General features: G+C 43.7%; 223 protein-coding genes, 2 pseudogenes and 1 other annotated feature (1 of these 226 cut by a window edge). Of the genes and pseudogenes, 209 read left to right on the top strand and 16 right to left on the bottom strand.

The features are described from left to right. Both BA724_RS15140 and pyc read left to right on the top strand, forming a co-directional pair. Positions 1 to 215: the final stretch of an FtsW/RodA/SpoVE family cell cycle protein gene (locus BA724_RS15140; RefSeq protein ID WP_069939508.1), read on the top strand. 937 nt of this gene lie to the left of the window's left edge; only the last 215 of its 1,152 coding nucleotides appear in the window; its start codon lies beyond the left edge, outside the window; its stop codon occupies positions 213 to 215. A gap of 68 nt (positions 216 to 283) precedes the next feature. Next, positions 284 to 3,721: a pyruvate carboxylase gene (pyc, locus tag BA724_RS15135; RefSeq protein ID WP_211272238.1), complete on the top strand. Its 3,438-nt coding sequence runs from the start codon at positions 284 to 286 to the stop codon at positions 3,719 to 3,721. A 42-nt stretch (positions 3,722 to 3,763) separates the two neighbouring features. Here the strand turns inward: pyc and BA724_RS15130 are convergent, their stop codons facing one another. Beyond that, a complete protein-coding gene (locus BA724_RS15130) occupies positions 3,764 to 4,672 on the bottom strand; it encodes a COX15/CtaA family protein (RefSeq protein WP_083256255.1) in 909 nt (302 codons plus the stop codon). Positions 4,673 to 4,999: 327 nt separating this feature from the next. Between BA724_RS15130 and cyoE the strand changes: the two genes are divergently transcribed. The 7 genes from cyoE (at position 5,000) to BA724_RS15095 (ending at position 11,508) form a co-directional block, all read left to right on the top strand. Continuing rightward, the gene (gene cyoE / locus BA724_RS15125) at positions 5,000 to 5,887 is read left to right on the top strand and encodes a heme o synthase (protein WP_069939799.1); all 888 of its coding nucleotides are present in this window, start codon (positions 5,000 to 5,002) and stop codon (positions 5,885 to 5,887) included. Between the two features lie 87 nt (positions 5,888 to 5,974). Further along, entirely contained in the window at positions 5,975 to 7,063 is a 1,089-nt protein-coding gene (gene coxB / locus BA724_RS15120) for a cytochrome c oxidase subunit II (protein ID WP_069939506.1), read from the top strand. A 31-nt stretch (positions 7,064 to 7,094) separates the two neighbouring features. Then, positions 7,095 to 8,975 carry a cytochrome c oxidase subunit I gene (gene ctaD, locus BA724_RS15115; RefSeq protein ID WP_069939505.1) on the top strand — a complete coding sequence of 627 codons (1,881 nt, stop codon included), beginning with the start codon at positions 7,095 to 7,097 and terminating at the stop codon, positions 8,973 to 8,975. Then, positions 8,975 to 9,604 carry a cytochrome (ubi)quinol oxidase subunit III gene (locus tag BA724_RS15110; protein ID WP_069939504.1) on the top strand — a complete coding sequence of 210 codons (630 nt, stop codon included), beginning with the start codon at positions 8,975 to 8,977 and terminating at the stop codon, positions 9,602 to 9,604. The genes ctaD and BA724_RS15110 overlap by 1 nt, the downstream gene beginning before the upstream one ends. 3 nt (positions 9,605 to 9,607) lie before the next feature. Further along, entirely contained in the window at positions 9,608 to 9,940 is a 333-nt protein-coding gene (ctaF, locus tag BA724_RS15105) for a cytochrome c oxidase subunit IVB (protein ID WP_069939503.1), read from the top strand. Positions 9,941 to 10,068: 128 nt separating this feature from the next. Further along, positions 10,069 to 10,968: a cytochrome c oxidase assembly factor CtaG gene (gene ctaG / locus BA724_RS15100; RefSeq protein ID WP_069939502.1), complete on the top strand. Its 900-nt coding sequence runs from the start codon at positions 10,069 to 10,071 to the stop codon at positions 10,966 to 10,968. 75 nt (positions 10,969 to 11,043) lie between these two features. After that, complete coding sequence (locus BA724_RS15095; protein ID WP_069939501.1) at positions 11,044 to 11,508, top strand: DUF420 domain-containing protein; 465 nt, start codon at positions 11,044 to 11,046, stop codon at positions 11,506 to 11,508. A gap of 37 nt (positions 11,509 to 11,545) precedes the next feature. Here BA724_RS15095 and BA724_RS15090 read toward each other — a convergent pair whose 3' ends face one another. Beyond that, entirely contained in the window at positions 11,546 to 11,902 is a 357-nt protein-coding gene (locus BA724_RS15090; protein WP_069939500.1) for a YugN family protein, read from the bottom strand. Positions 11,903 to 12,138: 236 nt separating this feature from the next. On the opposite strand from BA724_RS15090, the gene BA724_RS15085 reads away from it, so the two are divergent. From BA724_RS15085 to BA724_RS15075, 3 genes are read left to right on the top strand one after another with little or no spacing between them, the layout of a single operon-like run. Continuing rightward, positions 12,139 to 13,134: a CAP domain-containing protein gene (locus BA724_RS15085; protein ID WP_069939499.1), complete on the top strand. Its 996-nt coding sequence runs from the start codon at positions 12,139 to 12,141 to the stop codon at positions 13,132 to 13,134. Positions 13,135 to 13,171: 37 nt separating this feature from the next. Continuing rightward, positions 13,172 to 13,612, top strand: a complete 441-nt coding sequence (locus BA724_RS15080) for a YlbF/YmcA family competence regulator (RefSeq protein WP_069939498.1) — start codon at positions 13,172 to 13,174, stop codon at positions 13,610 to 13,612. A gap of 25 nt (positions 13,613 to 13,637) precedes the next feature. Further along, entirely contained in the window at positions 13,638 to 13,913 is a 276-nt protein-coding gene (locus BA724_RS15075) for a YlbG family protein (protein WP_069939497.1), read from the top strand. Between the two features lie 41 nt (positions 13,914 to 13,954). Here BA724_RS15075 and BA724_RS15070 read toward each other — a convergent pair whose 3' ends face one another. Further along, entirely contained in the window at positions 13,955 to 14,332 is a 378-nt protein-coding gene (locus BA724_RS15070; protein WP_069939496.1) for a DUF7147 family protein, read from the bottom strand. A gap of 134 nt (positions 14,333 to 14,466) precedes the next feature. On the opposite strand from BA724_RS15070, the gene BA724_RS15065 reads away from it, so the two are divergent. From BA724_RS15065 to coaD, 3 genes are all read left to right on the top strand, one after another. Then, positions 14,467 to 15,870: a stalk domain-containing protein gene (locus BA724_RS15065; RefSeq protein WP_069939495.1), complete on the top strand. Its 1,404-nt coding sequence runs from the start codon at positions 14,467 to 14,469 to the stop codon at positions 15,868 to 15,870. Positions 15,871 to 15,971: 101 nt separating this feature from the next. Beyond that, on the top strand, positions 15,972 to 16,541 hold the full coding sequence (gene rsmD, locus BA724_RS15060) for a 16S rRNA (guanine(966)-N(2))-methyltransferase RsmD (protein WP_069939494.1): 570 nt from the start codon (positions 15,972 to 15,974) through the stop codon (positions 16,539 to 16,541). Beyond that, positions 16,541 to 17,035 carry a pantetheine-phosphate adenylyltransferase gene (gene coaD / locus BA724_RS15055; protein WP_069939493.1) on the top strand — a complete coding sequence of 165 codons (495 nt, stop codon included), beginning with the start codon at positions 16,541 to 16,543 and terminating at the stop codon, positions 17,033 to 17,035. Before rsmD ends, coaD begins: the two co-directional genes overlap by 1 nt. A gap of 19 nt (positions 17,036 to 17,054) precedes the next feature. On the opposite strand, the gene ylbJ is transcribed toward coaD, so the two are convergent. Then, positions 17,055 to 18,179, bottom strand: coding sequence for a sporulation integral membrane protein YlbJ (gene ylbJ / locus BA724_RS15050; protein ID WP_069939492.1), 1,125 nt, complete (start codon positions 18,177 to 18,179; stop codon positions 17,055 to 17,057). Positions 18,180 to 18,356: 177 nt separating this feature from the next. Between ylbJ and BA724_RS15045 the strand changes: the two genes are divergently transcribed. Next, positions 18,357 to 19,394 carry a SepM family pheromone-processing serine protease gene (locus tag BA724_RS15045; RefSeq protein WP_083256273.1) on the top strand — a complete coding sequence of 346 codons (1,038 nt, stop codon included), beginning with the start codon at positions 18,357 to 18,359 and terminating at the stop codon, positions 19,392 to 19,394. On the opposite strand, the gene BA724_RS15040 is transcribed toward BA724_RS15045, so the two are convergent. Next, positions 19,386 to 20,573 (bottom strand): nucleotidyltransferase, encoded by a 1,188-nt coding sequence (locus BA724_RS15040; RefSeq protein WP_069939490.1) that lies wholly within the window; start codon positions 20,571 to 20,573, stop codon positions 19,386 to 19,388. The two genes, BA724_RS15045 and BA724_RS15040, sit on opposite strands and share 9 nt — an antisense overlap. Before the next feature lie 146 nt (positions 20,574 to 20,719). Between BA724_RS15040 and BA724_RS15035 the strand changes: the two genes are divergently transcribed. The 4 genes from BA724_RS15035 to BA724_RS15020 all read left to right on the top strand — a co-directional run bounded on the left by BA724_RS15035 (position 20,720) and on the right by BA724_RS15020 (position 23,825). Then, entirely contained in the window at positions 20,720 to 21,250 is a 531-nt protein-coding gene (locus BA724_RS15035) for a YceD family protein (RefSeq protein WP_069939489.1), read from the top strand. A 62-nt stretch (positions 21,251 to 21,312) separates the two neighbouring features. After that, on the top strand, positions 21,313 to 21,486 hold the full coding sequence (rpmF, locus tag BA724_RS15030) for a 50S ribosomal protein L32 (protein ID WP_069939488.1): 174 nt from the start codon (positions 21,313 to 21,315) through the stop codon (positions 21,484 to 21,486). A 106-nt stretch (positions 21,487 to 21,592) separates the two neighbouring features. Further along, complete coding sequence (locus BA724_RS15025) at positions 21,593 to 22,354, top strand: enoyl-CoA hydratase/isomerase family protein (protein WP_069939487.1); 762 nt, start codon at positions 21,593 to 21,595, stop codon at positions 22,352 to 22,354. Between the two features lie 595 nt (positions 22,355 to 22,949). Beyond that, positions 22,950 to 23,825, top strand: a complete 876-nt coding sequence (locus BA724_RS15020; protein WP_069939486.1) for a ketopantoate reductase family protein — start codon at positions 22,950 to 22,952, stop codon at positions 23,823 to 23,825. Here BA724_RS15020 and BA724_RS15015 read toward each other — a convergent pair. From BA724_RS15015 to BA724_RS15005, 3 genes are all read right to left on the bottom strand, one after another. Continuing rightward, positions 23,812 to 24,492: an ABC transporter ATP-binding protein gene (locus BA724_RS15015; protein ID WP_069939485.1), complete on the bottom strand. Its 681-nt coding sequence runs from the start codon at positions 24,490 to 24,492 to the stop codon at positions 23,812 to 23,814. The two genes, BA724_RS15020 and BA724_RS15015, sit on opposite strands and share 14 nt — an antisense overlap. Continuing rightward, positions 24,493 to 26,133, bottom strand: a complete 1,641-nt coding sequence (locus BA724_RS15010) for an ABC transporter permease (RefSeq protein ID WP_069939798.1) — start codon at positions 26,131 to 26,133, stop codon at positions 24,493 to 24,495. A gap of 178 nt (positions 26,134 to 26,311) precedes the next feature. Further along, entirely contained in the window at positions 26,312 to 27,388 is a 1,077-nt protein-coding gene (locus tag BA724_RS15005; protein WP_069939484.1) for a Fe(3+) ABC transporter substrate-binding protein, read from the bottom strand. A gap of 184 nt (positions 27,389 to 27,572) precedes the next feature. Here BA724_RS15005 and bshC point away from each other — a divergent pair, with 184 nt between their 5' ends. From bshC to pyrE, 36 genes are all read left to right on the top strand, one after another. Then, entirely contained in the window at positions 27,573 to 29,189 is a 1,617-nt protein-coding gene (gene bshC, locus BA724_RS15000) for a bacillithiol biosynthesis cysteine-adding enzyme BshC (RefSeq protein WP_069939483.1), read from the top strand. 128 nt (positions 29,190 to 29,317) lie between these two features. Beyond that, positions 29,318 to 29,749, top strand: a complete 432-nt coding sequence (gene mraZ, locus BA724_RS14995; RefSeq protein ID WP_069939482.1) for a division/cell wall cluster transcriptional repressor MraZ — start codon at positions 29,318 to 29,320, stop codon at positions 29,747 to 29,749. Between the two features lie 22 nt (positions 29,750 to 29,771). After that, complete coding sequence (gene rsmH, locus BA724_RS14990; protein WP_069939481.1) at positions 29,772 to 30,719, top strand: 16S rRNA (cytosine(1402)-N(4))-methyltransferase RsmH; 948 nt, start codon at positions 29,772 to 29,774, stop codon at positions 30,717 to 30,719. A gap of 12 nt (positions 30,720 to 30,731) precedes the next feature. Next, positions 30,732 to 31,082: a cell division protein FtsL gene (ftsL, locus tag BA724_RS14985; RefSeq protein WP_069939480.1), complete on the top strand. Its 351-nt coding sequence runs from the start codon at positions 30,732 to 30,734 to the stop codon at positions 31,080 to 31,082. Continuing rightward, positions 31,079 to 33,286, top strand: coding sequence for a penicillin-binding protein (locus BA724_RS14980; RefSeq protein ID WP_069939479.1), 2,208 nt, complete (start codon positions 31,079 to 31,081; stop codon positions 33,284 to 33,286). The genes ftsL and BA724_RS14980 overlap by 4 nt, the downstream gene beginning before the upstream one ends. Before the next feature lie 111 nt (positions 33,287 to 33,397). After that, positions 33,398 to 35,290, top strand: a complete 1,893-nt coding sequence (locus BA724_RS14975; RefSeq protein ID WP_069939478.1) for a stage V sporulation protein D — start codon at positions 33,398 to 33,400, stop codon at positions 35,288 to 35,290. Positions 35,291 to 35,409: 119 nt separating this feature from the next. Then, on the top strand, positions 35,410 to 36,894 hold the full coding sequence (locus BA724_RS14970) for a UDP-N-acetylmuramoyl-L-alanyl-D-glutamate--2,6-diaminopimelate ligase (protein ID WP_425389035.1): 1,485 nt from the start codon (positions 35,410 to 35,412) through the stop codon (positions 36,892 to 36,894). Continuing rightward, positions 36,891 to 37,862, top strand: a complete 972-nt coding sequence (gene mraY, locus BA724_RS14965; protein ID WP_069939477.1) for a phospho-N-acetylmuramoyl-pentapeptide-transferase — start codon at positions 36,891 to 36,893, stop codon at positions 37,860 to 37,862. Before BA724_RS14970 ends, mraY begins: the two co-directional genes overlap by 4 nt. Beyond that, positions 37,859 to 39,208, top strand: a complete 1,350-nt coding sequence (murD, locus tag BA724_RS14960) for a UDP-N-acetylmuramoyl-L-alanine--D-glutamate ligase (RefSeq protein ID WP_069939476.1) — start codon at positions 37,859 to 37,861, stop codon at positions 39,206 to 39,208. The genes mraY and murD overlap by 4 nt, the downstream gene beginning before the upstream one ends. Positions 39,209 to 39,273: 65 nt before the next feature. Beyond that, positions 39,274 to 40,362, top strand: a complete 1,089-nt coding sequence (gene ftsW, locus BA724_RS14955) for a putative lipid II flippase FtsW (protein WP_069939475.1) — start codon at positions 39,274 to 39,276, stop codon at positions 40,360 to 40,362. Between the two features lie 132 nt (positions 40,363 to 40,494). Then, the gene (gene murG, locus BA724_RS14950) at positions 40,495 to 41,604 is read left to right on the top strand and encodes an undecaprenyldiphospho-muramoylpentapeptide beta-N-acetylglucosaminyltransferase (RefSeq protein ID WP_069939474.1); all 1,110 of its coding nucleotides are present in this window, start codon (positions 40,495 to 40,497) and stop codon (positions 41,602 to 41,604) included. A gap of 72 nt (positions 41,605 to 41,676) precedes the next feature. Beyond that, on the top strand, positions 41,677 to 42,474 hold the full coding sequence (locus BA724_RS14945; protein ID WP_069939473.1) for a cell division protein FtsQ/DivIB: 798 nt from the start codon (positions 41,677 to 41,679) through the stop codon (positions 42,472 to 42,474). A 211-nt stretch (positions 42,475 to 42,685) separates the two neighbouring features. Further along, positions 42,686 to 43,996, top strand: a complete 1,311-nt coding sequence (gene ftsA / locus BA724_RS14940) for a cell division protein FtsA (RefSeq protein WP_069939472.1) — start codon at positions 42,686 to 42,688, stop codon at positions 43,994 to 43,996. A 36-nt stretch (positions 43,997 to 44,032) separates the two neighbouring features. Next, positions 44,033 to 45,196, top strand: a complete 1,164-nt coding sequence (ftsZ, locus tag BA724_RS14935; RefSeq protein ID WP_069939471.1) for a cell division protein FtsZ — start codon at positions 44,033 to 44,035, stop codon at positions 45,194 to 45,196. Positions 45,197 to 45,348: 152 nt separating this feature from the next. Continuing rightward, positions 45,349 to 46,197, top strand: a complete 849-nt coding sequence (locus BA724_RS14930; RefSeq protein ID WP_069939470.1) for a sigma-E processing peptidase SpoIIGA — start codon at positions 45,349 to 45,351, stop codon at positions 46,195 to 46,197. 21 nt (positions 46,198 to 46,218) lie between these two features. Continuing rightward, on the top strand, positions 46,219 to 46,938 hold the full coding sequence (sigE, locus tag BA724_RS14925) for an RNA polymerase sporulation sigma factor SigE (protein ID WP_069939469.1): 720 nt from the start codon (positions 46,219 to 46,221) through the stop codon (positions 46,936 to 46,938). A 61-nt stretch (positions 46,939 to 46,999) separates the two neighbouring features. Beyond that, the gene (sigG, locus tag BA724_RS14920; RefSeq protein WP_069939468.1) at positions 47,000 to 47,779 is read left to right on the top strand and encodes an RNA polymerase sporulation sigma factor SigG; all 780 of its coding nucleotides are present in this window, start codon (positions 47,000 to 47,002) and stop codon (positions 47,777 to 47,779) included. A gap of 75 nt (positions 47,780 to 47,854) precedes the next feature. Beyond that, a complete protein-coding gene (locus BA724_RS14915) occupies positions 47,855 to 48,112 on the top strand; it encodes a YlmC/YmxH family sporulation protein (RefSeq protein ID WP_069939467.1) in 258 nt (85 codons plus the stop codon). Positions 48,113 to 48,163: 51 nt separating this feature from the next. Further along, positions 48,164 to 48,994: a peptidoglycan editing factor PgeF gene (pgeF, locus tag BA724_RS14910; RefSeq protein ID WP_069939466.1), complete on the top strand. Its 831-nt coding sequence runs from the start codon at positions 48,164 to 48,166 to the stop codon at positions 48,992 to 48,994. Continuing rightward, entirely contained in the window at positions 48,984 to 49,655 is a 672-nt protein-coding gene (locus BA724_RS14905; RefSeq protein ID WP_069939465.1) for a YggS family pyridoxal phosphate-dependent enzyme, read from the top strand. Before pgeF ends, BA724_RS14905 begins: the two co-directional genes overlap by 11 nt. Positions 49,656 to 49,676: 21 nt before the next feature. Further along, positions 49,677 to 50,102 carry a cell division protein SepF gene (locus BA724_RS14900; protein WP_069939464.1) on the top strand — a complete coding sequence of 142 codons (426 nt, stop codon included), beginning with the start codon at positions 49,677 to 49,679 and terminating at the stop codon, positions 50,100 to 50,102. A gap of 5 nt (positions 50,103 to 50,107) precedes the next feature. Next, positions 50,108 to 50,368 (top strand): YggT family protein, encoded by a 261-nt coding sequence (locus BA724_RS14895; protein ID WP_069939463.1) that lies wholly within the window; start codon positions 50,108 to 50,110, stop codon positions 50,366 to 50,368. Between the two features lie 12 nt (positions 50,369 to 50,380). Continuing rightward, positions 50,381 to 51,160 (top strand): YlmH family RNA-binding protein, encoded by a 780-nt coding sequence (locus BA724_RS14890; protein ID WP_069939462.1) that lies wholly within the window; start codon positions 50,381 to 50,383, stop codon positions 51,158 to 51,160. A 90-nt stretch (positions 51,161 to 51,250) separates the two neighbouring features. Beyond that, positions 51,251 to 51,760 carry a DivIVA domain-containing protein gene (locus tag BA724_RS14885; RefSeq protein ID WP_069939461.1) on the top strand — a complete coding sequence of 170 codons (510 nt, stop codon included), beginning with the start codon at positions 51,251 to 51,253 and terminating at the stop codon, positions 51,758 to 51,760. 53 nt (positions 51,761 to 51,813) lie between these two features. Then, positions 51,814 to 52,033 (top strand) — a binding site (T-box leader). A gap of 224 nt (positions 52,034 to 52,257) precedes the next feature. Next, positions 52,258 to 55,029 carry an isoleucine--tRNA ligase gene (gene ileS / locus BA724_RS14880; RefSeq protein WP_069939460.1) on the top strand — a complete coding sequence of 924 codons (2,772 nt, stop codon included), beginning with the start codon at positions 52,258 to 52,260 and terminating at the stop codon, positions 55,027 to 55,029. Positions 55,030 to 55,091: 62 nt separating this feature from the next. Continuing rightward, the gene (gene lspA / locus BA724_RS14875) at positions 55,092 to 55,553 is read left to right on the top strand and encodes a signal peptidase II (RefSeq protein ID WP_069939459.1); all 462 of its coding nucleotides are present in this window, start codon (positions 55,092 to 55,094) and stop codon (positions 55,551 to 55,553) included. A gap of 1 nt (position 55,554) precedes the next feature. Beyond that, positions 55,555 to 56,466, top strand: coding sequence for an RluA family pseudouridine synthase (locus BA724_RS14870; protein WP_069939458.1), 912 nt, complete (start codon positions 55,555 to 55,557; stop codon positions 56,464 to 56,466). Positions 56,467 to 56,625: 159 nt separating this feature from the next. Then, positions 56,626 to 57,162 carry a bifunctional pyr operon transcriptional regulator/uracil phosphoribosyltransferase PyrR gene (gene pyrR, locus BA724_RS14865; RefSeq protein ID WP_069939457.1) on the top strand — a complete coding sequence of 179 codons (537 nt, stop codon included), beginning with the start codon at positions 56,626 to 56,628 and terminating at the stop codon, positions 57,160 to 57,162. A 190-nt stretch (positions 57,163 to 57,352) separates the two neighbouring features. Continuing rightward, positions 57,353 to 58,261, top strand: a complete 909-nt coding sequence (locus BA724_RS14860; RefSeq protein WP_069939796.1) for an aspartate carbamoyltransferase catalytic subunit — start codon at positions 57,353 to 57,355, stop codon at positions 58,259 to 58,261. After that, positions 58,245 to 59,531, top strand: coding sequence for a dihydroorotase (locus BA724_RS14855; protein WP_069939456.1), 1,287 nt, complete (start codon positions 58,245 to 58,247; stop codon positions 59,529 to 59,531). The genes BA724_RS14860 and BA724_RS14855 overlap by 17 nt, the downstream gene beginning before the upstream one ends. Then, positions 59,528 to 60,619: a carbamoyl phosphate synthase small subunit gene (locus BA724_RS14850; protein ID WP_069939455.1), complete on the top strand. Its 1,092-nt coding sequence runs from the start codon at positions 59,528 to 59,530 to the stop codon at positions 60,617 to 60,619. Before BA724_RS14855 ends, BA724_RS14850 begins: the two co-directional genes overlap by 4 nt. Continuing rightward, positions 60,612 to 63,818: a carbamoyl-phosphate synthase large subunit gene (gene carB / locus BA724_RS14845; protein ID WP_069939454.1), complete on the top strand. Its 3,207-nt coding sequence runs from the start codon at positions 60,612 to 60,614 to the stop codon at positions 63,816 to 63,818. The genes BA724_RS14850 and carB overlap by 8 nt, the downstream gene beginning before the upstream one ends. Then, entirely contained in the window at positions 63,815 to 64,594 is a 780-nt protein-coding gene (locus tag BA724_RS14840; protein ID WP_069939453.1) for a dihydroorotate dehydrogenase electron transfer subunit, read from the top strand. The genes carB and BA724_RS14840 overlap by 4 nt, the downstream gene beginning before the upstream one ends. Then, complete coding sequence (locus tag BA724_RS14835; RefSeq protein WP_069939452.1) at positions 64,591 to 65,502, top strand: dihydroorotate dehydrogenase; 912 nt, start codon at positions 64,591 to 64,593, stop codon at positions 65,500 to 65,502. Before BA724_RS14840 ends, BA724_RS14835 begins: the two co-directional genes overlap by 4 nt. Next, positions 65,502 to 66,212 carry an orotidine-5'-phosphate decarboxylase gene (gene pyrF / locus BA724_RS14830; RefSeq protein WP_069939451.1) on the top strand — a complete coding sequence of 237 codons (711 nt, stop codon included), beginning with the start codon at positions 65,502 to 65,504 and terminating at the stop codon, positions 66,210 to 66,212. The genes BA724_RS14835 and pyrF overlap by 1 nt, the downstream gene beginning before the upstream one ends. 1 nt (position 66,213) lies before the next feature. Continuing rightward, a complete protein-coding gene (pyrE, locus tag BA724_RS14825) occupies positions 66,214 to 66,840 on the top strand; it encodes an orotate phosphoribosyltransferase (protein WP_069939450.1) in 627 nt (208 codons plus the stop codon). 37 nt (positions 66,841 to 66,877) lie between these two features. Here the strand turns inward: pyrE and BA724_RS14820 are convergent, their stop codons facing one another. Further along, entirely contained in the window at positions 66,878 to 68,581 is a 1,704-nt protein-coding gene (locus tag BA724_RS14820; protein ID WP_069939449.1) for an Rqc2 family fibronectin-binding protein, read from the bottom strand. Positions 68,582 to 68,725: 144 nt separating this feature from the next. On the opposite strand from BA724_RS14820, the gene BA724_RS14815 reads away from it, so the two are divergent. From BA724_RS14815 to spoVM, 16 genes are all read left to right on the top strand, one after another. Continuing rightward, entirely contained in the window at positions 68,726 to 68,974 is a 249-nt protein-coding gene (locus BA724_RS14815; RefSeq protein ID WP_069939448.1) for a hypothetical protein, read from the top strand. 56 nt (positions 68,975 to 69,030) lie between these two features. After that, a complete protein-coding gene (gene remA, locus BA724_RS14810) occupies positions 69,031 to 69,291 on the top strand; it encodes an extracellular matrix/biofilm regulator RemA (RefSeq protein WP_046181065.1) in 261 nt (86 codons plus the stop codon). A gap of 5 nt (positions 69,292 to 69,296) precedes the next feature. After that, the gene (gmk, locus tag BA724_RS14805) at positions 69,297 to 69,920 is read left to right on the top strand and encodes a guanylate kinase (protein WP_069939447.1); all 624 of its coding nucleotides are present in this window, start codon (positions 69,297 to 69,299) and stop codon (positions 69,918 to 69,920) included. Then, on the top strand, positions 69,920 to 70,147 hold the full coding sequence (rpoZ, locus tag BA724_RS14800) for a DNA-directed RNA polymerase subunit omega (RefSeq protein ID WP_069939446.1): 228 nt from the start codon (positions 69,920 to 69,922) through the stop codon (positions 70,145 to 70,147). Before gmk ends, rpoZ begins: the two co-directional genes overlap by 1 nt. 101 nt (positions 70,148 to 70,248) lie before the next feature. After that, on the top strand, positions 70,249 to 71,454 hold the full coding sequence (coaBC, locus tag BA724_RS14795; RefSeq protein ID WP_069939445.1) for a bifunctional phosphopantothenoylcysteine decarboxylase/phosphopantothenate--cysteine ligase CoaBC: 1,206 nt from the start codon (positions 70,249 to 70,251) through the stop codon (positions 71,452 to 71,454). Continuing rightward, a complete protein-coding gene (gene priA, locus BA724_RS14790; protein WP_069939444.1) occupies positions 71,451 to 73,847 on the top strand; it encodes a primosomal protein N' in 2,397 nt (798 codons plus the stop codon). Before coaBC ends, priA begins: the two co-directional genes overlap by 4 nt. Before the next feature lie 14 nt (positions 73,848 to 73,861). Further along, a complete protein-coding gene (gene def / locus BA724_RS14785) occupies positions 73,862 to 74,347 on the top strand; it encodes a peptide deformylase (protein ID WP_069939443.1) in 486 nt (161 codons plus the stop codon). After that, positions 74,344 to 75,285 (top strand): methionyl-tRNA formyltransferase, encoded by a 942-nt coding sequence (gene fmt / locus BA724_RS14780; RefSeq protein ID WP_069939442.1) that lies wholly within the window; start codon positions 74,344 to 74,346, stop codon positions 75,283 to 75,285. The genes def and fmt overlap by 4 nt, the downstream gene beginning before the upstream one ends. A 1-nt stretch (position 75,286) precedes the next feature. Continuing rightward, the gene (gene rsmB / locus BA724_RS18355; protein ID WP_069939441.1) at positions 75,287 to 76,612 is read left to right on the top strand and encodes a 16S rRNA (cytosine(967)-C(5))-methyltransferase RsmB; all 1,326 of its coding nucleotides are present in this window, start codon (positions 75,287 to 75,289) and stop codon (positions 76,610 to 76,612) included. Continuing rightward, positions 76,613 to 77,692, top strand: coding sequence for a dual-specificity RNA methyltransferase RlmN (rlmN, locus tag BA724_RS18350; RefSeq protein WP_069939440.1), 1,080 nt, complete (start codon positions 76,613 to 76,615; stop codon positions 77,690 to 77,692). Positions 77,693 to 77,696: 4 nt separating this feature from the next. Beyond that, entirely contained in the window at positions 77,697 to 78,449 is a 753-nt protein-coding gene (locus tag BA724_RS14765; RefSeq protein ID WP_069939795.1) for a Stp1/IreP family PP2C-type Ser/Thr phosphatase, read from the top strand. 4 nt (positions 78,450 to 78,453) lie between these two features. After that, the gene (pknB, locus tag BA724_RS14760; RefSeq protein ID WP_069939439.1) at positions 78,454 to 80,391 is read left to right on the top strand and encodes a Stk1 family PASTA domain-containing Ser/Thr kinase; all 1,938 of its coding nucleotides are present in this window, start codon (positions 78,454 to 78,456) and stop codon (positions 80,389 to 80,391) included. A gap of 11 nt (positions 80,392 to 80,402) precedes the next feature. Beyond that, entirely contained in the window at positions 80,403 to 81,278 is an 876-nt protein-coding gene (gene rsgA / locus BA724_RS14755; protein WP_069939438.1) for a ribosome small subunit-dependent GTPase A, read from the top strand. Between the two features lie 4 nt (positions 81,279 to 81,282). After that, positions 81,283 to 81,942, top strand: a complete 660-nt coding sequence (rpe, locus tag BA724_RS14750; protein WP_069939437.1) for a ribulose-phosphate 3-epimerase — start codon at positions 81,283 to 81,285, stop codon at positions 81,940 to 81,942. Next, positions 81,939 to 82,592 (top strand): thiamine diphosphokinase, encoded by a 654-nt coding sequence (locus BA724_RS14745; protein ID WP_069939436.1) that lies wholly within the window; start codon positions 81,939 to 81,941, stop codon positions 82,590 to 82,592. Before rpe ends, BA724_RS14745 begins: the two co-directional genes overlap by 4 nt. Further along, the gene (gene spoVM / locus BA724_RS19255; RefSeq protein WP_046175094.1) at positions 82,589 to 82,672 is read left to right on the top strand and encodes a stage V sporulation protein SpoVM; all 84 of its coding nucleotides are present in this window, start codon (positions 82,589 to 82,591) and stop codon (positions 82,670 to 82,672) included. The genes BA724_RS14745 and spoVM overlap by 4 nt, the downstream gene beginning before the upstream one ends. A 49-nt stretch (positions 82,673 to 82,721) precedes the next feature. Here spoVM and rpmB read toward each other — a convergent pair whose 3' ends face one another. Then, positions 82,722 to 82,910 carry a 50S ribosomal protein L28 gene (gene rpmB, locus BA724_RS14735; RefSeq protein ID WP_045850130.1) on the bottom strand — a complete coding sequence of 63 codons (189 nt, stop codon included), beginning with the start codon at positions 82,908 to 82,910 and terminating at the stop codon, positions 82,722 to 82,724. Between the two features lie 223 nt (positions 82,911 to 83,133). Between rpmB and BA724_RS14730 the strand changes: the two genes are divergently transcribed. The 99 genes from BA724_RS14730 (at position 83,134) to BA724_RS14240 (ending at position 183,931) form a co-directional block, all read left to right on the top strand. Continuing rightward, on the top strand, positions 83,134 to 83,496 hold the full coding sequence (locus BA724_RS14730; RefSeq protein WP_069939435.1) for an Asp23/Gls24 family envelope stress response protein: 363 nt from the start codon (positions 83,134 to 83,136) through the stop codon (positions 83,494 to 83,496). Between the two features lie 18 nt (positions 83,497 to 83,514). Then, positions 83,515 to 85,185, top strand: a complete 1,671-nt coding sequence (locus BA724_RS14725; RefSeq protein WP_069939434.1) for a DAK2 domain-containing protein — start codon at positions 83,515 to 83,517, stop codon at positions 85,183 to 85,185. A gap of 190 nt (positions 85,186 to 85,375) precedes the next feature. Further along, positions 85,376 to 87,433: an ATP-dependent DNA helicase RecG gene (gene recG, locus BA724_RS14720; protein ID WP_069939433.1), complete on the top strand. Its 2,058-nt coding sequence runs from the start codon at positions 85,376 to 85,378 to the stop codon at positions 87,431 to 87,433. 88 nt (positions 87,434 to 87,521) lie between these two features. Next, entirely contained in the window at positions 87,522 to 88,112 is a 591-nt protein-coding gene (gene fapR, locus BA724_RS14715; protein WP_069939432.1) for a transcription factor FapR, read from the top strand. Continuing rightward, the gene (gene plsX, locus BA724_RS14710; RefSeq protein WP_069939431.1) at positions 88,096 to 89,094 is read left to right on the top strand and encodes a phosphate acyltransferase PlsX; all 999 of its coding nucleotides are present in this window, start codon (positions 88,096 to 88,098) and stop codon (positions 89,092 to 89,094) included. Before fapR ends, plsX begins: the two co-directional genes overlap by 17 nt. Positions 89,095 to 89,102: 8 nt before the next feature. Beyond that, positions 89,103 to 90,050, top strand: a complete 948-nt coding sequence (fabD, locus tag BA724_RS14705; protein ID WP_069939794.1) for an ACP S-malonyltransferase — start codon at positions 89,103 to 89,105, stop codon at positions 90,048 to 90,050. Further along, a complete protein-coding gene (gene fabG / locus BA724_RS14700; RefSeq protein ID WP_069939430.1) occupies positions 90,047 to 90,790 on the top strand; it encodes a 3-oxoacyl-[acyl-carrier-protein] reductase in 744 nt (247 codons plus the stop codon). The genes fabD and fabG overlap by 4 nt, the downstream gene beginning before the upstream one ends. A 59-nt stretch (positions 90,791 to 90,849) precedes the next feature. Next, a complete protein-coding gene (gene acpP / locus BA724_RS14695) occupies positions 90,850 to 91,083 on the top strand; it encodes an acyl carrier protein (RefSeq protein ID WP_045850123.1) in 234 nt (77 codons plus the stop codon). Positions 91,084 to 91,472: 389 nt separating this feature from the next. Further along, positions 91,473 to 92,207, top strand: coding sequence for a ribonuclease III (rnc, locus tag BA724_RS14690; protein ID WP_069939429.1), 735 nt, complete (start codon positions 91,473 to 91,475; stop codon positions 92,205 to 92,207). A gap of 17 nt (positions 92,208 to 92,224) precedes the next feature. After that, on the top strand, positions 92,225 to 95,782 hold the full coding sequence (gene smc / locus BA724_RS14685; protein ID WP_069939428.1) for a chromosome segregation protein SMC: 3,558 nt from the start codon (positions 92,225 to 92,227) through the stop codon (positions 95,780 to 95,782). Positions 95,783 to 95,802: 20 nt separating this feature from the next. Further along, positions 95,803 to 96,822 (top strand): signal recognition particle-docking protein FtsY, encoded by a 1,020-nt coding sequence (gene ftsY / locus BA724_RS14680; protein ID WP_069939427.1) that lies wholly within the window; start codon positions 95,803 to 95,805, stop codon positions 96,820 to 96,822. A gap of 93 nt (positions 96,823 to 96,915) precedes the next feature. Beyond that, positions 96,916 to 97,230: a putative DNA-binding protein gene (locus BA724_RS14675; protein WP_069939426.1), complete on the top strand. Its 315-nt coding sequence runs from the start codon at positions 96,916 to 96,918 to the stop codon at positions 97,228 to 97,230. A gap of 12 nt (positions 97,231 to 97,242) precedes the next feature. Further along, positions 97,243 to 98,592, top strand: a complete 1,350-nt coding sequence (gene ffh, locus BA724_RS14670; RefSeq protein WP_069939425.1) for a signal recognition particle protein — start codon at positions 97,243 to 97,245, stop codon at positions 98,590 to 98,592. Between the two features lie 102 nt (positions 98,593 to 98,694). Further along, positions 98,695 to 98,967 carry a 30S ribosomal protein S16 gene (gene rpsP / locus BA724_RS14665; protein WP_046179148.1) on the top strand — a complete coding sequence of 91 codons (273 nt, stop codon included), beginning with the start codon at positions 98,695 to 98,697 and terminating at the stop codon, positions 98,965 to 98,967. An 81-nt stretch (positions 98,968 to 99,048) separates the two neighbouring features. Further along, entirely contained in the window at positions 99,049 to 99,438 is a 390-nt protein-coding gene (locus BA724_RS14660; protein ID WP_069939424.1) for a YlqD family protein, read from the top strand. A 4-nt stretch (positions 99,439 to 99,442) separates the two neighbouring features. Further along, positions 99,443 to 99,958 carry a ribosome maturation factor RimM gene (gene rimM / locus BA724_RS14655; RefSeq protein WP_069939423.1) on the top strand — a complete coding sequence of 172 codons (516 nt, stop codon included), beginning with the start codon at positions 99,443 to 99,445 and terminating at the stop codon, positions 99,956 to 99,958. Continuing rightward, complete coding sequence (gene trmD / locus BA724_RS14650) at positions 99,955 to 100,686, top strand: tRNA (guanosine(37)-N1)-methyltransferase TrmD (RefSeq protein WP_069939422.1); 732 nt, start codon at positions 99,955 to 99,957, stop codon at positions 100,684 to 100,686. Before rimM ends, trmD begins: the two co-directional genes overlap by 4 nt. A gap of 129 nt (positions 100,687 to 100,815) precedes the next feature. Beyond that, positions 100,816 to 101,163: a 50S ribosomal protein L19 gene (rplS, locus tag BA724_RS14645; protein ID WP_069939421.1), complete on the top strand. Its 348-nt coding sequence runs from the start codon at positions 100,816 to 100,818 to the stop codon at positions 101,161 to 101,163. 96 nt (positions 101,164 to 101,259) lie between these two features. Further along, a complete protein-coding gene (gene lepB, locus BA724_RS14640) occupies positions 101,260 to 101,799 on the top strand; it encodes a signal peptidase I (protein ID WP_069939420.1) in 540 nt (179 codons plus the stop codon). A gap of 24 nt (positions 101,800 to 101,823) precedes the next feature. Beyond that, positions 101,824 to 102,678 carry a ribosome biogenesis GTPase YlqF gene (gene ylqF, locus BA724_RS14635; RefSeq protein WP_069939419.1) on the top strand — a complete coding sequence of 285 codons (855 nt, stop codon included), beginning with the start codon at positions 101,824 to 101,826 and terminating at the stop codon, positions 102,676 to 102,678. Positions 102,679 to 102,751: 73 nt separating this feature from the next. Next, complete coding sequence (locus tag BA724_RS14630) at positions 102,752 to 103,516, top strand: ribonuclease HII (protein ID WP_069939418.1); 765 nt, start codon at positions 102,752 to 102,754, stop codon at positions 103,514 to 103,516. A gap of 30 nt (positions 103,517 to 103,546) precedes the next feature. Next, entirely contained in the window at positions 103,547 to 105,325 is a 1,779-nt protein-coding gene (locus BA724_RS14625) for a hypothetical protein (protein ID WP_141719957.1), read from the top strand. Then, positions 105,322 to 105,594, top strand: coding sequence for an EscU/YscU/HrcU family type III secretion system export apparatus switch protein (locus tag BA724_RS14620; protein WP_069939416.1), 273 nt, complete (start codon positions 105,322 to 105,324; stop codon positions 105,592 to 105,594). Before BA724_RS14625 ends, BA724_RS14620 begins: the two co-directional genes overlap by 4 nt. A 155-nt stretch (positions 105,595 to 105,749) precedes the next feature. Further along, positions 105,750 to 106,910 (top strand): ADP-forming succinate--CoA ligase subunit beta, encoded by a 1,161-nt coding sequence (gene sucC, locus BA724_RS14615; RefSeq protein WP_069939415.1) that lies wholly within the window; start codon positions 105,750 to 105,752, stop codon positions 106,908 to 106,910. 34 nt (positions 106,911 to 106,944) lie between these two features. Next, positions 106,945 to 107,847, top strand: coding sequence for a succinate--CoA ligase subunit alpha (gene sucD, locus BA724_RS14610; protein ID WP_069939414.1), 903 nt, complete (start codon positions 106,945 to 106,947; stop codon positions 107,845 to 107,847). A gap of 65 nt (positions 107,848 to 107,912) precedes the next feature. Continuing rightward, the gene (gene dprA, locus BA724_RS14605; protein ID WP_069939413.1) at positions 107,913 to 108,791 is read left to right on the top strand and encodes a DNA-processing protein DprA; all 879 of its coding nucleotides are present in this window, start codon (positions 107,913 to 107,915) and stop codon (positions 108,789 to 108,791) included. 204 nt (positions 108,792 to 108,995) lie between these two features. Then, positions 108,996 to 111,074 (top strand): type I DNA topoisomerase, encoded by a 2,079-nt coding sequence (gene topA / locus BA724_RS14600; RefSeq protein ID WP_069939412.1) that lies wholly within the window; start codon positions 108,996 to 108,998, stop codon positions 111,072 to 111,074. A gap of 141 nt (positions 111,075 to 111,215) precedes the next feature. Next, the gene (trmFO, locus tag BA724_RS14595; protein ID WP_069939411.1) at positions 111,216 to 112,520 is read left to right on the top strand and encodes an FADH(2)-oxidizing methylenetetrahydrofolate--tRNA-(uracil(54)-C(5))-methyltransferase TrmFO; all 1,305 of its coding nucleotides are present in this window, start codon (positions 111,216 to 111,218) and stop codon (positions 112,518 to 112,520) included. A 61-nt stretch (positions 112,521 to 112,581) separates the two neighbouring features. Further along, on the top strand, positions 112,582 to 113,481 hold the full coding sequence (xerC, locus tag BA724_RS14590; RefSeq protein WP_069939410.1) for a tyrosine recombinase XerC: 900 nt from the start codon (positions 112,582 to 112,584) through the stop codon (positions 113,479 to 113,481). Between the two features lie 14 nt (positions 113,482 to 113,495). Beyond that, positions 113,496 to 114,038 carry an ATP-dependent protease subunit HslV gene (gene hslV / locus BA724_RS14585; RefSeq protein ID WP_069939409.1) on the top strand — a complete coding sequence of 181 codons (543 nt, stop codon included), beginning with the start codon at positions 113,496 to 113,498 and terminating at the stop codon, positions 114,036 to 114,038. Between the two features lie 26 nt (positions 114,039 to 114,064). Continuing rightward, the gene (gene hslU / locus BA724_RS14580; RefSeq protein ID WP_141719965.1) at positions 114,065 to 115,459 is read left to right on the top strand and encodes an ATP-dependent protease ATPase subunit HslU; all 1,395 of its coding nucleotides are present in this window, start codon (positions 114,065 to 114,067) and stop codon (positions 115,457 to 115,459) included. A gap of 20 nt (positions 115,460 to 115,479) precedes the next feature. Further along, positions 115,480 to 116,259, top strand: coding sequence for a GTP-sensing pleiotropic transcriptional regulator CodY (gene codY / locus BA724_RS14575; protein ID WP_069939407.1), 780 nt, complete (start codon positions 115,480 to 115,482; stop codon positions 116,257 to 116,259). A 239-nt stretch (positions 116,260 to 116,498) separates the two neighbouring features. Then, positions 116,499 to 116,885, top strand: a complete 387-nt coding sequence (gene flgB, locus BA724_RS14570) for a flagellar basal body rod protein FlgB (RefSeq protein ID WP_069939406.1) — start codon at positions 116,499 to 116,501, stop codon at positions 116,883 to 116,885. 2 nt (positions 116,886 to 116,887) lie between these two features. Further along, a complete protein-coding gene (gene flgC, locus BA724_RS14565) occupies positions 116,888 to 117,334 on the top strand; it encodes a flagellar basal body rod protein FlgC (protein ID WP_069939405.1) in 447 nt (148 codons plus the stop codon). A 13-nt stretch (positions 117,335 to 117,347) separates the two neighbouring features. Then, positions 117,348 to 117,653: a flagellar hook-basal body complex protein FliE gene (gene fliE / locus BA724_RS14560; protein WP_069939404.1), complete on the top strand. Its 306-nt coding sequence runs from the start codon at positions 117,348 to 117,350 to the stop codon at positions 117,651 to 117,653. A 33-nt stretch (positions 117,654 to 117,686) separates the two neighbouring features. Then, the gene (gene fliF, locus BA724_RS14555) at positions 117,687 to 119,255 is read left to right on the top strand and encodes a flagellar basal-body MS-ring/collar protein FliF (RefSeq protein WP_069939403.1); all 1,569 of its coding nucleotides are present in this window, start codon (positions 117,687 to 117,689) and stop codon (positions 119,253 to 119,255) included. A gap of 10 nt (positions 119,256 to 119,265) precedes the next feature. Continuing rightward, complete coding sequence (fliG, locus tag BA724_RS14550; RefSeq protein WP_069939402.1) at positions 119,266 to 120,279, top strand: flagellar motor switch protein FliG; 1,014 nt, start codon at positions 119,266 to 119,268, stop codon at positions 120,277 to 120,279. Next, positions 120,272 to 121,030 carry a flagellar assembly protein FliH gene (gene fliH / locus BA724_RS14545; protein ID WP_169818562.1) on the top strand — a complete coding sequence of 253 codons (759 nt, stop codon included), beginning with the start codon at positions 120,272 to 120,274 and terminating at the stop codon, positions 121,028 to 121,030. The genes fliG and fliH overlap by 8 nt, the downstream gene beginning before the upstream one ends. A gap of 2 nt (positions 121,031 to 121,032) precedes the next feature. Then, complete coding sequence (gene fliI, locus BA724_RS14540) at positions 121,033 to 122,349, top strand: flagellar protein export ATPase FliI (RefSeq protein ID WP_069939400.1); 1,317 nt, start codon at positions 121,033 to 121,035, stop codon at positions 122,347 to 122,349. Between the two features lie 3 nt (positions 122,350 to 122,352). Continuing rightward, positions 122,353 to 122,799 (top strand): flagellar export protein FliJ, encoded by a 447-nt coding sequence (fliJ, locus tag BA724_RS14535; RefSeq protein ID WP_069939399.1) that lies wholly within the window; start codon positions 122,353 to 122,355, stop codon positions 122,797 to 122,799. A 7-nt stretch (positions 122,800 to 122,806) separates the two neighbouring features. Beyond that, positions 122,807 to 123,424 carry a MotE family protein gene (locus BA724_RS14530; protein ID WP_069939398.1) on the top strand — a complete coding sequence of 206 codons (618 nt, stop codon included), beginning with the start codon at positions 122,807 to 122,809 and terminating at the stop codon, positions 123,422 to 123,424. A 53-nt stretch (positions 123,425 to 123,477) separates the two neighbouring features. Beyond that, positions 123,478 to 124,785: a flagellar hook-length control protein FliK gene (locus BA724_RS14525; RefSeq protein WP_069939397.1), complete on the top strand. Its 1,308-nt coding sequence runs from the start codon at positions 123,478 to 123,480 to the stop codon at positions 124,783 to 124,785. Between the two features lie 3 nt (positions 124,786 to 124,788). Then, a complete protein-coding gene (flgD, locus tag BA724_RS14520; protein WP_069939396.1) occupies positions 124,789 to 125,442 on the top strand; it encodes a flagellar hook assembly protein FlgD in 654 nt (217 codons plus the stop codon). Positions 125,443 to 125,455: 13 nt separating this feature from the next. Beyond that, positions 125,456 to 125,842: a TIGR02530 family flagellar biosynthesis protein gene (locus BA724_RS14515; RefSeq protein ID WP_083256252.1), complete on the top strand. Its 387-nt coding sequence runs from the start codon at positions 125,456 to 125,458 to the stop codon at positions 125,840 to 125,842. Between the two features lie 87 nt (positions 125,843 to 125,929). After that, positions 125,930 to 126,811 carry a flagellar basal-body rod protein FlgG gene (locus BA724_RS14510; protein ID WP_069939395.1) on the top strand — a complete coding sequence of 294 codons (882 nt, stop codon included), beginning with the start codon at positions 125,930 to 125,932 and terminating at the stop codon, positions 126,809 to 126,811. A gap of 64 nt (positions 126,812 to 126,875) precedes the next feature. Continuing rightward, positions 126,876 to 127,097 carry a flagellar FlbD family protein gene (locus BA724_RS14505; RefSeq protein ID WP_069939792.1) on the top strand — a complete coding sequence of 74 codons (222 nt, stop codon included), beginning with the start codon at positions 126,876 to 126,878 and terminating at the stop codon, positions 127,095 to 127,097. Then, the gene (gene fliL / locus BA724_RS14500; RefSeq protein ID WP_069939394.1) at positions 127,087 to 127,536 is read left to right on the top strand and encodes a flagellar basal body-associated protein FliL; all 450 of its coding nucleotides are present in this window, start codon (positions 127,087 to 127,089) and stop codon (positions 127,534 to 127,536) included. The genes BA724_RS14505 and fliL overlap by 11 nt, the downstream gene beginning before the upstream one ends. 31 nt (positions 127,537 to 127,567) lie before the next feature. After that, positions 127,568 to 128,569, top strand: a complete 1,002-nt coding sequence (fliM, locus tag BA724_RS14495; RefSeq protein WP_069939393.1) for a flagellar motor switch protein FliM — start codon at positions 127,568 to 127,570, stop codon at positions 128,567 to 128,569. Then, a complete protein-coding gene (gene fliY, locus BA724_RS14490; protein ID WP_245676226.1) occupies positions 128,559 to 129,770 on the top strand; it encodes a flagellar motor switch phosphatase FliY in 1,212 nt (403 codons plus the stop codon). The genes fliM and fliY overlap by 11 nt, the downstream gene beginning before the upstream one ends. Before the next feature lie 21 nt (positions 129,771 to 129,791). Further along, positions 129,792 to 130,157 (top strand): chemotaxis protein CheY, encoded by a 366-nt coding sequence (cheY, locus tag BA724_RS14485; RefSeq protein WP_069939392.1) that lies wholly within the window; start codon positions 129,792 to 129,794, stop codon positions 130,155 to 130,157. A 13-nt stretch (positions 130,158 to 130,170) separates the two neighbouring features. After that, positions 130,171 to 130,842 carry a flagellar biosynthetic protein FliO gene (locus BA724_RS14480; protein WP_169818561.1) on the top strand — a complete coding sequence of 224 codons (672 nt, stop codon included), beginning with the start codon at positions 130,171 to 130,173 and terminating at the stop codon, positions 130,840 to 130,842. Then, entirely contained in the window at positions 130,835 to 131,500 is a 666-nt protein-coding gene (fliP, locus tag BA724_RS14475; protein WP_069939390.1) for a flagellar type III secretion system pore protein FliP, read from the top strand. The genes BA724_RS14480 and fliP overlap by 8 nt, the downstream gene beginning before the upstream one ends. Positions 131,501 to 131,512: 12 nt before the next feature. Continuing rightward, positions 131,513 to 131,782, top strand: a complete 270-nt coding sequence (gene fliQ, locus BA724_RS14470) for a flagellar biosynthesis protein FliQ (RefSeq protein WP_069939389.1) — start codon at positions 131,513 to 131,515, stop codon at positions 131,780 to 131,782. Positions 131,783 to 131,788: 6 nt separating this feature from the next. After that, a complete protein-coding gene (fliR, locus tag BA724_RS14465; protein WP_069939388.1) occupies positions 131,789 to 132,565 on the top strand; it encodes a flagellar biosynthetic protein FliR in 777 nt (258 codons plus the stop codon). 4 nt (positions 132,566 to 132,569) lie between these two features. Next, a complete protein-coding gene (gene flhB, locus BA724_RS14460) occupies positions 132,570 to 133,649 on the top strand; it encodes a flagellar biosynthesis protein FlhB (protein ID WP_069939387.1) in 1,080 nt (359 codons plus the stop codon). Positions 133,650 to 133,671: 22 nt separating this feature from the next. Then, complete coding sequence (gene flhA, locus BA724_RS14455; protein ID WP_069939386.1) at positions 133,672 to 135,708, top strand: flagellar biosynthesis protein FlhA; 2,037 nt, start codon at positions 133,672 to 133,674, stop codon at positions 135,706 to 135,708. Next, the gene (flhF, locus tag BA724_RS14450) at positions 135,705 to 136,808 is read left to right on the top strand and encodes a flagellar biosynthesis GTPase FlhF (protein WP_069939385.1); all 1,104 of its coding nucleotides are present in this window, start codon (positions 135,705 to 135,707) and stop codon (positions 136,806 to 136,808) included. The genes flhA and flhF overlap by 4 nt, the downstream gene beginning before the upstream one ends. 5 nt (positions 136,809 to 136,813) lie before the next feature. Further along, complete coding sequence (locus tag BA724_RS14445; RefSeq protein ID WP_069939384.1) at positions 136,814 to 137,704, top strand: MinD/ParA family protein; 891 nt, start codon at positions 136,814 to 136,816, stop codon at positions 137,702 to 137,704. Then, positions 137,701 to 138,798, top strand: coding sequence for a protein-glutamate methylesterase/protein-glutamine glutaminase (locus tag BA724_RS14440; RefSeq protein WP_069939383.1), 1,098 nt, complete (start codon positions 137,701 to 137,703; stop codon positions 138,796 to 138,798). The genes BA724_RS14445 and BA724_RS14440 overlap by 4 nt, the downstream gene beginning before the upstream one ends. Before the next feature lie 6 nt (positions 138,799 to 138,804). Then, positions 138,805 to 140,850, top strand: coding sequence for a chemotaxis protein CheA (locus BA724_RS14435; protein ID WP_069939382.1), 2,046 nt, complete (start codon positions 138,805 to 138,807; stop codon positions 140,848 to 140,850). A 13-nt stretch (positions 140,851 to 140,863) separates the two neighbouring features. Beyond that, complete coding sequence (locus BA724_RS14430) at positions 140,864 to 141,301, top strand: chemotaxis protein CheW (RefSeq protein ID WP_069939381.1); 438 nt, start codon at positions 140,864 to 140,866, stop codon at positions 141,299 to 141,301. Positions 141,302 to 141,313: 12 nt separating this feature from the next. Beyond that, entirely contained in the window at positions 141,314 to 141,955 is a 642-nt protein-coding gene (locus BA724_RS14425) for a chemotaxis protein CheC (RefSeq protein ID WP_069939380.1), read from the top strand. Then, positions 141,945 to 142,445 carry a chemotaxis protein CheD gene (locus tag BA724_RS14420; RefSeq protein WP_069939379.1) on the top strand — a complete coding sequence of 167 codons (501 nt, stop codon included), beginning with the start codon at positions 141,945 to 141,947 and terminating at the stop codon, positions 142,443 to 142,445. The genes BA724_RS14425 and BA724_RS14420 overlap by 11 nt, the downstream gene beginning before the upstream one ends. A gap of 125 nt (positions 142,446 to 142,570) precedes the next feature. Beyond that, positions 142,571 to 143,332 (top strand): FliA/WhiG family RNA polymerase sigma factor, encoded by a 762-nt coding sequence (locus tag BA724_RS14415; RefSeq protein ID WP_069939378.1) that lies wholly within the window; start codon positions 142,571 to 142,573, stop codon positions 143,330 to 143,332. A 41-nt stretch (positions 143,333 to 143,373) separates the two neighbouring features. Then, positions 143,374 to 143,670 (top strand): hypothetical protein, encoded by a 297-nt coding sequence (locus tag BA724_RS14410; RefSeq protein ID WP_069939377.1) that lies wholly within the window; start codon positions 143,374 to 143,376, stop codon positions 143,668 to 143,670. A gap of 9 nt (positions 143,671 to 143,679) precedes the next feature. Then, positions 143,680 to 144,153, top strand: coding sequence for a DUF6115 domain-containing protein (locus tag BA724_RS14405; RefSeq protein WP_069939376.1), 474 nt, complete (start codon positions 143,680 to 143,682; stop codon positions 144,151 to 144,153). Between the two features lie 151 nt (positions 144,154 to 144,304). After that, complete coding sequence (gene rpsB, locus BA724_RS14400) at positions 144,305 to 145,057, top strand: 30S ribosomal protein S2 (RefSeq protein ID WP_069939375.1); 753 nt, start codon at positions 144,305 to 144,307, stop codon at positions 145,055 to 145,057. 106 nt (positions 145,058 to 145,163) lie between these two features. After that, on the top strand, positions 145,164 to 146,045 hold the full coding sequence (tsf, locus tag BA724_RS14395; protein WP_069939374.1) for a translation elongation factor Ts: 882 nt from the start codon (positions 145,164 to 145,166) through the stop codon (positions 146,043 to 146,045). Positions 146,046 to 146,136: 91 nt separating this feature from the next. Continuing rightward, entirely contained in the window at positions 146,137 to 146,859 is a 723-nt protein-coding gene (gene pyrH / locus BA724_RS14390; RefSeq protein ID WP_069939373.1) for a UMP kinase, read from the top strand. An 18-nt stretch (positions 146,860 to 146,877) separates the two neighbouring features. Then, positions 146,878 to 147,420: a ribosome recycling factor gene (frr, locus tag BA724_RS14385; protein WP_425389037.1), complete on the top strand. Its 543-nt coding sequence runs from the start codon at positions 146,878 to 146,880 to the stop codon at positions 147,418 to 147,420. Positions 147,421 to 147,585: 165 nt separating this feature from the next. Next, complete coding sequence (locus BA724_RS14380; RefSeq protein WP_425389036.1) at positions 147,586 to 148,299, top strand: undecaprenyl pyrophosphate synthase; 714 nt, start codon at positions 147,586 to 147,588, stop codon at positions 148,297 to 148,299. Positions 148,300 to 148,323: 24 nt separating this feature from the next. After that, a complete protein-coding gene (locus BA724_RS14375) occupies positions 148,324 to 149,112 on the top strand; it encodes a phosphatidate cytidylyltransferase (RefSeq protein WP_069939370.1) in 789 nt (262 codons plus the stop codon). 12 nt (positions 149,113 to 149,124) lie between these two features. Continuing rightward, positions 149,125 to 150,276, top strand: coding sequence for a 1-deoxy-D-xylulose-5-phosphate reductoisomerase (dxr, locus tag BA724_RS14370; protein ID WP_069939369.1), 1,152 nt, complete (start codon positions 149,125 to 149,127; stop codon positions 150,274 to 150,276). Positions 150,277 to 150,319: 43 nt separating this feature from the next. Next, positions 150,320 to 151,579: an RIP metalloprotease RseP gene (rseP, locus tag BA724_RS14365; RefSeq protein ID WP_069939368.1), complete on the top strand. Its 1,260-nt coding sequence runs from the start codon at positions 150,320 to 150,322 to the stop codon at positions 151,577 to 151,579. Positions 151,580 to 151,610: 31 nt separating this feature from the next. Further along, positions 151,611 to 153,317: a proline--tRNA ligase gene (locus BA724_RS14360; RefSeq protein WP_069939367.1), complete on the top strand. Its 1,707-nt coding sequence runs from the start codon at positions 151,611 to 151,613 to the stop codon at positions 153,315 to 153,317. A gap of 59 nt (positions 153,318 to 153,376) precedes the next feature. Then, entirely contained in the window at positions 153,377 to 157,690 is a 4,314-nt protein-coding gene (locus BA724_RS14355) for a PolC-type DNA polymerase III (RefSeq protein ID WP_069939366.1), read from the top strand. Positions 157,691 to 157,838: 148 nt separating this feature from the next. Further along, positions 157,839 to 158,312 (top strand): ribosome maturation factor RimP, encoded by a 474-nt coding sequence (rimP, locus tag BA724_RS14350; protein WP_069939365.1) that lies wholly within the window; start codon positions 157,839 to 157,841, stop codon positions 158,310 to 158,312. A gap of 42 nt (positions 158,313 to 158,354) precedes the next feature. Then, positions 158,355 to 159,491, top strand: a complete 1,137-nt coding sequence (nusA, locus tag BA724_RS14345) for a transcription termination factor NusA (protein ID WP_069939364.1) — start codon at positions 158,355 to 158,357, stop codon at positions 159,489 to 159,491. 14 nt (positions 159,492 to 159,505) lie between these two features. Then, positions 159,506 to 159,781: an RNase P modulator RnpM gene (gene rnpM, locus BA724_RS14340; protein ID WP_069939363.1), complete on the top strand. Its 276-nt coding sequence runs from the start codon at positions 159,506 to 159,508 to the stop codon at positions 159,779 to 159,781. Between the two features lies 1 nt (position 159,782). Beyond that, positions 159,783 to 160,091 carry a YlxQ family RNA-binding protein gene (locus tag BA724_RS14335; protein ID WP_069939362.1) on the top strand — a complete coding sequence of 103 codons (309 nt, stop codon included), beginning with the start codon at positions 159,783 to 159,785 and terminating at the stop codon, positions 160,089 to 160,091. A gap of 38 nt (positions 160,092 to 160,129) precedes the next feature. Beyond that, positions 160,130 to 162,139 (top strand): translation initiation factor IF-2, encoded by a 2,010-nt coding sequence (infB, locus tag BA724_RS14330; protein ID WP_069939361.1) that lies wholly within the window; start codon positions 160,130 to 160,132, stop codon positions 162,137 to 162,139. Between the two features lie 24 nt (positions 162,140 to 162,163). Further along, positions 162,164 to 162,514 (top strand): 30S ribosome-binding factor RbfA, encoded by a 351-nt coding sequence (rbfA, locus tag BA724_RS14325; protein WP_069939360.1) that lies wholly within the window; start codon positions 162,164 to 162,166, stop codon positions 162,512 to 162,514. A 237-nt stretch (positions 162,515 to 162,751) separates the two neighbouring features. Next, positions 162,752 to 163,648, top strand: coding sequence for a tRNA pseudouridine(55) synthase TruB (truB, locus tag BA724_RS14320; RefSeq protein WP_069939359.1), 897 nt, complete (start codon positions 162,752 to 162,754; stop codon positions 163,646 to 163,648). Positions 163,649 to 163,665: 17 nt separating this feature from the next. After that, positions 163,666 to 164,628 (top strand): bifunctional riboflavin kinase/FAD synthetase, encoded by a 963-nt coding sequence (ribF, locus tag BA724_RS14315; RefSeq protein ID WP_069939358.1) that lies wholly within the window; start codon positions 163,666 to 163,668, stop codon positions 164,626 to 164,628. Between the two features lie 111 nt (positions 164,629 to 164,739). After that, positions 164,740 to 165,009, top strand: coding sequence for a 30S ribosomal protein S15 (gene rpsO, locus BA724_RS14310; RefSeq protein WP_018392393.1), 270 nt, complete (start codon positions 164,740 to 164,742; stop codon positions 165,007 to 165,009). 88 nt (positions 165,010 to 165,097) lie between these two features. Further along, positions 165,098 to 167,221: a polyribonucleotide nucleotidyltransferase gene (gene pnp, locus BA724_RS14305; RefSeq protein ID WP_069939357.1), complete on the top strand. Its 2,124-nt coding sequence runs from the start codon at positions 165,098 to 165,100 to the stop codon at positions 167,219 to 167,221. Positions 167,222 to 167,546: 325 nt separating this feature from the next. Further along, a complete protein-coding gene (locus BA724_RS14300; RefSeq protein ID WP_069939790.1) occupies positions 167,547 to 168,788 on the top strand; it encodes a M16 family metallopeptidase in 1,242 nt (413 codons plus the stop codon). Between the two features lie 105 nt (positions 168,789 to 168,893). After that, a complete protein-coding gene (dpsA, locus tag BA724_RS14295; protein WP_169818560.1) occupies positions 168,894 to 169,766 on the top strand; it encodes a dipicolinate synthase subunit DpsA in 873 nt (290 codons plus the stop codon). 3 nt (positions 169,767 to 169,769) lie between these two features. Then, complete coding sequence (locus tag BA724_RS14290; protein WP_069939355.1) at positions 169,770 to 170,375, top strand: dipicolinate synthase subunit B; 606 nt, start codon at positions 169,770 to 169,772, stop codon at positions 170,373 to 170,375. 169 nt (positions 170,376 to 170,544) lie between these two features. Next, positions 170,545 to 171,597, top strand: a complete 1,053-nt coding sequence (asd, locus tag BA724_RS14285; RefSeq protein WP_069939354.1) for an aspartate-semialdehyde dehydrogenase — start codon at positions 170,545 to 170,547, stop codon at positions 171,595 to 171,597. A gap of 40 nt (positions 171,598 to 171,637) precedes the next feature. Next, complete coding sequence (gene dapG / locus BA724_RS14280; protein WP_069939353.1) at positions 171,638 to 172,846, top strand: aspartate kinase; 1,209 nt, start codon at positions 171,638 to 171,640, stop codon at positions 172,844 to 172,846. 42 nt (positions 172,847 to 172,888) lie between these two features. Continuing rightward, positions 172,889 to 173,755, top strand: coding sequence for a 4-hydroxy-tetrahydrodipicolinate synthase (gene dapA, locus BA724_RS14275; protein ID WP_069939352.1), 867 nt, complete (start codon positions 172,889 to 172,891; stop codon positions 173,753 to 173,755). A 311-nt stretch (positions 173,756 to 174,066) separates the two neighbouring features. Next, complete coding sequence (locus tag BA724_RS14270; protein WP_069939351.1) at positions 174,067 to 175,734, top strand: ribonuclease J; 1,668 nt, start codon at positions 174,067 to 174,069, stop codon at positions 175,732 to 175,734. Positions 175,735 to 175,836: 102 nt separating this feature from the next. Further along, on the top strand, positions 175,837 to 178,119 hold the full coding sequence (locus BA724_RS14265) for an FtsK/SpoIIIE family DNA translocase (RefSeq protein ID WP_281182019.1): 2,283 nt from the start codon (positions 175,837 to 175,839) through the stop codon (positions 178,117 to 178,119). 265 nt (positions 178,120 to 178,384) lie between these two features. Continuing rightward, positions 178,385 to 179,110 carry a GntR family transcriptional regulator gene (locus tag BA724_RS14260; RefSeq protein WP_069939350.1) on the top strand — a complete coding sequence of 242 codons (726 nt, stop codon included), beginning with the start codon at positions 178,385 to 178,387 and terminating at the stop codon, positions 179,108 to 179,110. A gap of 47 nt (positions 179,111 to 179,157) precedes the next feature. Then, a complete protein-coding gene (locus BA724_RS14255; protein WP_069939349.1) occupies positions 179,158 to 180,249 on the top strand; it encodes a BMP family lipoprotein in 1,092 nt (363 codons plus the stop codon). A gap of 153 nt (positions 180,250 to 180,402) precedes the next feature. Continuing rightward, entirely contained in the window at positions 180,403 to 181,929 is a 1,527-nt protein-coding gene (locus BA724_RS14250; RefSeq protein ID WP_069939348.1) for an ABC transporter ATP-binding protein, read from the top strand. After that, a complete protein-coding gene (locus BA724_RS14245) occupies positions 181,922 to 182,971 on the top strand; it encodes an ABC transporter permease (protein WP_069939347.1) in 1,050 nt (349 codons plus the stop codon). Before BA724_RS14250 ends, BA724_RS14245 begins: the two co-directional genes overlap by 8 nt. Next, positions 182,972 to 183,931, top strand: coding sequence for an ABC transporter permease (locus BA724_RS14240; RefSeq protein ID WP_069939346.1), 960 nt, complete (start codon positions 182,972 to 182,974; stop codon positions 183,929 to 183,931). A gap of 77 nt (positions 183,932 to 184,008) precedes the next feature. Here the strand turns inward: BA724_RS14240 and BA724_RS14235 are convergent, their stop codons facing one another. Further along, on the bottom strand, positions 184,009 to 184,848 hold the full coding sequence (locus BA724_RS14235; protein WP_169818559.1) for a stage II sporulation protein P: 840 nt from the start codon (positions 184,846 to 184,848) through the stop codon (positions 184,009 to 184,011). Positions 184,849 to 184,870: 22 nt separating this feature from the next. After that, entirely contained in the window at positions 184,871 to 185,131 is a 261-nt protein-coding gene (locus BA724_RS18660; RefSeq protein ID WP_169818558.1) for a hypothetical protein, read from the bottom strand. Between the two features lie 235 nt (positions 185,132 to 185,366). On the opposite strand from BA724_RS18660, the gene BA724_RS14230 reads away from it, so the two are divergent. The 25 genes and pseudogenes from BA724_RS14230 (at position 185,367) to BA724_RS14110 (ending at position 214,280) form a co-directional block, all read left to right on the top strand. Continuing rightward, entirely contained in the window at positions 185,367 to 185,948 is a 582-nt protein-coding gene (locus BA724_RS14230) for a YdhK family protein (protein ID WP_069939344.1), read from the top strand. 898 nt (positions 185,949 to 186,846) lie between these two features. Then, positions 186,847 to 187,226: pseudogene (locus tag BA724_RS19250) on the top strand (TAXI family TRAP transporter solute-binding subunit); the annotation flags it as partial. Between the two features lie 564 nt (positions 187,227 to 187,790). Continuing rightward, positions 187,791 to 188,504: a FadR/GntR family transcriptional regulator gene (locus tag BA724_RS14220; protein WP_069939343.1), complete on the top strand. Its 714-nt coding sequence runs from the start codon at positions 187,791 to 187,793 to the stop codon at positions 188,502 to 188,504. Between the two features lie 57 nt (positions 188,505 to 188,561). Then, complete coding sequence (lhgO, locus tag BA724_RS14215) at positions 188,562 to 189,773, top strand: L-2-hydroxyglutarate oxidase (protein WP_069939342.1); 1,212 nt, start codon at positions 188,562 to 188,564, stop codon at positions 189,771 to 189,773. 660 nt (positions 189,774 to 190,433) lie between these two features. Next, a complete protein-coding gene (yfmF, locus tag BA724_RS14210) occupies positions 190,434 to 191,711 on the top strand; it encodes an EF-P 5-aminopentanol modification-associated protein YfmF (protein WP_069939341.1) in 1,278 nt (425 codons plus the stop codon). Next, entirely contained in the window at positions 191,711 to 193,006 is a 1,296-nt protein-coding gene (gene yfmH / locus BA724_RS14205; RefSeq protein ID WP_069939340.1) for an EF-P 5-aminopentanol modification-associated protein YfmH, read from the top strand. Before yfmF ends, yfmH begins: the two co-directional genes overlap by 1 nt. Then, positions 193,007 to 193,729: an elongation factor P 5-aminopentanone reductase gene (ymfI, locus tag BA724_RS14200; RefSeq protein WP_069939339.1), complete on the top strand. Its 723-nt coding sequence runs from the start codon at positions 193,007 to 193,009 to the stop codon at positions 193,727 to 193,729. A 58-nt stretch (positions 193,730 to 193,787) separates the two neighbouring features. Continuing rightward, positions 193,788 to 194,033: a DUF3243 domain-containing protein gene (locus tag BA724_RS14195; RefSeq protein ID WP_069939338.1), complete on the top strand. Its 246-nt coding sequence runs from the start codon at positions 193,788 to 193,790 to the stop codon at positions 194,031 to 194,033. A 140-nt stretch (positions 194,034 to 194,173) separates the two neighbouring features. Further along, positions 194,174 to 194,965 carry a YmfK family protein gene (locus tag BA724_RS14190; protein WP_069939337.1) on the top strand — a complete coding sequence of 264 codons (792 nt, stop codon included), beginning with the start codon at positions 194,174 to 194,176 and terminating at the stop codon, positions 194,963 to 194,965. An 18-nt stretch (positions 194,966 to 194,983) separates the two neighbouring features. Continuing rightward, positions 194,984 to 195,859, top strand: coding sequence for a helix-turn-helix domain-containing protein (locus BA724_RS14185; protein ID WP_069939336.1), 876 nt, complete (start codon positions 194,984 to 194,986; stop codon positions 195,857 to 195,859). 24 nt (positions 195,860 to 195,883) lie between these two features. Beyond that, positions 195,884 to 196,462, top strand: coding sequence for a CDP-diacylglycerol--glycerol-3-phosphate 3-phosphatidyltransferase (gene pgsA, locus BA724_RS14180; RefSeq protein ID WP_069939335.1), 579 nt, complete (start codon positions 195,884 to 195,886; stop codon positions 196,460 to 196,462). Between the two features lie 189 nt (positions 196,463 to 196,651). Continuing rightward, complete coding sequence (locus BA724_RS14175; RefSeq protein WP_069939334.1) at positions 196,652 to 197,887, top strand: competence/damage-inducible protein A; 1,236 nt, start codon at positions 196,652 to 196,654, stop codon at positions 197,885 to 197,887. 78 nt (positions 197,888 to 197,965) lie between these two features. Beyond that, positions 197,966 to 199,258, top strand: coding sequence for an O-acetylhomoserine aminocarboxypropyltransferase/cysteine synthase family protein (locus BA724_RS14170; protein ID WP_069939333.1), 1,293 nt, complete (start codon positions 197,966 to 197,968; stop codon positions 199,256 to 199,258). 311 nt (positions 199,259 to 199,569) lie between these two features. Continuing rightward, on the top strand, positions 199,570 to 200,619 hold the full coding sequence (recA, locus tag BA724_RS14165) for a recombinase RecA (RefSeq protein ID WP_069939332.1): 1,050 nt from the start codon (positions 199,570 to 199,572) through the stop codon (positions 200,617 to 200,619). A gap of 242 nt (positions 200,620 to 200,861) precedes the next feature. Next, positions 200,862 to 202,421 carry a ribonuclease Y gene (gene rny, locus BA724_RS14160; protein WP_069939331.1) on the top strand — a complete coding sequence of 520 codons (1,560 nt, stop codon included), beginning with the start codon at positions 200,862 to 200,864 and terminating at the stop codon, positions 202,419 to 202,421. A gap of 62 nt (positions 202,422 to 202,483) precedes the next feature. Next, positions 202,484 to 203,284, top strand: coding sequence for a TIGR00282 family metallophosphoesterase (locus BA724_RS14155; protein WP_069939330.1), 801 nt, complete (start codon positions 202,484 to 202,486; stop codon positions 203,282 to 203,284). A gap of 67 nt (positions 203,285 to 203,351) precedes the next feature. Continuing rightward, the gene (locus BA724_RS14150; RefSeq protein ID WP_069939329.1) at positions 203,352 to 203,612 is read left to right on the top strand and encodes a stage V sporulation protein S; all 261 of its coding nucleotides are present in this window, start codon (positions 203,352 to 203,354) and stop codon (positions 203,610 to 203,612) included. Between the two features lie 228 nt (positions 203,613 to 203,840). Beyond that, a complete protein-coding gene (locus BA724_RS14145) occupies positions 203,841 to 205,583 on the top strand; it encodes a 2-oxoacid:acceptor oxidoreductase subunit alpha (protein ID WP_069939328.1) in 1,743 nt (580 codons plus the stop codon). A 2-nt stretch (positions 205,584 to 205,585) separates the two neighbouring features. Further along, positions 205,586 to 206,470, top strand: a complete 885-nt coding sequence (locus BA724_RS14140) for a 2-oxoacid:ferredoxin oxidoreductase subunit beta (RefSeq protein ID WP_069939327.1) — start codon at positions 205,586 to 205,588, stop codon at positions 206,468 to 206,470. Between the two features lie 125 nt (positions 206,471 to 206,595). After that, positions 206,596 to 208,131, top strand: a complete 1,536-nt coding sequence (miaB, locus tag BA724_RS14135) for a tRNA (N6-isopentenyl adenosine(37)-C2)-methylthiotransferase MiaB (RefSeq protein WP_069939326.1) — start codon at positions 206,596 to 206,598, stop codon at positions 208,129 to 208,131. 1 nt (position 208,132) lies between these two features. Beyond that, entirely contained in the window at positions 208,133 to 208,567 is a 435-nt protein-coding gene (locus tag BA724_RS14130; RefSeq protein ID WP_069939325.1) for a YlbF/YmcA family competence regulator, read from the top strand. 157 nt (positions 208,568 to 208,724) lie between these two features. Continuing rightward, positions 208,725 to 209,225, top strand: a complete 501-nt coding sequence (gene cotE / locus BA724_RS14125; protein WP_069939324.1) for an outer spore coat protein CotE — start codon at positions 208,725 to 208,727, stop codon at positions 209,223 to 209,225. Positions 209,226 to 209,310: 85 nt separating this feature from the next. Further along, the gene (gene mutS, locus BA724_RS14120) at positions 209,311 to 211,878 is read left to right on the top strand and encodes a DNA mismatch repair protein MutS (protein WP_069939323.1); all 2,568 of its coding nucleotides are present in this window, start codon (positions 209,311 to 209,313) and stop codon (positions 211,876 to 211,878) included. A gap of 11 nt (positions 211,879 to 211,889) precedes the next feature. Continuing rightward, positions 211,890 to 213,707 carry a DNA mismatch repair endonuclease MutL gene (mutL, locus tag BA724_RS14115; protein WP_069939322.1) on the top strand — a complete coding sequence of 606 codons (1,818 nt, stop codon included), beginning with the start codon at positions 211,890 to 211,892 and terminating at the stop codon, positions 213,705 to 213,707. A gap of 12 nt (positions 213,708 to 213,719) precedes the next feature. Continuing rightward, positions 213,720 to 214,280 carry a glycerol-3-phosphate responsive antiterminator gene (locus BA724_RS14110; RefSeq protein ID WP_069939321.1) on the top strand — a complete coding sequence of 187 codons (561 nt, stop codon included), beginning with the start codon at positions 213,720 to 213,722 and terminating at the stop codon, positions 214,278 to 214,280. 29 nt (positions 214,281 to 214,309) lie between these two features. Here BA724_RS14110 and BA724_RS14105 read toward each other — a convergent pair whose 3' ends face one another. Next, complete coding sequence (locus tag BA724_RS14105) at positions 214,310 to 215,074, bottom strand: polyphosphate kinase 2 family protein (RefSeq protein WP_069939320.1); 765 nt, start codon at positions 215,072 to 215,074, stop codon at positions 214,310 to 214,312. Between the two features lie 241 nt (positions 215,075 to 215,315). Between BA724_RS14105 and BA724_RS14100 the strand changes: the two genes are divergently transcribed. From BA724_RS14100 to BA724_RS14070, 7 genes are all read left to right on the top strand, one after another. After that, positions 215,316 to 216,128, top strand: a complete 813-nt coding sequence (locus BA724_RS14100) for an MIP/aquaporin family protein (RefSeq protein ID WP_069939319.1) — start codon at positions 215,316 to 215,318, stop codon at positions 216,126 to 216,128. A gap of 13 nt (positions 216,129 to 216,141) precedes the next feature. Next, complete coding sequence (glpK, locus tag BA724_RS14095) at positions 216,142 to 217,632, top strand: glycerol kinase GlpK (protein ID WP_069939318.1); 1,491 nt, start codon at positions 216,142 to 216,144, stop codon at positions 217,630 to 217,632. A 150-nt stretch (positions 217,633 to 217,782) separates the two neighbouring features. Beyond that, a complete protein-coding gene (locus tag BA724_RS14090; RefSeq protein WP_069939317.1) occupies positions 217,783 to 219,405 on the top strand; it encodes a glycerol-3-phosphate dehydrogenase/oxidase in 1,623 nt (540 codons plus the stop codon). A gap of 44 nt (positions 219,406 to 219,449) precedes the next feature. Then, on the top strand, positions 219,450 to 220,400 hold the full coding sequence (gene miaA / locus BA724_RS14085; RefSeq protein ID WP_141719954.1) for a tRNA (adenosine(37)-N6)-dimethylallyltransferase MiaA: 951 nt from the start codon (positions 219,450 to 219,452) through the stop codon (positions 220,398 to 220,400). Between the two features lie 43 nt (positions 220,401 to 220,443). Beyond that, complete coding sequence (gene hfq, locus BA724_RS14080) at positions 220,444 to 220,677, top strand: RNA chaperone Hfq (protein ID WP_045849957.1); 234 nt, start codon at positions 220,444 to 220,446, stop codon at positions 220,675 to 220,677. 80 nt (positions 220,678 to 220,757) lie between these two features. Continuing rightward, the gene (locus BA724_RS14075) at positions 220,758 to 221,666 is read left to right on the top strand and encodes an AAA family ATPase (RefSeq protein WP_069939315.1); all 909 of its coding nucleotides are present in this window, start codon (positions 220,758 to 220,760) and stop codon (positions 221,664 to 221,666) included. A gap of 37 nt (positions 221,667 to 221,703) precedes the next feature. Further along, positions 221,704 to 222,339 (top strand): TetR/AcrR family transcriptional regulator, encoded by a 636-nt coding sequence (locus tag BA724_RS14070; RefSeq protein ID WP_069939314.1) that lies wholly within the window; start codon positions 221,704 to 221,706, stop codon positions 222,337 to 222,339. A 182-nt stretch (positions 222,340 to 222,521) separates the two neighbouring features. Here the strand turns inward: BA724_RS14070 and BA724_RS14065 are convergent, their stop codons facing one another. Then, entirely contained in the window at positions 222,522 to 223,130 is a 609-nt protein-coding gene (locus BA724_RS14065) for a trimeric intracellular cation channel family protein (RefSeq protein ID WP_425389033.1), read from the bottom strand. A gap of 149 nt (positions 223,131 to 223,279) precedes the next feature. Here BA724_RS14065 and BA724_RS14060 point away from each other — a divergent pair, with 149 nt between their 5' ends. The 3 genes from BA724_RS14060 (at position 223,280) to glnA (ending at position 226,431) form a co-directional block, all read left to right on the top strand. Further along, positions 223,280 to 224,542 carry a methionine gamma-lyase family protein gene (locus BA724_RS14060; RefSeq protein ID WP_069939787.1) on the top strand — a complete coding sequence of 421 codons (1,263 nt, stop codon included), beginning with the start codon at positions 223,280 to 223,282 and terminating at the stop codon, positions 224,540 to 224,542. A gap of 111 nt (positions 224,543 to 224,653) precedes the next feature. Then, on the top strand, positions 224,654 to 225,049 hold the full coding sequence (locus tag BA724_RS14055; protein ID WP_069939313.1) for a MerR family transcriptional regulator: 396 nt from the start codon (positions 224,654 to 224,656) through the stop codon (positions 225,047 to 225,049). Between the two features lie 47 nt (positions 225,050 to 225,096). Beyond that, positions 225,097 to 226,431: a type I glutamate--ammonia ligase gene (glnA, locus tag BA724_RS14050; RefSeq protein WP_069939312.1), complete on the top strand. Its 1,335-nt coding sequence runs from the start codon at positions 225,097 to 225,099 to the stop codon at positions 226,429 to 226,431. Positions 226,432 to 226,552: 121 nt separating this feature from the next. Here the strand turns inward: glnA and BA724_RS14045 are convergent. Further along, a pseudogene (locus BA724_RS14045) lies at positions 226,553 to 227,669 on the bottom strand (site-specific integrase). An 89-nt stretch (positions 227,670 to 227,758) separates the two neighbouring features. Next, positions 227,759 to 228,244 (bottom strand): ImmA/IrrE family metallo-endopeptidase, encoded by a 486-nt coding sequence (locus BA724_RS14040; protein ID WP_069939311.1) that lies wholly within the window; start codon positions 228,242 to 228,244, stop codon positions 227,759 to 227,761. 1,242 nt (positions 228,245 to 229,486) lie between these two features. Between BA724_RS14040 and BA724_RS19080 the strand changes: the two genes are divergently transcribed. The 3 genes from BA724_RS19080 to BA724_RS14025 form a co-directional block, all read left to right on the top strand. Then, positions 229,487 to 229,618, top strand: coding sequence for a hypothetical protein (locus BA724_RS19080; RefSeq protein ID WP_281182018.1), 132 nt, complete (start codon positions 229,487 to 229,489; stop codon positions 229,616 to 229,618). A gap of 138 nt (positions 229,619 to 229,756) precedes the next feature. Next, complete coding sequence (locus tag BA724_RS19075; RefSeq protein ID WP_281182017.1) at positions 229,757 to 229,969, top strand: phage holin family protein; 213 nt, start codon at positions 229,757 to 229,759, stop codon at positions 229,967 to 229,969. After that, a partial coding sequence (locus tag BA724_RS14025) for an N-acetylmuramoyl-L-alanine amidase family protein (protein ID WP_069939308.1) occupies positions 229,969 to 230,686 on the top strand: 718 nt, incomplete at its 3' end. The genes BA724_RS19075 and BA724_RS14025, both read left to right, overlap by 1 nt.

The raw sequence follows: 230,686 nt of genomic DNA, 5'->3' as shown, positions 1-230,686 counted from the left end.
CATTCGGTTCGATGCTGGCAGTCGGAATATCATCAATGATTGGCATTCAGGCATTTATAAATCTAGGTGGTGTATCAGGAGTAATTCCGATTACTGGTGTACCGCTTCCGTTTATCAGCTATGGGGGATCCTCATTATTGCTGCTTTCTATTTCGATGGGTATTTTAGCGAATGTTTCCATGCAGTCGAAATATGAAAAAAATTATAAATCATAAAAATAAAAAGGTTCAATCATTGAACCTTTTTATATATATTTTATCAACAGATCAGGGGAGAGATGAAGATGAAAAAAATCAGCAAAGTGCTGGTGGCGAACAGGGGAGAAATTGCCATCCGTGTATTTCGTGCCTGCACAGAATTACATATCCGGACAGTAGCTGTTTACTCGAAGGAAGATTCTGGGTCTTACCACCGTTATAAAGCAGATGAAGCATACCTTGTCGGAGAAGGCAAAAAACCAATCGATGCTTATTTAGACATCGAAGGTATCATCGAAATTGCCAAGCAGGCAGATGTTGATGCTATTCATCCAGGTTATGGTTTTTTATCTGAAAATATCGAATTCGCAAAACGTTGCGAAGAAGAAGGAATTATTTTTATCGGCCCTAAATCTGCCCATCTTGATATGTTCGGCGATAAAGTAAAAGCACGTACTCAGGCAATTAACGCAGATATTCCGGTTATCCCTGGTACAGACGGTCCGGTTAACAGCTTGGATGAAGTCATTGATTTCGGAAAAAAGCATGGCTTTCCAATTATTATTAAAGCTTCTTTAGGCGGAGGCGGACGCGGCATGCGGATCGTTCAAAACCTGGGTGAAGTACGTGAGTCATATGATCGTGCCAAGTCTGAAGCAAAAGCCGCTTTTGGCAATGACGAAGTATACGTTGAAAAGTTTGTTCAAAATCCAAAGCACATAGAAGTGCAAATTATTGGCGACCATGAAGGAAATGTTATTCATTTATATGAGCGTGACTGTTCTGTTCAGCGCCGTCATCAAAAAGTAGTAGAAGTGGCCCCGGCTGTTTCTATTTCCGAAGACTTACGCGATCGTATTTGCGAAGCAGCAGTCAAAATAATGAAGAATGTAGATTATTTAAATGCAGGTACTGTTGAATTTCTTACAGCCGGTGATGAATTTTACTTTATCGAAGTAAATCCGCGTGTTCAGGTTGAGCATACGATTACTGAACTTATTACAGGTATCGATATCGTGCAGACACAAATTTTAGTAGCAGAAGGCCATGGCTTACATAGTGATAAAGTGGGCATCCCGCAGCAAAAGGATATCCGCACAATGGGTTATGCCATTCAATCGCGTGTAACAACAGAAGATCCTGAAAACGGATTTATGCCGGATACAGGGCGGATTATGGCCTATCGTTCGGGCGGTGGTTATGGCGTTCGGCTAGACGCCGGAAACAGCTTTCAAGGCGCTGTTATTACGCCGTATTATGATTCGCTGCTCGTAAAAGTGTCTACCTTTGCAATGACATTTGAGCAAGCAGCTTCTAAAATGACACGAAACTTACAAGAGTTCCGTATCCGCGGTATTAAAACGAATATTCCATTCTTGGAAAACGTAATGAAGCATGAAGATTTTATTACAGGCAACTATAATACGTCGTTTATTGATACAACACCTGAGCTGTTTGTTTTCCCGAAAAAGAGAGACCGCGGCACAAAAATGCTTAACTATATTGGAACTGTAACGGTTAATGGCTTCCCTGGTGTTGAGCAAAAGAAAAAGCCAGTCTTTGATACACCACGGATTCCGAAAGTGAAGCTGTCTGAAAAACCGTCACCAGGCACAAAACAAATTTTGGATGAGCAGGGAGCAGACGCCCTTGTTAAGTGGGTAAAAAACCAAAAAGAAGTATTGTTGACTGATACAACGATGCGTGATGCGCACCAGTCACTTCTTGCTACACGCATCCGGACAACCGACTTAACACATATTGCACCGGCAACCGCACGTCTTCTTCCAGAGCTGTTCTCAATGGAAATGTGGGGCGGCGCCACGTTTGATGTTGCATACCGTTTCTTGAAAGAAGATCCGTGGAAGCGTCTTGAAACATTGCGCAATCAGGTGCCGAATGTCTTGTTCCAAATGCTTCTTCGTGCATCAAATGCAGTCGGCTACAAAAATTACCCGGATAATGTTATTCAGGAATTTGTGAAACAGTCAGCCGAATCCGGCATCGATGTGTTCCGTATTTTCGACAGCTTAAACTGGGTGAAAGGCATGGAAGTGGCTATTGACGCTGTGCGCCAGTCCGGCAAAATTGCCGAAGCGGCGATTTGCTATACAGGGGATATTGATGATCCATCTCGTGCTAAATACAGCGTAGAGTATTATAAAAAGATGGCCAAAGAATTGGAAGCGCAAGGTGCTCATATTCTTGCCATTAAAGATATGGCAGGCCTCTTGAAGCCTCAGGCAGCATACCGTCTTATTTCTGAATTAAAAGAATCAATTGAGATTCCTGTGCATTTGCACACGCATGATACGAGCGGCAATGGTATCTTCATGTACACGAAAGCAATTGAAGCAGGTGTAGATATCGTGGATACAGCACTTAGCACAATGGCGGGTCTTACATCGCAGCCAAGTGCCAACACGCTTCGTTATGCCTTAGAAGGAACAGACCGCGCTCCATCAGTCAGCATTGATGCACTTGAAAAAGTGTCTTATTACTGGGAAGATGTTCGTAAATTTTATGCACCGTTTGAAAGCGGGATGCTTGCACCTCATACGGAAATCTACGAGCATGAAATGCCGGGCGGGCAATATTCAAATCTTCAGCAGCAGGCAAAAGGTGTCGGCCTTGGCGATCGCTGGGATGAAGTAAAAGACATGTACCGCCGTGTAAATTTAATGTTTGGTGATATTGTCAAAGTAACGCCATCTTCAAAAGTAGTCGGCGACATGGCACTGTTTATGGTTCAAAATGATTTAACAGAAGAAGAAGTATTGCTTCGCGGCAATAACATTGACTTCCCGGATTCTGTTATTGAATTGTTTGAAGGATATTTGGGCCAGCCGGTCGGTGGATTCCCAGAAGAATTGCAAAAGGTTATTTTAAAAGGAAAATCACCGATTACCGTTCGTCCGGGTGAGCTGCTCGAAGATGTTGATTTTAATGCGCTTCGTAAAGAACTTGAGCAGGAGATTGGTGAAGAACCGACCGAGCAGGATGTAATCGCGTATGCCCTCTATCCGAAAGTGTTTACTGACTATGCAAAAGTAAAAGCACAGTATGGAGACATTTCTGTTCTCGACACACCAACATTCTTATATGGCATGCGCCTTGGTGAAGAAAAAGAAATTGAAATTGAAACAGGTAAAACACTTATCGTAAAGCTGGTCTCGATTGGCCATCCACAGGCAGACGGTACACGCATTTTGAGCTTTGAGCTAAACGGCCAGCCACGCGATGTTGTGATTAAAGATGAAAGTGTTAAATCTGCGGTAAATGCAAAATTGAAAGCCGATCCGAAAAACGAAGGCCATATCGCAGCAACAATGCCAGGAACCGTTATTAAAGTAATTCTTGAAAAAGGGGACAAAGTAAAACGCGGTGATCATTTAATGATTACAGAAGCAATGAAAATGGAAACAACCGTTCAAGCGCCGTTTGATGGCACTGTAAAAGCGGTTCACGTTCAAAATGGTGAAGCAATTGCAACAGGCGATTTGCTTGTAGAACTTGAAAAATAAACAAAATAAAAGCACTGTCTCAGTTAAGAGGCAGTGCTTTTATTATTTAAGCGTATTTATTTTGCTGCGGGAGATCAGTAAGATAAAGTAACATAACAGGCCAAATAAGCAGGAAATAAAAAGAGCGTGGGCCAGTGCAACATATAAGTTTAAATTAGTCCAAATAATGAAGGCACCAGCAATTACCTGTAATAGTACAAGTGTAAACGCAACAATCCATCCATAATATAAAACGCGCTGATGCTTATAATGCTTGATAGCAAGATATGTAATGTAAGCAATCCAAATGAAAATAAGACCCGCAGCTGCCCGGTGGCTCATTTGAATCCATTGATACAAATTGGATGGAAAAAACTCATTGTTTCCACACATCGGCCATGAATTACATACCATACTTGATTTTGTATGACGAACAAGCGCACCTGTGTAGACAACGATGTAGCTATATAGCGTAACCCCAATTGTATGCCATTTCATCCGGTGGTCAATCACAATCGAAGATGCATCAAAACGCTGATCGACTTCAAAAATAAGCAGTGTCAGTAATAGTACCGCAGAAAAAGAAATAAGAGAAATACCAAAATGAAGAGCTAAGATAAAGTCATTTTGTCCCCAAAGAACAGCTGCCGCACCAATTAATGCCTGGGCAAGCAAAAAGAAAAATGCCAGCACCGCAAGAAATTTTGTTTCCCGCTTGTGACCGATAAAACGCCAAGAGGCAATGGACAGTGCAAGTACAAGAAGTCCGGCTGCACCCGAAACAGCGCGATGGGAAAGTTCAATAATGGTTTCTATTTTAATATCTTCAGGAATGATTTGCCCGTGGCAAAGCGGCCATTCATTTCCGCAGCCAAGACCAGAATCTGTTTTTGTTACGAGCGCGCCGCCGATTAAGACGACAAGCATTACAAGTGTTGTCACAACACCAAGCCATTTAAGCCAACCATGCAAAATGTTCACCTTCTTCTTTCTATCTATATACGCGCCATTTGTACATGATCATACAGTCGCCGCATCGATTTCGCAATACCTTTCATAATTATCTTATAAAAAAGAACGTCTGGAAACAGAACGCTTTCACGAGTCACAAATTTGACAAAAATAGTTCATCATCCGTTCACATAAAAAAGAAAGGATGTGATTTAATATGGAAGAGAGCACCCATTGTTTTGAAATTTTTCGAATAATGTAGAAAAGCGCGGCTCTATCCTTTATAGTAAGAAAAGAAAGTATGTTTAAAGAAAGGGGGGAGAAAAGGTGTCGCGTGCCGCAACAACAATGGATAAAACGAATGTGCCAGAGACGACAGTGATGAAAGATTTTATGGCGCTGATTAAGATCGGCATCGTTAATTCCAATTTAATAACGGTATTTACAGGTATGTGGCTGGCCTTTATTTTAAATGATATCCCGTTTTTGTCCAACCTTGACACGATTGCTTTAACACTTGTTGGTTCCGCACTTATTATTGCGGGTTCAGCAAGTTTAAACAATTACATAGACCGGGACATTGACCCGCTAATGGAACGTACAAAAACAAGACCGACTGTTACAGGGAGAATCAGCTATTCAAAAGTATTAGTAATAGGACTTGCGCTTGTCATTGCTGGCTCAGCGCTTTTATTTATGACAACGCTCACAGCAGGCGTGATCGGTGTAATTGGTATTGTCAGTTATGTCGTGATTTATACGATGTGGTCAAAGCGCCGCCATGTAAGCAATACAATCGTCGGCAGTATTTCCGGTGCGGTACCGCCTCTTATTGGCTGGGCTGCAGTTGACCCGACACTTGATTTATTAGCCTGGATGCTGTTTTTAATCATGTTTATCTGGCAGCCGCCGCATTTTTATGCGCTGGCAATGAAGCGGGCAGATGAATACGGAAAAGCGGGAATTCCAATGCTTCCAACTGTGAAAGGGTTTGCTGTCACAAAACGACATATGTTCGTGTGGACACTTTTTCTTTTGCCATTGCCTTTTTTCATGACTGAACTGGGTATGGCGTTTATCATTTTAGCTACATTGCTAAATGCAGGCTGGATAGCACTTGCTGCAGGAGGATTTAAAGCGAAAGACGACTTGAAATGGGCTAAATATATGTTTATCTATTCATTACAGTATTTAACCATTATTTTCGTTGCGATGGTCATCGTGACCGTTATTTAAACAAAGGGAATTCTTTCTTTTGAAGAAATCCATATATATGCACTGTTTTAGTAGACATTTTATACGAAAGAGGGGTAGTAATACGCTATGAAACAGAAGCTAACAAAATGGCGTCTTTTTACAGTTTTCGGTCTGATGGCGCTTGTTCTGTCTGGCTGTGGCGAACCATTTCTTTCAACGTTGATTCCTGCCGGTGAAGCAGGACAGACTGCATACGACATTATGATGCTCAGCACGTGGATCATGGTCGGGGTTGTCATCGTTGTATCGATTTTGTTTGCTGTTGCTGTGATCAAGTTCCGCCGCAAAAAGGGCGACACAACCATTCCAAAACAGGTTGAAGGTAGTCATGTCTTGGAGATTCTCTGGACAACAATTCCGATTCTTTTGCTTATTATCCTTGCGATTCCGACTGTTATTGCCACATTCGACCTGGCTGATACAAAAGCAATGGATAAGAAAAATGAAGACGGCACAACAGACGCCATGGTTGTAAACGTGCGTGCCAGCCTTTACTGGTGGGAGTTTGAGTATCCGAATCAGAAGATTATTACAAGTCAGGACCTCGTGGTTCCAACAGATCAAAAAGTTTATTTTAACGTTAAAGCATCAGATGTTAAACATTCATTCTGGATTCCAGCCGCTGGTGGAAAGGTTGATAATAACGTAGAAAACGTCAATCAAATGTGGCTCGAGTTTGATAATGAAAAAGCGGCAGAAGCCGATAATCTATTCTACGGAAAATGTGCAGAGCTTTGCGGTCCTTCCCACGCACTAATGGACTTTAAAGTACGTGCTCTTCCACAGGATGAATTTGACCAGTGGGTTACAGCTATGCAGGCAGTAGACGCCGAGGCAGCAGAAGAAACTCCGACAGATCCAACTGCAGCAGCAGGTCAGGAAGTGTTTAACCAGAAATGCTTAAGCTGCCATGCTGTCACAACAGCGGATGCACGCCCTGAAGCAGCTCGTACAGCACCGAACCTAGCAAACTTTGGAGATCGGGAGCTTGTAGCTGGTATTTTGGAACATAATGAAGAAGAATTGAAAAACTGGATTGAAGATCCAGAGCAATACAAACCAGGCAATAAGATGACTGGTACATACGGGGAGTTGTCTGATCAAGAATTAGATCAGCTGGCTGCTTACTTAATGGGTCTTAAAGTAGAACAATAATTACGGAACTAGGGTAAAGGAGGTAAAACCGTTGAGTACCATTGCACACACGCAGAAACGGGGATTTGCCGGTACAGTTTGGGACTATTTAACAACAGTTGACCATAAAAAAATCGCGATTCTTTATTTACTCGCCGGCGGCTTTTTCTTTCTTGTCGGCGGTATTGAAGCGATGATGATTCGGATTCAGCTGGCTGTGCCGAACAATGACTTTGTCAGTGCCGGTTTATTTAATGAAATTATTACAATGCACGGTACCACAATGATTTTCCTGGCAGCAATGCCGTTATTATTTGCATTTATGAATGCAGTCATGCCTCTTCAAATTGGTGCGCGCGACGTTGCGTTCCCATTTATTAATGCACTTGGGTTTTGGCTGTTCTTTTTCGGTGGGTTGTTCTTAAACCTTTCTTGGTTTTTAGGCGGCGCTCCAGATGCAGGATGGACGTCTTATGCGTCACTTTCGCTTGCCTCAGAAGGGCATGGGATTGATTTTTACGCCCTTGGGCTCCAAATTTCCGGTTTTGGTACGTTGATGGGCGGAATTAACTTTTTGGTCACGATTATTAATATGCGCGCACCGGGCATGACATATATGAGAATGCCACTGTTTACATGGACAACGTTTGTGGCGTCTGCACTTATTTTGTTCGCGTTTCCTCCGCTTACGGTCGGCTTATTTATGCTTATTTTTGACCGTATGTTTGGATCAGGCTTCTTTGATGTAGCAATGGGCGGGAACACAATTATTTGGGAGCACTTCTTCTGGATTTTTGGTCACCCTGAAGTTTATATTCTAGTTTTGCCGGCGTTTGGTATTTTCTCGGAAATTTTCCCAACGTTTGCAAGAAAGCGCCTATTTGGATATTCATCAATGGTCTTCGCAACCGTTTTAATTGGTTTCTTAGGCTTCATGGTATGGGCGCATCACATGTTTACTACAGGTCTGGGACCAATTGCGAATGCAATTTTCGCTGTTGCGACTATGGCCATTGCAGTTCCAACAGGGATTAAAATCTTTAACTGGATTATGACCATTTGGGGCGGAAGTATTCAGTTCACGGTTCCAATGCTTTATGCTGTTGCCTTCATCCCATCATTCGTTATGGGTGGTGTAACGGGGGTTATGCAGGCTGCTGCGCCGGCTGATTATCAGTTCCATGACACGTACTTTATCGTTGCTCATTTCCATTACGTTATTGTTGGCGGAATTGTGCTTGGCCTTCTCGGAGGTGCTCACTTTTACTGGCCGCTTATGTTCGGAACAATGCTCAGTGAAAAATTGGGCAAAATTACATTTGTTTTATTCTTAGTCGGTTTCCATTTAACATTCTTTATTCAGCATTTCCTTGGCTTGATGGGCATGCCGCGCCGTGTATGGACATTCTTGCCTGGGCAAGGGCTTGATGCCGGTAACTTGATTAGCTCAATAGGAGCCGCCTTCATGGCTGTAGGAATCATTATCATGCTTGTGAACGTGGTAATTACACAGAAAAAGAATATTCAAGTAGGGAGAGATCCTTGGAAGGATGGCCGTACACTTGAGTGGTCAATTCCATCTCCGGCACCTTTCTATAACTTTAAGCAGCTTCCGCTCGTTCGTGGACTTGATCCTTTCTGGATTGAAAAAATGGAAGGCAAAACGGAAATGACACCAGCTGAACCAATCGGCGATATTCACATGCCAAACAATTCATTTACGCCTTTCGTTATTTCACTTGGTTTGTTCATTGCCGCATTTGGTGCAATGTATCAAGCAGATGAGGGCAAAGGATGGGCGATCCCTGTATTAATCATCGGAATGATCGTGACGTTTGGCGCGATGCTTTATCGTTCTATTAAAGATGATCATGGCTACCATATCCATAAGGAAGATCTGTTGGATGATGCAGGCAAAGGAGGGACACATTAATGGCAGCTGAACAAAAATTCACGCCGCAAACGTGGCCCGAATCACCTGAGCAGGCAACGCTTGAAGGTAAAAATAAGTTTTTAGGCTTCTGGTTTTTCCTCGGAGGCGAGACGGTTTTATTCGCTTCTTTGTTTGCAACATATTTAGCGCTGAAAGACAGTGTGCCAAGTGATACACATGCAAAAGCAGCGGATTTATTTGAACTGCCGCTCGTTTTCTTAATGACGATGCTGCTTTTAACAAGTTCATTAACGTCTGTTTTTGCGATGTATCATATGAAAAACTACAATTTCAAGAAAATGCAGCAGTGGCTTTTTATCACTGTGGCACTTGGATTGGCGTTTCTCGGCTGTGAAATTTATGAGTTCAATCATTATTACCATGAGTATGAGCATAAGTTTACGAGCAGCGCATTTGGTTCGGCTTTTTACACATTGGTCGGCTTCCATGGCGGTCACGTTGTGTTCGGTCTTTCCTGGATCATTGCCTTAATGATCCGTAATGCAAAACGCGGACTTGATCTTTACAACGCACCGAAGTTTTACTTAGCGAGCTTATATTGGCACTTTATTGACGTCGTATGGGTATTCATCTTTACTGTCGTATACTTAATGGGAATGGTGGGATAACGAATGGCGAATTTACAACCAAATTCAGGTGATCCTAAAGTTACGTACGAATACCGCCGTAAGAAGCATGCGGAAGAAATGAGAATGCAAGTCATAACATTCACAATGATGATTTTCTTTACAGTCATTGCTTTTGCAGCAGTTGGAGCTGGGTTTTCTAAATGGTTTATTGTTCCATTTGTTTTGCTCCTTGCCATTGTACAGGTTATTTTCCAGCTTTATTACTTTATGCATATGAGCCATAAAGGACATGCGGAAGCGCAGCTATTTATGTATTCAGGTGTCCTTGTTGGATTTTTGACCGTTCTTACGTTTGTGACCATTATCTGGTGGTAAGAAGTAAAAGTGTTTCCCGCATATGGGGAACACTTTTTTTCTGTCATTAACTTGTCAATACATGGCGTTGTCACCCGATTTTTACCGCGTTATAATAAGGAGAGCATTAAAAAAATGAGGTGAATAGAATGCCGATCAGCATTTTCGGGTTTCCAGCTCTTTGGAGTCCATACTTTATAGTTGTTTTGCTTTTTATAACAGTGTTGTTTTTTCTTGTAACAACGAAATGGCGAAAAGGTTTTATCGTCAGTGAACCACTCACAAAACGACAGGCCATTCTTTTTTTAACAGCGATGATCGTTCTGTATACAGTGAAAGGATCTCCTCTTGATTTAATGGGGCATATTATGATGACCTATCATATGGTTCAGATGGCGGTTTTATATCTCGTGGTACCGCCACTTTTTGTTAAAGCAATTCCATGGTGGATATGGAAATCAGTTATTAATGTACCGGTTATCAAGCAAATTTTTTCGTTTTCAACACGGCCGCTCATTTCACTTATTTTCTTTAATGGGCTGTTTTCGTTTTATCATATTCCACTCATTTTTGACTTTATTAAAATGAATGAAGCGCTTCACAGCCTTTATACAGTCATTTTATTTTTCTTCGCTATTTGTATGTGGTGGCCGCTTGTAAATGAACAGCCAAAAGGTCATGGACTGCATGGATTAAAGAAAATCGGCTACATTTTTGCGAATGGCATTTTATTAACACCCGCATGTGCTTTAATTATTTTTGCATCAAGTCCGCTTTATGCAACATACTCAGATGGAACTGCGTGGTTGAAGGCGATGGAGTTGTGTGTCCCATCATCTACACTGTCAGGCTTAAATTTAAGTGGACCTGAATTATTTTCTAACATGGCCGTCGTTGAAGATCAGAAAACAGGCGGTATTGTCATGAAGATCATTCAGGAAATTGTATATGGCGTTGTTCTTGCACAAGTATTCTTTGAATGGTTCCGCAAAGAGCAGGAAGACGCAGAGAAAATAACGGAGGAGGCTTTGGCGCGTCACAATCAATAAATTCAATGTATTCATAAAAAAAAGGAAACGGTTGTCCGTTTCCTTAGGTTTACATAACGGAAGTGAGGAATTTTCATGTCGTTACCTATTTTGCCAACGATCAGTACGTTTTTTATCGCTTTAAGTGCGATATTTGTTGCGATTGGATGGGCACAGATTAAACAGCGTAAAGTTGAAAAACATAAAAAAACCATGTTGCTGGCAGGCGTTTTTGCTTTAACCTTTTTCATTATATATGTCAGCCGGACATTATTTATTGGTAATACTGCTTTTGGCGGACCGGATGATATAAAAATCTATTATACCGTCTTTTTGATTTTCCACATTTGCCTGGCGACAACAGGTGCTGTTTTTGGGATCGTGTCGATTGTCAGCGGCTTAAAAAATAATTTAAAACTTCACCGTAAAATCGGGCCATCTACAAGCATCATCTGGTTTTTTACCGCGATTACCGGTGTGGCTGTTTATTTGCTCCTGTATGTATTTTACTCGGGTGGTCCGACGACATCTGTTTTCAAGGCCATTCTTGGCGGAGAATAAGAAAAGCTTTCCTCTTTGATGGAGGAAAGCTTTTTTCTTATACGTAATGAACGGTTTCTGCTTTAATGTCTGCTAGCAGCTTTTCACACGTTTTTACGAGTGATTCAGGGAAATATTCATCTGCTCCGTATTCAACGCCATGCGGATAATAATGTTTGCCAAGAAGAGGTGTCATTAATTCAATGATGGCATCATCAGCACCGACATCTCCTTTTGTAGCGAAACCGAAGACACGCAAGTAATAGACGCCTTCTTTTAGTTCAAATTTACGATCGTATGTAACACGCTCATAATCCCATTGTCCGGCCAGTACCATGCCGTGTTCTTCCATGATATGTGTAAGCTGGTTTAAATCAATCTGTGTACCTTCAAGACCCGTATTTTCAAATTTCATAAACGTACTCCTTCCTGCCTGTTATCTTTGTTTACTTCATCTTCCATAATAGTCGAAATTGCGCTTTCATGCAATGTGCTTAAAATGATTGAGCGTGACAAATTTTTAACGATGCAACGGTAAGTTTTTTTCAATCGATGATGTGGAATGATATACTGATGAAAGAAAGACCGGGTATGTAAGGAGATGATCGTCTGCGAGCTGTTTTTAAAATTTTAGTCATTTTTTTAATTTTAATGCTGATCGGCATTTATACCGATAAAGCGGTAGATGAAAAAAGCAATGAACCGCCCGCACCGCCGCCCGTCAACAGCGGCCAGGTTGATCCTGTGCCGCCGGCAGAAACAGCGCCGGTGCCGGATGAAGGAGCTGGTGCATTAATAGGAAAGTCAGCAGAGAGGCTTGTAAAGGAATACGGAGAACCTGTCCGAAAAGAACCGTCAGCATACGGATACGAATGGTGGGTTTATAAATCTTCCGGCCGGTACCTGCTCGCGGGTGTTGAAAATAACCGCATTGTAACGATTTTTGCAAAAGGTAATATCAATACAGCTCCTTTTTCTATTGGACGCTCTGCCAACGAGATTTTTAGTTCCCGGTATCCGGAAACGGAAATTGTTGTGCATGCAAATGACAGTTATTACCGTTTTGAACTGTCAGAAGAAGAGTTGAACTTAAAGCCGCTTATACCAATCGGTGACTTTTATGCACAGCTTTATATTAATCAGCAGACCGGTACGTTATCAGGTATTCGCTTTATGACTGCTGACGTTTTGCTTAAAATGAAGCCGTATGAACTTGTTTATGAAGGGACATTGCCCGAAATACCACAACCAGGCATGTCTGCATGGGTGCATATTGAGCGGGGAAGTGAGGCGCAGCTCGCAGATATGAGTAATCTCGTTCGTCAGCAAGCCGGCATACCGGCGCTCCTGTGGATACCAGAAATAAAAGCGCCGGCCAAATCCCATAGCAAGGATATGTTTGAAGCAGGTTATTTTGGTCATGAATCACCGGAATTTGGAGATGTGAAGCAGCGTTTAACGGAAGCGGGTCTTTCCTTTAACATGTCGGATGAAATGATCAGCGCCAATTATATGGATGCACCGGCAGCGATGGAAGCGTGGCTGAATTCACCAGAGGACAGGGACGTTCTGTTAGATGAATCATTCACATCATTCGGAACAGGTGCTTATCGTACTCATTTTACACAAATTTTCACCGGAATGTAGCGATGTATGGTAAAATAAGTCGATGGAGGTGCCTCAAATGATTGCAACAACAATGGAACTCATTAACGTCGCGGATGCAGCAGATGAACTTGGAGAAATGATTCTTCAATCCGAACAAGCAAAGCAATACCGGGACTGTTACGATAAGCTTTATACGGTTGAATCCGTCAAATATAAAATTTTTGCTTTTAGCCGCTTGAAGGAACTGTACGAAGATGTGCAGCGCTTTGGACGCTATCATCCGGATTATAAACGAATTATGATGGAAACACGCACGGCTAAGCGTGAGATGGACATGGATGAGCACGTCGCGGCATTTAGACGGGCGGAAACAGAGCTGCAGAAGCTTTTAGATGATATCAGCCTGCTCATCGCCCGTTCGGTATCAGAACAAGTAAAAGTGCCAGGAGCAGGTTCTATTTTTACAAGTGGCTGCGGCAGTTGCGGGAGCGGCGGTTCATGCGGATGTTCTGCATAAAATTGAAAGGACCGGGGGATGGATTATGCTAATAGAACGACAAGCACTAATTGTGTGGCTTCATTCATTGAAGCCGGCCAAGTCGCTGCGTAAATATGGGAACGTACACTATGTATCAAAAAAAATGAAATATGTCGTACTGTATTGTGATCATATAGAAGCTCCTGCATTGGCAGAAAAAATCGCGGCATTTTCTTTCGTTAAAAAAGTCGATTTTTCCGAAAAGCCGTTTTTAAAGGTTGATTACGAAAATTCCCGTCCGGATAAAGCAAAAGAATACGATTATAAAATAGGTGTATAAGGAAAAGGCCTGTCTAATGACGGGCCTTTTTTTCATGCTTTTTAAGAAAGCGGCGGAAGGTAGTGGTTAAGGCGCAGAATACCGATTAAATACTGGTAGTAAAGGTTTTTTTCAGCAAATAAGGCAGAAGACTTCACATCCATTTCAATGACAGGCTTACGGGCGGATGATGCAGCCTGTTTGAACAATCGGAACCGCTCATTTTCTTTCTTATGTGGATTCGGAATTCCTTCACGGCACATATAAATCGGCTGAAAACTGCCTGGTGATGTCGGATGCAGTATGATGGCACACGACGTAACTTCATTTGAATGCATTGCGATAAAATGCGCAACTCTCTCATTTGAACGTTCAGCAATATCAATCAATTCATATAAATCCGAATATCCTTCGCCCAGTTCAATAAATCGTTGAATCAAATGTATATCCCTCCATTTCTTCCATTCCTATTATACGCAATTATTCACGATATTTTGACAAAATTCATCGTTAATTTTATTTTTTTTTGATATGATGTATATAAGTCAAATTTCCTAACTGAGGTGTGGGTTGTATGAGAAAAGTCCTTTTGTTTTCCGTGATATTATTCATTGTTTCTGGAGGTTTATTAACTGTTCAATGGATCGGCTATGAAAAATTATCTAGTGCTTCTGAAAAGATCATGGCGAATCAAACAGTCGAAATAGATGTGAAGAGTAATGGATTTTCAATTAAACAAGTGCTTCATTCATTGCCGGAAAATAGTGAATTAAATGTAAAGATGCCTGCAGATGCAAAAGAAGTATCCTGTTCTAAAGGGGATATGTGTATTAAGGGTGGACATTCCGGCACGGTAATCGCCAATGGAGGCAGTATAACGATACAGTATAAGATTCCGGCCTCACTTTCTTCGCAATCCTTTTTATTAAATAATGGACAGTCTTCATTTGAAAATGTAGATATTACGAACACGGCTCTTCTTGTAACAGATCATACGAAAAGAGACGGACAATGGATTTCTTCCATTGAACAAACGGCTGCTAAGCAGCTGTCAGCAATCGACTTTTACTCTTTTGAAGGAAAAGCAGACCGCCCGCCATTATTTTGGCAAAAAGACGTATTAAAAGCAGCCAATCTTGCAGGCATTACTGTTTTCGCAAAAGAATCGGTTAATCTATCAGAGGAATCGGTGTCTGTTCCGTTTCCTGCAGAAGAAATCGCTGCTCAAACCGTTGTGATTTCTCCGGAATTAAAACCACAACAGCTTGATGGGTTGACATTGATTCAGAAAGAAAGTGATGTAAAAAAGATTCGTTCAAAAATGATTTATGACTATGTAAAAAAACACTTTATTTTTCCCGAAGAGGAACAATGGCTGACCTCATTTCTGGCTGTATCTCTGTACAATATACAGCCGATGCACATGAAAGCTGTAAATATGAATGAGCGAATTGCGGCCGTGTTAACAGAAGCGGAACAAAAAGAATGGAAAACGGCGCTTTTGCAGTTTAAAGGAAAAGAAGTGAACGCTGAAAAACTTGATAAGGCGCTGTCAGCTGTAAAAAATGAGCAGACGGATTTCTTTGAAAAAAATAAAAATATCGATTCGCCAGCCGCACCTCTCGTTTTTTTTGACGGTCGTCCTGTAACAGTCGAAGGAACAGATGTACCCTTTCATATGAAGAACAAAGAGGGGCTGATTTACGTTCCATTAAAAGAAACAGCGGAAGTGCTTGGCTACTCTATTCAAGAAGTATCTTCTCAAGAATGGATGATGAAAAAAGAGTTTGAGACGTACCGGTTTTATTTAAACGAAAACCGTGTGCTGTTAAATGAACATCAATATGCTTTATATGAAACCGCTCTTCAGAACATCGAGGGTATTGTTTACATTGATAAGATTTGGTTTCAAAAAATATTTCTTGTTGAAGTGCAGGAAACGAATACAGCCATTCACTTGAAGTCATACGGATTATAGGTACCTCGTCTTAGGAACGGGGTTTCTTTTTTGTGCTATAGATTTCATTTACACGTTTGTGATACCATAAACGAAGAAAAACGAATGGCAGGTTGAAAAACATGAGAATTATTTCAGGTGAAAAAAAGGGGCTGCCCTTAAAGGCTGTTCCCGGTAACGAAACGCGCCCGACAACTGATAAAGTAAAAGAATCTATTTTTAATATGATTGGCCCTTATTTTGAAGGCGGCATCGGGCTGGATTTATTCGCAGGGTCCGGTGGACTGGGTATTGAAGCGCTAAGCCGGGGATTTGATCGAATGATATTTGTCGACCGCGATATGAAAGCGATTCAAACAGTGAAAGAAAATATACGCAGTGCCCAATTTACAGACCAATCAGAAGTATATCGAAATGAAGCGGATCGGGCATTAAAAGCCATTGTCAAAAGAGAGCTGGCGTTTACCGGTATTTTTCTTGATCCTCCATATAAAAAGCAGAAGCTTGAATCCATGCTTTTATTTATAGCTGAACACAAACTGCTTGAGGCGGAAGGATTTATTATGTGTGAACACGGATCTGATATTCGTCTTCCGGAACAGATTGGTCCGTTCCGCTGTATCCGTGCTGAAACGTATGGAATGATTTCCGTTTCGATTTACAAAGAGACAGATGATAGGGAGGAAAGGTAATGGCAAGTATTGCAGTATGTCCGGGCAGTTTCGACCCGATTACAAATGGGCATCTTGATATTATTCAACGCGGGGCTAAAGTGTTTGATAAGGTATATGTCGTTATATTAAGCAATTCGTCCAAACAACCGCTATTTTCCGTGGAAGAGCGAGCGGCATTAATCCGTAAAGTGACGGAGCATATTCCAAATGTAGAAGTGGACTATTATCAGGGTCTGCTTGTTGACTATGCGAAGGCGGTAGGCGCAAAAGCGATTCTGCGAGGGCTTCGTGCTGTCTCAGACTTTGAATATGAAATGCAGATTACCTCTATGAACCGTGTGCTGAGTGATGAGCTCGAAACCTTTTTTATGATGACAAACAGCCAGTATTCTTTTCTCAGCTCAAGTATCGTAAAGGAAGTAGCAAAATACGGAGCTGATATTTCGGAACTCGTACCAAAAGAAGTGGAAGCTGCGTTAACAGAAAAGCGGCTTGCCGATTCATCTATATAAATAAAAGCCGGGAAAAAGACTATGCTCTTTTTTCCCGGCTTTTTGAATATCGAAAAGCAAGCAAAAGGGAAGCAGCACCAAGAAATAAAACAGTGATGAACATTCCACGCTCCGGTATGAAAGAAAGGCTGACAGCCGGAAAAGAAAAAGGATAGGACAGAAGCCATAACGTAAGGATAACGGCATAAAAGCTGTGAAAGACACGAGCGACCAAAAATGGCCCATAACGAATATCTGTGCTGCTAATTATGGCCGCTACCTGTGCATGGACACTTAAGCCGCTAAAACCAAGAATGGCACTAATTAAAAGGAGGCTTACGTTAGAAGAAATGGAAGTTGACGACGACAGCTGAACGCCGGATGTCAATTCAAAAAAACCGGCAAATAAAGCTCGAACGATCGGCATGCTTGTTTCTTGTGAAGCAGCAAGAGAAAAGAAAAAAGCCGCTGCACCATATTCATTTAACAAAGCTGTTAATACGGAAAAAAAGAGAATAAAACCACCGATTAGCATAAGTGTTTGTACAGAAGACAAGACAGCGTCAGCAAACATCGTGCCAAACACTCGTCCATCCTTTTTTCGTGCCTCTTTGAAAGCTGTCAACGGTCCCGAAGCCACCGTTTTCGCTTTTCCTTTTTTACTTCCTCCATAAAAGCGCATGGTGAGCCCAACGAGAAATGCCCCGCCATAATGAGCCGCTGCAAGCAGAAACCCTGCTTCTGGGTTTTTCAAAAAGCCGCTGGCTACAGCACTTAAAATAAATAAAGGATTAGAGGAATGTGCCATTGCAACAAGTCGTTCTGCTTCAATTCGTGTAATCGAATGCTCAGCGCGAAGACGTGCGGCCATCCTTGCTCCTGATGGAAACCCGGAAGCAAGTGACAGCATCCACGTAACACCGGCAGGACCGGGAATTCGGAAGAAAAACTGCATAAATCGACTTAACAAAGAACCAAAAAAGGCAATGACCCCAAGACCGGCCATTAACTCTGTTAAAATAAAAAAAGGAAGAAGGGATGGAAAAACGGTTTTCCACCAAATATCCATCCCATATATAGCTGCCCGCAGGCCGGTTTCAGGTGAAAAAAGAAGGGCGGCGGCAAAAAGTGTGACCGTGAAGGCAGCAGCATAGGTTTTCCACATAAAAGGCCTCCCAGGTGTAATATAAAGCGTACTTGCCTAAAATTTTGTACAATAAATGAGCCTGTACAAAAGGATATGTTCTGCTTGAGAGAATAGACTAAAGAAACAGATCACCCCGACGTCGGAATGTACAATTGCCGGTCGAAAGATGATTTCTGCATGGAAGGAAGAATAAATGTGAAGAATAAACAAACTGTGCTCCTATACGCTGTCCTGCTTATGATCATTGCAGCCGCCTTCATTCCGCTTCCGTATTACGTGACAAAACCGGGAGGGGCACATGAGCTTGATCCGATTGTCCATGTGGATGGGGGAGATGAGAATGACACAAGCACATTGATGCTGACGACGATTCGAATGGGTCCGGCTAACTTCTATTCATACGCATGGGCGTCTATACGTGATTATGAGGAAATATTGCCGAAAGAAGACGTTCGTTACCCGCACGAATCAGACGATGAATACAACGTCAGGCAGTTTCATTTAATGGATACATCGCAGCAAAATGCGGTCACTGTTGCATTTGATGAAGCAGGGAAGCCGTATGACTGGGAATACAATGGCATCTACGTACTCGGTGTATTCCCCGGTATGCCCGCTGAAGACATATTAGAAGCTGGTGATCGAATTACATCCATTGATGGCCGGGATATAGAATCATCAAAAGAAATGACGGACTATGTCCAGTCAAAAAAGCCAGGCGAAACGGTAAGCATTGTATTTGCACGCAATGAAAAAAAGCATGAAAAAACGATTAAGCTCAGATCTTTTGCGGAACTAGACGGAAAGTCCGGTCTCGGCATCAGCTTGGCGGATGACAGGACGCTAAAAAGCAATCCTAAAGTAAAACTTAAAGCGGATGAAATTGGCGGACCTTCTGCCGGCCTTATGTTCAGTCTTGAAATTTATGATCAGCTGGTAGAAGAAGATATTGCGGCAGGCTTAAAGGTGGCCGGGACTGGCACTATCGCTTCAGATGGAACAGTGGGCCGGATCGGCGGCATCGCGCAAAAAGTCGTCGGAGCCGACCGGGCAGGGGCACAGTTCTTTTTTGCACCGGACGGTGAGCTGCCGGCAGACCGTTCGGATGTAAAGAGCAATTACGAAGAAGCGAAAAAAGCGGCAGAAGACATTGGAACAGAAATGATTATTGTGCCTGTTCAAACCTTTTCAGATGCGGTAGATTATTTATATAACACGACCGCGTCAAAGTAAAAGAGGTGGTGCTGAATATTCTTGTTCAAAAAGAGAATCGGCATAGTCCTTCGGAAAATTGGGAGCAGAAGCGAAAATGCGCGCTGCCTTTATATCCAGTGCAAGAAGATTGCTGCCGGAAGCTGTTCGTGAAAGGAGCGGCACGGGTATGTCCTTTTTTATCGATCGAATATAAGCCCGGCCGTTTTCTGTCATACCAAGTAATCGAATAAATGAAACGCGTTCGGCCTGTTGCATCGTTTCTTTGTCAGTATTTGTTAAAATATGTACCATCATTCGCTGCAGTCGTGTCCATGTATAGCGCTTCGTTTTTACCCGCTCCATAAATGCGGCGAAAGAATCACTTTTTAATGCTGCTTGAATGAGCCTTGGCCCGATTCCTTCCTCTACTTCATAAATAGAAGCCAGCTGTTCAGGATGGATGGACAAAAGATGATAACGAAGAAGCGGCCAATACGACTCCCATGAATGAAGGGTCCGATTTTTTAAATAAGCAGCAGCTGATGATGGCATTACGTCATCAATTGCTTCATTTGTCAGAAAAAGACGCTTCCGAATGGCCGTTGCACTTGCAATCGACCCGGACGCTTTTACATCGTGAAAACCCGCTCCTTTTCTTTGCACAGTGAGCGGCATTAACGGGGAGCCAAGTGTATCATTTGCCTGCACGTAATGAAAACCTAAAATGTTATTTGGCTTTGACAAATCAAGCGGCAGCGGGTCTTTTTGAAAGATAGCGTCTCTTGCTTTCGTTTGGGCAGACGGGTAGCTCATCCCTTCCTTCATAAATAGGCGGACAAGTGCAGTGAGCTGTTCATTTTTTTCGGCCAGCCGCTCTACGCTTCGGAGGAACGGTTCAATCTGTCCGTTTTCGCTGCCAAAGCAAAAAGACTGGCACTTTAGGTGATGCAGAATGTCAATTGCACCCGCTGAAAATGTTGCTGCTTTTTGAGTTGAAAATGCATAAGGAAGTTCTACGACGACATCAACGCCATGCTGCAGCGCCATTTTCGTCCGGGTCCATTTATCAATTACAGCAGGTTCCCCGCGCTGCAGGAAGGAGCCGCTCATAACAGCGATGATCACGTCTGCATTTGACAAACGCTTCGTTTCATTTATATGGTAGAGATGCCCGTTATGAAATGGATTATATTCAACAATAATACCAGCTGCGTTCATTGGAAACGTCCTTTCGTCAAGAGAATGTACTTTTATTTTCAAAGATGGTGAATAAAAAGTCAAACGGGCATTTCACTGTAAAGAAAATATATTGACATTCATCGAGGAGAGGGCTATAATTACTTTTGTTGCCTTGAGGTGATTAAATGAAATGGTCAATAATTCAACTGCAAAAATACCGCGACCGCGGTCTTGAAATCGACGAAACAGTTGACGTAACTGAATTAACAGCACTCGATAATGACATACGCCGTATCTCGCCTGTCCATGTAACGGGACGCGCAGATATTCGTCATGATCAAATTGTTTTTCATGTAAAAGCAACGGGTGAAATGGTTGTCCCTTGTTCACGAACGCTTGTAGATGTACCGTATTCGTTTGACATTCCGCTCACTGAACGGTTTTTATTAAAACCGGAAGAAGACGAGTCGTACGAAACAGAAGATGTTCATCTTCCGGAAGGAAACGTCATTGATTTCCGCCCGATTTTAGAAGAAGCTATCATCTTAGAAGTACCAATGCAAATTTTTAGTGAAGAAGCGGATCAGCATGTTGTGCATTCGGGAAAAGATTGGGCGTTTTTTGAAGAAGAAGACAAGCTTCCTGAAAAAGAGAAGCCGGCTGTCGATCCACGATTGGCAGGACTTCAAAACTTCTTTCCGTCCGACGATAAGTAATTGAGAAGTACAGCTATTCTGGCTTCATATAGTTTTTATTCCGTTAAGGAGGTGTATATCACATGGCAGTACCTTTTAGAAGAACTTCTACTACACGCAAAAACAAACGCCGTACGCACTTTAAACTTCAAGTGCCAGGTATGGTCGCTTGCCCTAGCTGCGGTGAAATGAAACTTGCGCACCGCGTTTGCAAAGAGTGCGGAACATATAAAGGCAAAGAAGTCGTTAGCAAATAAGACTTTTTAAATCTTTCAAAAAAAGCGGAGAGACCATGGCTCTTCGCTTTTTTTGTACTTGTTTTTCCAGAATTGAAAGCGCTACAATAAGGAGGGAGGGGATAAAATGGATTATATGGTCGAACTGGACAAGGAAAGTGGCATTTTGCTGTTTACGATCACGCGGGAAGAACGAAGAAATGCGATTAATTATAACGTGATGAATGGGCTGCGGGAGGCATTAGATCGGGCTTTAAACGAGGACGTGCGGATTTTGGCCATTACAGGGAAAGGGGATAAAGCCTTTTGTTCAGGAGGTGATTTATCCACTTTTCAGTCTTTGCAAACGGAGCAGGAAGCGTATACGATGTTGTCTAAAATGGGTGAGTTTTTATATGAGCTGGCAGTCTTTCCAAAACCGACTGTTGCGCTTATCAACGGAACAGCAGTTGGCGGCGGCTGCGAACTGGCAGCGGCTTGTGACTATCGTATTGCCCGGACCGGTGCTAAAATAGGCTTTATTCAAGGCGGTCTTGCCATTACAACCGGCTGGGGCGGAGGCACACTGTTATTTGAACGAATCGAGGCCAGGCTCGCATTTAAAATGCTGTCTGAGGCAGCTGTTTTTCGGGCAGAGCAACTAGATGATTTTGGCTTTATCGACCGGCTTCACGATAGAGTAGGAATGGAAGAAGCACGGGCGTTTTTCACGAATGAGCAATCAATAGATAGCCATGTTCTTCGTGCATATAAACAAATGATGATTAGAAAATGGCAGGCGGGCGATTTGAAAAGCCGGATGGAAAAAGAAATTCGTGCATGTTCAGTGCTCTGGGGAAAAGAAGCGCACCATCAAGCGGTCGCTGCTTTTTTATCGAAAAACAAATAAAAAAAGCTGATTTCCCCTCAGGGATCAGCTTATTTACCGGAAATATTCCATATCGGGATGCCAGAGAAACGCGTGCCGTTTTCCGATACGGGCTTAAAATTCATCTTCTTACAGAACGGCTGTGATTTTACACGAGGTTTCGTCATAATGGGCAATTGAAATGATTTGGCAAACTCGACAAGGAGCAGGCCAAGCCTTTTTTCTGGAAAGATGGCAGTACTTCAAGCTTCCAAATTTCTACATAATTTTTGCAGCCGGGCACAAGAGCTAATTTGTCATTCATTCCGAACGTAAAGGCACATACGGGCGGCCAGGCGGTTTCTATAGTAAATTCCATAAAAGGGAGATGTCGTGTTGTCTTCAACCATTGAAATCTGTAATTCCTCAACCATAGAAAGCTCTTCAAGCCCATAATCCTTTAAATGATTTGAATTCCTCCATCGTTTTAAAGTTCATTTTTAAGTTTTCAACAGTGAAGCCCATTGTATCGATCTTCTTTGCAAACTCTCTCTTGATCCGTCTCTTTTGTTATATAATAAAATAAATAAAAAAAGTAACGACCGATGTTATCGCTCACAAAAAAGGAGGATCGGAAATGAATATTCACATTATCGGCGGCGGAGCAATTGGATTGTTTTTTGCATCGCAATGGAGCAGGCATCATCATGTAACCGTTCAAACAAGAACATGTGAGCAGAGGGAACGGCTTGAAATGGACGGAATCCGCGTCATTGAAAATAACCAGGAATCGGTTTATCTTATCAAAACAGCTGAATATACGCCGGCCGAAACGGACTTAGTTGTTGTGGCTGTGAAGCAATATCATTTAAACGAAGTGCTGAAAGAGCTCCCGGACGCAGGATCTCTGTTATTTATTCAAAATGGATTAAGCCATCTTGAGAAGATTCAGCATCTACTTCATCCAAATATTTATGCCGCATCGGTCACACACGGAATTGCCAAAATAGACGGGCGGACCGTTCAGGTGAATGGGCGTGGCACAACGAAAATGGCTTGTGTAAAAGGAGAAAATGAAAGGATTAGCCACGTATTGGAGACACCTGGTTTTTCTTTTCAATGGGAGCCTGATGTGTATGAAATGCTGGTCGGTAAAATGGCGGCGAACGCCGTCATCAATCCGCTGACAGCACTTTTGAATGTGAGAAATGGAGAGCTGGTGGAAAACAGTGAGTATTGTGCGGCAGTAGAAACACTTTGCGCGGAGTTTGCGGCTGTTTTTCCATATCAAACAAAAGAAGCTGTTACACAGTCGGTTTTTGCTGTTTGCCGCAAGACAGCACTCAATGAATCTTCGATGTTAAGCGATATGAAAGCGGGACGAATGACTGAACTGAACGCCATTGTAGGTGTCCTGTTAAATGAAGCTGCACGGAACAATATACAAGTCCCAGCTTTTTCAATTTTATACAATCTTGTTAAAGGAAAAACGCCGGACTTTAACACAAAATAAGGTCCGGCGTTCCTATTTTCACAATATGTCCTTTTTCCATTAAAATAACCCGATCGGCGATGGCGCGTGCATCAGCTTGATCGTGTGTAACAAAAATAGCTGTGATGCCTGCTTTTTTTAAAATCGTGCGCAGCTCATCACGAATTTTAATTTGCAGATCAGCATCTAAATTGCTGAAAGGTTCGTCAAATAAAATAATCGATGGATTGGGTGCCATTGCCCGAGCCAATGCGACACGCTGCTGCTGTCCGCCGCTGAGCTCGTGTGGATAGCGCTTCTCAAAGCCTTTAAGCCCGACAAGTTCGATGACTGACGCGAGACGATCATTACGCTCCGTCCGTTTCATTTTTTTTAAACCAAATTTAATGTTGCCGGCTACGGTCATATGGGGGAACAGCGCATAATCTTGAAACACCATGCCGACACCGCGTTTTTCCGGCTGGACAAACGTTTCCTGGTCAAACATGGTGCTGCCATTGATTGTCATCATCCCCTCTTCAGGTACTTCAAGACCGGCAATCAGACGAAGAACGGTGCTTTTTCCGCTGCCGCTTTGACCGAGGATAGTCAAAATTTCCCCTTTTTCCATTTCCATTGACATATGTTGAATGGTTTTTTCTTTTGCATTCCGATAGGAAAACGTTACGTTCTGAAGCTGCATAACCATTTATTTTTTCTCCTTTTCCAAAACAGCATGAAACACAAAGATGGACAAGCCGCTGATCAAAATAATAAGCATGGAAGCGAGCGCTGCTTCATGAACAGCTTCATCATTTGCGTATTGAAAAGCCTTTGTTGATAATGTATAAAAATTGAACGGCTGTAGCAAAAGAGTAAGCGGCAGCTCTTTCATCACCTCAATAAAAACCAACGTAAATCCGCCAAATACAGCGCCGCGAATCATCGGCAAGTCTACTTTAAAAAAAGTTCGCATAAGGGAAGTGCCGAGCAGACGGGAAGCTTCTGTAAAGCTGCGGCCTATTTTATCAAATCCGGCATCAACTGGATTAAATCCGATCGCAAGAAACCGGCTTACGTAAGCAAAAATAAGCATTACAAGACTCAAGCTTAAAATAATAGGTGCGTCAATGCCGAGTGCTGTGTATACCATGTTTAAGTGCCGGTCAAGCCAGAGAAAAAAAGTTAAAACACCAATGGCAATGACGGCACCGGGAATCGAGTAGCCAAGTACAGTTATACGGGAGACAGCTTTGCTCCAAGGGCTGTCCGCCAGCCGGGTGAAATTACCGATTACAAGGGCGATGATCATAATGAGAAAAGAGGAGATAAGCGAGACGTACACGGAATTAAAAATAAGCTGCAAAAAGTCCGGACTAATGACTTTTTCGTACGTCAGCATCATCCATTGAAAAAGCTGAACAAACGGAATAAGGAATCCGATGGTGAAAATAAACAGGACATAAACGAACAGCAATATTGTTTTCTCGCGAGACAATGAAATCGGTTCAAGCGGCCGGACTTTTGCATTCGAATAACTATATTGTTTTCGGCCCCGAAGTACTTTTTCCAAAAATAAAATAAGAAAAACAATTGCCATTAACATACCTGCGAGCTTAATAGCGGACGCTACGTCACTCATGCCAAACCATGCCTGAAAGATAGCGGTCGTAAATACTTGAATACCAAAATAAGATACAACACCGTAATCGTTTAAAACCTCTAAAATAACAAGACTGGCCCCGCCAATGATAGCTGTTCTTGAAATGGGCATAATGACGTGAAAAAATAATTCCAGCGGGCCGCTGCCGAGAAGCCGTGCATTTTCGATTAGAGAAGCGGACTGCTGTTCCAAGTAAGCGCGCGTAATAATGTACACATACGGATACAAAAAAATCGTGAAAATAAAAATCGCACCAGGAATGTTCATTATATCGAAATAAGCCGGATTCGCGGTTATATTAAATTCATTTCGGAGCGTGGACTGCAGCACTCCCGTATAGTTCACGATGCCATGATATGTATAAGCGCCGATATAAGGCGGAATGGCCAGCGGCAAAATAAGCCCCCATTTAAAAAAGCGGCGCAGGGGGAATGTATAAGCGGTTACAAACCAGGCAAGGCTGACACCAACAAGTATTGAAAAAAGACCTGTAAAAAAAACGATCGTTATGGTGTTTTGGATGTAATTTTTTAAGAGGAACTCTTGAATATGAGTCCAGTTTTCATTCGGTTTTTCAAAAATCTGAACAAAGATTGACAAAGTGGGAGATAAAATAAGTAACATGAAAATGATACTCATTATCGACCAGCTGTTGGCATGAAGACGAAAAAAACGAAAAACATTCATAATAATACCTCGCTTGGACAGAATGAGCGCAGCGAACAAAATGTTCATTTGGTTATGTTATTTGCTCGTAAAATACTCACTCCTTTAATAGTATGAAAACTGCTTGCAAAAAACAAGAGTATGTCGCATATTGCAAAAAAACGGCAGACTTTAATCAAGCCTGCCGCTTTTTCGTTTCTTATTTCCAGCCAACTTCATTCATTAGTTTAACTGCGTCTGCATTATACTTTCCAAGCTCGGACAAGTTTAAGTCCTGCTCTTTGAATTGGCCCCAAGAAGCAAGAAGTTCTGCAGGCTCCACGTTTGCATTCACTGGATATTCAAAGTTTGCTTCAGAAAATTGGCCTTGTGCATCTTCACTTGACAGGAATTCTAAAAGTGCAATGGCATTTTCTTTATTTTTCGCATGTTTTGTCACGCCAGCGCCACTTACATTAACATGTGTTCCGTTTGTTTCCTGATTAGGGAAGAATACACCTAATTGTTCCGCTACTTTTACTTCTTCTGGATCTTCAGAATTTAAAAGCTGGCCGAAGTAGTACGTGTTCATCACCGCAACATCACCGATGCCGGCCACAACTGCTTTTGCCTGGTCGCGGTCGCCGCCTTCAGGGTCACGGGCAAGGTTATTCGCAATTCCTTGCGACCACTCTTTTGCAGCATCCGCACCATTTAATGAAATAAACGAAGCAACAAGTGACTGGTTATACACGTTGTCTGATGAACGAATCAGCACTTTTTTATTCCATTTATCTTCTGTTAATGCTTCATATGTGGATAAATCTTCTGGTGTTACGCGATCTTTCGCATAAACAATAACACGAGCCCGTTTTGTTAAACCGAACCATTCATTGTCTACGTCACGGTAATTTTCCGGTATATTTTCATTTAAAGAGTCATTTTCAACAGGTTGCAGGAGTCCTTTTTCTTTTGCCCAATGCAGACGGCCGGCATCCGCTGTGTAATAAAGGTCAGCTTCTGTTGCTTCTCCTTCACGTGAAAGACGTTCTCCAAGCTCATCTGCTTCACCTTTAACGACATTGACTTCAATCCCTGTTTCTTCAGTGAATTGATCGAAAAGTGCATCGTCCGTTTCATAATGACGGCTTGTATAAAGATTTACTTCACCAGCTTCTTGCGCTTCCTCATTTTCTGCCGGTGCTGTTGTTGCAGGTTCACTTTCGTTTCCGCATGCAGCCATCAGGAGAGACATGCCGAGCAGTCCTGATAAAAATTTCGTTTTCGTTGTTGCCATTGATAACGCCCCTTTTGTTTATGTAAGATCAGCAATGCTGTCAACTAAATTATAATGATAATCATTCTCAAATCAATATTTTTTTAACATAATAGTTTGCGTACAGGCACATTATTTTCCCTTTCAATCCTTCAGGTGGTATACTCGAACAAGAAAATTTGTCCGAAAGAAAGGAAGTACATGTATGGAACAAGAACGCATTTCTGTTCCCGCTTTAAACCCGTTCGCAAAAGAGTATATAAGCGGATCATCCCAGGCCGGCGGCTTTTTTGACTATAAGCCATTTTCACCGCATTCTTTCGAGCAGCGTGCGGAAGAAGTGCGGACAAGGGATTTTAAACGAAATGAAGTAGCCGGAATTGTCCGGAACTACATGGCACCGCATCATCTTACTATGGAAGTTGAGCAGTCGCTGCAAAAGTTAATGAACCCTTCGTCTGTCGCGGTCGTCGGTGGCCAGCAGGCAGGGCTTTTAACAGGGCCTTTATATTCTATACATAAAATCATTTCTATTTTGCACTTAGCAAAGGAACAGGAAGAAAAGCTTGGAATTCCGGTTGTGCCTATTTTTTGGATTGCCGGGGAAGACCATGATTTAATGGAAGTGAATCATGTATTTATTGAAAAAAACGAACGCATGCAGAAAATAGGCTATCCAGAACGCTTCGTGAAAAAAAAGGCCGCGTCAAACACGGTTTTTGATAAACAAATGATGATGGAATGGGTAACGTCTGTTTTTGCCTGTCTAAAAGAAACAAATTATACAAATCAATTACTTAGGGACGTAAAAAGAGCTGTGGGGGAAAGCAGTACGTTTACAGAATTTTTTGCGTTTTTAACAGGTTCTTTTTTTGCAAAGTACGGTCTGCTGTTAATTGATGCGGCGGATCCTGCGCTGAGAAAGCTCGAAGCTCCATTTTTTAAACGGCTGATTTTAGAAAATGACCAGCTGGCGGAAGCCGTGAACAAAACGCAGCAGCAAATAAAGGAAGCCGGTTTTATTCCTGCTATTGAAACAGGCGAACAGCCAGCCAATTTATTTTTAATCGAAAAAGGCGAACGCCATTTACTCCAAAAAGAAAACGGGCTGTTCATCAGTAAAAGTGGTCACACATATACCGAAGCGGATTTATTGCAGCTTCTTGAAGTTTCTCCTGAATCATTCAGCAATAATGTTGTCACGCGGCCGCTTATGCAGGAGTGGCTGTTTCCGACGCTCGCCTTTATTGCCGGACCGGGAGAAATTGCGTATTGGGCGGAATTAAAAGGTGCTTTTGAGCATTTTAAAATGAAGACGCCGCTCGTTGTTCCCCGCTTAAATATCACCATTGTCGATCGAAGCGTTGCGGGTATCCTTTCAGAGATGGACATGCCAATTGAAAGGGCTGTACAGCAGGGCGTTCAGCAAGAAAAAGCTGCGTATATCGAAGCGGTTCGTGATCATCACTTACATGAACTTGTCGCACAGATGAAGCAGGAGCTGCTGGCGAACTATGAAAAAATTGAAGCACGTGCAACGGCGCTTCATAACGGACTTATGCCGATCGTCCAAAAAAACAAATCGTATCACGAGCGGCAAATTAACATTCTTCTTCAGAAGAGTGACGCTGTTCTAGAGCAGACACATGAAGCAGTGCTGCGCCGTTTTGATCGCGTGGAAACATTCCTTCGGCCAGACGGACTGCAGGAAAGGATATGGAATTTATATCCTTTCTTAAATATATATGGTCCTTCTTTTATCGATGAATTAATGGACCAATCATATCAGCATGATGGAAGTCATTACGTTTTATATATGTGAAATGAAAAGTAAGTCTGCCTTTTGGCAGGCTTTTTTTATGCGCAAAAAAAGGAATAAAGCCCATTATGAAATTGGTGGTGCAAAGTGGGGGGATGTGGTAAAGTTAGTGTAGAAAGTGGGGACGCGTCATGTTCATGGGAGAATACCGTCATTCAATCGATGAAAAAGGCAGATTGATTATTCCTGCAAAATTTCGAGGTGATGCCGGCAAAACATTTGTGGTGACGCGTGGCCTGGACGAGTGTTTATTTGTTTACCCGCTTGATGAATGGGAAGTGCTGGAGGAAAAGCTTTCCACTTTGCCCCTGACAAAAAAAGATGCGCGTGCGTTTATCCGTTTTTTTTTCTCGGGCGCAAATGATTGTAAACTTGACCGGCAGGGAAGAATAAATATTCCTGATCCGCTTTTGCACTATGCATCGCTTCATAAAGACTGTGTCATTGTTGGTGTTTCAAATCGGATGGAAATTTGGAATGCGTCAAAGTGGGACGAGTACTTGGAAGCGTCAGCGGACTCATTCGCAGACATTGCTGAAAATTTAACTGATTTTGATTTATAACGTTGATTGGACTGATAAGAAAATGGAATTTAAGCATACGACCGTATTGCTTCGTGAAACGGTCGACGGGCTGAATATTCGCCCTGATGGAATTTATGTAGATTGTACGCTTGGCGGAGCAGGTCATAGTGAGTATTTGCTTTCGCAGCTCGGACCTAGTGGAAGATTGTTCGCATTTGATCAGGATGAAACCGCGATCAAACATGCAAAAAAACGGCTTGAGCCGTTTGCTGATCGTGTTGAATTTATAAAAAGCAACTTTGAACATGTGAAAGAAGAACTTCACGAACGGGGCGTTACAGAAGTTGATGGCATTTTGTATGACTTGGGTGTTTCATCGCCGCAGCTTGATACACCAGAACGAGGATTCAGCTATCACCATGATGCGCCGCTTGATATGCGAATGGATAAAAGTGCTCCATTGTCGGCGTACCATGTTGTAAATGAATGGTCATTTGAACAGCTTGTCCGCATTTTTTTTAAGTATGGGGAAGAAAAATTTTCTAAGCAGATTGCCCGCAAAATTGAAGCTGCAAGAGAGATTGAGCCAATTGAAACGACGGGTCAGCTGACGGAACTAATAAAAGATGCCATTCCGGCGCCGGCAAGAAGAAAAGGCGGACACCCGGCTAAGCGGGTATTTCAAGCCATACGGATTGCTGTAAACGACGAACTTGGCGTATTTGAACGCTCTCTTTATGATGCGATTGACTTGTTGAGTATGAACGGCCGGATTAGTGTTATTACGTTTCACTCGCTTGAAGACCGTATTTGCAAAACAGTTTTTAAAGAAGCATCTACAGGTCCGGAACTGCCACCCGGTTTGCCGATTATTCCAGAAGAATACGAGCCCGTTTTAAAATTAGTCACAAGAAAACCAATTGTGCCGACAGAAGAAGAATTAGAAGAAAATAACCGGGCACGATCTGCTAAGCTGCGCATTGCAGAAAAAAGAAAAGAAACCGTTTAGGGGGGGATCTAGATGAACAATGCAGCAAAAAAGCCAGCTGTTGACCAGCCAAAAACGGCTCCTGTCAAGCGGCGGAAGGTAAGCAGGCAGTTTTTCACACCGGGAGAAAAAGTATTGTTTCTTGTTTTTGTGTTAACTGTTTGCTTTATGTGTGCCAAGCTCATCTCAACGCAAGCAGCCATTTATGAAACGAATAAACAAATTCAAGATATGGATGTAAAGATTCAGGAACAGGAAAAAGTTAACCAGGACCTGGAAGTGCAAATTAGTGAAGAAAGCACATACGAAAAAATTCGGGAACGTGCGAAAGCAATGGGACTGGATTTAAGTGATCAAAATATTAAGGTTGTTGAACCGAAATGATAGAAAATAGAAACAATCGAAAAATAGGAGCTGCGATCCTGTATGTTGGGTTCGCCCTCCTCTTTTTTATCTTATTTTCACGAGTCCTTTATATCCAGGCAACGGGAAAAGCAGATGGACATGAATTAAAAAACGAAGCGCTTGAAAAATATATGCGTACCGATGTTCTTGAAGCGAGCAGGGGTACAATTTATGACACAAATGGTGAAGTTATTGCAGAGGATGCAACGTCCTTTACAATCGCCGCAATTTTGGATGATTCTGCTACCACAAATCCGGAGTCTCCAAATCACGTAACAGATCCGGAAAAAACAGCCAAGGCATTAGCGAAATACATTGATATGGATGAAGCGGATATATTGGCACGGCTAAAAACAGATGGCGATCCGTTCCAGGTGGAATTTGGAAAGGCCGGACGTGGTTTGTCGAACAGTATTAAACTGCAAATTGAAGAAGAAGACCTGCCTGGCATTACATTTATTCGCCAGGCGAAACGGTTTTATCCGAATGGGAGATTTGCGTCACACTTAATTGGCTTTACACAGCAAATTGAAAAAGAAGATACAAATGGGAAGGTCACATTTGAAACCGAAGGCCAAATGGGCATCGAAAAATCCTATGAGAAGTATTTGCAGGGAACGGATGGGAAAATTCGCTATACGAGTGATCTATGGGGCTATTTACTTCCGGAAAAGCGGGAAATGGTCGCTGAGCCGGAAGATGGCGATCATATGTATTTGACCATTGATTCTAAAATTCAGACGTTTGTGGAGGATGCTTTAAATGAAGTAGAAGCCCAATATAATCCTGCAGAAGCTTTTGCCATTGTAGCAGAAGCAAAAACGGGCAAAATTTTGGCGATGAGCCAGCGGCCGACGTTCCATCCAGGCACACGCGAAGGGCTTGACGTAAACTGGATGAATGATCTTGTTGAATATTCATATGAGCCGGGTTCAACGATGAAAATTTTCACGTTGGCCGCGGCAATTGAAGAAGGCGTGTTTAATCCGGAGGCCACTTTTAAATCCGGAACATACAGCGTTGGACCGAATCGTATTCGAGATCATAATAGTGGTGCCGGCTGGGGTGAAATTACGTATGAAGAAGGAATTCAGCGGTCTTCAAACGTCGCCATCGCCAATATGCTCGAACAAATGACTCCAGGGGTGTTTAGACAATACCTGGAAGACTTTAAATTTGCGCAAAAAACAGGTATTGAACTGCCGAATGAAGCCGCTGGAAGCATTTTATACAATTATCCGCTTGAACAAGTAACGACTGCATTTGGTCAAGGATCGACCGTCAACGCGATGCAAATGCTCCAAGCGGCAACAGCTATCACAAATGGCGGAAAAATGATGAAGCCGTATATTATTGACAAAATTATTGATGATACGACTGGCGAAACGATTGTGAACGCAGAACCGGATGTTGTCGGTGAGCCAATTTCTAAGGCAACAGCTGCAAAAACGCTGGATGTACTTGAAACGGTAGTAACAGCCGAACATGGGACTGGGAAGCCGTATCATATTGAAGGGTATGACATAGCCGGTAAAACAGGAACAGCGCAGCTCGTTGGAAAAGATGGGAGATATTTGACAGGAACGAACAATTATTTATTCTCATTTATCGGCATGGCGCCGAAAGATGATCCAGAGCTGATCGTGTATGCAGCTGTCGCACAGCCGAAATTGGAAAATGAATCCGGCTCGGCACCGGTCTCGAAAATTTTTAATCCGGTGATGCGCAACAGCCTGCAATATTTAAATATACAGCCAGATGAAACGATTATGTCCCAAACGGTTGAACTAAAAGATTTTACGGGTCAGAAAACATCTGAAGCGCGTAAAGAATATGCAGCATCCGGCATGGATCCTGTGATTATCGGCACCGGTAATAAAATTGTCAAACAAGTGCCGGCAGCGGGTGAAAAGCTGCTTCAAGGTGAAAGAGCTGTATTACTGACTTCTGATAAATGGACCATGCCTAATATGAATGGCTGGGCGATCCGTGATGTCATGAAAGTCGCTCAAAGTGTTGGGCTCAAAGTAAGTTATTCAGGCTCTGGATATGTCATTTCGCAAAATATTCAAGCAGGCAAAACCATCAAAGAAAATCAAAAATTGATCATTGAGCTTGAACAGCCGGGCAGTGCTGAAGAGGCCAATAAAAAAGCGAATGCAGAGTCGGATCAATCCAGGTAAATAATAAAAAGGTTGTCTCAAGAGTGCCAGGCACTTTGAATTTGAGACGGCCTTTTTTTGTCAACTTTTTTTTTATACTGCATATGATCATGAAGAAAAGGGGTGTGTGCAATGCGGGGTCGAATGTTTTGGGTGCTTGTTTTGTCCTTTTTTGCCTTTTCAGCTTTAATTGCCCGCACCGGTTATATTCAACTGATGAACGGTGGTGAACTGACGGAGAAAGCAGAAGAACTTTGGGGAAGAAGCATCCCCGCAGAACCGGAACGCGGCCTTATTCTGGATCGCAAGGGAAAAATTCTTGTCGGCAATAAAAATGCCCCAACGGTTTATGTTATTCCCGCACAAATTGATGACCCAAAACAGGCTGCTAAGAAACTTGCGGCTGTTCTTGGCGAGAAAGAGTCTATTTTGTATGAACGGATGACGAAGCGTTCATCCATCGAACGTCTGTCGTCAAAAGGAAGGCATTTATCGGCTGAAACAGCAAGAGCTGTAACAGATCTTCAGTTAAAAGGAGTTTGGCTGGGGGAGGATTCGATTCGAAATTACGTTTTAAAAGACCGGCTTGCTCACATTATCGGATTTACGGGTGCGGATAATCAAGGACTCGCTGGCATTGAAGCGTATTATGATCAAAAACTTTCCGGAAAACCGGGTTCTATCCAAATGTATACCGATGCGAAAGGAAACGAGATGCCTGGACTTGCCAATGATTATGAAGCACCGGTTAACGGGAAGGATTTGCAGTTGACCATTGATGCAGACATTCAAGCAGTGATGGAAAGAGAGCTCGATCAAGCGGAAAAAACGTACAAGCCAGATGCAGCGATGAGCATTGCGATGGACCCAAATACGGGTGCGATTCTCGCAATGTCATCCCGTCCATCATATGATCCGGCACGTTTTAATAAATATGATCCGGACATTTACAACCGAAATTTGCCGGTATGGAGCACATTTGAACCAGGCTCCACCTTTAAGATCATTACATTGGCAGCTGCGCTGGAAGAAAAAGAAGTCGATCTCGATCAGGATCATTTTTTTGATCCGGGTTATGTGGAAGTGAATGGTACTCGACTGCGGTGTTGGAAACGGGAAGGGCATGGCCATCAAACATTTCTTGAAGTCGTCGAGAATTCGTGCAATCCGGGCTTTGTTGAACTTGGGTCCCGCCTAGGTGAAAAAAAACTCTTTACTTACATTCGTAAGTTTGGGTTTGGGGAAAAAACAGGCATAGATTTATACGGGGAAGGGGCCGGTATTTTATTTACCGAACAATCAGCCGGACCGGTAGAAGCAGCCACGGCCGCTTTTGGGCAGGGGGTTGCTGTCACGCCTATTCAGCAGGTAACAGCTGTTTCCGCAGCGGTAAATGGCGGCATTTTATATGAGCCATTTGTGGCAAAAAGCTGGACAAACCCAGTCACAGGAAAAATAGAAGCTGTTCATAAACCAAAAAAAGTGCGTCAAGTCATATCCGAAGAAACATCAAAGGAAGTGCGGCGTGCGCTTGAAAGTGTTGTGGCAAAAGGGACAGGACGAAATGCATTTGTGGACGGATACCGTGTTGGCGGAAAAACGGGAACGGCACAAAAAGCGAAAGATGGGCGCTATTTGGAAAATAACCATATCGTATCGTTTATTGGAACTGCACCTGCTAACGATCCAAAAGTAGTGATTTACACAGCGATTGATAATCCAAAAGGTACTGTGCAGTTTGGGGGCACCGTGGCGGCTCCAATTGTCGGAAAGATGATGGAGGACATTTTACCGCTGTTGAACGTGAAGAAACAAACAAATCAGCTGGAAAAAGAAAAAACGTGGGACGACCCGGATTTTGTCAGCATGCCGAATTTGATTGGATTATCGAAAGAAAAATTAAAGGAACAGCTGATCAACGTTAATATTGTTACGGAAGGAACAGGCGATACGGTCATTTCCCAGTCTCCAAAACAAGGGGTTAAAGTGGAAAGAGGAAGCAAAGTGCGTGTTTTCTTAAAATAAAATAGCTCAATGCCGCCAAAAATGGTCGAAACAGGCTGAAAAGCATTCGCATCGGCGGCTTTTTTTCGTTACAATAGGAATCGCGGGAATTGTACATAGTGTTCTGAAAAGAGAAAGGATTGAAAAACGTGGATTTATCAACTGTGCTCGCAGCGCTTCCGTTTTATCAGCAAGACAAAGATGGAAACCCGGCGATTACTTCGATTGAAAACGATCATCGCCTTATTCAAGAGGGATCGATATTTATCTGTATAAAAGGCTTTACGTTTGATGGGCATAATGCGGCCGAAGAAGCCGTTCAAAGAGGAGCTGTTGCCATTATAGCGGAACGCCAAGTCAACGTATCTGTACCAGTTATTTATGTGCCAGATACAAAACGGGCTATGGCGCATGTGGCGGCGCAATTTTATGGCTATCCAACAGAATCGTTCCATTTGATCGGGATTACAGGAACAAATGGCAAAACAACAACGAGCCACTTAATTGAACAAATATTGCGTGCAAACGGGGAAACGACCGGCTTAATTGGAACGATGTACATGAAAATTGGCGATGAAACCATCGAGACAAAAAATACAACACCGGAAAGCTTAACGCTTCAAAAAACATTTTCAAAAATGAAGCGGGCCCATGTTACGTCCGCGGTAATGGAAGTGTCCTCCCATGCGCTTCAGGAAGGCAGAACGAATGGTACAGCATTTAACGTGGCTGTGTTCACTAATTTAACGCAGGATCATCTTGATTTCCATAAGACAATGGAAGAGTACCGGACAGCAAAAGGACTTTTATTTGCGCGTCTTGGAAATGTGGTTCACGCGGATAAACCGGCATTTGCTGTTTTAAATGCGGATGATACGGCATCAACTGTTTATAAATCGATGACAGCAGCCCATGTTGTCACATACGGTATTGATAATAAGTCGGACATTAAAGCCGAAAATATCCGGCTTACTTCTGAAGGCACCGCTTTTACAATTCACTATCCGGGCGGCACAGTAGACGTGCAATCAAAATTAGCGGGCCGATTTAACGTTTACAATATGCTGGCTGCTTTCGCGGCCGGATTTGTGTCAGAGGTCCAGCCGGAAACGATCCAAAAAGCGCTGGAAAATGTGGCTGGTATTGCCGGCCGGTTTGAACTTGTGCCAAATAGCCAGAATAAGTCGGTCATTGTTGACTATGCACATACACCGGACAGTCTCGTGAATGTACTTCAAACAGTCCGCCCATTGACAAAAGGACGTGTCATCGTGATCGCCGGATGCGGGGGAGACCGGGATAAAACAAAACGGCCGCTTATGGCGCAAGCGGCTTGCCGTTATGCAGATGAGGCTATTTTTACGTCAGATAACCCACGCGGCGAAGACCCGAAAGCGATTTTAGCTGACATGGAAGCGGGCGTGCCAAATGAGCGGTATACGGTAATTGAAGACCGGAAAGAGGCGATCTTCAAGGCAATTGAAACCGCGCAGCCTGGGGATGCTGTTGTTATCGCTGGAAAAGGTCACGAAACATATCAAATTATCGGCAAAGACGTTTTTCATTTTGATGATCGGGAAACGGCAAAAGAAGCACTTCTTCAAAAGGAAGGTGGACAGGCATGAGTGAATGGCAAATCGCATTAATTATTGCTGTTTCTTTTTTCATTACTCTCATTATTGCCCCGTTATTTATTCCATTTTTACGGCGGTTAAAATTTGGGCAAAGTATTCGAGAGGAAGGGCCGCAGTCACATCAGCAAAAATCGGGTACGCCGACGATGGGCGGACTTGTCTTTTTGCTGTCCATTGTGGTCACAACGCTGTTTTTTGTCCAGCTGTTTGGTTCGGTTGGTACAGAAACGACGCTGCTTTTGTTAGTAACGATCGGATTTGGGCTCCTTGGGTTTTTGGATGATTTTATTAAAGTCGTGATGAAACGGAATCTTGGTCTCACATCTTTACAAAAATTAATCGGCCAAATTATTATTTCCATTATTTTTTATGTTATTTATGCACAGCAGGACTTATCAACAGAGCTGTCGTTTGGCTTTTTCTCCCTTGATTTAGGCATCCTTTATGCTGTATTTGTCCTGTTCTGGCTCGTCGGCTTTTCTAATGCTGTTAATTTAACGGACGGTCTCGACGGTCTCGTATCCGGGACAGCCTCCGTTGCATTCGGTGCTTACGCTGTGATCGCCTGGAGCCAGGGACTCGATGAAACAGCCATTTTTGCATTTTCTGTTGTTGGGGCGATTATTGGCTTTCTCGTGTTCAACGCGTATCCAGCCCACGTGTTCATGGGAGATACTGGTTCGCTGGCGCTTGGCGGAGCCATTGCTGTTTTATCTATTTTAACAAAATTTGAATTTTTACTGCTGTTGATCGGTATTGTATTTGTCGCAGAAACGCTGTCAGTTATTTTACAGGTTTGGTCGTTTAAAACAAGAGGAAAACGAATTTTTAGAATGAGCCCGCTGCACCACCATTTTGAATTGGGCGGATGGTCTGAATGGCGCGTTGTCGTGACATTTTGGTCAGTCGGTGTTGTTGCTGCAGCGATTGGCGTATGGATTGGAGTATGGAACGTATGAAACAGATTGATCAATTTAGTGGAAAAAAAGTGCTTGTACTCGGACTTGCTAAAAGCGGCCTGGCCGCAGCACTGTTATTGAAAAAGCTTGGAGCGGATGTAACGGTTAATGACGGCAAGCCGCTTGAAGAAAACGAAGCAGCCCGTTCCCTTTTATCAGAAGGAATGAAAGTGATTTGTGGCAGCCATCCATTAACATTGCTTGATGAAGGCTTTGACCTTGTGGTGAAAAACCCAGGCATCCCTTATTCAAATCCGATTATTTCAAAAGCGGTGTTAGATGGACTGCCGGTGATTACAGAAGTGGAGCTGGCTGGCTTTATTTCTGAAGCGCCGTTTATCGGTATTACCGGTACAAACGGCAAAACAACGACAACGACATTAATTAATGAAATGATGAAAAAAGACGGTAAAGGGACCATACTTGCCGGCAATATTGGAGAAGTAGCTTCTGAAGTCGTTCAACATGCCACGCCGCAAGATCATGTCGTTATTGAGCTTTCTTCTTTTCAACTGATGGGCATTCAGGAGTTCCGTCCCCATATTGCCATCATTACAAATATTTATGATGCACATTTAGACTATCATGGCTCGCGTGAAGAGTATGCCGGAGCTAAAATGAACATTACGAAAAACCAGACAGAGGAAGACTTTTTAATTATTAATGCTGATCAAGAAGCTTTGTTATCAATGGCTGGTGCGAGCAAAGCAAATGTCATTCCTTTTTCTGTTTATCAAAAAATCGAAAATGGTGCTTATATTGAAGATGGAACAATTTATTTCCAAGAAGAAGCCGTTTTGCCTGTAGCGGATATTGTGCTGCCGGGCAGTCACAATCTTGAAAATATTTTATCGGCGATTGCGGCGGTTAAATTATCCGGTGTTTCCAATGAAGCGATTACGCATGTTCTCAAAACGTTTTCAGGCGTGAAGCATCGAACACAGTTTGTTCGTGAATGGAACGGACGGAAATTTTACAATGATTCAAAAGCGACAAATACGCTGGCAACAAAAAGTGCGCTGACTGCATTTGATTCTCCGGTGATTTTACTTGCGGGAGGACTGGACCGCGGGAACGGCTTTGATGATTTGCTGCCATATCTGCATTCCGTGAAAGCGGTCGTCGCTTTCGGTGAAACAGCCGAAAAGTGGAGAGAAACGGCGGAAGAAGCAGGCATACAGCTTATTGAAAAAGCAAAATATATGAATGATGCGGTTGAACGGGCAGTTGCGCTGTCTGAACGAGGAGACGTTATTCTATTATCACCTGCGTGTGCAAGCTGGGATCAATACAAAACGTTTGAAGAGCGTGGAGACATATTTATTGACTGTGTGAATACGTTATAAGAAAGAGCCGGGGCCATAATGGCTCCGGCTTTTTTAATGCGCATGAAAGGAGTGGCTTTGCCGTTATTACTCGCGGGACAGATAAACTCTTTTTACTGCTAGTCTTGTTGTTGACGGGAAGCGGCCTCTTTATGGTCGCAAGTGCAGGAGAAGTATGGGGCCAGTTTAATTATGGGAATTCATTTTATTTTGTAGAAAGACAAGCTGTATTTGCCGGAGTGGGAATCGTGGTTATGATCATCTGCTCCCGCTTTGATTACCAGTTATGGGAAAAGTATTCAAAACATGCGCTCATTCTTGCGTTCCTTCTATTGATTGCTGTACTTATTCCGGGAATTGGAATGGTTCGAAATGGCTCACAGAGCTGGATTGGGGTCGGTTCATTGTCATTTCAACCGTCTGAATGGATGAAAATGGCACTCGTTTTTTATTTAGCTGCTGCACTTTCTGAACGAAAAAAAACGATTCATTTATTTTGGAAAGGTCTATTTCTTCCGCTTGTCGTTATTGGTGCTGCTTTTGGCTTGATTATGCTGCAGCCAGACCTTGGCACAGCGGCTGTTATGGGTGGAACAGCATTCATTTTATTATTTAGTGCAGGGGCACCGATTCGTTTTTTTGTTACAATCGGTGTTTCGGCTATAGCCGGTCTCGTTTTGCTGATTTTATCGGCTCCCTATCGAATGAAGCGGATTACCGCTTATTTGGACCCTTGGTCGGATCCACTTGGAAGCGGATTCCAGATTATTCAATCCCTTTATGCAGTCGGCCCCGGTGGCCTATTCGGTCATGGGTATGGAGAAAGCCGTCAAAAGTATTATTATCTTCCAGAGCCGCAAACAGATTTTATTTTTGCCATTTGGGCAGAAGAAACAGGTTTTATCGGTGCAGTTTGGATTGTTCTTTTGTTTTTTTTGCTTATTTGGCGGGGGGTGTACATTGCGATGCGCCTGGACAATCCGTTTGGCGTGCTGCTCGTGTTTGGTCTGACAGGCATGATTTGTTTGCAATCTTTCATTAATTTAGGAGTGGTAACAGGTCTTCTTCCGGTAACGGGTGTTACTCTACCATTTTTAAGCTATGGAGGGTCTTCATTGACGATGACACTTGCTCTTGCAGGTATTGTGTTGAGTGCAAGCCGGCATATGCGGTAATTTAGAAGGAATTTTGCCGCTTTTTCAAGATAATATTTGATTCTCGTGACGCATTGATTTAAGATGAAAATGCATTGGACAGCCAAATTTAAGCAACGTAAAGCTGCCAATAGACGTATTGAGGTGACAAAATTGAAAATTGTAGTCAGTGGCGGGGGAACAGGTGGACATATTTATCCAGCACTCGCACTTATTCGAATGATTAAAATGAAACATCCGGACACATCTTTTTTATATATTGGAACAGAGATGGGGCTTGAATCAAAGCTTGTTGTACGTGAAGGAATCTCTTTTAAGTCAATTAATATTACTGGATTTCGCCGGGCAGTTTCATTTGAAAACGTAAAAACGATTATGCGCTTTTTAAAAGGCGTTAATGAATGCAAAAAAATGTTGAAAGAATTTCAGCCTGATGTCGTGATTGGGACTGGAGGCTATGTGTGCGGACCAGTTGTATACGCCGCTGCAAAAATGGGGATCCCATCGATCGTCCATGAACAAAATAGTGTGCCAGGGCTGACAAACAAGTTTTTAAGCAAGTATGTTGACAAAATAGCGGTTTGTTTTGAAGAAGCAAAAGCGTATTTTCCAGCTCAAAAAACAGTCCTTACTGGCAATCCGCGCGCATCAGAAGTGATTGAAGCGAGTGGAAATGGAGTGCTGGAAAAGTATGGATTTCAATCTGGTCGGAAAACCGTGTTAATTTTCGGTGGAAGCCGCGGTGCCCGTCCGATTAATGATGCGGTAACGGATGCGCTGAAGGATTTAGCAAACCGGCAGTATCAGGTGCTTTATGTAACGGGTGATGTTCATTATGAGCGTGTAGCCGATATGTTAAAAACAGCAGGAAAGCCTGATAATGTCGCAGTTGAACCGTTCATTCACAATATGCCGGATGTACTTGCGGCTTGTGACCTGGTTGTCGCAAGAGCAGGAGCAACGACACTTGCGGAATTAACAGCACTTGGCATTCCATCAATCTTAATTCCAAGTCCTTACGTAACAAACAACCATCAAGAAAAAAATGCGCGCTCTTTAACGGATCGGGGTGCTGCCGTATTGCTTCCTGAGAAAGATTTGACGGGCCAGCTTCTCATCAAGGAACTAGACGCTGTCCTTATGAATGAGCTGCGGCTTTCAAAAATGAAAGAAGAATCAAAACATCTTGGAATCCATGATGCTGCTGACAGATTATATACTGTAATGGCCGAATTAACAGAAAAAGGCGGCCGATCATCTTGAAAACATGGCAATCAGCCGCTGTTACGAAAATAAAGATGGCGGATGATTTGTAACATGGGCAGAGGTGTGAACATGACAAAGCAAAAAGTAATTTCAATTGAAGACCGCATTCCGAAGCTGAAGCAAATAAGAAAAAAGAAAGCAAATCGCCGGCTTCTGCTTTTGTTATCAGTGTTTTTCACTCTCATCCTTCTTGTCGTTTACTTACAGTCTCCTTTAAGTAAAGTAGCCGAGATTCATGTGAAGGGAAACAAGCTGATGACAAAACAGGAAATTATTGAACAAAGTGGTCTTGAAATAGGTGTGAATATATGGACGGTGGGCAAAGGCAAGGCTGAAGAAGTACTTTTAAAGGACGACCGAATTAAGGGAGCCAGTATTACAGCTGGATTTCCCAACGATCTAATGGTGGCAGTCGTTGAACAAAATGAAATTGCCTATGCGGCTCGCAAAGGCGGATTGTATCCAGTCCTTCAAAACGGAAAAATCTTAAGCGAGCCTGTCAGTGGGGCGCCATTACAGCTTCCCATTCTATATGATTTTAAAGAGGGAAAAGCACTGGATTTGTTTGCGGAAGCTGCCGAGACACTTCCAAGCGAGGTATTTAATACGATCTCTGAAGTCTATTATGAGCCGAAAAAAAATGACTCTCTCCATATTAAAGCGTTTATGACAGATGGGTTTGAAGTATCTGCCACCCTCTCAACCTTTGCAGAAAAAATGGTTTACTATCCTTCCATTTCCACGCAGCTTAACCCTGATGTGAAAGGTGTTATTGATCTTGAAGTTGGTTCTTATTTCAAAGCATATGATCCAGCGCAGCAGCAGGAAACAAGTGAAGAAGCTGAAGAAGAGGCAGAGACACCATAAAGTTTTCTCTAAACGGAGTAACTTTGCCTTTTCCAGCTTCTTATCTTAGTGTAGACTTGTATGAGAGAGTTTTGGGAAACACAAAAATATAAAACTTTAAAAGGGATCATGTTGAATATGACGAATTACGTTCTTACCATACATTTAAGAAGTAAATGTACGAATTGTTGTTCGATTATTCACGCTTTTATGGTAAAGGAGGTGCCGCAGCATGAATAATAATGAAATTCTAGTAAGTCTCGACATCGGTACATCCGCAATTAAAGTAATTATTGGCGAAATGGTTAATGATTCTTTAAATATAATTGGTGTCGGAAGTGTAAAATCAAAAGGTATTCGAAAAGGCGCAGTTGTCGATATTGACGATACGGTTCATTCGATTAAAAAAGCAATCGAACAGGCAGAGCGAATGGTTGGTCTTGAGATTCGTTCGGTTATTGTTGGTATTGCTGCCAACCATGCCATTCTTCATCCATGTAATGGCGTTGTGGCCGTCTCAAGTGAAAATCGTGAAATTACGAGTGAGGACGTCATCCGTGTAAAGGATGCGGCACAAGTAATGTCGATCCCGCCGGATAGAGAAATTGTAAATATTATTGCAAAACAGTTTATAGTAGATGGTTTTGATGAAATTAATGATCCTCGCGGTATGCTTGGTGTACGTCTTGAAATGGAAGGCATTATCGTGACAGGTTCTAGAACGTTTTTACATAACACACTGCGCTGTGTTGAACGTGCAGGTCTGGATATTAACGAAATTGTACTTCAGCCGCTGGCGAGTGGAGAAATTGCTTTGTCTATGGATGAAAAAAATCTTGGAACTGTGCTCGTTGATATTGGCGGTGGTTCAACGACGATTTCATATTTTAAAGATGGATATATTCAACAGACATCTGTCCTGCCTGTGGGTGGTGAACATATTACAAAAGATTTATCGATCGGTCTTCGTACCTCGACAGATGAAGCTGAACAAATTAAGATAAAGCACGGTCACGCTTTTTACGATTTAGCTTCAGAGGAAGAAGTGTTTAGTGTTCCTGTTATTGGAAGTGACCAGCATGATCAATTCAATCAGCTTGAAATTTCGGAAATTATTGAAGCGCGGCTGGAAGAATTGTTTATGATGGTGGTTGAAAACCTTCGCCAGTCAGGTATCCACGATATTCCAGGTGGTTTTGTTTTAACCGGCGGAGCTTCCGCGATGAATGGCATTCTTGATTTGGCTCAAGATGTATTCCAAAACCGTGTTCGTGTTGCGATTCCGGATTATATTGGTGTGCGCGAGCCGCAATATACGACAGCGGTGGGGCTCATTAAGTACGCTTACAAAAATGCCCGATTGACAGGGCGGAAATTAAGCGAATCAAACCAGGCGGCGCAGACAGGAAAGGAAACAAAGAAAGAACGGCCGGAAGTAAAACAGGAAGTAAAGCCTGTTAAAAAAGAACAGCCGCATGACGGTGAAGAAAAAGGCGTTAAAGGGAAAATGAAAAAACTTTTCGGGTACTTTTTTGAAGAATAAACCACAAAAAAGACTCATTAAATAGGAGGATTTGCCATGCTGGAATTTGATACAAGTGTAGATTCATTGGCAACGATTAAAGTTATCGGCGTTGGCGGCGGCGGAAACAATGCAGTTAACCGAATGATTGAACATGGAGTACAGGGAGTGGACTTTATTGCGGTCAATACAGACGCACAAGCTCTTAATTTATCTAAAGCAGAAGTAAAAATGCAAATTGGGAATAAATTAACGCGCGGTTTAGGGGCGGGTGCTAATCCGGAAGTCGGAAAAAAAGCAGCCGAAGAAAGTAAAGAGCAAATCGAGGAAGCACTTAAAGGTGCCGATATGGTCTTTGTTACAGCTGGAATGGGCGGCGGAACAGGAACAGGTGCGGCACCGGTGATTGCTCAAATTGCAAAAGATCTTGGCGCATTAACTGTTGGTGTTGTAACACGTCCGTTTACATTTGAAGGCCGTAAACGCGCCACTCAGGCAGCCGGCGGTATTGAAGCGATGAAAGCATCGGTTGACACGTTAATTGTTATTCCGAATGACCGTTTGCTTGAAATTGTTGATAAAAGCACACCGATGCTTGAAGCGTTCCGTGAAGCAGACAACGTCCTCCGCCAAGGTGTACAAGGGATCTCTGACTTGATTGCTGTTCCAGGATTGATCAATCTTGATTTCGCAGACGTAAAAACAATCATGTCGAATAAAGGGTCCGCACTTATGGGGATCGGCGTTGCATCAGGTGAAAATCGAGCTGTTGAAGCGGCGAAAAAAGCTATTTCCAGCCCGCTTCTTGAAACGGCTATTGATGGCGCACAAGGTGTTTTAATGAATATTACCGGTGGCACGAACTTAAGTCTTTATGAAGTGCAAGAAGCAGCTGATATTGTTTCTTCCGCTTCTGATCAAGAAGTAAATATGATCTTCGGTTCTGTTATTAACGAGAATTTGAAAGATGAAATTATCGTAACGGTTATTGCAACAGGTTTTAAAGAAGTGCCAGCCCAGCAAGGCCAGCCTCGTCCAGGACTTGGGCAGGTGAAGCCGCAGCAGCAGTCAGGACCGCAGAATCAACAATCAAAACCGCGTGAAATGAAGCGTGAAGATGCACCGGCACCTGAGCAGCCGAATCGGCAGCCGCAACAGCCTTCAGCTGACGAAACACTTGATATTCCAACGTTTTTGCGTAATCGCAACAGAAGAAGATAAAAGCAAATCCCGTCACTTATGTGACGGGATTTTTTGTGACAAGATTCGGAAAAACTACTGTAAAAATTCACTTACATTCCGACATACATTCGCTATTGATTCCGGTAGACTATTGCTCATAGGACAGGCAGCCGGAAAAAGGGAGGGATGAATTGGCCGGTTACGCAGAAGGGATTATTTTTTTTAATTTTGCTGCAGATGCGTTGCTGCTTTTTGTAACGGGAAAGCTGAGCGGCCGCCCGTTCCAGCTGTCGAGGCTACTTGCAGCCTCGTTAGCTGGAACCATACCGGTATGGATTTATTTAGCAGCCGGGCCGGTGGGGCTTTTGCATAAATCGTTAACGGTGATCATGCCTATATTCATGATTCGCATCGCTTTTAAAATAACCGGCGTAACAAGTCTCATCTCCACGGTCCTTACGTTTTATTTCATTGTTTTTCTGACGGGCGGTATTTTATTCGGATTTCAGTCCATGTATACGCAGTACGCTATAGGAGGAAAATGGTCTCTCGTATTCTTTTTTATTGTATCAGTTGCGATCTCATTCTACTTTATTCAGCGTCGGCTGTTCAGTTTGAATTCGTCAAGGCGGATAATCAGCCAAACCGTACCTGTTTCTTTTACGCTTTGCGGAATGAATTGGTCAGGACAGGGCTTGATAGACACCGGGAATGCGCTATGCGACCCTATTTCTAAAAAAGAGGTAGCGGTTTGTCAAATTGATCCGCATGAAGAATGGCCGGACGTGCTTTTTAAAGAAGATATTAGCGACCTGTTACATCTCCCAGACAATTGGACTGAAAAACTCGTTTGGATACCATCTAAGTCCATTCATGCTGAAAGCCAGCTGCTTGCTTCATTTAGGACAGACAGCTTTACAGTGTGGATCAATGGGAAAGAACAAAAAACTGATAGAGCGCTTGTCACATTTACGGACAAGATGTTATCGGATGATCATTCGTTTGGCTGCATTTTGCATCCGAATATGGTTCGAGAATGAATTGAAAGGTGAGTGAATAATTTGCGGCAAGTAAAAACAAAGTGGATGTACGTCATGTATAACATGATTCAAAAAGCTGGTATCAAATCTAAAACGATTTATTACATTGGTGGAAGTGAAGCACTCCCACCACCGCTTACACGGGATGAAGAGGCTCATCTTTTAACAAAGCTTCCGTCAGGTGATAAGGCGGTTCGGGCGATGCTCATTGAGCGGAATTTACGCCTTGTCGTTTACATTGCACGGAAATTTGAGAATACCGGCATCCATATTGAAGATCTTATCAGTATTGGCGCAATCGGGCTCATTAAAGCTGTTAATACATTTGATCCTGAAAAGAAAATTAAGCTCGCGACGTATGCATCCCGCTGTATTGAAAATGAAATTTTAATGTACTTGCGCCGCAATAATAAAATCCGTTCGGAAATTTCATTTGATGAACCACTGAATATTGACTGGGATGGAAATGAGCTGCTGTTATCCGACGTGCTCGGAACCGAAAGTGACATCATCACAAAAGGCATTGAAGAAGAAGTGGACAAACATTTAGTGTCAGAAGCGCTTGAAGATTTAGAAGGGCGTGAAAAACAAATTATTGAGATGCGATTTGGACTAAATGGACAAGAAGAAAGAACTCAAAAAGACGTAGCAGATTTGCTGGGAATCTCACAGTCTTATATTTCACGACTTGAGAAAAAAATCATTGGACGGTTGAAAAAAGAACTGAATAAACTGCGCTGAATAATTTTTTTCGGGCCGGCAATACTGTTCTGAGAAACAGACATCATGAGGAGGAACAGTGATGGCCCGAAATAAAGTTGTCTTATGTGGTGTTGATACATCGACATTGCCTGTGTTAACAAATCCTGAAATGAAAGTGCTGTTTGTGCAATATCAAAATGGGGATAAACAGGCTCGTGAAGAGCTGGTCAACGGAAATTTGCGCCTCGTTTTAAGTGTGATTCAACGATTTAACCACCGTAATGAGCAAGCCGATGACTTGTTTCAAGTTGGATGTATCGGTTTGATGAAATCAATTGATAATTTCGATTTAAGCCATAATGTTCGCTTTTCAACATATGCAGTGCCAATGATTATTGGAGAAATTCGCCGTTACCTGCGGGATAACAATCCGATTCGGGTATCACGCTCTCTTCGTGACATTGCTTATAAGGCTTTGCAGGCAAGAGAAAGACTGACAGCGGAGCGGTCAGTTGAACCGGCAACAGAGGAAATTGCCCGCGCAATTGATGTGCCGAAAGAAGAAATGGTCTTTGCTCTTGATGCCATTCAAGATCCAGTGTCGTTATTTGAACCTGTTTTCCAAGATGGCGGCGATCCTATTTATATGATGGACCAAATTAGTGATGGGAAAGACAGGGAAAAAGAATGGGTAGATACCATGACTGTCACCGATGAACTAAATAAATTGTCTGAGCGGGAGCGGATGATTATTGAAAAACGGTTTTTTACCGGCCGGACTCAAATGGAAGTAGCGGATGAAATAGGCATCTCCCAGGCACAAGTATCCCGGCTCGAAAAAGGGGCTATTAAACAAATGAAAAAGAAAATAAATGGATAAGCGAAAAACAGAAGAGATGATCTTCTGTTTTTTTCTTTGTTTTGGAGCATACATTGGTATAAAGGAGGGACCGCTATGCGTATTTCAGAATTTCAGCTAAAAGATATTGTGAATGTGACTAATGGAAAAAAACTAGGCCGGCTGGCTGATATTGAATTAAACAACGCGACAGGAGCTATTTCCGCGCTCATTATTGAACAGAACGGAAAAAAGTTTGGCTTATTCGGCAAAGAGGAAGAAGTGGTCATCCCCTGGATGCATATTGTTAAGATTGGAGGCGATGTTATTTTAGTCCGTTACGGAGAAACAGAACCGAATGAGGATGAACGGTGACGAAAAAGGGTGTCATGTGGTACACTAAAAGAAAATAAACGGGAGCATGCCATGACAGAACCTTTTAAAAAAACAGGCAGCGGCTTGTTTCATATGGAAAGATGGGAAAAAGAAGAACCAGGTCTTGTTGTCGGCTTCACGTCTAGCGAGGGCGGATCCGGCAAGTATAATGGCTTAAATATGGCGTTTCATGTTCATGATGAACCAGCTTCTGTGCAGCAAAACCGAAAAAATACAGGTGAGTCAATTAAATTTCCTGTCGATCAATGGATCGGCTGTGAGCAAACACACGAGGTTCATATTGAACACGTATCAAAACACGACATCGGCCGTGGTGCTCTTGACTACGAAACGGCGCTTTCATCTACTGATGGACTTTACACTGATGCTGCTGGTATTTTGCTGACACTTTGCTACGCTGATTGTGTGCCTCTTTATTTTATTGACCGTGTAACAAAACGGATCGGAACGGCTCATGCCGGCTGGAAAGGCGCGGTTAACGGAATTGGTGTAAACATGGTGAAAAGGTGGGAGCAAGAAGGCAGTTGTCTGAAGGATATTGAGGTGGCCATTGGCCCTTCCATCTGTGGTTCATGCTATAAAGTGGGGACATCGGTCATAACAGCAGCAGAAAAATGGTATCAGCCGGGTGAGGAAGTTCCCTTCTCCCCGGTGCCAAATGAACCGGATACGTATTATTTTTCTTTACAAACCTTTAATAAAGATCTTCTTGTGAAGAATGGCATTTTGTCAGAAAATATTTATATAACGGCACTATGTTCAAGCTGCTCTCCGGATTTCTTTTCTCATCGGCGTGACAGAGGGTGCACGGGCAGAATGATGGGGTACATCGGCTGGAAGGAAGGAAACTATGAAAGTTAGCGAAAATTTATCAATCATTAAAAAACGGATTGAGGAATCCGCGCGCCGTTCAGGTCGGCAGGCGAAAGATGTGAAAATCATTGCAGTTACAAAATATGTAACAACAGCACGAGCCCGAGAAGCTGTAGAAGCGGGAATTCTCCATCTCGGTGAAAACCGGGCTGAAGGACTGAATGAAAAATACGCAGCTATTGGGGAAAAGGCAGCGTGGCACTTTATCGGGTCATTGCAGACAAGAAAAGTAAAGTCGATCATTCATCAAGCTGACTACATTCATTCACTTGACCGTGAATCACTTGCTAAAGAAATTAACAGCCGTGCCCAAAGAGCTGTTCAATGTTTTGTTCAGGTGAACGTATCGGGTGAAGAATCAAAACATGGAATGATGCCTGAAGAGGTCATCCCATTTATTAAATCGCTGCACACATACGAAAATATTCGAGTATGCGGCTTGATGACAATGGCTCCGTTAACAGAAGACCCGCATGTGCTTCGGACTTGTTTTCGCAAGCTTGCTTTATGCAGAGATGAAGTAAGGGCATTAGAACTTTCATACGCTCCATGTAGTGAATTATCTATGGGCATGAGCAACGATTTTGAGATAGCGGTGGAAGAAGGCGCGACAATGATTCGTATTGGAACTGCGCTTGTAGGGGAATAAAATGAAAGCGGAGGTGGAACGATGGGCGTGAAATCGAAGTTTAAGTCATTTTTCCTGCTCGACGAAGAGGATTACGATATGGTGGAGGAAGAAGTATATGAAGAAGAGCCGTCTTCAGCAGCGCCCCGCAAAAAAAATGTGGTCAGCTTGAAAAGCGCACAAAAGCCGTCAAAAGTCATGATGACAGAGCCGCGTGTTTATGCGGAAGCGCAAGAAATTGCCGACCATTTAAAAGCGAAAAAAGCGGTTATCGTCAATCTGCAGCGTATTCAAACGGATCAGGCACGCAGGATCGTTGATTTTCTTGGCGGTACGGTGTATGCCATTGGGGGAGAAATTCAGCAAATTGGTGAAAAAATCTTTTTCTGTGCACCAGAGAATGTAGAAATTGGCGGAAGCATTACACAATTTACGCAACATGATCAAGAAAAAACGGGGTGGCAATAGCAAAGATGGATACAGTTATTTATGTTTTGGTTCAGGCGATACAACTATATTCCTGGGCACTCATTATTTACATTTTAATGTCATGGTTTCCGGACGCGCGCAACACATCAATCGGCCGGTTTTTAACAAGAATTTGCGAACCATATTTAGATCCATTCCGACGGATTATTCCGCCGCTGGGCATGTTTGATATCTCACCTATTGTCGCTTTTATTACACTGAATCTTGCGACTAGAGGACTTTACCAGCTGTCTTCCTGGCTGTAAGCGGAATGCTCAATGAATGATATTTACCAGCATTTCCGACCGGAAGAAAAAGAGTTTATTGATAAAGCACTGAAATGGAAGCAGCAAGTCACAGATATGTATGCGCCGAAATTGACTGGATTTCTTAATCCGCGCGAGCGTCAGATCATCCGATCGGTTGTCGGGTCTGCGGCCGAAGATGTACGGGTTTCTTTTTATGGCGGTCATCCATCTGCTGAACGGAAACGGGCGCTTTTTCATCCTTCTTATTTCGAACCGGCACAAACGGATTTTGATGTGGAATTGCTTGAAATTGACTATCCGCAAAAATTTGCCTCGATTAGTCATCCTCATATTTTAGGAAGTTTAATGGGTCTTGGCCTGGCGCGTGAAAAATTTGGTGATATTTTAAGCGAGCAAGAGCGTTTTCAAGTCATTGTAGCAAAAGAGTTAACCGGTTATTTACACGCGCATTTTGATCATGTTGGGAAAGTGCCGGTCAAGTTGATAGAAAAGATGCTCTCAGAAGCAGTTTATTCGGTTGAAGAGTGGCGTGAACAAGCCGTCACTGTTTCGTCAATGCGCCTGGATGTCGTTATTGGATCCCTGCCTTCTATGTCCAGACAGAAAGCGCAGCAGCTTATTAAAAGCGGCGCTGTAAAAGTGAATTGGAAAGCAGTAGATCAAACGTCTTTTGAATGTGAACAAGGAGATATGCTGTCAGTTCGTGGAATCGGCCGGATGAAAATTTTATCGATTGACGGCCAGACAAAAAAAGAAAAGTGGCGAATAAGGCTGGGTATTTTGAAATAAATTTGTGAAAATAAAGGGATTTCCCCACAAGTGGTCGAAAAACCTTTATAATAAAAATCAATGATTATGTAACGCTTTGGAGGTGGCTGTATGCCCTTAACGCCGTTGGACATACATAAAAAGGAATTCGGCCGTTCATTTCGTGGTTACGATGAAGACGAAGTGAATGACTTTTTAAATCAAATTATTAAAGATTACGAACTTATTATCCGTGAAAAAAAAGAATTAGAAGCCCAGCTTGCCGGACAAACGGAACGTCTTAGTTATTTTTCAAATATTGAGGAAACATTAAACAAGTCGATTGTGATTGCGCAGGAAACGGCAGAAGATGTAAAACGAAACGCATTAAAGGAATCAAAGCTGCTTATTCGTGAAGCGGAGAAAAATGCGGATCGGATTGTTGAAGAGTCGCTGTCGAAAGCACGGCGAATCGCAGTGGAAATCGAAGAGCTGAAAAAACAGTCGAAAGTGTTCCGCACACGCTTTAAAATGCTGATGGAAGCCCAGTTGGACTTGTTGAATAATGATGATTGGGACACGCTGCTTGAGTTTGAAGTAGATACGGATGAACTTGAACAGTTAAGCGATGATGTGAAGTAAGCTTGACGAATGAACGGTTCATTTTTATAATAGAACCATTCAAATAAAATTGATCAAACGCGATGACAGGGACAGTAGAGCGGCAATGGATCGGCCAAAAGCGAACCGGGGATGGTGGAAGCCCGGCGGCCATCTGCGGCTTAAAGATCACCCTTGAGCATTTTTCGTGAACGAATGAGTAGCGAAAAACGGTTTATCCACGTTATGGATTGTGAGCGGATAGTTCTTAACTGTCAACCAGGGTGGTACCGCGGAAACCTTTCCGTCCCTTTTTTAGGGATGTGAAAGGTTTTTTTATTTTAACGATGTACAGCTCCGGACGCCATCAGCTCGAGGACTCGCAAGATGTGAGTCACAAAGGAGTTACGGTGAACTTAGCCTTTGCTCTATGCCAAGGCCTTCTGAGGCTAAAAAGCGGCCACCGCCAGTGCTCGTCTTATATTTGTCGCTGATAGACAGGCGTCCTGCGCTTATTTTATTTAAAGGGAGATAAGGCAATGAATTATAAAGATACATTATTAATGCCAAAAACTGACTTTCCAATGCGTGGCAACTTGCCAAAACGCGAACCGGATATGCAAAGTGTATGGAACGAAGAAGATATTTACAAAAAAGTACTCGAACGTACAAAAGGCCGGCCGATGTTTGTTTTGCATGATGGTCCTCCGTATGCGAATGGTGATATTCATATCGGACACGCGCTCAATAAAATTTTAAAAGATTTTATCGTTCGTTTTAAATCAATGAGCGGCTACTATGCGCCTTACATTCCAGGTTGGGATACACATGGTCTGCCAATTGAGCAGGCGCTGACAAATTCGGGTGTGAACCGGAAAGAAATGACTGTTGCGGAATTCCGCCAGCTTTGTGAAGAATATGCGTATAAACAAATTGATAACCAGCGTGAGCAGTTTAAGCGGTTAGGTGTTCGCGGTGATTGGGAAAATCCATATATTACATTAAAGCCAGAATATGAAGCGGCTCAAATTAAAGTGTTTGGCGAAATGGCGAAAAAAGGATTTATTTATAAAGGACTAAAGCCGGTTTACTGGTCCCCTTCGTCTGAATCTGCACTTGCCGAAGCAGAAATTGAATACCAAGATAAAAAATCAGCTTCTATTTATGTTTCCTTTGATGTAAAAAAAGGAAATGATGTGCTTGAAGCAGGTACAAAGATCATTATTTGGACAACAACACCATGGACCATTCCAGCGAACCTGGGCATTTCAGTTCATCCGGAGCTGAATTATGCGGTCGTAAATGCAGCGGGTGGCCGGTTCGTAGTGGCAGAAGCACTTCTTGAAGAAGTGGCAGCAAAAATCGGCTGGGAGTCGTATACGGTTGAAAAGCTGATTAAAGGAGAAAAACTTGAACATATTATCGCGGCGCATCCAATCTATGGGCGTGATTCACTTGTCATGCTTGGCGAACACGTCACGACAGATTCTGGTACAGGAGCCGTTCATACAGCGCCTGGCCACGGAGAAGATGACTTTCTTGTCGGGAAGAAATATGGGCTCGACGTTCTTTGTCCGGTGAACGACCGTGGAGTCATGACAGATGAAGCACCGGGCTTTGAAGGGCTTTTTTACGATAAAGCCAATAAAGCCATTACTGAAAAGCTGTCTGAAGCAGGCGCACTGTTAAAAATGGAGTTCATCACACATTCGTATCCGCATGACTGGCGGACAAAAAAACCGGTTATTTACCGGGCGACAGCACAATGGTTCGCGTCAATCGACAAGTTCCGTCCTGAACTGCTTGAAGCAGTAAAAGAAACGAAGTGGGTGCCGGCATGGGGCGAAACAAGGTTATTTAACATGATTCGTGACCGCGGCGACTGGTGTATTTCCCGCCAGCGTGCATGGGGTGTGCCGATTCCGGTTTTTTATGCGGAGAATGGTGAAGCGATCATTACCGATGAAACGATTGCCCATGTATCGGAATTATTCCGTGAAAATGGATCAAATATTTGGTTTAAGCGCACAGCGAATGAACTCTTGCCGGAAGGGTTTACGCATCCGGGCAGCCCGAACGGCGAATTCACGAAAGAAAATGACATTATGGACGTCTGGTTCGATTCCGGCTCTTCTCATGAAGGTGTACTTGAACAGCGTTCAGATGCACAGCGGCCGGCTGATCTTTATTTAGAAGGATCTGACCAATACCGTGGCTGGTTCAACTCCTCCTTAATTACCGGGGTTGCCGTCACAGGTAAAGCACCGTATAAAGGCGTATTAAGCCATGGATTTGCTCTAGATGGTGAAGGCCGCAAAATGAGTAAATCGCTTGGCAATACGGTTATTCCAGCAAAAGTGATGGATCAGCTTGGCGCTGATATTTTGCGTCTCTGGGTATCTTCTGTGGACTTCCAGGCGGATGTGCGTGTATCTGACGCCATTTTAAAGCAAGTAGCAGAAGTATATCGTAAAATCCGCAACACATTCCGCTTCTTGTTAGGAAATTTGGATGGGTTTAAACCGAGTGAAAATGCGGTGCCTTATGAAAACCTTCGTGAAGTGGATCAATTTATGCTCGTGAAATTAAATGAATTAACTAAAACGGTTCGCAGCCATTACGAAAAGTATGAATTTGCGGCAATTTATCATGCTGTCAATAATTTTTGCACAGTCGATTTAAGTTCATTCTACCTAGATTTCACAAAAGATGTTTTATATATTGAAGCAGAAAATCATGCAGACCGCCGTGCCATTCAAACGGTTATGTACGAAACATTAACAGCACTTGCAAAATTAGTATCCCCAATCTTGCCGCATACAGCAGATGAAGTATGGGCAGAAGTGCCGGAAACAGAGGGAAAATATGTCCAGCTGACGGATATGCCGGACTATAAAGAACTGGCGGATGCAGAACGTTTGATGAAAAAATGGACAGTGTTTATGGCGGTTCGTGACGATGTGCTGAAAGCGCTGGAAGAAGCGAGAAATGAAAAAGTCATCGGCAAATCGTTAACGGCATGTATCAGATTATATGCAGATGGCGAAACGGCGGAACTGCTTTCATCGATTGATGAAGACTTAAAGCAGCTGTTTATTGTATCTGGATTTGACGTAGCCGGAACATTGTCGGAAGCGCCAGAGCAAGCTGTAAAGCTTGAGACGGCATCTGTTGTAGTAGAAAAAGCTTCAGGCGACACATGTGAACGCTGCTGGACGGTGACAGATGAAGTTGGACAGGATGCGGACCATCCAACACTTTGCCCGCGCTGTGCAGCTGTCGTGAAAGAACACTACTCGGAAGTGAACTAAAAGAAACGAAAAAGAGGTTAGCTCTAAAACCGCTAACCTCTTTTCATCGTTGGAGGGAAAATATGTATTACTACGTATTGACACTGCTTGTCATCTTGCTGGATCAATGGACCAAATGGCTTATTGTCAAGTCCATGGAGATAGGCGAAAGTGTGCCGGTCATTGAAAACCTTCTTCATATTACGTCTCATCGTAATAGAGGCGCGGCTTGGGGAATGCTTGAAGGGCAGTTTTGGCTTTTTTACATCATTACAGCTGTTGTAGTAGTTGGGATTATTTATTTCATGCAAAAAGAAGCAAAAGGGAAGCCGTTAATGAAAGTATCTTTGGCTGTCTTGCTTGGCGGCGCCATCGGAAACTTTATTGACCGGCTGTTTCGCGGTGAGGTCGTTGATTTCGTGCAGACGTTTATTTTTGGCTACCGTTTCCCTATTTTTAATATCGCAGATGCCGCATTGACTATTGGCGTCATTTTATTATTTATTGCTATGTTTATAGAAGATCGAAAAGGAAAGAAGGCATAAAATGAAACAATTACACTTTACAGTAAGCGAAGAAGAAACCGGGGGCCGAATTGATAAAATTGCTGCCACGCAGGATGAGCAATATTCCCGCTCGCAAGTGCAGGAGTGGCTGAAGGAAGGGCGTGTTCTTGTCAATGGTAAATCAGTCAAGGCGAATTACAAAGCCGCAGCCGGTGATGAAGTAACAATCGACATCCCGGATCCGGAAGAGTTGGATATTGAAGCAGAAAATCTACAGCTGGATATTTATTACGAAGATGAAGATGTCATTGTCGTTAATAAGCCCAGGGGAATGGTTGTGCATCCGGCACCCGGACATACAAGTGGAACACTCGTTAACGGCCTTATGTACCATTGCAAAGATTTATCCGGTATTAATGGGGTTATGCGTCCCGGTATTGTGCACCGGATTGATAAGGATACATCCGGACTGTTAATGGTCGCTAAAAATGATATGGCCCATGAAAAACTTGTGAACCAGCTTGTTGAAAAATCAGTTACCCGCAAATATAAAGCGATCGTTCACGGTGTGATTTCTCATGATTTCGGCACGATTGACGCACCGATCGGCCGTGATACAAAAGACCGTCAAAAAATGGGGATCGTCGATCATGGGAAAGTGGCTGTGACACATTTCCACGTATTGGAGCGTTTTAACGACTTTACTTTTGTTGAGTGTGAATTAGAGACAGGGCGAACACACCAGATTCGGGTGCATATGAAATACATCGGGTATCCGCTTGCCGGCGATCCGAAGTATGGACCTCGAAAAACACTCAATATAGACGGACAGGCGCTGCATGCCGGTGTACTTGGATTTATTCACCCTCGGACAAACGAATATATGGAATTTGAAGCACCCGCACCGAAAGAATTTAATGATTTGCTGGATGAGTTAAGGAAAAAGATTTGACATTTATCGATGTTACCGGTAAACTGAATGCAGTTGAATAAGAACCTTTAAGAACAGTCCCGTGAGGCTGGGAAGGGATCGGACATAATACGGTACACGTGTATCGTTTTAAGGGATCAGTATGCCTTCTCACCAGTATCGGGTGAGGAGGCTTTTTTCATGGAAAAAGCGGTTGTACTTGATCAGCAGGCGATTCGCCGGGCGCTGACAAGAATTGCACACGAAATTATTGAAAGAAACAAAGGTGTGGAAAATTGTGTGCTGATTGGCATTAAAACACGAGGTATTTATGTTGCACAAAGGCTCGCCGAACGAATCTTTCAAATTGAAGGACAGCGTGTGCCGGTTGGAGAACTGGATATTACGCTGTATCGTGATGATCTAACGGTGAAAACAAAAAGCCATGATCCGGAAGTGAAAGGATCAGAAATTCCAGTCGATTTAAATGGCAAAACGGTTATTTTAGTCGACGATGTTTTGTATACAGGCCGAACAGTGCGAGCGGCAATGGATGCCATTATGGATATTGGCCGTCCGTCACACATTCAAATGGCGGCACTTGTCGACAGAGGCCACCGTGAACTGCCAATTAGAGCTGATTATATCGGAAAAAACATTCCATCGGCCAAAACCGAGCGGATTGTTGTTACGCTTGAAGAAGTAGATGAAATAGATCGTATAAGTATTTATGAATAAAGAATAAATGTTAGTAAAAAGTCCTGAGAGGCTTTATGAACATTGACAACCTTTTAAAAATGCACGAGAGGCATTTAAGGGTGAAATCGGTCTGCACCTATGTGCAGTACAGCTTCGTTATGCTGTGGAACGAGAAAACACCCTGGATTTCGGGGTGTTTTTTTTATGAAAACGGAGGCGGAAATCGATGATGAAAAATTTAGTTTCAATTAGGGATTTGCATAAAGATGAAATTTTGTTAATATTAATGCAGGCACAAAAATTTGCGGAAGGTGAAGTTTGGACACCAGATGAAAAGCACTATGTTGCCAATTTATTTTTTGAAGCAAGCACACGGACAAAAACAAGCTTTGAAATGGCGGAGCGAAAGCTTGGCTTGGAGGTCATACCGTTTGATGTTGGCAGCTCAAGTGTCTTAAAAGGGGAAACATTATACGATACGGTTCGGACGCTCGAAGCGATTGGTGTCAATGCGGTCGTTGTACGCCACGAAGAAGATGCCTATTATGATGAGTTAGTCGGGCATATTGATATACCGGTTATTAATGCAGGTGACGGCTGCGGCCAGCACCCGACACAATGTTTACTCGATCTTCTGACAATTCAACAGGAGTTTGGCACGTTTGAGGGATTGAAAATTGGCATTGTCGGAGATATCCGGCACAGCCGGGTAGCCCGCTCCAATGCCGAAGCGCTGAGAAGACTCGGTGCTGATGTAAAGTTTTCCGGACCTCCTGAATGGTTTGAAGATGACTTTTTAGAGTCAAGCGGGTTTGTTAAAATAGACGATCTTGTTGAACGGGTGGACGTGCTTATGCTTCTCCGCATCCAGCATGAACGTCATCAAGTAGCATCGTCTATGACAAAAGAAGAATATCATGTCCGATACGGTCTAACAGAAGAACGGGAAAGCCGGATGAAGCGAAAGAGCATTATTATGCACCCGGCACCGGTAAACCGTGATGCGGAAATTGCCGACAGTCTGGTCGAATGCGAACGATCACGTATATTTAAACAAATGGAAAATGGCGTTTATGTCCGTATGGCAGTCCTAAAAGAAGTGCTTGAGGGGAGATTGGCAAATGAATTGGTTAATTAAAAATGGACAAGTTTTAAATGAAAGTGGAGAACTAGTGAAAGCAGATATCCGTATTAAAGACGGGAAAATTATCGAAATCGGTGATTCTCTCACAGCAAATGATGAAAAAACAATCGATGCAGGCGGCAAGCTTGTTGCACCAGGACTGGTTGATTTACATGTTCATTTACGCGAGCCGGGCGGTGAACATAAAGAAACCATTGATACCGGAACAAAGGCGGCGGCCAAAGGCGGATTCACAACGATTGCCGCGATGCCAAATACACGTCCTGTACCGGATACAGAAGAGAATCTTCAAAAAGTAAATAAGCTGATTGAAGAAAAAGCGTACATCCGTGTGCTTCCGTATGCGTCAATCACTATTCGTCAAGCAGGAAAAGAGCTTGTTAACTTTGATTCGCTAAAAGAAAATAATGCATTTGCGTTCACGGATGATGGTGTTGGCATTCAAGAAGCCGGCATGATGCACGCGGCGATGAAAAAAGCTGCAGCCGTTGATATGGCCATTGTCGCTCATTGTGAAGACAACAGCTTAATTTACGGAGGTGCCGTACACGAAGGAGAGTACTCACAGCGTGAAGGCATACCAGGCATTCCATCTATCTGTGAATCCGTTCAAATTGCGCGGGATGCTTTGCTTGCTGAAAACGCCGGCTGCCACTATCACGTCTGCCATGTGAGCACAAAAGAATCAGTCCGTGTCATCCGTGATGCAAAAAAAGCCGGAATACGCGTAACGGGGGAAGTCTCGCCTCATCATCTTGTATTGACTGATCTCGATATCCCGGGTCAGGATCCGAATTTCAAAATGAATCCGCCACTGCGCGGAGCAGAAGATAAGGCCGCGCTCATTGAGGGACTGCTTGACGGAACCATGGACTTTATTGCGACCGATCATGCACCTCATACAGCCGAAGAAAAAGCAGCAGGTATCCAAAAAGCACCATTCGGCATTACGGGATTTGAAACAGCTTTTCCACTTTTGTATACAGAGCTTGTCAAAAAAGGCGTGATAACGTTAAAACAGCTTGTTGACTGGATGACGATTAAACCGGCTTCCACGTTTAACTTGCCATACGGCCGCCTTGAAGTAGGCGTTAATGCCGACATTACAATTATTGACCTTGAAACAGAAAAAGAAGTAGATCCGGAGACGTTTTTGTCAAAAGGAAAAAACACACCATTTAAAGGCCGTACGCTTTCCGGCTGGCCGGCTGCAACATTTTTTGAAGGAAATCTAGTATGGAAGGAAGGAACGATCAACGAATGAAAAAACAGCTCATTTTAGAAGACGGTACAGTATTTATCGGTGAAGGATTTGGCAGCACAAAGGATGTAACAGGAGAAGTCGTATTTACTACAGGAATGACAGGTTATCAAGAAACGTTATCGGACCCATCATACTGCGGACAAATTGTCACATTTACATATCCGCTTATCGGAAACTATGGCGTTAACCGCGATGACTTTGAAACTATTCAGCCCGCTATAAAAGCACTTGTTGTAAAAGAAGCAGCTGACTTTCCGTCAAACTTTAGAAGTGAATTTTCAATCGATGAATATTTAAAAATGAAAGACATTCCGGCGATTTCGGGTGTGGATACGCGGAAACTGACACGCATTATCCGCCAGCACGGTGCGTTAAAAGGCGCAATTGTATCAGCGGATGCCAATACAGAAGACGTTATTCACCGCCTTCAGGCGACGGTTTTGCCGAATGACCAGGTAGCTCAAGTATCAACGAAATCTGCTTATCCAAGCCCTGGGCGTGGCTTCCGGGTTGTTCTAATCGATTTCGGCATGAAGCACGGAATTTTGCGTGAATTAAATAATCGTAATTGCGACGTTGTCGTTGTGCCGCACAATATAACAGCTGAAGAAATTATGCAGTTTAAGCCAGATGGCATTATGCTGACAAATGGTCCGGGAAATCCAAAGGACGTACCGCATGCCATTGAGACGATCAAGACACTGATCGGCCAAGTACCGCTTTTTGGCATCTGCCTTGGCCACCAGCTGTTTGCGCTTGCTTCAGGAGCTGATACATTTAAGCTGAAATTCGGGCATCGTGGCTCAAATCATCCAGTAAAAGATTTGGAAACAGGCCGGACTGCGATCACTTCACAAAACCATGGCTTCTCAGTCAGTGAAGAATCGATTGCCAACACCGATTTAAAAATAACACATGTGGCATTAAACGATGGTACCGTTGAAGGGCTTGCGCATAAAACACACCCGGCTTTCACCGTTCAATACCATCCGGAGGCTTCACCGGGACCGGAAGACGACAATATTTTATTTGACCGCTTTATTGACTTAATGAAATCACACGCTGCAAAGGAGACACAACATGCCTAAACGTACAGACATTAAAAGTATACTTGTAATCGGCTCCGGCCCGATCGTCATCGGGCAGGCGGCAGAATTTGACTACGCAGGCACACAAGCGTGTCTGGCTTTGAAAGAGGAAGGGTACCGGGTCATCCTTGTAAACTCGAACCCGGCAACGATTATGACGGACACAGAAATTGCTGATGCTGTTTATATTGAACCAATTACACTTGAATTTGTGCGCCGGATTATTCAAAAAGAACGTCCGGATGCCATTTTGCCGACACTCGGCGGACAAACAGGCTTAAACATGGCGGTTGAGCTTGCCAATGCGGGTGTATTAGACGAGTACAGCGTACAAGTACTTGGCACAAAACTTTCAGCGATTGAGCAGGCGGAAGACCGTGACCTGTTCCGTACACTAATGAACGACTTAAATGAGCCTGTACCCGACAGTGATATTATTCATACGCTGGAAGAAGCGTATGCATTTGTTGAGCGAATTGGCTATCCGGTCATTGTGCGTCCTGCCTACACACTTGGCGGAACAGGCGGCGGGATTTGCGAGAACGAAGAAGAGCTGATTGAAACTGTCACAAACGGCTTAAAACAAAGTCCGGTTACTCAATGTCTTCTCGAGAAAAGCATTGCCGGTTTCAAAGAAATTGAATACGAAGTCATGCGTGACTCCAATGACAATGCGATCGTTGTTTGTAATATGGAAAATATCGATCCGGTTGGTGTTCATACCGGAGACTCTATCGTGGTGGCTCCAAGCCAGACGTTAACAGACCGTGAATATCAAATGCTGCGGAACACATCGCTGAAAATTATTCGTGCACTTGGTATTGAAGGCGGCTGTAACGTTCAGCTTGCACTTGATCCATACAGCTTCCAGTACTACATTATCGAAGTAAATCCGCGTGTCAGCCGCTCATCAGCTCTTGCATCGAAAGCGACTGGTTACCCAATTGCGAAGCTGGCGGCGAAAATTGCTGTCGGATTGACGCTGGACGAGATGATGAATCCTGTCACTGGCAAAACATATGCTTGCTTTGAGCCGGCCCTTGACTACATCGTGTCGAAAATTCCACGCTGGCCGTTTGATAAATTTGAGCACGCGAACCGTACACTCGGTACGCAAATGAAAGCAACCGGTGAAGTCATGGCAATCGGCCGTACATTTGAAGAGTCGATGTTGAAAGCAGTCCGTTCACTTGAAAGCGGCGTGTATCATCTGTCACTGGATGAGCTGGCTGATAAAGACGATTCTTTCCTTGAAAAAAGAATTCGTAAAGCAGGCGATGAGCGGTTATTTTATCTTGGCGAGGCATTGCGCCGCGGCATTACGATTGAAACGATTCATGAATGGAGTCAAATCGACTTGTTTTTCTTGAAGAAGTTTGAAAACATCGTGAAGCATGAAAAAGAAGTGGAAAATAATCCATTCGATAAAGAAACAGCAAAAAAAGCAAAACAGCTTGGCTTTGCGGATAAGACATTGGCAAAATCATGGGGTGTAGTAGAAAAAGAGGTCTATGACTGGCGTAAAGAAAATGGCATTGTACCGGTATTTAAAACGGTTGACACGTGCGCAGCTGAATTTGAGTCTGAAACACCATATTATTATGGAACATATGAAGATGAAAACGAATCGATTGTCACGGACCGTAAATCAGTCGTTGTTTTAGGATCAGGACCGATCCGGATCGGACAGGGCGTTGAGTTTGACTATGCGACGGTTCATTCGGTATGGGCGTTAAAAGAAGCCGGATACGAAGCAATTATCGTCAACAATAACCCAGAAACCGTCTCGACAGATTTCAGTATTTCCGACAAGCTTTACTTCGAGCCGTTAACGATTGAAGATGTTATGCACATTATCGACCTTGAAAAACCAGAGGGTGTTGTTGTGCAATTTGGCGGGCAGACAGCGATTAACTTAGCTGCCAAGCTTGTGGAACATGGCGTGAAAATTTTGGGCACAAGTCTTGAAGATGTGGATCGTGCAGAAAACCGCGACAAATTTGAACAGGCGCTACAGGAACTTAACGTACCGCAGCCCCTGGGCAGAACAGCTTTCTCAGTTGAAGCAGCTGTCGATATTGCAAACAGCATCGGTTATCCGGTTCTTGTCCGCCCTTCATATGTACTTGGTGGACGCGCGATGGAAATCGTTTATAAAGAAGCCGAATTGCTTCAATATATGCAAAATGCCGTAAAAGTAAATCCAGAGCACCCGGTATTGATTGACCGTTATTTAACAGGAAAAGAAATTGAAGTTGATGCGATCTCAGACGGTACCGATGTAGTTATTCCAGGCATCATGGAGCATATCGAACGCGCGGGTGTGCATTCCGGCGACTCAATTGCTGTGTATCCGCCGCAAAAATTAACAGATGACCAAAAAGCGAAGATTGTTGAATATACAACAAAGCTTGCAAAAGGCTTGAATATTATCGGACTGTTGAACATTCAATACGTTATTTCAAAAGGCGAAGTGTTTGTAATTGAAGTAAATCCTCGTTCAAGCCGTACAGTACCGTTCATAAGCAAAATTACTAACGTGCCGATGGCAAATATTGCGACAAAAGCAATTATGGGGCAGTCATTAAAAGACATGGGCTACGAATCAGGACTTGTTCCTGAAAAAGAAGGCGTATATGTAAAAGTGCCGGTCTTCTCATTTGCGAAATTGCGCCGCGTGGATACAACGCTTGGCCCGGAAATGAAATCAACGGGTGAAGTAATGGGGAAAGATTCAACGGTTGAAAAAGCACTTTACAAAGGGCTTGTCGCATCCGGGATGAAAATTCCGACAAAAGGAGCCGTTCTATTAACAGTTGCCGATAAAGATAAAGACGAAGCGCTTGTCATCGCAAAACGTTTCCATAATATTGGCTTCCAGCTGCTTGCGACGCATGGAACGGCGAACATGATTCGTGAAACAGGTGTACCGGTGCAGACGGTTGCGAAAATTGGCGCGAAAGGTCCGGATATGCTTGATGTCATCCGCGGTGGTGAGGCACAATTCATCATTAATACGCTGACAAAAGGCAAACAGCCGGCGCGTGATGGTTTCCGTATCCGCCGTGAATCAGTTGAAAACGGTATTCCATGCTTAACGTCATTAGATACAGCAACAGCGATTCTAGAAGTGCTTGAATCGATGATCTTTAATGCAGAAGCAATGCCAAACCCGGCATTGGAGGCGGTCCATTCATGATTCAAAAAGAGCTGATGACGGTTGTTTCTCAATCGGAAATCGCTGTAAATATTTTTGAAATGACATTAAAAGGGGCACTCGCCCGCCAAATCGACGAACCAGGCAAGTTTGTTCATTTAAAAGTCGGCGAAGAAATGATGCCCCTTCTCCGCCGCCCAATCAGCATTGCAAAGATTGAGCCGGAAAAACAGGAATTTACGATGATTTACCGGGCGGAAGGCGCAGGCACAAGCGCGCTTTCCCGCAAACGGACCGGTGACTTAGTGGACGTTCTTGGGCCACTTGGTCACGGCTTTCCAGTTGAAGAAGCTGCAGCAGGGCAAACAGCTATTTTAATCGGAGGCGGCATTGGTGTTCCCCCGCTTTATGAATTGTCGCGCCGTCTAAACGAAAAAGGTGTGAAAACGATTCATGTTCTTGGTTTTCAAAACAAACAAGCGGCCTTTTACACTGAGCAGTTTGCAGCACTTGGTGACACGTATGTGGCAACTGTTGACGGTTCTCTTGGTGAGCAAGGTTTTGTAACGGATATTATCAACAAGCACGGCTTAAAAGCGGATATTTTCTACTCATGCGGCCCAACCGTTATGTTAAAAGCGGTAGAAAGGCTGCATGCCGCGCCGCGCGGCTATATTTCTCTTGAAGAACGAATGGGCTGCGGCATCGGTGCATGCTTTGCGTGTGTATGCCATCCAGCTGCGGATGAAACAGGGACAGCTTACTTGAAAATTTGCAGCGATGGACCTGTTTTTAAAGCCGGGGAGGTGGCATTATGAGTCGATTAGCGCTTGAGTTGCCGGGATTGTCACTTAAAAACCCCGTTATGCCGGCATCCGGCTGTTTTGGATTTGGCCGTGAATTCAGTCAGCTGTTTGACTTAAGTACGCTCGGTGCGATCATGATCAAAGCAACAACAGAAGAACCACGTTATGGAAATGCAACGCCTCGTGTAGCAGAAACGCCGGGCGGCATGCTGAATGCAATCGGTCTTCAAAATCCCGGTCTTGAAAAAGTGATTGCGAATGAACTGGAATGGCTGAAGCAGTTTGAGGTGCCGATTATAGCAAATGTGGCCGGTTCACAAACTGAAGATTATGTTCAAGTCGCAAAAGAGATTTCTAAAGTCGACAATGTTCATGCCCTTGAGCTGAATATTTCCTGTCCAAATGTAAAAACAGGCGGGATCGCTTTTGGAACAATACCTGAAACAGCGAAAGAGCTGACGAAACGTGTAAAAGAAGTGTCTGAAGTGCCCGTCTATGTAAAGCTTTCGCCAAACGTCACGAACATTGTCGAGATGGCTAAAGCGGTAGAAGATGGCGGAGCGGATGGCATTACGATGATCAATACATTGATCGGAATGCGTATTGACCTAAAAACAGGCCGGCCGGTGCTATCAAATCGGACCGGCGGTTTATCGGGTCCTGCTGTGAAACCCGTAGCAGTGCGGATGGTATATGAAGTAAGCCAGCAAACGAATTTGCCGATTATTGGTATGGGCGGCGTCTCTACAGTTGAAGATATTATTGAATTTTCATTGGCGGGTGCGGACGCAGTGGCAATCGGAACCGCGAATTTTGTTAATCCGTTTATATGTCCGGAATTAATTGCGGAGCTTGACCACTATTTGGAGCAGCACAACGTAGATCACATTAGTGAATTAAAGGGACGGAGCTGGAAGTAATGGAAAAAGAACCGATTATTGCACTCGATTTCCCCACGTGGAAGGAAGCCGAGCAATTTCTTGTGCCTTTCCAAAACGAGCAGCTATATGTAAAAGTGGGAATGGAACTGTATTTGCAAAACGGCCCATTCATTATTGAACAGTTGAAAAAAATGAATCACCGTATCTTTCTTGACTTGAAATTGCATGACATTCCAAATACGGTCGGACAGGCAATGAAAGGTCTTGCAGCACTTGATGTAGACATCATTAATGTGCATGCCGCAGGCGGCGTCGAGATGATGAAAAAAGCACGCGCGGGATTAGATGCAGGTGCTAAAGGCGGCAAACGGCCCATTTTGCTGGCAGTGACCCAGCTAACGTCTACGTCTGAAGCGGCGATGCACGCGGATCAGCTTATTTCTGTCCCGCTTCAGGAATCAGTTCTTCATTATGCGAAAAAGGCAAAAGAAGCCGGCTGTGACGGCGTTGTATGCTCCGTTTTAGAAGCGGCCTCCATTCGCGAAGCATGCGGGGAAGATTTTTATAAAGTAACGCCAGGCATTCGTTTAAAAGATGGCAATGCGGATGATCAGCAGCGCATTGCGGATCCGGCAGAAGCGCGCAAAATTGGTTCAACCATGATTGTCGTTGGCCGACCGATTACAAAAGCAGCAGACCCGGTTGCAGCCTATCATCAAGTAAAAGCACTCTGGGGAGGACAAGCGTAAAATGAAAAAACAAATTGCAGAAGAATTATTAAAAATCCGTGCCGTGTATTTGCAGCCTAACGATCCTTTTACATGGTCATCCGGTATGAAATCACCGATCTACTGCGACAACCGTTTAACGCTGTCGTATCCCGAAACACGTCAAAAAATTGCCGCGGGATTAGCGGAGCTTATTAAAGAACAGTATCCGGAAGCAGAAATCATCGCCGGTACAGCGACAGCGGGTATTCCGCATGCAGCCTGGGTATCTGATGTATTGAACCTGCCAATGTGTTACGTCCGCTCAAAAGCGAAAGAACACGGAAAAGGCAATCAAATCGAAGGAAAAGTCGAGCCGGGTTCAAAAGTAGTTGTCATTGAAGATTTGATCTCTACAGGCGGCAGTGCGATTACTGCAGCAGAAGCTCTGCGTGCGGCAGGCTGTGATGTGCTTGGAGTAGCAGTCATTTTTACATATGGGCTGCCAAAAGGGGATGCGCGTCTATCAGAAGCGGACTTACATGCGGCCGCACTGAGCGATTACGACGCACTTATTGAAGTGGCGGCTGAAAAGAATTATGTGGAATCAAGTGACATTGAAACATTAAAACAATGGAAGCAAAACCCTGATGCATGGGGAGCGAAATAAAGAAAAAACAGCGGTGAGCTCAAGCTCACCGCTGTTTTTATTTCTTCATAGCCATCACTTGGCCTTCATCCGGCGTTACATAGACGGTATGCTGATTGTCGTAAATAACAAAGCCGGGTTTAGCGCCGGACGGTTTTTTTACGTAGCGGACTTTCGTGTAGTCAACCGGCACGGAAGAAGAATCTTTCGCTTTGCTGTAATACGCTGCGATCATGGCAGCTTCTAATATTGTTTCTTCTGATGGATCATCGGAACGAATGACAACGTGTGAACCGGGAATGTCCTTCGTGTGAAGCCAAATATCATCTCGGCGGGCCACCTTGTTTGTCAAATAATCATTTTGACGATTGTTTTTGCCGGCGTGAATAACCGTTCCATCTGTTGATACATATTCTTCGATCGCAGGGACGGCTGCTTTCTTTTTCTTTTTTATATGCCGCGCTTTTATATAGCCTTCCTCAGCCAGTTCTTCACGAATTTCTTCAATATCCCGTGGCGAAGCTGATTCAAGCTGCTGCAAAAGGGCCTCAAAATACCGAATCTCGTCTTTTGTTTTTTCAATCTGTTCCTGAACAACAATAACAGCATGTTTTGCTTTTTGATAACGGGAGAAATATTTTTGTGCATTATCCGCCGGATTTTTTTGAGGATCAAGCGTAATCGTTACCGTTGCACCATTTTCATCATAATAATCAATGACATCGATTTCTTTCATGCCTTTTTTTACGGTGTACAAATTCGCGGTCAGCAGTTCGCCGAGGCGCTGATATTCTCCAGCGTTTTCCGCTTCTGCAAGCGTACGTTCGAGCTTATGAATTTTAGAACGATTTTTTTGAAGTTCGTTTCCAATTAACCGTTCGAGGTCGTTTGCCTGCTGACGGACACGGTCGCGCTCTGCCTTGCCGAAGTAGTAACGATCAAGAAGCAACGATACCGTTTCGAAATACGTCCGCTCACCTTGAATGTGAGGCAAGTCGATCATATAAAAATATGTTTTATCCCCGCTGTCGATCATGATTGGTGAATACACCCGATTTGACAATGGAGCCATTACCTGTAGAAAGGCAGAAGGGACTGTTTCACGGTTAGCAAGACCTGCACGGCTGACAATTTCATTGCTGATAAGCGGTGACAAACCTTCAAAAGCAGACACCAGCTGCTTGGCAATTTTACCGGCATTAAAGTCAACTGCATGTGTAACTTGTTCCGAATCTGCGCTTAATGGGTTTTGTTTATGCTGTGCGGGTGGCTCCATATATTTTGCTCCGGGCAAAATGGTCCGATAGCTATTCATAGAAGAAGGAACATGCTTAATACTGTCAATGATGGTCCCTTTTTCTTTATCGACTAACAGAATGTTGCTATGACGGCCCATAATCTCAACGTACAGATCTTTATAGGAAATGTCTCCAATTTCATTTTTCCCTTTAAACTCGAATACAATTGTCCGGTCAAGGCCAAACTGGCGGATATTCTCTAAAATGGCTCCGTCTAAGTGCTTTCGCATCATAATACAAAAAAGCGGCGGCTCGGACGGATTATCCTGCACGGTTTCAGTCAGCTGTACCCGCGCATAAGAAGGATGGGCAGATAGGAGCAATTTATTATTTTTGCCGCGCGCCCGGATCACCATAATTGTTTCATTTTTATATGGCTGATGAATTTTATTCACGCGCCCGCCTGTGAGGGCTTCATTTAATTCTTCAACCATTGCTTTTGTAAATAATCCATCAAATGCCATGAATCATACTCCCTTTTTATACGAACATATTTATTCATCTTACCATGTGTATGCTGCTTTCGTAAATTTAAGAACATTGCTTTTTTAAGAAGAAAAACTGCTGTATACTTATTTTTATAAATTAATGAAGAAAAGAGGCGCATTATGACTGAATTCGTCACGGTTATTATGGTGTTTTCTATCCCAATTGTTGCCATTGTGACTGCTCATATGAGAGGACAATCTAAAATTCAGTACAAAATTATTAAAGAACAAATTGAATTGGAAAAGCTGAAGCAGGAAAATTTTTTGCTGGAAACAGAAAGAATGAAGATGGAGCTTGGATTTACGAAACCGATTGAAGAAAAAGAAGAGGTTCTATCTTTTATTGAGCAGGAAAAGCGTCAAATATGATATAATAGTTCGAGTGTGCAAAAACGGACGAAACGTGACAAAGGGGAGCAAAGACGATGCAGTTAATCAATATCGGATTTGGCAGTGTCGTCTCGGCAGAGCGGATTGTGGCGATTGTCAGCCCAGAGTCGGCACCGATTAAGCGGCTCGTTCAGGAGTCGCGTGAAAAAGGAAATCTCGTCGATGCAACATTTGGCCGCCGGACACGTGCGGTCATTTTAACAGACAGCCATCATATTATTTTATCGGCTGTGCAGCCGGAAACGGTCGCGAACCGCGCGGCGTTGAAAGATGAGGATGCTGAGGAAGGATTGTGAAGTAAGTGAAAGAAAAAGGTTTGCTGATCGTATTGTCCGGACCGTCCGGCGTTGGCAAAGGGACTGTGCGAAAAGCGATTTTTTCAAGAGAAGATGTAAAGTTCGATTATTCCATTTCAATGACGACACGCAAACCGCGTGAAGGCGAAGTAGATGGCGTGGATTATTTTTTTAAATCCCGCGAAGAATTTGAGCAGCTGATCCAAGAAGGCAAACTGCTTGAATATGCGGAGTTTGTCGGCAACTATTACGGCACGCCGGTTGATTATGTGCGGGAAACGCTTGATGCGGGAACCGATATTTTTCTTGAAATTGAAGTGGAGGGCGCACGGCAAGTACGTGAAAAGTTTCCGGAAGGGCTCTTTATTTTCCTGGCACCGCCAAGTTTATCCGAGCTGCACAGCCGAATTATCGGCCGGGGCACGGAAACAGACGAAGTCATTCGGGGACGAATGGAACAAGCGCGCAAAGAAATCGACATGATGGACTTGTATGATTATGTCGTTGAAAACGATGAAGTAGAGCGGGCATGCTCCCGGATTCAATCGATCGTCGAAGCAGAACATTGCCGCCGTGAGCGCGTGCAACATCGATACCAAATTATGCTGGAACTGGAAGGGGAACAATAATGTTATATCCATCTATTGATAACTTACTGACAAAAATCGATTCAAAATATTCATTGGTCAGCGTAGCGGCAAAACGAGCTCGTTTTATGCAGGAGAACAAAGGGAAAGGTGCTCTTGGCGCATACGAGTCTCATAAATTTGTTGGGAAAGCATTAGAAGAAATTTATGCTGATGAACTTGTGATGAAAAAGAAAGATGAAAATAAAACGTATTCAGATGAAGTGTAAATGTAAATAGGCAAAACGGAAAAGGGCGGCGAATACCGGCCTTTTCTTTTTGTATGCTATCATACTTACATAAAGAGTTGACGGGAACGGAGGAAAAATGAATGAACGGAAAGAACATTTTACTTTGTGTCAGCGGCGGTATTGCAGTTTATAAAGCGGCGGCGCTGACAAGCAAGCTAAAACAGGCGGGCGCCCATGTAAAAGTTGTTATGACCGATTCTGCCCAAAAATTTGTCGCGCCTGTGACGTTTCAAGCGTTATCGGGCGAGCCCGTTTATACCGATACGTTTGATGAAAAAGATCCATCGAAAATTGCCCATATTGACATCGCCGACTGGGCCGACCTTGTCATTGTGGCACCGGCAACGGCCAATATGATCGCAAAAATGGCGAATGGCATTGCAGATGACATGATGTCAACCGTTCTTCTTGCCGGCATAGCGCCGAGATGGGTCGTGCCAGCCATGAACGTAAACATGTATGCCCATCCCGCCGTGCAAAGAAACATGGAAACGTTAAAATCATTTGGTTATCGATTTATTGAGCCTGGAGAAGGCTACCTTGCCTGCGGTTATACAGGGAAAGGGCGGATGGAAGAGCCTGAAGTGATTGCCCAGCTGGTCGCAGAGTTTTTTGATGGAAAAGAAAAAAAGCTGCTTTCCGGGAAACAGGTCATCGTGACAGCAGGGCCGACACGGGAAGCAGTCGATCCGGTCCGTTTTTTTACCAATAAATCAACCGGTAAAATGGGCTATGCGATTGCTGAGGCAGCGTATGAATTTGGTGCAGACGTTACGCTTATTTCAGGACCCGTCAATATTGCTCCACCGTCCGGCGTTACAATCTGCCATGTAGAAAGTGCAGAAGAAATGTTTCGAGCGGTTATGGATGTATACGACGGGGCAGATCTCGTTGTGAAAACAGCTGCTGTTGCCGATTACCGGCCAAGATTTGTTCACGAAAACAAAATGAAAAAGCAGGAAGGTTCGATGACGATAGAGCTTGAGCGGACGAGAGATATTTTAAAAACGCTTGGGGAACGGAAAACGAATCAATTTTTAGTCGGCTTTGCAGCGGAAACAAACGATGTGGAAGTGTATGCGAAACGAAAGCTCGAATCAAAAAATGCTGATATGATTGTCGCTAACAACGTGAAACAGGAAGGCGCCGGTTTTGGCGGCGATACAAATATTATTTCCATTTTTCATCGGGATGGAACACACCGTGATTTTGAAAAAATGACCAAAAAAGAAGCCGCGGTTCAGATTTTAAAGGATGCGGCTGTACGAATAGGTGAAGCGGAATGAAAATTGCTTCTGTCATTGTGGACGTTGCCGTCATGCAGACCGACCGTCCATTTGACTATGAAATTCCTCCAGCGTGGGAGGATGTGATCCAGCCTGGCATGCGTGTCATTGTGCCTTTCGGGCCGCGTCACGTACAAGGGTTTGTACTGGAAATCAAAGAAGAACAGGAAAGCCGAAAGTTAAAGCCGATCGTTGAACCGATGGATATTGTGCCGGTATTAAATAAAGAGCTGCTGTCGCTTGCAGACTGGCTTACGGCTGAATCCCTCTGCTTTAAAATTTCAGCCCTTCAAGTGATGCTCCCTGCTGCGATGAAGGCGAAATATTCAAAGCAAATTCGTGTGACAGGGTTTGCGCCGCTCAGTTTGTCCGTTCAGTCTCTTTTTAACGGACGAGATGAAATAGCATGGGAAGAAGCGGCAGAAGCAGGCGCTCTCTCTGAAATCCGCAAAGAAGTAAAAAAAGGCTCACTCGATGTTCTCTATTCAGTTAAAAGCAAAGGCCGAAAAAAAACGGTTCGAATGGTCAAGTGCAGGTTGTCTGAGAAACTGCTCAACGAAACGGTTCAATCCATGCCAAAAAACGCATTAAAACAAGTGGAAGCAATGCAGTTTTTTTTAGGGAGAACCGGCGAGTGGATTCCGTTAAAAGAAACAGGGATGTCCTCCGCTGTAGCAAAAGCACTGATTGACAAAGAACTGCTTGAAGAAAAGCAAGAAGAAATGTACCGTGATCCGCTTGCCGGCCGTACGTTTACACCGGATACACCGCTGGTACTGACAGACATGCAGCAGGCCGCGATTGAGCCAATTCTTGAAAAAGTAAAGGAAGAAAAAGCGGAAACGTTTTTGCTGCATGGTGTAACAGGAAGCGGGAAAACGGAAATTTATCTGCAATCGATCAGTGAAGTATTAAAAAAAGGACAAGAAGCTATTGTGCTAGTGCCGGAAATTTCATTAACGCCGCAAATGACTGATCGTTTTAAGCAGCGGTTTGGAAATGATGTGGCGGTGCTTCACAGCGGCTTGTCAACTGGTGAAAAATATGATGAATGGCGGAAAATCAGCCGTAAAGAAGTAAAAGTCGTGGTCGGAGCCCGCTCGGCTGTTTTCGCTCCATTTGAAAACATTGGGTTAATCATTATTGATGAAGAACATGAAACAAGCTATAAACAAGAAGAAAATCCACGTTACCATGCCCGTGATGTCGCGATTTGGCGGGCGGGCTTTTACGGATGCCCGGTTATTTTAGGAAGTGCCACACCTTCTCTTGAGTCTTTCGCGCGAGCGCAAAAAGGTGTTTACACCTTATTAACATTAGCCGAACGTGTCAATGACCGGCCGCTGCCTGCCGTTGATATTGTCGATATGCGTGAAGAGCTGCGGGAAGGAAATCGGTCGATGTTTTCCCGCAATTTATTCGATAAAATAAAGGACCGTCTCGAAAAAGGAGAACAAACTGTTCTGTTTTTAAATAAGCGAGGATATTCCTCTTTTATTATGTGCCGTGACTGTGGATATGTACCGGAATGTCCGAACTGCGACGTTTCGATGACGTATCACCGTCACCGTCATCAGTTAAAATGTCATTATTGCGGTCATGAAGAGCCGTCACCCAATGTGTGTCCGGAATGCACAAGTGAACATATCCGGCATTTTGGCACCGGCACGCAAAAAGTGGAAGAAGAATTGCTGAAATTGCTGCCCGAAGCGAGAATTATCCGGATGGATGTCGATACAACTGGAACGAAAGGAGCGCACGAGCGGCTGTTAAAAAAATTCGCTCAAAAAGAAGCGGATATTTTGCTTGGTACCCAAATGATCGCAAAAGGGCTTGATTTTCCCGATATTACTCTTGTTGGCGTGCTTAGTGCGGATACGATGCTGCATTTGCCGGATTTTCGCGCCTCTGAAAAAACGTTTCAGCTGTTAACACAAGTAAGCGGACGGGCCGGACGGCATACATTGCCGGGCGAAGTCGTTATTCAGACATATACACCAGAGCATTACAGCATCCAGCTTGCCGCGGATCAGCATTACGAATCATTTTATGAACAGGAAATGCAAATGAGAAAAATGGGAGGATATCCGCCATTTTATTATTTGGCGCTTATTACTGTCAGTCATGAAGAAGCGATCATGGCATCGAGTGAAGCAAATAAAATTGTGATGAATATTAAGCCGGAATTGTCACCGGCGGCTGTTGTATTAGGACCGGTCGCCTCGCCAATTTCACGGATCAACAATAGATATCGGTGGCAATGTCTGATAAAATACAAACGTGAACCAAAGCTTGGCGCTGTACTGAAACAGGTGCTTGAGCATTATGCGAAACAAGGAAAATCAAACGGGCTGATGGTATCCGTTGATATCCATCCATATGTACTGATGTAGAAAAGAGGAACACGATGACGATCTTATCCATTGTTAAACATCCAGCGGCTATTTTGGAGACGAAATGCCAGCCAATCACGATATTTGACAGTAAATTAAAGCGCCTCGTGCGCGATATGCAGGAAACAATGATTGAAGCGGACGGTGTAGGAATTGCTGCACCGCAAGTCGGAAAAGATATGCGCCTGGCCATTGTTGATATTGAAGATGATCATGGCTTGATTGTACTGATTAATCCGGAACTGCTATCGGCAGAAGGCAAGCAGACAGATGTGGAAGGCTGCTTAAGTTTTCCGGACTTATATGGGGAAGTTACACGGCCGAACCAGATTAAAATTAAAGCACAAAACGTAAAAGGACAATTTTATACATTTGAAGCAGAAGGATTTTTAGCACGGGCGATTTTGCATGAAATGGATCATTTGGATGGTGTGTTATTTACATCCAAAGTAAAAAAATACATTCCGGCCGAGGAATTGGAAAAGGTGGACGCAGAGTGACGAATATTGTTTTTATGGGCACCCCGGACTTTTCCGTGCCAGTGCTTGAAAGAATACTAAAAGACGGCTATAACGTTCTTGCTGTTGTAACGCAGCCGGATCGTCCGGTCGGCCGGAAAAAAGTCATGACGCCGCCACCGGTAAAAGCGGCAGCAATCAAACATGGTCTCCCTGTTTTGCAGCCTGAGAAATTATCAAAATCAGGCGAAATGGCCGAAATTATCGGCTTAAAGCCGGATTTAGTTGTGACGGCAGCATATGGACAGCTCTTGCCTAATGAGCTGCTCGAAGCACCAAAATATGGATGCGTTAATGTGCATGCATCTCTTTTACCGGACCTTCGAGGCGGCGCGCCGATTCATTATTCAATTTTACAGGGTAAACAAGAAACAGGCATAACGATTATGTATATGGCCGAAAAGCTGGATGCAGGCGATATCATTGCACAAGCGGCTGTAAAGATAGACGAAAATGACAATACTGGAATCCTTCATGACAAGTTAAGTGTAGTAGGGGCTGAGCTACTGTCTGAGACGATTCCCGCCATTATAAATGGCACATCTTCAAGAACGCCTCAGGATGAATCAAAAGCGACATTTGCCCCAAACATCCGCCGGTCTGATGAAAAAATCGACTGGAATCGTTCTGGGGAAGAACTACACAATCAAGTGCGGGGCCTTTGCCCATGGCCGGTCGCTTATACAACACTGGCCGGAGCAGCAGTAAAAGTCTGGAAAAGTGAAAAGGTGTCTAATACGAGCGGTACACCGGGAACGATTCTTTCGATTGAAGAAGACGGCATTGTGACCGCAACCGGTACAAGCACAGCGCTAAAAATAACAGAACTACAGCCGGCGGGTAAAAAGCGGATGAGTGCACGTGATTATTTACGCGGCTCAGGATCTTCGCTTCAAGCCGGTACAGTATTTGGAGAATAAAATGAGAACATTAAATGTGCGCGAAATTGCGCTGGACTTAATTGACGCAGTGGAAAAAAGCGGCTCATACAGCAATTTAATGCTGAATAACGCGATTGAAAAAAATAATATTTCCGGACGGGATACCGCATTATTAACTGAAATCACATATGGAACGATTCAGCGAAAGCTGACGCTCGACTTTTACCTGGCTCCTTTCTTGAAAAAAAAGCCGGAACTATGGGTTCATAATTTGCTTCGTTTATCTCTTTATCAAATGGTTTATCTTGATAAAGTACCGGAGCGGGCTGTTATTCATGAAGCGGTTGATATTGCCAAAAAACGCGGACATAAAGGGATTTCAGGAATGGTGAATGGTGTGCTTCGGTCTATCCAGCGTGAAGGCGTGCCGGACACGAAATCGATTAAAGACGATGCTGAACGCATTTCCATTGAAACAAGCCATCCCCTCTGGCTTGTGAAAAGATGGATGAAGGCGTACGGCAAAGAAAAAACTGAAGCGATGTGCCAGCATAATTTGACCGCTCCCGAGCAGACAGTGCGGGTAAATGCGATGAAAATGACACGTGATGAAGCTGTTTCTGTCTTGAAAGAAGAAGGATTTGACGCATCGCCATCTGATGTTTCGCCATATGCAATTCGACTGATGAAGGGAAATGCTGCAAGGTCGACTCTTTATAAAAATGGTGCTATTTCTATTCAAGATGAGAGCTCGATGCTCGTTGCACCGGTTGTCGGTGCGAAACCAGGCCAGCGTATTCTTGATATGTGTTCGGCACCAGGCGGGAAAACCGCTCATCTTGCTGAACAAATGAACGGAGAAGGCCGCATTGATGCGCTTGACATTCATGCGCATAAACTAAAGCTCGTCACGCAGAATGCAGACCGGCTGGCGCTTTCTAATATTCATATTCAAAAACAAGATGCACGTAAAGCTGGAGAGTTGTTTGCAGAAGAAACATTTGATGCAATTCTTGTTGATGCCCCATGCTCAGGGCTCGGCGTGATTCGCCGGAAACCTGATTTGAAATATGCGAAAACCGAACAGGACTTGGATAACTTGCAGCGCATTCAGCTTGCCATTTTGGACGCCGCTGTTCCTCTGTTAAAGAAACAGGGTGTGCTTGTGTATAGCACATGCACCGTAGATAAAGAAGAAAATGAAGGAACTGTTAACGTCTTTTTAAGCAATCATCCGGAGTTTGAACCGGTGCCGCTTGAACAAATATCAATAAAACCGGAACAGACAATGATCCAAGTATTTCCGGATGACTTCGGCGGCGACGGATTTTTTATTAGTAAATTTAGAAAGAAGGAAAACTCATAAATGACAAAAGCAATAAATAAACAAACGGAACCGCAGAAGCCATCAATCTATTCATTGGAACTTCACGAATTAAAGCAGTGGCTTTCGGACAACGGCGAAAAGCCGTTCCGGGCCGACCAAATTTTTGACTGGCTGTATGTAAAACGTGCAAAAACGGTTGAAGACATGACTAATTTATCGAAAGAATTGCGTACGAAACTGGATGAATCGTTTATGTTTACCGTCTTAAAAACAGCGATTCAGCAAGAATCTGCAGATGGAACCATTAAATTTTTATTTGAATTGCATGATGGATACTCCATTGAAACTGTTTTAATGCGCCACGAATACGGCAATTCTGTTTGTGTTACAACCCAAGTTGGCTGCCGGATTGGCTGTACGTTCTGTGCATCTACGCTTGGAGGTTTGAAGCGGAATCTTGAATCAGGCGAAATTGTGGCACAAGTGGTAAAGGTACAGCAAGCGCTTGATGAGGTGGGAGAACGAGTAAGTTCTGTCGTCATTATGGGAATTGGAGAACCGTTTGATAACTATGATGAAATGATGTCCTTTTTACACGTAATCAATCACGAAAAAGGCTTGAATATCGGAGCGCGCCATATTACCGTATCGACAAGCGGAATCGTGCCGAAAATTTATAAATTTGCTGATGAAAAAACGCAAATTAATTTTGCTGTTTCTCTTCATGCGCCAAACGATGAGCTGCGGACGAAGCTAATGCCAATTAACCGCGCGTACAAATTAAAAGACTTAATGGAATCGATCCGCTACTACACGGAAAAAACCGGGCGCCGTATTACGTTTGAATATGGACTATTTGGCGGTGAAAATGATTCCGTGGCTCATGCTGAAGAACTGGCATCGCTCATTAAAGGAATTAAATGCCATGTAAATTTAATTCCGGTTAACTACGTGCCGGAACGTGATTACGTTCGCACGCCGCGTAATAAGATCTTTGAATTTGAGAAAACATTGAAGAAAAATGGTGTGAATGCAACGATTCGACGTGAACAAGGAACAGACATTGACGCGGCATGCGGCCAGCTTCGGGCGAAAGAGCGTGCCGGCGAAACGGGGTGACCGCATGAATGCAGTCTTTCAAACAGATCGTGGAAGAATCCGCTCACACAATGAGGACAGCGGCGGCGTATTTCACCATAATAGCAACCTCTGTCTTGCCATTGTCGCGGATGGAATGGGCGGACATAATGCAGGAGATACTGCGAGCCGAATGACGATCGAGTCATTTGAAAAACATTGGAATGAAACAGCAGCGGGTATTCAATCGCCCGGTGATGCGATGAACTGGCTGAAATCGATTATTCCGGTGATCAATGCGGACATTTTAATCCATGCCAGTACACATGAGGAATGCAGCGGAATGGGAACAACACTTGTTGCCGCCCTTTGTACAGAAAAATTCTGCACGATTGCAAGCATCGGCGACAGCCGATGCTATTTGCAAAGTGAAGACGGTTTTTCACAAGTGACAGAAGATCATTCGCTCGTAAATGAACTCGTCAAGTCTGGCGAAATTACAAAAGAAGCAGCAGAAAACCATCCGAAAAAAAATGTCTTGACGCGTGCACTCGGAACAGACGAGAAGCTGGCTGTCGACTACAGAACGATTATGTTTGAAGAAGGAGATTTACTGCTTCTTTGTTCAGATGGTTTATCTAATAAAGTAGCGGATGCTCAAATAAGCTATGTTTTACAATTAACAGATTCGCTTCCTGCAAAAGCGGATACTCTTATTCAGATGGCCAATGAAAATGGCGGCGAAGACAATATTACCGTCGTGATTCTTGAGCATTGTGCCGCACGCGAAAGCGGGTGAACACATGTTAATTGGCAAAAGCTTAAGCGGACGTTATAAAATTGTCCGGACGATTGGTGGCGGCGGTATGGCGCACGTTTATTTGGCGCGTGATATGATTTTAGACCGCGATGTGGCCATTAAAGTACTCCGGTTTGATTTTGCAGGAGAAGATGAATTTTTACGCCGTTTTCAGCGTGAAGCTCAAGCCGCCTCAAGTCTTGCTCATCCGAATATCGTCAGTATTTATGACGTTGGCGAAGAAGACAATGTTCACTTTATCGTCATGGAGTATGTGGATGGAATGACGCTAAAAGAATATATTCAGCAATTTTCGCCGGTTCCATACGAAAAAGTGATTGATATTATGAAACAAATGACAGCTGCTGTTGCGTTTGCTCACCAGCATTCGATTATTCACCGTGATGTAAAGCCGCACAACATGTTGATGGACCGGGACGGAACGGTAAAAATGACCGATTTCGGCATCGCAATGGCCATGAGCGCCACATCCATTACGCAAACGAATGCTGTTCTCGGGTCGGTTCACTACATTTCACCTGAGCAGGCAAGAGGCGGTATGGCGACGAAAAAGTCAGATATTTATGCGCTTGGCATCGTCATGTATGAGCTGTTAACAGGGAAGCTTCCATTTTCAGGTGAATCAGCTGTATCGATCGCATTGAAGCATTTGCAGACAGAAACACCCTCTGTTAAGCAGCTCTATCCAGGGATTCCACAAAGCATTGAAAATATTGTTCTGCATGCAACAGCCAAAGATCCGTTTCATCGTTATATGAGTGCGGAAGAAATGGAGCATGACTTATCAACCGCTCTTGAAGAATATCGCCTGCATGAAGAAAAGTTTATGATTCCAGAAGACGACGATGAAGTGACGAAAGCTATTCCAGTCTTCACGCCGAAGCCGCCGGAACGTATTCAGCCGGCTGTATCCTCGGCTGAAAAAAAACAAGAGATGGCTCCAATGAAAAAGAAAAAGAAATGGCCATGGATCTTGCTTTTTTTGATTACTCTTAGCATTCTGGGCGCCGTGGCTTGGACAGTGGCAACGACACCGAGAGATGAAGAAGTGCCGGAGACAAACGGAAAAAGCCCCGAAGCGGCAGCCTCTATGTTAATTAATGCTGGCTTTATTGTCGGCGACTCCGATGAAGAGTTCAGTGCGGATATTGAGCAGGGAAAAGTGATACGAACCGTTCCGGAAGCTGGTAAAACAGTCCAAGAAGGCAGCGAAATCGATTTATTCGTCTCTGCTGGAAAAGAACGAAAAGCGATGGTAGATTACACAGGAAAAACATTGGAAGAAACACGCGAGCTTCTTGAAGAAGCAGGATTTCGCGATGTTGAAACGGAAATGATTCATGATGAAAGTGAAGCTGGAACGGTTTTGGAACAAAATCCGAATGTGGATGAACTCGTCATTCCGGAAGAAACAGGTGTGGAATTGACTGTTAGTGCCGGTCTTGCGAATGTTTTGCTAACGGATCTTGGCGGCTATACGGAAAAGAGCCTTGAAGACTATGCAGATTCCAATGGAATTATCATTGACATTTCTAGTGAAGAATTTTCTGATTCGGTATCTGCAGGACAGGTAATCAGCCAGTCCCCACAAGCCGGAAGTGAAGTGGCACCGGGAAGCACGGTGGAAGTGACGCTGTCAAAAGGACCGGAAGAGATTCCGCCGGCAGAAGTATCAACAGAGATTGTCATTCCTTATGAACCGGAGATAGAAGGAGAGTCGCAGGAAGTTCAAATTTACATGGAAGACGCAGCTCATAGCATGACTGAACCGTATGAAAAGTTTTTAATTACGGAAGAAACGAAGCGTACGCTTGAATTTGTCGTTGAAAAAGGCAAAAAAGCAGGATACAAAGTAATACGGGACCAAGTAGTCATAATTGATGAAACCATTCCATATCCGGAAGAAACAGAATCTGAATAAGGTGGTGCTACATGCCAGAAGGCAAAATCATTAAAGCGTTAAGCGGTTTTTACTACGTACTTGATGGGGAAAACATTATTCAATGCCGCGGTCGGGGAGTATTTCGAAAGCGTAACATTACCCCGCTCGTCGGAGATTATGTTGAATATGAAGCGGAAAATGATAAAGAAGGCTATGTTTTATCCATTGGAGAACGAAAAAATGATCTTGTTCGGCCGCCGGTCGCTAATATTGACCAGGCGGTGCTCGTTTTTTCGGCGATGGAACCAGCGTTCAGTACAATGCTGCTCGACCGGTTTTTAGTGCTGATCGAGTCAAAACATATCGAACCGGTTATTTGTCTGACAAAGATGGATCTGGCTGACGATTTGAAAAAGCTGAACGCATTTATTGCAGATTATCGGAAGATTGGCTATACCGTCGTGGAAACATCTTCTGAAACGATGGCTGGCCTAAACTCGCTTGAAGATTATTTAACCGGTAAGACGTCTGTTTTTGCAGGACAATCAGGCGTTGGAAAATCATCACTATTAAATGCGATTCGACCGGATCTCGCATTAAAAACGGATGAAATTTCGAGCTCTCTAGGCCGCGGCAAGCATACAACCCGGCACGTGGAATTAATTCCGGCAGCGGGCGGGCTGGTCGCAGATACGCCTGGATTCAGTTCGTTGGAGTTTGATGGAATTGATGTGGAAGATGTTTCGTCTTGCTTTCCCGAGATGGCAGAGTTGAGCTCTTCTTGCAAATTTCGTGGCTGTATTCATATTAATGAACCAAAATGTGCCGTAAAACAAGCGGTGGAGAAGGAAGAAATACCTTCTTATCGTTACGATCATTATTTGCAGTTTATAGAGGAAATTAAAGAGAGAAAGCCGAGGTACTGATGTTATGATCAAGATTGCCCCTTCTATTTTGTCCGCTGACTTTGCGCGGCTTGGTGAAGAAGTAAAAGACGTGGAAAACGGTGGCGCGGATTATATCCATGTTGATGTAATGGATGGTCATTTTGTGCCAAATATTACGATCGGTCCGCTTATTGTAGAAGCGATCCGTCCGGTAACGGCCCTGCCGCTGGACGTGCACTTAATGGTCAGCAATCCGGACCGATACATTGAAGCGTTTGCGAAAGCGGGAGCGGACATTATTACGGTTCATGCTGAAGCGTGCCCGCACTTGCACCGGACCATTCAGCTTATCCGTTCATTTGGTGTCAAAGCGGGGGTCGTCTTAAACCCATCTACGCCGGCAGATGTACTCCAATATGTCATTCGCGACATCGATATGGTTCTGTTAATGACAGTGAATCCTGGATTTGGCGGCCAATCTTTTATTGAAGCGGTTGTACCAAAAATCCGCCGTGTCCGTGAAATGATTGTAGAGGCAGGCGTAGTAGTTGATATCGAAGTGGACGGCGGTGTAAATGCAGAAACGGCTAAAATTTGTGCTGAAGCAGGTGCGAATGTTCTCGTTGCCGGGTCCGCCATTTACAATGAAAAGGACCGAGGTGCGGCGATTCAGGCAATTCGTGCGGCTGCAGAAAGCGCGTGATCATTCGGATCGTAGCCGGCGGGCCTGAAGATGAGCTGCCAAATTTAAATGCGGATCTTGAGAAGGAGGAGCAATGGATTGGCGTCGATCGGGGCGCCCTTTATTTGCTCGAACGAGGCATTATACCTGCCAAAGCGTTTGGGGACTTTGACTCGATAACGACTGAAGAATGGGAACGGGTTGCAGCTATGGTTCCGGATTATGTTCAATTTCCGGCTGAAAAAGATGAAACTGATCTTGAAATTGCGTTGAATGCTGCTGTAAAGCAACATCCAGAAGCGATTTTTTTGTACGGAGTGACAGGCGGGCGCCTTGACCACTTTTTCGGCGCGGTTACATTGCTTATGAAAAAAGAACTGGATTGTCCTGTTATGATTGTTGACCGCCAAAATGAAATTTCTGTTTATTCACCGGGAGAAGCGGCCATTGCCCAAAAAGAAAAATGGCCATATATTTCGTTTTTTGCCATGAGTGAACAAGTGGAAGGGCTGACACTTTCGGGGTTTAAATTTCCGCTTTACAATTATACTGTCCAAAAAGGTTCTTCAAGGTGTGTCAGCAATGAACTCATTGAAAAAAAGGGGGTCTTTTCGTTCCGTTCAGGCATATTAATGGTTATAAGAAGCCGTGACGGGAGGAGAAGCCATTGAAATTTTACACGTTGAAACTGCCGAAATTCGTCGGGGGCATGATCCGTATGGTGCTGTCAGCCGGAAAAAAAAGAAAATAAAAAAGCACCAGTGCCATTTGGCGCCGGTGCTTTTTTATTTATGGAAAAATTAAACACGTTCAACTTTTCCAGATTTAAGTGCGCGGGCAGAAACCCAAACACGTTTTGGTTTACCGTCAACGAGGATACGAACTTTTTGAAGGTTAGCGCCCCATGTACGTTTACTTGAATTCATCGCGTGTGAGCGGTTGTTTCCAGTACGTGCTTTACGGCCAGAAATAACACATTTTTTTGGCATTGTATTCACTCCTTACTATTGAGGATCATCATTGTCTACGTTTTTATGTGCAAGACACTTAAATAATTTATCATAATCAACCAATGAATGCAACAGCTTTGAAAAAGTCTTTCAAGAAAAATCACTTGACAGTTAAAAAGGCAGTCAATTCGTTTGTTCAGTTGTGAAGTTGTATATAAATATAGTAAAATGACTATAGTTTGATTCGCGAGGAGGATTTTTTGTGACGATTGAATTAACGACAGAGCTCGGTCAAATTGACATTTCAAATGAAGTGATCGCGATGATTGCAGGTGGCGCGGCAGTAGACTGCTATGGCATTGTCGGCATGGCGTCAAAAAAACAATTAAAAGATGGCATTGCGGAAATTTTGCGCCGTGAAAATTTCACGCGCGGCGTGATCGTACGCCAGGAAGAAGACCGCATTTTTATTGACATGTACATTATCGTTAGCTATGGAACAAAAATTTCCGAAGTGGCGAGTAATGTTCAGTCAAAAGTAAAATACACGCTTAATCAAACAGTCGGGCTGTCAGTCGATTCTGTTAATATTTTTGTACAGGGTGTACGGGTAACGAACCCGTAGTGTGAGGAGGAAATTTTTGTGGGTATGACTTCATTGGACGGGCTGCGCTTTGCCAGGATGGTTCAGGCGGGCGCGCAGCATTTATCGGTGAATGCGGATATGGTAGATGCATTGAATGTGTTTCCGGTTCCGGATGGCGACACGGGAACGAATATGAATTTGTCGATGACATCAGGAGCAAAAGAAACCGAATCGTCAAAACAAACGCATTTCGGCAAAACGGCGGAAGCGCTGTCGAAAGGGCTTTTGATGGGCGCGCGGGGAAATTCCGGCGTTATTTTGTCTCAGCTTTTCCGAGGCTTTTCAAAAGCAATCGCCAACAAGCAGGAAGTCTCGGCTTTTGAACTGGCCGCTGCGTTTGAAGCGGGCGTCCAAACAGCTTATAAAGCGGTTATGAAGCCGGTGGAAGGAACGATCTTAACGGTCGCAAAAGATGCAGCCAAAAAAGCAGTAGCCGTTTCACAAAAAGAAGCGAATATTATTGCTGTCATGGAGGCATTTGTAGAAGAAGGACAGGCTTCGTTGAACCGGACGCCTGAGCTTCTGCCTGTCTTAAAAGAAGTGGGCGTGGTGGACAGCGGCGGACAAGGGCTTTTGCTTGTGTATGAAGGCTTTTTAGCTGAACTTAAAGGAGAAGCACTTCCAGCAGCGCTCTCAACGCGGCAGGACATGATGGATCTTGTTAGTGCCGAGCATCATAAAAGTGTACAAAGCTTTATGAACACAGAAGACATCGAATTTGGCTATTGCACCGAATTTATGGTGAAGTTCGACGAAAAAAAACTATCAAAAAATCCTTTTTCCGAAGATCGGTTTCGCCATGAACTGAGTGAATTTGGTGATTCACTGCTTGTCATTTCCGATGATGAAATTGCCAAAGTACACATCCATGCCGAGCATCCGGGTGATGTGCTGACGATCGGACAGCAATACGGCAGCTTGATCAATATGAAGATTGAAAATATGCGTGAGCAGCATAGCGCCATTACAAAGTCGTCTTCAGTACCTGCAGCCGCCAAGCCAGCTGAAAAAGCGAAATATGGTGTTGTGACGGTTGCGATGGGATCGGGTGTTGGTGAATTGTTTACAAGTATCGGCGCAACCGCTGTGATTGAAGGCGGCCAGACAATGAATCCGTCTACTGAGGATATCGTGAAGGCCATTGAACATTGTCACGCTGAGCATGTTTTTGTGCTGCCGAATAATAAAAATATTATTATGGCCGCAGAACAGGCGGCGGAAGTATCAGAAGCCAATGTTTCTGTCATTTTAACGAAAACAGTCCCACAAGGGCTGGCGGCTTTACTTGCATTTAATCCGGATGGGAATGAATCATCAAACCGTGATGCTATGACTGCAGCGTCTGCTCAAGTGAAGACAGGGCAAGTAACGCATGCTGTCCGGGATACGACCATTGACGGCATTGATATTAAAAAAGACGATTTCATGGGTCTGGCAGAAGGCAAAATCGTTGTCACGCATTCCGAAATAATAGAAACGGCGAAAGAGCTTCTTCAATCACTGCTCGATGATGAATCAGAAATTGTCACAGTTATTTATGGGGAAGAAGCCTCGGAGGAAATAGTGGGACAAGTAACAGATTTTATTGAGGAAAATTATTCGGATGTTGAAGTGGAAGTCCACGGTGGAAAGCAGCCGCTGTATCCATTTATTTTTTCTATTGAATAAAACAAGGGAGAGAGATCATTCTCTCTCTTTTTCTTATTAAGCCTGCAGGACGCAGGTCGCAAATGCGCAGCGAATGATGTCGCGATTTTAGCATTTGATCCTTGGGCCAGCAGGAAGCAGGTCACAAATGCGTTGCGATTGACATCGCGATCTTAGCATTTGATCCTTGTATATGAAAGGAGGAAAAAGAATGCTTGAAATTGGTCATCCCCTTAACCAGCCAATCAGTGTGTTGAAAGGAGCGGGGAAAGAAGCGGAATTGTCTCTGTCATCAATTGGAGTACTGACCGTTGGTGATTTAATGGAGTTTGTCCCGGCCCGCTATGATGATATGCGGCTGAAAAGCCCTGAAGAAGCGGCACATGATGAAAAAGTAACAATTGAAGGCATTATTCAAACAGAGCCGTCTGTCATGTATTACGGAAAGAAAAAATCACGCTTAACATTTAAAATGCTGTCTGGGCCTCATTTGATTAATGTGACCTTTTTTAATCAGCCTTATTTAAAGAAAAAAGCATCTGTTGGCGATAAAGTGACTGTGACGGGAAAATGGGACCGCCACCGGCTGTCGGTTTCGGGACAGCTGCTGGAGATTGGACCCTATTCGCGTGGAACGGATTTTGAGGCGGTTTATTTGCTGCGCAATGCAATCCCGCTGAAGCAATTCCGAAAGCTTGTCAAACAGGCCATTGACTTGTACGGTGATCACATTGAAGAAACATTGCCAGCTCCCTTACTTGGACAGTATCGCTTGATGGAAAGAAAAGAAGCGATTCGAGCGCTCCACTTTCCGGAATCACATGATGAAATGAAGCAGGCACGCCGTCGGTTTGTGTATGAAGAATTTTTTTATTTTCAGTTGAAAATGCAGGCGCTCCGAAAAACGATTCGGGAGCAGTCCGGAGGTATCGCACAAAAATATGACCTTGCCAAACTGAAACAATTAATTGATTCTCTTCCATTTGAGTTAACCAATGCACAGAAAAAAGCTGTGAATGAAATTTGTGCAGATATGAAGTCGCCATATCGGATGAACCGGCTGCTGCAAGGAGATGTTGGCAGCGGGAAAACAGCGGTAGCAACACTGGCACTTTATGCATCGGTAACAGCCGGGTTTCAAGGTGCGTTAATGGTGCCAACTGAAATTTTGGCTGAGCAGCATGCGAAATCGCTTCATGATATGCTTGAGCCGTTTGGCATTACGACCGCCTTGTTGACAGGCACAGTAAAAGGCAAACGTCGGAAAGCACTGCTTGGTGCACTTCAGGCAGGCGACATCGATATTTTAATTGGGACACATGCGCTTATTCAAGATGATGTTATATTCCATAATCTCGGGCTTGTGATTACAGATGAACAGCACCGGTTCGGCGTCAACCAGCGGCGTGTACTTCGCTCAAAAGGGGAGAATCCGGACGTTTTATTTATGACGGCAACGCCGATTCCGCGGACACTTGCCATTACCGTTTTTGGTGAAATGGATGTGTCGATTATTAACGAAATGCCCGCGGGCCGTAAAGCGATTGAGACATATTGGGCAAAAGAAGAGATGCTTGGCCGTGTTCTTGAGTTTACGGAAAAAGAACTGCGAAAAGGACGGCAGGCATATGTCATTTGCCCGCTTATTGAAGAATCAGAAAAACTTGATTTTCAAAATGCGCTCGATGTCCATGCGCAGCTTACAAGCTATTTTCATGGGAAATTCACAGTTGGTCTTATGCACGGTCGATTAAGTGGGGAAGAAAAAGACGCAGTAATGAAATCGTTCAGCGCCAATGAACTTAATATTCTCGTATCGACAACCGTTGTTGAAGTGGGTGTGAACGTACCCAATGCGACAGTGATGATTATTTACGATGCGGAACGATTTGGCTTGTCACAGCTTCATCAGCTCCGTGGACGCGTTGGACGTGGCTCTGAACAATCCTATTGTATGCTTATTGCCGATCCAAAATCTGAAACCGGCAAAGAACGTATGACTGCAATGACAGAAACAAATGATGGATTTGTGCTAAGCGAAAAGGATTTAGAATTGCGCGGTCCCGGCGATTTTTTCGGCCGCAAGCAAAGCGGGCTGCCAGAATTTAAAATGGCTGACATGGTACATGACTACCGCGCGCTTGAAACTGCACGAGAAGATGCAAAAACATTAATCAATGATCCAGCTTTTTGGAAGAGCGATGAATATGCCCAGCTGCGGGCCGTTTTGACTGATTCGGGCGTACTCGCCGGCGAAAAGCTGGACTAAGAATGCAAGTTGCCTCTTGCATTCTTTTTTTGTTATCTTTATACTGTTTTTTAGTACCTAGTCCTAATATCGGATGGTGGGATAGAAGATGAGACGATCAAAAAAAGAACGCCAGGAGCGTCTGCAAAAAACGATTCAGGAAAATCCATTTGTGACGGATGAAGAACTGGCACAGGAATTCAGCGTAAGCGTTCAAACGATTCGGCTGGATCGAATGGAACTGTCCATTCCGGAGCTGCGGGAACGCATTAAATATGTAGCAGAGAAAAACATGCAGGATGAAGTGCGCTCACTTCCCATCGAAGAAGTGATCGGTGATATTATTGACATTGAATTAGACAAAAGCGCCATTTCGATTTTTGATGTAAAAAAAGAGCATGTGTTTACGCGAAATGGCATCGCGCGCGGTCATCACTTATTTGCGCAAGCTAATTCATTAGCTGTAGCGGTGATTAACGATGAAATGGCGCTGACAGGTAAAGCGGAAATTCGTTTCACACAGCCGGTCAAAGAAGGCAGCCGCGTCGTTGCGAAAGCAAAAGTCATTCGGTCTGAAAAAGGACGAACAATTGTAGACGTGTCAAGTTCCGTTGGCAGTGACCTTGTATTCCGGGGTGAATTTTCGATGTTTCGTGCACAATCTGCAGAAAAGGGGAAAAAAGATGAAACTGGCAATTGATGCAATGGGCGGGGATCATGCGCCCGAACAAATCATTTTTGGTGTTAACCGGGCATTAAAAGAATTGCCGGAGCTGGAATTAATGATTTTTGGAGATCAAGAAAAAATTCAGCCGCTGTTAGACGCAGGCAGTCAGATCCGCACGGAAGTTATTCATTCACCGGATTTTATTCTCGGCACGGATGAGCCTGTTCGGGCCGTCCGCCGAAAAAAGCAGTCATCACTTGTCATGATGGCAGAAGCTGTAGCGAATAAAAAAGCAGCGGCTTGTGTATCAGCTGGAAATACAGGCGCGCTTATGGCAGCAGGGTTATTTATTGTCGGCCGTATTGACGGAATCGAGCGTCCGGCTTTAGCGCCTACGTTTCCAACTGTTGACGGCAAAGGCTTTGTGATGCTCGATGCAGGGGCTAATTCAGACGCAAAACCAGAGCATTTGCTTCAATATGCGATAATGGGTTCTGTTTATGCGGAAAAAGTGCGTGGTATAAAAAAGCCGCGTGTCGGATTATTAAATATCGGAACAGAAGAAAAAAAAGGGAATGAATTAACGAAAGCGGCATATAAACTGCTAAGTGAGGCACCTGGAATGAATTTTATCGGCAATGTTGAGTCGCGTGAGTTGTTGAATGGCGCAGCTGACGTTGTCGTAACAGATGGCTTTACTGGCAACATGGTGTTAAAAACGATCGAAGGCAGCGCGCTGTCTATTTTCTCTATGTTAAAAACGGCGTTAACAGCGTCAACGAAGTCAAAACTCGGCGCCTTGCTTTTAAAAGATGAACTGCGCGGCTTAAAAAATAAAATGGATTATGCTGAATATGGCGGTGCCGGCTTATTTGGCTTAAAAGCGCCGGTTATTAAAGCGCACGGATCATCTGACGCAAACGCTTTTTATCATGCAATCGAACAAGCTTACAAAATGGCGCAGGCGAATGTGCCAGCCATTATCGAATCACAAATTGCCAGCGGGAAGGAATGACAAAATCAATGGGGAAAATCGCGTTTGTATTTCCGGGACAAGGTTCCCAAAAGGTCGGCATGGGAGAGTCACTAGCTAATCAGCATGTACATATACAAAAGATGTTCCAAAAAGCGGATGAAAAACTGGGCTATTCATTAACAGACATCATGTTTAACGGACCGGAAGAAGAGCTGACACTCACTTCGAACGCGCAGCCGGCTCTTTTAGCTGTCAGTATGGCTGTGTTAAAACGGTTTGAAGAAGAAGGAGTGACACCAGACTTTACAGCAGGCCACAGTCTTGGAGAATACTCTGCTTTAGCCGCCGCCGGCGCCATTACATATGAAGAAGCGGTTTGGGCGGTTCATCAGCGCGGTAATTTAATGGAGGAAGCGGTGCCAGCCGGTCAAGGCGCGATGGCAGCAGTCCTTGGCATGGAGCGTGAAGTGCTTGAAGAAGTGACGATGAGTGTAACGCAAGGAGGCGCTGTCGTAGCAGTGGCCAATTTCAACTGTCCTGGACAAATTGTCATTTCAGGCTCAAAAGAAGGTGTTGAACAAGCAGCTGCTCTCTTAAAAGAAAAAGGCGCAAAACGGGTGATTCCGTTAAACGTCAGCGGCCCTTTTCATTCACCGCTTATGGAACCTGCCGCTGAAAAGCTGCGAGCTGTACTTGATAAAGCAAATATTCAATCGAGTCGTATACCGGTCGTTGCCAATGTGGATGCACAGCCGGTTACCGATGCAGAGACGATTAAAGAAAACCTTGTGAAACAGCTGTATTCACCTGTTCTATGGGAAGACAGTGTGCAAACGATGCTCGATGCAGGTGTTGACACATTTATTGAAATCGGTTCGGGAACCGTTTTATCCGGGTTGATCAAAAAAATAAATCGGCGTGTTCGGACGTTCGCCATCAGCGATGAAGAATCGATTGTGAAAACAGTGGTAGCACTGAAGGAGGAGACGGAATGAATCTTGAAGGGAAAACAGCACTTGTAACAGGCGCGTCCCGCGGCATCGGGAAAGCCATTGCATTAGAACTTGCCCGTCATGGTGCGGATGTTGCAGTCAATTACGCCGGGAATGAACAAAAAGCAAAAGAAGTAGCCGATGAAATTCAAGCAATGGGACGACGTTCATTTATCGTTCAATGCGATATTTCAGATGGTGATGCTGTACAGGCAATGGTAAAAGAAACAGTTGCTCAATTTGGCCGCCTTGATATTTTGGTGAACAACGCGGGTATTACGCGCGATAACCTGATTATGCGTATGAAAGATCAGGAATGGGATGACGTTATTAACACGAATTTAAAAGGTGTTTTCCTTTGTACAAAAGCGGTAACACGTCAAATGATGAAACAAAGAAGCGGCCGGATTATTAATATTTCTTCGGTTGTCGGCCGGATCGGAAATGCGGGTCAGGCGAACTATACAGCCGCAAAAGCAGGTGTGATTGGGTTGACGAAAGCATCAGCCCGTGAGCTTGCTGCTCGGGGCATTACAGTGAATGCGATTGCCCCCGGCTTTATCGCAACAGACATGACAGATGAACTGCCGGCAGAGGCAAAAGAGCAGCTGATCGGTCAAATTCCACTCGGCACGCTCGGTGACACTGATGACATCGCCGCCGCCGCATTATTTTTAGCTAGTGATGGCGCCAAGTATATCACCGGTCAGGTTCTAGGTGTTGACGGCGGCATGGCGATGTAATAAAAAGCGTGTTTTGATGAAGTGAATCGTCTATAATACTTGAGGGGAGGTGAATCATAGTGGCAGATGTATTAGAACGTGTAACCAAAATTATCGTTGATCGTCTAGGTGTCGAAGAATCACAAATCAACCTTGATGCAAAATTCAAGGAAGATCTTGGAGCGGATTCTTTAGATGTTGTGGAGCTTGTAATGGAGCTTGAAGACGAATTCGATATGGAAATTTCCGATGATGATGCGGAAAATATTACGACGGTAGGCGACGCTGTAACGTACATAAACAGCAAAAACTAATCGTCCATTAATGGCAGATCCGGCTATTCGGGTCTGCTTTTTTCGTTTAAAGACAAAAAGTGTATATTCTTGGGCATTATCCAGCTCCAGGCGCCATCGAGACCCGCAGGATATGGGGCATAAAAGCGTTGCGACGGCCTGGATGGCTTAGTCGGGCGAATGCCACAGGTCGTGGCGGCTTTAAAGCGCGACGGCACGATGCCGCGCTCTTAGCTTTTGTTCCATTTACCCATTCAAGCCCTTCTGGAGGCAAAAAGCGCCTCCGCCGGTGCTCATCTTATGCTTGTCGCCAATAAACGGACGCCTTACGCTTTTAATTCTCTTTGCGCTATGCATTTTTTTCGGCTAAACTATTTTTGTGTGCATTTTAACATTGCGGAGGAACAAGAATGAAAAAAACAAATCGGGAGCAGCGTTATTCCGAACGAAAAAATACGGAGTTTTACGAATTTCAGGAGAAAACGGGCATTCATTTTCAAAACGAAACATTATTAAAGCAGGCATTTACGCATTCATCATATGTGAATGAGCATCGGAGAAAACCATATGAGGACAATGAGCGGCTGGAGTTTTTAGGAGATGCTGTTTTAGAGCTGACGGTTTCACAATTTTTATATAAAACATATCCGGTTATGTCAGAAGGAGAATTAACGAAGCTCCGGGCAGCAGTTGTTTGTGAACCATCACTGGTCACATTTGCAAACGAGCTTGAATTCGGCAAGCTCATCTTGCTGGGAAAAGGGGAAGAAATGACCGGAGGAAGAATGCGGCCAGCTCTTTTAGCCGATGTATTTGAAGCATACATTGGTGCTCTTTACTTAGACCAGGGGATGGAAGCTGTTGTTCCTTTTCTGGAAAAACTCGTTTTTCCGAAAATCAGCGCCGGTGCTTTTTCTCATGTGATGGATTTTAAAAGTCAGTTGCAGGAGTTTGTCCAGCGTGAACTAAAAGGATCACCTTCTTACCGGATTTTAGAAGAAAAGGGTCCTGCACACAATAAAGAATTTATTACAGAGGTTTCGTTAAACGACATCGTGCTCGGCCGTGGTGCGGGCCGGTCAAAAAAAGAAGCAGAGCAATTTGCGGCGCGCATGGCGCTTGAACATGTAAAACAATCGAAGTAGGAGACAGGTGGATAGGTATGATCCTGAAAAAGCTTGATATAGCGGGATTTAAATCATTTGCAGGAAAAGTAACCATCGATTTTATGCCCGGTGTAACGGCAGTTGTCGGACCGAATGGTTCAGGAAAAAGCAATATTACAGAAGCGATCCGCTGGGTATTGGGTGAACAGTCCGCTAAAAATTTGCGGGGCGGAAAAATGGAAGATGTTATCTTCTCTGGAAGTGATTCGAGAAGGCGGCTGAATGAAGCGGACGTGACCATTACGCTCGATAATCGGGATGGGGCGCTTCCGCTTGATTACAGTGAGGTAAGTATCACTCGCCGCGTGAACCGGAATGGCGACAGCGGATTTTTCATCAATAAGCAAAGCTGCCGTTTAAAAGACATTATTGAATTGTTTATGGACTCCGGGCTTGGCCGCGGTGCGTTTTCCATTATCGGACAAGGACGCGTCGATGAAATTTTAAACAGCCGCCCGGAAGAGCGACGGTCGATCTTTGAAGAAGCTGCCGGTGTGCTGAAATATAAAACCCGAAAAAAACAGGCGGAAGTAAAGCTTGCGGAAACAGAAGAAAATGTCAGCCGTGTGCAGGACATTTTGTATGAGCTGGAACAGCGGGTAGAACCGCTGGAAATTCAAGCAGCTGCTGCAAAAGATTTTCTTGAAAAAAAAGCAGAATTAAAAGAAGTGGAAGCGTCTGTCTGGGCGTACGATATTGCGGAATCACATGCAGAATGGGAAGAACGAAAAAAAGACCGGCAGCATCAAGAACAGCAAATTGCCTATTTTACTAAAGAGGCAGAAAAAGCTGAATCACGCATCCGAGCATTCGAACAGGAAATAAAAAAGCTCTCACTCGAAGAAGAATCGACCCAGCAAAAGCTTATGGCGGTTATTGAATCGCTTGAAAAGATTGAGGGCAGAAGGCGTTTAATGGATGAACGCCAAAAAAACGCTTCCTATAATGAAGAAAAGCTCGTGAAATCGGTGAAAGAAGCAGAAGAAAAAGAAGCTTCGTTAAAACAAGCATTGGCAGAAGCAAAAGAACTGTCTAAAACAAAAAAGCAGGCGCTTGATTTGTTAAAGAAAGAAGCAGCCGAAAAAGAAACAATGCTGCGCGCACTATCAGGGAACAGAGGGGAAACACTAGATTCGCTTAAAGCCGACTACATTGACCATTTAAGTAAAGAAGCGGCCGCTAAAAATGAGCTCATTGAAATTGATCGGCAGCTTGAACGGCTGACGGCCCGATTTGAACGGCTCGGTGGACATAACGATCAATATTTATCTGAACGAGCCGCGCTTCAGCAAGAGCAGGAGCAAATTGAAAAAGCAAGGTTGTCAGCAGAGCGGAAGCTTGATGAACATACAACTGCCTATCGGGAAGCGAAGCGGGAGCGCGATAGAGTAAAAGAATCGCTTGAAAAAAAACGAAATGCTTTATATAAGGCATACCAAATTTTACAGGAAGCGTCGTCCCGCCGTGATCTTTTAGCATCCATGGAAGAAGACTATTCGGGCTTTTTCTCCGGTGTGAAAGAAGTATTAAAAGAGAAAAATGGACGTCTGCCGGGTGTGATTGGAGCTGCAGCCGAATTGATCCGGGTGCCGAAACAATACGAGCTGGCCATTGAAACAGCACTTGGCGGGGCCCTTCAGCATATTATTGTGGCGGATGAGCCAGTGGCGAGAAAAGCGATCGCTTTCTTAAAACAGCAAAAAAGTGGCCGGGCGACGTTTTTGCCGCTTTCAACGGTAAAAGAAAAATTGATTCCAGATCATGTATTAGCGTCTGTCCGGCATGAGAACGGTTTTCTCGGAACAGCCGTGGAGCTGGTGGACTATGATGAGCAGTATGTGCACGCAGCCAGCCATTTACTCGGAAATGTGATCATTGCGTCATCACTTGAAAAAGCAAACAATATTGCCCGAAAAATGAATCATCGATATCGTGTGGTAACAGTTGAAGGTGACGTGGTGAATGCCGGCGGTTCGATGACCGGGGGTTCAATGAAAAAAAACAGTGCGTCGCTGCTTGGCCGCAAAAATGAACTGGAAACGTTAAACGGACAAATAAAGCAGATGGAACAAAAAACAGCCCAAGTAGAAAAAGAAGTGAAGTCACTGCAGGTTCGCGCCGCTGAATGCGACCGCCTTGTCGGCCGCCTTGAGGAAACCGGCGAGTTATACCGCCAAGGACTTCAAGAAGCAAAAAATCAACAGCTGGAATGGTCTTTTAGCGAACAGTCCATTAACGATCGTCTCGCTGTGTATGATGCGGAAAAACGAGAGTTTCAGGAAGAAAAAGACCGGCTTGAACAACGGAAAGGCGGAGCGTCGGAACTTTTGGCCCAAAACCAGCAAGCGATTCAATTGCTGGATAAGCAAATTGCTTCGATCGAGCAAAAACAAAAAACGGACTTCTCTGAACGGGATCGGCTGGCTGAGCAGTTTAATACGCTCCGTCCACAAATAGCGGTGCTTGAAGAACAGCTTGCTTATAACAACCAGCAGGAAAATCGGCTGCGTATGGAATGGTCAGATGTCCAAAAGCAGCTGAAACAGCTGAAAGATGAACAGGCATTTATAGAAAACGAGCGGTCTAACAGTGGATCGACCGAATTGACACTTGCACAGCAGTCGGATGAACAGGCGATTGAAAAAGACAGGCTCGTCAAACAAAGCGTCTTGTTTAAGGCAGCGCGAAATGAAAAGGCACAAAAGCTGGAAGAAGAAGCGGCTTCGCTGCAAGAATCACGCCGACTGCTGAAAGGCTTGACCGAATCAGTGCGTGGACACGATATAGCAATTGCCCGTTTAGATGTTGAGATTGATACATGGCTGCAAAAGCTAAATGAACAATACGGCCTTTCGTTTGAGGAAGCAGAGCGAATGTACCCTTTAACACACCCCATTGACGAAGCGAGACGGCACGTGCGGCTTATTAAAAAAGCAATAGAAGAACTGGGCGATGTGAATATTGGGGCTATTGAAGAATATGAAACAACGTTTGAACGGGTGGCTTTTTTACGCGCTCAAAAAGAAGACTTAGAAGAAGCAAAATCAACACTTCGGGATGTCATGAGCGAAATGGATATTGAAATGACGCGCCGTTTTTCAGAAACATTTGAAGCGATTAAAGCTGAATTTCAGCCGGCATTTATTCAGCTGTTTGGCGGCGGCCGGGCAGAATTGAAATTAACGGATCCGAAAGATATTCTCAATTCAGGTGTCGATATTTCAGCAATGCCTCCTGGGAAAAAACTACAGCACTTAAGCTTACTGTCTGGCGGCGAGCGGGCGCTGACAGCGATTGCGCTTTTATTTGCGATTTTGCGCGTGCGGCCGGTGCCATTTTGCATTTTAGATGAAGTGGAAGCAGCGCTCGATGAAGCGAACGTTCATCGATTCAGCCGTTATTTAAAAGAATTTAGTGAAGAAACGCAGTTTATCATTATTACGCATCGTAAACAAACGATGGAAGAAGCGGATGCACTTTATGGAGTTGCCATGCAGGAATCAGGGGTGACAAGCCTTGTATCAGTAAGACTTGAAGAAGCGGCGGCGACGTAATAAAAGGAAGGATGGGAACGATGAGCTTTTTTAAAAAATTAAAAGATAAATTTTCCGGCTCGCAGGAGCAGGAACAAACAACCGAAAAATATACGGAAGGACTGAAAAAAACACGATCCGGTTTTTCCGAAAAAATGAATAATTTGTTTGCACGCTACCGCAAAATTGATGAAGATTTTTTTGAAGAGCTGGAAGAAATTCTGATTGGGGCGGATGTTGGGTTTGATACGGTGATGGAGCTGATTGATGAGCTGAAGCTGGAAGTAAAGCGGCAAAACACCAATGAACCCGAAGCGATCCGGGAAATCATTACGGAAAAATTTGTGGATATTTACGCTGGCGATGATGAGATGTCATCTGAATTAAATATTCAAGATACAGGATTAACAGTTATTTTATTCGTTGGCGTCAACGGTGTCGGCAAAACGACAACAATTGGCAAGCTTGCACATCAATTCAAAACAGAAGGCAAAAAAGTAATGCTTGCGGCCGGCGATACGTTCCGTGCGGGCGCGATTGAACAGCTTGAAGTGTGGGGAGAACGAACAGGCGTGGACGTCATTAAGCAGACGGAAGGGTCCGACCCGGCCGCCGTCATGTATGATGCTGTGCGCGCAGCCAAATCACGAGGTGCCGACATTTTATTATGTGACACAGCCGGCCGACTGCAAAATAAAGTTAATCTTATGAACGAATTACAAAAAGTAAAACGCGTGATTGAACGGGAAGTTCCAGAGGCGCCGCATGAGGTTCTGCTCGTGGTCGATGCGACTACGGGGCAAAATGCACTGATTCAAGCAAAAACGTTCAAAGAAGCGACAGATGTATCGGGTATTGTACTGACGAAGCTTGACGGTACGGCAAAAGGCGGCATCGCACTCGCCATCCGGAAAGAACTGGGCGTGCCGGTTAAATTTGTCGGCCTTGGCGAAAAAATGGATGATCTGCAGCCGTTTGATGCTGAAAAATATGCCTACGGACTGTTTGCCCAGGCATTTGAGCAAAAAGAATCTGAGTCAGCGGATGAAACAGCCGAATAAACGGCTGTTTTTCACCGTTCTTGACAGGAAAGACAGATGCAGGTACACTATTTTTAGTGTAAAGGTTTTTCACTTAACAAAGGAGGGGCAGCCGTGCTTGAAAAAACGATGCGGATGAATTATCTGTATGATTTTTATCAGATGCTTCTGACCGACAAACAGCGCAGCTATATGTCCCTATACTACCTGGATGACTATTCGCTCGGTGAAATTGCCGATGAATACGAAGTGAGCCGCCAGGCCGTTTATGATAATATAAAACGCACAGAAGCAATGCTTGAAGAATATGAAGCGAAGTTAATGCTGTTAAAGAAGTTCCAAAAACGTCAGGCATTAATCGATCAGTTGAAAGAACGGGCTGATGAAGATATGCTGGCAGTTATCGAGGCGATTGAGGAGCTTGAATAGGGGGACTGCATGATGGCATTTGAAGGATTGGCCGAACGACTGCAAGGAACAATGCAGAAAATTCGCGGCAAAGGGAAAGTATCCGAATCCGATGTAAAAGAAATGATGCGAGAAGTGCGTCTGGCTCTTTTAGAAGCGGACGTTAACTTTAAAGTTGTCAAACAATTTGTCAAAAAAGTAAGTGAGCGTTCTGTCGGCCAGGAAGTGATGAAAAGCCTAACACCAGGACAGCAAGTCATTAAAGTCGTTAAGGAAGAACTAACGGCGTTAATGGGTGGCGAAGAAAGCCGGATCGGCACAGCAAAACGTCCGCCAACCGTCATTATGATGGTCGGGCTGCAAGGGGCAGGGAAGACGACAACGACCGGAAAGCTTGCGAATTTACTTCGCAAAAAGTATAACCGGAAACCGCTTTTAGTTGCAGCCGATATTTATCGTCCGGCAGCGATTAAACAGCTTGAAACGCTTGGGAAGCAATTGGATATGCCTGTCTTTTCAATGGGTGATCAAGTAAGCCCGGTTGAAATTGCCAAGCAGGCGATTCAAAAAGCGAAAGATGATCATCTCGATTATGTTCTCATTGATACAGCCGGCCGCCTTCACATTGATGAAGGGTTAATGGATGAGCTAAAACAAATTAAAGAACTGTCATCGCCCGAAGAGATTTTTCTTGTTGTCGATTCCATGACTGGCCAGGACGCTGTGAATGTAGCAGAAAGCTTCAATGAGCAGCTTGGCATCACTGGTGTTGTGCTCACGAAGCTTGATGGAGACACACGTGGCGGGGCTGCATTGTCAATCCGTGCTGTAACCGGCAAGCCAATCAAATTTGTCGGGATGGGCGAAAAACTGGACGCACTTGAGCAATTTCATCCGGAACGAATGGCATCCCGTATTCTTGGGATGGGCGATGTACTGTCACTCATTGAAAAAGCACAAACTAATGTCGATGAAACAAAAGCAAAAGAGCTGGAGCAAAAAATGCGGACGATGTCTTTTACTTTCGACGACTTTTTAGACCAGCTCGGGCAAGTGCGTTCAATGGGACCGCTTGATGAAATTTTAAAAATGCTTCCGGGCGCAAACAAAATGAAAGGCTTAAACAATGTGCAGGTTGACGAAAAGCAAATCGGCCGTGTTGAAGCGATTATCCGCTCCATGACAAAGGATGAAAAACAACAGCCGGAAATTATTAATTCCGGTCGCCGTAAGCGGATTGCCCGCGGTTCGGGAACATCGATTCAGGAAGTAAACCGTTTGTTAAAACAGTTTGAAGACATGAAAAAAATGATGAAACAAATGTCTTCAATGCAGCAAAAAGGCAAGAAAAAAGGCGGTATGCCAAAGCTTCCTTTTATGTAATCTAAAGCAGATTTAATCTGTAAAGAAAAAACACTTTACAACACTTTAACTATTTGGTATGATTCTATCTTGTGTGAAACTATTTCGGAGGTGCTTATTAGCATGGCAGTAAAAATTCGTTTAAAACGTATGGGTGCAAAAAAATCCCCATTCTATCGTATCGTAGTAGCTGACGCCCGCGCGCCGCGTGATGGCCGTTCAATCGAAACAATCGGAACATACAATCCGGTTACTCAGCCGGCAGAAGTAAAAATCAATGAAGAGCTTGCACTTAAATGGCTTCAAGATGGTGCGAAACCATCTGATACTGTTCGCAATCTTTTCTCAAAAGAAGGACTTATGGAAAAATTCCATAATGCCAAATACAGCAAGTAAGCTATTGCGAGACAACAGTTCCCCAAAAGAATTTTCTTTTGGGGAATTGCCATTTTTGTTCCATGTAAAGGAGCGGTGGGGATGCACATTTTACAAACAGTATCAGTCGTTCAAGTGGTAACAGATTCCCTGAAACAAAACCGGATGAATGCATACGAACAGCAAAAGCGCCGGCTAGAGCGGGAAACAGCCCAGTTGTTATTCGAAAAGAAAAAAGCGGAACGCGGCGGCTCCAAGCAGGCGGAAGCGGCGGCCCGGTTTCAAATTGAAATTGATCAGCGCCATGAAAAATTAGCGGTGGTGGAATTTCAAATAAGCCAGCTTGATCAGCTGCCGCTTGGGACTGAACTGAAAGAACGGGACATTCAATCGATTGTTGACATAAAAACCGGCGACCATTTTGATGGAAAAACCGGCGGCACAATTGTTGTAAAAGATGGCGTCATTGTAGAAATTCGCACCGAGGGGTGAAAACATGAGCACATGGTTTAACGTTGGAAAAATAGTGAATACACATGGCTTGCGCGGAGAAGTCCGTGTTTTGTCACGGACAGACTTTCCCGAAAAACGGTACAAAAAAGGGAGCGAGCTTGCGGTTTTTAAACAAGGAGACAAAGAAGGCACGCCGGTTATTGTCGCATCGCATCGCACCCACAAAACCTTTGATTTGTTAACGTTTGAAGGCCGCCCATCCATTCAAGATGTCGAGGCGTTTAAAGGCGCTGTCTTAAAAGTCCATGAAGCGCATCTTGGGGGTTTGGATGAAGGAGAGTTTTATTTTCATGAGATCGTCGGCTGTGAAGTGAAAACAGCCGCAGGTGACGTAATTGGTGTCGTGAAAGAAGTACTCACGCCTGGTGCCAATGATGTATGGGTTGTGCAGAATGGTGCCAAAGAAGTTTATATTCCTTATATCGATGACGTGGTCAAATCGGTTGATCCAGACGAAAAGCTGATCATCATCGAGCCGATAGATGGATTGCTCGAATGAAAATCGATGTATTAACATTGTTTCCGGAAATGTTTGAAGGCGTTTTTTCTGCTTCCATCATGAAAAAAGCAGCTGATAAAGGGAAAGCCACATTTCGGGCTGTAAACTTCCGGGATTATGCGGAAGGAAAGCATAAAGTGGTCGATGATTATCCGTATGGCGGCGGAGCAGGGATGGTTTTAAAGCCGCAGCCGCTTTTTGATGCAGTGGATGACTTGAAAAAAACGGCGGAGAACCCCCGCGTTATTTTGATGTGTCCACAAGGCGAGCGATACACGCAGCAAAAAGCCGAGGAGCTTTCAAAAGAGGAGCATCTTATCTTTTTATGCGGACATTATGAAGGATATGATGAAAGAGTCCGCCAGCATCTTGTCACGGATGAAATTTCGATTGGAGATTATGTATTAACAGGCGGCGAGCTCGGCGCGATGGTGGTGGCAGACAGTGTTGTCCGGCTGCTGCCGGGTGTACTTGGAAATGAAGATTCGGCAGTGAAGGATTCGTTCTCATCCGGGCTTTTGGAGCATCCCCACTATACACGGCCGGCTGATTTCAGAGGCATGAAAGTACCTGATGTGCTTTTGTCCGGCAACCATAAACATATTGATGAATGGCGCCGTGAAGAGTCATTAAAACGTACATGGGAACGACGTCCCGATTTATTAGAATTGATTGAGCTGACGAAAGAAGAACAGCAGCAAATTGATTCATGGAAAATACGAAAATAAGTTGATTTCAATATAAGTATATGATAAAATTTCGGAGTCAGTGTGCAAAATATCACACTGCATTACAACGGTGTTCCGCTGTCGTGATTGCGCGGGTATGAGCATTTGTTAGAAGGAGAGGAAAACACAATGAACAAATTGATTCAAGAGTTAACACAGGAGCAGCTTCGTTCTGATCTTCCATCATTCCGTCCGGGAGACACTGTACGTGTACATGTTAAAATTGTCGAGGGTACACGTGAGCGGATTCAGGTATTTGAAGGCGTTGTAATCAAACGTCGCGGTGGCGGCGTAAGCGAAACTTTCACAGTACGTAAGATTTCTTACGGTGTGGGCGTTGAGCGTGCATTCCCGCTTCATACACCAAAAATCGAGAAAATCGAAGTAATGCGCCGTGGTAAAGTTCGTCGTGCGAAATTGTACTACTTGCGTAACCTACGCGGTAAAGCAGCGCGCATTAAAGAAATCAGATACTAAGATGTTAGAAGGAGTCTGCCTGCAGACTCCTTTTTCTTTCAGATTTTACACGCATCATGATATGATGGATGTACTTAGAATGAAGGTGGTGCCAGCATGGCTGAAGGGAAAAATGAGTTTTGGGAATGGACAAAAGCACTGTTGATCGCAGTCGGGCTTGCAGCTCTTATCCGTTATTTTATTTTTGCGCCGATTGTCGTCGATGGACTTTCGATGATGCCGACGCTTGAAAGTGGAGATCGTATGATTGTCAACAAACTCGGCGATCCGGATCGTTTGGATATCGTCGTTTTTCATGCGCCGGAAAATAAAGATTACATAAAACGGGTGATTGGGCTTCCGGGCGAAACAGTTGAGTATAAAGATGATGTTTTATATGTGGATGGCAAAGTAATCGATGAACCTTATTTAGATGAATATAAAAGCGAAGTAACCGATGGTCCGCTCACACCGGACTTTACACTCGCTGAAATTACCGGCCAGGAAACGGTGCCGGAAGGTGAAATTTTTGTGCTCGGCGACAACCGGCGTTTCAGTAAAGATGGACGCCACATTGGCACGATTAAAATAGATGAAATTGTTGGTGAAACGAAATTAGTCTACTGGCCGTTTGATCAGATTCATCTAGTAGACTAAACGGACAGAAAGGAATGTGTTCGCTTGACGATTCAATGGTTTCCCGGCCATATGGCCAAAGCAAGACGGCAGGTAACAGAAAAATTGAAGCTCGTTGATATTATTTTTGAGCTTGTTGATGCGCGTCTGCCGTTGTCTTCACGCAATCCGATGATTGATGAAATTTTAAATCAAAAACCACGGCTCGTCATTCTAAATAAAGAGGATATGGCAGACCCAGCGATAACAAAAGAATGGATCGCTTATTTTAAAGAGCACGGTATTGAATCGGTTTCCGTCAATTCACAAGCCGGCAATGGGCTCGATAAAATAGTGAAAGCGGCCGAAAACATTTTAAAAGAAAAATTCGATCGTATGCGCGCGCGGGGTATAAAGCCGCGTGCGATGAGAGCAATGATTGTCGGCATTCCTAACGTTGGAAAGTCGACGCTTATTAACCGTATAGCGAAGAAAAACATTGCCAAAACCGGAAATATGCCAGGTGTGACGAAAGCGCAGCAGTGGATCAAAACGGCAAGAAATTTGGAGCTCCTTGATACGCCGGGTATTTTATGGCCGAAGTTCGAGGATCCTGAAACCGGCTTTAAGCTGGCTTTAACCGGGGCGATTAAAGATTCGATTTTAAACTTGCAGGACGTTGCCATTTGGGGTTTGCGATTTCTTGAAAGCCGGTATCCGTCCCATTTAGAAGAAAGATATGGCTATACAGAGCTGCCGGATGATATGGCAGTTGTATTTGAACAAATTGGGGAACGGCGTGGATGTTTATCCTCGGGAGGCGGCGTAGATTACGACAAAGTCACAGATATTATTATCCGTGATGTACGCACAACGCAATTTGGCCGTCTTACATTTGATATTCCACCAAAAAAAGCGTGAAGGCCCTCCTTCGCGTTTTTTTGTGAAAAAAAAGTCCGGAGTGCCGATAATAAACGTAAGGAGCAAAGTGGAAATGAAAAACGAAACGATTGCCCAGATAAAGGAACAACTTCAATTGGTGACAACGCTTGAAGACGAGCGTCTTATTCATTGGGCTCTTGATCATCGAAACGGTGTTCAAGCAGCTGTTAAAGCATGTAAACGCCGCATTCAAAAAAAGAGTGAGGAGCAGGAAAGGCTGCATCAAATGATGTCCTATGAACGAAAAGCAATGAAGCAGGGAAAGCAGCTTATTGCCGGCATTGACGAGGCGGGAAGAGGACCGCTTGCAGGGCCGGTTGTGGCCGCCGCCTGTATATTGCCGGAAGGGTTTTTGCCGGAAGGGTTAAATGATTCAAAAAAAGTAAAAGAATCTGTCCGGGAAGAATTGTACACGCTCATTACTGAAAAAGCGACAATTGGAGTGGGTATTGTCAGCTCGGAGGAAATTGATGAAATAAATATTTACGAAGCAGCAAAAAAAGCAATGGTTCTCGCTGTGAATGCTCTCACGGAACAGCCGGATCATTTGCTTGTTGATGCAATGACACTTCCTCTAAACATCAGTCAGGAATCAATTATAAAAGGAGATGCGAAAAGCGCCTCCATCGCTGCAGCCTCCATCATTGCTAAAGTAACGCGCGACCGGCTTATGAAACAATACGCAAGTGAATATCCCGGATACGGCTTTGAGAAAAACATGGGGTATGGAACGAAAGAACATTTAATTGGGCTGCAAACAATCGGCATTACACCGCAGCACCGTAAAACGTTTGCACCAATAAAAGATATGATTTAATTGATACAGCATAAAGCGGGGTGAAGAAGCATGGAGATCGGACAACAGGCTATACAAAGAGGGGTAAGAGTGCAGCAAGGGAGAAATCCAATTGACATATTAAAAGAAGGGCAAGTCTTTTCCGGTAAAGCCATCAAGCTTTTGCCAGGGCAAATGGCGGAGCTTGCCGCCCTTGGACAAAAAATAACAGCTCAGTTGGAAGTGCCGCTGCAAATGGGGGAGCGGTATTTTTTTCAAGTGGCCTCTCTTAATAAAGGGGTTCGGCTCAATGTTCTGACAGACTATGCCCTGAGCCGGAGGTCTGCAGACCAAGCATCCGTGCTGCTTGAAAAGCTGCAGATTCCGCCGACAAAAGAAAACATCGCCTTTACGACAGTGGTACTTGAAAATGGAAAAACGCTTTCTAAAGAGCTTATTCAAACAGTGTCAGGATGGCTTGGGAAATCCGGATTAGCGGACGGAACAGAAGCACTTCGTTTTATGATGAGCCGCAATTTGCCAATGACCGAAAATGTTTTTCAAGCGCTTGTAGCAGCACGTTCAACGGATTCGATGACAGGAAAAATGGTTTCCCTGCAGCAGATGCTTCCACGAAACAATGTTGACCAAACAGGTGCTTCCATGGCCATTAGCCGGCTGTTTGGCGATAGATCTTTCAGTGCCCACAGTTTTCAAGGCAGTTCAAATGAAAAAGCGGTCCAGCTCGCCTTAGCTCTGCAAAGTCCAAATCCGTCAGTAAAAGCAGCAGCTATTGGAATGCTTCAGCAAGCGACAGCGTCTGGCGCTGTTACGACAGCTGAAAGTGTAGAAGAATCGCTCGCTGCTATCGTAAAGAATATCCCGGTAACAAATAGTAGTTCGAATGGAGCGGCTGCACCTGTTCACATGATGAAGGAGGCACTTGTCCAGCTTGTCAGCCATCCTGCGTCAACAGAAGCAGCAGCGGTGTTTAAAGAAGCAGTATCCTTATCGATTCCACCTCGGCATCCAGACCGCCTGTTGATGATGCAGCAAGCGGCCCAGCTGACAGGTGAAATGAAAAAGGACCAGCTGCCTGACGCAAAAATGGCGGCATCGTTGTTTCAGCTTGCTTCCTCAGCTGCTGCATCCATTCCTGATCAAGCTGCTGTACGGATAGCCATGCTTCTTGGAATAGAAACCCTTTCGTTTCAGGAACCAACGGCAGGTGGGTCATTACGCGATGCGTTTCGCTTTCTTGGACTAGATCACGAAGCGATGATTGCATCGAAAAATGGACCGGAAGCCATGCCGCAGACAGTCAAGCAGGAATTGATTAAACTGATGGCGGAAACGATGCCTGCGCCGGTCAGAGAAGCAGCGGAGCAGCTGGTCGGCCGTCTGAACGCCCAGCATATTTTATCGGCTGACTCTGGCCCGCTGCAGCAGCTTGTTATGCAGTCTCCTCTTCAATTTGGTGAGTTTAGAGGAGATGTCACGATCAAATGGCAGGGAAAGAAAAAAGCAGACGGGAAAATTGATGCTGATTTTTGTCGAGTTTTATTTTATGTGGAAATGCCAAATTTACGAAACACGGTGATTGATATGCAAGTGCAAAATCGGATCGTGCATGTCAATATTATGGCAGAGACACCTAGTCCTCTTTTGAAGAAATTAAGTGTTCCGGCATTTGACTCTTTGAAAGAAGCACTTGAAGGAAGCGGATACCGGCTGTCAGGTGTTCATTTCAAAGAACAACCGTCCCAGCAGGGTGGTGAGGAGCAATCAAAGCCGCCCCTTGCCCGCATTATGGACGATAACGGCTACACGGAGGTGGATATTCGTATATGAATCAGCCAATCCGCAAACAGGCAGCCGCGCTGTCTTATAACCCGGATTCAACGGGGGCGCCAATTGTAAAAGCAAAAGGAAAAGGGCTTATTGCTGATCAAATTATCGAATCAGCAAAAGAAAACAATATTCCGATTCAAGAAGACCCCGGGCTTGTTGAACTGCTCAGCCAGCTTGAGATAAATGAAGCGATTCCAGAAGATCTATACCAGGCGGTTGCCGAAGTATTTGCCTTCGTATACCGTCTCGACCGGCGCCTTGATAAATAAACATTGTAAGCGTTTTGCAGAAATTCTCCGTTCTTGAAAAAAAGAGCGGTTTTTTTATGTTCAAAAACTGGACATCATTTCGTTTTTTCTCTACAATGAAGTCGCAGTCTGTTTTGTTATGAGACTATGTTTTGAGATCGATAGGAGGCTGGAAGATGAATATTCATGAGTATCAAGGGAAAGAAGTTCTCAGAAGCTACGGCGTTGCCGTGCCGAATGGGAAGGTTGCATTTTCCGTTGAAGAAGCGGTTGAAGCAGCGAAAGAACTTGGCACAGCAGTAAACGTTGTCAAAGCACAGATTCATGCGGGCGGCCGCGGAAAAGCGGGCGGAGTTAAGGTCGCAAAGAATCTCGATGAAGTACGTACATATGCAGAAGAAATTCTCGGCAAAGTATTGGTCACGCACCAAACAGGTCCTGAAGGCAAAGAAGTAAAGCGCCTTCTTATTGAAGAAGGATGCGATATTAAAAAAGAATACTATATTGGTCTTGTCCTTGACCGAGCTACTTCTCAAGTTGTTTTAATGGCATCTGAAGAAGGTGGAACGGAAATTGAAGAGGTGGCAGAAGCAACGCCTGAAAAAATCTTCAAAGAGTACATTGATCCAGTAACAGGTCTTAGCCCGTACCAGGCTCGCCGAGTTGCTTTCAACATCAACATTCCGAAAGAGCTTGTTGGACAGGCAGTGAAATTCATGATGAGCCTTTACACAGCATTTGTGGAAAAAGACTGCTCAATTGCTGAAATCAATCCGCTTGTTGTAACAGGCGACGGCAAAGTAATGGCACTTGATGCAAAATTAAACTTTGATTCAAATGCCTTGTACCGCCATAAAGACATTTTGGAATACCGTGATCTCGATGAAGAAGATGAAAAAGAAATCGAAGCATCTAAATATGACCTTAGCTATATTTCACTCGGCGGAAACATCGGCTGTATGGTAAATGGCGCTGGTCTTGCGATGGCTACGATGGATATTATCAAGCATTACGGCGGCGACCCGGCTAACTTCCTTGATGTTGGCGGCGGCGCAACAGCTGAAAAAGTAACGGAAGCGTTTAAAATTATCCTTTCCGATGAAAATGTAAAAGGAATTTTCGTTAACATTTTCGGCGGTATTATGAAATGTGACGTCATTGCTACAGGTGTTGTAGAAGCTGCGAAGCAAGTAAGCTTATCTGTACCGCTCGTTGTTCGTTTAGAAGGAACGAATGTAGATGCAGGTAAAGAAATCTTGAATCAGTCAGGACTTGACATTGTTTCCGCGGATTCAATGGCAGATGGCGCACAAAAAATCGTTAGTCTCGTAAAATAATCAGGATGTTGACAATAGAAAGGCAGGTACAGGCATGAGTGTATTTATTAATAAAGATACAAAGGTAATTGTTCAAGGTATTACGGGCGCTACTGCCCTTTTCCATACAAAACAAATGCTTGAATACGGCACGAAAATCGTCGGCGGTGTCACACCTGGAAAAGGCGGCACTGAAGTGGAAGGTGTACCGGTATTTAATACATTGGCGGAAGCAGTAAAAGAAACTGGCGCAAACGCTTCAGTTATTTACGTCCCTGCTCCATTTGCAGCGGATGCGATTTTGGAAGCGGTTGATGCGGATCTTGATTTGGCCATTTGTATTACAGAGCATATTCCAGTGCTTGATATGGTCAAAGTAAAAAGATACATGCAAGGAAAGAAAACACGTCTCGTTGGACCGAACTGCCCGGGCGTCATCACACCGGATGAGTGCAAAATCGGTATCATGCCAGGCTACATTCATACGAAAGGCCATGTCGGCGTTGTATCACGCTCCGGCACGCTTACGTATGAAGCGGTTCACCAGCTTACACAGGCAGGCATTGGCCAATCTACTGCTGTCGGCATAGGCGGTGATCCAGTTAACGGAACGGACTTTATCGATGTATTAAAAGCATTCAATGAAGATCCAGAAACCAAAGCGGTCATTATGATCGGTGAAATTGGCGGTACTGCCGAAGAGGAAGCGGCTGAATGGGTAAAAGCAAATATGACTAAACCGGTTGTTGGCTTTATCGGTGGCCGCACAGCACCTCCAGGAAAACGCATGGGCCATGCCGGTGCAATTATTTCAGGCGGTAAAGGAACAGCAGATGAAAAAATTCGCGTTATGAACGAATGTGGCATTCAAGTAGCGGAAACGCCATCTGTTATGGGTGAAACGTTAATTAAGGTGCTTGAAGAAAAAGGACTTTTGGAAGAATGTAAAACACATTAATGATAAATGGACGCCTGATCCAATCAGGCGTCTCATTTTGTTTCAATTAAAGGAGGGAAATGAACATGGATGAAACAACAAAATGGCTGTTAAAGCTGCAATATTGCCCGGGGATTAGCTGGAAAGATCAGTATTTATTATTTAAACAAGATCCTGATTTAGAAAAAATTTCCTGTATGACAAAGGCAGAATATGCTCAGATCACCGGACGATCCGCTCAACAAGCAGACCTCATTTTACAAAAGCTTCACTCTTTATCATTCAACCATCTGTATTCTTCATTAATGAAGTCCTCATCGACCTTTATTCCAATATATGATAAGAAGTACCCTAAACAGTTGAAACGGCTTCCACAGCCTCCGTGGGGCTTGTTTGCAATGGGGGATGTGAACTTATTGAAAACAGAAAATATGCTTGCTGTTGTAGGAGCCCGAAATGGTGATCAATATGGAAAAGAAGCACTTCAATCGATTATTCCATTTTTAATAGAAAAAAAGATTTCGATTGTCAGCGGGCTTGCGAGGGGGATTGATGCATTCTCACATGAATTGGCTTTGCAGGCAGGCGGTAAGGCAATTGCTGTTATCGCAGGCGGATTTGGGCACTTTTACCCTCGTGAAAATATACAACTTGCTCAACGAATTTCAAAAGAAGGATTAATTTTATCGGAATATGCACCGGAAAAAAGGCCGGAAAAATGGCAGTTTCCAGCCCGGAATCGAATTGTCAGCGGCTTGTCTAAAGGTGTGCTTGTTGTTCAGGCAGCGAAAAAAAGTGGATCACTTATTACAGCTGCCTTTGCGTTAGAGCAGGGAATTGATGTTTTTGCGGTGCCGGGACCTATTACACACCCGCTTTCCGAGGGTGTTCATTCGCTCATTGCAGATGGAGCCAAAATCGTTCATTGTGCCGACGATATTTTAATGGAATTTCAGCAGGAATAAAAAAACTTTTTACGAAAACAGTTGCAATTTCTGTCAATATCATATAAATTTTGCAACAGAATGATTTTGCAGAACATGTCCTGTTTTGTAACATATAGAGAACAAAAATGAATAATGTAAAAGAGAAACGTTTGACAAACAAGCGGCATCCGCATAATAATATGTCTAATTATTCATTTTACCTCTCGGGGGAGGCTTTATTTTATGTCAGATTATTTAGTAATAGTGGAATCCCCGGCGAAAGCGAAGACGATTGAACGCTATCTCGGGAAGAAATACAAAGTGCGCGCATCAATGGGACATATTCGGGACTTGCCGAAAAGCCAAATGGGCGTTGATACGGAAAATAGCTACGATCCAAAATACATTACGATCCGCGGCAAAGGACCCGTTTTAAAAGAATTAAAAACCGCTGCGAAAAAAGCGAAAAAAATCTATCTTGCAGCTGACCCGGATCGTGAAGGGGAAGCCATCGCCTGGCATTTGGCCCATTCATTAAACATTGATACGTCGTCTGACTGCCGGGTTGTCTTTAATGAAATTACAAAAGATGCAATTAAGGAGTCCTTTAAGCACCCACGTCCGATTAATATGGATCTTGTAGATGCCCAGCAGGCACGTCGCATTCTAGACCGGCTTGTCGGCTATAACATCAGCCCATTACTATGGAAGAAAGTGAAAAAAGGACTTAGTGCCGGCCGTGTTCAGTCAGTAGCGCTTCGTCTTGTCATTGATCGTGAAAATGAAATTAAAGCATTCATTCCGGAAGAATATTGGACGATCGAAGCCGAATTTACAAAAGGCCGTGACACATTTAGTGCTGCTTTTTATGGTTTAAATGGTAAAAAAGAAAAGCTGACGTCAGAAGCAGATGTAAAAAAAGTGTTAGCTGCTATTAATGGCAATCAATTTTCAGTGGATTCTGTTACAAAAAAAGAACGGCGCCGAAATCCAGCAGCTCCTTTTACAACATCCTCACTTCAGCAGGAAGCAGCCCGAAAATTAAACTTTAGGGCCAAAAAGACAATGATGCTTGCCCAGCAGTTGTATGAAGGGATTGACCTTGGAAAAGAAGGTACGGTCGGTTTGATTACGTATATGCGGACAGATTCTACACGAGTGTCAGAAGTAGCCCAGTCAGAAAGCCTTGACTACATCGTTTCTCAATACGGGAAAGACTACGCAAAAGAGCAGGGACAGAAAAAAGAAACAAAAAAACCAAATGCACAGGATGCGCACGAAGCGATCCGGCCAACTAGTACGCTGCGTGAACCATCTGCACTAAAAGACTTTTTATCACGCGATCAGCTTCGTCTTTACAAGCTCATTTGGGAACGGTTCATCGCCAGCCAAATGGCCGCTGCAGTAATGGATACAGTCAGTGCGGATATTGTGAATGGGGACGTCATGTTCCGAGCGACAGGATCAAAGGTGAAATTTCAAGGTTTTATGAAAGTGTACGTTGAAGGCTCAGATGATGCGAAAGAAGAAAAAGAAAATTTTCTTCCAAATCTCGAAAACGGGGATGAGGTACAGTCAGGAGACCTTGATCCGAAGCAGCACTTTACACAGCCGCCGCCACGCTATACGGAAGCCCGTCTTGTGAAAACACTGGAAGAGCTGGGCATCGGGCGCCCATCCACGTATGCGCCAACACTTGATACGATTCAAAAACGCGGCTATGTGGCACTTGATAATAAACGGTTTGTCCCAACGGAACTTGGGACTATCGTTCATGAATTGATGGTCGAGTTTTTTGCTGATATTATCGACGTTGAATTTACCGTGAAAATGGAACGTGACCTTGATAGCGTAGAAGATGGCATAAAAGAATGGGTAGCGGTCATTGATGAGTTTTACAAAGGCTTTGAGGGTCACTTGGAAAAAGCCGAAAAAGAAATGGAGCAGGTAGAAATAAAAGATGAACCTGCTGGTGAAGACTGTGAAAAGTGCGGGCATGAAATGGTTTTTAAAATGGGCCGTTATGGAAAATTTATGGCGTGCAGTAATTTTCCTGAATGCCGGAACACAAAAGCGATCGTCAAAGAAATCGGCGTAAAATGCCCGAAATGTGCTGAGGGTAATATAATAGAAAGAAAAAGTAAAAAACGGCGTATTTTTTATGGATGCGATCGGTTTCCAGAATGTGATTTTCTTTCATGGGATAAACCAATTGAACGTCCGTGTCCGAAATGTGCAAAGCTGCTTGTTGAGAAAAAGCTTAAAAAAGGTGTACAGATTCAATGTACAGAATGCGATTATAAAGAAGAGCCGCAATCGTAACCGTAAAACCGTCTGATTTTTACTAAAACAGACGGTTTTTTGATTTATTAAAAAACATTTTTCTTTTTTTATAAAGGCGGGTAGTGTACAATGCTTAATGGACATATATAGGTACGTACCTTTAAAGCAGGGGGAACAAATATGAATCAATCAATTAATGTAATTGGAGCTGGACTTGCTGGAAGTGAGGCCGCTTTTCAAATTGCAGAACGCGGTCTGCAGGTCCGCTTGTATGAAATGCGCCCGGTAAAGCAAACACCAGCCCATCACACGGATAAATTTGCTGAACTCGTCTGCAGCAACTCGCTGCGCGCGAATGGACTGACAAATGCGGTGGGTGTTTTAAAAGAAGAAATGCGCCGCTTGAATTCTGTTATTATCAGTTCAGCTGATGCCTGTGCCGTGCCGGCTGGCGGCGCACTCGCTGTTGACCGTCATGAATTTGCGGGACATGTAACAGAGCGGGTGAAAAATCATCCGAATGTAACGGTCATCAATGAGGAAGTAACCGAGATTCCAGAAGGCATTACTGTTATTGCAACAGGACCGTTAACAACGAGCGGCCTTGCTGAAAAAATTCAGGCGCTGACTGGCGAAGATTATTTATATTTTTATGATGCTGCAGCACCAATTATTGAAAAAGACAGCATTAATATGGATGTGGCGTATTTAAAGTCGCGGTATGACAAAGGAGAAGCCGCCTATTTAAACTGCCCGATGAATGAAGAAGAGTTTGATCGTTTTTATGAAGCGCTCATTGCTGCGGAAACAGTGCCGCTAAAAGAATTTGAAAAAGAGATTTTCTTCGAAGGCTGCATGCCGATTGAAGTGATGGCCAGCCGGGGCAAAAAAACAATGCTGTTCGGCCCGATGAAGCCGGTCGGTCTTGAAGATCCACGTACAGGGAAGCGGCCATATGCGGTCGTTCAGCTTCGTCAGGATAACGCAGCTGGAACACTTTATAACATTGTTGGTTTTCAGACACATTTAAAATGGGGACCGCAAAAAGAAGTACTTCAGCTTATTCCTGGTCTTGAAAATATTGAAATTGTCCGATACGGTGTTATGCACCGCAATACGTTTATTAACTCGCCAAAAGCGCTGCTGTCGACGTATCAGCTGAAAGAGCGCCCGAATTTGTTTTTTGCCGGGCAAATGACAGGAGTAGAAGGATATGTGGAATCGGCAGCAAGTGGTTTAATGGCCGGCATAAACGCAGCAAGACTTGCATTGGGGCAAGAACCTGTTACGGCACCACAGGAAACAGCCATTGGCGGAATGGCGCACTACATTACGCACGCCTCGCCGGATAACTTTCAGCCAATGAACGCAAACTTTGGCTTGTTTCCAGCATTGCCGATGAAAATTAAAGGGAAAAAGGAACGGTACGAAGCGCTTGCTGAGCGTGCATTAGAAACAATTCAAACTTTTTCGAAAAGTTTGTAAATTTATTGCGGGGGCTGCTAACATGTGTTATCATTTAGTAGCCCTTTTATGAGGTGGGGAAATGTCTAAACTTTTCAAAAATTATACACATTCCTATTTTGCATATTTGCAAATTGAAAAAAACAACTCTGTTCACACGGTGAAAAGTTATCGTGATGACCTGGAGCACTTTTTTATGTTTATGGACGAACAGCAGATAGCGGATTTGACGGATGTCACACACCAGACAGCTCGTTTATACTTAACGCGGCTTCACGAAAAGAAAATGGCCCGTGCCTCTGTTTCCCGAAAAATATCCGCCATCCGCGGGTTTTACCGTTTTTTAATGAGGGAACAAGTGGTGGAAGAAAATCCTTTTTTGCTTGTCCACCGCCCAAAAGGAACGAAAAAACTCCCTTCTTTTTTTTATGAAGAAGAAATACGGGAATTATTTGAAACGGTTGAAGGGCCAGACCTCCTTTCTATTCGAAACCGCGCACTGCTTGAAATTTTATATGGAACAGGTATCCGGGTGAGTGAATGTGCGGGCCTTGCACTTACAGACCTTGATGCGCACCTCGGCATCCTGCTCGTACATGGAAAAGGCGGCAAAGAGCGTTATGTCCCATATGGCAGCTTTGCCGCCGAAGCGGTGGAAAATTATGTGCAAAACAGCAGGGCAATGTTAATGAAAAAACTAGATCATAACAAGCTGTTCGTTAATTTTAGAGGTGCCCCGATTACCACAGGCGGCATTCGTCATATTTTAAATGGATTAATCCAAAAAGCATCGTTATCAGGGAAAATTCATCCGCATATGTTAAGGCATACTTTTGCGACGCATATGTTAAATAACGGAGCGGATATGAGAACCGTGCAGGAACTGCTCGGACATGCCAGCCTGTCGTCTACTCAAATGTATACACATATTACGAAAGAGCATTTGCAGCACACATACCGGAATCATCATCCACGCGCGTAAAGGAGAGATAATAAGTGGGAGAATTTCACGCGACAACGATATTTGCAGTAAAGCATAACGGCTCATCCGCTATAGCAGGCGATGGGCAGGTGACGTTCGGAAATGCCGTCGTCATGAAACATACAGCGAAAAAAGTACGCCGTCTTTTTAATGGAAAAGTGGTAGCTGGCTTTGCAGGTTCTGTTGCGGATGCATTTACACTGTTTGAATTGTTTGAGAAAAAGCTGAATGAATACAGCGGCAATCTTCAGAGGGCGGCTGTTGAGCTTGCAAAAGAGTGGCGCACAGATAAAATGCTTCGCCGTTTAGAAGCCATGCTGATTGTGATGGATAAGGACAATTTGCTGCTTGTTTCTGGAACGGGTGAAGTCATTGAACCGGATGACGGAATTCTGGCGATTGGATCAGGAGGCAATTATGCATTGTCGGCAGGACGGGCATTAAAGCAGTATGCTGTTCAATTATCAGCAGCGGAAATTGCAGAAGCTGCATTGAAAACAGCGGCGGATATATGTGTGTATACGAACCATAATATTATTGTGGAAGAATTGCAGTGAGGAGTGGGAAAATGAAGCCGAATGCCATGAATATGACGCCTCGTCAAATTGTTGAGCGCTTGGATCAATATATAGTTGGACAAAAAGAAGCGAAAAAAGCCGTTGCTGTTGCACTGCGTAACCGCTATCGCCGGAGTTTGTTGGATGATACAATTCGCGATGAAATTATTCCGAAAAACATGCTGATGATCGGGCCAACAGGAGTTGGGAAAACTGAAATTGCACGACGTATGGCGAAGCTTGCAGGTGCACCGTTTATTAAAGTGGAGGCAACCAAGTTTACGGAAGTTGGTTATGTGGGCCGCGATGTAGAATCAATGGTGCGGGATTTAGCTGAAACGGCTGTCCGGCTCGTCAAAGAAGAGAAAATGGATGATGTACGTGAACCGGCAAAAAAAGCTGCAAACCGCCGCCTTGTTGAATTACTCGTCCCGTCACGTAAAAAAGGAGCATCGGTGAAAAACCCATTTGAAATGCTTTTTGGGGGCAGCACCGGCCAGCAGGAAGAACAGGAAGAGCCAGCGGAAGATACGTCTATTTTTGAAAAGCGGCGTTTAATTGAGCAAAAACTCGCAGCTGGCGAGCTGGAAAATGAAGTGATTACAGTTGAAGTGGAAGAACAGCCTCCTTCTATGTTCGATTTATTTCAAGGTTCAGGGATGGAGCAAATGGGCATGAACATGCAGGATGCACTTGGCGGCCTTATGCCCAAAAAGAAAAAGAAGAAAAAACTGACAGTGAAAGACGCGCGCCCTGTTTTAGAACAGGAAGAAGCGCAAAAGCTGATCGACATGGATGAAGTAACACAAGAAGCGGTCAGACGGGCTGAACAAACCGGTATTATTTTTATTGATGAAGTGGATAAAATTGCGGTGAAAGGCGGAGCTCAGTCAGGAGCAAATGTCTCGCGCGAAGGTGTCCAGCGTGATATTTTACCGATTGTGGAAGGATCAACAATCGTAACAAAATACGGGACCGTGAAAACCGATTATATTTTATTTATCGCCGCGGGAGCATTTCATATGTCAAAGCCATCGGATTTAATTCCAGAGCTGCAAGGCCGCTTTCCGATTCGGGTTGAGCTGGAAAAATTATCAACGGACGATTTTGTTCGTATTTTAGTGGAGCCGGATAATGCGCTTTTAAAACAGTACAAAGCATTGCTTGAAACAGAGGACATCCGAATCGATTTTACTGAAGAAGCTGTTCAGCGCCTTGCTGAAATTGCCTTTCATGTGAATAGTGAAACCGATAATATTGGGGCGCGCCGTCTTCATACCATTATGGAGAAGCTGCTTGAAGATCTATCGTTTGAAGCGCCGGATGTTACAATGGAGCAAATCACAATCACACCACAATATGTAGATGAAAAATTATCTGCGATTTCAAAAAACAAAGACTTAAGTGAATTTATTTTATAATCAATCGGAGGAACCACAACATGAATCTTTTAGCGAAAACAAGGAAAATAAACAAAATGCTGCAAAATGCAGCGGGTAAAACAGTAAACTTTAAAGAAATGGCTGAATCTCTTTCTGAAGTGATTGAAGCAAATATTTTTGTCGTCAGCCGCCGTGGCAAATTGCTTGGATTCGGTGTAAACCAGCAAATTGAAAATGAACGAATGAAGCAAATGCTTGTGGAGCGTCAATTTCCTGAGCGATACACAAAAAACTTATTCAATATAACGGAAACATCATCAAATTTGGATGTAAACAGCGAATACACAGCATTTCCGGTTGAAAATAAAGAATTATTTCAAAGCGGCTTAACGACAATTGTTCCTATTGTAGGTGCTGGTGAACGCCTTGGAACACTTGTATTAGCTCGTCTAGAGGAGCAATTTCATGATGATGATTTAATTTTGGCGGAATACGGTGCGACCGTTGTTGGAATGGAAATTTTGCGTGAAAAAGCAGAAGAGATGCAGGAAGAGGCACGCAGCAAAGCAGTTGTTCAAATGGCGATCAGTTCCCTTTCTTATAGTGAGCTCGAAGCCATTGAACATATTTTTGAAGAGCTCGATGGAAAAGAAGGACTGCTTGTGGCCTCGAAAATTGCAGACCGTGTTGGCATTACCCGTTCAGTTATTGTAAATGCACTTCGAAAACTCGAAAGTGCTGGTGTCATTGAATCGCGTTCACTTGGAATGAAGGGCACGTATATTAAAGTATTAAATAATAAATTTTTGATGGAATTGGAAAAATTGAAATCTAACTAATTTTAAGGTATCGGCGGAATTATTTATTCCGCCGGTACCTTTTTTATATACTTTTTTGTACAAAAGTTGACAGCAATGTATAATACTTATAGGAATATGACAAATTACTCCCTGTATTGATAAGATATGAAATTTTTTTGTTATTTTTGTTAAGATACATGTCGAAAAATGACTTTTATGTTATATTTCTTTAAGTACATAATTATTAAATTAAGAATTTTAAAAATGGAGTGGTTGAATTGAACCTCTTTTCAAGTTCAATAACCTCGTTGGAACGAGGTTTGGATTACGCATCATTAAAACAAAAAACAATCGCAAATAATATTGCAAATGTTGATACCCCGAATTACAAAGCCAAAGAAGTGGGTTTTAAGAAAATGTTGGAAAATAGTAAAAATGATTTTCAAAATAACCGGACAGACAGCAGGCATTTTGATTTTTCGGTGCAGTCAAATAGCACAGTAATGACTGTACGAAATATGTCCTACAATGAAAGTGGTAATAGTGTAGATTTAGACACCGAGATGTCAAAAATGGCTGAAAATCAAATTTACTACAATGCGTTGACAGATCGGCTGAGTTCCAAATATTCTTCTTTAACAAACATCATTAAAGGAGGCAGATAAATATGTTTAACGGCATGAATATTACTGCATCTGCTTTGACGGCTCAACGGCTTCGAATGGATGTTGTTTCATCAAATATGGCAAACGCTGAGTCTACGAGAGCTAAACTGGTCGATGGAGAATGGCAGCCTTATCAGCGTAAATCAGTCGTTTTGCAACCGAAAGGAAATTCCTTTTCAAGCTTTTTACAAATGGCAGCAAATCGCCAGGAAGCGGGGAGTGGGGTAAAAGTCACGAAAATTGTTGAGGATACAGAAACACCGAACAAATTAATTTATGATCCTGAACATCCGGATGCAAACGAAGAAGGGTACGTTAATATGCCAAATGTAGATCCGTTACGTGAAATGGTGGACTTAATGAGTACGACCCGTTCTTATGAAGCGAATGTAACTGTCTTTAATGCATCGAAGGCAATGATGACAAAAGCTCTTGAAATTGGGAAATAAGGAGAGAAAATAAATGGCGATAGAAGCACTAAATGCTGTTTCTTCAGCAATGATAGAATCCAGCAGTGTGAAAAAGACAGCGACGCCTTATGAATCTCAGCAAAAATTTGCCGATTTTTTAAAAGATTCATTGAATGGCGTTATGAAGACAGAAGCGGAGTCCAATTCATTAACAACAAAAATGATTAATGGGGAAAATGTTGATATTCACCAAGTTATGGCGGCAGCCCAAAAATCAGGAGTCACGATGCAGTTAACGCTGGAAGTCCGTAATAAAGCAATAGAAGCGTATCAGGAAATCATGCGAATGCAAATGTAATGTCTGAGGCATTGAAGTGACCGGGGGATTGTAATGAACGAAAATTTAAAACAGCAGCTTGCAAGAATAAAAGAATATTGGAACACTCGATCAAAAAAACAAAAAGTGATTGGAACGACACTCTTTGCCCTTTTCGTTCTTTCTTTGTCACTAATCGTTTTTTTTACAACAAGAACAACGATGGCTCCGCTCTACAGTGAACTATCGCCCTCTGAAATCGGTGCGGTAAAAGAAAATCTGGATGGACGGGGCATTCCGTATGAAATTACAGAAGGAGGGACAGGCATTCTCGTTCCGGAAGAGTCTGTCGACACCTTAAAAGTAGATTTAGCAGCAGAAGGGCTTCCTCAATCCGGAACAATTGATTATAGCTTTTTCAGCCAAAACGCCGGATTTGGTATGACAGATAATGAGTTTAATGTCTTGAAGCTTGATGCGATGCAGACAGAACTTGGAACACTCATTCAGGGAATTGAAGGGGTAAAAGACGCAAATGTCATGATTAACCTTCCCCAAGAGCAAATTTTTGTTACAGAAGAAGCCGAACAGGCATCTGCATCAGTTGTATTGAACACGGAGCCTGGTTATCAATTTGATGAAAAACAAATTAAATCACTTTATCATTTAGTATCAAAAAGTGTGCCAAACCTTCCTGTTGATAATATCGTCATTATGAACCAAAACTTTGAGTATTTTGATCTTGCTGGTGCAGGAAGCAGTTCAGGAGATTCATTTGAACAGCAAATAGCTGTGAAAAAGCAAGTAGAACGGGATGTTCAGCGCCAAGTTCAAAGTATGTTAGGTACACTGATGGGTGCTGACAAGGTTGTTGCAACTGTTACAGCTGATATAGACTTTACCCAGGAAAACCGGGAAGAAAACCTCGTAGAACCAGTTGATGAAGAAAATATGGAAGGCATTCAAATTAGCGCCCAGCGAATTACCGAAACATATACAGGTGATGCAGCAGGCGCAGGCGGGATTCCTCAGGCAGAAGATGCGGGGGATACGGCGACCTATCTTGAAGGAACGACAGGCACCGGCGACTACGAGCGGTCAGAAGAGACAATCAATAATGAAGTCAATCGAATCCGTCGTGAAATTACTGAAAGTCCATATAAAATTCGTGACCTCGGCATTCAGGTTATGGTTGAACCGCCGACACCGGATGATCCTGATTCAATGCCTGACCAAAGCGTAGAAGATATTCAACAATTGCTTGGGAATATTGTCAGAACGTCTGTTGATGAGAGCTACAATGCTGATTTGACTGATCAGGCACTTGAAGAAAAAATTACTGTTTCGGTTCAGGAGCTAAACGGGAAAGTGACATTTGAGGAAGAACCTGCTTCTTCTATTCCGTGGTGGGTATACCTCATTGGCGGTATTCTGATCGTAATTATTGGTGTGTTAATCTTCATGATGGTAAGAAGACGTCGAGCAGAAGAGGAAGAAGAATTTGAAGAAGAACTTGAAGAAGAGATAGAAGAATTGCTGAATGAAACAGAAAGCAGTACACGACGTAAGCAGCTGGAAAAAATGGCGAAAGAAAAGCCTGAAGAATTCGCAAAGCTGCTTCGCACATGGCTGTCTGAGGAATAGGAGAGATTAGATGGCTGCACGCGAGAAAAAACTGACTGGAAAACAAAAAGCCGCGATCCTGCTTATTTCTCTCGGACCGGATTATTCTGCTTCAGTTTATAAGCATTTATCGGAAGAAGAGATCGAACGGCTGACACTGGAAATTTCCAGTGTGAAAAAAGTGGATACGGATGTAAAAGAAGAAATATTTGAAGAGTTTCATAATATTGCGCTCGCACAGGATTATATTTCCCAAGGCGGAATTGGCTATGCAAAAACGGTACTTGAAAAAGCGCTTGGACAAGATCAGGCGCAAAATATTATTAACCGTTTAACGTCGTCATTACAGGTTCGCCCATTTGACTTTGCGCGCCGGGCGGACGCTGCGCAGATATTGAATTTTATTCAAAATGAACATCCGCAGACGATTGCCCTTATTCTTTCTTATCTGGATCCACAGCAGGCGGGGCAGATTTTGTCTGAATTACCGCAGGAAGTTCAGGCGGATATTGCCAAAAGAATTGCGATCATGGACAGTACATCGCCTGAAATCATTAACGAAGTCGAAGCGATTTTGGAGCGGAAATTAAGCTCGACTGTGACACAGGACTATACGCAAACTGGCGGTGTCGAAGCTGTGGTCGAAGTGTTGAATGGCGTAGATCGTTCAACTGAAAAAACGATTCTCGATGCCCTCGAAATACAAGATCCCGAACTTGCGGAAGAAATCAAAAAGCGCATGTTTGTCTTCGAAGACATTGTTACACTTGATAATCGGTCCATTCAGCGTGTTATTCGCGACTGTGAAAATGAAGATTTGCTGCTGTCGCTAAAAGTGTCCAGCGAAGAAGTGAAGGAAGTTGTTTTCCGAAATATGTCACAGCGTATGGTTGAAACTTTTAAAGAAGAAATGGAATATATGGGTCCCGTTCGGCTTCGTGATGTTGAAGAAGCGCAGTCCCGAATTGTTGCAGCAATCCGCCGCCTAGAGGAAACCGGTGAAATTATTATCGCCCGCGGTGGAGGAGATGATATTATTGTCTAATTTTGAACGAGATGGGTTTCCAAACGCGAATGAGAACCCAAAGCGAGTTATCGAAATAAAGCCTTTTTATGTAAATAATGAACATGAAGAAAAAGCCGTTCCTGATTTTTCAAAAGAACGGTCAATGTTGATTGAAGAAGCGAATCACCAGGCAAAAGCCATTATTAAGCAAGCGAAGGATCAAAAGCAGCAAATCATGTTGGAAGCATCAAACTGGCAGCAGCAATGGGAACAAGAAAAAGAACGGCTACAGCTTGAAGCGTATGAACAAGCTTTCCAGCAAGGAGCGCAGGAAGGCCGGGAAGCTGGCTATCAGGAAACAAGGGCGCTGATCGATGAAGCAAGGTCAATCGTCAATTCATCAAAAGTTGAATACGAAAAAAATGTCGAACGATCGGAACGTACAATTGTGGAGCTTGCCATCATTTGTGCCGAAAAGATTCTTCGTTCAGAACTGCAAAAAGACGATGAGTCGTTTATAGGTATAGTCCGCTCGGCATTAAAAGAAGTAAGGAATCAAAAAGAAGTGCAAATACATGTGCATCCCGGAAGATATGAATTAGTGATTTCTCAAAAAGATGAAATCGAAGCCCTTTTTCCAAGTGAAATAAATTGTTATATCTTCCCTAATGAAGAAGCGGACGAAAATACTTGTTTTATTGAAACGTCAAATGGCCGAATTGATGCAGGAATTGACACACAGCTGCACCAGCTTCGCAAAACGCTTCTTCAATTATTGGAGAGTGAGTAAAGATGAAAGCACGTGATTTAAAATATACGATTCCGTCGCTTGATTCATTTAAACGGTATGGGCGTGTAAAGCGGGTAGTCGGCTTAATGATTGAATCACAAGGTCCGGAAAGTTCAATTGGGGACATTTGCCTGATTCACTCTAAGGACAACAAGCGGACAATTATGGCGGAAGTAACCGGATTTCGTGATGAGATGATTATATTAATGCCGTATCGAAATATAAATGAAATTTCTCCGGGAAGCCTTGTTGAGTCACTTGGTCATCCTCTTCAAGTAAAAGCAGGTCCAGCATTGATTGGGAAAATTATTGATCCGCTCGGTGAGCCATTTGATGATTCTATTTTGCCACGAACATTAACATCAATCGAAACAGAAGCAGAACCGCCGAACCCGATGACCAGGCCGCCTATTCGTGAAAAGCTTGAGGTTGGCGTACGGGCGATCGACGGTATGCTGACAGTCGGAAAAGGCCAGCGTGTCGGGATCTTTGCAGGGAGCGGCGTTGGAAAAAGTACATTGCTCGGCATGATTGCTCGAAATACTAAAGCCGATTTAAATGTTATTGGTTTAATCGGTGAGAGGGGACGTGAAGTGCGCGAATTTATCGAGCGCGACTTGGGGCCTGAAGGAATGAAAAAAACGATTGTGGTCGCCGCAACATCGGATCAGCCTGCACTTATGCGCATTAAGGGTGCTTTTACAGCAACGGCGATTGCGGAATATTTTCGTGATAAAGGACTTAATGTGATGCTGATGATGGACTCTGTTACACGAGTGGCCATGGCGCAGCGTGAAATTGGACTGGCGGTCGGCGAACCACCAGCAACAAAAGGATATACACCATCTGTTTTTGCGATTATGCCAAAGCTGTTAGAACGGACAGGTACAAACGAACATGGCACGATCACAGCTTTTTATACAGTCCTCGTTGACGGTGATGATATGAATGAACCGATTGCAGATGCTGTTCGGGGGATTTTGGATGGGCATATCGTGCTAGATCGTGATCTTGCCAATAAAGGGCAATATCCAGCCATCAACGTGCTGAAAAGCGTCAGCCGGCTTATGCCTCATATCGTCAGCCGCAGTCACTATGATGCAGCTGTTGCAGTACGGGATTCCCTGAATACGTACTTAAATTCAGAGGATTTAATTAATATTGGCGCTTATAAAAGAGGATCGTCTCCCGAAATCGATCGGGCGATACAAAATTATCAGCCGATTCTTTCTTTTTTAAAGCAGCGAACGGATGAACAAGCAACATTAGATGAGACAGCTCATGGATTAGTTCGTCTTGCAGATGGAAAGGATGGATAGGACGTGGTATTCGATTACAAATTCGAAAAAATTATGCAGCTTCGTGAACGTGAAAAAGAAGAGTCAGAGAATGTCTTTAGAGAAGCGCAAAATCAATTTGAAGCAGAAGCAAACAAGCTTTACGGGCTGCTGAAGAAAAAAGAAGATTTAATGGCAGTACAGGAACAAAAAATGAAGTCTGGTTTTTCCGTGCTGGACATTCAACACTATCAGCAGTTTATTTCGAATTTAGAAAAGTTAATTGATGAGCAGCAACGTCTCGTCGTAACCACACGCGGCCGGATGCAATGGTGCGAACAGCAGTTGAAAGAAAAAAATATTGAAGTGAAAAAATACAGTAAAATCCGTGCTAACGATTTAGTGCATTATCGCAAGTGGGCTGCTTCAGAAGAAGCAAAACAAATGGACGAGCTTTCCATGATCCAGTTTATGAACCGAAAGATCAGGTGATAGACAGATGGCAACAAAAAAGAAAAAAGTCAAGCCGGCTGAAATAGAAGATAAAAAGGAATATAACACATTTCAATGGATTTTGTTTGTAGCTGTCATTCCGCTCTTATTTGCGCTGACCATTGCCTTAGTTGTCATGACCATTGCAGGCGTCAATGTATTTGAAAAAACGAAGGAAATCGCAGCAAACTTGCCGTATGTTTCGGAATGGATCGCACCCGCAGAACAGGACGGGAAATTAGATAGCGAAAAAGTAGTAGAACTGCAGGCGGAAATAAAAAACAAAGAAGCAGAAATTGAGCAGTTATCAGGTGATCTTGAAAGCTCAAAAGCAGAAATTGAGGAATTGCTGACAGAACAGGACCGGCTGAATGCCAAACTCAAGCAGCTTCAACAACAGCAGACAGAAGCCGCAGAGTCAGATGAAACGGAAACAGTAAACAATGTTGCCGAAACATATGAATCAATGGATGAAGAAAGCATTGCCGGCATTGTCATTAATTTAACCAATAATGAAGCAGTCGCTATTTTGCAGGAGCTGAGTGTGGAAAAACAAGCAGCTGTATTAGAAAATCTGGACGCGAAAAAAGCCGCTGAATATACAAAAATATTATCGAATGAGTAAAGAATAATGACCGAAAATGTGAGATAATGTTGAAGGAAATGGAGGTGAAATACATGCAGGTTGTTTTGGGTTCAATTTCTACAGCTTTATCCAGCGGTGCACCTTCAAGCACATCGCAATCGCTGCTTCCAACAGCGAGCGGCTTCAGCAGTTTACTCGGCTCGGTTCAGCAAACGGCTCAAGATGTAACAGCATTGAATCATACAAACCAGGCCGTTTCAGCCGATTTTTCAGCTTTGCTCGCTGCTTTATTCAAGCCTTTGGATTCAGTCAGCGAATTAGTAGAAGATAAGCCGGAACTGGAAGCTATGGCTGAAGAACTTCTAGAAAAAGGGGAAATGCCCTCGGTTCAGGACTTGGCTGTTTTGCTGCAAGTGGATGTAGAGTCATTACAGAATTCATTGCAAAACCTGGCAAAGCTATTTAATGGAAATGAAGGATTGACCGGATCATTAAAAGAAACAATTGATTCTATGCTACAGGAAACAAGTGCGGACCAGTCAAAAGGAAAATTGCCTATGAAAGAACTAGCGGCTCTTATAACGCTCATATCAGAAAATGGCTCACTGCCGTTTAAAGGAACGGACAAGCAATTAATGATTACAGTAGTGAAAGCAGCGCAGCTGGTAAACTATTTTGCGGAACATCTTCCAAAGCAGGAAGCACGTTTTCAATCGCTGCAGACAGCTTTAAAAAATGCGGCCGCCTTGTTAGATAAGCAAACTGCGAACTTTTCACAAGCAAGTACAAAACAGGTTAGTTTACAGACTGCATTTGGAAACTACAAGAACACCCATCAGTCAGAAGAATCTATGGGCAGTAAAACGGCACCAGTGAAATCTGTTTCGCAGTCAGTAGAATCAGTACACCCGTTTTTAAATCAGCTTTCCAAAACAGAACAGTTTGTTATGAGTGTTAAGACCAATCTACGGCCGATGAACATGGAGCAGTTTATTGAGAAGTTCACACAGGTTTTAGGGAATTCAAACATAATGAAAACGCCAAATGGGACCAAAATGCTTATTAAGTTATATCCCGAACAGCTTGGCTCACTTCGTATTGAATTGCTACAGCAAAATGGTGTCATGACGGCTAAGATTTTGTCGTCTACTCAATCGGTGAAAGAATTGCTTGAGCAAAACGCCCACCAGTTAAAGCACGCATTTAACCAGCAGAATGTAACAGTTGATAAAATTGATATCGCCAGTCCAGAAACGAGACAGCAGTTGTTTGACCGCGGTGCTCAGCAGCAGCGTCAGCAAGAACAAAAACAGTCAAATGAACAGTCAGCAGAGCAGCAGGAAAGTGAAAAGCTTTCTTCATTTGAAGAAGCATTATTAAATGCAGAAGTTGAGGTGTAACGAATGTCGAAAATAGACTCTTCACTTTATTTGAACAACAATCCGGCTCAGACAAAGCAGACAGGCAATAGCGCCCTTGGGAAAGACGAATTTTTGAAAATTTTAATGGCTCAGCTGCAAAACCAGGATCCGCTCAGCCCAATGGAAGATAAAGAATTCATTGGCCAGATGGCCCAATTTTCGTCGCTTGAGCAGATGACGAACATGACATCTATGATTGAAAAAATGGTACAGGCGCAAACTGCGTCACAAATGATTAATTATCAGTCATTTGTCGGCAAAAATGTTGTTTGGCATAAGCTAACGGATCAAACGGATGAAAACGGACAGCCCGTTGTGGAAACAGGAAATGGCACGGTAGGATCGATCAAGTTCGCTGGAGAAAGTGTACAGTTTACGTTAACAGATGGAACTGTCCTTGAACCGGGCAATGTTTCTCAATTAATAGGCGGCGAAAGTGCTTTAAGTGAGGGCGCGATAAGTTCAAACCCGTTGGTTGAAGCGAGCTACTTGATTGGCCGTATGGTTACGTGGGGAGCAGATGATTCAGCACAAAGCGCAGCGGTTCAATCCGTTTTGATGAAAGATAGTCAAGTTTGGCTGCAGCTGGCTAATGGGGAGAAAATAGCGGCCTCAGCTTTAACAAAAATAGAATAGGCGGGTGATGACGATGAAATCAATCAACCCGATAGTTCATGGAACACGCCAGCCGATAATACCGCCTGTAAAAAAGGAAACAAAGCAAGTTGTGTCAACAACGTTTAATGATACGCTGAAAACTATTTCAGTATCATCTGAAGCGCTCACGATTTCCAAACATGCGGCGCAGCGGTTAAATGAACGAGGCATTCACATTCATGAAAACGAATGGAATTTAATTGGACAAAAGTTATCGGAAGCAAAATCAAAAGGCGTCACCGATTCACTCGTCGTGTTGAAAGATGCGGCACTTGTCGCAAGCGCTAAAAACAATACCATTATTACGGCAATGAACCGGGAAGAAGCAAGCACACACATTTTCACGAATATTAACGGAACAATTCTTATGGACCATTAAATTTATACACTGGCTGGACCGAAAAGGAAGCCTACTGTCTGCCGATCGACCGACGCAGACGAATTCGAAAGGGGAAAACGAACTAATATGTTACGTTCAATGTACTCAGGAATCAGCGGCATGAAAAACTTTCAAACAAAGCTTGATGTCATCGGGAACAATATTTCAAATGTAAATACTTACGGATTTAAAAAAGGTAGAGTTGTTTTTAAAGATTTAGTCTCTCAATCTATTTCCGGGGCAGGTGCTCCAACAGCAAATACAGGTGGGACGAATCCGAAGCAGGTAGGCTTAGGATCACAACTAGCAGCTATAGACACAATGCATACAACAGGTTCATTACAAACAACGGGAAGAACTTTGGATTTGGCGATCTCTGGAGATGGATTTTATGTGGTAATGGATGGGACAACGCCACTATATACACGTGCTGGTAACTTTTACATGGACCGAAGTGGCAGCATAGTTAACGCTGATGGATTAGCTTTACAGGGGCTGCCCCCTGCAGCGGACGGGAATAGCATTAATACAGCATCAACTACTGTAAATGACATTGTAGTTCCTACCACTGCTCAAAGTATGAGCATCGGATCTGATGGAGTTGTAACCTATGTTGATACGGCGGGGCAATTAAAATATGCGGGGCAAGTTATGATTGCTAAATTTGCAAATCCAGAAGGTATGGAAAAAGTCGGTCAAAATCTTTTTCAACAAACAACAAATTCAGGTATAGCATACGCAGGTGGAAACTTTAATAGATTGACGACTGCTAATGTGACCGGTGGACTTGATACTCCTGGATCATCTGGTACAGGGACAATCGTAGCCGGCACACTTGAAATGTCCAACGTTGACCTGTCTGAAGAATTCACGGAAATGATTGTGGCGCAGCGCGGATTCCAGGCGAATACGCGGATCATTACGACATCGGATGAAATTTTGCAGGAATTGATGAGCATGAAGCGTTAACGAGCTGATTTTACTCTTGAATGCAGGGGGAGGGACAGGGCTGATTTTTTCAGCCCTGGCATATATGATTACTGTGACAAGACTGAACGGCAAACCGTTCTCATTAAATGCTATTTACATAGAAACAATTGAAAGCTTTCCAGACACAACGATTACGTTAACAAATGGGAAAAAACATGTCGTCCGCGAGCCGCACGGGCAGGTCACAGCGGATATCGAATCGTTTTACGCGCGTATTTCACTTCTCGGAAAAGTGAAAGTAGAGGAGGAATATGATGGAGAATGAACAAAAAGGATCAAAAAATAAATTAATGACGATTATGGTTGTGCTCATGGCTGTTATTCTACTGGCCGGCACGATCGCGGTTGTCATCATTTTACGGTCATCAGGCGGGGATGAAGCGGCGAGTGAGCCGAGTATTGATGAAGTACTTGAATCGTCCGTTGATGTCGCTGAAATGACAACGAATCTTGCTTCTGATGACTTTATAAAAATTTCATTTAAAATTCAAACAGACAGCCCGGAAGCGATGGAAGAAATGACAAAGCGTGATTTTCAGGCGAAAAATCTTATTATCCAAAAGCTTTCAGAAATGACAGCTGAAGATTTAAAAGGCGAAGCTGGAAAACAAAAACTCACAGAAACACTTAAAACAGAGCTGAATAGTATTATGCAAGATGGAAAAGTAGAGGCTGTGTATATCACCTCATACATTATTCAATAACGATGCCTGTAATTGATCGGAGGTGGGGCAGTTGGCAGGAGAAATTTTGTCTCAAAATGAAATTGATGCATTATTATCCGCATTATCCACAGGAGAAATGGATGCAGATGAATTAAAAAAAGAAGAAGAAGAAAAGAAAGTGAAAGTGTATGACTTTAAACGGGCATTGCGCTTTTCAAAAGATCAGATTCGAAGCTTAACGAGAATGCACGATAACTTTGCGCGAATTTTAACGACCTTTTTTGCGGCTCAGCTCAGAACATATGTTCAAGTGGAGGTCGTATCTACGGATCAAATTCCGTACGAAGAATTTATTCGTTCCATTCCAAACCGCACCATTTTAAATGTTTTTGAAGTACCGCCGCTGGATGGAAGGATTTTAATGGAAGTAAATCCAAATGTGGCTTATGCGATGCTCGATCGTCTCCTGGGCGGCCGTGGGGAAAGTGTTAATAAAGTGGAAAATTTAACGGAAATTGAAACGCGGATTATGTCTAGTATGTTTGACCATGCATTTGAAAATTACCGGGAAGCCTGGGTGAACATTGTTGAAATTGATCCGGTTGCGACGGATTTTGAAGTAAACCCGCAATTTTTACAAATGGTCTCGCCGAATGAAACGGTTGTGGTTATTTCACTAAATACAACGATTGGTGAAACAACGGGCATGATCAATATTTGTATTCCTCATGTTGTGTTAGAACCGATTATCCCGAAGCTGTCTGTTCACTATTGGATGCAAAATCCGGATAAAAAAGAACGGAGTCCTGGGGAAGCCGAAAATCTGGATAAACGAATAAAAAAAGCCTCACTTCCTGTAATTGCAGAACTTGGACAAACCTCTATTACGATTGAAGAGTTTTTGCTCATATCGGAAGGAGACATCATGAGTTTGAATACAACAGTTGGAGATGCACTGACCATAAAAGTCGGGAATGTGCCGAAGTTTTCAGCTCAGCCTGGACGAGTTAACCGCAAATTAGCCGTTCAAGTGCTTGATTATGTGAAAGGAGGAGAAGACGATGATGAGTGATGACATGTTATCACAAGAAGAAATTGATGCTTTGTTAAAAGGCGGAGACAGTGACGAGCCAGAAGAAAGTGCAGCGCTTGATGTATTGGGACGTGTTGAAGAGTATTTAGATGCTTTTGAACAGGATACGCTTGGTGAGATTGGCAACATTTCATTTGGCAGTTCCGCTACTGCACTTTCAAGCCTGCTTAATCAGAAAGTAGAAATAACAACCCCGACTGTTTCAGTTGTAGAAAAAAGTCGGTTGCAAGACGAATTCCCTCACCCCTATGCGGCGATTGAAGTTCAATACACGGAAGGGTTTTCGGGGGCTAATTTATTTGTGATCCATCAAAATGATGCAGCTATTATCGCGGACTTAATGCTTGGAGGAAGCGGTGTAGATGTGGCTCCGGAGCTTGGAGAATTGCAGTTGAGTGCAGTACAGGAAGCGATGAACCAAATGATGGGTTCAGCCGCAACATCTATGTCGACTATTTTTAATAAAAAAGTCGATATTTCCCCACCGACTATTTCTCTTTTAAACCTTAATGAAGGTGAAGGGACTGAATCGATCGCTGAACAAGAGCTGTTAATCAAAATTTCTTTCCGGCTGACTGTCGGGGACTTGATTGATTCAAATATTATGCAGCTGATCCCGCTTCAATTTGGAAAACAGCTCGTGACTGAATTAATGAACCCGGCACAGACACAAACCGAACCGGCGTCACCGCCGATTCAACAGGCTCCAACAGTGGATTCATCAATGCAGCCACCATTTAATGGGCAATCGAAAGAAACCAACCCGCAGCCGTCTTCATACATGGAGCAGCCGGTTCCTTCCAGACCACCAAATGAGCCGGTTTATATGGGGCACAATTCGTTTGGGCAGACTGCACAGGCGAATGTGGAAACAGCGGTTTTTTCATCCTTCCAGTCACCGCAGCTTGGCGAACAGGAAGCGCGTAATTTAAATATGCTGTTTGATATTCCCCTTCAAGTAACGGTTGAACTCGGCCGTACGAACCGAAATGTGAAAGACATATTAGAGTTAACTTCCGGGTCGATCATTGAGCTGGATAAACTAGCAGGAGAACCCGTAGATGTTCTCGTCAACAATCGCCTTGTTGCAAAAGGTGAGGTCGTGGTCATAGAAGAAAATTTCGGTGTCCGGATTACAAATATAGCTAGTCCGGCAGACCGGTTAAAAAATTTAAATTAATTGATACAGGGGGTTAAAAGAATGAGCAATCGAATTTTAGTAGTAGATGATGCAGCATTTATGCGCATGATGATTAAAGATATTTTGTCAAAAAACGGTTTTGAGGTAGTAGGTGAAGCGGAAAATGGAGCACAGGCTGTGGAGAAATATGCAGAATTAAAGCCTGATTTAGTGACGATGGATATTACAATGCCTGAAAAAGATGGCATTGCCGCATTGAAAGAAATTAAAGCATCTGATGCGAGCGCCAAAATTATTATGTGTTCGGCCATGGGGCAGCAATCGATGGTTATTGATGCGATTCAAGCGGGTGCAAAAGATTTTATTGTAAAACCATTTCAGGCGGATCGTGTTATTGAAGCCATTTCCAAAGTGCTTTCTTCTTAAGGTGTGAATGTTCATGAAATCATTCATCAAATACATCTGTGCGCTTACGTTGATGTTTGTGTTATTTTCCGGCAATGAAATCATTGCCGGAGCAGCATTATCTAATAAAACCAGCGTACAAGATTGTATAAAAAATCCGGATTTGTGCAAGCAGGAGCAGCCGTCAGGGGAAGAAAATCAGGAGTCCGAAACTGAAGACGCAGCAGCTCCGGTCGGCATTGGGTTTTTAGATATTGTCCGGATGATTGCGGCACTTGCTTTTGTAGTGGCGCTTCTTTATTTTTTATTGCGGTTTATTAATAAAAAAAGTCGTTCTTATCAGGAAAGTCATATTGTCCGGCATTTAGGCGGTACGGCACTTGGGGGCAGCCGTTCTGTCCAAATTGTGAAAGTGGGGGACCGTGTATTCGTCCTGGGCGTCGGGGAAGACGTTTCATTATTAAAAGAAATTGAGGACCCAGCTGAACGCGGTGATTTGATCAGCCGCTACGAAGATCAATCTGAAATGATGATGCAGCCTGCGGACATTGTGAACAAGCTGAAAAAACGATTTAATAAACAATCAGAAATGAAAGAACCGACTCCATTTAAGCAGGAGTTCGAGCAGAAAATAAATGAGCTGAAAAAAAACCGGGAACAGGCGATGCGGAATTTAGCAGATAGGGAGCGGAATCAGGATGAATGAATTTATGGAGTTTTTCAATTCAAGCGAACCTGAAAGTGTCTCCACATCTGTAAAATTACTGTTAACACTGACGGTTCTATCTCTTGCTCCAAGTATTTTAATTTTAATGACCTGTTTTACACGGATCATCATTGTCCTGTCATTCGTTCGAACAGCGCTGGCAACGCAGCAAATGCCGCCGACTCAAGTATTGCTCGGATTGTCGCTTTTTTTAACCTTTTTTATTATGTCTCCCGTCCTTCAAGAAGTGAATGACGAGGCGCTGACCCCTCTTTTTAATGAAGAAATTAACCTTGAAGAAGCATATAAACTCGCAAGCGGGCCTTTTAAAGAGTTTATGAGTGAGCATACCCGCCAAAAAGATCTACAGCTATTTTTAAACTATACGCAAGCTGAACAGCCGGAATCGATTGAGGATATTCCGTTAACGACACTTGTGCCAGCATTTGCATTAAGTGAAATAAAAACGGCCTTTCAAATTGGCTTTATGATTTTCATTCCGTTTCTTGTTATTGATATGATTGTGGCGAGTGTCCTCATGTCAATGGGGATGATGATGCTGCCGCCGGTTATGATTTCTCTTCCATTTAAAATTTTGCTTTTTGTTCTCATTGACGGTTGGTATTTAGTGATCGAATCATTGCTTCAAAGCTTCTAGGAAGGTGACAAAATGAACACAGAAATGGTGATTTCCATTGCGGAAAAAGGAATATATACAATAATCATCGTTTGCGCGCCGCTCCTGCTACTGGCTCTTGGTATTGGGCTGGCGGTCAGTATCTTTCAGGCAACAACTCAAATACAGGAACAGACTCTTGCCTTTGTGCCTAAAATTGTTGGTGTAATGGTCGGGATGATTTTTTTTGGTCCTTGGATGCTTGAAACAATTATTACGTATACAATCGATATTTTTACTAATTTAACGAGATTTGTCGGGTAGGCGAACATGACAGAGCTGATCCCAAATGTATCGGTTTTTTTGCTTATTCTCGTTCGTGTATCGGCCTTTTTTGTGACGATGCCTTTGTTCTCATACCGAACGATTCCTGCACAGTACCGAGTTGCTTTTTCAGTAATGATCGCCTGGACAATGTATTATTCTATCGATGCCACGCCTTTTGAAATAAATGGGGAATACATCCTGCTTATTTTAAAAGAAGCGATGACTGGTCTTTTGATTGGACTGGCGGCGTTTATTGTGTTATCCGCTATTCAGATTGCCGGTGGGTTTATTGATTTTCAAATGGGGTTCGCTATCGCAAATGTCATCGATCCGCAAACAGGTGCTCAAAGTCCATTAATGGGGCAGTATTTATACATGTTTTCACTATTAATGCTGTTGGCATTAAATGGTCACCATTTACTATTAGATGGAATTTTTTATAGCTATGAAATTATTCCGATTGACCAGCTTTATTTGCATTTTGGCAATGGAGAAGCTGCTTATTATATGGCAAGAACATTCGCGGGTGTGTTTTTGATCGCCTTTCAAATGTCAATGCCGGTTGTCGCGGTGCTTTTTTTAACGGATGTCATGCTGGGCATTGTCGCAAGAACGGTTCCACAGCTGAATATTTTTGTTGTCGGCTTTCCACTGAAAATAGGCGTGGGCTTTATTGTTATCTTTATTGTTATCGGTGTTATTTTTACATTAGTGCGTGATTTGTTTGGCATGATGCTTTATACAATGAAAGATTTAATGACCATTTTTGGAGGCGGGTAAGAGTATGCAGTTAAAGCTGAATCTGCAGTTTTTTGCCGGCGAAAAAACAGAAAAAGCAACACCGAAAAAAAAGCAGGATTCCCGCAAAAAAGGACAAGTTACCAAAAGCCAGGATTTAAATACAGCGGTCAGTTTATTGGTTTTATTTGGTTTTTTATCGGTATTTGCCGTTTCGATGGGAACGAATATTTTCCATATGTTTCAGCACTCGATTCAATATTATATGTTAATGGATGTAACAGAAGCGAACTTGAAAACGATTGTGTTTGAAATTATGGAACAGTGTATCATGATTCTCGGACCTTTTATGCTGGCTGCGGTGGCGGCAGGTGTAGTCGCTAATTATGCACAAGTTGGCTGGCTTGTGACAGGGGAACCGGTTAAGCCAAAACTCGAAAAATTGGATCCGATCAAAGGGTTCAAACGCATTTTTTCCATGCGGTCGATTGTAGAATTATTAAAATCCATTTTGAAAATCGGCTTTGTCGGCACTGCCGCTTTTGTTGTATTATGGCTGAATATTGATGAGGTATTAAAAATTGCCTTGAAGCCTATTGAAGACACATTGCCGCTCGTTGGTTCTTTAACCGTTCAGATGGGGTTATACGCTGCAGCTGCTTTGCTTGTCTTAGGCGTGCTGGACTATTTTTATCAAAAATTTGATTTTGAAAAAAGTATACGGATGTCTAAGCAGGATATTAAAGATGAGCATAAAAACTCAGAAGGGGATCCCCTTATTAAATCAAGAATCCGCCAGACACAAAGGGAAATGGCCATGCGCCGTATGATGCAGGAAGTGCCGAATGCGGACGTTGTCATTACAAACCCGACCCACTATGCCATTGCGTTAAAGTACGATGAATCAAAAAGGGATGCCCCGTACGTTGTCGCAAAAGGAACTGACTATGTCGCTCAGAAAATTAAACTGATCGCAAAAGAAAATGATGTCATGATGGTTGAGAACCGGCCGCTCGCCCGGGCGCTTCATGATCAGGCGGAAATTGGCGATTCGGTGCCGGAAGCCTTTTTTAAGGCGATTGCTGAAATTTTGGCGTACGTATATCGGATAAAAAATAAATTGTAATTTTTTGTTGGGAGAGAAAAAAATGAAAGCAAGAGACCTCACAGTTTTATTAAGCGTCATCTTAATTGTAGCCATGCTTATTGTTCCGCTGCCAACATGGCTGTTAAGTGTGCTGATTATCATAAATATTTCTCTTGCGCTTCTCGTTTTGCTCGTCTCCATGAACATGAAAGAAGCGTTGGAGTTTTCAGTGTTTCCGTCGCTCCTTTTATTGTTGACGTTATTTCGGCTTGGTCTGAATGTGTCGACAACGCGATCCATATTAAGCCATGGTGAAGCAGGGGGCGTTGTCGAGACATTCGGTACATTTGTTGTCGGCGGTAATTTAATCGTTGGTATGGTTATATTTATCATTCTCGTCATCATTCAATTTGTTGTAATTACAAAAGGGGCTGAGCGTGTATCGGAAGTGGCGGCCCGGTTTACACTCGATGCCATGCCGGGGAAGCAAATGAGTATTGATGCCGATTTGAATGCCGGCATGATTTCGGAAGCACAGGCTCGTGAACGGCGGGAAAAAGTCAGCGGCGAAGCCGACTTTTACGGTGCGATGGATGGGGCAACAAAGTTCGTTAAGGGGGACGCGATCGCTGGAATTATCATGGTTATTATTAACTTGATTGTCGGTATCGTGGTTGGTGTGATGCAGCAGGAATTATCGTTTGCAGAATCTGCCGCTCGCTACTCTCTTTTAACCGTTGGCGATGGGATTGTCTCGCAAATACCAGCCCTGCTCATTACAACTGCAACAGGTATCGTGGTCACACGAGCCGCTTCTAAAGGAAACTTAGGTGAAGAAATTACCGGACAGCTTTTGCGCTCTCCACAGATGCTGTACATTGCAGGCGGGGCTATTTTTCTACTGGGTCTTGCCACACCAATTAATGATATCTTAACGATTCCGATTGCTGCCGGTATTGCTTTTATCGGTTATAGAATTTCACGCATACCGCCAGAAGAAATGAATGAATCATTGCCTTCAGAAGAAGAAACGGAAGCAGAGGAAATGAAAAGTCCTGAATCCGTTGTGAATTTATTAACGGTTGATCCTATTGAATTTGAATTTGGCTACGGGTTAATTCCGCTCGCAGATACAAATCAAGGCGGGGATTTGCTTGACCGCATTGTGATGATCAGGCGGCAGCTGGCGCTTGAAATGGGGCTTGTCATTCCAGTTGTCCGCATTCGCGATAATATTCAGCTTCAGCCAAATGAATACCGTATGAAAATTAAGGGCAGTGAAGTGGCAGGCGGAGAGCTGCTGTTAGACCATTATTTAGCGATGAGTCCAGGCGAAGAGGACGACATGGTGGAAGGGATTCATACAATCGAACCTTCATTTGGACTTCCGGCTAAATGGATTACAGAAGATGCAAAAGAACAAGCAGAGATTTTCGGCTATACGGTTGTTGATCCGCCAAGTGTTGTTTCCACCCATTTAACAGAAACGATCAAAAAACATGCGAATGAACTCTTAGGCCGTCAGGAAACACAGCAGCTGATTGATCATTTGAAGGAAACCTACCCTATTTTAGTAGATGAAGTAACGCCAAACCCACTGTCCGTCGGGGAAGTTCAAAAAGTGCTGGCAAAGCTGTTAAAAGAGAACTTGTCAATTCGCAACTTGCCCATTATTTTTGAAACACTTGCTGATTATGGGAAGATGACGTCGGATACGGATTTATTAACAGAATACGTGAGACAGGCACTTGCCCGTCAAATTACGATGCAATTTGCTGATGAGGGCGGGTCCTTAAATGTTATTACGCTTTCAGGGCGAATTGAAAAATTAATTGCGGATGGCGTGCAGCAAACGGAACATGGAAATTATTTATCGATCGATCCGAATGATTCGCAACGTATACTAGAAGCGGCTGCTCAGCAGGTTGAACAGGCATCATTCATGCAGCAGTCGCCTGTGATCCTCTGTTCACCAGCTATTCGTATGTATGTACGGCAGCTGCTGGAACGGTATTTTCCACAAATTCCAGTGTTATCTTATAATGAACTTGAACCAAGCGTAGAAGTGCAAAGTACAGGGGTGGTGACAATCGAATGAAGGTGAAAAAATACCGGGCCTCTTCTATGCCAGAAGTAATGAAAAAGGTAAGGGCGGAACTTGGAGCCCAAGCGGTTATTTTGCAATCAAAAACGGTTTACTCAGGCGGGTTTTTAGGGCTGTTTAAGAAAAAGAATATTGAAGTTGTAGCGGCTGTTGATCATAACACTGCACTCGTCACAGAGATGCCAGACACTGTACGGCCGCCAGTCGAGCAGAAACCCGTTTTGACGATGCCGGCAGAGTTGAAAAGTGAAATGAACGACGTGAAAAAAATGATTCAAGAGCTGCAAAAATCAGCTTCTTTTGCTTTATATCCGGATGTTATGAAGCCAGTTATGGAGCAGTTAGAGAAACACGGTATATTAAGGGAGCTTCGTGATCAAACGGCTTCCTATTTATTTGAAAAATGGAACGCAGAAAAAACAGCTGTGACAGAAAAGCAAATAAAGGAGTGGGCATCTGATTATTTAAAGAATTGTCTGCCGTCTATCCATCTGAACGAGAAAAAAAAGGCAAAATATGTGTATCTTCTCGGCCCGACAGGAGTGGGGAAAACGACAACCATTGCTAAACTGGCATCTAAGCAAGTATTGGAAGAAAACAAAAAGTTAGCATTTATTACAACGGATACATATCGAATTGCGGCGATTGAACAATTGAAAACATACGCCGGGCTTTTAAATGCTCCGATGAATGTTGCCTATTCCGAAGAGGATATGAAACAGGCAATTCGGGAATTTGATTCTTTTGATAGCGTCTTTATTGATACAGCGGGTCGAAATTACCTGGAAGGACAATACGTAACGGACCTTCAGCCTATGATCGGGCAGCGGCTAAATGAGTCTGCTTATTTTCTGGTCTTAAGTGCAGCAGCAAAAGAAGAAGATTTGCACGAGATTATTAAAAATTTTTCATCTGTAAAACTAGATGGTTTTATTTTTACAAAAGTAGATGAAACAAAAACTAAAGGCTTAATGATAAACTTAATGTATAATTATAAAGTCGGTACTTCATACATTGCTAATGGTCAAAATGTACCAGATGATTTAATTGAATCATCCAATGATATTTTAATAGAATGCTTATTTAAGGACTGAAGAAAATGAATGATCAAGCAGCATTACTCCGCCAAAAAATGATGCAGAAGTCATTGAGACCAAAGCTTGAGAGCCGAAATCAGGCCAAGACATTAGCAATTGTCAGCGGCAAGGGCGGCGTTGGTAAAACGAACATTTCAGTTAATTTGGCAATTGGGCTCGCTAAATTAAACAAAAAAGTTTTACTTTTTGACATGGACATTGGTATGGGTAATATTCATCATTTAATTAATGGCAACACATCTTTATCAATTGCTGACTTTTTTGAAAAAGATTACCTGATGACTGAAATCATTCAAGCCGGTCCTGAGGGCATTTCTTATATTCATGGAGGCTCCGCTTTCTCAAAGCTGTTTGATTGGAAAAAAGCATACAAGGAAAAATGGGTTTCAGCGCTTGAATCGCTTGCTGGACAATATGATTTCCTGCTTTTTGACATGGGAGCGGGCGCCACGAAAGAAAGTTTGAATATTCTTGAAGCAGCAGATGAAGTGCTGGCTGTTACTACACCCGAACCGACAGCGATGACGGATGCATATTCCATGATTAAATTTATTTATATGCGCGATCGTCAAAAATCTTTTTATTTAGTTTGTAATCGGGTGGAGACAACGAAAGAAGGACAGGAAACAGCCAATCGCCTAAAAGGTACAATGGAAACGTTTTTGAATGTAACACCTGTTTTCCTTGGTTCGCTTCCGGAAGATTCATACGTAAGAAAAGCAGTGAAATCGGGAAATCCATTTATTCTTTCTTATCCGAAAACAAAGATTTCGGTATCTTTTCAGCAAATTGTTAATCAGTATGCTGACGTGCCGGAAAAGATTTTTGAAGACCGGACCAGCTTTATTGTAAAGCTTCGCCGCTTCTTTACAGAAAGAGGGGATCACGAATGAATTCAAAAAAAATTCTCGTTGTGGATGATTCCGCATTTATGAGAAAGCTAGTTTCCGAGTTTTTGTCTGAACACCCTCAACTTGAAGTCATTGCTTTCGGCCGGAATGGACAAGAGGCTGTGAAAAAAGCGTTAGAATTGCAACCGGATGTGATTACGCTTGATATTGAAATGCCGGAAATGGACGGGCTCGAAGCATTGAAATTAATTATGGAAAAACAGCCTTGCCCCGTTGTAATGCTATCCAGCTTAACAAAAGAAGGCTCAGAAACAACGTTGAAAGCAATCGAACTTGGTGCGGTGGATTTTATCGCGAAACCATCCGGGACGATTTCACTAGACCTTCATAAAATTAAAGATGTGCTTATTGAAAAAGTTTTAGCTGCATCAAAGGCAAACATTAGTATGAAGCCTGCACTGTCAGCAAAGCCGGTAACGATCCAGCCGCCTGTTAACAATCGGCATTCAGCGACAAACGCAAACGCATTGCGCTCTCAACGGTGGGGAGAAAAAATGGACAAACTTGTTTTAATCGCTACATCAACAGGCGGTCCGCGCGCATTGCAGCACGTAGTGACAAAGCTTCCTGGTTCACTTCCGGCGCCGGTCGTCGTAGTGCAGCATATGCCGCCGGGTTTTACGAAATCTCTGTCAGACCGACTGGACTCACTGTCTGATATTCGAGTGAAAGAAGGCGAAGATGGAGAAATTTTGCAAAACGGCACAGTGTATATCGCTCCAGGAGGAAAACATTTACGGTTAAGAAAAACGGGCACATCGATTGTTGTTTCATTGGATGAATTGGCTTCGGAAGGGGGGCATCGACCGTCGGCTAACGCTATGTTTCGTTCTGCGGCGGAAATCTCTAATGTTGAAAAAGTGACAGTGATTATGACCGGTATGGGGTCAGATGGAGCAGAAGGGCTGATTAAATTAAAAGAAAGCGGCACCGTTAAAGCGATTGCGGAAGCGAAAGAAACATGTGTTGTCTATGGGATGCCAAAAGCAGCCGTGGCGACGCATCTTGTCGATGACGTAGTCCCGGTCGATGAAATTGCTTCAGCTATTGTTAAGCATGTATACAATAAGAGGTGAATATGGATGGATACAAATCAATATTTAGAAATTTTTATTGACGAAAGCAAGGAACATCTTCAAGCAATGAATCAACATTTACTTGGGTTGGAAAAAGATCCAAACGACATTACTATCGTGAACGAAATTTTTCGTTCAGCTCATACATTAAAAGGCATGTCTGCTACGATGGGCTATGAAGATTTAGCAAATTTAACGCACAAGCTTGAAAATGTGCTGGATGCCATTCGCAACCAACAAATATCTGTCACAGCAGCCATTATGGATACGGTTTTTTCATCAGTTGATGACCTTGAAGCGATGGTAGAAGATATTGCATCGGGAGGCGATGGGAAGCGGGATGTATCTGCAGTTGTGCAAAAGCTTCTTATTATTGAGCAAGGGGAGGCCGCTGCGGCAATAGACGTTCTCGAAGCTCCGGCTGTAGCGGATGCTGCAGAAGGAAACAGCCTTCAGTACGATGAATTTGAATGGACCGTTATTGGCCAGTCGAAAGAGCAGGGATTCACTTGTGTGGAACTGGCTGTTTCACTCCGGGCAGACTGCATACTAAAAGCAGCCCGTGTTTTTATGATATTTGAAGTGCTCGAAAAGTGTGGAGAAGTAATCAAATCTGTACCTTCTTCTGATCAGCTGGAAGAAGAAAAGTTCGATGAAACATTCACAGTTACCTTAATTACAAAAGAACCAATGGAAGATATTGAGGAGAAAATCAAAAAAGTCTCCGAAGTAGAGCAGGTTCATATTAAGGAAATTGTACCCGTTAGCCAGGAAGAAACAAAAGCAACTCCTGTACAATCGGCTGTTTCTGAAGTTAAACAGACGGGTCCAAAACCAGAAGACAAAACCCTTCAACCAGTTGAAGAAGAGAAACGTGAAGCAAAATCATCAAAGCAGCCCGTTTCCAATAAAACGATTCGAGTAAACATTGAGCGTCTCGATATTTTAATGAATCTATTCGAAGAGCTCGTCATTGACCGGGGGCGTCTTGAATCTATTTCAGGCGAACTGAATCACAGCGAATTAAATGAAACAGTGGAGCGTATGTCACGTATTTCAGGAGATTTGCAAAATATTATTTTAAATATGCGAATGGTGCCCGTTGAAACCGTTTTTAACCGTTTTCCAAAATTGGTTCGCCAGCTGTCGAGAGATTTGAATAAGAAAATCAATTTAGAAATTATTGGTGCGGAAACAGAGCTTGATCGTACCGTTATTGATGAAATTGGTGATCCGCTTGTCCATTTAATTCGAAACGCGGGTGATCATGGAATTGAAATGCCGGAAGCCCGTCTTGCCAAAGGGAAGCCGGCTGAAGGGACGATAAAGCTAAAAGCGTATCATAGCGGCAATCATGTCTTCATTGAAATTGAAGATGACGGAGCAGGTATTAATAAAGACAGAGTACTAAAAAAAGCGCTGGATAAAGGCATTGTGACAGACGAGCAGGCGCTTGGCATGACAGACCGTCAAATTTTTGAACTAATTATGGCATCAGGCTTTTCAACCGCTGAAGTCATTTCCGATTTGTCCGGGCGCGGTGTCGGATTAGACGTCGTGAAAACGACGATTGAATCATTAGGCGGCTCTATAACGATTGATTCAGTCGAAGGGTCCGGATCTGTTTTTTCTATTCAGCTGCCACTGACACTATCGATTATTTCCGTTATGCTCGTTGAAGTAGAAAAAGAAAAATATGCGATCCCTCTTTCTTCCATTATCGAAACAGCTATTGTCAAAAAAGAAGAAGTATTAAATGCGCACAATCAGCAGGTCATTGATTTTAGAGGAAAAGTGGTTCCTCTTCTATTTTTAGAAGATATTTTCAGTGTACCTCATCAAGAGGAAGACGATCGCTTTTATTCTATTGTTATTGTTAGAAAAGGTGATAAAATGGCTGGTTTAGTTGTTGATTCATTTATTGGCCAGCAAGAAGTCGTACTAAAATCGCTTGGAAACTATTTATCAAACGTTTTTGCGATTTCCGGTGCCACTATTTTGGGTGACGGACAAGTAGCGCTAATTGTAGACTGTAATGCGCTGATCAAATAAGGAGGTGCACAAAGTGAGTGAGATTCATGCATCCACAACAATAAAAGTTATTGCTTTTCAATTGATAGATAAGGAATATGCACTTCCAGTTCATCAGGTGTACTCGATTGAAAAATTAATGCATATTACACGTGTGCCAGGAACTGTTCCATTTGTTAAAGGAGTCATTAATTTACGTGGTGTTGTAACGCCGATTATTGATTTGCGCAGCCGATTTGGTTTATCAGATGAACGATATGACGATTCGACTCGTATTATTATCGCAGCGCTTGATGATATAGAAGTCGGACTTATTGTCGATGGCGCAAATGATGTACTCGACATTCCGGTTGATGCCATTGAGCCCCAGCCTGAAGTAGTTGGTTCACTCGGAGATGAATATATAACCGGCGTGGCTAAGCTGGACAAACGACTGCTTATTATGCTGAGTCTGCAAAAGATTTTTAAATAAAGGCGGTCTGTCATGAACTACATTGATAAAATTCAGCCTATTCATCTCGATATTTTAAAAGAAGTCGGCAATATTGGGGCAGGACACGCAGCTACCTCTCTCTCTACATTATTGAACCGGAAAATTGACATGAAAGTACCCAGTGTCCGGATTGTTCCTTTTTCAGAAATGATGGAGTTGACGGGTGGTTCTGAAAAAGAAGTCGTCAGTGTCAGCCTTCGTATTGAAGGAGAAGCGGGCGGCAATATGTTTTTTATGCTGACATTGGAAGAAGCCGACCGCTTTATTCAAAAATTAATGAATGATGAATCGTTTACGTTTCATGATCGCAATGTCCATACTATTGGTTTTTCTGCCATGCAGGAAATGGGCAATATTTTATCTGGCGCTTATTTGTCCGCACTGGGTGATTTTACACAATTAAAGATACAGCCATCTGTGCCAGAGCTTGCTGTTGATATGTTTGGGGCCATTATTAGTTATGGGCTGCTTGAAATTTCTCAATACAGCGATTATACGATTGTTATTGACACCATTTTAACGGAAATGGACGAAGGGGATGTGGAAATTGTAAAAGGTCATTTTTTTCTTCTTCTGTCACCTGACTCCTTTCCGGTGTTGTTCGAAGCCCTTGGAGCCGGCTATGGCAAATAAGACAGGCGAAATCGTAAAAGTCGGTATTGCTGATCTGAATGTTGTAAAGCCGCCTGGCATGATCAGAACGTCAGGACTCGGCTCTTGTGTCGGTGTTGTTCTTTATGATGAATCAGTCCAGATTGCGGGGATGGTGCACGTCATGCTTCCATATTCAAGCCTTGCCAAAGCAAATACAACAAATAAAGCAAAATTTGCGGATACGGGTATTCAGGCGCTCATTAAGGAACTCGAAAAAAGCGGTGCAAGGTCGAGCCGCTTAAAAGCAAAAATGGCCGGCGGCGCTCAAATGTTTCAATTTAAATCCGGTTCTGATTTAATGAAAATCGGTCCCCGAAATGTAGCGGCTGTCAAAGAGCAGCTTCAGGCGGCGCGTATCCCAATTCTCTCAGAAGATACCGGCGGCAGCAGCGGCCGGACAATTGAATTTGACCCGGCCACATCTCTGCTTCATATTCGAACGGTTCATAAAGGTGAACAAACGATTTAATTTCAGCAGCGGCAATCGTTCCGCTGCTTTTTTGTGTATATTGTTGGCAAGAAAGGTACTTTTCTTTAGAATAAAAGAAAGACTTGTAACGTGCTGTCATTGATTACGCCGGGAGGAGAGATTAGATGGCAAAACGAATGCCTGAGGATGAGCAGAAATTATGGAAAAGGTGGAAAGAAGAGCAGCACCCGGATGATGGGGATGCGCTTGTTGCCCGTTATATGCCGCTCGTTACGTTTCATTGCCGGCGTATTGGCGCAGCTCTTCCGAAAACAGTGAGCAAGGAAGAGGTAGCGAGCTACGGAATGACAGGGCTTTATGACGCCCTTCTGAAGTTTGAGCCGGCGCGCGATTTAAAGTTTGACACATACGCCTCCTTTCGTATTCGAGGGGCCATTTTAGACGGCCTTCGAAAAGAGGACTGGCTCCCAAGAGCAGCAAGAGAAAAATCAAAAAAAATTGAAGCGGCTTCTTCGATGCTGGAACAGAAATATTTACGGGCTGTTACACCAGAAGAAGTGGCGGAAGAGCTGGGGCTTTCTGTCGAAGATGTCCAGGATACGATGGCGGAGCATTTTTTCGCTCACATATTATCAATGGATGATCAAATTCAAGACCAGGATCAGTCGGAAGGAACTGGCTTTGTCTTAAAAGATCAGCAAATGAAAACGCCGGAGGAAGAATTAGTCAAACAAGAACAAGTTGAAGAATTGTCAGCTCAAATTAAGAAGCTTACAGAGAAAGAGCAGCTGGTTATTGATCTTTTTTATAAAGAAGAATTAACGTTAACAGAGATTGGTGAAGTATTGAATCTTTCCACGTCGCGTATTTCTCAAATTCATTCAAAAGCACTTTTTAAACTAAAACAGCAGCTGCTGAAAAAGTAACCGGCCTAATTCATTTTATTAGCTAGATTGAGGTGCTGAACATGGATTTCAAATCAATTGATATGCAAATTGCTCTGCCGAGAACATTCGAAGCGGCCAAAAATCTTCAGGATTATCAACAAACTGCACAGACTGCCCAGGAGCATGCGCAGGCGGAAACGGAAAAAGAAGCGGAGTGGAAGCGAAAAGCTGTGGCGCAGGGGAATGATATTAATAAAACGGGTGAACGTGACCATGAAAAGCAGCAGGGTGAACAGCAGCAGCGAGAAGAAAAGAAACAGCAAAAGAAGGCGTACGCTCATCCATATAAGGGGCAGCAAATCGACTTCAGCGGATAAGAGGGACGTATGACAACATTTTTAATAACTATTTCTTTTTTAATTCATGCGATGAGTTTACTTGCCTTAATCATCCTTTTTCAGCGTCAGAACAAGGTGCAGAACTCAGAGAAAAAAATGAAGCAGACTGCAGCGGAAATGGAAGAGATGATGACAGCTTTCTTAATAGAAATAAAAGAAGAAAATGAACAGCTCATTGCGCAGCTGACAAAAGCAGAACCCATTAAAAAATCAAGTCTGCTTGTCGCAAATGAATATGAAGACAAGCCTTTACCACCGCTTACGCCGCGAAAAGCGGCGGCAAGAGCATATGAGGGAGCAAAATCTGCTAAAACTGAAACAATATCAAAGGCAGATATACCACTCGCAATACAAATGGCTGAAATGAGAGAACAAGGTATGGCAGACGAAGAAATAGCAAGGGCGCTTAACGTTGGCATGACAGAAGTGAGGCTTGCGCTTAAATTTAACAAAATAGAATAAAAATAGTTGCGGGGCAATAATGGATATGATATAGTGATTAACGGTGTTAATACACACGTCTTTTGATTCGCCAGCGGGTGCCGTCTTTGATGGAGGCTGGTTGAAAATGAGAAAGGCGGAGGAAATCTAACCAAACAGGAGGAAACAACACATGTCAGTAATTTCAATGAAACAATTGCTTGAAGCAGGTGTTCACTTCGGTCATCAAACTCGCCGTTGGAACCCAAAAATGAAAAAGTATATTTTCCAGGAGCGTAACGGGATCTACATTATTGATCTTCAAAAAACTGTTCGCAAAGTGGAAGAAGCGTACAAATTTGTAAGAGAAGTTGCCGGTGACGGTGGGAAAGTATTGTTTGTTGGTACGAAAAAACAAGCACAAGATTCTGTAAAAGAAGAAGCAGAACGTTCAGGTATGTACTATGTAAACCAACGCTGGTTGGGTGGTACACTTACTAACTTCTCAACAATCCAAAAACGTGTACAACGTTTGAAAAATATCGAAAAAATGCAAGAAGACGGTACATTCGAAGTGCTTCCAAAGAAAGAAGTTGTTCAGCTTAAAAAAGAGCATGAGCGTCTTGTGAAATTCCTTGGCGGTATTCGCGATATGAAAGGTCTTCCTGATGCTTTGTTCATTATTGACCCTCGTAAAGAGCGTATTGCGGTTGCAGAAGCACGTAAATTGAACATTCCAATCGTTGGTATTGTTGATACGAACTGCGATCCGGATGAAATCGACTACGTTATTCCTGCGAATGACGATGCAATTCGCGCTGTGAAACTTTTAACAGGTAAAATGGCTGACGCTGTTCTTGAAGCGAAACAAGGCGAAGAAATCGCTGAAGAAGCTGCGCAGGAAGAAGTACAGCAAGCTGAAACTGCAGAAGCTGCAGCTGAGTAATCAAACAGATAAAGGTGATAAGAGGGATACCCTTATCACCTTTTTTTAAAGAAATAAAAGATAAAACCGCAAAAAGCGGCCTTACATATTTAAAGGAGGAACAAAAATGGCTATTACTGCACAAATGGTAAAAGAACTTCGTGAAAAAACAGGCGCAGGCATGATGGATTGCAAAAAAGCACTTGTTGAAACAAATGGTGATCTGGATCAAGCAATTGATTACCTTCGTGAAAAAGGGATCGCGAAAGCAGCGAAAAAATCAGATCGTATTGCAGCCGAAGGTACAACGTATATTACAAGTGAAGGCGATACAGCTGTCCTTCTTGAAGTAAATGCGGAAACAGATTTTGTTGCGAAAAACGAAAATTTCCAAGTGCTTGTAAAAGAAATTGCCGCTCACCTTTTGGCTAACAAACCTGCTTCAGTTGAAGAAGCTTTAGCTCAAACAATGAAAAACGGCAAAACAGTTGACACGTATATCAGTGAAGCTATTTCAAAAATCGGAGAAAAACTTACGCTTCGCCGCTTTGAAATTCGTACAAAAGGTGAAAATGCTGCTTTTGGTGAGTACCTTCACGCGGGCGGGCGCATCGGCGTTTTAGCTATTGTGGAAGGCACAACAGATGCTGCTGCAGCGAAAGATGTTGCGATGCATGCTGCTGCATTAAATCCAAAATATGTTTCGCGTGACCAGGTTTCTGAAGAAGAAGTAGAGCGTGAGCGCAAAGTGTTAACAGAACAAGCGCTGAACGAAGGAAAACCTGAAAATATTGTGGCGAAAATGGTTGAAGGCCGCCTTGGCAAATTCTTTGAAGAAGTATGCATTTTAGATCAAAGCTTTGTTAAAGATCCAGATCAAAAAGTTCGTCAATTCCTTGAGTCTAAAGGTGCAACATTGACTGAATTTGTTCGCTATGAAGTAGGCGAAGGTTTAGAGAAACGCCAGGATAACTTTGCAGAAGAAGTTATGAGCCAAGTGAAAAAATAATGATTCCGTATCCGCCGGCCGGAAAGGAATAAGTGGAATCCCTTACCGCTTTTGGTGAGGGATTTCATGTACATTACAGATGGAGGTCTACATGAGCCAACCAAAGTATAAACGTGTTGTATTAAAATTAAGTGGTGAAGCATTAGCAGGTGAAGCAGGATTTGGCATTAATCCGACGGTTATTCAATCTGTTGCTGAACAAGTAAAAGAAGTAAATGAACTCGGTGTTGAAGTTGCAGTCGTCGTTGGCGGCGGCAATATTTGGCGCGGCAAAATCGGCAGCGAAATGGGGATGGACCGGGCAACCGCGGACTACATGGGTATGCTGGCAACTGTTATGAACTCAATGGCTCTGCAGGACAGCTTAGAGCAGCTCGGGATTGAAACACGCGTTCAAACATCAATTGAAATGCGTCAAGTAGCAGAGCCGTATATTCGGCGCCGCGCCATCCGTCACCTTGAAAAAGGACGAGTGGTGATTTTCGCTGCAGGAACAGGAAATCCGTACTTTTCTACTGATACAACCGCGGCATTACGTGCTGCTGAAATTGAAGCAGAAGTCATCCTGATGGCGAAAAACAATGTTGATGGTGTTTACAGTGCCGATCCGCGTGTAGACAAAGATGCGGTAAAATATACAGAACTGTCTTATCTGGACGTCATTAAAGAAGGACTTGCCGTGATGGATTCAACAGCTTCTTCTTTATGTATGGACAATGATATTCCATTAGTTGTGTTTTCTGTTATGGAAAAAGGAAATATTAAACGAGTTGTATTAGGGGAAAATATCGGAACAATAGTAAGGGGGAAATAAAAGGTGTCTCAAGAAATTATGAATCAATCCAAAGAAAAAATGGAAAAAGCCATTGGAGCATTTAACCGTGAGCTTGCTTCCATTCGTGCTGGACGTGCGAGTGCGAATGTGTTAGATCGGATTACGATTGATTATTACGGAGCTCCTACACCGATCAATCAACTTGCGTCTATTAATATCCCGGAAGCACGATTGCTCGTTATCACGCCATATGACAAATCATCTATGGGAGATATCGAAAAAGCGCTTTTGAAATCGGATCTTGGCTTGACACCATCAAATGACGGCTCTATCATCCGTTTGAATTTTCCAGCTTTAACAGAAGAGCGCCGGAAAGAACTGGCGAAACTCGTGAAAAAAGAAGCGGAAGAGGCAAAAGTGGCGATTCGCAACATTCGCCGCGATGCAAATGATGATTTGAAAAAAAGCGAGAAAAACGGCGATCTGACTGAAGATGATCTTCGGGGCTATACAGAAGATGTTCAAAAACAGACGGACGATTATATCCGAAAAGTCGACGAGATTGCCAAGGAAAAAGAACAAGAGATCATGGAAGTGTAAAAAGCAAACCCTCTTGCTGGCAGGAGGGTTTCTTTTTTTGGATTTTATCGCTCCAATTACTACGAAATCGGCATGTATGGTAAAATAGGTTGGAAGAAGCGATATGGGGGATTTTGTATGGCACATAAACAGTGGTTCTGGCAATCAAAAAATGCAGGAGATGTTATGATTTCGGAAGAAGGTATTCCTGTACATATTGCCATCATTATGGATGGAAACGGCCGCTGGGCAAAAAAAAGAGCGTTGCCCCGTATTGCCGGCCATAACGAGGGAATGAAAACCGTGCGGGAAATCACAAGATCCGCAAGCCAGCTTGGCGTCAAAGTACTCACGCTTTATGCATTCTCTACAGAAAATTGGAAACGTCCTAAGCTGGAAGTTGATTTTTTAATGAAGTTACCAGAAGAATTTCTTTCTACGTTCTTACCTGAACTGATAGAAGAAAATGTTCGAGTTGAGATGATTGGCGATATGGAGCAGCTGCCTGATCATACTAAGAAAGCTGTGCAGAACGCAATGAATCGAACAGCTGAAAATGACGGACTTATTCTTAATTTCGCATTAAACTATGGCAGCCGGACCGAACTTGTCCAAGCTGTAAAATCAATTATTCAAGACGTTAAGGAAGAAAGATTAGCTGAGCAGGATGTAACGGATGCAACCATTTCCCGTTATTTAATGACCGGCCATTTGCCGGAACCGGATCTGCTGATTCGGACGAGTGGAGAGCACCGGTTAAGCAATTTTATGTTATGGCAGCTAGCTTATACTGAATTTTTCTTTACGGACGTTCTATGGCCTGATTTTTCTGAAAAACATTTGCTTGAAGCAATTGCTTCGTATCAAAAGAGATCAAGGCGGTTTGGCGGTTTGTCGTAATGGAATGTTGGAGGATTAACTAAAATGAAACAACGAATCGTTACAGGAATTATTGCGGCTGCCGCATTTTTGCCAATTGTGCTGCTTGGCGGCCGGCCATTTATTCTTCTTGTTTATATAATGAGCGCAGTTGCAGTAATGGAAGCATTAAAATTAAAAAAAATCCCTGTTTTTTCAATGCCGGGTTTTTTATCAATCCTGCTTTCCTTTATTATTCTTGTCCCTCAGAGTGGATCAGATGAATGGACCTTTTTAGGATTGGGAAAACTGGAATACCTTGTTTTATTTGTTTTATTCTTTCTTGTAAATACGGTTATCACAAAAAATCATTTTACGTTTGATGACGCAGCTTATTGTGTTCTGCTGCCGTTATACATTGGCTTTGGCTTCTCTTATTTGATCGAAACGAGAGAAGCGGGCATCGCGTTTGTGTTTTTTGCCCTTCTTATTACGTGGGCATCAGACTCAGGTGCTTATTTCATTGGCCGTTCATTTGGAAAACGAAAGCTTTGGCCGGACATAAGCCCAAATAAAACATTGGCTGGTTTTTATGGGGGCATCGCTTCAGCAGTTCTTGTCGCTGCCGTCTTTTTATTTATTTTGGACTTTAAGGCGCCGGCCATATGGGTACTGGCTGCTGCTGCTATTTTATCCGTCGCCGGACAAGTTGGGGATTTAGCTGAATCTGCACTAAAGCGTCATTATAACGTAAAAGATTCCGGAAACCTGCTGCCGGGACACGGAGGTATTTTAGATCGGACAGACAGCTGGCTCTTCGTATTTCCATTGTTACATATGCTTCAATTATTGTAGGAGGATGATGTATTGAAAACAATAAGTTTGTTAGGGGCGACCGGGTCTATCGGAATACAGACACTTGACATAATCCGTCAGCATCCGGATTCGTTTCGATTATCCGCTTTTTCCGCAGGACGAAATGAACGCGTTGCGGAAAAGATGATTGCTGAATTTAATCCCGCACTTGTGTCGGTTTTAGAGAAAGATACAGCCGATCGTCTACAATCGAATTTCCCCCATGTAAAGGTTCTGTATGGAAAGAAAGGGCTCGAAGCGGTAGCCGTTCATGCAGAGGCTGATACACTCGTCAATGCAGTGATTGGCAGTGTTGGACTTGAACCGACTTTAAAGGCGATTGAAGCGGGGAAAAATATTGCCATTGCAAATAAAGAAACACTCGTGACAGCCGGCCATATTGTCACAGCGGCTGCAAAAAGAGCTGGAGTTCATTTATTGCCGGTAGACAGTGAACATTCGGCTATCTTCCAAAGCCTGCAAGGTGAACAGGAAAAAAACATAAGCCGCCTCATTTTAACAGCCTCAGGTGGAAGCTTCCGTGATAAAAAACGGGAAGAATTGAAACAGGTGACAGTGGAAGAAACATTAAACCATCCAAACTGGTCAATGGGGGCGAAAATTACAGTCGATTCTGCTACAATGATGAACAAAGGGCTTGAAGTGATTGAAGCTCACTGGCTGTTTAACTTGCCATATGATCAAATTGATGTCCTGCTGCATCGGGAAAGCATTATTCATTCCATGGTTGAATTTCTTGATCGATCGGTCATGGCGCAGCTCGGTTCACCTGATATGCGGGTGCCGATTCAATACGCTTTGACATGGCCGGACCGGCTGCCGCTTCCGGACACGAAGGTATTAAATTTGGCGGAAATCGGTCAGCTTCATTTTCAGGAAGTGGATTTTGAGCGGTACCGGATGCTTTATCTTGCTTATGAAGCAGGAAGAACAGGTGGAACAATGCCGGCGGTTATGAACGCAGCAAATGAAGAAGCAGTTGCGGCTTTTCTGGATCGAAAGCTTTCATTTCTGCAAATTGAAGAAATGGTAGAACGGGTAATGGAACATCATTCACCTGTGCCATCACCTGAACTAGGGACTATTTTGGAAGCAGATGCACAGGCAAGGGCGACAGTACGCTCATTTTTATTCCGCACGTAGGATAGAAGTTTCACTTTATAATAAAAAAGGTGGTTAGAAACGTTTGAATACCGTCATAGCGTTTATCGTTATATTTGGATCGCTTGTTTTTTTCCATGAGCTGGGCCATTTTATATTTGCAAAAAGAGCCGGCATTTTATGTCGTGAATTTGCAATTGGCTTCGGACCAAAAGTATTTGCCCACAAAAAAGGGGAAACCGTTTGGACCATTCGCCTTCTTCCGCTTGGCGGGTATGTACGAATGGCGGGTGAAGACCCGGAAATGACAGAATTAAAAGCCGGTCAGCGGATCGGAGTTGTATTTAACGAAAAAGAAGAAGCGGTTAACCTCATCGTGAATGGAAGAGATCGTTTTCAGGATGCCCGGGTCATTGAGATTGAGAAGGCAGATCTTGAACATGGCCTGACAATCAGCGGTTATGAAGAAGGGGAAGAAGAATTAAAAACCTATCCGGTTCATCGTGAAGCGCTTGTCACAGAAGATCGCTTAAGTACACAAATTGCGCCGTATGACCGTCAGTTTAATTCAAAAACGCTGCCGCAGCGGGCAATGGCCATTTTTGCGGGACCATTGTTTAACTTTATTCTCGCTTTTATTGTCTTTGTTGTGCTGGCCATGATTCAAGGGATTCCGACGAATGAGCCCGAACTTGGCGAAGTCATTAATGAAGGGGCAGCTGTTGAAGCCGGTTTACAAGAAGGCGACCGTGTTGTCTCTATTAATGGAGACAGCATGGCGTCCTGGGAAGAAATCGTCACCGTTATTCAAAAAAGCCCGGATGAAGAATTAACGTTTGTCATTGACCGGGAAGGAGAAGAACGGACGGTGGCGGTTACGCCATCTGCGGAAGAAGCAGATGGTAAAACATTTGGACGTATTGGCGTATATAGTCCATTTGAACATTCTATTATCGGCTCATTTACGTACGGTGCCAAAGAAGTATACAATTGGACAAAGCTTATTTTTGGAGTTCTTGGTACGATTTTGACCGGTCAATTTTCAATTGATGATTTGTCCGGACCTGTTGGCATTTATGTATCGACCGATACGGTTGCTCAATCCGGTATCTTGAATTTAGCAAAATGGGCCGGCGTATTAAGTATTAATTTAGGTATTATGAACTTGCTGCCGCTTCCGGCTCTTGATGGCGGACGCCTTATGTTTTTCTTTTATGAAGCGGTGCGTGGAAAACCCGTGGACCGTCAAATGGAAGGCATGGTGCACTTTGTCGGATTTGCATTGCTCATGCTGTTAATGATTGTTGTTACGTGGAACGACATTCAGCGGTTCTTTTTACAATAACTTATTATGATCATAGTCGAGGTGCGATTGAATGAAACAAAGCAAAACGTTAATTCCAACAATGCGGGAAGTGCCGGCTGATGCGGAAGTAAAAAGCCATCAGCTCCTTCTTCGCGCCGGTTTTATTCGGCAAAATGCGAGCGGTGTATACAGCTATTTGCCGCTTGGAAAAAAAATGCTCCGCAAAGTAGAAGAGATTGTTCGTGAAGAAATGGACGATGCGGGGGCAGTTGAACTTCTAATGCCGGCTTTGCAGCAGGCAGAGCTTTGGCAGGAATCGGGCCGCTGGCAAACGTACGGACCGGAATTGATGCGCTTAAAAGACCGTCATTCTCGTGATTTCGCACTCGGCGCGACACATGAAGAAGTCATTACCTCACTTGTCCGTGATGAAATCAAGTCCTATAAACGTCTGCCATTGACGTTGTATCAAATTCAAACGAAGTTTCGTGATGAAAAGCGCCCTCGCTTTGGTTTGCTACGCGGCCGTGAATTTGTGATGAAGGATGCGTATTCATTTCATTCATCACAGGCAAGTTTAGACGAAGTGTACGACCGCTTGTTTGAAGCGTATTCTAATGTATTCCGCCGGTGCGGATTGAATTTCCGGGCTGTTATTGCTGATTCGGGTGCGATGGGCGGCAAAGACACTCATGAATTTATGGTTCTTTCTGAAATTGGAGAGGATACAATTGCTTATTCGGATGCATCAGATTATGCAGCCAATGTTGAGATGGCTCCTGTTGTAACGGTTTATGAAAAAAGCAATGAAGCGTTAAAGCCGCTCCAAAAAGTAGAAACGCCAGACTCAAAAACGATTGAATCTGTCGGCAAATTTTTAAATGTTTCTGCTGAACAGTGCATTAAAACACTCCTTTTTAACGTGGACGATGAAATGGTTGTTGTGCTGGCGCGTGGAGATCATGAAATTAACGATATTAAATTAAAAAATGTCCTAAATGCGAAAACGGTTGAAATGGCAGAGGAAGAAGATGCGGTTAAATTATTCGGTGCTTCTTTTGGTTCACTTGGCCCGGTTCGCCTTCCTGACGGCATAAAAATTTTAGCCGACAATGCTGTTCAGTCAATGGCAAACATCGTCTGCGGCGCGAATGAAAATGGATGGCACTATGTGAATGCCAACATGGAGCGTGACTTTAATGTAACAGAATTTGCGGATCTTCGCTTTATTTTAGAAGGAGACCCGTCTCCGGATGGTGAAGGGACCATTCAATTTGCCAAAGGCATTGAAGTCGGCCACATTTTCAAGCTCGGCACACGTTATAGTGAAGCGATGAATGCTGTTTATTTAGATGAGAATGGACGAACACAGCCGATGATTATGGGTTGCTACGGCATCGGTGTATCCCGTATTGTTGCGGCGATTGCAGAACAATTTAACGACGAAAATGGCTTTGTCTGGCCGGTAAACTTAACACCCTTTGATGTGCATGTGATTCCGGTTAATGTGAAGGACGAGGCACAAGTAAAAGCAGCAGACGATATGTACGCAGCATTGCGTTCTGCCGGTATGACCGTACTGCTTGACGACCGTGCCGAACGGGCGGGTGTTAAGTTCACAGACAGTGATTTAATTGGCCTGCCCATCCGTGTAACTGCAGGAAAAAAAGCGGCTGAAGGCATTGTTGAAATTAAAGTTCGTAAAACAGGAGAAGTTGTTGAAGCGCCTGTTAATGAGGTTGTGCAGGTTGTACGTGACTTGCAGGCTGCACTTTAAAAAGAAAAAGGATGACCGGCATGTGCCGCTCATCCTTTTCTGTGTAAGGGGGAAATGAAATGAATGGAGAAGCATCAAGCGGCCGCAGCCGGTTTTTAATTTTACTTGACCAGCTTCGTTTGACAGAAGATGCGGTTGTACGCCATTTTGACCAAATTGAAATAAAAAAACTGACTGTATTAAAGCAGGAGAAAAAGTGGCACTTTGTTTTTTTAGCGCCGACATTAATCCCATGCAGTGTATTAATGCGATTTTCTGACGCGCTCACCGGCACTTTTTCGTCTTTTGCATCGATTACTTTCTCGATTGAAATAGAGGAACGGGCCTGTACACCTGATCAAATTACCGACTACTGGCAATATTGCGTTCGCCAGCTTGATGGAATCGCTCCGCCGCTTTTAGCTGCATTAAATGAGCAAAAGCCCGGTGTATCGGGAACAAAGCTGGTGATCCGTACTGAAAGTGAAATGGAAGGAATGGCGCTGAAAAATAAATATGGCCGCCGCCTTTGTGATATATACGAAAGCCTCGGTTTTCCGCCGCTGACTTTTGATATACAAGTATCAGAAAACACACGAAATGAAGAATATGAAAAGTTTTTGGAAGAAAAACGGAAAGAAGACGCCGAGCGGGCACGGCAGGCTGTTATTGATATGCAGAACCGCGCGAAAGACCAAGATACTACCGCAGAGGATTCAGGTCCTGTTACAATCGGCTATACGATCAAAGCGGATGCGGAATTTAAAAAGCTTGAAGAAATTATCGATGAAGAACGCCGCATTGCATCAGAGGGATACATTTTTGATGCAGAAACGAAAGAGCTGCGAAGCGGCCGCACATTGCTAACTTTTAAAATTACAGATTACACTGATTCATTAATGGTTAAAATGTTTTCGCGTGATAAAGAAGACGCGGCGATGTTTAACCGTGTGAAAAAAGGCATGTGGGTACGCGTCCGCGGGTCCGTGCAAAATGATACGTTCGTCCGGGATCTTGTTATGATAGCCAATGACATTAATGAAATTCGTCCACCAATGCGGGAAGATACCGCTGAAGAAAAGCGGGTGGAGTTACACCTTCATTCACCAATGAGTCAAATGGACGCGGTGTCGTCTGTAAGCACACTGGTTGGCCAGGCAAAAAAATGGGGCCATACAGCGATCGCGATTACCGATCATGCGGTTGCACAATCGTTTCCGGAAGCATACAGTGCCGGCAAAAAAAATGGTGTGAAAATCTTGTACGGCATGGAAGCAAACCTTGTTGATGATGGTGTTCCTATTGCGTATGAGGATGCGGACCGGGAACTGGCTACAGATACATATGTTGTATTTGACGTCGAAACGACCGGGCTTTCTGCAGTATATGACACGATTATTGAGCTGGCCGCAGTGAAAATTAGAGACGGCGATATCATTGACCGGTTCGAGCGGTTTGCCAATCCACATCACCCGCTTTCTGCCACAACGATTGAATTGACAGGTATTACCGACGACATGGTGAAAGACGCACCGGATGTAGACGTGGCACTCCGAGACTTTAAAGAGTGGTCCGGCGATGCAATATTGGTCGCGCATAACGCATCATTTGATATGGGTTTTATTCAAACAGGCTATGAGAAATATGGAATCGGCCGCACTTCGAGTCCAGTTATTGATACGCTTGAACTGGCAAGGCTGATCTATCCTGATATGAAGAACCACCGCCTGAATACACTGGCAAAAAAATTCGATGTGGAATTAACGCAGCATCACCGTGCGATTTACGATGCGGAAGCGACCGGCTATATTTTGCTGAAGCTGTTAAAAGATGCGGATGAAAAAGGCATTAAAAAGCATAATGAATTCAATAATTATATGGGAGAAGGCGGCGCGTATAAACGGGCTCGCCCCTATCATTGCACCATTCTCGCTCAAAATGCTGAAGGGTTAAAAAACTTATTTAAGCTCGTTTCACTGTCACATATTAACTACTTTTACCGTGTGCCGCGTATCCCGCGTTCTGTTTTGCAGAAACACCGGGAAGGCTTGTTAATCGGCTCAGGCTGCAACAAAGGTGAAGTGTTCGAAGCAATGATGCAAAAAGGGATGGATGAAGCGCGCAGGGCGGCTGAGTTTTATGATTACCTTGAAGTGCAGCCAAAACCAGTTTATGCTCCGTTAATTGAAATGGAGCTTGTGCGTGATGAAGCAGGACTTGAAGACATCATTCAAAATATTTTAACGGTCGGGGAAGAGCAGAACAAACTTGTGGTTGCGACCGGCAACGTTCATTACTTAAATGAGGAAGACAAAGTGTACCGCCATATTTTAATTTCTTCTATGGGCGGAGCGAATCCGTTAAACAGGCAGACACTTCCAGACGTTCATTTTCGAACGACGGATGATATGCTTGATGCTTTTTCTTTTTTAGGAAAAGAAAAAGCGCATGAAATAGTCGTTGCCAATACAAATAAAATCGCCGATATGATTGAAGATGTAAAACCGATTAAAGATGACTTGTATACACCGAAAATTGACGGCGCTGACGAAGAAATGCGTGAAATGAGCTATGGCATGGCCCGGAAAATTTATGGAGATGAACTGCCGGAAATCGTTGAAGCACGGCTTGAAAAGGAATTAAAAAGTATTATTGGCCACGGGTTTGCAGTTATTTACTTGATTTCCCATAAACTTGTGAAAAAGTCGCTCGATGACGGCTATCTTGTCGGTTCGCGCGGCTCTGTCGGTTCGTCTTTTGTTGCAACGATGACGGAAATTACGGAAGTAAATCCACTTCCGCCGCATTATGTTTGCTCAACGTGCAAAAAATCGGAGTTTTTCGATGACGGTTCCGTTGGATCAGGGTTTGACCTGCCGGATAAAGATTGCCCGAATTGCGGCATTCCGTTCAAAAAAGACGGTCACGACATCCCATTTGAAACGTTTCTTGGCTTTAAAGGCGATAAAGTACCGGATATTGATTTGAACTTTTCCGGTGAATATCAGCCACGTGCTCACAACTACACAAAAGAACTATTTGGAGAAGAGTATGTGTTTAGAGCAGGAACAATCGGCACGGTGGCAGAAAAAACAGCATACGGATACGTGAAAAAGTATGCGGAGGAATATACGAAACAATACCGCAGCGCAGAAGTAGACCGGCTTGTATCCGGCTGCACAGGTGTGAAGCGGACGACCGGCCAGCATCCAGGCGGTATTATCGTTGTTCCGGACTATATGGATATCTTTGATTTTTCGCCGATTCAATACCCGGCCGATTCCGATAAATCAGAATGGAAAACAACACATTTTGACTTCCATTCCATTCACGATAATTTGCTGAAGCTTGATATTCTTGGACACGATGACCCAACTGTGATCCGGATGCTGCAAGATTTATCAGGTATTGATCCAAAGACAATACCAACCGATGATCCGGAAGTGATGAAAATTTTCAGTGGAACCGAGTCACTTGGTGTAACGGAAGAGCAAATCATGTGCAAAACGGGTACACTTGGGATCCCAGAGTTTGGCACTCGTTTTGTCCGGCAAATGCTTGAAGAAACGAAACCAACAACCTTTTCCGAACTTGTGCAAATTTCCGGTTTATCTCATGGTACGGACGTTTGGCTTGGCAACGCGCAGGAGCTTATTCAAAAAGGAATTTGCCAGCTGTCTGATGTAATCGGCTGCCGGGATGATATTATGGTCTACTTAATTTATCAGGGACTTGACCCCGCTTTTGCGTTTAAAATAATGGAATCTGTCCGTAAAGGAAAAGGGCTCTCTGATGAAATGGAAGAAGAAATGCGTAAAAACGAAGTGCCGGAATGGTATATTGATTCTTGTAAAAAGATCAAATACATGTTCCCGAAGGCCCATGCCGCTGCGTACGTTTTAATGGCAGTGCGGATTGCGTACTTTAAAGTGCATTTACCGCTTCTTTACTACGCTGCTTATTTTACTGTCCGGGCAGAGGACTTTGACATTGATGTCATGTCAAAGGGCTCATCGGCGATTAAGGCGCTTCTGCAGGAAATTAATACAAAAGGGCTGGATGCATCACCGAAAGAGAAAAACTTGATGACCGTTCTTGAATTGGCACTTGAAATGGTAGAAAGGGGCTTTACGTTTAAAAAAGTCGACCTGTACCGCTCAAGTGCAGACGAATTTGTTATTGATGGGAATTCACTTATTCCTCCATTTAATGCGCTGCCTGGACTTGGAACAAATGCGGCAAAAAATATTGTGGCATCACGGGCAAATGGTGAGTTTTTATCAAAAGAAGATTTGCAGCAGCGAGGTAAAGTATCAAAGACGATTATGGAGTATTTGGATAAGATGGGCTGTTTGGACGCATTGCCTGATCAAAACCAGTTGTCGTTATTTTGATGCCCGTTTGCAAAAAGGGCTTATTTATGGTATCCTTTAAGATGGAAATTGCATGATAACTCTCTTCGAAAGAGTGGGCCGCCCCCACTCTTTCGTGTTTGTTGCGGGGATGTTCCGAAACAAATTTTTTCATGCGGGAGGACAAAAAATGAGTAAAATCATCGAAACGGTGGAACAAATCGCCGTACCAATCATTGAAGAATTAAACCTTGAACTGGTTGAAGTTGAGTATGTAAAAGAGGGTAAAAACTGGTTTTTGCGTCTGTACATTGACAAAGAAAATGGCATCGACATTGAAGAATGTGCGGTTGTAAGCGAACGGGTAAGTGAACAGCTTGATGCACTCGATCCAGACCCGATTCCGAATAACTATTTTCTTGAAGTATCTTCACCGGGCGCGGAACGGCCATTAAAAAAACAGCAGGATTTTGAACGCGCTGTTGGCAAGCATGTCAATATTAAGCTTTATGAGCCGCTCGATGGGGAAAAAACCTATGAAGGAACGCTTCTTTCATTTGTTGACGATGAATTGACTGTGGAATACATGGTCAAAACACGTAAAAAACAAATTTCCGTTCCGCTCAGCAAAGTGGCAAAAGCGCGTCTCGCTGTCACATTTTAAAAAAATTTAATAAGATATGGATGTAAGGAGGCTTTTTGGCCAATGAGTTCAGAATTATATGATGCACTTCTTTATCTTGAAAAAGAAAAAGGCATTGAGCGCAGTTTGCTAATCGAAGCAATTGAAGCGGCACTCGTATCAGCGTATAAACGCAACTTTAACCAGGCGCAAAACGTACGGGTGGAGTTAAATTTAGAAGGCGGCTCTATGCGTGTATTTGCCCGCAAAGAAGTTGTAGACGAAGTGTTTGACTTCCGTTTGGAAATCGCTTTGGCTGATGCGGTGCAAATTAACCCCGCCTACGAAATCGGCGACGTTGTTGAATTGGAAGTAACACCGAAAGATTTCGGCCGCATCGCAGCACAAGCTGCCAAGCAGGTTGTTACACAGCGTGTCCGTGAAGCAGAACGGGGCATTATTTATTCGGAATTTATCGATCGTGAAGAAGACATTATGACTGGCATTGTTCAGCGTCAGGATGCCCGCTTTATTTATGTAAGTCTTGGCAAAATCGAAGCGCTTTTGCCACAGGCGGAGCAAATGGCGAATGAAACGTACAAACCGCATGACCGCATAAAAGTGTTTATTACAAAAGTGGAACGGACGACAAAAGGGCCGCAAATTTATGTATCTCGTACGCATCCCGGCCTTTTAAAACGCTTATTCGAAATTGAAGTGCCGGAAATTTTTGATGGCACAGTTGAAATTCGGTCCGTTTCCCGTGAAGCGGGCGATCGTTCAAAAATTTCCGTATATGCCCAAAATCCGGAAGTTGATCCAATCGGTGCCTGTGTCGGTCCGAAAGGAAACCGGGTTCAAGCAATTGTGAATGAATTAAAGGGCGAAAAAATCGATATCGTTGAATGGTCGGAAGATCCAGTGGTTTTTGTAGCGAATGCGCTTAGTCCGGCAAAAGTTATTGAAGTAAATGTCGATGAAGAAAATAAAGCAACAACGGTAATTGTACCGGATTACCAATTGTCGCTTGCGATTGGCAAACGCGGTCAAAATGCTCGTCTTGCCGCGAAATTAACCGGCTGGAAAATTGACATTAAGAGCGAAACAGATGCCCGTGAGGCAGGGATTTATCCAAGTGGGAACAGTGTTATGCGGGAAGAAGATGACGCTTCATCTGCTGATGATAACCTTGAAGATTTCTTTTCGGAAGAAATCGAATAAGGAGGTGCATCACAATGCCAGTACCTAAAAAGGTTCCGCTTAGAAAATGTGCGGCAACAGGTGAAATGAAGCCGAAAAAGGAGATGATCCGCATCGTTCGTTCAAAAGAAGGCGAGGTGTCCGTAGACCCGACTGGCAAAAAATCGGGACGCGGCATATATGTCTCCAAAACGAAAGAAGCGGTTGAAGCGGCCAAAAAGAAAAATGTGCTTGCGCGGCAGCTCAGCGCGGATATTCCGCCATCGATCTATGATGAACTGCTTGATCTTGTTATGAAAGGCAGCAGCTAACATGGCGGCGCATCCATGGGCATCTTTTCTCGGTCTTGCAAACCGTGCCGGAAAGCTCATTACTGGTGAAGAAATGACCGTAAAAGAAATTCAGCGTGGCAGCGCAAAGCTGATTTTATTATCAGAAGATGCATCACGCAATACAGAAAAGAAAATAACGGATAAAGCGGCTTTTTACAAAGTACCGGTTCGTCGCGTAGAGAATCGTGAAGTGCTCGGACAGGCCATTGGCAAAGAAGCGCGTGTTGTGGTCGCCGTGACAGACGCCGGTTTTGCTAAAAAGCTCAAAACGCTTATCGATGGGGAATAACAGTTGACAAGCTGTTATGACAAGGAGGCTGTTCAAATTTGAATAATAAACCGAATAATCAACAATCTACTACTAATAAGCCGGCGGGAAACCGTGGACCGGCAAAGCCGAAGCCAACGGGCTCTAAGCCGGGCCAGCAAAAACAAGGCGGCGGACAAGGCGGTGGTGCCCGCAGCGGCGGCGCTTCAAGACCAGGTTCACGCGGCATTAACGGCGGACCACGTGGAAAAGGGCGTTCTGGGCAGCGTAAAGGAGCTCCGAAACAACCAATTCCGGTGAAAAAGAAAGAAATTCCAGAAAAAATCGTATTCTCCGGCTCGTTGACAGTAGGAGAGCTGGCGAAGAAAATGAACGTGGAACCATCTGAGGTTATTAAAAAGTTATTTATGCTCGGCGTGATGGCAACCATCAACCAGGAGCTTGACAAAGATGCCATTGAACTTGTGGCAGGCGAGTTTAACGTAGAAGTAGAAGAAGAAATCTTAATCGATAAAGCGGATCTTGAAACGTATTTTGAAGAAGAAGAGGCGGATGATAATGCGATTGAACGTCCAGCAGTCGTAACGATCATGGGTCACGTTGACCACGGGAAAACAACGCTTCTTGACTCAATACGCAACACAAAAGTAACAGAAGGCGAAGCAGGCGGTATCACGCAGCATATCGGGGCTTACCAGGCGGAAACGAACGGGAAGAAAATTACGTTCCTTGATACACCAGGCCACGCAGCTTTTACTACCATGCGTGCGCGCGGAGCGAAAATAACAGATATTACGATTCTAGTTGTTGCAGCGGATGATGGAGTAATGCCGCAAACCGTTGAAGCAATCAATCACGCGAAAGCGGCTGAAGTACCGATTATCGTGGCGGTGAATAAAATTGATAAACCGGCAGCCAACCCGGATCGTGTCATGCAGGAATTGACTGAGCATGGACTTGTACCGGAAGCGTGGGGCGGCGAAACAATTTTCGTTCCGCTTTCAGCAAAACATGGGGAAGGAATCGATACATTACTTGAAATGATTCTTCTCGTCGCGGAAGTAGAAGAATTAAAAGCCGATCCGAAACGAAAAGCAATGGGTACAGTTATTGAAGCCGAGCTTGACAAAGGCCGCGGCTCTGTGGCAACATTGCTTGTTCAAAATGGTACATTGAATGTTGGAGATCCAATTGTAGTCGGAAACACGTTTGGCCGTGTCCGTGCGATGGTAAATGACATTGGCCGCCGGGTGAAAACAGCAGGCCCATCTACGCCGGTTGAAATTACTGGATTAAATGAGGTGCCGCTTGCCGGTGACCGTTTCGTCGTGTTTGAAGATGAAAAAACAGCACGTCAAATCGGTGAATCCCGCGCCCAAGATGCACTTCAGGCGCAGCGCAGCGAGAAAACAAAAGTCAGTCTTGATAATTTATTTGAACATATGAAACAAGGCGAAATGAAGGATTTGAACATCGTCTTAAAAGCAGATGTTCAAGGTTCGGTTGAAGCGGTAGCGGCTGCTCTTCAAAAAATTGAAGTGGAAGGCGTTAACGTGAAAATCATTCATACAGGTGCCGGCGCGATTACAGAATCCGACATTATTTTGGCATCGGCTTCAAATGCGATCGTGATCGGGTTTAACGTTCGTCCAGATGTAAATGCGAAGCGTACAGCAGAAGTGGAAGAAGTAGAAGTGCGTCTGCACCGTATTATTTACAAAGTCATCGAAGAAATCGAAGCGGCGATGAAAGGCATGCTTGATCCTGAGTTTGAAGAAAAAATTATCGGGCAGGCAGAAATACGCCAGACGTTTAAAGTGTCTAAAATCGGCACGATTGCGGGAAGCTATGTAACAGAAGGTAAAATTACACGCGATTCAGGCGTCCGCTTGATCCGTGACGGCATCGTTATTTTTGAAGGCGAAGTCGATGCACTGAAACGCTTTAAAGATGATGCAAAAGAAGTAGCGCAAGGCTATGAGTGCGGAATTACCATTCGTGGTTTCAATGATGTTAAAGAAGGCGATATTATTGAAGCGTTCATCGAGCAGGAAATCGAGCGCAAGTAACCTTCGCTTGAAGGAGTGAAAAGTATGTCTATGCGTTCAAATCGTGTTGCAGAGCAAATGAAAAAAGAATTAACAGAAATTTTAAGCCGTAAAGTGAAAGATCCACGCATTGGATTTTTAACGGTAACAGATGTGGAAGTAACCGGTGACCTGCAGCAGGCAACCGTATATATTACGGTGCTTGGCGGCGAAGAAGAACGGGAAGGTACCCTAAAAGCACTGGCAAAAGCAAAAGGATTTATCCGCTCAGAGCTTGGAGCTCGTATCCGCCTTCGGAAAACACCGGAGCTTATGTTTGAATTTGACGAGTCAGTTGCGTATGGGAATAAAATTGATACGCTTCTAAGAGAACTTAAAGATTCCGACCCATCGTAATAAAGTGAATCTTCCACCAGTGGTGGTTTTCTCATCCTCCACTGATGGTTAGATGAACGAATCGGGCTTTTACGGGCAGTTGAACGCCTACTTATCTTCTTCGATTGACTTATAAGATTGAGGAGGGGTTTTTACTGCCCGTTAATGCGGGATAAAGAAAGGCGCCATGAAAAGCGGCGGAGTTTTTCCGCTGCTTCATCAGGCGTCTTTTTTTTATCCTAAAAGGAGGAATACAGAATGAATGGCATTTTACCACTTTGGAAAGAAAAAGGCATGACCTCACATGACTGTGTATTTAAAACACGCAAAATTCTTAAAACAAAAAAGGTCGGCCATACGGGCACACTTGATCCGGATGTAGAAGGAGTGCTTCCCCTTTGTATCGGGAACGCGACGAGACTCGCGGAATACATTACGGACAGCGGAAAAACGTATGAAGCGGAGGTGACAATCGGTACATCAACAGAAACGGAAGATGCATCAGGTGCCGTTATTAATTCAAAACCGATTGAAAAACCGATTAATGAAACAGACTTATCACATGTTTTTCAAAGCTTAACGGGTAAGATTGAACAAACACCGCCTATGTATTCTGCTGTGAAAGTAAACGGCAGGCGTTTATATGAATATGCACGTGCAGGTGAAATCGTTGAGCGTCCGTCCCGGATTGTTTCGATTTACAGCATCGAACAAATCAGTCCGGTTGAGCAAGATGAAAAAAGTGTCCGCTTTTCAATTCGGATTAGTTGCGGAAAAGGCACATATATTCGGACTCTGGCTGTGATGATCGGCGAAAAGCTTGGTTATCCGGCTCATATGTCCCGTCTCGTTCGAACACATTCAGGCGGTTTTAGTCAGGAAGACTGCGTAACCTTAGCGGAACTGGCAGAATCTTTACCTGAAGAGGTATTGAAGCCGGTTGAAGTCGCTGTTTCCCATTTGCCGAAGTGGCATGTAAATGATACAGTAGCATTAATGATAAAAAACGGAGCAGTACTGCCGGTGCCTGATGAGTGGCCAGCCGGAGAAGCAGAAGCCGCTGTTTATTTGAACAGTGAGCTTTTGGCGATTTACCGGCTTCATCCTGAAAAAAAGGGAAAAATCAAGCCGGTTAAAGTAATGCCACAATTGTAGAAAGACAGGTGTGAAATATGGATGTTATCATGCTGAGCCATCCCCATAGGCGCGAAAAAGAGGATTATAAACCGACAGCGCTCGCGCTCGGATTTTTTGATGGTGTACATAAAGGCCATCAGCAGGTAATCGCGGCAGCAAAAAAAACGGCAGATCAACACGGCTGGAAAAGCGCCGTCATGACATTCGATCCCCATCCATCTGTCGTTCTCGGCAGAAAACACCGGCACATTCGCCACATTACACCGCTTGAAGAAAAAAAGCGGCTTATTGAAGAACTCGGAATCGATTATCTGTTTGTCGTCCGGTTTACATCAGATTTTGCAGCGCTTGAGCCGCAGCAATTCGTTGACGAATACATAATTGGCTTGAATGTTAAACACGTGATTGCGGGCTTTGATTTCACATATGGAAGGCTTGGAAAAGGAACGATGGAGACGTTAATGTTTCATTCGCGTGGCGAGTTCACGTTTACATCGGTTGAGAAGCTGGAATTTGAAAAAGAAAAAGTCAGTTCGACAAAAGTAAGAGAACTATTGGCAGAGGGTCTCGTCCGCGATGCGTCAGATTTACTTGGCCGGCCTTACCGAATGCGCGGAACGGTTATTCATGGTGATAAGCGCGGACGGAAAATGGGTTTCCCAACCGCAAATATTGAACCGGACGATGATTATTTCTTGCCGCTCACCGGCGTATACGCTGTGAGAATTCGTGTGCAGAATAGGTGGCACGAAGGAGTGTGCAATGTCGGGTACCGACCGACATTTAAAAGTCCGGACAAGCCGGTGTTATCCATTGAAGTGCATATTTTTCATTACACTGGAGACATTTATGGTGAAGAAGTGGAAGTAGACTGGTTTATCCGGCTTCGTGGTGAACAAAAATTCAATGGAATTGAAGAACTTGCTGCTCAAATTGAACGGGATAAAGAAGCGGCAGCCCAATTCTTCGACAGCAAACGCCTTGACGAAAGATGTTAAGTTTCGTATAATATACAGTGCTTGACATTTTGAACCGCTGCTTGGCATTGCGCTTCTCCAACGCGTGCTCGGCTGACGGGGATGAACCACATTTAAAGGAGGAAACACAAAATGGCATTATCACAAGAACGCAAAAACGAACTAATTCAGGAGTACAGAACACACGAAAGCGACACTGGATCTCCAGAAGTGCAAATCGCTGTATTGACTGAACAAATCAACACGTTGAATGACCACTTACGTACTCATAAAAAAGACCACCATTCACGTCGCGGTCTATTGAAAATGGTCGGCCGCCGCCGTAACCTGCTTTCATACCTTCGTAATAAGGATGTAGCCCGTTACCGCGAGTTGATCCAAAAGCTCGGTTTGCGCCGATAATTCACGATAAAGCGGGATTTTTCCCGCTTTTTTGTTAGGAAAAAAACATTTTTTAAATAACTTTTGAAATAAAGAGAGGTGCAACCAAATGGAGCAGGGAAAACAAACATTTTCCATCGACTGGGCAGGACGCGAACTGACTGTTGAAGTTGGGCAAATCGCGAAGCAGGCCAATGGTTCAGCGCTTATTCGCTATGGCGAGACCGTTGTATTAAGTGCTGCAACAGCTTCAAAGGAACCAAAAGCAGTGGACTTCTTTCCATTAACGGTAAACTATGAAGAACGTCTTTACGCTGCCGGTAAAATTCCAGGCGGATTTATTAAGCGGGAAGGACGTCCAAGTGAAAAAGCGACGCTGGCGAGCCGGTTAATTGACCGTCCGATCCGTCCTCTTTTCCCGGATGGTTTCCGTAACGAAATTCAAGTAATCAGTATGGTGATGAGCGTAGATCAAAACTGTTCATCTGAAATGGCTGCGATGTTTGGCTCTTCGTTGGCACTGTCTGTATCAGACATTCCATTTGAAGGTCCAATTGCTGGTGTAAACGTTGGCCGTATCGATGGCAATTTTGTCATTAACCCAACTGTTGAGCAGCAGGAAAAAAGTGATATTGATTTATCGGTTGCCGGTACGAAAGAAGCGATCAACATGGTTGAAGCCGGAGCAGATGAAGTGCCGGAAGAAGTGATGCTTGAAGCGATTATGTTCGGCCACGAAGAAATTAAACGGTTAATTGCATTCCAGGAAGAAATTGTCGCAGCATTCGGCAAAGAAAAACGCGAAGTTGTTCTTTACGAAAACGATAAAGTACTGGAAGCGAAAATTCGCGCGATGTGTGAAGCCGATATGAAACAAGCTATTCAAACCGTTGAAAAGCATGCACGTGAAGAAGCGATCACCGAAGTGAAAAACACGGTAAAAGAAGCGCTTGTTTCAGAAGGCGAAGAAGAATCGCTCGGTGAAGCGTCAGCTATTCTTGAAAAAATGGTCAAAGAAGAAGTCCGCCGGTTAATTACCGTAGAAAAAATCCGTCCGGACGGCCGTAAAATTGATGAAATCCGTCCACTTGCGTCCGAAACAACATTGCTTCCGCGTACGCACGGATCTGCTATGTTTACACGCGGGCAAACGCAGGTGCTCAGCATCGCAACACTTGGCGCATTAGGAGACGTTCAAATTTTGGACGGCCTCGGAACAGAAGAATCAAAACGGTTTATGCACCATTATAATTTCCCTTCATTCAGTGTAGGAGAAACACGCCCTCTTCGCGCACCGGGCCGCCGCGAAATCGGGCACGGGGCACTTGGCGAACGTGCGCTTTATCCGATCATCCCGGATGAAAAAGACTTTCCATATACGATTCGTCTCGTATCTGAAGTGCTTGAATCAAACGGATCATCTTCACAGGCAAGTATTTGTGCAAGTACGATGGCGATGATGGATGCCGGTGTACCGATTAAAGCACCAGTAGCTGGTATTGCCATGGGTCTTGTAAAGTCCGGTGAGCATTATACTGTGTTATCTGACATTCAAGGAATGGAAGACCACCTTGGTGACATGGATTTTAAAGTCGCTGGTACAGCTAAAGGTGTCACAGCTCTGCAAATGGATATTAAAATTGACGGCTTAAGCCGCCAAATTTTAGAAGAAGCCCTGCAGCAGGCAAAAGAAGGAAGAATGCACATTTTAGAGCATATGCTGTCTGTTATTGATACACCGCGCAATGAATTGTCGGCTTACGCGCCGAAAATTACGACAATGACGATTAATCCGGATAAAATCCGTGATGTCATTGGGCCGAGCGGTAAACAAATCAATAAAATCATCGAAGAAACGGGCGTTAAAATTGACATTGAGCAGGATGGAACGGTCTTTATTTCATCCATTAATCAAGAGGATAACGAACGTGCAAAGAAAATTATTGAAGACATCGTGCGTGAAGTGCAGGTCGGCGAACTTTACATGGGGAAAGTAAAACGAATTGAAAAATTCGGTGCTTTCGTTGAATTGTTTAAAGGGAAAGACGGTCTTGTTCACATTTCCGAACTGGCAGAAGAGCGGGTCGGTAAAGTAGAGGACGTTTTGAAAATGGGCGATGAATTCCTCGTAAAAGTAATTGCGATCGACAATCAAGGCCGTGTAAACGTATCAAGAAAGGCTGTTTTAAAAGAACAGCGCGAAAAAGAAGAGGCGGCTAAACAGCAGCAATAAGATGAAAAGCGGAGGCTCCATTTAGAGTCACCGCTTTTTTTATTTTATAAGAAAGTATATCTACGCCTAGCCCCAGCACCCTAGCGCCTCGTGTACTTCACTTTCCCCCTTGCGATAAGTCAACATCGAATTGAGGGCGGCGCAATGCCGTGTTTCTGGCCTTTGATCTTTTTATCCCCCGAGCGGAGCGCTCCAGTCCATGTGGTGCTAAAGAGGGCACTTGCGCTTTTGTTCTAGCTTTTAAAAGCAAAATGTGGTATTGTTATTCATTGATATTATACCGCTGTCAACCAGGTGAAACAGAAATTAGGAGGATATGATTACGTTGATAAAACGATTTACGTGCAAGAATGGTGTGACGATTGTCACAGAAGAGATGTCGACTGTCCGCTCCGCTGCTATCGGGATCTGGATTGCGACAGGTTCACGCGACGAATCACCAGAATTAAACGGTGTGTCACACTTTCTTGAGCATATGTTTTTTAAAGGCACAGATACATTAAGCGCGAAAGAAATTGCTGAAAGTTTTGACAGCATTGGCGGGCAAGTAAACGCCTTTACGTCGAAGGAATATACATGCTATTATGCAAAAGTACTTGACAATCATGCGGACCATGCGTTAAATGTACTTGCGGATATGTTTTTCCATTCGAAATTTGACAGTGAAGAGCTTGAAAAAGAGCGGAATGTTATCTTAGAGGAAATCAAAATGTACGAAGATGCGCCGGATGATATCGTTCATGATTTGCTTAGCAGCGCTGCGTATGGCAGCCACCCACTCGGCTTGCCTATTTTAGGTACAGAAGAAACATTATCTTCATTTACGCGGGATACGCTAAAAGACTATATGTATAACATGTATACACCGGATCGGGTTGTTATTTCAATCGCCGGAAACATTACAGAAGATATTATCAAGAAAGCAGAAGCGTTATTTGGTGAATATGAAGGCGGCAAAGCAGCGATCATGGAGAACGTTTCTGATTTTTACTATGAAAAAAAATCACGATCAAAAGAAACAGAACAAGCACATTTATGTCTCGGTTATGAAGGCATTTCTATAGGGGATAAAGACATTTACAATTTAATTGTGATGAACAATATTATTGGCGGAAGCATGTCGAGCCGTCTATTCCAGGAAGTTCGTGAAGAGCGCGGCCTTGCGTATTCGGTCTATTCTTATCATTCTTCTTATAAAGATACGGGCCTCATAACGTTTTATGGCGGCACAGGTGCTGAACAACTGGATGAATTATACGCGACCATTATTGAATCGATTGATCTTGTGAAGACAGAAGGCATCACGGAAAAAGAACTTCATAACAGCAAAGAACAGTTAAAAGGCAGCTTAATGCTCAGCCTGGAGAGCACAAACAGCCGGATGAGCCGCAACGGGAAAAATGAACTGCTTTTAAAGCGCCACCGTACACTAGATGAAGTGGTATCACTCATTGACAATGTGACAAAAGAGCGCGTAGATGAACTGGCAAAAAAACTATTTGATAAACCGTTCTCAGCTTCACTTATCAGCCCCGACGGCAAGTGGCCAAAAACGGCTGTAATTTGAATCCCCTTTTTGGCGGATTCTTTTTTTTTTGCCAAAATCAGAATGCACAGCGGATATTGCAATTCATACAATAAAAAGAATAGGCCGCAATTGGAGGAGATGAAGGTGAACGCATTAATTTTTGGCGGAGATGCCAGGCAGATTGAAGTGGGCCGCCTATTAATGGAAAGCGGCATCCACGTGTATATGGCTGGATTTGATCAAGCGGAAAACGAATTGATGGGTGCACAAGTCATTAAAAATGAAGACCTGTCCTATAAGTCAATGGACCTGTTTGTGTTACCGGTATCTGGTGTGAAAAAAGGAGGGGTTGTTGATGCCCCGTTTTCGTCAAAACCGCTTTTTATGACGAAAGAGATAGCCGAATCGTTATCAGAAGACTGCATTATAATCAGCGGGATTGCGACTCCAGTTTTAAAAAGCATCGTGCAGCGCGATGTTCTCTACATTTTTGAAAGAGAAGATGCGGCGATCTTAAATTCGATCCCGACGGCTGAAGGGGCACTGATGATTGCGATGCAAAAAACAAATCACACCATCCATGGCGCTAACGTTATGGTCATAGGGTTTGGCCGCGTCGGCACGACAACGGCACATTTATTCCATAAAGTAGGTGCCCGCGTCACTACAGCATTAAGAGAGACAGGGAAGTTTGCCAGAGCAAAAGAAATGAACCTGCATCCTATTTATATGGAAAGTATAATAGACGAAATTGAATATGCTGACGTGATCATCAATACAGTACCAGCTTTGATCCTTACAGAAGCTATTCTTGCCCGGATGAATCCAGCGTCTATGATTATCGATCTTGCGTCTGAGCCGGGTGGAACAGATTTTGAAGCGGCTGAAAAAGCGGGCATTCAAGTGATTCACGCGCTTAGTCTGCCAGGCAAAATAGCGCCAAAAACAGCTGGAGAAATACTTGGGCACGTGTTGATAGGTGCAGTGAAGGAATGGAAAAAAGAAAGGGGATTGTAAGGCGTGGATCAACCTTTAAAAGGACGGCGGATCGGGTTTGGCTTAACGGGCTCGCATTGTACGTTTGAAGAGATTGTGCCAGTCGTTGCGAAATTAAAGGAATTAGGTGCAGATGTTGTGCCTGTTGCAACAAACACCGTTCAAAAAGAAGCAAGCCGGTTTGGAGCAGCGGGGGAATGGCTGAAAAAAGTAGAAGAAGTAACAGGCCGGAAAGCTATTTCGACGATTCAAGATGCAGAACCGCTTGGACCAAAAATTCCAGTTGATTGCATGGTGATTGCGCCGATGACCGGAAACTCGATCAGCAAACTTGCCAATGCGGCAACAGACTCACCTGTATTAATGGCTGCGAAAGCAACACTTCGCAATGGGAGCCCCGTCGTCTTGGCTATTTCAACAAATGATGCACTTGGATTAAACAGCCAAAATGTGATGAAACTGTTAAATATGAAAAATATTTATTTTGTTCCGCTTGGCCAGGATGATCCTTATAACAAGCCAAACTCTCTTGTCGCCATCATGGATTTAATTCCTGAGACAGTTTCAAAGGCGCTATTGCATCAACAAATCCAGCCGCTGTTAAAAGAATATCCACATATCACGGGTTAAATGACTGCTTTTTTTGCCAGCAATTGATTTTCTTCTTTTCATCACACTTTATTGTGTTAAAATAATGCTATTATCAGTATCAAGATACTTATCTCAACATTCACTTTTATTCGACAGCGTATCTTTATACAAAAAGATGAACTTTTTATTCTGGAAGGGGAAGATTTACATGAGTAACAAAGGTTTTCACGTAGCCGTCGTCGGGGCGACGGGAGCGGTCGGGCAGCAAATGTTAAAAACATTGGAAGAGCGCAATTTCCCGATTAAGGCGTTGACGCTTCTTTCATCCGCCCGTTCAGCGGGAAAAACCGTTTCTTTTAGAGGCGAGGATGTAATGATTCAAGAAGCAAAGCCTGAAAGCTTTGAAGGCATTGATATTGCCCTGTTTTCTGCTGGCGGAAGTGTGTCTGAAGCGTTGGCGCCAGAAGCGGCAAAACGCGGTGCAATTGTCATTGACAATACAAGCGCATTCCGTATGCATCCAGATGTGCCGCTTGTTGTACCGGAAGTGAATAAAGAAGATTTGCGTGCTCATAATGGAATCATTGCCAACCCAAACTGCTCAACGATTCAAATGCTCGTTGCGCTTGAGCCGATCCGAAAAGCTTTTGGGCTGAAAAAAGTCATCGTTTCTACGTACCAGGCGGTATCAGGCGCAGGTGCGAAAGCGGTTGAAGAACTTTACAGACAAACAAAGGCAATTGTTAACAATGAGCCATTTGAACCGCAAATTTTGCCGGTCGGCAGCGATAAAAAACATTACCAAATTGCTTTTAACGCGATTCCGCAAATTGATAAATTCCAGGACAATGGCTTCACATATGAAGAAATGAAGATGATCAACGAAACGAAAAAAATTATGCATATGGAAGATTTGCCAGTAGCAGCGACGTGTGTTCGTCTGCCAGTGGCGACAGGGCACTCCGAATCTCTTTATATTGAAACAGAAAAAGGCGGTTTGACAGCGGCCGACATTCAAGGCTTGTTGAAGGATGCCCCGGGCGTTGTGCTGCAGGATAATCCATCTGAACAAATTTATCCGATGCCGGCAGATTGCGTCGGCAAAAATGATACATTTGTCGGACGGATTCGTAAAGATCTGAATACAGATAATGGTTTTCATATGTGGGTTGTTTCTGATAATCTGTTAAAGGGAGCAGCTTGGAATTCTGTGCAGATCGCTGAAACGTTAATTGAGATGGGGATTGTTACAGAAAAATAAGCCGGCTGTCACTCCTAATCGAGAAAGCCAGGTGTATAGGTTGAACATTATCATTCAAAAATTCGGCGGCACGTCTGTACGTGATGAGCAGTCACGTTTGAGTGCTCTCGTTCACGTACAGCGCGCAGTCCGCGAAGGATATAAAGTAGTTGTTGTGGTCTCTGCAATGGGGCGGAAAGGCGATCCGTATGCGACGGATACGCTTCTTTCGCTTGCAGGAAGCGGAGGCGGTACGCTGACGAAACGAGAAACCGATTTGCTCATGTCAACGGGTGAGCTTATTTCCAGCCTCGTTTTTTCAGCTATGTTGAAAGAAAACGGATTATCATCTGTTGCATTGACAGGTAGTCAGGCTGGTTTTGTCACAGATCATGATCATATGAACGCTAAAATTGTCAAGGTCGAAACGTCCAGATTGCTGAAGGAATTTGAAGCTTGTGATGTCGTTGTCGTTGCAGGATTTCAAGGTGCATCCAAATCGGGTGAAGTAACGACATTAGGAAGAGGCGGCAGTGATACATCTGCTGCTGCACTTGGTGCGGCTTTGCAAGCTGATTTTATCGACATTTTCACGGACGTAAACGGCATTATGACGGCGGATCCGCGGATTGCCGAAAATGCACGCCCATTATCCGTTGTGACGTACACAGAAGTATGCAATATGGCGTACCAAGGAGCAAAAGTCATTCATCCGCGTGCAGTAGAAATTGCCATGCAGGCGAAAGTGCCGCTGCGTATTCGATCTACGTATTCAGAAGAAACGGGTACACTTGTGACGTCTTTACCGGATGAAAATCGCGGATCTGATACACGGGATCGGCTCGTAACAGGTATTGCCCATGTGACCGGCATTACGCGGATCAGGGTGCAGACAGAAGAACAAGCCCACATTTTTCAATTAATGGCAGCAGAAGGAATCAGTGTTGACTTTATTAATATTTCTGAAGATCGTGTTACGTACACGGTTGCTGATTGCGATGCCTCAAAAGCTAAACAACGTTTAGAAGAAAGCGGTTATACTCCGATCATTGATCCGGATTGTGCAAAAGTATCAGTGGTGGGAGCTGGTATGACGGGTGTTCCAGGCGTTACATCAAAAATTGTTTCGGCGCTGGCTGCCCATGGAATTAATATTATGCAATCGGCTGACAGTCATACAACGATCTGGGTTCTTGTCAAAGAAAAACAGATGCCGGCTGCTGTCAATGCACTACACGATACATTTTTACTTCAACAAATAAATGAATAGGCTGAATAGATTTAGGAAGCCGGAATTAGGAGGCGATTGCACATGATTTCTTTCGGCCGGTTGTCGACGGCAATGGTGACGCCGTTTGACTCAAAAGGAAACATTGATTTCGAAAAAACCACACAGCTGATTGAACATTTAATTCAAACTGGAACAGACTCGCTCGTCGTAGCAGGCACGACCGGCGAATCACCAACCCTTACTTCTGAAGAAAAAATAGCTCTTTTTCAGCATACAGTAAAAACCGTAAAAGGCCGTATTCCGGTTATTGCCGGTACAGGAAGCAATAATACGCGGTCATCGATTGAACTGACGAAAAAAGCCGAAGCAGCAGGTGTAGATGCAATTATGCTCGTTGCACCATACTACAATAAGCCGAGTCAGGAAGGGTTATTTCAGCACTTTAAAATCATTGCGGAATCCACCAAGCTTCCAGTCATGATTTACAATATTCCAGGCCGGACATCTATTTTGATCGAGCCGAAAACGACGATCCGCCTTGCAAACGAAGTGCCGAATATTATGGCGACGAAAGAAGCAAGCGGCAGCATGGACATTATTACTGAAATTATTGCCAATACAGAAGAAGACTTTCTCGTATACAGTGGAGATGACGGCTTGACATTGCCAATTCTTTCTATTGGCGGCACAGGTATTATTTCAGTAGCATCCCATGTGGCAGGCAATGAAATGAAAGAAATGGTGAATGCCTTTTTAAGCGGCGATATCCAGGCGGCAGCATCCATTCATCAACGCCTTCTTCCACTTTTCCGCGGGCTGTTTGCTGCACCAAACCCGGTGCCGGTTAAAACAGCGCTTCAGATGAAAGGATTGGATGTCGGCGGCGTCCGTTTGCCACTCATTCCATTAACAGAAGAAGAACGCACTATTTTATCTACACTGCTTTAAAAGAAAAGCCGGTTTTGCAGCAGGTCTGCAGAAACCGGCTTTTTCATTTTCAAATGTGTTCAGCTTCAGGAAGTCATTGAAGGCTACAAATGCGACAGGATGTGGAAGCTTTGAAGCACAATGGCACGATGCGGCGGCTCCATTGCCCCTTCTAAGCCTTCGCCATTGCTCCTCATATACTGGACGCCGACGGGCAGGGTCCTCTCGCTTTTCTAAATTCAAGTCAGATAGTATTGGCTTTCATTTTCTCCATCGCTTATAATAGACGTAATGTGTGGATCGGGTTTCTTAAATGTTTAGGAGGAAATAATGTGAGCAAGAGAACAAACGAGTTAATTAAAATCATTCCGCTCGGTGGAGTTGGAGAAATCGGAAAAAACATGACAGTTGTGGAAGTGGATCAAGATATTTTTGTGATCGATTCCGGACTCATGTTTCCAGAGAACGAAATGCTCGGCATTGACATTGTCATTCCGGATATTACGTACTTGGAAGAAAACAAAGAACGGGTAAAAGGCATTTTCCTTACACACGGCCATGAAGACGCACTTGGATCGCTCGGATATGTACTGAAAAAAGTGCAGGCGCCTGTATATGGAACAAAATTGACGCTGGCCCTTGCGAAAATGCGCCTGCGTGAAGAAAACGTGAAAGAAGATGTGAAATTTTACAACATTCACTCAGAGTCAAAGCTGCGGTTTGATCATGCAGACGTAACGTTTTTCCGGACAACACACAGCATTCCGGATTCCGTCGGCGTGGCGATTCATACGTCAGAAGGCGCAATTGTGCATACGGGTGAATTTAAATTTGATCAAAGCGCAAAAGGCCATTACGCACCTGATATTAGTAAAATGGCGGCACTTGGCAAAAATGGCGTCTTTGCCTTGCTTTCCGACTCTACAGAAGCAGAGCGTCCGGGACATACGACGTCAGAAGCGGTTATCGCTTCTCAATTGTCTGATGCGTTTCACTCTGCTCATGGCCGGATTATTGTCTCGCTGTTTGCGTCCAATTTGATTCGGATGCAGCAGGTATTTGATGCAGCTTATGAAAACGGTCGTAAAGTAGCCGTAAGCGGAAAAAGCATTCAGCGCGTAAATGATATCGCGATCCGGCTTGGATATTTGCATGTAGAAGATGATATATTAATAAATTTAAATGAAATCAGCAAGCACGCGGATCATGAAGTCGTTATTTTAGCGACTGGCGTGCAAGGTGAACCGATCGAAGCGCTTCAAAAGATGGCGAAAGGAACGAACCGTCATGTGAAGATTAAAGAAGGCGATACGGTACTGATTACAGCGACTCCTTCAGCTGGGCTGGAGCTCCTTATGGCAAAAACCGTCAACTTGCTTTACCGTGCCGGCGCAAATGTGTTAACCGGCAGCCGCCGTGTGCACGTTTCCGGACACGGGTCACAGGAAGACTTGAAATTTATGCTGAACTTAATGAAGCCTAAGTTTTTTATTCCGATTCAGGGTGAATACCGCATGCTGAAAGCCCATAAAAAGCTAGCTGAAATGACAGGTGTTCCGAAAGAAAATATTTATATCCCGGAAAAAGGCGATGTCATTGAATTTAAAAACAGTCAAATGCGCCCTGCCGGCCGTGTCACAGCAGGCAATGTGCTTATTGATGGGATTGGTGTAGGGGATGTTGGCAATATCGTTCTTCGCGACCGGAAACTGTTGTCGCAAGATGGGATTTTCACTGTTGTTATTACGTTAAGCAAAAAACAAAAGAAAATTGTAGCGGGACCAGAAATTATTTCACGCGGCTTTGTTTATGTGCGGGAGTCGGAAAAACTCATTGACGATTCCGTCAAGCTTGTGACAAGCATCGTCGAGAAAAACCTGGCTGGTGAAACATTCGAATGGTCAGGCATTAAACAAGATATTCGTGATCAGCTTAATTCGTTTTTACATGAAAAAACGAAACGCCGTCCGATGATTTTGCCGATTATTATGGAAGTATAAACGCTCGTATGTTCCCATGTGTTGATATATGATATAATGTGAAAGCAGCCAGTACTGGCTGCTTTCAATTGTCTAAAGATCATAAATGTTAGGGTGGACGACGTGGCACAAAAAAAACGAAAAAAACCGGCCCGGCGCCGGACAAATAAAGAAAAAAAACAAATGGACGCACTGAAAATACAAGGAGTGGGTGCCCTATTGCTTGCTTTTTGTGCGATTGGGTTGCTCGGTACAGGAGCGGCCGGTGAAATGGTCAAAGGAGCGTCTTCTTTTTTCTTTGGCACCCTTTACGCAATTGGGCTGATCGGATTTGCCGGCATGGGACTTTACATGATCGTTAAAAGAGAACGGCCGCCGATTTGGAAACAAAAGATTACAGGGCTTCTGTTTATCATTGCAAGCCTTCTTGTGTTTTTGCATATCCGGTTGTTTGCCAATCCGTCAGAAGGCACGAATTACACCGCCGAAACGTGGCTGTTATATAAACAAAGCGTCTCAGGCATTCAGAGTGCAGACGTTGGAGGCGGAATGATTGGCGGTGCATTGTTCCACTTGTTTTTCTTCCTGTTTGGACGCCCGGGAACGTGGATATTTATGCTGGTGCTGCTTGTTGCCGGCATTGCCCTGATTGGTGGAAAGCCTCTCATTGAAAAAGCTGTTCATAGCATAATATTGTCAGGGGAAAAACTGAGTGAGTCATGGCAGCAAGTAAAAGAACGATGGTCAGAGCGAAAAGAAGAAAAAAAACGACAGCAGCCGGAAGAAGAAAAGCCGGCTGCAATAATAGAACAGACACCAGCTTTTCAGGAGGACGTCCTATCCTCTGAACCCGCACCGGTCATTTCAAGCTTTGCTGAAAAAGCATATGTGGATGAACCAGCTGAGGCACCGAAACAAGTTGAATCAGAAGCGGCACAAGAAACAGAGCCGGCCGTTTTATCTTTTACAGAAGAAGAAAACACAGCTTATCAGCTGCCGCCTTCTTCCATTTTGCAAAAGCCGCAGCAGGCGGATCAAAGCAATGAAAAAAAACACATTCAAAAAAATGCTCAAAAGCTCGAAAAAACGTTCCAGAGCTTTGGAGTAAAAGCAAAAGTGACGCAAATTCATCTTGGACCGGCTGTAACGAAATACGAGGTACTTCCTGATACAGGTGTAAAAGTAAGCAAAATTGTCGGGCTGACCGATGACCTCGCGCTGGCATTGGCAGCAAAAGATATTCGTATGGAAGCGCCGATACCGGGAAAATCCGCCATTGGGATTGAAGTGCCGAATGCCGAGGTAGCGATGGTCAGCTTCCGCGAAGTGATTGAAGCAAAACAGAATGAGAAAAAGGAATCAAAGCTTTTAGCAGCGCTTGGTCGTGACATTACCGGCGAAGCGATCGCCGCCGAACTAAATAAAATGCCGCATTTACTCGTTGCCGGGGCGACCGGAAGCGGAAAAAGTGTATGTATTAATGGTATTATTACGAGTATTTTAATGCGGGCTAAACCACACGAAGTCAAAATGATGATGATTGATCCGAAGATGGTGGAGCTAAATGTTTATAACGGTATTCCCCATCTGCTGGCCCCTGTTGTAACCGATCCAAAGAAAGCATCGCAGGCTTTGAAAAAAGTTGTTGGGGAAATGGAGCGTCGGTATGATTTGTTTTCTCATACGGGAACGCGCAACATTGAAGGCTACAATGGGCATGTGACGAAACATAATAATGAAACAGGTGAAAAGCAGCCGCATTTGCCATACATTGTCGTTATTGTGGACGAGCTGGCAGACTTGATGATGGTTGCATCAAGCGACGTGGAAGATTCCATTATACGGCTGGCCCAAATGGCCCGCGCTGCCGGTATTCATTTGATTATTGCAACCCAGCGGCCATCCGTTGACGTTATTACAGGAATCATTAAAGCCAATATCCCATCACGTATCGCGTTTTCTGTTTCATCTGCGACAGATTCCAGAACGATTCTTGACATGGGCGGCGCAGAGAAATTGCTCGGCCGTGGAGATATGTTGTTTTATCCTTCTGGTGCTGTCAAACCCGTCCGGGTACAGGGGGCCTTTTTGTCCGATGAGGAAGTAGAGGATGTCGTTGATTTTGTCATCTCCCAGCAAAAAGCGCAATACCAGGAAGAGATGATTCCGGAAGATATTCCAGAAACGACCGGCCAGTCAGAAGATGAACTGTATGACGACGCTGTTCAGCTTATTTCTGAGATGCAGACCGCTTCAGTATCCATGCTGCAGCGGCGCTTCCGAATTGGGTACAGCCGGGCGGCGCGTTTAATCGATGAGATGGAAATGAGAGGGGTCATCGGTCCGTATGAAGGAAGCAAGCCGCGGACTGTCCTCATTCCAAAACCATCTGATGAGTCCGTTTAAAAAGAACAGCTGCATGCTGTTCTTTTTTTTGAAAAAATTTTTAGGCAGCTTATTTATCTGGTTTTAAGCGATTTTGTTTCGCTTATTGCTTTAGTTGTATAATGGTGCAGGAAGGAGAATATTTAATGAATTGATTATTTATTCAATTAAATATTATCTTTTCAATTATTTAAAAAAATGATATGTTAAATGAAATTAGCGTAAATGTTAAACCTCAGAGGTCTGATGTCTCATGCGAATGAAATGAAAAGGTGGTGATGATTTCATGTCCATAAAGCAGGATAACCGGCACTTGTACCTCCAGGTCATTGATCGACTAAAAAAAGATATCGAAGAAGGAATCTACAAAGAAAAAGAAAAACTTCCTTCTGAATTTGAACTTGCAAAACAGCTTGGTGTCAGCAGAGCGACCCTTCGTGAAGCGCTCCGTATACTTGAAGAAGAAAATGTGATTATCAGGCGCCATGGCGTCGGCACATTTGTTCATTCCAAACCATTATTTATGTCTGGAATTGAGCAGCTGATCAGCGTCACGGACATGATTATAAATGCGGGAATGGAACCGGGCACCATTTTTCTTTCGTCCGCTGTGATGCAGGCGACTGAGGAGGATGCGCGCCGACTAACGTGTGCGCCGGACGCGGAACTGATGGTAATTGAGCGGGTGCGGACTGCCAACGGGGTGCCGGTCGTGTATTGCATTGATAAAATACCGAAAGCGTTATTTCCCGGGCAGTTTGATGCAGGACAAGAATCGTTGTTCACACTGTTTGATGAGCATGCAGCGCATCCAATTTCACATGCTGTGGCCAACATTGAACCTTATGGCTGGCATGAAAAGGTGTCGCCGATTCTCGAATGTGAACCCGAAACAGCACTTCTTGCCCTAAAACAGCTTCATTACACAGAAAAAGATGTACCGGTTTTATACTCGGTCAATTATTTCCGTGCGGACAAGTTCAGCTTTCACGTATTGCGCAGACGTATGTAGGAGAAGCATTCACGTTAATTAAACTATTTTATAGGGGGCGTAAACAAATGGAAAAACGTAAATTTGGTTTTGCGATGTCCATGGTTCTGGCGGCAGGCACGATTCTTGGTGCATGTGGCGGTGGTGGGGATGAAGCGACTGACAATGGCAGTGGCAGCAGCGACGAAGGAGCGGACAAGTTCACTGTTGCAATGGTAACAGATGTTGGCGGTGTTGATGATAAATCATTTAACCAATCTGCCTGGGAAGGACTGCAGGCGTTCGGTGATGAAAATGGTCTCCAAAAAGGAACAGGCGGTTATGACTACATTCAATCAAAAAGTGATGCCGACTATAAAACTAACTTAAACACAGCGGTACGAAACGAATTTGATTTAACATATGGAATTGGCTACAAGCTAAAACCGGCCATTGAAGAAGTGGCGAAACAACGGACAGAAAGCCAGTTCGCAATCGTCGATGACGTTGTTGAAGGACTTGACAACGTAACGAGCATCACATTTAAAGAGCATGAAGGTTCATTTCTGGTCGGCGTTGTCGCAGGTCTTCAAACAAAATCCAACAAAATCGGTTTTATCGGCGGGATTGAAAGTGACTTAATCAATAAATTTGCCGGCGGTTTTGAAGCAGGTGTCAAAGCGGTTAATCCAGATGCAGACGTAGCAATTGAATTTGCCGGTGCATTTGACAAAGCGGACAAAGGCCAGCAAATGGCTTCAGCGATGTACTCTTCAGGCGTTGATATTATTTATCACGCGGCAGGCGGTACAGGAAACGGTGTCTTTGCGGAAGCAAAAAGCTTAAAAGAAACAGATCCAGAAAAAGAAGTATGGGTTATTGGTGTTGACCGTGACCAAGCAGAAGAAGGAAAAGTAACAGTAAATGGTGAAGAAAAGAACGTAACGTTAACATCAATGGTTAAACGCGTTGACCTTGCTGTGCAGGATGTTGCAACAAAAGCGATGAACGGTGAGTTCCCTGGCGGTGAAGTGATTGAGTATGGTCTTGATGCGAGTGGTGTAAGCATTGCGCCAACACAGGATAACTTAACAGACGAATCGAAAGCAGCGGTTAAAGAATGGACAGAAAAAATTAAAAATGGTGAAGTAGAAGTACCAACCGCACCAGGCGGAAACTAATCAATACAATAGATGCCGGTTTGCAGCCGGCATCTATTTTTAAAAATGACGGGAGTGCAGGAAGACTGTACTGCCTTGATTTTTAAAATTTTTTTGTCTATAAGGTCAGACATCCTACAGGACCATAAATACTGTTATAAAGGAGTGAGAAACGTGGATTATGTAATTGAAATGCTGGGCATTCGAAAAGAGTTTAATGGATTTGTTGCAAATGATAATATTACGCTGCAGCTCGCCAAAGGAGAAATTCACGCCCTTCTCGGTGAAAATGGGGCAGGTAAATCAACATTAATGAATGTGTTGTTTGGTCTTTACCAGCCGGAAGCGGGTGAAATAAAAGTAAATGGAAAGACAGTACACATTACGAACCCAAACATAGCGAATGAGCTTGGGATTGGAATGGTTCATCAGCACTTTATGCTCGTTGATACGTTTACTGTGACGGAGAATATTGTTCTTGGCAATGAACCGAAAAAATTTGGTACGGTGAATATGAAGCAGGCTGAACAAAAAGTACGCGAACTTTCGGAACAATACGGGCTTGCCGTTGATCCTACGGCGAAAATTGCCGATATTTCCGTTGGCATGCAGCAGCGTGTCGAAATTTTAAAAACACTTTACCGTGGAGCCGAGATGCTCATTTTTGATGAACCAACGGCTGTTTTAACACCGCAGGAAATAAAAGAATTAATACAAATTATGCGTGCGCTTATTAAAGAAGGGAAATCGATTATTTTAATTACGCATAAATTAAAAGAAATTATGGAAGTGTGCGAGCGCGTGACCGTTATTCGAAAAGGAAAAGGAATCGGCACAGTGAACGTATCAGAAACCAATCCGAATCATTTAGCAAGTTTAATGGTCGGCCGCGATGTCACATTTACCACAGAAAAAGCAGATGCGGTGCCGGCACAAAGTGTACTTGAAGTGCGAGGTCTTTCTGTAAACGATTCCCGTGGTGTTCAAGCGGTTCGCAATCTTGATCTGGATGTACGTGCAGGAGAAATTGTCGGCATTTGCGGTGTCGATGGCAATGGACAAACGGAGCTTATAGAAGCGATTACAGGTCTGAGAAAAGTGAAGGGCGGGACTGTGATGCTGAATGGTAAAAACATTACGTCTTTTAAGCCCCGAAAAGTAACAGAGTCCGGTGTCGCCCATATTCCGCAGGATCGCCATAAACATGGACTCGTTTTAGACTATCCGATTGGCGTAAATATGGTACTTCAGACTTATTACCAAAACCCATTTTCCAAAGCGGGTATTATGAATTATAAAGAAGTATACAAAAAAGCAAACACGCTGATTGAAGAATTCGATGTGCGGACACCATCTGAAACGACGCTGGCCCGGGCTCTTTCAGGCGGCAATCAGCAAAAAGCGATTATCGGGCGTGAAGTAGATCGTGATCCCGATTTACTAATTGCGGCACAGCCGACTCGTGGACTGGATGTCGGGGCGATTGAGTTTATTCATCGCCGCCTCATTGAGCAGCGCGATAATGGCAAAGCTGTCCTGCTTCTCTCCTTTGAATTGGATGAAATCATGAATGTTTCAGACCGGATTGCCGTTATTTATGAAGGACAAATCGTGGCAGTCGTTGAGCCGAAAGAAACGACAGAACAAGAACTCGGCCTGCTTATGGCAGGATCAAAGAAAGGAGCGGGTGAGCGTGTCTAAAAAATGGACTGTATTAGCAGTTCCCGTTATTTCTGTTCTGCTTGGCTTATTAGCCGGAGCAATTATTATGATTGTGAGCGGAAACAATCCCGCTGCAGGCTATATGGCGCTCTGGAATGGCGCATTTGGTGATTCATTTTATACTGGGGAAACTCTGCGGCAAATGACACCGTATATTTTTGCGGGTCTTGCCGTTGCCTTTGCTTTTCGGACAGGCCTGTTTAATATTGGAGTGGAAGGGCAGCTTCTCGTCGGCTGGCTCGCTTCTGTATGGGTTGGTCTTGCTTTTACAGATCTTCCGAAAGTGGTCCATTTGCCAATGGCAATTGCCGCTGGTGCTTTAGCTGGCGCGTTATGGGGATTCATTCCGGGGTTTTTAAAGGCCCGCCTTCGCGTCCACGAGGTTATTGTAACCATTATGATGAACTATACAGCGCTTCACGTGACGAACCATTTTATTCGTAATGTCATTAGTGATGGATCTGATGCGACAGATGCTGTTAATGAAACAGCTAGTCTCCGGTCGCCATTTCTTGAAAATTTGACGGACTTTTCCTCTCTTCATAACGGCATTTATTTGGCGGTCATTGCGGCCATTCTTATGTGGTTTATGCTTGAGAAAACGACGCTGGGCTACGAACTTCGTGCGGTTGGATATAATCAGCATGCGTCCGAATACGCAGGTATGAACGTTAATCGAAACATTATTTTATCAATGGTCATTTCCGGCGCATTCGCAGGAATCGGGGGAGCGATGCAGGGTCTTGGAACATTCGGCAATATGTTTATCAACTCCGGCTTCTCCGGCATCGGTTTTGACGGAATCGCGGTGGCGCTTCTTGGAGGGAATACTGCCATTGGGGTCGTCCTTGCAGCTTTGCTATTCGGTGCGTTAAAAGTAGGCTCTTTAAATATGCCAATTGAATCCGGTGTACCAAATGAACTTGTTGAAATTGTTATCGCGCTTATTATTTTCTTTGTGGCATCAAGCTATATGATTACTTGGCTTCTTGGCCGCTTCAAAAAGAAGGAGGCGAAATAAATGGATACGTTAACGATTATTGCGTTGATCGTTTCTTCGTCCTTATTCGCAGCCACACCGCTTATTTTCACGGCGCTGGGCGGCGTATTTTCTGAAAAATCAGGTGTTGTCAACATTGGATTGGAAGGATTAATGATTATCGGTGCGTTTACGGCGATCGTTTTTAACTTAACGTTTGTCGACACGTTTGGTGATAATACAAAATGGCTTGCACTTGTCGCGGCTATGCTTGCCGGCGGCCTTTTATCCCTTTTGCACGGGGTAGCGTCGATCGCATTCCGCGCGGATCAAGTTGTCAGCGGGGTGGCGATTAACTTTTTAGCACTCGGTCTGTCACTTTTCCTCGTCAAATTAATTTATGATAAAGGCCAGACCGACATGATTGACAGCCGTTTTATTAAAAAAGATATTCCGCTCTTAAGCGATATTCCGGTTATTGGTGATATTTTTTTCAGCGGTATCGCCACTCCGACCATTTGGGCAATTATTATTGCTTTTGCTTCGTGGTTCGTTTTATACAAAACGCCATTCGGCCTTCGTCTTCGTTCAGTTGGAGAACACCCGATGGCAGCAGATACGATGGGTGTCAATGTAGGAAAAACCCGCTACATTGCTGTCTTTATTTCCGGCTTGCTTGGCGGTCTTGGCGGCGCGGTTTACGCGCAGTCCATCTCTTTGGACTTCAGCCATGCAACCATTACCGGCCAGGGGTTTATGGCACTGGCCGCGATGATTTTTGGGAAATGGCATCCGCTTGGTGCAATGGGAGCGGCGATTTTCTTCGGCTTTGCGCAAAGTCTCAGCATCGTCGGTTCAAGTATTCCATTTTTAGACAGCGTACCCGCGGTTTACTTGCTCATTGCGCCATATGTATTGACCATTTTAGCCCTTGCCGGATTTATCGGACGTGCCGATGCACCGAAAGCATCTGGTACACCATACATCAAGGGCAACAGATAAAAAGGAATCCCGTGTTCAGCGGGATTCTTTTTCATTTTATACGCTCAATTAACTTTTATTTTATTTTTTAAAAACACTTATTTGCTTTCATGCCAATAGATTTCATTCAAAGAAGCAGCAAGTGCCTGGACCGTCCGTTGCAGTTCTTCTGCTGTATTGTCCACTCCGCCTGTTTCCACAATAATTGCGTTTGACGAAACATCCTGATTGTAGACGCCATTTCCATTTTGGCTGTTTTTTAAGATAACGCCTTTGGATAAACCGGGATAGCTTGTTTCCAGTGTTTCATGCAGCCGGCTGGCAAAAGAGGCATTTTCCTCAAACTGCTCATGGCCCGTTCCTACAACAAAAAGCAGTTTCGCAAAAGAAGAACCATTAATCTCAACAGTGGTAGCTTCTTTTCGAAGTGAATCCCGGTGAATGTCTAGAAAAATGTCTAAATCGCGGTATTTTCGCTTCACTTCATGCAGTTGCTCTCTTGACACTTCATACGCTTGGCCGTAATTCAGGCCCCGTTCTTCGAGCATGCCGATAATGTCCGTTTGATCAGAGACCGTTCCAATTCCTTGCTGCTCCAACGCCTGATCGAGCATTTTTCCTACAAAAGATACATTCACTTTTGAATGGAACGCTTCCTCCGGCAGATTTGTATTTCTCAAATAAGGCAAAAACGATTCGCGGTTGTGGGTATGATAAATGTATACCACTTTTTTACCGAATGTAGAATGCGGGCGGTCAATTGGCTTTGGTGACCCAATCTCAGGAAAAGTCAGTAAAATCTCTTCATCTATTAAGGCTGGCTCCTTTATAAGAATATGAGGAGACGGTGCTACTTCCACGCTGTCCTTCGCTTGTTTGCTGCCGTTCTTAGGCGCAGTTGTCCTCGTTCCTGAATCATCCTCTGATTTGCTTGTCAACGAAGCAGAGTCTTCTCTTTTTTCAGCCCAGGTTAGGCAGATAACAGCTGCCACCCAGATGAAAAATAATAAAATATGCAGAGACAAAAGAAATTTTAACATTCGCTTTTTTTTTGTGTTTGCCATTAGATTTTTTCATTAGTATCCTTTCTCTATCACTTCTAGTTCTCCATTTAGATCTAGAGAGCCCGATATGTTCCAACGTCTCTTCCTTAAATCTGGCTGCTAAAACAGTACTGTATGTTTCTCCTCTTGCCAGCAGGCTTTCCATTACTTTATCCACATGATCATGTACCAGTGGGACATACAGTATATAAAACAGGAGAGACTCAATTAGCAGGCGATTTTCAATGATCGTTTCATAAACAAAGGACGTCTCTCTTTTTCCAGAGCGCATCTTCTCATTATAAAAGAAAATTATTCAGTTTCTGTGCAGAAAAAATAAAAATGCACAGAAACTGCAAAAAGTTTGGGTAATGTAACGGGGAAGGTGAAAAATACAGAAAAGGGTGGTTTTAATGAATAAAAAAACAGGAAAATTGGTTGGGACAGCACTTTTCGCATCTTTTTTGCTTGTGGCCTGCGGTGATTCAGAAGAAGCGAATGTGGAGCCAGAAAGTGAAGCAACAGAGCAAAAAGAAGAGGAAGATGCGCATGCCGGCCATAACATGGATCATTCTGGCAGCAGCGAAGTCCCGGAAGGCTTAAAAGAAGCAGCTGATCCCGCTTATCCGGCTGGGACGACAGCCATTATTCAGCAAGGTCACATGGATGGTATGGATGGCGCAAAAGCTACAATTGTTGGAGCGTATGACACAACTGCTTATACTGTTTCGTACACACCAACAAATAGCGGTGAACCAGTTGAAGACCATAAGTGGGTTATTCATAAAGAAATTGAAAATACTAGGGAAGAGCCATATGCAGCCGGAGACGAAGTAACACTCGCAGCGGATCATATGGAAGGCATGGATGGTGCCACAGCTACGATTGATTCCGCTGTTGAAACAACTGTGTACATGATTGATTTCGTTGCAACAGATGGAGAAAAAGTAAAGAATCATAAATGGGTGACAGAAGACGAATTGGCTGCTGAATAAATTAATACAAGAAATACTCCTTTGTAAAAAACAATATAGATGATCAATAAATCTATAAATGTAAATTGTAAATAAAGTTTGATAATTTCTAAAAAAGATTGACAAAAATGGCTTGCTGATTATATAAGATCACAAGCTGTTTTTTATTCATGCTATTTTTATTAAAATTACATATGGGTAACTTTTTGAACGTTGGTCATGTGGCAGGAACGTTGATAGGCGACTCGTTCTTCCATGCGGGAATGTAAATTAGGAAGGCCGCTACAGGCAATAAGTATCTGGCTGATGTTTTTTGTTTTAGATAGATGCTCTATGGTCCATTCCTCCTCATTTGCGAGCAATCGGTCATATTCATAAAGTACAGCGCCACAGCCAGTAAAAAGGCGACTTTATATTTCTGTTTTCTCTTTGCTTTCACTCTAGTAAGAGAGTGCTTACGACCTTAAGGTGATACGGCCTGAGACATTACAGATTCAAAAGTGCCTAAATGATTAGGTAATTTCTTTGTAACTCCGGTCGTTCGTAAGGCTTTTTGGATTTATATAACAAATTCTCCTCCCAGACTTGTTATACAAATTATTTTGAAAACCATGTCAATTTTATCGATATTCCTAGAATATGAGAAAAAAGCATAAATTTCAATGTTAATCTGCATATTTGTAACGAAAATTAATTAAATTTTGAATATTTTAAATTTTTATTGACTTGGATTATTTCTCATATGTATACTTGTAATACAAGTTAAGAAAGCGATTACAAATGAGTGGAGAGAAGTGTTTGTAAGTCGAAAAATGAAATTTATAGTAAGTGTATTGGGAATCATTTGTATCGACTTTTTTGGTTATAAGGCTGCTGCAGACAATAAAGATAAACATTTTGTTTCAGTAAGCAGTCTACTGTAGTCATGATGGAGGGATTGAATCTTACTAAGAAAAATATCAATCCTGAATATTTAGGATATGATGACACCATTTCTTCTATGCGTGACGGAAGATTGGATGGAGGCTCACTGCCAGCGGGGATTCCCATTCTTCTATAACCCATATGTATGCCAGTGGGGTAAAATCATCTGTTTTAGAAGTCACTGATGAACAATTAGAGTCAATTAATTCAATATCAAATTCATGGTACAGATTTACGATTCCAGCAGGGACCTATCCAAAAGTTGAAAAAGATATTCAAACCATTGCCCAGCCAAATATATTAAATGTAACAAAAGAACTGAATCAAGAAACCGTTTATCTCCTGACGAAAACATTATATGAAAACCTTGATTAAATGTATGAAACGCACAATCAGGAAATTTATCGTAATTTAATATTTTTGGCGCTTATTTTATTATTAGATTTCTTTTTATATAATTCCGAAAAATGGATAAACACATAAATTTACTTTTGTTGATATCTTGTTTGCTTCTTTAACAGTGGCTGGAATCGGTTATCTATTAATAAACTACACAACGATCCATGTAGACAGGGGATCACAGCCAATACTGATAGATTATATTTTTGCGGGCATCACTATAATTGTTTTATTAGAGGAAGCAAGAAGAGCAATCGGTTTATTTATTCCATACTTTCTGTTTTAATAACAGCCTTATTAGAAATATTTGCACTGGCTATTTCACTCGCCAACTTTTATGTAATTAAATTAAATATTTTAAAAAGGGTTTTCTTTTTCATCGGAGCACTTTGTTTAATTAAACCAGGCATCATAACGGATGTCGTAGGGATTTCTTTAGTCATAGTATTTCTTGTAGTTCACAGTCTGCGTGCAAAAAAAACATCAGTAAATAAGACAGTAGAAATTTAATTTTATGTAATAAAGGAAAGGTTGAAGTAAATGATTGAGCCCATTGAACGGAAGAAAATATCAGAACAGGTACTCATCCAATTGAAGCAAATGATTAAGGACAAGACATTTCCGGTTAACTCTAAACTGCCTTCGGAAAATGAGTTAGCTAAAATGTTTGGGGTCAGCCGTGTTCCGATTCGTGAGGCTCTCCGTGTTTTAGAAGCAGGTGGTCTTATTCAATCCAAGCAAGGCGGCGGGACTATAGTTAAAGAGGTCATCCTTGCAAGCAAATTAGAACCAGTAACGTTTGAAATGGTAGATATAGAACAGGTATACGAGTTGTTAGAGATGCGTTCCATTATAGAAACGGAAGCGGCTTCATTAGCTGCTTCCCGTAGAAATAAAGATGAGTTGCAAAGTATTTATACAGCTTTAAAACAATTTGAAAATACGGTAGAAAATGTATCAATTATTGGATATGAAGCAGATTATCATTTTCACCATCAAATTGTAAAAGCATCCGATAACCGTTTTTTAATGGGCGTTATGGAAAATTTATCAGATTTATATCATGGTACATTAGTCTATTCCTTAACAAAAAATGTTGGGATGCGCAGAAAAAGAGAACAAGTGTATCAAGAGCATTTTCTAATTTATGAAGCCATTAAGAACCAAGATCCCGAAGAGGCTGCTCACTATATGAAACAGCATATTACAAATGTGAGATTGAAACTAGATGATTCGAGATTAGATCATAAGTAGAGAAAAACAGCTTAATCGATGGAAAAACTATAATTTGAATATAAAAGAGGGATATATATGTATGATTTTTTAATTATAGGTGGAGGCATCATTGGTCTATCGACAGGAATGGCTCTCACTAATCGCTATCCCGGCGCTAAAATTGTCATAGTGGAAAAAGAAAAAGAGTGGGCTCATCATCAAACCGGTCATAACAGCGGTGTTATCCATTCAGGAATTTATTATAAACCAGGCAGTTATAAAGCAAGATTCGCACGAGAAGGCAACGCCGCCATGGTTGAATTTTGCGAAGAGAACGGTATCGCCTATGATATGTGCGGTAAAGTCATCGTAGCTACTGAATCAAAAGAATTGCCGTTTTTGGATAACCTTTATAAGCGCGGCCAGCAGAACGAGCTAAATGTCAAAAAAATTGGGCTGGATGAATTAAAGGAAATTGAACCTCATGTGAACAGTGTGGGTGCAATTCGCGTACCGAGTTGTGGAATCGCTGACTATAAGGAAGTTTCTCGTACATTTGCACGAATGATTAAGGAAGGCGGGGGGGATTTCCTTCTGGGCACGAAAGTGGAAAACATTGCTGAAGATGCGAACGGAGTTACCGTTGAGACTAATAATCGTACCCTACAAGCTCGCTTTCTCATTAATTGCGCCGGCTTACAAAGTGATCGCATTGCAAAAATGTCTGGTGTGTATGCTGGTATGAAAATCGTCCCGTTTCGCGGAGAATATTATGAATTGACACCAGAAAAGCGGCATCTAGTGAAACATTTGATTTATCCCGTCCCTAATCCCGATTTTCCGTTTCTCGGCGTTCATTTTACCCGGATGATCAATGGGGAGGTTCATGCAGGACCGAACGCGGTATTAGCTTTTAAACGTGAAGGCTATACGAAAAAGGATATTAATGTGAAAGATCTTTTTGAAGTATTAACTTATCCAGGTTTCTGGAAGATGGCAGTTCCCAATATGAAAGAAGGGATGAAAGAATATATTCGCTCATATAGCAAGCAGGCGTTTTTGCAGAGTTTACAGCGCTTGATTCCTGAATTAACGGAGAAAGATATTGTGCCTACCCATGCTGGTGTACGGGCGCAGGCTTTAATGCATGATGGGGGAATGGTTGATGACTTTGCAATTTTTCCAGGCAAAAGCTCTCTCCATGTATGCAATGCACCCTCTCCTGCAGCCACCGCATCGATTAAAATAGGGGAAGAAATAGCTGGGCGGATTGCAAAGCACTTTCAGGTCAAGGAAGAATTAGCATAAAACCTCGATGTAATGTTGGGATACTGTACTGAAAGTGGTTTGTTTTCATTTGCCTAGCTGAAAAAGATTGCCTTATACGTTGAGCTGAACCCAAAATAATAAAGCTTATTCGGGGCTTCCCATATTGCTTATTTGATAAAAAATTTAATTTGGATGCTTAATCAAATTTGATTATTATTGGATTCAAAGAGTATTAGTTTAAAGTAACAATTTCCAATTTTTAAGGGTGACTGAGATGATATGAATACCTAATTAAGTATTCTCCGCCTATTTTGGTGAAATCCAGCACAAATTAATTTTCATTGGCGCTTTTTCTACTTAGCTGTTTTTTCATATTTTAAAAATATCTTTTATTAAAATTCGAATTAATTATCAATTTCATTTTCTTCATTTTGATAAAAACTAATATCAAATAATGCAGTCCCAGTATTCCAAAGCCATTTATGCATATAATAAAAAACAGTATGAAAATGAGGAGTAAAAAAACATACTTTTTCTCATACTGTTTTTATTATGTATTGATTTTTATTGTTTAGTCATTTGAGAAACTTCATGATTATAAGGTTTTTTGGTGGATATATTACGTTATTTTACCTAAACTAGGATAGTGAAGATATACTAGAAAGAGATGCGAACAGCTGGATTTAGAGGAGGAATTCGATGGAAGCGGCACATGAACAGACGTTCAATGAACCTGGATACAGCATTCATGTCATTGAAACGGAAAAATACAAAACAAATACGATTATGATCAAAATGAGGGCGCCACTCGAAAAAGAAACGGTGACGATGCGGGCGCTTTTACCACACGTTTTGCAGTCGGGAACAGAACACGCACCATCGGCTGCCGCTTTTCGCACTGCGCTGGATGAACTGTACGGGGCGCTTTTCTTTGCGGATTCAGCAAAAAAAGGCAATGAGCACGTGCTCACGTTTACGATGGAAGCAGCCAATGAACATTATTTGAATGGGGAAAATGATTTATTTGACCGGGCGCTTGCTCTTTTAGCGGACGTTTTGTTCCGGCCAAAACTAAAAGAAGGTCTTTTTCCGGAAAAAACAGTGCAGCAGGAAAAAAGAAGCCTTCAGCAGCGGATTCGGTCTATTTATGACGACAAGACACGTTATGCATCGCTTAAGCTTGTTGAAGAAATGTACAAAGAAGATCCGTATGCGCTGCCTGCGGGTGGTCTGTTAGAAAAAGTAGAGCCAATTGATCCGTCGTCTTTATATGCGTATTACCAAAAAGCGCTTGTAGAAGATGTGATTGATATTTTTGTTATCGGCGATGTAAACGCGCAGGAAGCGGTTAAGAAAATTAAGGAGTACCTGCCGTTTTCAGACAGATCGGCCGTCATGACGCAAACAGAAACAGGAGCCGTCTCAAAAGAAGTGCAGGTCATTCGTGAAATGCAGGATATTAATCAAGGCAAGTTAAACATTGGCTGCCGTACAACGATTACGTATGATGATCCGCAATTTGTGGCTATGCAGGTAAGCAACGGCATTTTAGGCGCTTTTGCCCATTCAAAATTATTTATGAATGTGCGTGAAAAAGAAAGTCTGGCATATTACGCTGCCAGCCGATTAGACAGTCATAAAGGATTTGTGATGATGCTTGCCGGCATTGATCAAAAAAACTATGATAAAACGGTTCAAATTATGAATGAGCAGCTTGAAGAAATGAAAAAAGGCAATATTTCAGACCTTGAGATGACTCAAACAAAAGCGCTCTTGAAAAACCAGCTGCAGGAATCGGCAGATACAGCACGGGGAATGGTCGAAGTGCTCTATCATAACATTTCATCGGGTACAAATCGTCCGATTGACCAATGGCTCAAAGACATTGAAGCCGTGACGAAAGAGCAGGCAGCTGCGGCGGCACAGACCATTTCTGTGGATACGGTGTACTTTTTGTCGGGCAAGGAGGAAATCTAATGGAAAAAAACGTTTTTGATCAAATGAATGAAACTGTTTATCATGAACAGCTAGACAATGGACTAAACGTCTATATTCTACCGAAAAAAGGCTTTAATAAAACGTACGTTACTTTTACAACAAACTACGGATCCATTGACAATGAGTTTATTCCAAATGGGGAATCAGACTTTGTTCATGTGCCAGATGGTATTGCACATTTTCTTGAACATAAAATGTTTGAGAAAGAAGACGGTGATGTGTTTCAAAAATTTAGCAGCCAGGGTGCATCCGCCAATGCCTTTACGTCTTTCACACGGACTGCTTATTTATTTTCCGCAACATCCAATGTAACAGAAAATACCGAGACGCTGCTTGATTTCGTGCAGGCGCCTTATTTTACGGAACAGACAGTTGAAAAAGAAAAAGGCATTATCGGTCAGGAAATTCGAATGTATGATGACAACCCGGATTGGCGTGTTTACTTTGGTTTAATCGAAAATTTATATAAACATCATCCGGTAAAAATTGACATCGCCGGCACCGTCGAATCGATTGCTGACATTACGAAAGATCATCTGTATACGTGCTATAACACGTTTTATCATCCAGTGAATATGACCTTATTTATCGTGGGGCCGGTCGACCCGGATGCGATGATGCAGCTTGTGAAAGAAAATCAGTCAAAAAAGTCGTTTCCAGAACCTATTCCGGTTGAACGGCGCTTTCCGGAAGAGCCGGAAAAAGCGGCGCTGGAGCATCATGAGATCCGCATGAGTGTAAACACGCCAAAATGTGAAGTCGGCTTTAAAATGCCACTATCAGACCGGACAGGAGTAGATAAGCTGCGCGAAGAACTGGCAGCTAATCTCCTGCTTGAAATGCTATTTGGAAAAACAGCTAAATTTTATGAAAAAGCGTACAATTCCGGATTGATCGACGATACATTTGGTTTTGACTATACGGGCGAGCGGGGCTTTGGTTTTGCCCTTGTGGGTGGAGATACGGATAAACCAGAGCAATTAGCACAGCGCATTCAAACACAGCTTCTTGAGGCGAAAGAAGGCGGCCATTTAACAAAAGAAGCGTTCGAACGCGCACGTAAGAAAAAAATTGGTACAACACTGCGGGCGTTTAACTCACCTGAATTTATTGCCAACCAATTTACCCGTTACCAATTTAACGGCTTAAATTTGTTTGAAATCGTTCCGGTTCTTGAAAAAATGACGCTTGAAGATGTGGTAGACTTTGCGAAAGAAATGATCGATGAACATCGCTTTTCCTCCTGTTTTGTTTTGCCAAAAGAGACGGCATAAATGAAGATGACAGCTTTAATTACCGGTGCATCGGGCGGTATTGGCCGCGCCATTGCACTAAAAATGGCGGCATCGGGCTGGAACATTATTCTTCACTACAGTCGGAATGAAGGGACCGCGTTTGATACAGCGGAAGCAATTCGACATACAGGCCAGGAAGCAACGCTCGTTCAGGCGGATTTAACGGATCGGGAAGGGGTACAGCGAATTATCAATGCGTCCAAATCGGCCGCGGCGATTATTTTTTCTGCTGGAATGAATCAATATGGGATGCTGCAGGACGTGTCAGACGAAGAAATGGAGGCGCTTTGGCTCGTTCATGTGAAAGCTCCGATGATTTTATCGAGGGAACTGATACCGGGTTTGTTAACGAAGCGGGGCGCTTCCATTACGTTTATTTCCTCCATTTGGGGAGAAACCGGCGCTTCTTGTGAATCCGTTTATTCAGCTGTTAAAGGTGCGCAAATTGCTTTTGCCAAAGCGCTTGCTAAAGAACTTGGCCCGTCTGGTATTCGTGTAAATACAATTGCGCCAGGCGCGGTCGACACACCTATGAATGATCAATTTTCTGGAGAAGAACGAGAAGAGATTGCCGCTGACATCCCATTGGGCCGATTTGCGCTGCCGGATGAAATTGCGGCTGCCGCCTTATTTTTAACATCAAATGAAGCGGGATATATTACTGGACATACACTGTCGATAAATGGCGGATGGTACGCATAATTTTGCGTCTCACGTACACACTAAAGAGGATTCTTACTTGAAAAGGAGGATGCCTCATATGTCTGTACTTGATAACTGGCAGGATTGGAAACGGTTTTTAGGGAACAAAATGGATAACGCGGCACATCGCGGAATGCCAGAAGAAGCGATCAACAAACTGGCGCTTGAAATCGGCGATTATCTGCATGCCAATGTGGATCCAAAAAACGAACAAGAACGAGTGCTGTCAGACTTATGGTCTGTTGCCAGCGAATCTGAACAAAAAGTACTAGCGTCTTGCATGATGAAGCTCGTTCAAAAATAATGTAAGTGGAAACCCTTTCCGGCTGTTTGGCGCCGGGAAGGGTTTTCTTTTCACTTCTGCTTTTAAAAATACATAATATCCTTTATTATAGTAAAAGGATCAATGACTGAACGATAGGCATGCCGTAATGGAGGAAGATGATGGTGAAAAAAGAATACTACCTTGAATACAAAATTAAAAAAAACCGTCCAGGCCTGCTTGGTGATATTTCATCTTTGCTTGGCATGCTGTCGATTAACATTGTGACAATTAACGGTGTTGATGATAAAAGCCGCGGCTTATTGATGCGGGCAGAAAGCGAAGATCAAATTAAGCGTCTTGAATCGATTTTAAAAACAATGGATACCATTGATGTCGTGAAGCTGCGCGAACCAAAACTGCGTGATAAAATGGCTGTAAGGCATGGCCGCTATATTGAGCGGGACGAAGATGACCGGAAAACATTTCGCTTTGTACGAAGTGAGCTTGGACTTCTTGTTGATTTTATGGCAGAATTGTACAAAATGGATGGACATCGATTAATTGGCATCCGCGGCATGCCGCGAGTTGGAAAAACGGAATCGATCGTCGCTGCAAGTGTATGTGCGAATAAAAAATGGCTGTTCATGTCGTCGACAATGATTAAGCAGACCGTTCGTGAACAATTGTTACGCGATGAATACAGCCCGAAAAACATTTTTATTTTGGATGGTGTTATCTCTGCTAATCGTGCCGGTGAAAAGCATTGGCAGCTTGTTCGTGAAGTGATGCAGCTTCCAGCGGTGAAAGTTGTGGAACACCCGGACGTATTTGCAGAAAACAGCCCCTATTCAATTGATGATTTCGACTACATCATTGAGCTCCGTAACGAACCGGATGAAGAGATTACGTATGAGGCGGTCGATAAAAATAAGATGTTTCAAGACTCGGAATTCGGTGGGTTTAACTTTTAATATTGGAAGGTGTTATGGGTGACAGAATTAGGAAGAAAATTAAAAGAAGCACGCGAATCAAAAGGGATGTCACTGTCTGACGTTCAGGAATCGACAAAAATTCAAAAGCGTTATCTTGAAGGCATTGAAGAAGGGTCTTATGATATTATGCCGGGCAAGTTTTATGTCCGGGCGTTTATTAAGCAGTATGCTGAGGCAGTGGGATTAAACGCAGAAGAATTATTCGAAGAATTTAAAAGCGAAGTGCCCTCTTCAAAAGAAGATGAAGTGCCGCTTCGTCCAACAGGTTCTGCTGCTACTAGTCAGACGACACGCGTTGATGCGTCCAAACCCGTTCGGGAGTCTTCGAAATTGCTAGATTATTTGCCGAGAATTTTAGTAACAGCTTTTATTATTGGTGCACTCATTTTAGTGTATGTACTTATTCCGAAAAGCGGATCTGAAAGTGATCCTGCTGTAGATGAAGAAGTACAAGTAGAAGAACCAACAACTGAAGCACCGGCTGAAGAAGAAACGCCTGCTGTAGAAGAAGAGGCGGTTGTAGAGGAAGAACCTGAACCAGCTGCACCAGCACAAACACTTTCGGCGGTTTCAACAAGCGGACGCCAGACAGTATATGAACTTTCAGGTGCAGAAACATTTGAAGTAGCAGTAGCGTCAAAAGGTGAAACATGGATTGAAATCACAGACGGAAGCGGCAAAAGTTATTTCAGCGGCATGCTTGCAAATGGTCAAACCCAAACCCATAATATGACTGGTCAAAAGGAAGCGAAAATTAAAGTTGGCTTTGCACCTGACACAGTTATTACGGTGAATGGCGAAACACTTGCGTATAAGCTGCCAGCAGAGGGGCAGGTTCTGCAGGATATTATCATTCGCCCGAAAGCACAATAACGGTCGTTTCTGGAGGGAACAGTTTTGAATTTACCTAATAAAATAACCATTTCACGCATTTTAATGATCCCAGTCTTTATCTTAATTATGTCAGTTGATTTTGGCTGGGGAATGGTTCGCGTGTTTGGCACAGACATGCCGGTTGAACATTTAACCGGAGCGCTTCTTTTTATTGTCGCTTCTACAACAGATTGGATCGACGGCTATATTGCCAGAAAGTACAACCTTGTTACGAATTTCGGCAAATTTCTTGATCCGCTTGCCGATAAACTGCTCGTTTCAGCTGCTCTTATTATTCTAGTAGAGCTTCAATTGGCACCGGCGTGGATTGTCATTGCGATTATTTGCCGAGAATTTGCGGTGACCGGGCTGCGTCTTATTTTAGCGGAAACCGGTGAAGTCGTGGCTGCGAATATGCTTGGGAAGATTAAAACGTGGACGCAGATTATTGCAATAGCTGTATTATTGCTGCATAATGCACCTTTTGAAAGCATGGGCATTCCGTTTGGGGATTTTATGCTTTGGGTTGCATTGTTCTTTACAGTCTGGTCAGGCTGGGATTACTTTAAATTAAATAAAGATGTTTTTAAAAACTCGAAATAACAATAAGACAGGCTGATTGAAAACGCTTGTCTTTCAAGACGCGCAGCCGCGCGAGGAGCGAAGTGACCGTGAGGGGTCATGAGCATCAGAGCCGGCAAGCAACGCAGAAAGCGAGCGTTTATCAACAGCCTGGGGCACCTTGGATTTCCAATGGTGCCTTTCGTCTACCAAAAGGAGAGTATACATACGATGAATGCTGAAATTATTGCAGTAGGATCAGAATTATTGCTCGGACAAATAACGAATACAAATGCCCGCTTTTTATCACAGCACCTGGCGGAAATTGGTGTAAATATTTATTATCATACCGTTGTCGGTGACAACGAAGCGCAGCTTGAAGATGCTGTAATACTTGCGCAAAAGCGGGCGGATCTCATTATTTTTTCAGGCGGACTTGGACCGACAAAAGATGATTTGACGAAAGAAACCATTGCCCGTTTAATTGGAACGACTCTTGAATATAACGAGGAAGCGCTTCAAAGCATAGAAGCTTATTTCGCCAAAACCGGCCGCATTATGACGGAAAACAATAAAAAGCAGGCACTCGTTATAAAAGACAGCATCATTTTGAAAAATGACAACGGAATGGCGCCTGGTATGTTCGCAAAAGCGGATGGAACGTATTATATGCTCCTGCCGGGTCCGCCGCGTGAAATGCAGCCGATGTTTTTAAACTATGGACGCCCGGAAATTTTAAAAACGATGGAAAAAGTGGAACGGATTGAGTCGCGGGTGCTGCGTTTTTTCGGCATCGGCGAGTCGGCTCTTGAAACAGAAATCGATGATATTTTAATGAAGCAGGCAAACCCGACGATTGCGCCGCTTGCAGGAGATGGAGAAGTCATTTTGCGCATTACAGCCAAGCACGAATCGCCAGACGAAGCGTTTCGGCTTATCCAGCAGGCAGAAGAAGAGATTTTGGAAAGAGTAGGTGCTTTTTTCTACGGATATGAAGATACAACTATTGCGGCTGAACTGGCAGCAAAATTGAAAGAAAAGCAAGTAACCATTGCGGCGGCAGAAAGTTTAACCGGCGGATTGTTTTTAGGTGAGTTAACCGCGATTCCAGGTACAAGCGCTTTTGTAAAAGGCGGCGTTGTCTGTTACACGAATGAAGTGAAAGAGCAAGTCTTGCATGTGAACAAAGAAACATTAGACGCTCGCGGTGCAGTCAGTGCGGAATGTGCAAAAGAATTGGCCCAAAATGTGCGCAAGCTGTGCGATGCGCACATTGGAATTAGTTTTACCGGTGTGGCGGGTCCGGATAAACTCGAGGGACAGGAGCCGGGTACAGTGTTTCTAGCTATTGCTTTTGAAGGGAAGGAAACGATTGTTCACCCGCTGAAAATGGCAGGGAGCCGTGCGGGGATTCGCAAACGCACAGTTAAATATGGCTGCCACTATTTGCTTCAGCTGCTTGATTGAATGTTCAGATAATTGATTGACGATTTTTGGGAAAATCGATATACTAACGTCGAATGTACTAGCGCAAGGGGGATTTGTATGGCGAGAGACCAATGGCAGGCAGAAACGAATTTATTGCATGGCGGACAGCAGCCGGATCCGTTTACCGGGGCAAGAGCGGTGCCGATTTATGAAACGACGTCTTACGTATTTAATGATACGGACCATGCGCGGGCCTTATTCGCGCTTGAAGAAGCCGGAAATATTTATACACGAATTACGAATCCGACGGTTGACGTGTTTGAAAAGCGAATCGCGCTTTTAGAAGGCGGTGCGGCGGCAGTGGCACTCTCGTCAGGGATGGCGGCCATTTCATTCGCCATTATGAACGTAGCGCATGCGGGCGATGAAATTGTCGCTGCTGCCAATCTTTACGGCGGCACATATAATTTATTTGCTAACACACTTCCGAAATACGGCATTAACGTAACATTTGTTGATTCGGCTGACCTGGAAAATTTCCGGAAAGCCATTACGCCAAAAACGAAAGCAGTGTTTGCAGAGATTATAGGTAACCCTTCTTTAAGTGTATTAGATATTGAAGCGGTCTCGGAAATTGCTCACGATAATGGCATACCGCTTATTATTGATAATACGTTTGCATCGCCATATGGCTCTCAGCCAATCAAATGGGGGGCGGACATCGTTGTTCACTCTGCGACAAAGTGGATCAGCGGTCATGGAACTGTGATCGGCGGCGTTGTTGTAGACAGCGGCACGTTTAACTGGAATACGGATAAGTTTCCAGGCTTTACGACGCCAGATGAATCATATAACGGCCTAAAATTCGCTGATATTGAAGGACCAGCTTTTGCGATTAAGCTTCGTGTACAGCTTTTGCGTGACTTTGGACCGTCGATCAGTGCAAACAGCGCGTTTTTATTGCTGCAAGGACTTGAAACGCTGCATCTCCGCATTCATCGCCATCATGAAAATACGCAAAAAATCATTGCGTTTTTAAATGATCATCCAGGAGTTGAATGGGTGAAACACCCCTCTTTGCCGGAACACGTTTCCCACGAACTGGCGAAAAAGTATTTAAACGGCACGTTCGGCTCAATTGTCGTATTCGGTATTAAAGGCGGCCGTGATGCCGGTAAAAAAGCAATTGATTCCGTTGAACTTTGGTCACATGTTGCAAACGTTGGCGACGGCAAATCGCTTATCATCCATCCAGCTTCCACAACGCATCAGCAGTTGAGCGAAGAAGGATTAAAAGAGTCAGGCGTCACAGAAGAATTAATTCGTCTTTCTGTCGGATTAGAATCTCCAGACGATTTAATTGCAGACTTAAAACAGGCGATTGAAAAAGGAACGGGAATTTCTTCGTAAAAACAAGTCCTGCCGGTTGTTTCGGCGGGCTTTTTTGGTGGAATGTATGTTATAATAAACAAGTGGCCGGCCGATTGCTGCAGCAAACTCTTCTACTAATCTTCTCATTCTTCAAAGACAGTATTTTGCAAGATTTCTTCCATTTTATCGTTATTTTCCTTTTTTGAAAGCAGGTGAAATAAATCGAATAAATGTTCGTTTTTTGCTTGTAATTCATTGCTGGTTACGGTATAGTTAAGTCAGGTTAAAAAACAACCGACAAAACAGCTGTTCCTAATATAGATATACATTTTTGAAGGAGGAATTTTATAGTGAATGATCGTCAGGCTGCCTTAGATATGGCGCTTAAACAAATTGAAAAGCAATTCGGAAAAGGGTCGATAATGAAGCTTGGAGAACAAGCGGAACGCCGCGTTTCTACAACACCAAGTGGTTCGCTTGCGCTTGATTCAGCGCTTGGCGTAGGCGGCTACCCGCGCGGACGTGTCGTGGAGATTTACGGTCCTGAGAGCTCGGGTAAAACAACGGTTGCTCTTCATGCCATTGCGGAAGTACAGTCAAAAGGCGGACAGGCTGCCTTTATCGATGCTGAGCATGCGCTGGATCCGGTTTACGCTCAAAAGCTTGGGGTAAACATTGATGAGCTTCTTTTATCACAGCCGGATACAGGAGAGCAGGCGTTAGAAATTGCTGAAGCGCTTGTCCGAAGCGGCGCGGTTGATATTATTGTCATTGACTCGGTTGCGGCGCTTGTGCCGAAAGCGGAAATTGAAGGCGAAATGGGTGCCTCGCACGTTGGCTTGCAGGCGCGTCTTATGTCTCAGGCTCTTCGCAAGCTGTCAGGTGCGATTAATAAGTCTAACACAATTGCGATCTTTATTAACCAGATTCGTGAAAAGGTTGGCATTATGTTCGGAAATCCCGAGACAACGCCTGGAGGCCGTGCCCTTAAATTCTACAGCTCTGTCCGTCTTGAAGTAAGACGTGCGGAAGCATTAAAGCAAGGCAATGATATTGTCGGGAATAAAACAAAAATTAAAGTTGTAAAAAATAAAGTAGCACCGCCTTTTAAAGTCGCAGAAGTAGACATTATGTACGGAGAAGGCATTTCACGTGAAGGTGAAATTATTGACCTCGGTTCTGAGGAAGATATCGTCGAAAAAAGCGGTGCCTGGTATTCTTATAACGGCGAACGTCTCGGACAGGGCCGTGAAAATGCAAAACAATTTTTAAAAGAAAACCCGGATATCCGTCATGAAATCATGATGAAAATTCGCGAGCGTTATGGTCTTGATAATATTCAAGAACTGCCGCCGGCGGAAAAAGATAACGAAGCGGACACACTTTTTGACAAAGAATAAGTGGAAAAAGCAGGAGACGGGCATCCCGTTTTCCTGCTTTTTTTGTTGAGCCCTTTAGAAATAAGGTGTTTCATGGAGAAAACCTTGACAATAAAATTTTACACCGATAAAATTAAACTTGTATATTTGACATTTTTTATCTTGAAAATGGAAATGTAGCGCTGTTTGTTTCATAATTTTATGCGACAGCAGCCAACATGTGAAACACATGACAATTATTTATAGCAAGGGGAGGTGAAATGATGGAACCCATTACAATCATCTCCATTTTGCTTGGCCTTATCATTGGTGTCGTTGTTGGCTATTTTGTACGAAAATCAATTGCCGAATCAAAAATCGCGGGCGCACGCAGTGCTGCGGAACAAATTGTAGAAGATGCAAAACGAGAAGCAGAGGCGTCAAAAAAAGAAGCTCTTTTAGAGGCAAAAGATGAAATTCATAAATTGCGTACGGAAACGGAACATGATCTCCGTGAAAGACGAAATGAATTGCAAAAACAGGAAAATCGCCTCCTTCAAAAAGAAGAAAACCTTGATCGAAAGGATGATTCCCTAAATAAGCGGGAAGATACGCTCGAACATAAAGAGGCAGCGTTAAACACAAGACAACAACATATTGAAGAGATGGACAGCAAAGTGGATGAGATGGTGAAAAAGCAGCAATCCGAGCTTGAGCGAATTTCCGCTCTGACACGTGACGAAGCGCGCTCCATCATTTTAGAACGGACTGAACAAGAATTATCCCACGATATTGCCCTCATGGTAAAAGAGAACGAGCATCGTGCGAAGGAAGAATCTGACAAGAAGGCACGAGAAGTATTGTCCCTTGCGATTCAGCGGTGTGCAGCCGATCATGTGGCTGAAACGACTGTATCTGTTGTCACACTGCCGAACGATGAAATGAAAGGGCGCATTATCGGACGTGAAGGCCGCAACATCCGTACACTTGAAACGCTGACAGGCATCGATTTAATTATTGATGATACACCGGAAGCTGTTATTTTGTCCGGCTTTGATCCGATCCGTCGTGAAACAGCCCGAATCGCCTTGGAGAAGCTGGTGCAGGACGGACGTATTCACCCGGCACGCATTGAAGAAATGGTCGACAAAGCGCGGCGTGAGGTAGACGAGCACATTCGTGAAATCGGTGAGCAGACAACATTTGACGTTGGTGTTCACGGATTGCATCCGGATCTCATCAAAATTCTCGGCCGTCTGAAGTACCGGACAAGCTATGGTCAAAACGTACTGAAACACTCCGTTGAAGTCGCTTATTTATCCGGTCTTTTAGCAGCAGAACTCGGTGAAGACGAAACACTTGCCCGCCGTGCAGGACTTCTGCATGATATCGGCAAAGCGGTCGACCATGAAGTGGAAGGCAGCCACGTTGAAATTGGCGTTGAGCTCGGCCAGAAATATAAAGAGCATCCGGTCGTCATCAACAGTATTGCCTCACATCATGGCGACACAGAACCAACATCGGTCATTGCTGTTTTAGTCGCAGCAGCAGACGCATTATCTGCCGCAAGACCAGGTGCGCGGAGTGAAACGCTTGAAAACTATATTCGTCGTTTGGAAAAACTCGAAGAAATTTCGGAATCATATGATGGTGTCGAAAAATCATTTGCCATCCAGGCTGGCCGTGAAGTACGAATCATGGTAAAACCGGAGCAAATTGATGATTTGCAGGCTCACCGACTTGCGCGTGATATACGTAAACGCATTGAAGGGGAACTCGATTATCCAGGCCATATTAAAGTAACCGTTATTCGTGAAACGAGAGCAGTTGAATACGCAAAATAAGTGAAAGCGGTGTGCGAAAATCACACCGCTTTTCTTTTTTTTGAACAGAAAGAAGGAGAAAAATGGATTTATTATTTATAGGGGACGTCGTCGGATCGCCAGGCCGTGACATGGTTAGTGAGTATGTGCCAAGATTAAAGAAAAAATATCGCCCGGGAATAACGATCATTAATGGGGAAAATGCAGCGGGCGGCCGCGGCATTACAGAGAAAATTTACAAAAAATTTATGCAGGACGGAGCGAACGTCGTCACCCTTGGCAACCATGCATGGGACAATAAAGATATTTTTGACTTTATTGATACAGCGAAGTGGCTTGTCCGTCCGGCCAATTTTCCGGCCACCGTTCCAGGTCAGGGCATTGCATACGTACCAGCTGGAGAGTTTGAAGTAGCGGTCATTAATTTGCAGGGCCGTGTTTTTATGAATGATCTTGACTGCCCATTTCATAAAGCAGACCAGCTGGTGGAGGAAGCGAAAAAGCGGACCCCGTTTATCTTTGTAGACTTTCATGCGGAAACAACGAGTGAAAAGCAGGCGATGGGCTGGTTTTTAGATGGGCGGGTTACGGCGGTTGTCGGAACGCATACGCATGTGCAGACAGCGGATAACCGGGTGCTGCCAGGCGGTACCGCTTATTTAACTGATGCAGGGATGACAGGTCCATATGACGGAATTCTTGGCATGGAAAAAGAATCAATTATCCAAAAGTTTCAAAATCAGCTGCCGGCGAGATTTGAAGTGCCGAAAGAAGGACGCACGCAGCTGTCGGGATGCCTTATTCAAACAGATCGAAAAACGGGGCTTGCAAAATCGATTCAACGCCTTTTAATAAACGATGATTACCCTTTTAACGATTATTAATTCATAGCCCCTCTTCATTTGAATATATATGAAAGACGAATGGAGGCTTCAAAAGGGGGATTAGGGAATGGATGTATTAAAAGTATCATCAAAATCAAATCCAAATTCGGTAGCCGGTGCATTGGCCGGAACGATGCGGGAAAAAGGCAGTGCCGAAATACAAGCCGTCGGAGCGGGTGCGCTGAATCAGGCGGTGAAAGCAGTCGCCATTGCAAGAGGATTTGTAGCGCCCGGCGGCATCGATTTAATTTGTATACCCGCTTTTACAAGTATTATGATTGCAGGGGAAGCACGCACGGCAATGAAATTAATTATCCAGTCCCGATAAACATTCCAGCCATTCGGCTGGAATGTTTTTTTACATAAATGTTTTTGCATTTTTCCAATAAAAGAAGTAAACTAGGAATATTGTTTAATCCGATAAACTTAGTTAGTTTTTACATAGAGCGAATGTTTACCAGTTGTAGAACATTCATATAGTGATTTATATATATAAATGATACACTATTAGAAGCAGAAAAATGATGCGGTCATATTTAAAGGAGTGTTTGGAACAATGGCAGAGCAGCTTTCTTGGAAAGTGGGAGGACAGCAAGGGGAAGGAATTGAAAGCACGGGCGAAATTTTCTCTATGGCGTTGAACCGCCTTGGCTATCATTTGTATGGATATCGCCATTTCTCATCCCGTATTAAAGGCGGACACACAAACAATAAAATTCGTGTCAGCACGAAAAAAGTGAGTGCAGTCGCGGATGATCTTGATATATTAGTGGCATTTGACCAGGAAACAATTGATGTTAACTACCAGGAGCTTCATGCGAATGGCATTATTATTGCTGATACAAAGTTCAAGCCGGTAAAGCCTGATGATACAGAAGCGGCTTTTTATGCCGTGCCGTTTACGGAAATTGCGACAGAGCTTGGTACTTCTTTAATGAAAAACATGGTTGCTGTCGGGGCAACATGTTCCATTATTAATTTGGATGCCTCTGTTTTTCTTGAAGTGGTAGAAGAGATTTTCGGCCGTAAAGGTGAAACGGTCGTTCAAAAGAATATGGAAGCGATCCAGCAAGGGTACGACTATATGAAGGAACAGCTTGATGGTGATACAAGTGCACTTCAGCTTCCGCCAGCAGACGGCCAGAAACGCATGTTTATGATCGGAAATGACGCGATTGCGCTTGGTGCACTTGCGGCAGGTGTCCGCTTAATGGCGGCATATCCGATTACGCCGGCCTCTGAAATTATGGAGTATTTAATTAAAAAGCTTCCAAAAGTCGGCGGTACGGTCATCCAAACGGAGGATGAGATTGCGGCGGCAACGATGGCGATTGGCGCCAATTACGGCGGCATTCGTTCTTTTACCGCCTCTGCAGGGCCCGGGCTGTCACTCATGATGGAAGCGATTGGCCTTTCCGGCATGACGGAAACACCGCTTGTTGTCATTGACACACAGCGCGGGGGGCCATCAACGGGTCTTCCGACAAAACAGGAACAATCCGACTTAATGGCGATGATTTACGGCACACATGGTGAAATTCCGAAAGTCGTCATTGCGCCGGGTACAGCGGAAGAAGGCTTTTATGATACGGTTGAAGCGTTTAATATTGCAGAAGAGTATCAGGTGCCGGTCATCTTGTTATCCGATCTGCAGCTGTCACTTGGCAAGCATACGGTTGAACCACTTGACTACAGTAAAGTACACATCCGCCGGGGAAAACTTTTAAAAGGCGGTATTGAACCACGCGTGGATAAATCATACTTTAAACGATATGAAGTGACAGAAGACGGCGTATCCCCGCGTGTTATTCCAGGCGTAAGCGGCGGTATTCACCACGTGACAGGCGTTGAGCACGATGAAACAGGCAAGCCTTCTGAATCACCGGCAAACCGGAAAGCGCAGATGGACAAGCGTATGAGAAAGATCAGTCAGCTGCCAAATGTCTTTCCGAATCCTATTTACAAAAATGCCAAACACGAAGAAGCGGATCTTTTACTGATAGGCTTTAACTCAACGGGCGGTGCGATCGAAGAAGCGATGGAACGTCTGGAAGCGGACGGTTTGAAAGTAAACCACGCGCGTGTTCGTCTCGTTCACCCATTCCCGACATATGAAATTTTGCCGCTTATTGAATCGGCAAAAAATGTGGCGGTCGTTGAAAACAATGCGACTGGACAACTGGCAAGCATTATTAAAATGAACGCCGGCTATCCGCAAAAAATTAAAAGCATCTTGAAATATGACGGCAATCCGTTTTTGCCGCATCATATTGTTGAGAGCAGCAAGGAGCTGATTTAATTATGTCAACAACAGCAGCAACTCCTACGTTTAAAGATTTCCGGAATAATGTGAAGCCAAACTGGTGTCCCGGGTGCGGTGATTTTTCCGTACAGGCGGCGATTCAGCGTGCGGCGGCGAATGTCGGCTTGACGCCTGAAAAACTGGCTGTTATTTCCGGCATAGGCTGTTCAGGACGTATTTCGGGCTATATTAATTCATATGGACTTCATGGCATTCATGGCCGGGCGCTTCCTATCGCGCAAGGTGTGAAAATGGCGAATAAAGACTTAACGGTTATTGCGTCCGGTGGTGACGGCGACGGCTTTGCGATTGGGATGGGTCATACCATTCATGCCATGCGCCGCAACATTGACTTAACGTATATTGTCATGGATAACCAAATTTATGGATTAACGAAAGGACAGACGTCTCCGCGTTCAGCGGCCGGGTTTAAAACAAAATCAACACCGCTCGGTTCGATTGAACAGACATTGTCACCAATGCAGCTCGCCGTAACAACAGGCGCGACATTTGTCGCCCAAAGCTTTTCAACCGATTTAAAAGATTTGACGGCGATCATTGAAGCCGGAATTAATCATAAAGGTTTTTCACTCATTAACGTATTCAGCCCGTGTGTTACATACAATAAAGTGAACACATACGACTGGTTTAAAGAAAATCTAACAAAGCTTTCAACAATTGAAGGCTACGATCCGGCGGATCGCCAAGGCGCGATGAACACACTCATGCAACATGACGATCTTGTTACAGGAATCATTTACCAGGACACTGAGCGTCCATCGTACCAGGAGCTTGTAGAAGGCTATGCCCAAACGCCGCTCTCAGAAGCAGAATTGGATCTTGGCGCGGAGGCATTTGATCAGCTGGTCAAAGAGTTTATGTAATTTTTATGGCGCAGAGAAGCGAAATCTCTGCGTCTTTTTCTGGCGCGCGCTTGAGTAGAGTCTTTCGACGGTATATACTTAGGAAATGTGCACGATAGTTTGAAAGATCGGAAAGGGGATTTACCATGAACGAAGAACAAAGAAAAGACAGTGAACAGGCTTATCCATCGGACAAAAAATCCGCCAAGGATTACAGCCGGTATTTTGAAACGGTCTACACGCCGCCTTCTTTAAAAGATGCAAAAAAGCGCGGGAAAGAAGAAGTGGCCTATCATCACGACTTTAAAATTGATGAGCGTTTTCAAGGAATGGGCAAAGGCAAAAACTTTTATATTCGTACGTACGGCTGCCAAATGAACGCACACGATACCGAAGTGATGGCGGGCATTTTCATGGCGCTTGGCTACAATGTAGTAGAAACAGCAGAAGAAGCGGATGTGATTTTGTTAAATACGTGTGCTATCCGTGAAAATGCGGAAAACAAAGTATTTGGCGAAATCGGCTTCTTGAAGCATTTAAAGAGGGACAATCCGAACTTGCTGCTCGGCGTTTGCGGCTGCATGTCACAGGAAGAATCCGTCGTTAATAAAATCTTAAAATCGTACCACCATGTCGATATGATTTTTGGGACGCATAACATTCATCGTCTGCCGGAAATTTTAAATGAAGCGTACATGTCTAAAGAAATGGTCATTGAAGTGTGGTCAAAAGAAGGCGACGTTATTGAAAACCTGCCGAAAAAGCGGCGGGGCAGCGTAAAAGCATGGGTCAACATTATGTATGGCTGTGACAAGTTCTGTACGTACTGCATCGTACCGTATACACGCGGTAAAGAGCGGAGCCGCCGGCCGGATGAGATTATCCAGGAAGTACGCCAGCTTGCCGCACAGGGCTATCAGGAAGTCATGCTGCTTGGACAAAACGTGAACGCGTATGGAAAAGATTTTGATGATATCGAATATCGACTTGGCGATCTAATGGATGAAATCCGCCAGATCGGCATTCCGCGCGTGCGCTTTACAACAAGCCACCCGCGTGATTTTGACGATCATTTAATCCAAGTCCTTGCAAAAGGCGGCAATTTAATGGATCACATTCATCTGCCCGTACAAAGCGGTTCAACAGATGTATTGAAAATTATGGCCCGCAAATATACACGTGAGCAGTTTTTAGAGCTTGTCCGCAAAATTAAAACGGCCATGCCGGACGTTGCACTGACAACGGATATTATCGTCGGCTACCCGAATGAAACGGATGAACAGTTTGAGGAAACAATGTCGCTGTACCGTGAAGTTGGGTTTGAAATGGCGTATACGTACGTTTATTCGCCGCGTGAAGGAACACCAGCCGCTAAAATGACGGACAATGTACCGATGGACGTGAAAAAAGCACGACTGCAGCGTTTAAATGCGCTTGTGAACGAATTGTCAAGTGAATCAATGAAGCGGTATAAAGGACAGATTGTCGATGTGCTGATCGAAGGGGAAAGCAAGAAAAACCCGGATGTTCTCGCCGGCTATACATCGAAAAGCAAGCTCGTTAACGTAAAAGCACCGAAATCCGCGATCGGAAAAATTATTCCGGTGAAAATCATTGAAACGAAGTCGTGGTCAATGGACGGAGAAGCAGTAGAAATCGAAAAAATGGCCGAGGTGAATTAATATGGAAAAGACAATCTATACAAAAGATGAGATTATTGCCAAAGCAACAGAGATCGCCAACATGATTTCCGCGACAGAAGAAGTGGAATTTTTCAAGCAGGCAGAAGCGAAAATTCATGAAAACCAAAAGCTGCGTGAAAAAATGGCCGGGTTAAAAAGCCTGCAAAAACAAGCCGTTAATTTTCAGCACTATAAAAAAGTCGAAGCGCTCAAAATGGTAGAGGAAAAAATAGCTAAAATTGAGCAGGAGCTTGATGAAATGCCGATTGTTCAGCAGTTTAAGCAGTCGCAGACCGATGTGAACGAAATTTTGCAAATGGTTGCAACAGCGATTTCCAATAAAGTAACCGATAATATTATTAGCGAAACAGGCGGCGATCTTCTTCGCGGCGAAACAGGCGCTCAAGTGCAAAACAGCACACCGGGCAGCTGCTGATCATTTTTCATCCTGCCTGTTACAGGCAGGATTTTTTCATTTAGCCAGGTGCTTGCCGCTCATAAACAGCTGCCCCGCGCTGCTTTTAAATTATTGGGCACCGGACTTACTCTCCCTGCATACAATACAAAGACCACATCAGAGGAGGGACAACAGATTGAGCCAATATCGCGAGATCATTACGAAGTCCGTCGTTGCCAAAGGCCGAAAATATACACAGACGCACCATACTATTTTGCCGCCGAATAAGCCGTCAGGTATTTTAGGGTGCTGGATTATCAACCACGAATACAAAGCGAAAAAATCAGGCAAAAAAGTGGACGTATTCGGCACGTATGAAATTAACGTCTGGTACTCGTACCAAAACCATACGAAAACGGCTGTTGTCACGGATAAAGTAGAATATAAAGACGTCATCAATTTAACGTATCGTGACGACGACTGCGAAGGCGATGACGACGTCTGGGTAAAAGTCTTGCAGCAGCCAAACTGTCAGGAAGCGGTCATTTCAGAATCCGGCACGAAAATTAATGTGCAGGCAGAACGGGAATTGACGGTGGAAGTGACGGGAGAAACGAAAGTGACTGTAGCGTTTCATGACTACGAAGACGAGTGGGACTGCGAGCGGGAAACAGCGGAAGAACATTACGACAAGTAAAATGGGCGGCGGGAAACGAACTGTTTTCCCGCTTTTTTTCTGTGTGCTATACTAACAAAAGAAGAAAGACAGAGAGGAAAACGACATGTCACAATATACTCCAATGATCCAGCAATATTTGCGTGTAAAGGCAGACTATGAAGATGCCTTTTTATTTTTTCGCCTTGGCGACTTTTACGAAATGTTTTTTCAGGATGCATTAAGGGCAAGCCAAATTTTAGAAATTACCTTAACATCGCGTGATGGCGGCAGTGCAGACCGGATTCCGATGTGCGGAGTGCCGTATCATTCAGCGAAAGGGTACATAGAACGGTTAATTGCGGCAGGCCATAAGGTAGCGATCTGCGAGCAGCGTGAAGATCCGAAGCAGGCAAAGGGTGTCATTAAACGGGAAGTCGTACAGGTCATTACACCGGGGACGATGATGGAAGGAGCGGGTATTCAGGAAAAAGAAAACCATTATCTTGCCACATTTGAGCACAAGGACAGTGAATACGCGATTGCGGCAGCCGATGTCACAACCGGGGAGTGCAAAACAGCCGTGTTCGCGACATTTGACGCCGCGGTCCATGAGCTCGCTGCCTATGGCGTAAAAGAAGTCATTACAGACGGATCCTGGAATGAATCAGAAAAAAAACAAATTCACGGCAGGCTTAGTGCGGTCATTTCAGTGGAAGAGCAGGTGGAAACGGAAGCATTTCATGGCCTGCTGGCTAATTTAACACATGAATTAACACGTCAAGCGTCTGCCCGTCTTTATCATTATTTGCACCGGACTCAAAAGCGCAGCCTTGACCATTTACAGGCGGCGGAGCCATATGAAATTCGCGATTACATGAACATTGATTATTTTTCAAAGCGAAATTTGGAACTGACTGAAACGATCCGGTCGAAAGGGAAAAAAGGATCGCTGCTCTGGCTTCTTGATGAAACGAAAACGGCAATGGGCGGCCGGCTGCTGAAACAATGGATCGATCGTCCGCTTTTAAGCGAAAAAGACATTAACCGCCGTCTCGGCATTGTTGAAACGTTTATCACAGCTTTCTTTGAGCGGGAAGAGCTGCGTGAACAGCTGAAAGAAGTATATGACCTGGAACGACTTGCAGGCAGGGTGGCATTTGGCAATGTGAACGCACGCGATCTTGTTCAGCTGAAAAAATCACTTGGACAAATTCCGCAGCTGACGAATTTATTAAAACAAATTAACGGAACCGAATTAAACGCACTGGCGAATAAGCTTGACCCATGTACTGAACTGTTTGAGGAGCTTGACCGGGCGCTTATTGAAGAGCCGCCGATTTCGGTGAAAGAAGGCGGCATGATTCGAGACGGATTCCATGCACAGCTTGACGAATACCGTGATGCTACGCGAAACGGCAAGCAGTGGATTGCGGAGCTCGAAAAAGAAGAACGGATAAAAACAGGCATTAAATCGCTTAAAATTGGCTACAACCGCATCTTCGGCTATTACATTGAAGTAACGAAAGCGAATCTCGGCTTGCTTGAAGAAGGGCGTTATGAACGAAAGCAGACGCTCGCCAACTGTGAACGGTTTGTCACACCGGAATTAAAAGAAAAAGAGACGCTTATTTTAGAAGCAAATGAAAAAATGATAGAACTAGAATACGAGTTGTTTTCACAGCTTCGTGAGCATGTGAAGCAGTTTATTCCACGCCTTCAAAACCTTGCCCGGATGGTGAGTGAAATTGATGTGCTGCAATGTTTTGCGGCTGTAAGCGAAGCGCGCCGATTTGCCCGACCCGCGTTTTCAGTGGACGGAAATATGCGCATAAAAGAAGGCCGCCATCCGGTTATTGAAAAAGTGATCGACGCACAAGGCTTTGTCCCGAATGACTGCCGGATGGAATCGGGGCGTCAGGTGCTGCTTATTACCGGACCGAACATGTCTGGTAAAAGTACGTATATGCGCCAGACGGCTTTAATTGCGATATTAGCGCAAATCGGCTGTTATGTACCAGCCGACGAAGCCGTCCTGCCAATTTTCGATCAAATTTTCACCCGAATTGGCGCGGCGGATGATTTGGTTTCCGGACAAAGTACGTTTATGGTGGAAATGCTTGAAGCAAAACATGCGATTGTCAGCGCAACGAGTCGTTCGCTTATTTTATTTGATGAAATCGGCCGCGGGACGTCCACGTACGATGGAATGGCGCTTGCACAGGCAATGATTGAGTATATTCATACAAACATTGGCGCGAAAACGTTATTTTCCACCCATTATCATGAATTAACCGTACTTGAAGAATCACTTGACCATATGCAAAACGTCCACGTAACCGCGGTGGAGCAGGATGGAAAAGTAGTATTTCTCCACAAAGTAAAAGATGGAGCGGCTGATAAAAGTTATGGGATCCATGTAGCACAGCTTGCGGGACTGCCGGATTCTGTTCTAAAGCGCGCGGACGAGCTGCTGCAATCATTTGAAAATAAGGAAGAAAAAGCAGTGCCTCCTGTGCTTGTTCAAGAAGGGCAGCTTTCCTTCTTTGAGGAGAAGCCGTCAGCTAAACAAAAATCATTTAAAAAAGAAGATCCAGCCCTTATCGCCAAATTGTTAAGTTATGACATTATGGAAATGACACCGATGGAAGCAATGAATACGTTATATGCGCTGCAAAAAGAAGCAAAAAAATGAGGTGAACCGACATGGGAATAATCCGCCAGCTTGATGAATCTCTTTCAAATAAAATTGCGGCCGGTGAGGTCGTTGAGCGTCCGGCGTCCGTTGTAAAAGAACTGACGGAAAATGCGATTGATGCCGGCAGTACCGTTGTGGAAATTGACGTAGAGGAAGCGGGACTTGGGCTTATCCGTCTTACAGACAACGGATCCGGCATTGAACCGGATGATATAGAGCGGGCTTTTTATCGTCACGCGACCAGCAAAATTAAAGATGAAAATGATTTGTTTCGCATTCGGACACTCGGTTTTCGAGGCGAAGCACTGCCGAGCATCGCCTCTGTTTCCGATGTTAAGATGGCTACGTCAACTGGCAGTGGGGAGGGCATGGAAATAGTCTTGTCGGGCGGGGCAATTCAATCAAAACAGCCGGGGCCTGCCCGAAAAGGAACGGAAATTACTGTATCAAACTTGTTTTTTAATACACCGGCGCGCCTGAAATATATGAAAAGTGTTCATACAGAGCTTGGCAACATTACGGATGCGGTTAATAGAATGGCGCTCAGCCGTCCGGATGTATCTTTCCGGCTGCGTCATAATGGCCGTGAATTGTTAAAAACAAATGGAAGCGGTGACGCGAGACAAGTACTGGCTGCCATTTACGGCATCTCCATTGCAAAACAAATGATTCCGATTCATGCCGAGTCTCTGGATTTTACGATTTCGGGATTTATTTCACTGCCGGAAGTAACACGGGCTTCCCGTAACTACATGTCTATGATGGTCAATGGCCGGTTTATTAAAAATTTCAAAGTGGCCCATGCGATAACAGAAGGCTATCATACGTTTTTGCCAATTGGGCGCTATCCGATTGTCCTTTTAAACATCGACATGGACCCCTTGCTTGTCGATGTGAATGTTCACCCGGCAAAGCTTGAAGTGCGTTTCAGCAAGGAACAGGAACTGTGTGCGCTCATTACGGAGACGGTGAAAGCCGCATTGCGAAAAGAGACGTTAATTCCGGACGCGCTGCCTGTATTAAAAAAGCGAAAAGATTTTACCGAACAGCGGGCATTCCAGTTTGAACCCCCGCGATCTAAGCCTGCTCCGATGCCGCCGAAACAAGAAGTAGAAAAGCTGTATAAGCCTGAATTCTACAACGAACCGGTTAAAGAATCACCGCAAGAAAGTATTATTGAAGAACAGCAGAGAGCAGTTCCTGCTGTAAAACCGCCACCAGAAACCATTAAAGCCGATACAGAGCGAATGCCGATGCTTTATCCAATTGGCCAGATGCACGGCACGTATATTTTTGCTCAAAATGAAAACGGATTGTATATGATTGACCAGCACGCCGCCCAGGAGCGGCTGAAATATGAATATTTCAGGGAAAAGGTCGGCCAGACAGAGCCGGAGCTTCAGGAACTGCTTATTCCGATGACATTTGATTTTTCCGCAGATGAATGGATGAAAATCGAGGAAAATAAAGCGGCGCTTGAAGAAGTCGGCGTCTTTCTAGAGCCCTTCGGTGATAAATCATATATAGTTCGTTCACATCCCGTCTGGTTTCCAAAAAATGAAGAACGCGACGTCATTGAAGAAATGATTGAGGAAGTTCTTGCGATGAAAAAGCCGGATGTGAAAAAGATTCGGGAAGAAGCGGCCATTTTAATGAGCTGTAAAGGATCAATTAAAGCAAACCGCCATCTCCGGAATGATGAAATTGAGCGGCTGCTCGGGGATCTTAGAGAAAGCAGTGACCCATTCACATGTCCGCACGGCCGTCCGATTACAATTCATTTGTCTAATTACGATATTGAAAAGATGTTTAAACGAATTATGTAAAGAGGTGGCGCCATGTCATTTAACGGACAACTTGTTTTGCCGGCCATCCGGTCAATGAAAGACTTTGAAAAAATGCTGTCGATGAACTACGAATATGGCGTTTTTTTGGATTTGCACATTGGCATGGTCAAAAGTGTGCTCGATTTAGCAAGGCAAAACGAGAAAAACATGTTTGTTCATTTGGATTTAATCAGCGGACTTTCCGGCGATGAGCACGGCGTTGAATTTATTGCCCGCTATGCAAAGCCGTACGGTATTATTTCAACTAAAGGCAGTGCGCTGATCAAAGCAAAGCAAAAAGGACTCGTTGCCACGCAGCGGGCGTTTATCCTCGACTCCAACGCTCTTAACCGCAGCGTGAAGCTCGCGCAAAAAGCCAACCCGGATTATATTGAAGTACTGCCGGGCGTGGCGCCGAAGATTATTGACCTTATTCGGCAGGGAACGGGAAAACCGGTTTTTGCCGGAGGGTTGATTGATACGAAAGAAGAAGTGGAAGCAGCGTTAAAAGCAGGAGCTTCAGCAGTAACAACGTCAAACGTTGATTTGTGGAAAGAATTTTCTAAAAGGTAAAAAAGCGGAGCCAGCCGGCTTCGCTTTTTTTATTTTGCACCAAACAGCTCATATTCTGGCAGCGGCTGGCCCATTTGAGTGAGTGACTGCTCCACATGCGTTACCGCTTTTTTCAAAATAGCTACCCGCGCATATTTTTTGTCGTTTCCTTCAATTACATGCCACGGAGCATAGGCATGATCGGTTTTGCTAAGCATTTCTTCGGCTGCTTTTACATACATTCCCCACTTTTTCCGGTTGCGCCAGTCTTCGTCGGTAATTTTCCACCGTTTTATCGGATCCTGCTGCCGTTCTTCAAACCGGCGCAGCTGCTCATCTTTTGAAATATGCACCCAGAATTTCACCATTATGTATCGTTCATCGGTTAGTGATTTTTCGAATGCGTTAATTTCATCGTAAGCCCGTTTCCATTCCCGATGGCCAGCGTATCCTTCAATTCGTTCGACGAGTACACGCCCGTACCATGACCGGTCAAAAATCGCAATTTGTCCGTGCTGCGGCAGCTTTCGCCAGAACCGCTGCAAATAATGGTAGCGAAGTTCATGAGGCGCTGGCGCTGAAATCGGATGCACGAGAACGCCGCGTGGATCAAGCTGTTCATTCATTCGTTTGATGGCACCGCCTTTTCCGGCTGCATCCATTCCTTCAAACACAATAATCAATCCGATTTTTTCCTGAAACAGCATCTGCTGCAGGGCGAGCAGACGACGCTGATATTTTTCCAGCTTTACTTTATATTCTTTTTTATCCGTTAATGGTTTGCCCTGTTTTAATTTTTCTAGCTCAATGTCCATGGTCATTCCTCCCTTTTTTTATCATACCCGTTATTTGATTGCTTTCAACATGTCAAAAAACAATTTGACAACGCTTTCAAAATCGTGTATGATAAACGCAAGTTCATAAATTAGTGACCGAGAACATGGAGACTCACATTGACACCCGCTACTGGGATCAGTGTGAGTTTTTTTGTTTCCTGTCTTTGACGATCCCGGGCGTAAAAGGGTGAAAAAAACAAGAAGAAGGGATGAGGATGGAATGACACCATTTATGGGAGAACTGATCGGTACGGCTTTATTAATTGTTTTAGGCGCGGGGGTATGTGCCAACACAAATCTGAAAAAATCATTTGCCAACGGCGGTGGCTGGATCGTTATTTCGTTTGGATGGGGGCTTGCTGTTGCAATGGCTGTTTATGCGGTAGGCGGTGTAAGCGGTGCTCATTTGAATCCGGCTGTAACAATTGCATTGGCGATTACCAGTTCTTTTCCATGGTCAGATGTTGTATCATATATAACAGCTCAAATAATCGGTGCTATTATTGGCTCATCAGTGGTTTTCTTACATTTTCTTCCTCACTGGGAAGAGACAGAAGATCCCGGCACAAAGCTTGGCGTTTTCGCCACGTCACCAGCGGTTAACCGTCCATATGCAAACATCATTAGTGAAGTGATTGGGACGTTTATTTTAATTATCGGTTTGTTAACGATTGGAGCCAACGAATTTACAGATGGATTAAACCCGTTAATTGTCGGCTTTTTAATCATTGCTATCGGACTATCACTCGGCGGTACAACAGGTTACGCGATTAATCCGGCTCGGGATCTCGGTCCCCGGATCGCGCATTTCCTTCTTCCGATCGCCGGTAAAGGGGGCTCCAATTGGAAGTATGCGTGGATTCCTGTGGCAGGACCTATTATGGGAGCTGTACTTGCCGCCTTTTTTTATAAAGGCTTTTTTCTTAATGAAGGTACAGGCGCATTTTATATTACACTGGCAGCATCGGTTATTTTGATTATAATGATCAAAATTGTTTCAACTGGTGCATCTGTTCAGGCATATACAAAATAAGGGGGATTTTCACATGGAAAAGTATATTATGTCAATTGATCAAGGCACAACAAGCTCACGGGCGATTTTATTTAACAAAAAAGGAGAAATCGTTCATTCGGCACAAAAGGAATTTAAACAGTATTTTCCGAATCCAGGCTGGGTAGAGCATGATGCCAATGAAATTTGGGCTTCTGTTTTATCCTGTATGGCGACGGTACTGAATGAAGTCGATATTCACGCTGATCAAATTGAAGCGATCGGCATTACCAATCAGCGTGAGACAGCTGTCATCTGGGATAAAGAAACCGGACGCCCAATTTATCACGCGGTCGTTTGGCAGTCGCGCCAGACAGCGGACATTTGCGCGGAAATTAAAGAACAAGGCTACGAGCAGATGTTTCGTGACAAAACCGGCTTACTCGTCGATCCATACTTTTCCGGGACGAAAGTAAAATGGCTCCTCGACAACGTTGAAGGGGCTCGCGCACGGGCGGAAAAAGGCGAGTTGTTATTCGGTACGATCGATACGTGGCTCATCTGGAAGCTGACCGGCGGCAAAGCGCACGTAACTGATTATTCGAATGCGGCGCGGACACTAATGTTTAATATTCATACGCTAGAATGGGATCAGGAGTTACTTGATATTTTAACAGTGCCGAAACAACTTTTACCGGATGTGCGCCCTTCATCTGAAGTATATGGTCATACTGCTCCGTTTCACTTTTTCGGGCAAGAAATCCCGGTGGCCGGCGCGGCGGGTGATCAGCAGGCTGCTTTGTTCGGACAAGCGTGTTATGAAGAAGGAATGGCGAAAAACACATATGGCACTGGCTGCTTTATGCTCATGAATACAGGCGACAAAGCGGTGAAGTCAGAGCATGGCTTGCTTACAACGATAGCGTGGGGGATCGATGGCAAAGTGGAATATGCACTTGAAGGCAGTATTTTCGTCGCCGGATCTGCCATACAGTGGCTTCGGGACGGCATGCGGATGCTCAAAAACGCATCAGATAGCGAGCAGTACGCCGAACGTGTGGAATCAACGGATGGGGTGTACGTCGTACCGGCTTTTGTCGGGCTTGGAACGCCATATTGGGAAAGTGATGTACGCGGTGCGGTATTTGGCTTAACCCGGGGCACGGACAAAGAGCATTTTATTCGTGCGGTACTTGAATCGCTTGCTTATCAAACGAAAGACGTGCTTGAAGCCATGGAAGCGGATTCCGGCATTTCGTTGAAAACACTGCGTGTAGATGGCGGCGCCGTCATGAATGCCTTTTTAATGCAGTTTCAAAGTGACATGCTTAATGTGCAGGTTGAACGGACACAAATTAACGAAACGACTGCTCTAGGTTCGGCGTATTTGGCGGGGCTTGCGGTCGGCTTCTGGAATGACCGTTCGGAAATCTCGCAAAACTGGCAGGTAGCCCGTACATTTGAACCGGCCATGGACGATGAAACGCGTGAAAAACTGTACAGCGGCTGGAAAAAAGCTGTGAAAGCGGCTATTGCGTTTCAATAACAACAATGATACAATAAATATAAGTTAATACATTGTCCGGAGAAACGGGAGAGACCTGAAAGCAAAGCAGCGATGCTGTTTTGCACTTTCAGGTCTCTTTTTGTTTATTACGGGGTATAGCATAGAAGAAATCATTAAGGGGATGACGAAATGAATTTCACGAACTATGAGCGCAAAGAAAAAATACATGCTCTTCAAAACGAACAATTTGATGTGTTAGTGATTGGCGGCGGGATCACGGGTGCCGGGATTGCGCTTGATGCATCCATGCGCGGCATGAAAACCGCATTAGTCGATATGCAGGATTTTGCAGCAGGTACATCCAGCCGTTCGACAAAGCTCGTACATGGCGGCCTTCGCTATTTAAAACAATTTGAAGTGAAAATGGTCGCAGAGGTCGGAAAAGAACGGGCTGTTGTATACGAAAATGGCCCACATGTGACAACACCGGAATGGATGCTTCTTCCGTTTCATGAAGGCGGCACGTTTGGTCCGCTCTCAACGTCATTTGGCCTTCGTGCGTACGACTTTTTGGCCGGTGTGAAACGGTCTGAACGCCGAAAAATGTTTTCCGCTGAAGCAACACTTCAAAAAGAACCGCTTATTAAGCAGGACGGATTAAAAGGCGGCGGCTACTACGTTGAATACCGGACCGATGACGCAAGATTGACGCTTGAAGTCATGAAAAAATCGGCTGAAAAAGGGGCGCTTTGCTTGAATTATGTAAAAGCAGAGGGCTTTACGTACGAAAATGGGCAAGTGACAGGCATTCAAGCAATCGATCAATTCACAAAAGAAACGCTGACAATTTCGGCTAAAAAAGTCATTAACGCATCCGGCCCCTGGGTGGATGAAGTTCGTAAAAAGGACGGAAGTGAGAATGGCAAGCATTTGCGCCTGACAAAAGGGGTGCACATTGTCATCGACCAGTCAGTTTTTCCGCTTCATCAGGCCGTTTATTTTGATACACCGGATAAACGAATGGTATTTGCGATTCCGCGCGACGGCAAAACGTACGTTGGTACGACTGATACGTTCTATAATACCGATCCGATCCGTCCGGATGTGACAGCAGAAGACCGGGCTTATTTGCTCGAAGCAATCCGTTTTATGTTCCCATCTGTCGGTGTGAGCGAATCTGATATAGAATCATCCTGGTCGGGTGTCCGCCCGCTCATTTATGAAGACGGCAAAGATCCATCAGAAATTTCCCGAAAAGATGAGATTTGGGAAGCAGAATCCGGCTTGTTGACGATTGCAGGCGGAAAATTAACCGGCTACCGGAAAATGGCCGAAACCATTGTCGACTTAGTGGCTAAACGATTAAAAGAAGAAAAAGGCATTTTGTACAGCCCGTCTGAAACGAAGTATTTGCCGATTTCAGGTGGGGACGTCGGAGGATCTGCAAACTTCCCGGCGTTTGTAAAAGCAAAAACAGCGGTTGGTGTTTCAAAAGGTTTTACAGAAGAAGAAGCGAAAAAGATTGTGCATATGTATGGCTCCAATGCCGAGAAAGTCTTTTCTTACAAAGAAGAGAGCGAGCTTCCTGCAGTCATGAACGCACAGCTTCTTTATGCGATTGAGGAAGAAATGGCGTATACACCAGCTGACTTTTTTATCCGCCGAACTGGTGCCTTACTATTTGATATTCAAACCGTTTTAACGTATAAACAGCCGGTTATTGAAAAAATGGCACAGCTGTTTGGCTGGAGGGAAGAAGAAAAAGACAAGCATACAGCAGAGCTGGAAGCAGAAATAGCCGCCTGTTCGTAACGGTCCGTATCCGCTATAATAAGGATACTTATAAATAAAAGGCTGTGAACAACGTGGACAAAAACAAAGTGGCTGTCATTATTGGCCCGACAGCATCAGGAAAAACGGACTTAAGCATTTATCTTGCCAAAAAGTACAATGGAGAAGTCATCAGCGGGGATTCTATGCAGGTTTACCGCGGCCTCTCTATTGGAACGGCTAAAGTAACAAAAGAAGAAATGGACGGGGTGCCGCACCATTTAATTGACATTAAAGATCCGGATAAACCGTTTTCTGCTGCCGAATTCCAGCAGCTTGCCCGTGAAAAGATTACTGATATTAACGTACGCGGCAAGCTGCCGATTATTTGCGGCGGTACGGGCCTTTACATTCAATCCGTTTTATATGACTACGAATTTGCCGCAGACGGAACGGACAGCACGATTCGAAAAGAAATTGAAGCGGAAGCGGAGGAAATAGGAGCGGAGGCGCTTCATGACCAGCTGAAGGAAATTGACCCGGAAACGGCCGCTTCGTTTCATCCAAATAATGTGCGTCGGACGATCCGTGCGCTTGAAATTTACCGGACAACCGGGGAGCCCGCCTCAAAACAAAAAAGCTCAAAACTGCCTGCTGAAAGATATGACAGTGTTATGATTGGCCTTACGATGGACCGTGCAGTGCTTTATGACCGCATTAACGCCCGCGTTGACATCATGATGAAAAACGGGCTTTTAAGCGAAGCAAACTGGCTGTACGAGATGAATATAACGAATGCACCGGCTGTTCAGGCGATTGGCTACAAGGAACTGTTTCCTTATTTACGCGGCGAACAGCCGCTTGAAGAAGCAGTAGACATATTAAAACAAAATTCGCGCCGCTATGCCAAGCGTCAGCTGACTTGGTTCCGCAATAAAATGGATATTAACTGGTTTGATGTAACCGATAAATCTGCACGAGAGGAAAAAAAACAACAAATTTGCTCGTTGCTGGCAGGAAAGCTGAATCTAAGGTAGAATTAGTAATAATGGATTCAGATAGAAAGAGGAGGAACGAAGCATGAAACAGCCGATTAACATTCAAGACCAGTTTTTGAACCAGCTGCGTAAAGAAAACACGATGGTTACTGTATTTTTATTGAATGGATTTCAATTGCGCGGCCTCATTAAAGGGTTCGATAATTTTACCGTTCTTGTGGAAACCGATGGCAAGCAGCAGCTTGTGTTCAAACACGCCATTTCAACATTTGCTCCTCAGCGCAGCGTCAGCTTGAATTTTGACGAACAAGAATAAGAAACAGCGCAAAGATCCGCTAAACCGCGGGTCTTTTTTTTGTCAATGCGCATATCTTTTTTATAAAGGAGGGACGCCGCATGAAGCAGACAAGTAAAGAAGGCCGTATTCATGTCGTCCTAAATCCAAAAGAAAAGCCGGTGCTGGCGGCAGACTGGCCGGATCAGCCAGAGCACAGTCTTCTCCGTTCCATTGAACAGGAAATGGAGGCGCTTATTGGCCTTTCGGGGTTAAAAACACTCATACGGGAACTTTATGCATCTGCTTATATAAGCAAAAAACGGACGGAAGCAGGAATTGAAACGAAAGGCCATATGCTTCATATGTTGTTCACGGGCAATCCCGGCACCGGCAAAACAACCGCCGCACGCCTTATTGCATCGATGTTTAAACGGCTCGGTTTATTGGAAAAAGGGCAGTTCATTGAAGCGGAGCGGGCAGATCTTGTTGGAGAATATATCGGCCATACAGCACAAAAAACACGTGATCTTGTCAAAAAAGCGCTGGGCGGGGTCCTATTTATCGACGAAGCCTATTCCCTTGCACGCGGCGGAGAAAAAGATTTCGGAAAAGAAGCGATTGACACACTTGTTAAGCAAATGGAAGATCATCAAAACAGCTTTATTTTAATATTAGCCGGCTACCCGCGTGAAATGGCGCATTTTTTGTCCATGAACCCCGGACTGCAATCGCGATTTCCTCTTATTCATCATTTTCCTGACTATTCAGTAGATGAACTCCTTCAAATAGCGGATGTGATTGCGGCTGAAAAAAAATATGAAATTGACCATGACAGCCGTCATATATTAACAGCCATCATTGAGCAGGAAAAACGCCTCAGCGGGTTCCGTTTTGCGAATGGCCGGAACATACGGACGCTAATTGAAAAAGCGGCCCGCCGCCAGGCTGTCCGTCTTATGGCGCAGTCGGTCCACTCTAAAAAAGAGCTGAAAATGCTGAAAGGGGAAGATTTTCAATTGTCACAATAAAGACACATATGGTAAAATGTCAAAAAGGATGATGAAAATGAAAAAAAAACCTGTCAAGGAAAGAATCATTGAAACCGCTTTAATTATGTTCGAAAAACATGGCTACCACGGTGTAACCGTTGACCAGATCGTCGATGAATGCGGTACCTCAAAAGGCGGATTTTATCATAATTTCCGATCAAAGGATGAGCTGCTGTACCATATTCATGACGTGTTTATTTCTTATTTGCTCAATAAAGCGAAAGAAACATATGATAAAGAATCAGATCCGGTTTCAAGAATGTGCGGCATTATCACTTCGTTTACACGGATATTCGATTTATACAAGCCGCATATTACTGTTTTTTATCAGGAAAGCACGTATTTAAAAGGCGACTTTGAAAAGCAGATTAATGAAAAACGGGAGGAGTACCGCCAGCTTCTACAGCAAATTATCCGCGAAGGCCAGGATAATGGTGATTTCCGTCCGGAAGTACCGGCTCAAATCACCACAATGGCCATTATGGGCATGATCAACTGGATGTACAAATGGTTTAAAAAAGAAGGAGAATTGTCCATCGAAGACATTGCCCGCATTTTTAACGACATGATGCTGCATTCCCTTTTAACTGAAGAAGCAATGAAAGCAGGGAAAGGCGACAGGTTCCTCTTGAAAACAGAGTCCGTCCAATAAGGCGGTTTCTGTTTTTTTTTATAACAAAAGCGGAAGGTGCCCGATTTTATCAGCGACAAGCATAAGTCGAGCTCTGGCGGAGGCGTTTTGTGCCTCCAGAAGGGATTGACTTATGACCTCGAGTTGATGGCGTCTGAAGCTGGACATTAATAAAAAACACTCGCCAGAAGACGAGTGAGCGGTTAAAACTTAACAGTTCTTTTCGGCAAATGCCAGCTGTATTTATAAGATAAAATTCGCAGCATGGTAATAAACATAAACAAAATAATAAGCTGCGCGGGTGTCTCGGCTCCCCCAACGGCAATGATCAAACCGGCAAGCGCCGCCCATACACCGTATACTTCATCCCGGAGCAAAGCTGGCTTCCGCTGCGCCAGCACATCACGGACGAGCCCGCCGCCGCTTCCGGTTAACACAGCCGCCACGACAACGGCACTGAGCGGATGGTTCATTCCCTCTGCGTATAACGCGCCCTGCACCGCAAAGGCGGCAAGGCCGATCGCATCAAAAAAGTTACCCCATACCGGCCAGTGGCGAAGAAGGTTTTGCGGAAATAAAATGACGGCCGTGATCGAAAGTGCCGCAATCGTAAAAAATTCCCCTTGCTCCCACAGGGCTGAAACCGGAACGCCGATCAGTAAATTCCGGATAGCCCCGCCCCCAAACGCGGTAATCATGCCTAAAATATATATGCCAAACAAATCATATTCCTCTTCCATTGCGACGATCGCGCCCGAAATCGCAAATGCAATCGTGCCCACTACCGTGAAAATATCCCATGTAATGTCCATTCCGAACCTTCTTTCATCCAAAATGTTTAATGTTCGGCTATTATTATAAACGATTCATGTTTTGACAGCTACTTTTTCTTTTAAGAAAACGGTGATTTTGCTATGATAAAACTAGTGAAGAAGAAAGTAGGAACCAGCTCATGAAAAGCATGTTTGACTTATTGAAAAACGGGGCCATCATTCGCGAAAAAGTGATTGAAGCCGAAGCGAAAATTGCTGGTGTTCACCAGCGAATCGACGAAATGGCGGAATACAACCAATTCCGCGTGCTGCAAAGCTTTCAAAAAAATCAGGTAAGCGATTTTCACTTTACTCCGTCAACCGGATATGGATATGATGATATGGGAAGGGAAACACTGGAAAATGTATACGCCGATGTGTTTGGAGGCGAAAAGGCGCTCGTGCGTCCGCAGATTATTTCTGGTACACACGCGATTACCATTTCATTATTTGGTATTTTGCGCCCGGGTGACGAGTTACTGTACATAACAGGAAAGCCTTACGACACATTAGATGAAATTATTGGCATTAGCGGTCCGTCAAACGGTTCGCTGCGTGACTTTGGCATTTCATACAAACACGTGGACTTGAACGAACACGGTCGCCCGGATTTTGATGAAATTCGAAACAGTATAAATAGAAAAACAAAAATGATCGCGATTCAGCGTTCAAAAGGATACGCGGTGCGTCCGTCGTTTACAATAGAAGAAATAAAAGAAATGATTGCTTTTGTAAAGGAAATAAAACCAGATGCGGTTGTCTTTGTTGATAATTGCTACGGAGAGTTTGTGGAGCGGGAAGAACCGCTTCATGTCGGTGCCGATTTAATGGCTGGATCCCTTATTAAAAACCCGGGGGGCGGTATCGCGAAAACAGGCGGATACATTGCCGGGAAAAAAGAATACGTCAAAAGCTGTTCATACCGTATGACGTCGCCTGGAATTGGGGCGGAGGCAGGGGCCAGTCTTTACAGCCTGCAGGAAATGTACCAGGGATTCTTTTTGGCACCGCATGTTGTCGCGCAAAGCTTAAAGGGTGCTGTTTTTACCGCCGCCATGCTTGAAAAATTCGACATGAAAACAACCCCTGCATGGGATGAGCCGCGCACCGACTTAATTCAAGCGGTTCAGTTTAACGACCGTGACAAGATGGTAGCGTTCTGCCAGGCTATTCAGTTTGCTTCACCGGTGAACTCGCATGTAACGCCGCAGCCCGCTTATATGCCCGGATATGAAGATGACGTTATTATGGCAGCCGGCACATTTATTCAAGGTGCCAGCATTGAACTCACGGCGGACGGCCCACTGCGTCCGCCTTATGCCGCTTATGTGCAGGGCGGACTTACGTATGCACATGTTAAAATCGCCGTAACGAGTGCCATTGATTATTTAATCGAATCAAAAAAAATCTGACAGCCTTTTAAACAATCAATAAATTAGTGTAATAAAACATTACACCGTGTTGACAATTGAAATAACATGATTTATAGTTAGTGTATCAGATGATAAAGAGGAGGGGAAAACATGAGCAGCCAAATACGCCGGACAATGCCGCTTTTTCCAATGGGAACAGTTATGAAATTAACCGATTTATCCGCAAGGCAAATTCGCTATTATGAGCAGCATCATTTAATTACCCCGGATCGTTCTGATGGAAACCGGCGTCTCTATTCACTGAACGATATTGACCGTCTGCTTGAAGTGAAAGACCTTCTTGACCAAGGCATCAATATGGCCGGGATAAAAAAAATCCTGCTGAAAGACGAATCGCAGGAAATTGAATTAGAAACAAAAGATAGTGGCGTAAAATCGAAAAAAGAGTTCACCGATGAGGAGCTTCGCAAGCTGCTTCGCAAAGAGTTAATCAATGCGGGACGCTTCAATCGCTCATCAGGAATGGACCGGCGGTTTTTTCACTAATCTTTTGCCATACAAGGTTTACATATTTGAGGAGGAATGGATAACAAATGGGTAAGTACACACGTGAAGACATTCAGCGATTAGCAAAAGAACAAGACGTAAAATATATTCGTCTTCAGTTCACAGACATTCTTGGCACAATCAAAAACGTAGAGATCCCGGTAAGCCAACTTGACAAAGCGCTGGACAACAAAATGATGTTCGACGGATCGTCAATCGAAGGCTTCGTGCGCATTGAAGAATCTGACATGAATCTTTATCCGGATCTTGACACTTGGGTTGTTTTCCCTTGGACTGCTGAAAAAGGGAAAGTGGCGCGTCTTATCTGTGATATCTATACTCCTGAAGGCGAACCGTTCCCAGGGGACCCTCGTGCGAACTTGAAGCGTGTCCTTGGTGAAATGAAAGAACTAGGTTTCACTGATTTCAATCTTGGACCTGAACCGGAATTCTTCCTGTTCAAATTGGATGCAAACGGCGAACCAACGCTTGAACTAAACGATAATGGCGGCTACTTTGACCTTGCACCGACTGACCTTGGCGAAAACTGCCGTCGCGATATCGTGCTTGAGCTTGAAGAAATGGGCTTTGAAATCGAAGCATCTCACCACGAAGTTGCACCAGGCCAGCACGAAATTGACTTTAAATATGCGGATGCCATTACAGCTTGTGATAACATCCAAACATTTAAACTAGTTGTTAAAACAATCGCCCGCAAGCACGGCTTGCACGCGACATTCATGCCGAAACCATTGTTCGGCGTAAACGGTTCTGGTATGCACATGAACTTGTCCCTATTCAAAGATGGCCAAAATGCATTCTTTGACGAAAGTGGCGAATTGAAACTAAGCGAAACAGCGTACCAGTTTATCGCAGGTACAGTGAAAAATGCAGAAGCGTTCACGGCAATCTGCAACCCGACTGTTAACTCATACAAGCGTCTTGTTCCTGGCTACGAAGCACCTTGCTACGTTGCATGGTCTGGACAAAACCGCAGCCCGCTCATCCGTATCCCGGCATCACGCGGTTTGAGCACACGTGTGGAAGTTCGTTCCGTTGATCCGGCAGCGAATCCATACCTTGCGATGGCTGTTTTATTAGCTGCAGGTCTTGACGGAATCAAAAACGAAATGGCTCCGCCAGCACCAGTTGACCGCAACATCTATGCAATGGACAAAGAAGAGCGCGAAGCAGAAGGCGTACGCGATCTTCCATCAAACTTGTCAATCGCACTTGACGTATTGAAGAAAAACGATACAATCAAAAACGCGCTTGGCGAGCACATTCTTGAGCACTTCATCGAAGCAAAAGAAATTGAATGGGATATGTTCCGCACACAAGTACACCCTTGGGAGCGCGAGCAATACATGTCAATGTACTAAGAAACTCAACCCCTTGAGCCGTATGGCTTCAAGGGGTTTTTTCTTACCGGTCAAAATGCTAAATTTTAAGGTTTATAAATTGCTTGACCGGAATTTGACCGGTTTTTTTCAAGTACGCTTTTTAATCAAACATTCCCCTGGTAAACTCCTCGAAACGATCCATTTGTTTTTGCTCCAATTTCTTCGATATATGCGCATAGATATCAGAGGTAATCTGTATGCTTCCGTGACCTAATCGCTCTTGGACATATTTCATATCCGCCCCGGATTCCAATTGCAAAACGGCGTGTGTATGCCGCAGTGAATGAATCGGAAGGGGAGGAGACCCTGGAAAAAGCATTGAAAAGGGAAGAGCTAGGGATGAAATTGCCGTCATCACGGCAAAAAACTAAATTCAAATCATGATGATATTCATCATTCAAGATTAGCTTGTTTTGGTTCTGGTATTGAATATGAGATTGAAGGGTCTGCACCAGTGACTGGCTAATCGTAATGCTGCGTCTTGAGTTATAGTTTTTAGTATCCCCAAACAATTTCACTTTTGTTTTTTCTTTAAAGTCTAACGTTTTGGAAATATGAAGGACCCGCCCTTTAAAATCCACATCAGACCACTGAAGAGCAGCAGCTTCTCCTTTACGCAATCCCGTTTCAATGAGGACCCGGAAGAAGATCCAGTAGATGTAGCCATATTTGTAGGTTTCCTTCAAGAAGAGAGAGATGTCATCAGAATCGATGAATTGGACCTCTTTTTCTCTCACAACCCCTTTTATCGTAGCCCCTTCGCAGGGATTGGTTTTCAGTTTTCGGAGCGTAATAGCTTTATTGAGAGCGTTGTACATCGTACCATGTACGATTTCAATGGTTCTCTTGCTGTACTCAGAGGCGTGAAGACTATTTAAGAATCTTTGATACATAAGCGGAGTTAAATCCTTCAATGCGATGTTTTTAAAGTACGGATTAATATGATTCCGTATATTTGATTCATGTATATCATACGTATTGCGGCGGATCGTATCTTTCTTATGTTCATGCAGCCATTCATGAAGAAAGGTTTTTAGCGAAATATCAGTTTGTTCAAACCCTCCTTGGAGCTCTTTCTCTAACTCATGTGCCGCCAGCTGGGCTTCTTTCTTGGTTTTAAAACCGCCTTTTGATTTCTCTTTCGATATACTGGTGATCGGATCTACATAACTGATTCGAAACTGCCATGTGTTTCCGCGCTTTCTGAAGAATGCCACTTTTATTCAGTCTCCTTTCTATCTGTGAACTATCTTAATACTTAACCTTATTAATATTGCCGGAACAATGTAATCAGGGAATAGGGACACTAGTTTCCGTAATAAACAATAGAACATTGAAGTAGCCATTGCTCAAGCCGTTCTTCCGCAAAATCATATTCAACCCCAAATGTCTGGGCGATGATGCCTATGGCTGATTTCTTGTTATCGGTTAAGTCAAGTTTTTCGAGCAAAAAAGTCGGAATACAAAAGTGAAGAGCAAAGCTCTTGGCCTGCCACTCCTGCATCTTTAAAAAGAAGGGAGGGAGGTTATGCTGATTTCCTGCATGACGCAGCAGGTGACAAAGCTCGTGTGCAAACTCCTGCCATTGTGCAGCTGAAGAAAGGTTTTGATTGAGCATAATAAGCGAAAACTGACCAAGCTCTACGCATTTGCTTGTCCCATCCACATAATCAAGCACAAGACCGAGTCTTGCAGCAATTTCTTCTGGAGTTAGCTGCCGGGGATGATAAATGCCAATATTGGTATAAATGCTTTCAATAAAATCTTCTAAATGCGTTTTCGTATAGACCAAAGGGACCGCCTCTTTCCATTTTACAGTTAAGGGAATGTACGTTTGGTAAGGGTATACAATAAAACTCTTCCTAATAAAAGGCAGAGCTGTGAAAAATAAATCAATCCAATCTGAATATTCATAATATCTTAATTTGAGGCAATACTGAGTATAGTATTCTTGAATATATTTAGTCTAAAAGAATTGTTATTTAGTTTCCTGATTAAGTATATAGTACTATTTTTTATGTTAAAATAAAAATGGATTATAAGCAAACTATGGTGTTTTGTAAAATTAAATTAAAGAGTCTGATCGTTAAAAAGTCAATCAGAGAGGGAAGAATTAAATGGCTACACATGATAAGGGATTAGGGTATGATCTAGTTAAAGCTGTAAACTCTGGAGAAATTAAAGAACCTCTTACTTCAAAAAAGTTAGAGCGTACTGTAAAAGAAAAGGATTAGATCACTCTAAGAAATATATAAGCGTTATCCTGCCTAATGCAACTGAAAATGACCATAGCCCAACTTACAAAAAATATTTTAAGCGTGTAGATATAGGTAAGTATATGGTGCTCGATGAATATCGAACTCGGTATTACTGGTTGAACGTTAATTCTAAGAGTTATGGATGGACTTTTTCCGGTATGAAGACGGGAATGAAACAATAAATATTGTTTGTCAGGCTTTGTAAACTCTGTTAACGGTATATTAGCTGCGTTTTCTTCTGGAGTATCTTGCATAATTTGTAAAAGTGGAGAAACTCGAAAGTGAATAAACACTTCTACGTCATTTATTATTAATGATTGTTGAAATACTTCTAATTCTCTATGCTTTATAGAATTAAGGATATAGTCTTTAACTTTTTCAGGATTATCAAACTGATTTGTAAGAATTTTGTCATGTTTTTTTAAGAGATCTATCCAACTTTCGATGAAAAATTTCTGAAGCTTTTTATCATCAAATAGAGGTAAATTAAAGAAATGCTGTGACAATGCTGAGTAGTTTATAGAGTAGATGGAGGTTTTAGGAAAATTAACAGGCACAGTAACACCAACTTTCTGTTTTCCTTATTGTAGCATTAATACATTGAATTTACTGAATAATTGTGTCGTCCTAAACTTAAGATATAAAGCTCAATCGGTCCATAATGCGTCGTAAATAAAACCGAAAGACGTGCAGCTGCACGTCTATTTTTTATGTCCAAAAATCATGTCGCCTCCAGGCGGCATTTTTTAATACAAAAAATCAGAAAGAGGTGCAGCATGGAGCATAACACAGACACTTTATACAACACAATCGTTGGCGGGGGCTTATCAGCTCTCGCCTATTTAGTTGGAGGGATGGACCAGTTGTTTAACGCGCTCGTCATCATGATGATTATACCGACTATGTGACAGGCATCATGATTGCTATCGATAATAAAACACTTTCGTCAGCGATTGGTTTTAAAGGATTGATGAAAAAGGCGGCCATGACTGGCAGTCGTGGTTGCGGTGCAGATGGACACGATCAGCGGTACCGGCGGTCAATTCATGCGGAACACCATGATTATGTTTTTGATTGGTATGGAAGGAATCAGCTTTATCGAAAATCTTGGCCATCTTGGTGTAAAAGTACCAAAGCAGATCAGCAGCGTATTTGCCCAGTTGAAAGAAGATAATGAAACAAAAGTCGGACCGGTTGTGGAAGTGACAACTGAAACCGTTATTGAACCGAAGGAAATTGAAAAGGAGCGTGAAGAGTAATGACATTACTTCTAAACGATGTTGGACACGGCCGGAACACATACCCGCCAAGCAAGGGAGTGCCCGGACTGGCGGAACACACTTTTAATGCAGCGGTTGGCCAGGAAGTAAAACGGCTGCTGACCAGTAAAGTTTCCACGTATGAAGCGCAGCCTTTAGGGGGATTAGACATTTCTCTGAATGAGCGGACTCGTCAATATAATGCTCAGTACGCCAAAGATAAAACCGCTATTGGTATTTCTCATCATGCCAATGCAAATGCAAAAAAAGACGTGCGTGGGATCGGCATTTTTTACTGGCATACTAGCAAGACAGGGAAAGCCCTGGCAGAATTACTTCTTTCAGAGTATAAAAAAGAGTTTCCGGATCTTCCTGTATGGGGAACCGGTCTTTTCCCCTCTGTGCCAAAGACATGGACGAATCTGCACATGTGCCGCGAAACAGATGCGCCATTTTTATTGGTTGAGTGGGGATTTATGACGAATGCAGAGGATCTTGCCCTTCTTAAATCGGACAGTTACGGCAAGCGTTGTGCCCTTGTGACAGCCCGTACAGTTTGTAAACATTACGGTATCACCTTCAATACGGGAAATACTTCGCCAGCAGGTACTCCATCGACAATTACTGCACCAAAAAAGGAGGAATCTACATTGGCATCTGAATTGTATCAACTATCCAATGCAGCTATTAAAAATTCAACTCGTACTGTATTAAATC

The organism is Domibacillus iocasae, assembly GCF_001750285.1.
GTDB lineage: Bacteria > Bacillota > Bacilli > Bacillales > Domibacillaceae > Domibacillus > Domibacillus iocasae.
Note: the sequence above shows the minus strand (reverse complement) of the source record. Positions and strands in the feature narration are given on the sequence as shown.

What these genes read in the sequence shown, in the direction of transcription:
- BA724_RS14425 (WP_069939380.1), top strand. Translation starts at nt 141,314, where the DNA reads ATGAACTACATTGATAAAATTCAGCCTATTCATCTCGATATTTTAAAA.
- BA724_RS15025 (WP_069939487.1), top strand. Translation starts at nt 21,593, where the DNA reads ATGGATTATATGGTCGAACTGGACAAGGAAAGTGGCATTTTGCTGTTT.
- xerC (WP_069939410.1), top strand. Translation starts at nt 112,582, where the DNA reads ATGTCTAAACTTTTCAAAAATTATACACATTCCTATTTTGCATATTTG.
- BA724_RS14145 (WP_069939328.1), top strand. Translation starts at nt 203,841, where the DNA reads ATGGCAGAGCAGCTTTCTTGGAAAGTGGGAGGACAGCAAGGGGAAGGA.
- dapA (WP_069939352.1), top strand. Translation starts at nt 172,889, where the DNA reads ATGATTTCTTTCGGCCGGTTGTCGACGGCAATGGTGACGCCGTTTGAC.
- mraZ (WP_069939482.1), top strand. Translation starts at nt 29,318, where the DNA reads ATGTTCATGGGAGAATACCGTCATTCAATCGATGAAAAAGGCAGATTG.
- BA724_RS15015 (WP_069939485.1), bottom strand. Translation starts at nt 24,492, where the DNA reads ATGGTTATGCAGCTTCAGAACGTAACGTTTTCCTATCGGAATGCAAAA.
- cyoE (WP_069939799.1), top strand. Translation starts at nt 5,000, where the DNA reads ATGGATAAAACGAATGTGCCAGAGACGACAGTGATGAAAGATTTTATG.
- miaB (WP_069939326.1), top strand. Translation starts at nt 206,596, where the DNA reads ATGAACGAAGAACAAAGAAAAGACAGTGAACAGGCTTATCCATCGGAC.
- BA724_RS14155 (WP_069939330.1), top strand. Translation starts at nt 202,484, where the DNA reads ATGGATTTATTATTTATAGGGGACGTCGTCGGATCGCCAGGCCGTGAC.
- sigG (WP_069939468.1), top strand. Translation starts at nt 47,000, where the DNA reads ATGGCCCGAAATAAAGTTGTCTTATGTGGTGTTGATACATCGACATTG.
- BA724_RS14065 (WP_425389033.1), bottom strand. Translation starts at nt 223,130, where the DNA reads ATGGACATTACATGGGATATTTTCACGGTAGTGGGCACGATTGCATTT.
- BA724_RS14090 (WP_069939317.1), top strand. Translation starts at nt 217,783, where the DNA reads ATGAATTTCACGAACTATGAGCGCAAAGAAAAAATACATGCTCTTCAA.
- recG (WP_069939433.1), top strand. Translation starts at nt 85,376, where the DNA reads ATGCTTGAAATTGGTCATCCCCTTAACCAGCCAATCAGTGTGTTGAAA.
- flhA (WP_069939386.1), top strand. Translation starts at nt 133,672, where the DNA reads ATGAAAGCAAGAGACCTCACAGTTTTATTAAGCGTCATCTTAATTGTA.
- plsX (WP_069939431.1), top strand. Translation starts at nt 88,096, where the DNA reads ATGAAACTGGCAATTGATGCAATGGGCGGGGATCATGCGCCCGAACAA.
- BA724_RS14190 (WP_069939337.1), top strand. Translation starts at nt 194,174, where the DNA reads ATGGTGAAAAAAGAATACTACCTTGAATACAAAATTAAAAAAAACCGT.
- BA724_RS14255 (WP_069939349.1), top strand. Translation starts at nt 179,158, where the DNA reads ATGGAAAAACGTAAATTTGGTTTTGCGATGTCCATGGTTCTGGCGGCA.
- yfmF (WP_069939341.1), top strand. Translation starts at nt 190,434, where the DNA reads ATGGAAGCGGCACATGAACAGACGTTCAATGAACCTGGATACAGCATT.
- def (WP_069939443.1), top strand. Translation starts at nt 73,862, where the DNA reads ATGACGATCTTATCCATTGTTAAACATCCAGCGGCTATTTTGGAGACG.
- BA724_RS14895 (WP_069939463.1), top strand. Translation starts at nt 50,108, where the DNA reads ATGGATACAGTTATTTATGTTTTGGTTCAGGCGATACAACTATATTCC.
- BA724_RS14510 (WP_069939395.1), top strand. Translation starts at nt 125,930, where the DNA reads ATGTTACGTTCAATGTACTCAGGAATCAGCGGCATGAAAAACTTTCAA.
- rimM (WP_069939423.1), top strand. Translation starts at nt 99,443, where the DNA reads ATGAGCACATGGTTTAACGTTGGAAAAATAGTGAATACACATGGCTTG.
- BA724_RS14765 (WP_069939795.1), top strand. Translation starts at nt 77,697, where the DNA reads ATGAATGCAGTCTTTCAAACAGATCGTGGAAGAATCCGCTCACACAAT.
- ftsL (WP_069939480.1), top strand. Translation starts at nt 30,732, where the DNA reads ATGAACAATGCAGCAAAAAAGCCAGCTGTTGACCAGCCAAAAACGGCT.
- pyc (WP_211272238.1), top strand. Translation starts at nt 284, where the DNA reads ATGAAAAAAATCAGCAAAGTGCTGGTGGCGAACAGGGGAGAAATTGCC.
- fliG (WP_069939402.1), top strand. Translation starts at nt 119,266, where the DNA reads ATGGCTGCACGCGAGAAAAAACTGACTGGAAAACAAAAAGCCGCGATC.
- BA724_RS14130 (WP_069939325.1), top strand. Translation starts at nt 208,133, where the DNA reads ATGGAAAAGACAATCTATACAAAAGATGAGATTATTGCCAAAGCAACA.
- rlmN (WP_069939440.1), top strand. Translation starts at nt 76,613, where the DNA reads ATGACAAAAGCAATAAATAAACAAACGGAACCGCAGAAGCCATCAATC.
- ctaG (WP_069939502.1), top strand. Translation starts at nt 10,069, where the DNA reads ATGCCGATCAGCATTTTCGGGTTTCCAGCTCTTTGGAGTCCATACTTT.
- flhF (WP_069939385.1), top strand. Translation starts at nt 135,705, where the DNA reads ATGAAGGTGAAAAAATACCGGGCCTCTTCTATGCCAGAAGTAATGAAA.
- coaD (WP_069939493.1), top strand. Translation starts at nt 16,541, where the DNA reads ATGGCAAGTATTGCAGTATGTCCGGGCAGTTTCGACCCGATTACAAAT.
- BA724_RS14170 (WP_069939333.1), top strand. Translation starts at nt 197,966, where the DNA reads ATGGCGAGAGACCAATGGCAGGCAGAAACGAATTTATTGCATGGCGGA.
- BA724_RS14360 (WP_069939367.1), top strand. Translation starts at nt 151,611, where the DNA reads ATGAAACAAAGCAAAACGTTAATTCCAACAATGCGGGAAGTGCCGGCT.
- mraY (WP_069939477.1), top strand. Translation starts at nt 36,891, where the DNA reads ATGAGTGAATGGCAAATCGCATTAATTATTGCTGTTTCTTTTTTCATT.
- ylbJ (WP_069939492.1), bottom strand. Translation starts at nt 18,179, where the DNA reads ATGTGGAAAACCTATGCTGCTGCCTTCACGGTCACACTTTTTGCCGCC.
- BA724_RS14840 (WP_069939453.1), top strand. Translation starts at nt 63,815, where the DNA reads ATGATTCAAAAAGAGCTGATGACGGTTGTTTCTCAATCGGAAATCGCT.
- sucC (WP_069939415.1), top strand. Translation starts at nt 105,750, where the DNA reads ATGAATATTCATGAGTATCAAGGGAAAGAAGTTCTCAGAAGCTACGGC.
- rpsP (WP_046179148.1), top strand. Translation starts at nt 98,695, where the DNA reads ATGGCAGTAAAAATTCGTTTAAAACGTATGGGTGCAAAAAAATCCCCA.
- topA (WP_069939412.1), top strand. Translation starts at nt 108,996, where the DNA reads ATGTCAGATTATTTAGTAATAGTGGAATCCCCGGCGAAAGCGAAGACG.
- BA724_RS14630 (WP_069939418.1), top strand. Translation starts at nt 102,752, where the DNA reads ATGAAAAACGAAACGATTGCCCAGATAAAGGAACAACTTCAATTGGTG.
- BA724_RS14850 (WP_069939455.1), top strand. Translation starts at nt 59,528, where the DNA reads ATGAAAAAACAGCTCATTTTAGAAGACGGTACAGTATTTATCGGTGAA.
- BA724_RS15010 (WP_069939798.1), bottom strand. Translation starts at nt 26,133, where the DNA reads ATGAATGTTTTTCGTTTTTTTCGTCTTCATGCCAACAGCTGGTCGATA.
- fapR (WP_069939432.1), top strand. Translation starts at nt 87,522, where the DNA reads ATGAGACGATCAAAAAAAGAACGCCAGGAGCGTCTGCAAAAAACGATT.
- BA724_RS14660 (WP_069939424.1), top strand. Translation starts at nt 99,049, where the DNA reads ATGCACATTTTACAAACAGTATCAGTCGTTCAAGTGGTAACAGATTCC.
- BA724_RS19075 (WP_281182017.1), top strand. Translation starts at nt 229,757, where the DNA reads ATGCGGAACACCATGATTATGTTTTTGATTGGTATGGAAGGAATCAGC.
- lepB (WP_069939420.1), top strand. Translation starts at nt 101,260, where the DNA reads ATGGCTGAAGGGAAAAATGAGTTTTGGGAATGGACAAAAGCACTGTTG.
- dprA (WP_069939413.1), top strand. Translation starts at nt 107,913, where the DNA reads ATGGATGAAACAACAAAATGGCTGTTAAAGCTGCAATATTGCCCGGGG.
- BA724_RS14240 (WP_069939346.1), top strand. Translation starts at nt 182,972, where the DNA reads ATGGATACGTTAACGATTATTGCGTTGATCGTTTCTTCGTCCTTATTC.
- mutS (WP_069939323.1), top strand. Translation starts at nt 209,311, where the DNA reads ATGTCACAATATACTCCAATGATCCAGCAATATTTGCGTGTAAAGGCA.
- BA724_RS15095 (WP_069939501.1), top strand. Translation starts at nt 11,044, where the DNA reads ATGTCGTTACCTATTTTGCCAACGATCAGTACGTTTTTTATCGCTTTA.
- rbfA (WP_069939360.1), top strand. Translation starts at nt 162,164, where the DNA reads ATGTCTATGCGTTCAAATCGTGTTGCAGAGCAAATGAAAAAAGAATTA.
- asd (WP_069939354.1), top strand. Translation starts at nt 170,545, where the DNA reads ATGAGTAACAAAGGTTTTCACGTAGCCGTCGTCGGGGCGACGGGAGCG.
- glpK (WP_069939318.1), top strand. Translation starts at nt 216,142, where the DNA reads ATGGAAAAGTATATTATGTCAATTGATCAAGGCACAACAAGCTCACGG.
- hslU (WP_141719965.1), top strand. Translation starts at nt 114,065, where the DNA reads ATGAATATGACGCCTCGTCAAATTGTTGAGCGCTTGGATCAATATATA.
- BA724_RS14150 (WP_069939329.1), top strand. Translation starts at nt 203,352, where the DNA reads ATGGATGTATTAAAAGTATCATCAAAATCAAATCCAAATTCGGTAGCC.
- BA724_RS14220 (WP_069939343.1), top strand. Translation starts at nt 187,791, where the DNA reads ATGATTGAGCCCATTGAACGGAAGAAAATATCAGAACAGGTACTCATC.
- rsmH (WP_069939481.1), top strand. Translation starts at nt 29,772, where the DNA reads ATGGAATTTAAGCATACGACCGTATTGCTTCGTGAAACGGTCGACGGG.
- BA724_RS19080 (WP_281182018.1), top strand. Translation starts at nt 229,487, where the DNA reads ATGGAGCATAACACAGACACTTTATACAACACAATCGTTGGCGGGGGC.
- BA724_RS14070 (WP_069939314.1), top strand. Translation starts at nt 221,704, where the DNA reads ATGAAAAAAAAACCTGTCAAGGAAAGAATCATTGAAACCGCTTTAATT.
- BA724_RS14855 (WP_069939456.1), top strand. Translation starts at nt 58,245, where the DNA reads ATGAATTGGTTAATTAAAAATGGACAAGTTTTAAATGAAAGTGGAGAA.
- BA724_RS14195 (WP_069939338.1), top strand. Translation starts at nt 193,788, where the DNA reads ATGTCTGTACTTGATAACTGGCAGGATTGGAAACGGTTTTTAGGGAAC.
- hfq (WP_045849957.1), top strand. Translation starts at nt 220,444, where the DNA reads ATGAAACAGCCGATTAACATTCAAGACCAGTTTTTGAACCAGCTGCGT.
- coaBC (WP_069939445.1), top strand. Translation starts at nt 70,249, where the DNA reads ATGAACGGAAAGAACATTTTACTTTGTGTCAGCGGCGGTATTGCAGTT.
- rplS (WP_069939421.1), top strand. Translation starts at nt 100,816, where the DNA reads ATGAACAAATTGATTCAAGAGTTAACACAGGAGCAGCTTCGTTCTGAT.
- BA724_RS15065 (WP_069939495.1), top strand. Translation starts at nt 14,467, where the DNA reads ATGAGAAAAGTCCTTTTGTTTTCCGTGATATTATTCATTGTTTCTGGA.
- ftsY (WP_069939427.1), top strand. Translation starts at nt 95,803, where the DNA reads ATGAGCTTTTTTAAAAAATTAAAAGATAAATTTTCCGGCTCGCAGGAG.
- BA724_RS15080 (WP_069939498.1), top strand. Translation starts at nt 13,172, where the DNA reads ATGATTGCAACAACAATGGAACTCATTAACGTCGCGGATGCAGCAGAT.
- nusA (WP_069939364.1), top strand. Translation starts at nt 158,355, where the DNA reads ATGAGTTCAGAATTATATGATGCACTTCTTTATCTTGAAAAAGAAAAA.
- truB (WP_069939359.1), top strand. Translation starts at nt 162,752, where the DNA reads ATGAATGGCATTTTACCACTTTGGAAAGAAAAAGGCATGACCTCACAT.
- BA724_RS14890 (WP_069939462.1), top strand. Translation starts at nt 50,381, where the DNA reads ATGAATGATATTTACCAGCATTTCCGACCGGAAGAAAAAGAGTTTATT.
- rsmD (WP_069939494.1), top strand. Translation starts at nt 15,972, where the DNA reads ATGAGAATTATTTCAGGTGAAAAAAAGGGGCTGCCCTTAAAGGCTGTT.
- BA724_RS14860 (WP_069939796.1), top strand. Translation starts at nt 57,353, where the DNA reads ATGAAAAATTTAGTTTCAATTAGGGATTTGCATAAAGATGAAATTTTG.
- BA724_RS14815 (WP_069939448.1), top strand. Translation starts at nt 68,726, where the DNA reads ATGACTGAATTCGTCACGGTTATTATGGTGTTTTCTATCCCAATTGTT.
- ftsA (WP_069939472.1), top strand. Translation starts at nt 42,686, where the DNA reads ATGAATAATAATGAAATTCTAGTAAGTCTCGACATCGGTACATCCGCA.
- rpmF (WP_069939488.1), top strand. Translation starts at nt 21,313, where the DNA reads ATGGCAGTACCTTTTAGAAGAACTTCTACTACACGCAAAAACAAACGC.
- lhgO (WP_069939342.1), top strand. Translation starts at nt 188,562, where the DNA reads ATGTATGATTTTTTAATTATAGGTGGAGGCATCATTGGTCTATCGACA.
- BA724_RS14420 (WP_069939379.1), top strand. Translation starts at nt 141,945, where the DNA reads ATGGCAAATAAGACAGGCGAAATCGTAAAAGTCGGTATTGCTGATCTG.
- rpmB (WP_045850130.1), bottom strand. Translation starts at nt 82,910, where the DNA reads ATGCCAAAAAAATGTGTTATTTCTGGCCGTAAAGCACGTACTGGAAAC.
- BA724_RS15085 (WP_069939499.1), top strand. Translation starts at nt 12,139, where the DNA reads ATGCTGATCGGCATTTATACCGATAAAGCGGTAGATGAAAAAAGCAAT.
- BA724_RS14375 (WP_069939370.1), top strand. Translation starts at nt 148,324, where the DNA reads ATGAAACAACGAATCGTTACAGGAATTATTGCGGCTGCCGCATTTTTG.
- fabG (WP_069939430.1), top strand. Translation starts at nt 90,047, where the DNA reads ATGAATCTTGAAGGGAAAACAGCACTTGTAACAGGCGCGTCCCGCGGC.
- BA724_RS14885 (WP_069939461.1), top strand. Translation starts at nt 51,251, where the DNA reads ATGCCCTTAACGCCGTTGGACATACATAAAAAGGAATTCGGCCGTTCA.
- BA724_RS15040 (WP_069939490.1), bottom strand. Translation starts at nt 20,573, where the DNA reads ATGAACGCAGCTGGTATTATTGTTGAATATAATCCATTTCATAACGGG.
- BA724_RS14900 (WP_069939464.1), top strand. Translation starts at nt 49,677, where the DNA reads ATGGGCGTGAAATCGAAGTTTAAGTCATTTTTCCTGCTCGACGAAGAG.
- pyrR (WP_069939457.1), top strand. Translation starts at nt 56,626, where the DNA reads ATGGAAAAAGCGGTTGTACTTGATCAGCAGGCGATTCGCCGGGCGCTG.
- smc (WP_069939428.1), top strand. Translation starts at nt 92,225, where the DNA reads ATGATCCTGAAAAAGCTTGATATAGCGGGATTTAAATCATTTGCAGGA.
- BA724_RS14435 (WP_069939382.1), top strand. Translation starts at nt 138,805, where the DNA reads ATGGATACAAATCAATATTTAGAAATTTTTATTGACGAAAGCAAGGAA.
- rny (WP_069939331.1), top strand. Translation starts at nt 200,862, where the DNA reads ATGGAACCCATTACAATCATCTCCATTTTGCTTGGCCTTATCATTGGT.
- pyrF (WP_069939451.1), top strand. Translation starts at nt 65,502, where the DNA reads ATGGAAAAAGAACCGATTATTGCACTCGATTTCCCCACGTGGAAGGAA.
- ileS (WP_069939460.1), top strand. Translation starts at nt 52,258, where the DNA reads ATGAATTATAAAGATACATTATTAATGCCAAAAACTGACTTTCCAATG.
- BA724_RS14100 (WP_069939319.1), top strand. Translation starts at nt 215,316, where the DNA reads ATGACACCATTTATGGGAGAACTGATCGGTACGGCTTTATTAATTGTT.
- fliP (WP_069939390.1), top strand. Translation starts at nt 130,835, where the DNA reads ATGAATGAATTTATGGAGTTTTTCAATTCAAGCGAACCTGAAAGTGTC.
- BA724_RS14380 (WP_425389036.1), top strand. Translation starts at nt 147,586, where the DNA reads ATGATTTCGGAAGAAGGTATTCCTGTACATATTGCCATCATTATGGAT.
- BA724_RS14975 (WP_069939478.1), top strand. Translation starts at nt 33,398, where the DNA reads ATGCGGGGTCGAATGTTTTGGGTGCTTGTTTTGTCCTTTTTTGCCTTT.
- ftsZ (WP_069939471.1), top strand. Translation starts at nt 44,033, where the DNA reads ATGCTGGAATTTGATACAAGTGTAGATTCATTGGCAACGATTAAAGTT.
- trmD (WP_069939422.1), top strand. Translation starts at nt 99,955, where the DNA reads ATGAAAATCGATGTATTAACATTGTTTCCGGAAATGTTTGAAGGCGTT.
- BA724_RS14835 (WP_069939452.1), top strand. Translation starts at nt 64,591, where the DNA reads ATGAGTCGATTAGCGCTTGAGTTGCCGGGATTGTCACTTAAAAACCCC.
- BA724_RS14260 (WP_069939350.1), top strand. Translation starts at nt 178,385, where the DNA reads ATGTCCATAAAGCAGGATAACCGGCACTTGTACCTCCAGGTCATTGAT.
- rnc (WP_069939429.1), top strand. Translation starts at nt 91,473, where the DNA reads ATGAAAAAAACAAATCGGGAGCAGCGTTATTCCGAACGAAAAAATACG.
- BA724_RS14915 (WP_069939467.1), top strand. Translation starts at nt 47,855, where the DNA reads ATGCGTATTTCAGAATTTCAGCTAAAAGATATTGTGAATGTGACTAAT.
- ctaF (WP_069939503.1), top strand. Translation starts at nt 9,608, where the DNA reads ATGGCGAATTTACAACCAAATTCAGGTGATCCTAAAGTTACGTACGAA.
- BA724_RS14415 (WP_069939378.1), top strand. Translation starts at nt 142,571, where the DNA reads ATGGCAAAACGAATGCCTGAGGATGAGCAGAAATTATGGAAAAGGTGG.
- rpsO (WP_018392393.1), top strand. Translation starts at nt 164,740, where the DNA reads ATGGCATTATCACAAGAACGCAAAAACGAACTAATTCAGGAGTACAGA.
- lspA (WP_069939459.1), top strand. Translation starts at nt 55,092, where the DNA reads ATGTATTACTACGTATTGACACTGCTTGTCATCTTGCTGGATCAATGG.
- BA724_RS14175 (WP_069939334.1), top strand. Translation starts at nt 196,652, where the DNA reads ATGAATGCTGAAATTATTGCAGTAGGATCAGAATTATTGCTCGGACAA.
- codY (WP_069939407.1), top strand. Translation starts at nt 115,480, where the DNA reads ATGAATCTTTTAGCGAAAACAAGGAAAATAAACAAAATGCTGCAAAAT.
- carB (WP_069939454.1), top strand. Translation starts at nt 60,612, where the DNA reads ATGCCTAAACGTACAGACATTAAAAGTATACTTGTAATCGGCTCCGGC.
- BA724_RS15035 (WP_069939489.1), top strand. Translation starts at nt 20,720, where the DNA reads ATGAAATGGTCAATAATTCAACTGCAAAAATACCGCGACCGCGGTCTT.
- remA (WP_046181065.1), top strand. Translation starts at nt 69,031, where the DNA reads ATGCAGTTAATCAATATCGGATTTGGCAGTGTCGTCTCGGCAGAGCGG.
- BA724_RS14060 (WP_069939787.1), top strand. Translation starts at nt 223,280, where the DNA reads ATGTTTGACTTATTGAAAAACGGGGCCATCATTCGCGAAAAAGTGATT.
- BA724_RS14230 (WP_069939344.1), top strand. Translation starts at nt 185,367, where the DNA reads ATGAATAAAAAAACAGGAAAATTGGTTGGGACAGCACTTTTCGCATCT.
- BA724_RS15110 (WP_069939504.1), top strand. Translation starts at nt 8,975, where the DNA reads ATGGCAGCTGAACAAAAATTCACGCCGCAAACGTGGCCCGAATCACCT.
- fliQ (WP_069939389.1), top strand. Translation starts at nt 131,513, where the DNA reads ATGAACACAGAAATGGTGATTTCCATTGCGGAAAAAGGAATATATACA.
- BA724_RS14525 (WP_069939397.1), top strand. Translation starts at nt 123,478, where the DNA reads ATGCAGGTTGTTTTGGGTTCAATTTCTACAGCTTTATCCAGCGGTGCA.
- cheY (WP_069939392.1), top strand. Translation starts at nt 129,792, where the DNA reads ATGAGCAATCGAATTTTAGTAGTAGATGATGCAGCATTTATGCGCATG.
- ribF (WP_069939358.1), top strand. Translation starts at nt 163,666, where the DNA reads ATGGATGTTATCATGCTGAGCCATCCCCATAGGCGCGAAAAAGAGGAT.
- fliF (WP_069939403.1), top strand. Translation starts at nt 117,687, where the DNA reads ATGAACGAAAATTTAAAACAGCAGCTTGCAAGAATAAAAGAATATTGG.
- murD (WP_069939476.1), top strand. Translation starts at nt 37,859, where the DNA reads ATGAAACAGATTGATCAATTTAGTGGAAAAAAAGTGCTTGTACTCGGA.
- BA724_RS14445 (WP_069939384.1), top strand. Translation starts at nt 136,814, where the DNA reads ATGAATGATCAAGCAGCATTACTCCGCCAAAAAATGATGCAGAAGTCA.
- priA (WP_069939444.1), top strand. Translation starts at nt 71,451, where the DNA reads ATGAAAATTGCTTCTGTCATTGTGGACGTTGCCGTCATGCAGACCGAC.
- BA724_RS14410 (WP_069939377.1), top strand. Translation starts at nt 143,374, where the DNA reads ATGGATTTCAAATCAATTGATATGCAAATTGCTCTGCCGAGAACATTC.
- fliI (WP_069939400.1), top strand. Translation starts at nt 121,033, where the DNA reads ATGAAAGCACGTGATTTAAAATATACGATTCCGTCGCTTGATTCATTT.
- fliL (WP_069939394.1), top strand. Translation starts at nt 127,087, where the DNA reads ATGGAGAATGAACAAAAAGGATCAAAAAATAAATTAATGACGATTATG.
- BA724_RS14055 (WP_069939313.1), top strand. Translation starts at nt 224,654, where the DNA reads ATGAGCAGCCAAATACGCCGGACAATGCCGCTTTTTCCAATGGGAACA.
- ffh (WP_069939425.1), top strand. Translation starts at nt 97,243, where the DNA reads ATGGCATTTGAAGGATTGGCCGAACGACTGCAAGGAACAATGCAGAAA.
- BA724_RS14945 (WP_069939473.1), top strand. Translation starts at nt 41,677, where the DNA reads ATGACAAAGCAAAAAGTAATTTCAATTGAAGACCGCATTCCGAAGCTG.
- coxB (WP_069939506.1), top strand. Translation starts at nt 5,975, where the DNA reads ATGAAACAGAAGCTAACAAAATGGCGTCTTTTTACAGTTTTCGGTCTG.
- BA724_RS14980 (WP_069939479.1), top strand. Translation starts at nt 31,079, where the DNA reads ATGATAGAAAATAGAAACAATCGAAAAATAGGAGCTGCGATCCTGTAT.
- BA724_RS15005 (WP_069939484.1), bottom strand. Translation starts at nt 27,388, where the DNA reads ATGGCAACAACGAAAACGAAATTTTTATCAGGACTGCTCGGCATGTCT.
- rsmB (WP_069939441.1), top strand. Translation starts at nt 75,287, where the DNA reads ATGAGAACATTAAATGTGCGCGAAATTGCGCTGGACTTAATTGACGCA.
- mutL (WP_069939322.1), top strand. Translation starts at nt 211,890, where the DNA reads ATGGGAATAATCCGCCAGCTTGATGAATCTCTTTCAAATAAAATTGCG.
- fliR (WP_069939388.1), top strand. Translation starts at nt 131,789, where the DNA reads ATGACAGAGCTGATCCCAAATGTATCGGTTTTTTTGCTTATTCTCGTT.
- BA724_RS14110 (WP_069939321.1), top strand. Translation starts at nt 213,720, where the DNA reads ATGTCATTTAACGGACAACTTGTTTTGCCGGCCATCCGGTCAATGAAA.
- sucD (WP_069939414.1), top strand. Translation starts at nt 106,945, where the DNA reads ATGAGTGTATTTATTAATAAAGATACAAAGGTAATTGTTCAAGGTATT.
- flhB (WP_069939387.1), top strand. Translation starts at nt 132,570, where the DNA reads ATGCAGTTAAAGCTGAATCTGCAGTTTTTTGCCGGCGAAAAAACAGAA.
- frr (WP_425389037.1), top strand. Translation starts at nt 146,878, where the DNA reads ATGAATCAATCCAAAGAAAAAATGGAAAAAGCCATTGGAGCATTTAAC.
- BA724_RS14440 (WP_069939383.1), top strand. Translation starts at nt 137,701, where the DNA reads ATGAATTCAAAAAAAATTCTCGTTGTGGATGATTCCGCATTTATGAGA.
- BA724_RS14335 (WP_069939362.1), top strand. Translation starts at nt 159,783, where the DNA reads ATGGCGGCGCATCCATGGGCATCTTTTCTCGGTCTTGCAAACCGTGCC.
- rpoZ (WP_069939446.1), top strand. Translation starts at nt 69,920, where the DNA reads ATGTTATATCCATCTATTGATAACTTACTGACAAAAATCGATTCAAAA.
- BA724_RS14140 (WP_069939327.1), top strand. Translation starts at nt 205,586, where the DNA reads ATGTCAACAACAGCAGCAACTCCTACGTTTAAAGATTTCCGGAATAAT.
- BA724_RS14405 (WP_069939376.1), top strand. Translation starts at nt 143,680, where the DNA reads ATGACAACATTTTTAATAACTATTTCTTTTTTAATTCATGCGATGAGT.
- tsf (WP_069939374.1), top strand. Translation starts at nt 145,164, where the DNA reads ATGGCTATTACTGCACAAATGGTAAAAGAACTTCGTGAAAAAACAGGC.
- rsgA (WP_069939438.1), top strand. Translation starts at nt 80,403, where the DNA reads ATGCCAGAAGGCAAAATCATTAAAGCGTTAAGCGGTTTTTACTACGTA.
- BA724_RS14625 (WP_141719957.1), top strand. Translation starts at nt 103,547, where the DNA reads ATGGAGATCGGACAACAGGCTATACAAAGAGGGGTAAGAGTGCAGCAA.
- BA724_RS14870 (WP_069939458.1), top strand. Translation starts at nt 55,555, where the DNA reads ATGAAACAATTACACTTTACAGTAAGCGAAGAAGAAACCGGGGGCCGA.
- BA724_RS14075 (WP_069939315.1), top strand. Translation starts at nt 220,758, where the DNA reads ATGAAGCAGACAAGTAAAGAAGGCCGTATTCATGTCGTCCTAAATCCA.
- fliY (WP_245676226.1), top strand. Translation starts at nt 128,559, where the DNA reads ATGATGAGTGATGACATGTTATCACAAGAAGAAATTGATGCTTTGTTA.
- bshC (WP_069939483.1), top strand. Translation starts at nt 27,573, where the DNA reads ATGGAACAAGAACGCATTTCTGTTCCCGCTTTAAACCCGTTCGCAAAA.
- fliE (WP_069939404.1), top strand. Translation starts at nt 117,348, where the DNA reads ATGGCGATAGAAGCACTAAATGCTGTTTCTTCAGCAATGATAGAATCC.
- BA724_RS14480 (WP_169818561.1), top strand. Translation starts at nt 130,171, where the DNA reads ATGAAATCATTCATCAAATACATCTGTGCGCTTACGTTGATGTTTGTG.
- BA724_RS14505 (WP_069939792.1), top strand. Translation starts at nt 126,876, where the DNA reads ATGATTACTGTGACAAGACTGAACGGCAAACCGTTCTCATTAAATGCT.
- BA724_RS14530 (WP_069939398.1), top strand. Translation starts at nt 122,807, where the DNA reads ATGGCAACAAAAAAGAAAAAAGTCAAGCCGGCTGAAATAGAAGATAAA.
- BA724_RS14905 (WP_069939465.1), top strand. Translation starts at nt 48,984, where the DNA reads ATGAAAGTTAGCGAAAATTTATCAATCATTAAAAAACGGATTGAGGAA.
- BA724_RS14515 (WP_083256252.1), top strand. Translation starts at nt 125,456, where the DNA reads ATGAAATCAATCAACCCGATAGTTCATGGAACACGCCAGCCGATAATA.
- pyrE (WP_069939450.1), top strand. Translation starts at nt 66,214, where the DNA reads ATGAAAAAACAAATTGCAGAAGAATTATTAAAAATCCGTGCCGTGTAT.
- BA724_RS14105 (WP_069939320.1), bottom strand. Translation starts at nt 215,074, where the DNA reads ATGGACATTGAGCTAGAAAAATTAAAACAGGGCAAACCATTAACGGAT.
- BA724_RS15090 (WP_069939500.1), bottom strand. Translation starts at nt 11,902, where the DNA reads ATGAAATTTGAAAATACGGGTCTTGAAGGTACACAGATTGATTTAAAC.
- ymfI (WP_069939339.1), top strand. Translation starts at nt 193,007, where the DNA reads ATGAAGATGACAGCTTTAATTACCGGTGCATCGGGCGGTATTGGCCGC.
- pnp (WP_069939357.1), top strand. Translation starts at nt 165,098, where the DNA reads ATGGAGCAGGGAAAACAAACATTTTCCATCGACTGGGCAGGACGCGAA.
- flgC (WP_069939405.1), top strand. Translation starts at nt 116,888, where the DNA reads ATGTTTAACGGCATGAATATTACTGCATCTGCTTTGACGGCTCAACGG.
- BA724_RS15020 (WP_069939486.1), top strand. Translation starts at nt 22,950, where the DNA reads ATGAATATTCACATTATCGGCGGCGGAGCAATTGGATTGTTTTTTGCA.
- flgD (WP_069939396.1), top strand. Translation starts at nt 124,789, where the DNA reads ATGTCGAAAATAGACTCTTCACTTTATTTGAACAACAATCCGGCTCAG.
- yfmH (WP_069939340.1), top strand. Translation starts at nt 191,711, where the DNA reads ATGGAAAAAAACGTTTTTGATCAAATGAATGAAACTGTTTATCATGAA.
- rnpM (WP_069939363.1), top strand. Translation starts at nt 159,506, where the DNA reads ATGCCAGTACCTAAAAAGGTTCCGCTTAGAAAATGTGCGGCAACAGGT.
- BA724_RS14820 (WP_069939449.1), bottom strand. Translation starts at nt 68,581, where the DNA reads ATGGCATTTGATGGATTATTTACAAAAGCAATGGTTGAAGAATTAAAT.
- rimP (WP_069939365.1), top strand. Translation starts at nt 157,839, where the DNA reads ATGAGTAAAATCATCGAAACGGTGGAACAAATCGCCGTACCAATCATT.
- trmFO (WP_069939411.1), top strand. Translation starts at nt 111,216, where the DNA reads ATGAATCAATCAATTAATGTAATTGGAGCTGGACTTGCTGGAAGTGAG.
- BA724_RS14355 (WP_069939366.1), top strand. Translation starts at nt 153,377, where the DNA reads ATGAATGGAGAAGCATCAAGCGGCCGCAGCCGGTTTTTAATTTTACTT.
- pknB (WP_069939439.1), top strand. Translation starts at nt 78,454, where the DNA reads ATGTTAATTGGCAAAAGCTTAAGCGGACGTTATAAAATTGTCCGGACG.
- rpe (WP_069939437.1), top strand. Translation starts at nt 81,283, where the DNA reads ATGATCAAGATTGCCCCTTCTATTTTGTCCGCTGACTTTGCGCGGCTT.
- fabD (WP_069939794.1), top strand. Translation starts at nt 89,103, where the DNA reads ATGGGGAAAATCGCGTTTGTATTTCCGGGACAAGGTTCCCAAAAGGTC.
- pgeF (WP_069939466.1), top strand. Translation starts at nt 48,164, where the DNA reads ATGACAGAACCTTTTAAAAAAACAGGCAGCGGCTTGTTTCATATGGAA.
- glnA (WP_069939312.1), top strand. Translation starts at nt 225,097, where the DNA reads ATGGGTAAGTACACACGTGAAGACATTCAGCGATTAGCAAAAGAACAA.
- BA724_RS15075 (WP_069939497.1), top strand. Translation starts at nt 13,638, where the DNA reads ATGCTAATAGAACGACAAGCACTAATTGTGTGGCTTCATTCATTGAAG.
- pyrH (WP_069939373.1), top strand. Translation starts at nt 146,137, where the DNA reads ATGAGCCAACCAAAGTATAAACGTGTTGTATTAAAATTAAGTGGTGAA.
- BA724_RS14620 (WP_069939416.1), top strand. Translation starts at nt 105,322, where the DNA reads ATGAATCAGCCAATCCGCAAACAGGCAGCCGCGCTGTCTTATAACCCG.
- rpsB (WP_069939375.1), top strand. Translation starts at nt 144,305, where the DNA reads ATGTCAGTAATTTCAATGAAACAATTGCTTGAAGCAGGTGTTCACTTC.